The sequence below is a fragment of the Novipirellula rosea genome (assembly GCF_039541335.1).
GTDB classification, from domain to species: Bacteria; Planctomycetota; Planctomycetia; order Pirellulales; family Pirellulaceae; genus Novipirellula; species Novipirellula rosea.
Genome location: NZ_BAABGA010000006.1, coordinates 173,015 through 403,700, shown reverse-complemented (window position 1 = coordinate 403,700; position 230,686 = coordinate 173,015). Strand labels below are relative to the sequence as shown.

141 protein-coding genes and 2 pseudogenes (2 of these 143 cut by a window edge) are annotated in these 230,686 nt (G+C 54.2%); 45 read left to right on the top strand and 98 right to left on the bottom strand.

Translation table 11 applies throughout. The features are described 5' to 3' along the window. Nucleotides 1–840, bottom strand: partial view of a glycoside hydrolase family 97 protein gene (locus ABD971_RS02100; protein ID WP_345318925.1) — the beginning only. The gene continues 1,131 nt to the left of window position 1, outside the view; the window shows 840 of its 1,971 coding nt (coding positions 1–840); its start codon is at nucleotides 838–840; its stop codon lies beyond the left edge, outside the window. A gap of 155 nt (nucleotides 841–995) precedes the next feature. After that, on the bottom strand, nucleotides 996–2,537 hold the full coding sequence (locus tag ABD971_RS02095) for an arylsulfatase (protein ID WP_345318923.1): 1,542 nt from the start codon (nucleotides 2,535–2,537) through the stop codon (nucleotides 996–998). A 177-nt stretch (nucleotides 2,538–2,714) separates the two neighbouring features. On the opposite strand from ABD971_RS02095, the gene corA reads away from it, so the two are divergent. Beyond that, nucleotides 2,715–3,734, top strand: a complete 1,020-nt coding sequence (corA, locus tag ABD971_RS02090; protein ID WP_339942356.1) for a magnesium/cobalt transporter CorA — start codon at nucleotides 2,715–2,717, stop codon at nucleotides 3,732–3,734. Nucleotides 3,735–3,759: 25 nt separating this feature from the next. Here the strand turns inward: corA and ABD971_RS02085 are convergent, their stop codons facing one another. From ABD971_RS02085 to ABD971_RS02075, 3 genes are all read right to left on the bottom strand, one after another. Further along, nucleotides 3,760–4,890, bottom strand: a complete 1,131-nt coding sequence (locus tag ABD971_RS02085; protein WP_345318921.1) for a DnaA/Hda family protein — start codon at nucleotides 4,888–4,890, stop codon at nucleotides 3,760–3,762. Nucleotides 4,891–5,036: 146 nt separating this feature from the next. Beyond that, nucleotides 5,037–6,224 (bottom strand): cysteine desulfurase family protein, encoded by a 1,188-nt coding sequence (locus tag ABD971_RS02080; RefSeq protein WP_345318919.1) that lies wholly within the window; start codon nucleotides 6,222–6,224, stop codon nucleotides 5,037–5,039. After that, a complete protein-coding gene (locus ABD971_RS02075) occupies nucleotides 6,221–6,922 on the bottom strand; it encodes a hypothetical protein (RefSeq protein WP_345318917.1) in 702 nt (233 codons plus the stop codon). Before ABD971_RS02075 ends, ABD971_RS02080 begins: the two co-directional genes overlap by 4 nt. 252 nt (nucleotides 6,923–7,174) lie before the next feature. Between ABD971_RS02075 and scpB the strand changes: the two genes are divergently transcribed. Next, the gene (gene scpB, locus ABD971_RS02070) at nucleotides 7,175–8,401 is read left to right on the top strand and encodes an SMC-Scp complex subunit ScpB (protein ID WP_345318915.1); all 1,227 of its coding nucleotides are present in this window, start codon (nucleotides 7,175–7,177) and stop codon (nucleotides 8,399–8,401) included. 83 nt (nucleotides 8,402–8,484) lie between these two features. Here the strand turns inward: scpB and hemA are convergent, their stop codons facing one another. Both hemA and ccsA read right to left on the bottom strand, forming a co-directional pair. Further along, entirely contained in the window at nucleotides 8,485–9,768 is a 1,284-nt protein-coding gene (gene hemA, locus ABD971_RS02065; RefSeq protein WP_345318913.1) for a glutamyl-tRNA reductase, read from the bottom strand. Continuing rightward, nucleotides 9,765–10,718 (bottom strand): cytochrome c biogenesis protein CcsA, encoded by a 954-nt coding sequence (gene ccsA, locus ABD971_RS02060; protein ID WP_345318911.1) that lies wholly within the window; start codon nucleotides 10,716–10,718, stop codon nucleotides 9,765–9,767. The genes hemA and ccsA overlap by 4 nt, the downstream gene beginning before the upstream one ends. Nucleotides 10,719–10,910: 192 nt before the next feature. On the opposite strand from ccsA, the gene ABD971_RS02055 reads away from it, so the two are divergent. Beyond that, nucleotides 10,911–11,969, top strand: coding sequence for a ThiF family adenylyltransferase (locus ABD971_RS02055; protein ID WP_345318910.1), 1,059 nt, complete (start codon nucleotides 10,911–10,913; stop codon nucleotides 11,967–11,969). Nucleotides 11,970–12,166: 197 nt separating this feature from the next. Here the strand turns inward: ABD971_RS02055 and ABD971_RS02050 are convergent, their stop codons facing one another. From ABD971_RS02050 to ABD971_RS02040, 3 genes are all read right to left on the bottom strand, one after another. Continuing rightward, the gene (locus ABD971_RS02050) at nucleotides 12,167–14,746 is read right to left on the bottom strand and encodes an ATP-dependent Clp protease ATP-binding subunit (protein WP_339942348.1); all 2,580 of its coding nucleotides are present in this window, start codon (nucleotides 14,744–14,746) and stop codon (nucleotides 12,167–12,169) included. Nucleotides 14,747–15,079: 333 nt separating this feature from the next. Beyond that, nucleotides 15,080–15,721 carry a tetratricopeptide repeat protein gene (locus tag ABD971_RS02045; RefSeq protein WP_339942347.1) on the bottom strand — a complete coding sequence of 214 codons (642 nt, stop codon included), beginning with the start codon at nucleotides 15,719–15,721 and terminating at the stop codon, nucleotides 15,080–15,082. Nucleotides 15,722–15,986: 265 nt separating this feature from the next. Continuing rightward, nucleotides 15,987–17,972: an AAA domain-containing protein gene (locus tag ABD971_RS02040; protein WP_345318907.1), complete on the bottom strand. Its 1,986-nt coding sequence runs from the start codon at nucleotides 17,970–17,972 to the stop codon at nucleotides 15,987–15,989. 44 nt (nucleotides 17,973–18,016) lie between these two features. Here ABD971_RS02040 and ABD971_RS02035 point away from each other — a divergent pair, with 44 nt between their 5' ends. Together ABD971_RS02035 and ABD971_RS02030 are read left to right on the top strand one after the other, a co-directional pair. Then, on the top strand, nucleotides 18,017–18,292 hold the full coding sequence (locus tag ABD971_RS02035; RefSeq protein ID WP_339942345.1) for a DUF1294 domain-containing protein: 276 nt from the start codon (nucleotides 18,017–18,019) through the stop codon (nucleotides 18,290–18,292). 157 nt (nucleotides 18,293–18,449) lie between these two features. Continuing rightward, a complete protein-coding gene (locus ABD971_RS02030; protein ID WP_345318904.1) occupies nucleotides 18,450–18,917 on the top strand; it encodes a GNAT family N-acetyltransferase in 468 nt (155 codons plus the stop codon). Here the strand turns inward: ABD971_RS02030 and ABD971_RS02025 are convergent. Further along, nucleotides 18,907–19,722: a hypothetical protein gene (locus ABD971_RS02025; RefSeq protein ID WP_345318902.1), complete on the bottom strand. Its 816-nt coding sequence runs from the start codon at nucleotides 19,720–19,722 to the stop codon at nucleotides 18,907–18,909. The two genes, ABD971_RS02030 and ABD971_RS02025, sit on opposite strands and share 11 nt — an antisense overlap. Nucleotides 19,723–19,949: 227 nt before the next feature. Here ABD971_RS02025 and ABD971_RS02020 point away from each other — a divergent pair, with 227 nt between their 5' ends. Both ABD971_RS02020 and ABD971_RS02015 read left to right on the top strand, forming a co-directional pair. Continuing rightward, nucleotides 19,950–23,684 carry a PVC-type heme-binding CxxCH protein gene (locus ABD971_RS02020; protein WP_345318900.1) on the top strand — a complete coding sequence of 1,245 codons (3,735 nt, stop codon included), beginning with the start codon at nucleotides 19,950–19,952 and terminating at the stop codon, nucleotides 23,682–23,684. A gap of 111 nt (nucleotides 23,685–23,795) precedes the next feature. Continuing rightward, the gene (locus tag ABD971_RS02015) at nucleotides 23,796–24,950 is read left to right on the top strand and encodes a TIGR03032 family protein (RefSeq protein ID WP_345318898.1); all 1,155 of its coding nucleotides are present in this window, start codon (nucleotides 23,796–23,798) and stop codon (nucleotides 24,948–24,950) included. Nucleotides 24,951–25,444: 494 nt separating this feature from the next. On the opposite strand, the gene ABD971_RS02010 is transcribed toward ABD971_RS02015, so the two are convergent. Together ABD971_RS02010 and ABD971_RS02005 are read right to left on the bottom strand one after the other, a co-directional pair. Further along, nucleotides 25,445–27,379, bottom strand: coding sequence for a hypothetical protein (locus ABD971_RS02010; RefSeq protein ID WP_345318896.1), 1,935 nt, complete (start codon nucleotides 27,377–27,379; stop codon nucleotides 25,445–25,447). Between the two features lie 33 nt (nucleotides 27,380–27,412). Then, nucleotides 27,413–28,216 (bottom strand): hypothetical protein, encoded by an 804-nt coding sequence (locus tag ABD971_RS02005; RefSeq protein ID WP_345318894.1) that lies wholly within the window; start codon nucleotides 28,214–28,216, stop codon nucleotides 27,413–27,415. 305 nt (nucleotides 28,217–28,521) lie between these two features. Here ABD971_RS02005 and ABD971_RS02000 point away from each other — a divergent pair, with 305 nt between their 5' ends. Further along, complete coding sequence (locus ABD971_RS02000; RefSeq protein ID WP_339942338.1) at nucleotides 28,522–29,304, top strand: hypothetical protein; 783 nt, start codon at nucleotides 28,522–28,524, stop codon at nucleotides 29,302–29,304. Between the two features lie 562 nt (nucleotides 29,305–29,866). Continuing rightward, a complete protein-coding gene (locus tag ABD971_RS01995) occupies nucleotides 29,867–31,921 on the top strand; it encodes a DUF5722 domain-containing protein (RefSeq protein ID WP_345318892.1) in 2,055 nt (684 codons plus the stop codon). Nucleotides 31,922–32,262: 341 nt separating this feature from the next. Here the strand turns inward: ABD971_RS01995 and ABD971_RS01990 are convergent, their stop codons facing one another. From ABD971_RS01990 to ABD971_RS01980, 3 genes are all read right to left on the bottom strand, one after another. Next, a complete protein-coding gene (locus tag ABD971_RS01990) occupies nucleotides 32,263–33,315 on the bottom strand; it encodes an arginine N-succinyltransferase (RefSeq protein ID WP_345318890.1) in 1,053 nt (350 codons plus the stop codon). Nucleotides 33,316–33,371: 56 nt separating this feature from the next. Beyond that, nucleotides 33,372–34,796, bottom strand: coding sequence for an aminotransferase class III-fold pyridoxal phosphate-dependent enzyme (locus ABD971_RS01985; protein WP_345318888.1), 1,425 nt, complete (start codon nucleotides 34,794–34,796; stop codon nucleotides 33,372–33,374). A gap of 118 nt (nucleotides 34,797–34,914) precedes the next feature. Then, nucleotides 34,915–36,120: a hydrolase gene (locus ABD971_RS01980; protein WP_339942334.1), complete on the bottom strand. Its 1,206-nt coding sequence runs from the start codon at nucleotides 36,118–36,120 to the stop codon at nucleotides 34,915–34,917. A gap of 23 nt (nucleotides 36,121–36,143) precedes the next feature. Here ABD971_RS01980 and ABD971_RS01975 point away from each other — a divergent pair, with 23 nt between their 5' ends. From ABD971_RS01975 to ABD971_RS01965, 3 genes are all read left to right on the top strand, one after another. After that, on the top strand, nucleotides 36,144–37,070 hold the full coding sequence (locus ABD971_RS01975) for an EamA family transporter (RefSeq protein WP_339942333.1): 927 nt from the start codon (nucleotides 36,144–36,146) through the stop codon (nucleotides 37,068–37,070). A 150-nt stretch (nucleotides 37,071–37,220) separates the two neighbouring features. Further along, complete coding sequence (locus ABD971_RS01970) at nucleotides 37,221–38,954, top strand: hypothetical protein (protein WP_345318885.1); 1,734 nt, start codon at nucleotides 37,221–37,223, stop codon at nucleotides 38,952–38,954. An 11-nt stretch (nucleotides 38,955–38,965) separates the two neighbouring features. Further along, nucleotides 38,966–40,972: a MutS family DNA mismatch repair protein gene (locus ABD971_RS01965; protein WP_345318883.1), complete on the top strand. Its 2,007-nt coding sequence runs from the start codon at nucleotides 38,966–38,968 to the stop codon at nucleotides 40,970–40,972. 247 nt (nucleotides 40,973–41,219) lie between these two features. On the opposite strand, the gene ABD971_RS01960 is transcribed toward ABD971_RS01965, so the two are convergent. The 3 genes from ABD971_RS01960 to ABD971_RS01950 form a co-directional block, all read right to left on the bottom strand. Further along, on the bottom strand, nucleotides 41,220–42,266 hold the full coding sequence (locus tag ABD971_RS01960; protein ID WP_345318881.1) for an LOG family protein: 1,047 nt from the start codon (nucleotides 42,264–42,266) through the stop codon (nucleotides 41,220–41,222). Between the two features lie 169 nt (nucleotides 42,267–42,435). Beyond that, nucleotides 42,436–43,701, bottom strand: coding sequence for a Na+/H+ antiporter NhaA (locus tag ABD971_RS01955; RefSeq protein WP_339942329.1), 1,266 nt, complete (start codon nucleotides 43,699–43,701; stop codon nucleotides 42,436–42,438). Nucleotides 43,702–43,978: 277 nt separating this feature from the next. After that, nucleotides 43,979–47,488 (bottom strand): sulfatase-like hydrolase/transferase, encoded by a 3,510-nt coding sequence (locus tag ABD971_RS01950; RefSeq protein WP_345318878.1) that lies wholly within the window; start codon nucleotides 47,486–47,488, stop codon nucleotides 43,979–43,981. Between the two features lie 188 nt (nucleotides 47,489–47,676). Here ABD971_RS01950 and ABD971_RS01945 point away from each other — a divergent pair, with 188 nt between their 5' ends. From ABD971_RS01945 to ABD971_RS01935, 3 genes are all read left to right on the top strand, one after another. Beyond that, nucleotides 47,677–48,303: a sigma-70 family RNA polymerase sigma factor gene (locus ABD971_RS01945; protein WP_345318876.1), complete on the top strand. Its 627-nt coding sequence runs from the start codon at nucleotides 47,677–47,679 to the stop codon at nucleotides 48,301–48,303. 26 nt (nucleotides 48,304–48,329) lie between these two features. Beyond that, nucleotides 48,330–49,778, top strand: a complete 1,449-nt coding sequence (locus ABD971_RS01940; RefSeq protein WP_345318874.1) for a DNRLRE domain-containing protein — start codon at nucleotides 48,330–48,332, stop codon at nucleotides 49,776–49,778. A gap of 266 nt (nucleotides 49,779–50,044) precedes the next feature. Next, nucleotides 50,045–50,755: a GDSL-type esterase/lipase family protein gene (locus tag ABD971_RS01935; RefSeq protein ID WP_345318872.1), complete on the top strand. Its 711-nt coding sequence runs from the start codon at nucleotides 50,045–50,047 to the stop codon at nucleotides 50,753–50,755. 47 nt (nucleotides 50,756–50,802) lie between these two features. Here ABD971_RS01935 and ABD971_RS01930 read toward each other — a convergent pair whose 3' ends face one another. Then, on the bottom strand, nucleotides 50,803–52,242 hold the full coding sequence (locus ABD971_RS01930; RefSeq protein WP_345318871.1) for an FAD/NAD(P)-binding protein: 1,440 nt from the start codon (nucleotides 52,240–52,242) through the stop codon (nucleotides 50,803–50,805). Between the two features lie 228 nt (nucleotides 52,243–52,470). Between ABD971_RS01930 and ABD971_RS01925 the strand changes: the two genes are divergently transcribed. The 5 genes from ABD971_RS01925 (at nucleotide 52,471) to ABD971_RS01905 (ending at nucleotide 56,666) form a co-directional block, all read left to right on the top strand. Next, on the top strand, nucleotides 52,471–52,983 hold the full coding sequence (locus ABD971_RS01925) for a MarR family winged helix-turn-helix transcriptional regulator (protein ID WP_345318869.1): 513 nt from the start codon (nucleotides 52,471–52,473) through the stop codon (nucleotides 52,981–52,983). Nucleotides 52,984–53,085: 102 nt separating this feature from the next. Then, complete coding sequence (locus ABD971_RS01920) at nucleotides 53,086–54,537, top strand: YeiH family protein (protein WP_345318867.1); 1,452 nt, start codon at nucleotides 53,086–53,088, stop codon at nucleotides 54,535–54,537. Further along, nucleotides 54,534–54,773 (top strand): hypothetical protein, encoded by a 240-nt coding sequence (locus ABD971_RS01915; protein ID WP_339942321.1) that lies wholly within the window; start codon nucleotides 54,534–54,536, stop codon nucleotides 54,771–54,773. The genes ABD971_RS01920 and ABD971_RS01915 overlap by 4 nt, the downstream gene beginning before the upstream one ends. Before the next feature lie 40 nt (nucleotides 54,774–54,813). Then, nucleotides 54,814–55,785 carry an NAD(P)/FAD-dependent oxidoreductase gene (locus ABD971_RS01910; RefSeq protein WP_345318865.1) on the top strand — a complete coding sequence of 324 codons (972 nt, stop codon included), beginning with the start codon at nucleotides 54,814–54,816 and terminating at the stop codon, nucleotides 55,783–55,785. A 131-nt stretch (nucleotides 55,786–55,916) separates the two neighbouring features. After that, on the top strand, nucleotides 55,917–56,666 hold the full coding sequence (locus tag ABD971_RS01905) for a hypothetical protein (RefSeq protein WP_345318863.1): 750 nt from the start codon (nucleotides 55,917–55,919) through the stop codon (nucleotides 56,664–56,666). A 131-nt stretch (nucleotides 56,667–56,797) separates the two neighbouring features. Here the strand turns inward: ABD971_RS01905 and ABD971_RS01900 are convergent, their stop codons facing one another. Further along, nucleotides 56,798–56,971 carry a hypothetical protein gene (locus ABD971_RS01900; protein ID WP_345318861.1) on the bottom strand — a complete coding sequence of 58 codons (174 nt, stop codon included), beginning with the start codon at nucleotides 56,969–56,971 and terminating at the stop codon, nucleotides 56,798–56,800. A 265-nt stretch (nucleotides 56,972–57,236) separates the two neighbouring features. Between ABD971_RS01900 and dnaN the strand changes: the two genes are divergently transcribed. After that, nucleotides 57,237–58,355: a DNA polymerase III subunit beta gene (dnaN, locus tag ABD971_RS01895; protein ID WP_339942317.1), complete on the top strand. Its 1,119-nt coding sequence runs from the start codon at nucleotides 57,237–57,239 to the stop codon at nucleotides 58,353–58,355. Nucleotides 58,356–58,358: 3 nt separating this feature from the next. On the opposite strand, the gene ABD971_RS01890 is transcribed toward dnaN, so the two are convergent. The 4 genes from ABD971_RS01890 to ABD971_RS01875 all read right to left on the bottom strand — a co-directional run bounded on the left by ABD971_RS01890 (nucleotide 58,359) and on the right by ABD971_RS01875 (nucleotide 71,217). Then, the gene (locus tag ABD971_RS01890) at nucleotides 58,359–64,640 is read right to left on the bottom strand and encodes a carboxypeptidase-like regulatory domain-containing protein (protein WP_345318858.1); all 6,282 of its coding nucleotides are present in this window, start codon (nucleotides 64,638–64,640) and stop codon (nucleotides 58,359–58,361) included. A 456-nt stretch (nucleotides 64,641–65,096) separates the two neighbouring features. After that, nucleotides 65,097–68,768 (bottom strand): AAA domain-containing protein, encoded by a 3,672-nt coding sequence (locus ABD971_RS01885; RefSeq protein ID WP_345318856.1) that lies wholly within the window; start codon nucleotides 68,766–68,768, stop codon nucleotides 65,097–65,099. A 189-nt stretch (nucleotides 68,769–68,957) separates the two neighbouring features. Beyond that, the gene (locus tag ABD971_RS01880) at nucleotides 68,958–70,226 is read right to left on the bottom strand and encodes an MFS transporter (RefSeq protein ID WP_345318854.1); all 1,269 of its coding nucleotides are present in this window, start codon (nucleotides 70,224–70,226) and stop codon (nucleotides 68,958–68,960) included. 88 nt (nucleotides 70,227–70,314) lie between these two features. After that, nucleotides 70,315–71,217 (bottom strand): haloacid dehalogenase-like hydrolase, encoded by a 903-nt coding sequence (locus tag ABD971_RS01875; RefSeq protein ID WP_345318852.1) that lies wholly within the window; start codon nucleotides 71,215–71,217, stop codon nucleotides 70,315–70,317. A 279-nt stretch (nucleotides 71,218–71,496) separates the two neighbouring features. Between ABD971_RS01875 and ABD971_RS01870 the strand changes: the two genes are divergently transcribed. From ABD971_RS01870 to ABD971_RS01855, 4 genes are all read left to right on the top strand, one after another. After that, entirely contained in the window at nucleotides 71,497–72,588 is a 1,092-nt protein-coding gene (locus tag ABD971_RS01870; protein WP_345318850.1) for a GntR family transcriptional regulator, read from the top strand. Between the two features lie 93 nt (nucleotides 72,589–72,681). Beyond that, complete coding sequence (locus tag ABD971_RS01865; RefSeq protein ID WP_345318848.1) at nucleotides 72,682–73,641, top strand: HAD-IIB family hydrolase; 960 nt, start codon at nucleotides 72,682–72,684, stop codon at nucleotides 73,639–73,641. A 14-nt stretch (nucleotides 73,642–73,655) separates the two neighbouring features. Continuing rightward, complete coding sequence (locus tag ABD971_RS01860) at nucleotides 73,656–74,867, top strand: glycosyltransferase family protein (protein ID WP_345318846.1); 1,212 nt, start codon at nucleotides 73,656–73,658, stop codon at nucleotides 74,865–74,867. Nucleotides 74,868–75,141: 274 nt separating this feature from the next. Beyond that, nucleotides 75,142–76,881, top strand: a complete 1,740-nt coding sequence (locus ABD971_RS01855) for a sugar phosphorylase (RefSeq protein ID WP_345318844.1) — start codon at nucleotides 75,142–75,144, stop codon at nucleotides 76,879–76,881. Nucleotides 76,882–77,232: 351 nt separating this feature from the next. Here the strand turns inward: ABD971_RS01855 and ABD971_RS01850 are convergent, their stop codons facing one another. Together ABD971_RS01850 and ABD971_RS01845 are read right to left on the bottom strand one after the other, a co-directional pair. Then, nucleotides 77,233–78,414: a phosphorylase family protein gene (locus tag ABD971_RS01850; RefSeq protein ID WP_345318842.1), complete on the bottom strand. Its 1,182-nt coding sequence runs from the start codon at nucleotides 78,412–78,414 to the stop codon at nucleotides 77,233–77,235. Between the two features lie 362 nt (nucleotides 78,415–78,776). After that, entirely contained in the window at nucleotides 78,777–79,511 is a 735-nt protein-coding gene (locus ABD971_RS01845; RefSeq protein ID WP_345318840.1) for an NYN domain-containing protein, read from the bottom strand. Nucleotides 79,512–80,338: 827 nt separating this feature from the next. On the opposite strand from ABD971_RS01845, the gene ABD971_RS01840 reads away from it, so the two are divergent. From ABD971_RS01840 to ABD971_RS01830, 3 genes are all read left to right on the top strand, one after another. Further along, nucleotides 80,339–80,524: a hypothetical protein gene (locus tag ABD971_RS01840; protein ID WP_345318838.1), complete on the top strand. Its 186-nt coding sequence runs from the start codon at nucleotides 80,339–80,341 to the stop codon at nucleotides 80,522–80,524. Between the two features lie 153 nt (nucleotides 80,525–80,677). Then, on the top strand, nucleotides 80,678–81,892 hold the full coding sequence (locus tag ABD971_RS01835; RefSeq protein ID WP_339942301.1) for a DUF1559 family PulG-like putative transporter: 1,215 nt from the start codon (nucleotides 80,678–80,680) through the stop codon (nucleotides 81,890–81,892). Nucleotides 81,893–82,318: 426 nt separating this feature from the next. Continuing rightward, nucleotides 82,319–84,499 carry a S9 family peptidase gene (locus ABD971_RS01830; RefSeq protein WP_345318836.1) on the top strand — a complete coding sequence of 727 codons (2,181 nt, stop codon included), beginning with the start codon at nucleotides 82,319–82,321 and terminating at the stop codon, nucleotides 84,497–84,499. 246 nt (nucleotides 84,500–84,745) lie between these two features. Here the strand turns inward: ABD971_RS01830 and ABD971_RS01825 are convergent, their stop codons facing one another. After that, nucleotides 84,746–85,984: an SHD1 domain-containing protein gene (locus tag ABD971_RS01825; protein ID WP_345318834.1), complete on the bottom strand. Its 1,239-nt coding sequence runs from the start codon at nucleotides 85,982–85,984 to the stop codon at nucleotides 84,746–84,748. Next, nucleotides 85,981–87,999, bottom strand: coding sequence for a S1C family serine protease (locus tag ABD971_RS01820; protein ID WP_345318832.1), 2,019 nt, complete (start codon nucleotides 87,997–87,999; stop codon nucleotides 85,981–85,983). The genes ABD971_RS01825 and ABD971_RS01820 overlap by 4 nt, the downstream gene beginning before the upstream one ends. Before the next feature lie 291 nt (nucleotides 88,000–88,290). On the opposite strand from ABD971_RS01820, the gene ABD971_RS01815 reads away from it, so the two are divergent. From ABD971_RS01815 to ABD971_RS01780, 8 genes are all read left to right on the top strand, one after another. Further along, entirely contained in the window at nucleotides 88,291–90,021 is a 1,731-nt protein-coding gene (locus tag ABD971_RS01815; protein WP_345318830.1) for a serine hydrolase, read from the top strand. 91 nt (nucleotides 90,022–90,112) lie between these two features. Next, nucleotides 90,113–91,153: a hypothetical protein gene (locus ABD971_RS01810; RefSeq protein ID WP_345318828.1), complete on the top strand. Its 1,041-nt coding sequence runs from the start codon at nucleotides 90,113–90,115 to the stop codon at nucleotides 91,151–91,153. Between the two features lie 203 nt (nucleotides 91,154–91,356). Further along, nucleotides 91,357–93,666, top strand: coding sequence for a hypothetical protein (locus ABD971_RS01805; RefSeq protein ID WP_345318826.1), 2,310 nt, complete (start codon nucleotides 91,357–91,359; stop codon nucleotides 93,664–93,666). 9 nt (nucleotides 93,667–93,675) lie between these two features. After that, the gene (locus ABD971_RS01800; protein ID WP_345318824.1) at nucleotides 93,676–94,878 is read left to right on the top strand and encodes a hypothetical protein; all 1,203 of its coding nucleotides are present in this window, start codon (nucleotides 93,676–93,678) and stop codon (nucleotides 94,876–94,878) included. A gap of 382 nt (nucleotides 94,879–95,260) precedes the next feature. Further along, nucleotides 95,261–96,355, top strand: coding sequence for a DUF1559 family PulG-like putative transporter (locus ABD971_RS01795; RefSeq protein WP_345318822.1), 1,095 nt, complete (start codon nucleotides 95,261–95,263; stop codon nucleotides 96,353–96,355). 146 nt (nucleotides 96,356–96,501) lie between these two features. Beyond that, a complete protein-coding gene (locus ABD971_RS01790) occupies nucleotides 96,502–96,681 on the top strand; it encodes a hypothetical protein (protein ID WP_345318821.1) in 180 nt (59 codons plus the stop codon). A gap of 198 nt (nucleotides 96,682–96,879) precedes the next feature. Beyond that, nucleotides 96,880–98,286 (top strand): arylsulfatase, encoded by a 1,407-nt coding sequence (locus ABD971_RS01785; protein WP_345318820.1) that lies wholly within the window; start codon nucleotides 96,880–96,882, stop codon nucleotides 98,284–98,286. Between the two features lie 593 nt (nucleotides 98,287–98,879). After that, nucleotides 98,880–99,149, top strand: coding sequence for a hypothetical protein (locus tag ABD971_RS01780; protein ID WP_339942290.1), 270 nt, complete (start codon nucleotides 98,880–98,882; stop codon nucleotides 99,147–99,149). Nucleotides 99,150–99,270: 121 nt separating this feature from the next. On the opposite strand, the gene ABD971_RS01775 is transcribed toward ABD971_RS01780, so the two are convergent. The 41 genes and pseudogenes from ABD971_RS01775 to ABD971_RS01580 all read right to left on the bottom strand — a co-directional run bounded on the left by ABD971_RS01775 (nucleotide 99,271) and on the right by ABD971_RS01580 (nucleotide 168,957). Beyond that, entirely contained in the window at nucleotides 99,271–99,447 is a 177-nt protein-coding gene (locus ABD971_RS01775; RefSeq protein WP_339942289.1) for a hypothetical protein, read from the bottom strand. A gap of 268 nt (nucleotides 99,448–99,715) precedes the next feature. After that, complete coding sequence (locus ABD971_RS01770) at nucleotides 99,716–100,939, bottom strand: DUF1559 domain-containing protein (RefSeq protein WP_339942288.1); 1,224 nt, start codon at nucleotides 100,937–100,939, stop codon at nucleotides 99,716–99,718. 167 nt (nucleotides 100,940–101,106) lie between these two features. Beyond that, nucleotides 101,107–103,263: a protein kinase domain-containing protein gene (locus tag ABD971_RS01765; protein ID WP_345318819.1), complete on the bottom strand. Its 2,157-nt coding sequence runs from the start codon at nucleotides 103,261–103,263 to the stop codon at nucleotides 101,107–101,109. A gap of 61 nt (nucleotides 103,264–103,324) precedes the next feature. Continuing rightward, nucleotides 103,325–103,951 carry an RNA polymerase sigma factor gene (locus ABD971_RS01760; RefSeq protein ID WP_339942286.1) on the bottom strand — a complete coding sequence of 209 codons (627 nt, stop codon included), beginning with the start codon at nucleotides 103,949–103,951 and terminating at the stop codon, nucleotides 103,325–103,327. 473 nt (nucleotides 103,952–104,424) lie between these two features. Beyond that, the gene (locus ABD971_RS01755) at nucleotides 104,425–105,303 is read right to left on the bottom strand and encodes an alpha/beta hydrolase (RefSeq protein ID WP_345318818.1); all 879 of its coding nucleotides are present in this window, start codon (nucleotides 105,301–105,303) and stop codon (nucleotides 104,425–104,427) included. Nucleotides 105,304–105,387: 84 nt separating this feature from the next. Then, the gene (locus tag ABD971_RS35975) at nucleotides 105,388–105,648 is read right to left on the bottom strand and encodes a sulfatase-like hydrolase/transferase (RefSeq protein WP_425571230.1); all 261 of its coding nucleotides are present in this window, start codon (nucleotides 105,646–105,648) and stop codon (nucleotides 105,388–105,390) included. Between the two features lie 12 nt (nucleotides 105,649–105,660). After that, nucleotides 105,661–106,842, bottom strand: coding sequence for an SHD1 domain-containing protein (locus ABD971_RS01750; RefSeq protein ID WP_345318817.1), 1,182 nt, complete (start codon nucleotides 106,840–106,842; stop codon nucleotides 105,661–105,663). 168 nt (nucleotides 106,843–107,010) lie between these two features. Further along, nucleotides 107,011–108,867, bottom strand: a complete 1,857-nt coding sequence (locus ABD971_RS01745; RefSeq protein ID WP_345318816.1) for a sulfatase — start codon at nucleotides 108,865–108,867, stop codon at nucleotides 107,011–107,013. 101 nt (nucleotides 108,868–108,968) lie between these two features. After that, entirely contained in the window at nucleotides 108,969–110,855 is a 1,887-nt protein-coding gene (locus ABD971_RS01740; RefSeq protein ID WP_345318815.1) for a sulfatase, read from the bottom strand. A gap of 34 nt (nucleotides 110,856–110,889) precedes the next feature. After that, nucleotides 110,890–111,079: pseudogene (locus tag ABD971_RS01735) on the bottom strand (type II secretion system protein); the annotation flags it as partial. A gap of 336 nt (nucleotides 111,080–111,415) precedes the next feature. Further along, nucleotides 111,416–116,365 (bottom strand): DUF1583 domain-containing protein, encoded by a 4,950-nt coding sequence (locus ABD971_RS01730; protein ID WP_345318814.1) that lies wholly within the window; start codon nucleotides 116,363–116,365, stop codon nucleotides 111,416–111,418. A gap of 382 nt (nucleotides 116,366–116,747) precedes the next feature. After that, nucleotides 116,748–120,479: an alpha-L-fucosidase gene (locus tag ABD971_RS01725; protein ID WP_345318812.1), complete on the bottom strand. Its 3,732-nt coding sequence runs from the start codon at nucleotides 120,477–120,479 to the stop codon at nucleotides 116,748–116,750. A 36-nt stretch (nucleotides 120,480–120,515) separates the two neighbouring features. Then, a complete protein-coding gene (locus ABD971_RS01720) occupies nucleotides 120,516–121,985 on the bottom strand; it encodes a sulfatase family protein (RefSeq protein WP_345318810.1) in 1,470 nt (489 codons plus the stop codon). A 112-nt stretch (nucleotides 121,986–122,097) separates the two neighbouring features. Next, on the bottom strand, nucleotides 122,098–123,951 hold the full coding sequence (locus ABD971_RS01715) for an alpha-L-fucosidase (RefSeq protein ID WP_345318808.1): 1,854 nt from the start codon (nucleotides 123,949–123,951) through the stop codon (nucleotides 122,098–122,100). A 266-nt stretch (nucleotides 123,952–124,217) separates the two neighbouring features. Further along, on the bottom strand, nucleotides 124,218–124,352 hold the full coding sequence (locus tag ABD971_RS01710; RefSeq protein WP_339942276.1) for a hypothetical protein: 135 nt from the start codon (nucleotides 124,350–124,352) through the stop codon (nucleotides 124,218–124,220). Between the two features lie 27 nt (nucleotides 124,353–124,379). Next, nucleotides 124,380–125,789: a sulfatase family protein gene (locus ABD971_RS01705; RefSeq protein ID WP_345318806.1), complete on the bottom strand. Its 1,410-nt coding sequence runs from the start codon at nucleotides 125,787–125,789 to the stop codon at nucleotides 124,380–124,382. A gap of 74 nt (nucleotides 125,790–125,863) precedes the next feature. Beyond that, nucleotides 125,864–127,681, bottom strand: a complete 1,818-nt coding sequence (locus ABD971_RS01700; RefSeq protein WP_345318804.1) for an arylsulfatase — start codon at nucleotides 127,679–127,681, stop codon at nucleotides 125,864–125,866. Nucleotides 127,682–127,687: 6 nt separating this feature from the next. Then, nucleotides 127,688–129,190, bottom strand: a complete 1,503-nt coding sequence (locus ABD971_RS01695) for a sulfatase family protein (protein ID WP_345318802.1) — start codon at nucleotides 129,188–129,190, stop codon at nucleotides 127,688–127,690. A 208-nt stretch (nucleotides 129,191–129,398) separates the two neighbouring features. Continuing rightward, complete coding sequence (locus ABD971_RS01690; protein ID WP_345318800.1) at nucleotides 129,399–130,589, bottom strand: putative glycoside hydrolase; 1,191 nt, start codon at nucleotides 130,587–130,589, stop codon at nucleotides 129,399–129,401. A 222-nt stretch (nucleotides 130,590–130,811) separates the two neighbouring features. Beyond that, entirely contained in the window at nucleotides 130,812–131,942 is a 1,131-nt protein-coding gene (locus ABD971_RS01685; RefSeq protein WP_339942271.1) for an alginate lyase family protein, read from the bottom strand. Between the two features lie 22 nt (nucleotides 131,943–131,964). Further along, nucleotides 131,965–132,132, bottom strand: coding sequence for a hypothetical protein (locus ABD971_RS01680; protein ID WP_345318797.1), 168 nt, complete (start codon nucleotides 132,130–132,132; stop codon nucleotides 131,965–131,967). Nucleotides 132,133–132,173: 41 nt separating this feature from the next. Further along, nucleotides 132,174–134,375, bottom strand: coding sequence for a right-handed parallel beta-helix repeat-containing protein (locus tag ABD971_RS01675; RefSeq protein ID WP_345318795.1), 2,202 nt, complete (start codon nucleotides 134,373–134,375; stop codon nucleotides 132,174–132,176). Nucleotides 134,376–134,864: 489 nt separating this feature from the next. After that, entirely contained in the window at nucleotides 134,865–136,337 is a 1,473-nt protein-coding gene (locus tag ABD971_RS01670; RefSeq protein ID WP_345318793.1) for an arylsulfatase, read from the bottom strand. 106 nt (nucleotides 136,338–136,443) lie between these two features. Beyond that, the gene (locus ABD971_RS01665; protein WP_345318791.1) at nucleotides 136,444–137,502 is read right to left on the bottom strand and encodes a glycoside hydrolase family protein; all 1,059 of its coding nucleotides are present in this window, start codon (nucleotides 137,500–137,502) and stop codon (nucleotides 136,444–136,446) included. A 1-nt stretch (nucleotide 137,503) separates the two neighbouring features. Continuing rightward, complete coding sequence (locus tag ABD971_RS01660; protein WP_345319050.1) at nucleotides 137,504–138,238, bottom strand: SGNH/GDSL hydrolase family protein; 735 nt, start codon at nucleotides 138,236–138,238, stop codon at nucleotides 137,504–137,506. A 234-nt stretch (nucleotides 138,239–138,472) separates the two neighbouring features. After that, on the bottom strand, nucleotides 138,473–141,520 hold the full coding sequence (locus tag ABD971_RS01655) for a glycoside hydrolase family 2 TIM barrel-domain containing protein (protein ID WP_345318789.1): 3,048 nt from the start codon (nucleotides 141,518–141,520) through the stop codon (nucleotides 138,473–138,475). A 31-nt stretch (nucleotides 141,521–141,551) separates the two neighbouring features. Beyond that, the gene (locus ABD971_RS01650; protein ID WP_345318787.1) at nucleotides 141,552–142,613 is read right to left on the bottom strand and encodes a glycoside hydrolase family protein; all 1,062 of its coding nucleotides are present in this window, start codon (nucleotides 142,611–142,613) and stop codon (nucleotides 141,552–141,554) included. 82 nt (nucleotides 142,614–142,695) lie between these two features. Then, nucleotides 142,696–145,116 (bottom strand): glycoside hydrolase family 95 protein, encoded by a 2,421-nt coding sequence (locus ABD971_RS01645; RefSeq protein ID WP_345318786.1) that lies wholly within the window; start codon nucleotides 145,114–145,116, stop codon nucleotides 142,696–142,698. A 72-nt stretch (nucleotides 145,117–145,188) separates the two neighbouring features. Continuing rightward, the gene (locus tag ABD971_RS01640) at nucleotides 145,189–146,715 is read right to left on the bottom strand and encodes a sialate O-acetylesterase (RefSeq protein ID WP_345318784.1); all 1,527 of its coding nucleotides are present in this window, start codon (nucleotides 146,713–146,715) and stop codon (nucleotides 145,189–145,191) included. Between the two features lie 42 nt (nucleotides 146,716–146,757). Further along, on the bottom strand, nucleotides 146,758–148,245 hold the full coding sequence (locus ABD971_RS01635; protein WP_345318782.1) for a sulfatase family protein: 1,488 nt from the start codon (nucleotides 148,243–148,245) through the stop codon (nucleotides 146,758–146,760). A 120-nt stretch (nucleotides 148,246–148,365) separates the two neighbouring features. Further along, a complete protein-coding gene (locus ABD971_RS01630) occupies nucleotides 148,366–149,931 on the bottom strand; it encodes a sulfatase-like hydrolase/transferase (RefSeq protein ID WP_345318780.1) in 1,566 nt (521 codons plus the stop codon). A gap of 91 nt (nucleotides 149,932–150,022) precedes the next feature. After that, nucleotides 150,023–152,401: a glycosyl hydrolase family 95 catalytic domain-containing protein gene (locus tag ABD971_RS01625; protein WP_345318778.1), complete on the bottom strand. Its 2,379-nt coding sequence runs from the start codon at nucleotides 152,399–152,401 to the stop codon at nucleotides 150,023–150,025. Nucleotides 152,402–152,637: 236 nt separating this feature from the next. Continuing rightward, on the bottom strand, nucleotides 152,638–153,018 hold the full coding sequence (locus ABD971_RS01620) for a histidine phosphatase family protein (protein WP_345318776.1): 381 nt from the start codon (nucleotides 153,016–153,018) through the stop codon (nucleotides 152,638–152,640). A gap of 322 nt (nucleotides 153,019–153,340) precedes the next feature. Next, nucleotides 153,341–154,441, bottom strand: coding sequence for an alpha/beta hydrolase fold domain-containing protein (locus ABD971_RS01615; protein WP_345318774.1), 1,101 nt, complete (start codon nucleotides 154,439–154,441; stop codon nucleotides 153,341–153,343). Between the two features lie 75 nt (nucleotides 154,442–154,516). Continuing rightward, nucleotides 154,517–156,835 carry a DUF1592 domain-containing protein gene (locus tag ABD971_RS01610; protein ID WP_345318772.1) on the bottom strand — a complete coding sequence of 773 codons (2,319 nt, stop codon included), beginning with the start codon at nucleotides 156,833–156,835 and terminating at the stop codon, nucleotides 154,517–154,519. A 98-nt stretch (nucleotides 156,836–156,933) separates the two neighbouring features. After that, a complete protein-coding gene (locus ABD971_RS01605) occupies nucleotides 156,934–158,190 on the bottom strand; it encodes a DUF1552 domain-containing protein (RefSeq protein ID WP_345318770.1) in 1,257 nt (418 codons plus the stop codon). Between the two features lie 372 nt (nucleotides 158,191–158,562). After that, a complete protein-coding gene (locus ABD971_RS01600; RefSeq protein ID WP_345318768.1) occupies nucleotides 158,563–162,009 on the bottom strand; it encodes a PVC-type heme-binding CxxCH protein in 3,447 nt (1,148 codons plus the stop codon). Nucleotides 162,010–162,069: 60 nt separating this feature from the next. After that, complete coding sequence (locus ABD971_RS01595; RefSeq protein WP_345318766.1) at nucleotides 162,070–163,350, bottom strand: SGNH/GDSL hydrolase family protein; 1,281 nt, start codon at nucleotides 163,348–163,350, stop codon at nucleotides 162,070–162,072. Between the two features lie 29 nt (nucleotides 163,351–163,379). After that, nucleotides 163,380–164,324, bottom strand: a complete 945-nt coding sequence (locus tag ABD971_RS01590; RefSeq protein ID WP_345318764.1) for a ThuA domain-containing protein — start codon at nucleotides 164,322–164,324, stop codon at nucleotides 163,380–163,382. 67 nt (nucleotides 164,325–164,391) lie between these two features. After that, nucleotides 164,392–165,561, bottom strand: a complete 1,170-nt coding sequence (locus ABD971_RS01585; RefSeq protein ID WP_345318762.1) for a DUF6786 family protein — start codon at nucleotides 165,559–165,561, stop codon at nucleotides 164,392–164,394. A 558-nt stretch (nucleotides 165,562–166,119) separates the two neighbouring features. Beyond that, nucleotides 166,120–168,957, bottom strand: coding sequence for a sulfatase-like hydrolase/transferase (locus tag ABD971_RS01580; RefSeq protein WP_345318761.1), 2,838 nt, complete (start codon nucleotides 168,955–168,957; stop codon nucleotides 166,120–166,122). 133 nt (nucleotides 168,958–169,090) lie between these two features. On the opposite strand from ABD971_RS01580, the gene ABD971_RS01575 reads away from it, so the two are divergent. The 3 genes from ABD971_RS01575 to ABD971_RS01565 all read left to right on the top strand — a co-directional run bounded on the left by ABD971_RS01575 (nucleotide 169,091) and on the right by ABD971_RS01565 (nucleotide 173,187). Beyond that, nucleotides 169,091–169,651: a sigma-70 family RNA polymerase sigma factor gene (locus tag ABD971_RS01575; protein ID WP_345318759.1), complete on the top strand. Its 561-nt coding sequence runs from the start codon at nucleotides 169,091–169,093 to the stop codon at nucleotides 169,649–169,651. Between the two features lie 283 nt (nucleotides 169,652–169,934). Beyond that, nucleotides 169,935–170,651, top strand: coding sequence for an EF-hand domain-containing protein (locus tag ABD971_RS01570; RefSeq protein ID WP_345318757.1), 717 nt, complete (start codon nucleotides 169,935–169,937; stop codon nucleotides 170,649–170,651). Nucleotides 170,652–170,658: 7 nt separating this feature from the next. After that, nucleotides 170,659–173,187 carry a protein kinase domain-containing protein gene (locus ABD971_RS01565; protein ID WP_345318755.1) on the top strand — a complete coding sequence of 843 codons (2,529 nt, stop codon included), beginning with the start codon at nucleotides 170,659–170,661 and terminating at the stop codon, nucleotides 173,185–173,187. Between the two features lie 1,495 nt (nucleotides 173,188–174,682). On the opposite strand, the gene ABD971_RS01560 is transcribed toward ABD971_RS01565, so the two are convergent. Both ABD971_RS01560 and ABD971_RS01555 read right to left on the bottom strand, forming a co-directional pair. Next, nucleotides 174,683–175,111 carry a hypothetical protein gene (locus ABD971_RS01560; RefSeq protein ID WP_345318753.1) on the bottom strand — a complete coding sequence of 143 codons (429 nt, stop codon included), beginning with the start codon at nucleotides 175,109–175,111 and terminating at the stop codon, nucleotides 174,683–174,685. Between the two features lie 381 nt (nucleotides 175,112–175,492). Next, nucleotides 175,493–176,671 (bottom strand): DUF3500 domain-containing protein, encoded by a 1,179-nt coding sequence (locus ABD971_RS01555; protein WP_345318751.1) that lies wholly within the window; start codon nucleotides 176,669–176,671, stop codon nucleotides 175,493–175,495. Between the two features lie 235 nt (nucleotides 176,672–176,906). Here ABD971_RS01555 and ABD971_RS01550 point away from each other — a divergent pair, with 235 nt between their 5' ends. Next, complete coding sequence (locus tag ABD971_RS01550) at nucleotides 176,907–178,160, top strand: outer membrane protein assembly factor BamB family protein (protein WP_345318749.1); 1,254 nt, start codon at nucleotides 176,907–176,909, stop codon at nucleotides 178,158–178,160. Between the two features lie 320 nt (nucleotides 178,161–178,480). Here the strand turns inward: ABD971_RS01550 and ABD971_RS01545 are convergent, their stop codons facing one another. The 21 genes from ABD971_RS01545 to ABD971_RS01450 all read right to left on the bottom strand — a co-directional run bounded on the left by ABD971_RS01545 (nucleotide 178,481) and on the right by ABD971_RS01450 (nucleotide 212,093). Continuing rightward, complete coding sequence (locus ABD971_RS01545) at nucleotides 178,481–181,528, bottom strand: sulfatase-like hydrolase/transferase (protein WP_345318748.1); 3,048 nt, start codon at nucleotides 181,526–181,528, stop codon at nucleotides 178,481–178,483. Further along, nucleotides 181,525–182,652 carry an FG-GAP repeat domain-containing protein gene (locus ABD971_RS01540; protein ID WP_345318746.1) on the bottom strand — a complete coding sequence of 376 codons (1,128 nt, stop codon included), beginning with the start codon at nucleotides 182,650–182,652 and terminating at the stop codon, nucleotides 181,525–181,527. Before ABD971_RS01540 ends, ABD971_RS01545 begins: the two co-directional genes overlap by 4 nt. Before the next feature lie 53 nt (nucleotides 182,653–182,705). Beyond that, the gene (locus tag ABD971_RS01535) at nucleotides 182,706–184,013 is read right to left on the bottom strand and encodes a peroxiredoxin family protein (protein ID WP_345318744.1); all 1,308 of its coding nucleotides are present in this window, start codon (nucleotides 184,011–184,013) and stop codon (nucleotides 182,706–182,708) included. Between the two features lie 261 nt (nucleotides 184,014–184,274). Further along, nucleotides 184,275–185,009 carry an SDR family NAD(P)-dependent oxidoreductase gene (locus ABD971_RS01530; RefSeq protein ID WP_345318742.1) on the bottom strand — a complete coding sequence of 245 codons (735 nt, stop codon included), beginning with the start codon at nucleotides 185,007–185,009 and terminating at the stop codon, nucleotides 184,275–184,277. A 213-nt stretch (nucleotides 185,010–185,222) separates the two neighbouring features. Continuing rightward, the gene (locus ABD971_RS01525; RefSeq protein ID WP_345318740.1) at nucleotides 185,223–187,745 is read right to left on the bottom strand and encodes a beta-propeller fold lactonase family protein; all 2,523 of its coding nucleotides are present in this window, start codon (nucleotides 187,743–187,745) and stop codon (nucleotides 185,223–185,225) included. 58 nt (nucleotides 187,746–187,803) lie between these two features. After that, on the bottom strand, nucleotides 187,804–188,130 hold the full coding sequence (locus tag ABD971_RS01520; RefSeq protein WP_345318738.1) for a VF530 family protein: 327 nt from the start codon (nucleotides 188,128–188,130) through the stop codon (nucleotides 187,804–187,806). A gap of 967 nt (nucleotides 188,131–189,097) precedes the next feature. Beyond that, nucleotides 189,098–189,304 carry a hypothetical protein gene (locus ABD971_RS01515; protein WP_345318736.1) on the bottom strand — a complete coding sequence of 69 codons (207 nt, stop codon included), beginning with the start codon at nucleotides 189,302–189,304 and terminating at the stop codon, nucleotides 189,098–189,100. A gap of 574 nt (nucleotides 189,305–189,878) precedes the next feature. Further along, complete coding sequence (locus ABD971_RS35970) at nucleotides 189,879–190,319, bottom strand: Mov34/MPN/PAD-1 family protein (RefSeq protein ID WP_425571235.1); 441 nt, start codon at nucleotides 190,317–190,319, stop codon at nucleotides 189,879–189,881. A gap of 44 nt (nucleotides 190,320–190,363) precedes the next feature. Continuing rightward, nucleotides 190,364–192,178 (bottom strand): ThiF family adenylyltransferase, encoded by a 1,815-nt coding sequence (locus ABD971_RS01510; protein ID WP_345318734.1) that lies wholly within the window; start codon nucleotides 192,176–192,178, stop codon nucleotides 190,364–190,366. Beyond that, the gene (locus ABD971_RS01505) at nucleotides 192,175–193,314 is read right to left on the bottom strand and encodes an SMODS domain-containing nucleotidyltransferase (protein ID WP_345318732.1); all 1,140 of its coding nucleotides are present in this window, start codon (nucleotides 193,312–193,314) and stop codon (nucleotides 192,175–192,177) included. Before ABD971_RS01505 ends, ABD971_RS01510 begins: the two co-directional genes overlap by 4 nt. Before the next feature lie 17 nt (nucleotides 193,315–193,331). Beyond that, nucleotides 193,332–194,864: an SAVED domain-containing protein gene (locus tag ABD971_RS01500; RefSeq protein WP_345318730.1), complete on the bottom strand. Its 1,533-nt coding sequence runs from the start codon at nucleotides 194,862–194,864 to the stop codon at nucleotides 193,332–193,334. A 440-nt stretch (nucleotides 194,865–195,304) separates the two neighbouring features. Continuing rightward, nucleotides 195,305–196,303 carry a helix-turn-helix transcriptional regulator gene (locus ABD971_RS01495; RefSeq protein ID WP_345318728.1) on the bottom strand — a complete coding sequence of 333 codons (999 nt, stop codon included), beginning with the start codon at nucleotides 196,301–196,303 and terminating at the stop codon, nucleotides 195,305–195,307. A 960-nt stretch (nucleotides 196,304–197,263) separates the two neighbouring features. Further along, nucleotides 197,264–198,757, bottom strand: coding sequence for a mannitol dehydrogenase family protein (locus ABD971_RS01490; protein WP_345318726.1), 1,494 nt, complete (start codon nucleotides 198,755–198,757; stop codon nucleotides 197,264–197,266). 232 nt (nucleotides 198,758–198,989) lie between these two features. Further along, entirely contained in the window at nucleotides 198,990–200,717 is a 1,728-nt protein-coding gene (locus ABD971_RS01485; protein WP_339945868.1) for a purine-cytosine permease family protein, read from the bottom strand. A 583-nt stretch (nucleotides 200,718–201,300) separates the two neighbouring features. After that, nucleotides 201,301–202,716: a DUF1501 domain-containing protein gene (locus tag ABD971_RS01480; RefSeq protein ID WP_345319048.1), complete on the bottom strand. Its 1,416-nt coding sequence runs from the start codon at nucleotides 202,714–202,716 to the stop codon at nucleotides 201,301–201,303. Between the two features lie 49 nt (nucleotides 202,717–202,765). Further along, nucleotides 202,766–205,939: a DUF1553 domain-containing protein gene (locus ABD971_RS01475; protein WP_345318724.1), complete on the bottom strand. Its 3,174-nt coding sequence runs from the start codon at nucleotides 205,937–205,939 to the stop codon at nucleotides 202,766–202,768. Nucleotides 205,940–206,690: 751 nt separating this feature from the next. Beyond that, nucleotides 206,691–207,398, bottom strand: coding sequence for a hypothetical protein (locus ABD971_RS01470; protein ID WP_345318722.1), 708 nt, complete (start codon nucleotides 207,396–207,398; stop codon nucleotides 206,691–206,693). Between the two features lie 813 nt (nucleotides 207,399–208,211). After that, complete coding sequence (gene hflC / locus ABD971_RS01465; RefSeq protein WP_339945874.1) at nucleotides 208,212–209,177, bottom strand: protease modulator HflC; 966 nt, start codon at nucleotides 209,175–209,177, stop codon at nucleotides 208,212–208,214. Nucleotides 209,178–209,179: 2 nt separating this feature from the next. After that, entirely contained in the window at nucleotides 209,180–210,163 is a 984-nt protein-coding gene (gene hflK / locus ABD971_RS01460) for an FtsH protease activity modulator HflK (protein WP_339945876.1), read from the bottom strand. 224 nt (nucleotides 210,164–210,387) lie between these two features. Beyond that, the gene (gene ybiA / locus ABD971_RS01455; RefSeq protein ID WP_345318719.1) at nucleotides 210,388–210,846 is read right to left on the bottom strand and encodes a riboflavin biosynthesis intermediates N-glycosidase; all 459 of its coding nucleotides are present in this window, start codon (nucleotides 210,844–210,846) and stop codon (nucleotides 210,388–210,390) included. A gap of 125 nt (nucleotides 210,847–210,971) precedes the next feature. Beyond that, nucleotides 210,972–212,093 carry an alpha/beta hydrolase fold domain-containing protein gene (locus ABD971_RS01450; protein WP_345318717.1) on the bottom strand — a complete coding sequence of 374 codons (1,122 nt, stop codon included), beginning with the start codon at nucleotides 212,091–212,093 and terminating at the stop codon, nucleotides 210,972–210,974. 161 nt (nucleotides 212,094–212,254) lie between these two features. Between ABD971_RS01450 and ABD971_RS01445 the strand changes: the two genes are divergently transcribed. Next, the gene (locus tag ABD971_RS01445) at nucleotides 212,255–212,719 is read left to right on the top strand and encodes a TIGR03067 domain-containing protein (RefSeq protein ID WP_345318715.1); all 465 of its coding nucleotides are present in this window, start codon (nucleotides 212,255–212,257) and stop codon (nucleotides 212,717–212,719) included. 638 nt (nucleotides 212,720–213,357) lie between these two features. Here ABD971_RS01445 and ABD971_RS01440 read toward each other — a convergent pair. Then, nucleotides 213,358–215,262 carry a YncE family protein gene (locus ABD971_RS01440; RefSeq protein ID WP_345318713.1) on the bottom strand — a complete coding sequence of 635 codons (1,905 nt, stop codon included), beginning with the start codon at nucleotides 215,260–215,262 and terminating at the stop codon, nucleotides 213,358–213,360. 225 nt (nucleotides 215,263–215,487) lie between these two features. Here ABD971_RS01440 and ABD971_RS01435 point away from each other — a divergent pair, with 225 nt between their 5' ends. Further along, entirely contained in the window at nucleotides 215,488–216,273 is a 786-nt protein-coding gene (locus tag ABD971_RS01435; RefSeq protein WP_345318711.1) for a class I SAM-dependent methyltransferase, read from the top strand. 192 nt (nucleotides 216,274–216,465) lie between these two features. Here ABD971_RS01435 and ABD971_RS01430 read toward each other — a convergent pair whose 3' ends face one another. The 3 genes from ABD971_RS01430 to ABD971_RS01420 form a co-directional block, all read right to left on the bottom strand. After that, complete coding sequence (locus tag ABD971_RS01430) at nucleotides 216,466–220,470, bottom strand: carboxypeptidase regulatory-like domain-containing protein (RefSeq protein ID WP_345318709.1); 4,005 nt, start codon at nucleotides 220,468–220,470, stop codon at nucleotides 216,466–216,468. Further along, nucleotides 220,467–220,859 carry a BlaI/MecI/CopY family transcriptional regulator gene (locus tag ABD971_RS01425; protein ID WP_339945892.1) on the bottom strand — a complete coding sequence of 131 codons (393 nt, stop codon included), beginning with the start codon at nucleotides 220,857–220,859 and terminating at the stop codon, nucleotides 220,467–220,469. The genes ABD971_RS01430 and ABD971_RS01425 overlap by 4 nt, the downstream gene beginning before the upstream one ends. Nucleotides 220,860–221,179: 320 nt before the next feature. Next, a complete protein-coding gene (locus ABD971_RS01420; RefSeq protein ID WP_345318707.1) occupies nucleotides 221,180–223,858 on the bottom strand; it encodes a S1C family serine protease in 2,679 nt (892 codons plus the stop codon). Between the two features lie 314 nt (nucleotides 223,859–224,172). Between ABD971_RS01420 and ABD971_RS01415 the strand changes: the two genes are divergently transcribed. Beyond that, nucleotides 224,173–226,086, top strand: coding sequence for an alkaline phosphatase D family protein (locus ABD971_RS01415; RefSeq protein ID WP_345318705.1), 1,914 nt, complete (start codon nucleotides 224,173–224,175; stop codon nucleotides 226,084–226,086). 153 nt (nucleotides 226,087–226,239) lie between these two features. On the opposite strand, the pseudogene ABD971_RS01410 reads toward ABD971_RS01415, so the two are convergent. Then, nucleotides 226,240–226,947, bottom strand: a pseudogene (locus ABD971_RS01410) (copper homeostasis protein CutC). A 1,144-nt stretch (nucleotides 226,948–228,091) separates the two neighbouring features. On the opposite strand from ABD971_RS01410, the gene ABD971_RS01405 reads away from it, so the two are divergent. Together ABD971_RS01405 and ABD971_RS01400 are read left to right on the top strand one after the other, a co-directional pair. Further along, nucleotides 228,092–228,892 (top strand): GxxExxY protein, encoded by an 801-nt coding sequence (locus tag ABD971_RS01405; protein ID WP_345318703.1) that lies wholly within the window; start codon nucleotides 228,092–228,094, stop codon nucleotides 228,890–228,892. A 424-nt stretch (nucleotides 228,893–229,316) separates the two neighbouring features. Then, nucleotides 229,317–230,686, top strand: the 5' portion of a protein-coding gene (locus ABD971_RS01400; protein ID WP_345318701.1) for a hypothetical protein. It continues 238 nt past the right edge of the window; only the first 1,370 of its 1,608 coding nucleotides appear in the window; the start codon lies at nucleotides 229,317–229,319; the stop codon falls past the right edge of the window.

Genomic DNA, 230,686 nt, shown 5'->3' with positions numbered 1-230,686 from the left:
CAAATTTGTGATCAAGTCGCTGTTCACCAACTCGTTCAAATCATCAGCCAGCATGGTGACACGCCAGGGAGAAACAATCGTGCCGTGGACATCAAAGCCCGCATCGCCTTCGGTAAAGTTCGCCACCACAGTGCGATTGCCGACCGCTTTTAAACGCATGCCACTATAGTTGTAGAGCGCCGCCTTGGTGACGGCGGCATACCCGAGATCGCCCGGTAACTGAAACACCAACGGCGTGCCTTGGATCGGGCCGACGTTTGCCGGCGTTGCGGTTTCAAGATGGTTGATGTCAGTAGACATCCATTCGCCGGCGTACGATTTCAGTTTCCACCCCTTTGCCAGACGCTCGAAGTACCAGACCTTGGCCCCGTCCATCATCTTCCAGCTGGAAGTTTCCCCATCGACATGCTGAGCCGTTTTGCTGGGCCGCGTTTCCGCTGGCACGACATAGCGGTAGGCGACACCGTCATCGTAAACCCGGAACTCGAGCGAGTATTTGCGACCACTCGCATTGTGGTGTACCGGGAATTTGGAAACCGTGTAATGGTTCCGTGCCTGCGTGTGATTGCCGCGAGTCACGTACGTCTCGTCGACCACGCTCGTGTCGGGATCACCAAGCATCACTCCGTTTCCGAGATCCACTCCGTCCACCGTGATGCCCAGCACCGACGGCTCGACGACCTGTTGGTTTTTGAATTGCACGCGATATCGCAGGTCACCGCTTTGAGTCACGAAAACAGAAGCCGCAACCTTCCCATCGGGGCTGGTCATGTTCTCGTCGGCATGACAATCAACCAGAGCAAAACAAGCCACGATCAGAGGAAGGGCGAATCGTTTCATATCAAGCAGGATCTAGCGTGAGTGATCGATCGTGTGAGCCGTGGGACGCCGGATAGCGTGCAGCAACGGACGAAAGTCATTACGACTTCCGCTACGAAGGGACGTGGACGGACGAAAGTCTTGACGACTTCCGCTACGGGGAGATGCCAGTTTCGTTAGCGGGCGAGGTCGGGGCGTTGTGAGTTAATTTGTTGTTTCAGGATCGCTTTTAACTGCTCAACCTTTTCTGGATATTGGGCGGCAAGATCATTGCGTTCTTCGTTGTCCTGCAGAATGTTGTAAAGCTGAAACAGCCCCTTCTTCCTGTCAGCTTCCACCAATTTCATGCCGTCGCCGGCGATCAGGGCACTACTGCCCATTTGGGTAAAGTTGTTGTTGACGATGACATAATCATGCGTCTGATCCTGTGGCTGACCTAACAGTGTCGGCAGGTAGGAAATGCCGTCTTTCCCGGCCGGTTTCTCAACGGCCACCAGATCGGCCAAAGTCGCCAGGAAGTCGTAGTGCGCGGTGAGCAGATCGGTCTCGCTTCCCGCTGCGATCTTTTCCGGCCAACGCACAATCATCGGGCACTGCATGCCGCCTTGGTATCCGCTGCGTTTCAGTCCGGCGCGTCCCCCGGCACCATCAAAAATGTCGCCATGTTCGGACGTTCGCCATTTTTTGTCGGTCAAATTGGCTGGCTCCCCGTTAGGCAACTGTTGTTTTTTGTAGGCAGGCTTGGGACCGTAATAAAGTTCGTGGCCGTTGTCCGAGGTAAATACGACGACGGTGTTTTCATCGAGCCCCAAACGTTTCAGTTCGGTCATGATCAACCCGACATGATCGTCGAGCATCTTGACCATCGATGCGTACTTCTTTTCCGCAAGCGACATCGTCGGATGATCGGCAAAGTCGGGATGCAATTCGGGGATCGCGACCGGGCCGTGCGGAAGTTGGGTGGGATGATACAAGAAGAAACGTTCCTCTTGATGGTCTCGCAGATACTTCAAGATGCCTTTGATGAATACATTTTGCGAATAGGTTTCTCCGCCATAACCGACCGGCTCATCCCCCTGTTCACTTGTTTTGCCACAATCGGCTAGCGTGTTTCCAGGCAATTCAAATCGTTCGCCATTTCGCCACAGATACGGCGGATAAAAACCATGGCATCGCTGGTGGTCATAGTAGCCTTCGTAGAAATCCCAGCCAAAGCGTTTCACCTGTTCGTGCCAAGTCAGAAAACCACGGTCGAGTTTACCGAACTGGGCAGTTTTGTAGCCGGCCTGCTGGGCGATTTGTGCCAGGAAGACCTCGTCCTCTGCGATCGGATGTGCATTGGATTTCAGTGCTGCCAATCGCTTCTGATATTCTTCTTCGGTGATTTTCCCAGCGTCTCGTAGGATCGGAAGCCCCGGGCGAGTTTGTGCCCAACCGCCGATGCGACCGTCGTGCATCCCCGATAGCAGCGTCCAACGCGCGGGGGCGCAATAGACACCGCCGTAATAGTTGTTGAACTTCATTCCTTCGGCCGCCAATCGATCGATGTTCGGCGTTTTAACAACCTGCTGGCCATAGCAGCCGAGCATGCCGGGTCCAAGATCATCGGCAAAAATCAGGATCACGTTCGGTGAATCGGTCGACGCCGCTGGCGAGTCACTCGAAAGGATCAGCACAGAAAGCAGGACGGTCGCGACGAGGCAGATTAGTCGGTTCATCAGATCAGCGGGGTTGGTAGAGAAAAGGGCCCCAAACGATTTGCAAGGATCGATTGGGAACTATATTGCAGAAAACAAAGTGTAATCATGCGATGACCTTGGTTTTCGCAGGATTTCATTGTCATCATGGTAGTTGATTAGACTCCCATTGTAAGCGGATCGCACAGGAACGTCGTTTTGAGCCCCGAGAGCACTCGCCCCGAATCATCCCCACCGCAGCGGTGCGTGATCAACTCGGCTGCCTATCACAATGGGGTGCGAGTGGCCGACGTGCCGATCCCCGACCTGGGCGATGCCTGGACCCATTCGAACCGCTTCATCTGGGTCGGACTGTACGAGCCGAACGAACAGGTGTTGTCGCATATCCAAAAGGCATTTGGACTGCACGACCTCGCGATCGAAGATGCCCATGCTGCCCATCAACGTCCAAAGCTCGAAGTCTATGACGATTCAATGTTTGTGGTCATGCGAACGGCACGCTTATGTGAACGGGGCGACCACCGGATCGAATTTGGTGAAACGCATGTGTTTCTCGGCCCACGTTACATCATCACCGTGCGACATGGTTCGTTGACATCCCACGTGGGGTTACGAGCTCGCTGCGAATCGACGCCGAATTTATTGGCCAAGGGCGAAGGTTTTGTGTTGCACGCGTTGATGGACTTTATTGTCGACCAATATTTCCCCGTCGTCGATGCACTCGAAGCCGAGCTCGAAGAACTTGAAGACCATATTTTCAGCGGACAATTTGTCCGCAGTGTGACATCTCGGATCTACCATCTCCGGCGCGATCTGCTGGCGCTAAAACAAGCGGTCACTCCGCTCAGTGATGTGTCGGCGCACTTAACACGGATGGAATCCGATCTGATCCCTGCAGACACGCGGCCCTACTTTCAAGATGTTCACGACCACGTCAGCCGCATTGCCGAGTTGATTGATAATCTGCAACAACTTTCGCACACCGCGCTGGAAAGCAACCTCGCGTTGATCTCCGTCGCTCAGAACGATGACATGAAACGGTTGGCGGGTTGGGCAGCGATCCTTGCGGTTCCCACCATGATCGCAGGATTGTATGGGATGAATTTTAAACACATGCCTGAAACCGAATGGACATGGGGTTATCCGTTCATCTTGTCTCTGATGATCTTGTCCTGCGTTTTGTTGTATCGATGGTTCCGCCGGCTCGGTTGGTTCTAAACCTCGAACCGCATTCAATCTTGAATTAGCAGCCGAGTTTGTCGGCAAGCTCTTCGGAAGCCAGTCGTAATTCCGCGTCGTCGTGCAGAAGCGATTCAGTTTTGCGGATCGCGTGCAAGACGGTCGAATGGTCACGACCGCCAAAGTGTTCGCCGATGTGAGTCACACTTTTAGAAGTCACCCGGCGTGCCAGCAACATCGCCAGCGATCGCGCACGAACGATGTGTTGTTTGCGCGAACTGCTACGCAAATCTTTCGCCTTCAAACGAAAGTAGCGTGCAACGGTGTTGGTGATTTTGTTGAGCGGGATTTCCTCGTCGGGTGCCGCAGACTGGATTGCCGACGCAATCGCTTCGCAACACGGCGGCGATTGGTTCATCCGGCACCACAGATCAACTTGGCGAATCGCGGCGGACAGCGCACGCACGGGCAGCGATTGCTCGAGCCCGTCGTCCAACATTTGAATCAGCGGAGCGTCAAGTTCGAGTCCCAACTGCAGTGCCAACTCGGTCAACAACATCGTTCGCGTCCGACCCACCGGACAACTGACCGCGATCGTCAAACCGGGCAACGATCGACTGACGAGTGCCGGTCGCAATCCACGCACCTCAGTGGGCAGCCGACGACACGTTAACACCGTGGGTTGTTGCAATTCACTACGTGCTTCGATCCGCTGTGCCAATTCTTCCTGAGCGGCTGGCTTGCTGGTGATCAAATGCAGGTCATCGATGATCAAAACCGGAACGTCATCGATTTCTTGTCGCAAATGTTGCAAGTCATCCGCAGCGACCGCTTCGGCAAACCGTCGTGCAAATTCGATCGCCGGCATGTGCTGCACACCGCTGGCGTCGATGTACCCCAGTTTGTTTGCGTGACGCACCGACATATGAAGCGCCAGCGAGGTTTTGCCTGACCCGCTTGGACCGACCAGCAAGACCGGGTTGCCCAGCTCGAACACCGATGTTTCTTGCCGAGCGACAAAGGCGGCTAAACGATTCTCGGGGCCCGCAATGAAATAGGGCAGCAGGATCGGGCTGACGGTGGACTCACGACGACGTACCTTTAGCGGCGGACGTTCCAGCGGAAATGCGAATACTTCGCTCTCCACCGGAGGACGCTTGAGGTTAGGCTCGGCTGTCAGCGTTACAGATGACAAAACAGCAATGTCGTGATCCCACGTCGCCGCATCGTAGGAAGGTTCATAAACGGGACACCTACAAGTTCTGCGTGCGGCGACGCAGAACATCCTTCAAACCAGCGGGATTATACCGAATCAAAGCGGGATAACGAGGGGGAAAATACTTAGTTTTCCACAGCCCGTTTTTGCGTTAAACGCTTGTAGCAATTAGAGATACGTTCGATTGCCGAATCGATTTTTTTCTCCGTGGAAAACTTTGACACCCCAAACCGCAGTGCCGATTGCACCTGTTCTGCGGGTAATCCCATCGCTAACAACACGTGGCTGGGGGGGCTGCTGCCGCTGCTGCACGCCGATCCGCTGCTGCAAGCGACGCCGGCAAAGTCCAATGCCATCAACATCGATTGCCGATCCGCTCCTAAAAACGACAGACAAGTCGTGTTGGGAAGCCGCGGAGCCCGAGCAGCTTCGTCTTCCTCCGACCAACCCCCATGCACGACCAAATGGGGATGAGCCGATCGCAACCCCTGTTCCAGGCGATCTCGCAGCGAACCGAGTAGAGGCTGTATTTCCGGCAATTCGCTCGTCGCCAATTGCAGTGCGGTTGCCATCCCACAAATCAGCGGCACCGGCTCGGTCCCCGGACGGCTTTCGAGTTGTTGTTCACCGCCGTGCAGCAGCGGTCGCAGCTTGACGCCACCGTCGAGCCACAGACCGCCGATCCCAGTGGGACCATGAAATTTGTGAGCCGACATGGTGACCGCCGACGCACCGAGTGTGCGAAACGAGATCGGCAGCTTTCCGATCGACTGGGTCGCATCGACATGGAATGTCACACCAAGATCGCGGCATATCTGGGCCGCTTGCTCGATCGGCTGGATCACCCCGGTTTCATTGTTGGCGGACATCAACGACACCAACCCGGCGGGTCGATCGCCGGTTTGAATCAAATCGGCGAGCGAGTCGATTTCGGCAACCCCGGTACTATCGACATCCAACCAGCGGATTTCGCGTCCCTGGGCGGCCAAATGTTCGGCGACCGCAATCACGCTGGGGTGCTCGATCCGGCTCAGTACGATGGGGGCGTCGGGTTCGGCAAGTCCGGTGAGGGCGAGATTGTTCGATTCGGTGCCACCGCTGGTAAAAATCAGCCTGGGGCCGCCAGGTTGATCCAAGGGCGAATCGATCGCGGAACCGATCACATCAATCGCCTCGTCGATCCGCAGCCTCGCCGCACGACCGACCGCATGTTGGCTCGATGCGTTGCAGGGGCCGCTACGGAGTACGTCCAACATCACGTCGACGACGCGAGGATCAATCTCGGTGGTGGCATTGTTATCGAGATAGATCACTTGGCACCTAATTCGCTAGGGCTTGGTTTAGCTGGCTGGCTGGCTTCGGGCGCACCCGCGGCGTTGGGCCGCGACAATACCTTCAATTCCTCTGCGTCAGGAAAATCCTTCAATGCCTCCTCCAGTAATCCGGTCGCCAATTCGTCGCGTTTGGCCGATCGCATGTCGAGGATCAAGTCTCGGTAATGAGTCACAAGCATTTGATCGATTTTCGCGCCCAGCTCGGCCGCGGTTTGCTGTCGCTGGGCCAATTCAAACAAGGGGGGCATCAGTAAATAGAGTTCACGATTGGCGAGCCGCTGGATCACTGGCCAAAATACTTTGGCGTGGCCGGGGTGATCGATGCTCCATTGCCGCCAATATTCGTTACCTTGGTGCTCGAGCGACAGCTGATCGACCAAAAGTTGACCATCCATGGGGGTGGCCCCGGTAAAGCCACGTGCGATGCGGACGAGGTCCCAACGGCCAGTAGGGGTCGACGGATCGACGACCAGTTTTTTCTGACGCAGGTAGATTGCGGTTTTGGGTGTCGAGGCAGTGCGGCGGATCGGCGTGATCTGCAGATGAACGAGCGGGATTTCATAGAACTGAAAGTCTCGCATGACAAAGGTGTCTGGCGAAATTTCGCGGCCGCTGACAAATCCCTGAGTCCGAACGAATAGCAAGACGAACAAGGATACGAAAATCGTCCCGATCACGATGACCCATCGCTTCAGAGAACCCCGCTGTTTTCGGAGCGTTCGCGGTTCGGAGCCGCGAGCGGAACCGGACGATGATGTTAATACCGTGGTAGACAAGGGAGCCTGGATGAAAGATGTTGCGGAAAAAGTGAAGAATCGAAAGGATACGAACGATTGTCAAACAGTATATGCGTTTCGTAGCGAGCGGATTTCGTCGCAATTCTTCGCAAATCGTGATTGATATCTTAAGCCATCCTGACGCGTAGAGTGATGAAACGTAACCCATCCATCTTAACCCTGCGAAGTTCGCGTGATCGAGGTCACTTGGCGCTGATGCCGGTGACCAATACTCGGTTATCGCGACCCTACAGCGTGTTCGGGGGGCGGGATTCCGATCTGGCTCTTCAGGACGAATCGGTCGCCGACGACGTGCCGCTGAGTCCCAGCCCGGTGGATGATAGTGTCGAGAAGAAACGAAAACGTGCCGAAGCGGTTCTGTTTCTCTCAAAAACCCCTGTAACGCTTCGAAAACTTGCTCAATTGGCTCACTTGGCGGATGCAACCGAGGCCCGTACACTTGTCCGCGACCTCAATAGTACGTACGAAACCTATGGTCGAGCGTTTCGAGTGGAACTGATCGCGGGTGGTTATCGTCTGATGACCCGAGCGGCACTTTCCCCTTGGTTAGCTCGACTTGGACATTTACCTTTAGCCACGCGGTTGTCGACGCCGATGATGGAAACGCTTGCGGTAGTCGCCTACCGTCAACCCGTTTCCCGAGCGGACATCGAATCGATTCGCGGTGTGGCTTGCGGTGATTTGTTGCGACAGTTGATGGAAAAGGACTTAGTCCGCATAGCAGGCCGTAGCGAAGAATTAGGCCGACCGTATCTTTACGGAACCACCAAACGTTTCTTACAACTTTTCGGATTAGCAAACACCGACAGTCTGCCTCCGATCCAGTGGCAAATTCTACAAGAAGCCCAGCCCGATCCCGCTGCTGAAAACGAAGCTGAAGAAACCCCAGATTCAACATCTCTAGATCCGTCCCCTAACGATAATTTTTCATCCACGAAGGAGTCTGTCGTGAGCACCGCCGTAGCATCGGTTCTCTCCGAAGCCGATTCAGAAGTTCTGGTCGCCCTAGGTACCGCTGAAAATTCGTTTGACCCCAACACGGGTATCGTCGACGACGCGCAGTCCATCATCGAGGACGAAGAAGACGAGCTGTATGGCGACGACGATGACGAGGATGACGACGACGTCGACGACGATTGGGACGACGACGATGATGATCTCGACGACGATGACGACGACGACGACGAGGATCTTGACGAGGACGACCTCGATGAAGACGAAGATGACGACGAAGTCGAAGAAGAAAACGCCGACTGGGAAGAAGTCGACGACGACGATGAAGATGATGAGTGGGAAGACGACGACGACGACGACGACTGGGAAGACGATGATGAGGACGACGACGAAGATTGGACTTAGTCGTCGTTAATCCATCGTCCGCGTAATCCGACGCGTCGGGTTATGATTTTTTCGAAGCTGAACGCTCTCGTCGGCGGGCCGGTTTACTCGTCGCCCAGATTGAACAGGTGCCGCAGCGCTTCGAGCAACCCGCGTTGGTGCCCTTCGGCGGCATCATCGCGGACCGACGACAGCGGCGGATGGAGCAATTTGTTGGTCAAACGATCAAACGATTTGTCGATCTCCTGAATCACCGAGGCATCCACGTTTAATTGCTCGAGCTTGTTCTTCAGTCGCTTCAGCTCTTCCTCTTTGATCCCCGCCGCATTTTCGCGTAAACGGCGAATCACCGGACCGGTGGACCGGTGATTGACGGCCAGGATTAAACGCTCGGTTTCATCCGCGATGATTTGCTGAGCCTTGGGATATTCCTTCTCACGCTCACGCCGATTGCGTTCACAGGCCGCTTTCAGATCATCGATCTGGTACAGATAAACGTTGGGAAAATCACCCAACGCGGGATCAAAATCGCGAGGCACCGCGAGATCCAGGATCAACAACACGCGGCCTTGTCGCTTGCTGCGGATCGATTCGAACATCGCTCGGTTGACGATCGGATCGGGCGCACTGGTGGTCCCGATCAACAAGTCGGCTTCGATCAATTTGTCGGTCAATGATTCCCAGGGTGCCGTTTTCGCGTCGAAGCGTTTGGCCAATTCCTCCGCTCGCTGCGAGCTGCGATTGATAATCGTGATCTTGGTCGCACCGGCTTGGACGAGATAAGGCAGTGTTTCTTCGCCCATTTCGCCCGCTCCGCAAACCACAATCTGTTTGTCATGCAGCGAATCAAAGACCTCGGGGACCACTTCGCCGACCGCCACGCTCGGCACGCTGACGCGGCGACGATGAATCGACGTCTCTTGTTGAACCCGTTTGGCGGTACGGTTGGCCGCTTGAAAGACCGCATGCGTTAGCGGGCCCGCCGAACCGCTATTGCACGCCAAGTCGTAGGCCTGTTTGACTTGCGACAAGATCTGAGCTTCACCCAAAACCATGCTGTCCAGACTCGCGGCGACCGTAAACAGATGCTCGACTGCTTCGGGGCCCGTTCGATAGATCATATGATGGATGACTTCGTCGGCCGACATGTGATGTTGGCCCGCCAGAAAATCGGCAACGGCATCCCGATCCAAACCGAGCGAATCGTCATTGGTCGATGCGTACAACTCGACGCGGTTACAGGTGCTCAGCAACACGACTTCGGCAGCGGGAAAACGCTTGCGAAAATCGTTCAGTGCTGTTCCCACTTGGTCGGCGGTAAACGAAATGCGTTCTCGGAATTCGACCGCGGCATCATGATGGCTACAACCAATCATTTGCAATTTCATGATCGTTGCACCTCAGGGCACTCCGCGGGTGCGGTCATCACGATCGCCTCGATGTTCTTTGCCTCGGTTTTTTTTGCCTCGATGTTTTTTGCCTCGGTCTTTTTCACATCGGGAGTTTCGCCGCTACCGTGGGACGATGTCAGCACGCCAAAGAAGGCGAGCAGCAGAAAGCCCAGACTCGCCAACGTCAAATAGATCGCCTTGCGACCTTGGCTCGCCGGGGCATAGAAAAATTCAACACACGTTGCCACGATCAACCACACCAAAAGTAGAAAGCTGAGCAGGGTCCCTCCCTCGGTCCATCCGACATGTCCCCAACGATTCAAATTCATCACCACACCGGCGACCACACCGACCGCGACTGCCGTGGTGCTGACGATCAAACAGCGGCGGTTCAGCCGGGCGAGTGTTTCGAGCGTTGGCAATCGCAAGGTCGAACCGGCTCGTTTTCGTTTCAGTCGCGACGATTGAGCCAAGTACATCACGCCGGCCAAAAACCCGATCAACACGGCGCCGGCACCGGTGGCCATGCCAAATGCATGGATGCTCAACCAAACCTCCACCGCCTCGCTGCGTGAAAACGGAGCCATCGGTCGTACGGCAATCGACAATCCGATCAGACCGAGGATGACCGGCAAAAAGAAAAAACTGATGATCGTATCGGGTCGCCGCAGATAGAAAACGAGAAAGCAAATCGCCATCCCAAGCGCCAACAGCAGCGACCATTCCGACCAACTTGCCAGCAGGCCGCGGTCCCCCGCGCCACTGACATCCATCGTTCGCAGCACCAAGTAGCTCGTATGCGCGAACAGCCCCAACGACATCATCACGATGACGAGCAGGCCGCGGCCAGGTATCTTGCCTAGCAGGCGGAGTAGTTCTAAGACGAGCACAACGATGTAGCTCGCGAAGAAACAAGTCACGGTAATCTTGCTAAGAATAGCGAGCATCGTGGAGGTTTTGGGGCTTGGGGGACTGTGACGCTCTGGCGGGGGTGCCGTGGGGCAAGCCACAGCGAACGGGGACCCACGAAAGCGGGCTCAACCGCGGCACAGCGGAATTTACAACGCTTTTCCAGCAACCATCCTACACACTTGCCAAAATTTGTCAGCTTGGCATGTTCTCGAAGCCACGAAACCACCATGCCAGATTCCCATCACAATCGCTACGCTCGCCAAATCCAATATGCTCCGATCGGTATCGAGGGCCAATCGCGGATCGAGCAATCGGCTGTGACGATTTTGGGCTGTGGAGCACTGGGCAGTGTGGCCGCCGAGATCCTGGCCCGAGCCGGAGTGGGACGACTGCGGTTGATCGATCGGGATCTGGTCGAATGGACGAATCTGCAGCGACAGGCGCTGTTTGACGAGGACGACGCGGCAAAGGGCCGCGCCAAAGTACAAGCGGCGAGCGAGCGGATCGCTCAAATCAATCGTACGATCCAGGTCGAACCTCTCGTGATCGATGTCACCGCCAGCAATATCTGCGACGTGCTTGACGGGTCGGATTTGGTGATCGATGCCGCTGACAATTTTGCGATCCGTTTCCTGCTGAACGATTGGTCACTCAAACACAAAACCGCTTGGGTGCATGGCGGATGCATCGGGGCGAGTGGCCAAGTGCGTTTGTTTGACGGTTTGGGATCCCCCTGTTTCCGCTGTCTCGTTCCCGAGCCACCGCCGGCCGCATCGGTCCCCACCTGTGACACCGCCGGAGTGCTTGGTGCAGCCACCCACATGATCGCCAGCTTGCAGTGTCTCGAGGCAATCAAGTGGCTGTCCGGCAACCAGGATGCGGTTCACGATGAAGTCTGGTCGTTTGATCTTTGGCGGAACCGGTTCCGAGCGCTGCAACTCGATTCGGGTCTGTGTCAATCGTGCCGCGCCTGTGCCCAGCAGAAATACGATTTCCTAGACGCCGATCACGATCGATCGGGTGCGGCCATGGAAATCTGCGGTCGCGACGCGGTGCAAATCACGCCTGCAGCGACCACCACGATCGCACTAAAACAAATCGCCCAGCGATGGCAGGGGCAAGGCGAGGTGCAAGCCAATCCATTTTTTGTTCGCTTGACGATCCCAGCACAAGCGAATGAAGCAGAACTCAGGCTGACACTGTTTGCCGACGGCCGTGCTGTGGTCGACGGCACCGAAGACCCCAGCCGAGCACGAACGTTGTACGATCGCTTCGTAGGCGGTTAGTTTGCGTCGGACTCCCGTAGCGGAAGTCGTCAAGACTTTCGTGAATCGCCGCACAACTCAAAACTCTTGACGAGTTTCGCTACATTGAAGCCGGCCGAAACTCTTCGCGAGTTTCGCTACGAGCATGAGGCAACGAAAAAAGGGCAGACGCTTGCACGTCTGCCCTTCGATTTTGACTTGTCACGCGTTAGCAATGACTAAGAATCGTTGCCTTCGGATTTGTCCGAATCGCCCTTGTCTTCGCCGACGCCGGCACTGACAGTTTCACTCGGTTCGGCCAATCCTCGTTTCTCGCCTTTGAAATCAAGGCGAGTGATTTTGCCATCGCTATCCTTGAAGGCATCGATCACGATCGTGTCCTTGCCTTCGAAGGTGCCTTGCAGCAACTCTTCGCTGAGCGGATCTTCGATACGTTGCTCGATCGCTCGGCGAAGCGGACGTGCACCGTAATCGAGGTTGCTGCCCTTCTTGACCAAGAACTCTTTCGCTTCGTCGGTCAATTCGATTGCCAAACCGCGTTCCATCAAACGTTCGCGGACCTTCGACAATTCGTAATCGATAACCGATTTGAGGTCTTCCTTGGTCAAGTGGCGGAAGATGATCGTGTCGTCCAACCGGTTCAAAAACTCGGGTCGGAAAACGCGTTCGATCTGATCCATCACTCGGCTCTTCATCGAATCGTAACTGGCATCGCCATCCGGTTTTTGGAAACCGAACGATGATTCGTTCTTGATCGCTTCGGCACCCGCGTTGGTGGTCATGATCAGGATCGTGTTACGGAAGTCGATGTTACGACCGAACGAGTCGGTCAAACGGCCTTCTTCCATCACCTGCAGCATCATGTTGAACACATCGGGGTGAGCCTTTTCGATTTCGTCGAACAAGACCACCGCGTACGGACGACGACGAATCTTTTCGGTCAATTGACCGCCTTCTTCGTAGCCGACAAATCCCGGAGGGGCACCGATCAAACGGCTGACGTTGTGCTTTTCCATGTACTCGCTCATGTCGATATGAACGAGTGCATCGGCGTCGCCGAACATATATTCGGCCAATGCCTTGGCGAGCAACGTTTTACCAACCCCAGTCGGACCGGCGAAAATGAACGATCCGGTCGGACGTCGTGGATCCTTCAAACCGCTACGGCTACGTCGCACCGCCTTGGCTACCGCGGTAACGGCTTGCTCTTGGCTAACGACTCGCTTGTGCAGTTCTTCTTCCATCTTCATCAAACGCAGACTGTCTTCGGTCGACAGACGTGTCAACGGAATACCGGTCATCTTGCTGACCACTTCCGCGATCACCTCTTCGTCGACCACGCCGTCGGTCTGCTGACTCTTTTGACGCCACTCGGCGGTGATCTGGTCTTTCTTCTTGCGAAGTTTTTCGGCCTGATCACGCAGATTGGCGGCTTTTTCGAAGTCTTGGTTGGCGACCGCGTCCTCTTTTTCCTTGTTCAGCTTTTCGACTTCTTCGTCGATTTCCTTCAAATCTGGTGGACGGGTCATCGTGCGAAGTCGGACCCGAGCTCCCGCTTCATCGATCACGTCGATTGCCTTGTCGGGCAAGCAGCGTGCGGTGATGTAACGTTCGCTCATCTCGACAGCCGCAACGATCGCGTCGTCGGTGAATTGAACACGGTGATGTTCTTCGTAACGTTCGCGAAGTCCTTTTAGGATCGCGATCGTTTCGGTCTTGCCGGTCGGCTCGACAATGATCTCTTGGAAACGACGCGCCAGTGCGTTGTCCTTTTCGATGTACTTGCGGTACTCGTCCAAGGTCGTCGCACCGATACACTGGATCTCACCCCGAGCGAGTGCAGGCTTCAAGACGTTGGCGGCATCGATGGCACCTTCGGCACCCCCGGCACCAACAAGCGTGTGCAGCTCGTCGATGAACAGGATCGTGTTCTTGACGCGGCGAACCTCGGTCATGACCGCCTTGATTCGCTCTTCGAATTGACCGCGGTACTTGGTGCCCGCAACCATCATTGCCAAGTCCAAAACCACGATTCGCTTTTCAGCCAAAATCTCAGGCACTTCGCCTTCGATGACCTTTTGAGCAAAGCCTTCGATGATCGCGGTCTTACCAACACCCGCTTCACCCAACAGCACGGGGTTGTTCTTGGTACGGCGGCAAAGGATTTGAATCGCACGTTCGATTTCTCGTTCACGTCCGATCACAGGATCCAATTCACCCTTCTTGGCCAACTCGGTCAAATCGCGACCGAAGCTGTCCAGTGCCGGAGTCTTGCTCTTGCTGCTCTTGCCGGATGATCCGCCGCTGCTTTCGCCATCGCCGCTGCGACCACCACGTTCGCCGACCTCGGCGCCTTCGAGCCCGTGGCCCAAAAGATTCAAGACCTCTTCGCGAACGTCTTCGAGCTTCAGCCCCAGGTTCATCAGAACCTGAGCCGCAACACCCTCTTGCTCGCGGAGCAGTCCCAGCAGGATGTGCTCGGTCCCAACGTAGCTGTGATTCAAATTGCGTGCTTCTTCCATCGAATACTCGATGACTTTCTTGGCACGCGGCGTCTGTGGCAACTTGCCGACGGTGACCATTTCAGGACCGCTTTGGACAAGTTTTTCGACTTCGAGTCGGATTTTCCGCAAATCGACTTCGAGGTTCTTTAGCACATTGGCGGCAACACCACTGCCCTCTTTGACCAAGCCCAACAAAATGTGCTCGGTGCCGATGTATTCGTGGTTAAACCGCTGTGCTTCCTGATTAGCCAATTGCATGACTTTTCGGGCGCGGTCGGTAAAGCGTTCGTACATATCTATTATCTCGTTTACCCAGGCTGTCAAACTGGCGATACATTTCGCAATAAGTCAGATAAGCAAACCGTACGCCACTTTTACACTTGATGGCAATGGCGGTCTGATTCGTTACGACGATTACGGAATGATCCTCAGTCAAACGCAATGACTTTTGACTCTATGTCTGATTCTATCGGTTAGGTCAAAGGCCGGGGATAGGAGCTTGACGTAGGAAACCAGAAAAGACGGCGATCGGGAGCAAATTGTCTTAAAAAACACGCCGAAGTTTTCTTGCAGAACTTCACGGCGTCTCGATCTCGCTGCGGCCTCAGCGGAGCTAGAAAGCTAGCATTAAGCAGCAGCTGCGCGGTCTTCTGTCATATCGGCAGCGTTTTCGGAGGGGGAGGCTTCGCGATTGGTAGGGTTCTCTCGCGCGTCACTCTTCGCTTTGCCCTTGGATTCCTCTTCCGCCACCATCGCACGACGAATGCGTTTTCGCTCCGTTTCCACTTCGACCCACCACGGATCGGCCACCTCAAGTCGACTGATTTCGTTAATCAGAACGGTGGCGTGGTCCAATTGATCCAGATGTCGATAAACCGAGCACAACATCAATAATGCTGGGGGGTCGCGTGGCTCGATCGCCAGAACCGAAGTCAGCAGTTTCTCAGCCGCTTCCCAATCGCCCCGCAAATAGGCCGCATGCGCTTCGCGAAAACGATCGGGCTCTTCGCTGACTTTGCGTGGATGAATTAATTCCGGCAATTCCCGCAGGCCGCGGACCACATAGAAACCCCACACCGCGACGCCCAGCAACGTGGCCATCCAGAACAATCCGCCCGATAACCAGCCAGGGTAGATCCAACCGAACACGAAAAAACTATTCAGCGCTAGGCAAAATGCAATCGCCAGCGGTAACGAAGCCATCCGGCCACGCCACCACAGCTCTGGCAATCCTGGCCAAAGACACGATAAATAGTAACTCGCGCTCATAACCTCGCTTGTACTGTTTCCGAGGCAACCAAAGCAAGCACAATCGCCAAATTACCTAAGTTCACATTTGGTATCGGGGTAGTGGATCTTGCTAAAGATCCTTCCGTAACAAACGCTAGCTACCGTCGCCAAACGTTGGACAGTGCGTCGAAACACTCCAAGCTCTGGCGAGCGTCGCTACGCCTAAATCGACTTTTGTCCCAAAGCTTTCATCCCGCATCCGAAACTCTTGGCGAGTTTCGCTACGCCAAAACCGTTTCGCTAGTTAGACGTCGCCGTACTGCCAGACCGATTTGTAGGCGTCGGCGTCTTCGAAATACTTTAGCAGCGACGCGTAAAAATCGTGGCTGGCCAGTGTGGCGCTATCGCCCACCATGATCATTTTGCGACGCGCTCGGGTCAGCGCGACGTTGGTCCGCCGGGTGTCACTTAAAAAGCCGATTTCGGCTCGATCGTTGCTGCGGACCATCGTCAACAGCACCACTTCCTTCTCGCGGCCTTGAAAACCATCGACGGTATCGATTTCAAGTTCGGGCAACTCTAACCGCGAACGCAATAGTCGCACCTGAGCCGCGTAGGGAGCGATCACGGCGATCTGTTCCGGCTGGACTCCGGCGTCAAGAAACTCGTGAATCAAACGAATGATTAGATTTGCTTCTTTTGGATTCAGTTTGCTCTGACCATCTGGTTCCAAGGCTTCGTCAAACTCGGCACCGGCGGTGTCAATGAACTCGATCGGCTGGGTGGTCAATTCGCTTTCGATGACCTCAGGCAAATCGCTGAGCTGGTGCGAACGAACCGAAGCATCGGCGATCAACGTGCCATCATAAAATTCTTCGGACGAGAAGTTCATGATCGTTTCGTTCATCCGGTACTGGACCACCAAGCGGCGGAACACCGAGTCGCCTTCTCGCTCGACGAGCGACTGCATCAGCGATTCTTTCATGCCCGCTCGCGCGGCTTCATCGCTCAGCACCGTCGGCGGCAATTGGCAATGGTCACCTGCCAAGACCAATCGCTCGGCACGCAGAACGGCTTGCCACACGCTGGGTTGGGTGCACTGGCACGCTTCGTCGATCACGACCAAGTCAAAGTCTTGGTCGTACAATAATTCGTCGTCGATCGTGGTGGTCGTGCAAACGACGTCCGATGAATCGATCACGCTGCGGATGACGCTGCGTTCGAGTGATCGAATTTGGCCGCGAAGCTGTCCCGCTTCGGCATACAATTCGCCTTTGCGACGAAAACCCTCGCGGCCTCGAGGTTTCTTGGATGCCGCCCGCATCAAATGTTCTAATTCACGACGCATATCGCGAACGACCTCGGTCGACGGATCGGCATCGACGAGTTCGTCGAGCGTATGCCCTCGCAATGATTCAAACACTCTCGCTGGATGCCCGACTCGCAACACGTTGGGCATGATCGCGACCAAACGTTCGAGCAGATTGTCCACGGCAGTGTTACTCGGCGCACACGCCAACACTCGCTCGCCGCGAGCGACCGCTTGGTAAATGACCTCGGCAATCGTCGTTGTTTTTCCAGTTCCCGGAGGCCCATGCAAAATGGCGACATCTTGAGCCGACAGCGCGAAACGCACCGCGTCTTGTTGTGGTGGATTCAAATCGGTCAAAAAACGGACGTCGGGCAAATCGGTGAACCGAATCGGGCGGAATCCCAACAGCGCGTCACGCAGTCGGCCGGTGCGAGCGGTCGCGACTTGCGCCTTGGCCATTGCCGCCAATTGGCGTCGACGCGTCGTTTCATCGGGCGACAGATCGATGCGAAACGTCGACCCCGCCGGCCACTGCTCGGTCGCCACTTGGATCGTGTTATGTTTGCGGCGGCTGACGACTCCGGCGATGCCTTCGTCGGACGCATCGGACCAGTCCGAGATTACGACGGGAGAACCGACTTTTAAGCGGTTCATCGGCAACGGGTCGCCGTGGGGTTTGACAAAATCCAGTAGTAATCGGCCCGCCAGCCCCGTTTTATGGTCGGACATCTGTAGCGAAACGAGGGTTTCCCCGGTACTTTCCACGTCTCGTTGTGAACGCATTTGCCGTCGCAGCGCCATTCGGGCGCGTTCGGCCTCGCCTTCCAACGCGAGCCAATGCTCCAAAACGCCGAAATAATCTTCGGGGGTCATGCAATCCCTCACCCCTTTTAAGCCACCCCCAAACGTGCCGGACCCGGAAACAGCAGGACGTGAAGATCCGCGACGAGGACGAGATTGGCCAGAACGAGACGACATCAGGGAGAGCTCAAAATGAAAAAGGTCAGGGAAAGTATCCGCTCATGTTAATCGGTTTCGCAATTTGGACACTGGTAGCAAGTTTGATCACCGCGATCCTGTACGCCTGGGACAAACGTGCCGCGCAAACGGATCGGCGTCGAATTCCCGAACGAACGCTACTGGGGTGGTCGCTCGTCGGCGGATGGCCTGGGGGCTGGATCGCCGGCCGTTGGCTGCGTCACAAAACCTACAAACGATCTTATCGAATCCAATTCGCGTTGGCCGCCACCCTAAATCTGCTCGGAATCGCTGCGGTGGTTTATGCAAGCTTCAACTAAGGACCGTCGGAACCTTAAGGGACGGTCCTCACTGGTAGCGGAAGTCGTCAAGACTTTCGTGAATCCCGGCACCGGTCGAAACTCTTGACGAGTTCCGCTACGGCAGTAATCCGACGGAGCTAACTTCACAACTCAGACCCATTGTTGATTTGACGCCATGTCGAGCGAAAGTGACCGTCCCGTCTCAATCCAATTTGTTCCCATCGAATTTCAGTCCGATGTGTACCGTCAATCCATTGCTCTGCGTCACGCGGTGCTTCGTCAACCGCTGGGGTTAGCGTACAGCGAAAGCCAGCTCGCTGCGGAACATGACCAGCTTCATTTCGGCATGCTCAGCGGCAACCAATTGCTTGCATGCGTGTCAGTAATGCTCTTTTCACCGAGCGAGGCAAAAATTCGCCAAATGGCGGTGGATGCCGCACTGCAAGGTCGAGGAATCGGATCGGATTTGCTGGGCCGAGTCGAATTGGAATTAAAGTCTCGCGGGGTGCAATGCATTGAATTACATGCTCGCGAGGTTGCAGTGGGGTTCTACGAGCGACTTGGTTATATGGTCACGGGAGAACCATTTACCGAGGTCACGTTGCCTCACATCAAGATGACCAAAACGATGGTCACATGCTGAGCCAAAACCAGACGCCCATTGGAATACAGATCAAATTGACGACCCAGGCAAAGATCAACCCTCTTCGCGCCCTAGCGTCACGATAGGCAGTCGTTGGAATGGTGAGCGTGACGTACAGCGAATAAAAGTTCAGCAGCGGTGGGAAAATCAAGACGCCCACGATCGACGACAAGTACGCTCGCTTGACGGCGACATCGATCGGTTCATCGAGTACGGATTGCGAATCGCGACGATCGATTGGCAACGCGGGTGGCTGTTTCGGCAGATCCGAAATCGGGTTTGGTGGCTGATAGGGATTGGCTGAAACGGCGATCGGCTCCGTCGAAGTTTCGCTGGTAAAGTCAGCAGCACCCAATTCCGATGCGAAGTCATCTTCCTCGTTTGGATCGTGGCGTCCGGTGGCATCGTCCTCGCTACGTCGCTTGTTGCAACTCCAGCAGACTTCGAATGCGGGCTCGTTCTGTTCTTCACATCGCGAACAAATCCAGGGTCCCGCACTTTGGATCAACATCTCGTCGGCCGTCAGCAGATCGATGGCCCGTTGGTAGTCGGCCGGAGCAACTTCGATCCGCACCAAACGGTCTGTCCCCGCGCCACCCATGCTGAGAGCCACTGCGGCATCGGTGCCGGTCACGATCGAGCGAATGCCGGCGGCGGCCAGCCGAATTCGAATCGTTTCGGCCGAAAATGCATCGGCATACTCGCGGACGCTGACCATCGGGCCGCGATAATTCGAGACCGGTATCGCTGACGCCTCCATATCAGCGTCGGGTGAATCGGCTTCTTGAAATTCCGAACTCGGCAAAATGCTTGTCTCCGAACACGCATAATCGGAAATGGGACCGCTCTCTGCGACAGAATAACCGGTCCTGGAGTGATGCCAGGGGCAAAATCATTGACTAATATAGTCGCTGGGGTGATCTCCGATCCTGCCTGACCACCCCCACATTCGTCGGTTCCTGATCACGGCGAATCCTGCCCCCTTCACTATAACCAGATCCTGTTTTCCTCCTATCCGTTAGGTGAACTTCCATGCCGATCCGTCATCGGTTACCCCAAATCCTCGCTTTTTCCGCGTGTTTTCTCTCGTTCGCGGTGCTGGGTCATGCCTGTTTTGCGGAGTCGATTCAACTTCGCGACGGACAACGCGTTGCCTTGGTTGGCAACAGCACTGCGGAGCGAATGAACTTGTTCGGCAATTTGGAGACGCTTTTCCAATTGCGAACTCACGATCAACGGATCCAGTTCCGCAACTTTGGTTGGCCCGCCGATGAAGTTGCCAACCAGCAGCGTCCCGGCAACTACACGCTGATTGACGATCCGTTCAAGGTCTATGGCGGCGACTTCTTTCTCTGCTTCTTTGGCTTTAACGAATCCTTTGCGGGTGATTCTCCCGAAGCGATCGAAACGTTTGTCTCGGACTATCGCAAATACCTCAGCAAACTCGCGGCCGATTTCACGGTTGATGGTCGCAAGCCTTCGTTTGTGTTAGTCACGCCCATCGCATTCGAATCGACAGGTGAACGTTTGCACGCGGATGCAGATCTGCGCAACGCGATTCTTCGCAAATACGCCGCGGCCATTGTTGAGCTCGGAAAATCGGACGGTTACCGCGTGGTCGATGTTTTCGAAGCAACCGAAAAATTGTTCTCCGCCGAACCCGGAGCCCAGTACACAATCAACGGGATTCATCTGAACGAACAAGGTGATGAGGAACTTGCTCGTTTAATCGACGCCCAATTATTTGACGAACCGCTGCCAAGCATCGATTCTGCGCAAAAGGAAAAACTTCGTACCGCGATCAATGATAAATCATGGCTGCATTCTCAAGACTATCGCATGCTGAACGGTTGGTATGTCTACGGAGGCCGTCGGACTTGGGATACCGAGACCTTCCCAACGGAGTTCCGCAAAATTCGTCAGATGGTCGACGTTCGCGATAAATACGTTTGGGACATCGCCGCAGGCCGACCGGTTGCTGATAACCCCGATGATTCGGGTACCGGCGAAGTGTTTACTCCGGAAACGATGTTCGGTTCGCGTGACGAGAATTTCCGCAAAATGCGCGAGCCAAAGACGCTCGAGTATCCCACGCCCGAAGAATCGATTTCTCAGATGAACGTGCCTGAGGATTTCCGCATCGAATTGTTTGCTTCGGAACGCGAATTTCCTGAATTGGCAAACCCCACCCAAATTGCCTTTGATGAGAAAGGCCGATTGTGGGTTTCGTGCATGGTCAACTATCCGCAGTGGTTGCCCGGTTCTTCACGTCCGAGCGACCGCTTGCTGATTTTAGAAGACACCGACGGCGACGGCAAAGCGGACAAATGTACAACGTTTTATGACAAGCTGATTTGCCCGACCGGATTCGAGTTCTATGACGGCGGCGTGCTGGTCGTGGATGAGCCACGGATCATTCATTTGAAGGACACCGATGGCGATGACAAGGCGGACGAAGTCGTTCATGTGCTCGATGGACTGGCGACCGATGACACTCACCATACAATGGGCGCTTGGGAATTTTCGCATGGCGGATTGCTGTACATGCAAGAAGGCGTTTCGATGTCGACGACTTTGGAAACGCCGTGGGGCCCTTTCCGCAATCATGGTCCCTCGGGTTCGTACGTATGGGATCTCGAATCGCTGAAAATCCGACATTTCCGTACCCCTGCGTATGGAAACCCATGGTGCCTGGTGTTCGATAAATGGGGCATGGGGGTCATCGGTGACGGTACCGGCGCTCAACAGCACTGGGCAAGTCTGCTATCGGGTGCAGCGGTTCGTTCGCGAAGCAGCGTGCAACCGATTTTTAATAACGAAGGAATGCGACCGGCGGTCGGCAGCGAGTTTCTGACGTCGCGTCATTTTCCGGAGTCCTATCACGATCACTTTATCTATGCCTGTGTGATCAACATGCACGGGATGCCCAAATTCACGATCGAAGACGAACCGGGAACCGCAGGTTTGACTGGAAAGCGGATCGAAGATTTGCTCTCGTCGACCGACATGTTCTTTCGCCCCGTCGATCCCAAAGTGGGCCCAGACGGTGCGGTTTGGTTCGGCGATTGGTGCAACGCGTTGATCGGACACATGCAATATTCGCAGCGTGACCCGAACCGCGATCACGAGCACGGCCGCATCTACCGGATGGTTTACAACAAGAAACCTTTGATTGAACCTGTGCTACAAGCAGACAAAAGCGTCGAGGAACTGCTTGATCAATTGACTACCTATGAACTGCGCACCCGTTATCGCGTCCGTCGTGCGCTGCACGACCGCGACGAAAACGAAGTATTGACCAAGGCCGCTGCTTGGCTCGGCGATTCAACCGATCCCATGAAAATGTGCGAAGTGCTGTGGTTGCAAGAGTTCTTTCATAGGGTCGACCCGAAATTGGTCAACCGAATTATGGACAGCGATGATTTCCATGCTCGCAGCGCCGCCATTCACGTGGTCGGCAACCAATGGGAATGGATGGACAATCCGAATGAAATTTTGCGTCGATCGATCGTCGACGAGCATCCTCGTGTGCGTCTGGAAACGCTGCGGGCGATCAGTTTCCAAGAAACGATCGAAGCTGTGGAAATCGCCTTGCGGATTTATGAGAACCCACGCGACCAGTGGATCGACTATGTGTTCGAGCATACGCTTCAAGCTTTGCAACCGGTTTGGGAAAAGGCGACCAAGGATCCCGAGTACTTGGCAAGTTTGTCACCGGAGTCACAAAAGGTGCTGCGGGATTACCAACACTCGACCGGTCCGGGACGCGACATCTACGTACCACTGCGAACGTTGATGAATCCCGATAAGAAAGCAGAGCACAACAAGGCACTCGAGAAATTGGTTGCCGCCGGGGGTGGTAGTGTCGAAAACGGAGCGAAGGTGTTCGAGCGAACCTGTGCTGCGTGTCACTTGCATGGCGAACTTGGCAAAGAGTTTGGACCTAAGTTGACCGATGTCGGCAGCCGGATGTCACGTGAACAGATCATTCGATCGGTGATTTGGCCGAACGAAGAAATCTCGAAGGGCTTCGAGACTGTGCAAATTTTGACCTATGACGGACAACCGTTTGCCGGCTTCATTCTTGCCGAAGACGAGGAGACGCTGACGCTGGGGATTGCCAATGGCAAAGTCGAGAAGATCGACAAAGAAGAGATCGAAATTCGCAAGGAGATGAAGGCCAGTAGTATGCCCGAAGGATTGCTGGAAACGATTTCGCCAGGCGAGTTCTTGGATCTGATTGTTTTCTTAACCGACGGATGGATTTCCACTGATCCAAACAGCGAAATGAAGCTGAGAAAGTATGGCGAATTCGAAGAGATTTCTCGCGATGCTCAGCTCAAGCTTGGAGCGAACTTTCAAAGCCAGTACTCCGGCGGCGCATCGTCGTTCATGAGTGGCAAGTCGCCAACCAAGTTTGACTTTGCGTTTCACTCGCGTGAAGGTGCCAAACCCGAAGACACGATGATGGTCATTCGGCTGGCCTCGCCTTCGGAAGTGCGTCACGTGGAATTGACCAATCGCCGCAGTTCTCAATTCCACAGTCGTGCGAAAGGGCTTGCGATGTGGACCAGCAACGATGGACAAGCGTGGACCAAAGTTTGGACAAGCGAGCAACCGCAAGCGAAATATTCGTTTGATTTGCCTGCGGGAACCGAAGCTCAGTTCATCAAGTTGGGGCTCGAAAACGGTGGCACATTCCATCTGGATCAAGCCGTCTTTTACGGTCGACGGCTACCCGCGTCCGGCGCGGTTAGCCAGAAGTAACGTGCCGCGAGTTCTCGGCGTATGGAATTGAATTAGGTACGCCCAAAACAACGATTGGCGGCTTTTGCCGTAGTGGACGAGGCTACGAGTCTTTTGGATCGGATGAAGGCGATGGGACTCGTCGCCTCGTCCACTACATTCTCTCTTGGAACCATGGCTGCGGTGACCGAAAATCAATCCAACCGTGATGCGAATCACGACGCGGCTCTGCGTTCGGTTCATACCTCGAATTTCCCTGACTTGTTGGACCAGTTAGGCATCACGCTATTGGTCACCACTTACCAGGCCGGAAAGTTGGTGATGCTGCGTAGTGATCAGGGTGTACTGAATACTCACTTTCGGATGTTTGATAAGCCGATGGGGTTGGCGGCCGATGCCGATCGAATTGCGATCGGGACCGCGATGCAGGTTCACGAATTTCACAATATCCCTGCAGCGTGCAGCCGTTTGCAATCATCGCGTCTCCACGATGCCTGCTTCCTGCCCCGCGTGACACACCATACCGGTGACATCGATGTTCACGAGATGGCTTGGGTTCAGGACGATTTGGTCTTTGTGAACACGCGGTTTTCTTGTTTGGCGAAACGCAGTGGAACGTACAACTTTGTTCCCGTTTGGAGACCCTCGTTCATCAACCAAAATGTGCCCGACGATTGCTGTCACTTAAACGGCATGGCGGTGCGTGATGGCGATGTCCGCTACGTGACCGCACTGGGGGATTCGAACGAGGCGAGCGGTTGGCGCGCGAACAAGAAAGAAGGTGGCATATTAATCGATGTGCAATCCAACGAGATTGCCGCTCGCGGACTTTCGATGCCGCATTCACCGCGTTGGCATGACGGCAAGTTGTGGCTGTTGAATTCAGGCAGTGGATCGTTTGGCACGATCGATTTGGCGTTGGGTCGCTATGAACCGATGGTGACGCTGCCCGGTTTCACACGAGGTCTTTCGTTTTACGGACCGCTGGCCTTCATCGGGCTGTCCCAAGTTCGCGAGACCGCCGTGTTTACAGGAATCCCGATCGCTGATCTGCCGATGGAACAACGCTGCTGTGGCGTATGGGTCGTCAATCTGCAAACCGCGAATGTGATCGCGTTTGTGAAATTCGAAGACGCGGTACAAGAGATCTTTGCAGTCGAAGTCTTGCCCGGTTCGCGTTATCCGGAACTGGTCAACGAAGACCGCGAGTTGATGGGCAACACGTACGAATTACCCGATACGACGCTCGCTGACGATGCAGGGACTGGAGATTCCTCGCCCGGTTGATTCCAGTTCCATCTACTTTGGTAGCGGCACGGCGCAAGACGTCCGGTTGCGGCGAGTAAAACGTTCGATTTTGAGCGGGCGACTCGCGCCGCTCCGCTAAAACTTGGCTATTGACGTCGGACATTGAGAGTGAGTTTTTCTTCCAGCCAATACCGCTGTTACCTTTCCACCGACGAAGGTGACTGCTGAAGTAGTAGCAAACGGACAGGCCGGAGGCCGACAGATAGACTGCCGTTGGCGTGAGCCAACGGTTTAGGGGCGACTTGTCGTCGTAAGGCCGGAAGCCGACACACTGGCAGCAGATGTGTCGCCCTCCGGGCTATGGTTTTCCGCCTCTCCTGACCGGTAGCTTACGCTACCGGCAGAGGGTGTATCGGCCTCCGGCCTGCAATCAATGCTACTAAATCAGCAGTCACCGAAGCCGGGGGAGAGGTGGCAGAAAAATTGTGTAACCAAAATTCACGACAATACCAATGTTTTGGTAGTCCTTCGACCTAGAGAACCTTTTCTGGCTGGTAATCACGCAACATCGGTTCGAACGCTTTACATCCGACCGACCAGTGCTGGAACTGGAACTTCAAAGGCTGGTTTCCTCGCTTGTCTGCTAACACCGCAGCAATTTGCCCGTACGCGTCTGCCTCGGTGACATGCCACCGAGTTCGATCGCGGAGGATCGCGTCTAACAGCGTCTCTACCTCATCGAGTTTTTCATCTTCAAACAGCAGGTTTGCCCATTGGATTTTAGCAAAGAAATAGTCGGGATGATCATGATGCAAATCGAGGATCAGTTGCCTGGCCTCGTCGCGTCGACCTTGCCCTGCGATCATGCTGATCAAGTTATGGCGAATATCTCGGGCACCTTGGTCTTCGGAGATCGCTTTGCGGAATAGCTTTTCTGCCTTCGCAAAATGACCATTGCGACCGCACTCCATGGCTTCGACGAGCAGATCGTTTAGTTCTTTGCTTCGTCGCGGAGGCGGCTCGGAATCGACATGCAAATCGAGCTTCAACAGGTTCTCGGGCAGCCAGTCGCCGCCAACCCAAAGTCGTTCCACGTTGCGACCATGAATTTGACACAACTTTCGTGCCAACATTCGGTCCACGATTGTGCCCCAACGACCTGTTGCGAACGAGGCAATCGCATCGAGAATCGGGTCAGACAATGTTTTGCACTGGTAACAAAGCCTCAATATCAATTCTTTGCCAGACAACGGGCCTCGATCCAAGATTGCGCCCACAAGAGTGGGGTAGCGATCCAGTAATTGTTTTTTTAGCCGCTGGAGTGCATCTCGAGAATTCTGACTCGTCGATTCATGTAATAACCTAATCGTATGTTCGGCTAGCCAATATCCAAGCGGTAGAGGAGCTACCCCGATTTGGAGTTCGCTTCGTTGCTGCAGATCTTCACTCATTTCGTAAACTGTTTCGTCTCGAAATTTGCCTTCGCAGCGTTCCAAGACTGCCAAACCTTGGTCGCTCGCACCGACTCGTTGGTAGGCCCACGCCATCAACTTGGCATCACGAGCAAAGTAATGAGGTTCGACTTTGTCTTGAAGATCTTGATTTCGCTCCCAAAGATCGATCGCCAATTGAGGCTGATTGGCTTTGAAAGCCACTTCGATCAACGCGTTCAGCCCTTCACGTCGGTTTTCAGGAATGGTTGCTACCGATTGAAGTCGACGTTTGCACGATTCCAAATCTCCGTGCAACCACTCTAACATCGCGAGGTTTGCGATCGCGATCCCGTCGTCTGAATGGATTGCGATTGTCTCGCTCGCATGTCGCTTTGCTTTTTCGTAGTCGCCCAACGCAATGGCTGTCATGACGAGATTGTTTTGCAATGGCAAAAAGCTCGAGAATCGTCTCAAGGCAACTTCGGCGTGACGATGTGCGTGTTTCAGCTGGCCATAGTACATCAACTCTTGAACGCGATCGTTCTCATACGAGGCTTCGTAGAGCTCTTCAGCCGAGAAGAGTTCATGCAATAGCGCGGGGTACTGATGCTGACTCAGCACGCCCTCGATTTTTGGCAATGCGTCTTTGGCTTGCGCTACCATGTCACCGTCGGCACCCGACTGGACGGCACGTGTCAGATCTCGATGCGCGAGATGAGCGTGCGCACATTGTAATGCCGCCATTCCGCTGATTGCGTAGAGCTCAGGATCGGCGAGTTGCCGGTCCATCATACCTTGAGCTGCAAACCGTATGACCTGAGCGTCCTGGCGTTTGATGGCATCTTCAAGCAGCATTTCCATACGCCGCGGCGACAATTCACCTCGCAGCAACTTCATCACATCAAGTTGGTAGACATCCGTGTTACCGGACTCATGCGAGTCATCGATTCGCAACCCTGTTTCTTCTAGCTTGTTTTGTTTTTGGTTTAGCTTTTTTCGACGTTTGACGAGGTCGCTTTTCCGAGTCTTACTCATACAGTGATGCTTCTCGATGATCGATGGGAAGTTTTATCGTGGTTTAGGGTGGGTAATTTTGCGGATCGCGGTAATGGTTTCTTCGATCTGTTCGGATCGAACATCCGCGGCGACGTCGCTGTAATAATCCGTCCGGATACCCAGCGAATCTTTCATCGCGGTGGCCAGTGGCGGATCGAGATCCAGGAAATCGTCAGCCATCTCGAAATCGCGATCACTTAATATCTGATCCGCAAGGCTTTCGATCACGTCGTTCCACTGATCCATGTCCTGACTATAAGCGGTTAGTTTTTCGGAGCCTGCAAAACCCAAATCGACGTCGGCGAGGTCATCTTCGCCAAAACCATCCGCGTCATCGAAGCCGTCTTCGTCACAAAACCATTCGTCATCACCGAAGTCTTCGTCGCGGAAACATTCGTGGTAAGCCCTGAGGGTCAGCGTACGCAAATTCGGGGTGCGGTCATCGAACCAGTTGTCTTGATCCCAATCGTTCTCGTCCAAGCCAAGTCGCTGTTGATCAATCTCATCCTCGATAAACTGGCGGAGCGTTTGAAAGACCGCATACACTCCGGCTTCTATGACAGCCGACGGGGCAAGCGTTTCAGCCGTGGGCGTGAATAAGTGTTCGGTAATTTGACGCAGCACGGCGAGCTGCTCGCTGGTCGTTAATTGATCGAACAGCGGGACGTCAAAATTCCAGCGCCAATCGCCTTCCAAATTCTTAGGATCTGCGACTCGATCTTGCAGCCGATCGATCATGCAATCCAGCGATTCGCGAACGAGTTCGGCCTCGGCGCCGTCGAGAACCCGATCCCCTTCGGATGTTTGCCATGTCATCTCGATACTCCGTTATGTGTCATCCCGTTATCGTAGCGGAGAGAGCACGGATGCGGAAACCATGGATCTGGCGATTGGGGCTCGATCGTCGCAATCGGCTAAGGCTGCGGATGCGGTATTCCGAATCAGCGTGGGGGTCCAATTAGCGGGGGGTGGCAGTGGGACCATGCACGGCGGGCGGATGATGCTAAGATAGCCCGCATCAACAAAAACAGTGAACTTCCGCGCCCTGCGAGCCCCAATTTGGTGCCAATGGGGGCGAGAGTGATAATTCAACGTGATTACGCAAGCGTGGGAAAAGGATAATGGCAAACGACGCAATCAGCGGTGACGAAAAGCGAGACACATTGGCAGGCACAGGAGGATCGGTGTCCGATAACGTAAAGAAACACAGCAAGTCCAACTCGATTTTGTTGGTCCCTTATCCCAAATTCATCTTCATGTACCCCACGCTGATCGTGGCGACACTTGCTGCGATCGTGATGTATTTTGGGGGTTACCACACCGTGGACCCCGATACGCAGACGCTGCCAGTCGTGATGACCGGACTGTTTTTGGTCGTGATGATGGCAAATATGTTTGTGATCGTCTTCGATTTCCCGCGGGCCACCTCGCTGACGTTGGTTTTCGTCTTGGCCACAATCGCGATGGGCGTGTGGATGTTGACCTTGCTGAAACCTGATCTGTTGCCCGCGATCGGGCACTTGTTCTCGGGGCTGCGGCCGGCGGCCAATACGACCTTCTTCGTCTGCACGTCGCTCGCGATGATGTTAATGTACATCGCGGTCTTTGTCAGCGTGCGGTTTGATTACTGGGAACTTCGCAACAACGAACTGTTGCATCATCACGGTTTTCTGAGTGACTTGAAACGCTATCCTGCTCCGAATCTGCGAGTCGACAAAGAGATCAATGACGTGTTCGAATTCCTGTTGCTCGGTGCCGGCCGCTTGATCCTACACCCGACGACCGAGAAACGAGCGATCGTGTTAGACAACATTTTGTTCGTGGGAAAAAAAGAACGTGAATTGACTCGCGTGCTCGGTTCAATCAAAGTGCAAATCGGCAGCGACTCGTCCGGATCGAACTAGCAAACGCCTTCCCATCTACCTTTCGAAGCTGCGTCTTTCGAGTAGAGCGGGTCCCGCGCTGACGCTGTTTAGAGGTTGTGCCACGTTCGTTTTGCCGGCGAATTAAACCCGAAGTGTCAGCGACGGACCGAAACAAGGTCAAGATTCCCTCGCTCACGTTTTTGAAGTTGCACTATTGTCGTTTTTCCCGGAAAATCACAACCCGACGCGTCAGTTTTGAAGTTGCGCGGTTAGACGTTCTTCGGGCCAACGGCCCGGCCATTTGCCAGCCGCTCTATATATCTTCGAGTAAACGGCCGGACCGTTGGCCCTACAATTCATTGGTTTTCTTGGTCCCAGCCCGTTGGGCTGGGCTAGGTAAACGTCCGGGGCTTTGCCCCTAAATACAATAGCGCAACTCCAAAACGCGTCAGCGAGGGACCGAGTCAAGATAAAAATTCCCTCGCTTACGCTTCGGGTTATGGAAAAACAGCAACTTCCAAACTGACGCTTTGGGTTGTGAAAAACGTGCAACTTCGAGACTCCCGCCCCAACATTCCCACCGGTTCCCCAACCTTCCCCCATGTTTATCAAACGCTTTTGCGCTGGTTTTTTGGCGTCCTTGGTCATGCTGCCGGTTGCCTCGGCAGCCAACTGGACTCTCGTGCCAGAGCGTTGTAACGACGTCGATATCCAACAACGCGACCAAGTGATTGAGATCCAAACGACGGGAAGCGATCCGTTTATCGTCGGTCAATTGAACGACCTCGGTGCCGAAGACTCGGTGCTTCAGTTCGATTACTTCTGCGTCTCGGGCATTGAACAGGTCGAGCTGTTTTTAGGACGCCCCCGTTACGGCGACACCCCACTGAGTCTGCCCGCGATTCCCGTGGCGGAAACGTGGCAAACCTATAGTGCACCTGTGCAGTTTGATCCGCTGCGACAGGGTGATCCGGCAGATAAAATTTTGCGGATCGATCTGGGACGAAAACCGGGCGTTCGAATCCAACTTCGCAACGTCCACATCCGAGCAAAAACGCCACAAGAGAAACAGCGAGAGGCAAAACAGCAGCAATTACGGCAGCAAAAAATCGTCAAGGCCGAGCGGATTCAAAACTACCTTTCACAGTCGTTTCCCACTCGAATTGACTCCGTGGTCGTTGACCAAGACAACGTCACGATTTCATCGTCATCCTTGCCCGACACGCTCACGGCGTCGGAGTTGCGACTCATCGAGTGCCCGCCGTGGCAGTCGATCGGCCATTCCATCGATCCCACCCGAGTCGACGTGGCGATTCGTCTTCACGGCCGACATGTAACCGTGGTCATGCCGCGGTTTGACGGGCAACGAGATCGATTGCAAAGCGGTTGGCGGCTAGCCAGGTCGGTCTCGGGTTCATTGTCTTACCTGACCGCTCGGACGTTCGCCACCGAGATCGATGTAATCGGCGACAACCATTCGCCGCAGCGCCCGCTGCCTGCGAATCAGAAAGGATTGGGCGGCATTGATCTGCATGGGCCCATCGATGAGCTCCGAGAACTTGGGGTCACCGCGATCACCGTCAATATTGCGATCACAACGTTCGTAAAAGATTCACCTGGTCAAGGTCGAATCAAAATTCCAACCTCGGGTGAACCGGTTTATTTCGACACCCTGACGCTATCGCACTATGACCGTGTGATGAACTGGGCTCGGGAAAACAACGTGGTCGTTTCGGCCATCATCCTGATTCCGACACCGCGTGCTGGCGAAGACGCCTCACCGCTGGTCCATCCCGAACATGACGGCGGCATCTATACGATGCCCGATTTGACCACGCCTCGTGGAACCGATATCTACTCGTTTGTGATAAGCGAAATCGCACGGCGATACAGCAATACCGAAGCCGCTCCCGGTGGCATCACCAATTGGATCGCGCACAACGAAATCGACTTCCACACGGTGTGGACCAACATGGGGCTGCAACCTCGAGCGATCGTGACCGAGTCCTACTATCGGTCGATGCGGATCATTCACAACGCGGCTCGCCAACACAATCCACACGCGCGTGTGTTCGCGTCCCTGACGCATCATTTTAACGTCCCCGAGGATAACCAGTGGCGGCAACTGTCCGGTCGTGAAGTGATCGAGTCGCTGCAGCGTTATTCCACGATGGAAGGCGACTTTGCTTGGGGTGTGGCCTATCATCCCTATCCTCAAAATCTGTTCGCCTCGCTGCCATGGAACGATACTCGTATCAGCGACGACTTTGATACGCCGCTGATTACGATCCAGAATTTGCAGGTGTTTGGCCGTTTTATGCAGCAAGAATCGATGCGTGATTCCGCTGGCCGAATACGTCCGGTGCTGTTCAGCGAGCAAGGGTTTCATACCGATTCGTACGACGCCGATGCTCAGGACCGTCAAGCCGCGTCGCTGCTGTATGCGATGAAAAAGGTTCGTGCGATGCCGATGGTCGAGTCCTTTCATTACCACCGCTGGATCGATCATCCCCGCGAAGGCGGATTGATGTTGGGTTTGAGAACGTTGCCCAGCAAAGCGGAACCGCATGGCAAACGCAAACGCGCGTGGCACGTTTACCAGGCGATTGGCACCGAGCGAGAAGAGCAAGTCAGCAAAGGGCTACCGACGCCGTAACGGCTCGGCTTAGTTAGTCAGTGGAAAATAGTATCCCATCCGATGTGTCAGTTTTGAAGTTGCGATTGCTAGCCACGGATTGGCGGCAGCATGTAGCATTGGGCTGCTGATTCTTAGCGGTTGTCATCGGATATTGGGGGTGAGTTTTTCTTCCGGCCTATAGTGCAGTTACCTCTCCACCGACGAAGGAGACTGCTGAAATAAAATACGGCTTTGCGTAAGCATACTGTCACCTCTCCCAAACGCAGGTTTGGGAGAGGTGACAGGAAAATTTCGCAACCAAAAATTTCAACAAGCCCAAGGTTTTAGCAGTTCAGCGTAAGCCCCAGGAACTTTTGGCCTTACGATTTGCCCAACACATAACATGTCGACCCGATGCCGACCTGCAATGCCTCGGCACTTGCAGCGTCGATGGTCACGTCGCCAGTGGTGGGATCGATTGAAATCGTCGTATACACACTGGTAAAACCATGGTGCGTGCTACAGACAATGTGCTTTTCGGAACCGCCCGTTTCTGAGCTGCCCGTTTCTGAGCCGCTGGGTTGGTCAACGAGAATCGATTTCACGCTCAATTCCCGAGTGCGTTTGACCGCGTTGATTTGCTGCGTTTCACAGCTAATCATCGGCCCGCCGTCAAAGATGTCGACGAACGCGGTTTCACGAAAACCTTCCTTCTTTAGCATCGCCAGCGCGGGGACGGTTTCATCATGCACTTGCCCGATTCCGTCGCGTATCTTGCTGGGAAGCAGATCGAGGTAGATCGGCGAGTCGGGCATTAATTCTTCGATGAACTGTTTTGAAACCGTCGACAGTGCGTCGGCGATGGCAAATTCAATCGGGATGAACTTTCCTGCGATCGCTTCAAAGAAGGGGACCGTGCCGTCCTTGTCCGCTCGTCCTCGCATCTCGGCAATCACTCGATCGGCAAAGCGGTGAGGCCGCATCGCGATCAAGGCGAAACGTGCCATCGACAACCAACGACCAAAGCCATGGCCGCGGTACTTGCCACGCAGAAACAAACTGCCGATTTCAGTCGGACCATCATGGATCCGCGTTAGCAGCAGCGATTGACGTCGTTGGCGAACACCAAGCTGTTCGCTGATGTGTTCGGTTTCCACCAACTGATACGCATAAAACGGTTGATAGCCTCCCGTTTTTGCATAGACCGTCGACGTCCCCGCCAGTTCGCCGGTCTGCTGGTTCACCAAGACCAAAACATAGGGTTCACCGCGTGGTGACGGACCGCTTCGCGAAAAGGCGAACTCGGAATGTTCAATGCGATCAAGCAGTTGATCGCGTTTCAGTTGCAAACTGGTTAACCCGCGTGTCGCCGATTTGACTAGCTCATGAAGTGCATCAAGATCGTCGATGCGAACGGCGCGAAGAACCCACATCGTTTCCGACCTCTTGTGATGACTCGTGGCACATCCGCGTGCGTCGCGGTTCAGCTCTATTTTACTTGGTCTGGCTCGCGAAACAACGCTAACGATTTATCGAGCAGCGTGATCGCAGCGTCGATGTGCTCGGTCGTCGTGATTGCCGGCGCGGGCAAAAAGCGAATACGTGTCGGATCCGCTCCACAGACAAAACCAAGCAAACCAAGGTCGTACATGATTCCCATCAACCGTTTCGCTTGATCAAAGCTGCCATCACCCGGTGTGAAGGCGATCATCATCCCTTCGCCAAACGGCCCCGAGATCAATCCAGGATACTTTTTGACCAACGTGTTCAGGGCGTTTTCAAAGTATTCGTGTCGCTTGATGTTCTGGCCATCCGCTCCGAAACAATTGCTTGCTTCGAGTGCGTCCAGGGTGGCAAGTCCCGTCGCGATCGACGACGAAGCCCCGGTGAACGTTTGGCTCAGAATCGGACCGGTCGGTTTGAATGCTTCGCCATACAGTGTTGCACACACTTGCGTGATCTTGCCAATCGTGACGATGTCAGCGAATCGGTCGAGCCCGTAGTGCTGGAACGCAAACGGTTTGGACGTTCGCGAGAACGATTGGACTTCGTCAAAGATGATCGGAATGCCGGCTTCACGAATCGGAACGCACAAGGCTTCGAAGAAATCGTGGCTGCCCGGATAGTAGCCTCCTTCGCCGGCAATCGGTTCTGCCCAAAACGCAGCGTAACGACCGGGGTGTCGACTGAGCAAACGTTTCAGCTCCGCGACCGCTCGCTTGGTGCTGCCGTCGGGGTCGGCTTGGTCACGAAACGGCAGGTAATCCACTGGCAGTGCCAACGGCAAACCGGCTCGATAGTTAGGTCGATCGGTCAATGCGGCAAGTGCGATCGAGCGACCGGCAAACGCGTTTTCAAACGCAATGATTCGGTTCGCAGGTGCCTTGTGGTGCAGCGCAATCTTCAGTGCATTTTCGTTCGCCATCGCCCCGCTGGTCGACAACAAACAATGATCGAATTTCGCTCCTTCGGCAGTCGCCAATTTTAGCAACCGTTCGCACATTTTCAGGCTCGGTGGATGTTGCTGCAGATTGCCCTGCATCACCGTATCTTCGAGCGCGGCATCAATCGCCGCTTCGACCATTCGCGGGTCACTGTGTCCACAACCATGCACCCCGATGCCGCCGATGAAGTCGAGTTTGACACTGCCGTCAGCCAATTGGACATAGGGTCCGTTGCCTAAACCGGCCGACAGGTACGGCCAAATCGGAGCGCCGCCGCGCGCTTGACCCAATCGCTCGAGCATCGCTTGATAGCCGGGCACCAGCGACTCATCCGCACTGCGAACATTGTCGATCGATTTTGCATGTTCGGCGACCGCTTCGGCGATCAACCGTTTCGCCTCGGCAACGCGAGGATCCGATCGAAGGGCTTCCGCAGCAGTCGCGGACGATTTGGACGTTGGATCAACCACAGCCATTGGCTCCGTTAGGGTTGGATAGTAAGTCTTGGAAGTTAATTTGCCACAACGCTTGATGCGTCAGTTTTTTCGTTGTACCGGTTGCAAACGAGATTGATCCCGTACAGGACACTTACTTGGCGATGCTGTTCGCTAAAAATGTCAAAACGGTGGCTGCCGCGGGTACCAGCGTCGCGGGAACACAGTACTCTTCGCTGCTGTGTAGTTTATCGCCTGTAATCCCCATGGTGTCGATGTTGGGTAGATTCATCGCCGCCAGTTTGCATCCGTCACACGCGCCGCCGGTGTCTTGCCACTCGATCGAGCGACCGATGGCGTTTGCCGCCGTCGCCACTTTGGCCTGCATCGCCACCAACGCATCATTAGAGCATTTTGGGGGCGAATGCAGCATCCCGTTTAGCTCGACTTCGTAACCGTCGCCGCTGAATTGATCGCGAATCGTCTCGAGCATCGACTCGATCTTCTGCATCGCCTGGGTATCCGTGACACGCACATTCAAGTGGACCGAGGCATAATCCGGAACACGGTTCAGCGGTCCCCCGCCCGCGATCTTGCCGACATTCACCAGCACACCGCCGTCAGGATCATGAAGTTCGGCAAGCTTGACGACAATCCGCGACAGATGCACAATCGCATTGCGACCCTGTTCGGGGTTACGACCTGCATGAGCCGAGCGGCCGCGAACGACAAAGGCGAATCCGCCCGATCCTTTCCGAGCCGCGACGAGTTTTCCGTCCGGCAACGTCGGCTCAAAGACCAGTGCGGCATCAAATTCAGGTGCCAACGCTCGCATCAATGGTTCCGAAGCGGTCGAGCCGATCTCTTCATCGGGATTAAGCAGGATCGAAACCCCCAAATCGCCAAACAGCCCGAATCGCAATCCCGCTTCGACGGCCATCGCGATCACCGCGATCCCCCCTTTGGCATCGGCCGTCCCCGGCCCCAGCAAGCGATCGCCTTGACGAACGCAGCGATCGGCGGTGGTCGATCCGACCGCGGGGTAGACGGTGTCGTAGTGGATCATCAGCAAAACGCGTTGCTGAGCATCGGGTTGGTGGTGCCACAGCAGTGCCGGCCCCGTCGAAGGGGCGTACCACTGACCTGCGTCATCCAGTAGCCTCATCGGACCCAGCGGAACTTGGTCAAACGAAACGCCAAAGCTGCGAAAGTCTGCGCAGAGCGTATCGGCCATTTGTTGCAACTGGGGCACATCCATCGACCACGAGTTTTGGTTGCACCAACGCTCGAGCCGATCGACCGAAGCGGATTGTTGCGTGTGCATCCACTGGATTGCAGCTTGAATCGGTTCGGACATCATTTGAATGAGATTAATTTTTGGCCATGACATGGATTGGATTGTCGGCGATTTCAGCGGTCTTGCTGGGCTTCTATGACGTTACCAAAAAGATCGCGGTGCGAAAGAACGCCGTGCCGATCGTTTTGTTGATTAGCGTTTCGGTCGGTGCTGCGATTTGGATGCCGTTTATCTGCTGGTCCTCTTTTTCTCCGACCAGTGTGCCGCATCCGATTCTGAAAGTCGATTCGTTATCGTTTGCCGAGCACGGATTGCTATTAGCCAAGAGCATGTTGGTGGGGGCTTCGTGGACCTTTGCGTTTTTCGCTCTCAAACGGCTGCCGTTATCGATCGCGGCCCCGATTCGTTCGACCAGTCCGTTTTGGACGATCGCGATGGCGTCGCTGTTTCTGCAAGAACGGCCCAGTGGAGTGCAGTGGATCGGCATCATCATCGTGCTTTTGGCATTCTGGGCATTCTCGGCGGTTAGTCTTCGCGAAGGCGTTTCCTTCAAAAGTGATCGCGGCGTCGCGATGATGGTTGTGGCAACGATTCTGGGTGCGTTGAGCTCGATTTATGACAAGTATCTGTTGCAGACGGTTTTGATTGCTCCTTCGACCGTTCAGGCCTGGTTTTCGGTGTACTTAGTCCCCGTAATGGTCCCTATGGCGGTGATCTGGTGGCGAAGTGGGCGAAAAAACAGAGATCAAGAGCTGTCGGTTCACGCTTTATTCGAATGGCGATGGGCGATTCTGGGCATCAGCCCATTGCTGTTAGCCGCCGATATCGTCTACTTCACCGCCTTGGCTGATCCCGATGCGTTAGTTTCAGTGATCTCGGTCGTGCGGCGATGTAGCGTGGTGATTGCGTTTCTGTTCGGGATTCGAGCCCTCGGTGAGGCCAATTTCTGGCCCAAAGCGGCGTGCGTGGTGACCATCCTTTGCGGCGTCGCGCTGCTGGTGTTAGGGGGGTGAAGGCCGGTGTCGTGCTTTTCAGTCGAGCCGAATCCCCGTATCTTATACGGCACTGTATCTTTCTGGGGCTGTGACCGGCGTGATGGTGACAGCTTTGTTTCAAATCAAGTGACGTGAAAAGCGAGTGGCAACCAACGTTGCTTCATGTTGATGAGCGAGATCCTGCTCTATTACAAACGTCCTGACCCAACGACTTGGGTATACCTGTCGTCATTTTTGACGATCGGGTTGTTCTTCGTTTTTCACCGATTTTGGAGCATCCGTAACCTCGATATTTTCCTGCTCATTCTGCTGGCCCCAGGATTGTTGATGGTCCATGAGGGCCGCCGACGTCAATTGCAGGAAATCGAATCGGAAGTCATCACCCATCGCCAAAATGAAAAACCTCCGGCGTCGACGAATTCAGCCAGTGCCGACCCCGATCACGGCTCGGGGCTGAGGAAGACCGGGCTGAGAGAATTGGTGGGCGCCGGCACTCGGAACCCCACTCAACGAACTCGCGATGCGGCGGCGATCTCCAGCAAGCTCGGTTCGAGCGGCGGAGACGTCTTGGTGGCGCTGACACAAGCAGCGGCTGCCGATGATCCCGTTGCCGTGACAGCATCCGAAGAAGCGTCAGTGCGAGCGGAAGCGGCGATCTTGGCCCAGCCCACGGTGCCGCTTGCTGCCGAATCGCCCGAGGTGATATCGGGGGCCGACGGATCACTTGCGGCCGATTCTGACACCGATGCCAAGTCGGATTCCGATGCTGCGGCATCCTCGGAAATTGATCCCGAGGATATTCGCCGGTACGGGTTCATCAGCTTGTTTGTCGTTCAATTCATGCTGCTGATTCGCTTGCTGTTGGATCCCTTGATGGTGCGTCGTCCGCTGTTGGACCCGAACCTTTCGAGTGGCGGTCTGACCTTTATCGGCGTTTCGCTGTTCATCTTTATGATGGCAAACATCGTCGCCAGCACGCCGCGGATCCAAATTGAACAAGGCCCCAAACTAGGGCCAGGTTACGCTTTGATGAACATGTTACCGGCGATTCCAACTCGCCCGGTGACCGACGCCTTGGCCGGTTCTACGATGGGTGACGAGAACGAATTAGATGCGTCGCAAAGTCGGCTGGCCACGATTGCCAAAGTCCTGGCGATCCTCGCTCATGCGGCGATTGTTTCGGGGATCGTGCTGATCGGAAATTGGCATTTCGGTAATATGCGAGCCGGCGTGGGCTGCGCGACGCTGTATTTGTTAATGCCGTATACCGCACAAATGACCGGCCGGGTCGATCATGCGCTGCCGGCGGCCTTGTTGCTGTGGGCGGTTCTATTCTATCGCAAACCGCTCGTCGCAGGCATCTTTCTGGGGCTTGCCGCCGGGCTGGTGTACTACCCGTTTTTCTTGCTGCCGCTATGGATCAGTTTCTATTGGCGACGCGGCGTGTGGCGGTTCACGATCGGGGTCGCTGTGATGCTCGGTCTGCTGATGATGCTGCTGTCGCTTAGCGGAGTCGAATCGCTTGTCGATCATTTGCGGACAATGTTTGGTTTGTTCAAACCCGAAACAAAATCCAATATTTTGGGTGGCATTTGGGGATTGGGCTGGAATCCCATTTGGCGTTTGCCGGTGATCGTGGGATTTGTGATCCTCTGTTCGTTCTTCGCCGCTTGGCCGGCTCAAAAGAATCTTGGAACCCTGATTGGATGTTCGGCTGCCGTGATGGTGGGTGCCCAATTCTGGCACGGTTATGGCGGCGGACTTTACATCGCTTGGTTCCTGCCCCTGTTGTTATTAACCATTTTTCGCCCCAACTTGCAGGACCGTATTGCCTTAAAAGTAGTCTCGGATTCTTCGAGTAAAAAACGACGCCCGGTGGCGTTGGAGGTAGATGCGGCTTGACGGATCTGAACGTGAACTCTGGCCCGCATGCGAACACAGGCCCTAATTCAAATACGAGTCCCGATGCGAATACGAGTGCCCAGCCGAGTCATGCCGGCGAAGCCCTCCACCGCTATCGTGAACACTTAGCCGAAATTCAAAGCGAGCGTGATCACTTAAAAGTTCGCGATCGGACCTACGGCACCATTCGTGTCGTCTTGTTTCTGTTGGCGGTTCTGTTTTGGGTGGTCGGCTATTACGGCGACGTCACCATTGCACAACCGATTGGCTGGGCTGCGTTTATCGGCTTTATCGTTGCGGTGGTTTTGAACGAACCGGTTCGCGATCGAATCGATGCGCTGCGACGTGAACGCTCGGTGTTCCGCCGCTTGGTCGCACGGATCGAGCGTGATTGGGATCGCTTGGCCACCGCCAGCCTATCGCGACAACTTGGCGAAGTCACATTGCCGGCGGGCCAGCGGGATGCGGCGGCCGATTTGGATCTGTTGGGCCGAGCGTCGTTGTTCCATTTGGTTTCGATGACCGCGACCACTCCCGGTATTCGCACGCTTGCGTCATGGTTGACCGGACCGGCGATTTCCAGCGATGCGATCGAGCGAACCAAGGCGATCGAAACCCTGGCACCGCTGCGCGAAGAGCGACTGCGGTTCTACGTGACCGCACGCAAAGTCGCCGAAAGCAGTGGTGATCCCGACCGATTCACCACGTGGGCGACGGGGCCGCGTTGGTTGGAATCACGCAAATGGTTGTCCGGATGGGCCAATCTGTCGGCGATTGTGGCAATTGCGTTTGTGCTCGCGATGCTGCTCGGCTTCCTCGTGCTGGGCTCGGCGACGTGGTTCAAAATTGGACTGTTTGGGTTGCTAGGCGTTGGCATTATTAACGTCACCTTGACCGGCGTTGCACTCGGACCGGCTCATGCGATCTTTTCCATTGCGATGGCCAGCCGTGGTGCGGTGGACGATTATCGCGAGCTTTTTGCCGCCGCCGAGCGACTGCCCACCGACAACGACGCCAACAACACTGAACCGAGTAACACGGCTCACTTGCAAAATATCCGTGATACCTTGGTCGCGGGTCCACGCTCTGCCGCCGCCGGGATGTTGGCGCTACAAAAAGTGGCAGCCGCGGGGGCACTACGGCAATCGGCAGCGACGTTTTTGATTTACTTGCCGCTACAAGCGTTCGCTCTTTGGGATGTCCGAGTGCTGAAACGACTCGAACAGTGGCAACAGGACTACAGTGATGTGGTCGCGGGTTGGTTCGAGTCGCTTGGACAATTTGAATCGTTAATGTCGTTGGCCGCGCTTCGCGACGAGTATCCAAGTTGGACCACGCCCGAGTGGAAGAATGACTCGAGTGATCGCTCGGTTGAAGCGATCGGGATCGGCCATCCGCTGCTGACCGATGAGTCCCGCGTCCGCAATGACGTGACCGTAGGACCACCCGGAACGCTATTGCTGGTGACCGGCAGCAACATGTCGGGCAAAAGCACGATGCTGCGTAGCATCGGGCTAAACGTTGCCTTGGCTGGAACCGGAGCCCCGGTTTGTGCCACGCGGTTTGCATTGCCATCGATCGAATTGGCGACCAGTATTCGCGTTAGTGATAACCTCAGCGAAGGCGTGTCGTTCTACATGGCCGAGCTTCATCGCTTGAAACAGGTGGTCGATCACGCCCGCCGCTTGGCCGAAAAAGAAGACCGAGTGTTGTTGTTTTTGCTCGATGAAATCTTGCAAGGAACCAACAGCCGCGAACGGCAAATCGCAGTGGTTCAAGTATTGCGGCACCTGATTGGTTTCGAAGCGATCGGTGCGATCAGCACACACGACTTGGAACTGGCGGACGAACCCGAGCTCAATTCGATCGCGCACACCGTTCATTTTCGCGAAACCATTACCACCGATGACGATGGCAATGACACGATGACGTTCGATTATCAAATGCGGCAAGGCGTCTCACCCACGACCAACGCCCTGCGACTGTTAGAAATGGTAGGGCTAGGACCGAAAGCCTAATCGCATTGTCGCCCGGCTTTCCAAGCCGAAAGCGTAATCGCGATGTCAGCACTTAGCCATCGGCGTAAGCCTGGACCGCTAAAACTTTGGGCTTGTTGTGATTTTTAGTTGCGCTGATTTTCTGCCACCTCTCCACCAACTTCGTCGGTGGAGAGGTAACTGCAGTTATGTTTTTGCGGGCTTATGCCCGCAGCTAAGTGCTGGCACCGCTCCGCGGTTTAAGCCCGCGAGAGCCCTCGCTGCGTGCCTACACCGTTTCGGCTTCGTTGATCGTGTTGATCAACATTCGCAATCGGCCGAGTGCTCGGCGATTGAAATGGAATACCAATCGCGGCAAATGAGCGAGATCGGGTTCGCCAATCTCGTCCGGCAACGCTGCCGATTGCTCGAACGTGCCGTCGACAAGAATGTCGCTGAACTGCTTGCGGATCATTTGGAGTGACTCGGCGGTCAATTCCTTCTGCAAGCGAAAAACGAGTCGGTCGCGGACGTATCGCATGCTGTGATAGTTGCGATAAAACTGCAACATCTCGTGGATCGCTTCATCTACCGAATTGGTGATCTTGTAAAGATTCACGTCGTCGGGGCTGATCATGCCGTTGTCAAGCAATTGCTTCTCAATGAATACGCCCAAATCACGCCAATAGCTGCCTTCGGGCGAGTCTAACAAGACCAACGGGATCATCGTCTGTTTTCCGGTCTGCATCAACGTCAGCGTTTCAAGCGCTTCATCGAGCGTACCAAAGCCACCGGGACAACAGATCACTCCGCTGCACTCTTTGACAAACATCAACTTGCGAGTGAAGAAGTACTTCATCGTGACAAGTTTGGCGTCGCCTTGGATGTAAGGATTGGCACTTTGTTCGAAGGGCAACATGATGTTCAGCCCCATCGATGCTTCGCGGCCCGCGCCGCGGTGTCCCGCTTCCATGATGCCACCGCCGGCACCCGTGATCACCATCCATCCGTGTGATGCGATCCGGCGACCTAGTTCGACCGCGCTTTCGTATTCGGGATGCCCCGGCTGCGTACGAGCGGAACCAAAAATCGTGACTTTGCGGCGTTTGCGGAATGGACGGAACACCTTAAAGGCGTAGCGTAATTCACGAAGCGTTCGCGACAAGATCTTCAAGTCACCGCGAGCCGTATTGTCCTTCTCGAGCCGATCGATGGTATGACGCATGACTTGCAATATGTCTTGCGTTTCAATCGTCGATATCGGCTCGTCCGCCGGCTGCGGACGTTGCAGTTCATCTTCGCCAATGGCTTCGTCGGGCAGACGTTTATGGTCCATGGGTCCTTCAGTGCTTGTTCTAGGATGCAAATGCTCGAAAGGATGCAGAGTCAGTGCAACGTGTGTCTTTAGTAAATCAAGATTTCGGTATGCCAGTGTAACGTGCTCAGGTCCGCCGAGGGAAGCTCGTTGCTTGAGGCAACGAGCCCCCAGTTCTGCGGCAGGAGAATTAAGCTGCCTTAGCAAGTTTCTCTTCTTCGCTAGCAACTGACAACAACGGTCGAATGCCAAGTGATCTGCCGAGCACGATTGCCATCGGAGCCGCTGCGAAACTTAATAAAGCTCCCATTTTCACCGAATCTTGATCCAATCCTGGGACGGTGAATGCCGCGACGGAGACGAACAAGGCAACCGTGAAACCAATGCCAGCAACCATTCCCAGCGTTACCACGTGGCGATAATCCATCCCGGCTGGCTTTTCGAGTTTCAATCCTTTCTCTGCAAATAACGTCAACAAAGTGATGCCGACCGGTTTGCCCACTAGCAGTCCTGCCAGCACAACCCAGGTTCCCGTACCGAGACTGCTCATCACAACGCCTGCGTTGGCCAAACCGAACAATCCCAACCCAAATTCGACAGGCAATTTCCAGGCGTGTTCAAACTCATTGAGTGTGTCGTGCCGGTTCTGTTCCTCGCGAGCAAAAATGCCGAGGTCGGTGTGGGCATGAGGCAGCAAGGGAATGATCGGGACCAAACCCAAGGCCGGATGAATGTTGGCCTGATAAAAACTAAACCATGACACGATGCCTGGCCCCAGTAGATAGGCCCAGTGAGAATGAACCTTCGATCGTCGCAGTTGCATCGTGAATAACATCGCACCCACGGTCAGTAACAACCATTCAGGACGGATTTCGGCTTGTGGATAAAACACGGCCAGAATAATCAAGCCTGCGGCATCGTCCGCGATCGCCAGTAACAACAAAAACGCGATCGCTGGATGGCTGGCACCAAAGATGAATCGGGCAATCAAGTAGCTAAATGCAATATCGGTCGCACAAGGGATCGCCCAGCCTTTGCCTAGCGAATCATGCGTTCCGGTGAAATAAGTCCCGGCAATATAAACCAGTGCCGGGCCCATAATCCCACCGACAGTGGCAAGCAGCGGAGTCGCTGCCTTTTTGGGATCCGCTAACGATCCGCCGGGCAGCAACGATTCCCACACCTCCTTGGCCGCAATCGCAAAGAACAATGCCATCACGATGTCGTTGACAAAAAAGTGAAGCGTGAAACCATGCGAGTTCGCATGCTCGGCGGCATCATGACCACTGGTGTGAGTGGCGGTAAACAACGATGCCAAATCAAAGTTCACAAACGCTTGATAGCTGGGCGAATGAATGTTGGCCCATACCAGAGCCGACACCGCTCCCACGATCAGTAAAAAAGAATTATCGATCAGTTTGCGAACAAGTCCGCGCTTTTTTGGTTGCCCCGACATCAGAATCACGCTGCCCCAGCTTTGAGTTTGAATTTGGCAGCCGCGTAAAGGACGGGCTGCACGTCATCAAGGGTGGGTCACTCTGCGGAGCGCGACTTCAATTCGCTCAAAAGCTTTCGTGTCAAAAGCGTCTGGTCAGGCTGTCCGTAACGATTACGCGGGTCGAGAGAGTCAGAGTCTAAGAAAAAAGGCTCACAATGTGAGCCTTAACACGATTTGGTGGCACACGAGTTTCGTTTTGGTTTCGAATTTCTCGCCTGCTGAAATTCAGCAGCACTCACTCGTATTGCAATTGAGCGGTCGCCGTCGTGTCGCTCGCTGAAACCAAGCGTACCCAGGCCGCACTAAACGCATCGGGGAACGAATACACCAGCGTTTCACCAGCCGGCACATCAAACGACTTGTAGCGTCGCCAATGACCGTCCCCGGTGATGTCCACTTCGACATGCATCGTGACGGGTTTGTCCGACTGGTGCGTTAGCGACAACGACTTGCGATCGTATCCCTTCATGAGATACGGATCCGATGGCTGCCCGGCCTTGACCGTTGTGTTGAGCCATGGTCCGCCATGACCGACCGGTTTGCCGAACTTCCAAAGATCATCGATCCCGCCAAACCACAACGCCGCATCCTGCTTTTCGTCGGCGAAGACATGACCATCGTTTTCCGCATCCGCGCGGACGCCGGTCAACACGAGCAGTCCGTTCCAGGTACAGAAATCGGCGATCTGTTTTGAGTGGCTCGACACAGGACGCATCAAGTTGAACGCCGGCGGGGCTCCGTTGATCACCAATGGAACCTCATAGAACGTGCCATGGATATTCGCTAACACGCGCTCGGATTCGACTTCGCGGACATCTCGCGGCCATCCCGACGCAAACGGCTTGTCATAAGCCGCGTTTCCTTTGGGAATTCGCAGCCGTTTTCCGCCGTGCTTTAATACTACCGAAGCTTCGTCGACCGTGAATTGCGGTTCGACGTTCAACAAGTCCGCTAGTTTTGCATCGACTTCGTCAGCTTTGAATTCAAATCCAGTTTTGGTGAAATCAAAAAAGCGTTCCTCTGACGCAATCACACGTAGATTTCGATTTCGCTTGGCGGCGTAGACCAACGCACTGCGTGCTTGGTCGTCATCCACGTTGGCAAGTCCAGCAAACAACGCCTGATTTTCGGACTCGTTTCCATCGACAAACTCGGCAGAGGTTTGATGCAGATACGCGGTGGCAACGCAATCACGATTCGTTTTCAGCCGCAACCAAATCGCATCAAAATCCTCTGGCAATTCGTAGGCAACGTATCCCGCAGCAGGAACTTCGATCGATTCGTAATCGACCCAGGTGCCATCACCACGACGGTCCACTTGCAATGCAAAAACGACGGGAGTGGCATCATTGCTGGCGATTCGCTGCTTCACGGGTCGGGTGACGATCGAAGACCGATCGGTTTTGATATTCAGCTCACTCGGTTTGGCCCCAAGCACAAACGCGGTGTGAGGCATCCCAAACGATCCCGGTTGATGCTCGGTTGCATTTTCAGGAATCGTAATTGTGCCCGGTTCAAACGAACGAGCGTAAACAACGTCCTGTAGATTCTTGCCCCAAATGAGCGTCATGTCGGTCATTTTCCAAGCGGGGTCCAAGGTTGGATTACCACGTTGGTCCACAGCGAGAAAAACAGTGACCCTTTGGTCGACGTCAAAAGAATAACCTTTTGCCGCGCGGTGCCAATCGCCCCGGGGGACAGTGACTCGGGGTAGCGAGGCAAGCCGATCGGGCATCGAGCGAATCTCTTGTTGATCACTCGCTCGTAAGGCTTTTTTGCCTTCGATCGGCTTTGTGCGTCCGGTGGCAAGATGCAATACGCGGCGATCAAACCCCGATACCAAGAACGGATCCGACGGTGTGTTTGCCGTGACTTCGTCTTCGATCCAAGGACCGCCAAAACCGCTGGCGGGTCCCCATTCTTTCAGGTCATCGTAGTCGCCAAACCATAGATTCGTTTGTGGTTGTCCCGCTAAATGGTTGCCTTGGATACTGGTTTCATCGGACGCCAATACCAATTTATCGTTCCAAGCACAGAAGTCGGGGATGTACCGCAGATGGCTTCCGATCGGCTTGATGCCGGCTGAGTTTTGACTGGTAAACGTCTTAGGAAAGTCAAAGAACATGCCGTGCATATCCATCATCCAGCGACCGCCGGTGATCTCGCGAATCCGCGGCCACTCGGTGTACCAACCATGGCTGGCGTCGTTACAGAAGGCGGCTTTGGGCAGCAAGTAGGTGTGCCAAGTACCGTCATCGAGCACTTTCAGTCGCACGCTGCGGCGATCCCAGCCCATCGTCCAAATTGGGTCATTCCCGTCGCTTCCGCCGGTGATTCCATTGGGTCCGGTGACCTCGGTGTATTGACGACGCTCGATAATTTTCCAATTTTCGCCGTCATACTCGGCCAAAACCCCACGCTCTTCGCTGTTCTTCGCGGCACCACCAACGACGAGATCATCGTAGGTTCCCGCGTGAAGTTCGCCGTTATTGGAAACAACCAAACGTCCCTGAGAAACATAGGCTCCTTTGCCGTGCCAACCGGGGACTGGTTTTTTGAACAATCGCTTGACAGCCAACGTGTGCACATTGGCCTCCCAAATCGCACCTTCCATGTCGATGTAATAGACCATGTTCGCTGGATCGGTCAGATGCCGCGTGATCGCAGTCACTCGCATCGGCATGTCCGCCGGCGAGATGACGCGTACATTTCCCTCGGCGTCGATCAAGTAGTGAGCGATCAACAATTGATTTGATTCCGCATGGATCATCCGTCCCGCTGGCGTGCCCCCGACACTTTCCGGGTGAACGGTCAGCGATTGAAGATCTTCGCCGATTGAAAACAGCTTGTGTTCGCTGCCGCGAGGTTGATGCGGCGCGTAATTGACCATCCACAATCTGCCAGCCCAGGGGACGATCGCTCCGATCCCACACTCATCATGCCCTGATTTGTAATGGCCTCCGTTTTGGCTGTAGACGCCATACACCGTCAGATGCGGATAAACCCCGCTGATGTGAATGTCATTGCGAACCTTCTCGTCACTGTGGGATAGGCTTTTCGTCTGTCGTTCCGCGTCCTTCACACTCTCAGCTTGTTGGTCAACTTGAGTTTCCCTTTCTGTCTGATCCTCTGAAACCAAAGTCACCGCGTGTGAACCGATGTCACGTCGGTGCTCGCGAAGCTGGTTCGATAGATCTTCGACAACGTTTGCGTTGCTCGGATCGCTTGCCACATTCGTTCGTTCGATCCGATCCTGATCCAAGTCGTACAATTCCGAAAAACGCTCTCCTTCGATTTCTGTTTCGATGTACTTCCAACGTGCATTGCGATCCGCCCACAACGGTTGGCTGCCCCAATGCCATTTGCCAGTCACTCCGGTCTGATAGCCGATTTTTTGCAACGATTGAGCAAAGGTGACCTCCGAATCTTTGATTTGACTTTTCCCGATTTCCGTCACTCCATTGGCGCTTCCGTAGCGACCCGTCAGACACGCGGCACGACTGGGCGAGCAAATCGCCAACGTGACGAAGGCATTTTCCAAACGAGTTCCCGATGCAGTGATGCGGTCGAGATTCGGGGTACGTACTATTCCCGCATCCGATTCGCCCGTCGCATCCCAACGATGATCGTCCGTCAGAATGAAGACACTATTGGGTTTGGGTGTCTCGGCTCGGGCGATCATCGCAGTGAAGGCGAACAAAATGCTGGCGAGCACGACGAGGCGGGAGTGATTCAGACGTCTCATTAAAGAACCGTTTCGTTATCGAAATCGAGGTAGGTGTTTCAGGAAGGATCGCTACCACAACAGAGCGTTCAAGCGGGGAATAAGACATCGTAACTCAATAAAAACGAAAATTGTTAGAATGATGTCTCAATGAGCCGCATTCGGCTCTTTTTGGCTAGCAGCACTCTCGTAGGGTTGATGATCGACGGATGACGGACGATGACAAAGCGAATACTCGGCCCGAGATCGGAGAGCCTCTATCGGATCGGCTGGACACGATGGACGCCTCGAACAGTGCCGCTTTGCAACGAGGACAACTCGCTCGGCAGCGTGAATACACCCAACGTTTCGAGCAACACCGTCGTGTGATCCTGCTGTATCTACGAAGTTTGCTTCCCACACAAAATGACGTGGACGAAGTCTTCCAAGAAACCTGCCTAGTGACATGGCGGGAATTTGACCGCTTCCAGAGCGGAACCAATTTTGCCGCCTGGGCCTGTACGGTGGCATACAACCAAGTGCGTGCCTGGAGAAAACGACAAAGCCGGGAACGTCTCCGTTTCAGTGATGATTTAACGCAACTCGTCTCGGCTGAGTTGATCCAAAACCGCGAACACTATGATCATTACGTCAGTGCGTTGGACAAGTGTATTGAAATGCTGCCTGAGCATCACCGCGGTCTGATCGAAGATCGTTACCGCAACGAAATCCCCTTGGATGTGGTTGCCCAACAAGTAAACCGCTCAAACGCCACCGTTCGCCGCATGATCAACCGAGTCCGCGAAACATTGCGTGATTGTGTTTCGCAGCGAATGCATCGTGACAACGAACGATAAAACAATCGGAAAACCGAAAAAACAATATGACGACATCCGACGAATCCTCTCCGCAGCACTGGGATCGATACTGCGAATTGCGTGACTTAGTGCTCGACGATCTGGCCGAGCAAGCTCAACTTGCCGAGTTGGAAGAATGCCTCATCCGTGATCCGTCGCTAAAGCGTGACTTTGTGGAATCTTTGCAAACTCGATCTGCGATTGCGTATCCCCAAGACGAGTTGAGTGATTTATCGATGCCGTCGCGGACGGAATCCACGCTGCCGCAATGGCGGAGTGTGCCGAAATGGGCATACGTCGGACTCGCCGCCGGAATTCTGTTTTTCCTGACGACCGCATGGCTGTACCTCGATCGCGGTGGCGAAGAGGGTATTGGGATGATTGTGAAAACGGAAAATTGCCAATGGCAGGGATCCACAGTCCCCACCGTAGCAGGCGTTTCATTACATCCCGGGCGGTTGGTGTTGGATCGCGGGATCGCCGAACTGCGAATCGGTTTGGTCGATGTGACGATGGAAGGCCCCGCGGATTTGGAATTGATCAGCACCGATCGATGCTTTGTGCACTCTGGCCGTATCTTTGCCGAAGTCCATCCCGGCGGCGAAGGTTTCGAGGTGCAAACGCCGACTTCGCTATTGATCGATCGCGGCACGGTGTTTGGTGTGAACGTCACCGCCGATGGCAATTCCGATTTGACCGTGGTCAAAGGACGCGTTGACGCGAAACATCTCTCCTCGGGCACCACCGTATCGGTGACGACTCGTGATGCAAAACGATTCACCCGCGTCGGAATTGAAACATTTGCAAGCGAGATGGTGGATGATGGTGTGAATCTCCCGTCACTTGCCTCAGCCGCTGCCGAACAACAAACCGTGCAAATTTCTACCGCCATCGGAAAGGGTCGCGATGGCTATGTGATGGCAGGTGAACAATCCGACGACAAACTGTCTCGCACCGCGTTGCTGGTAAAGGAACCCCCTAATTTCTCGTGGGGCATTCCTTTCCGGCGACGCGGCTACATGCATTTCGACCTTTCGTTTGTTTCCGAGCAAACCGTCCACTCGGCCAAACTGCAGCTGCAAGGTGTTCCAACCGACATCGGTTTTCTGTCACTGATGCCCGATGCGACGTTTGCCGTTTATGGACTGACCGACGAGTCGCTCGAAGACTGGGACGAAACGACTTTGTCGTGGCAATCGTCGCCAGGTGTGCTTTCCGACGACGTGACACTCGACCCGACAAAAACAAAACTGCTGGGGAAATTTGTCGTGCCGCAGTCCGATCCCACGCGAATGTTCAGTATCGATACGTCCGAACTGGGCGAGTTTTTGAATCAGGATACCAACGGCGGTGCCACGCTGATCCTGGTCTCGGAAACCGCCGGAATCCGTGACTGTTACGTGCACGGATTCGCCAGCCGTCGACACCCCGACGCATCCCCGCCAACGCTGCGATTGACTCTAACGAGCCTTTAAAAAGGTGTCGGACACCTTTTTTCGCTCGTTGCCGGAGCTTGGTAAGTAAATGGAATAAGGGGACGTCCATTTGAAAATCAAAAAATGTGATGTCCTTTATTCGGCGGTCCATAGTGATAAGAGCGGCTCTCTGCCGATTGGGACACGCGAAATCGATTATTTCTATATTTTGCTGAACCACGACGACGTTTCTTTCTCGAACTAGCATTGAGCGATATTCGACAGATTCGAAAAAAACGTTTTCACGCCTCCCCTTGGTGTTTTCCATGCTATTCACTTGCGCACGAATCACCGGATTTTTGCTGTTGATCATTGCTTCGCTTCCTGCAGACGAACAACGTTTCGCAGACTCGGCGACGGAACAAACGATCACGCTCCTGCCACTGGGTGATTCAATCACCGAGGGAGGTGGAGGAGGGGGCGGCAATTATCGCCACGAATTGGATCGCTTACTGAAAGACGCGGGGCACTCGTTTGCCTTTGTTGGCCCTAAAACTGATGGCAAAGGACTTTCTCATGCTGGCTATTCTGGCTGGAACTCCAGCAAAATTCGTGATCAGATCGTTGGCGTCTACAAACAATATCCCGCCGACATTGTGTTGCTGCACATGGGGCATAACCACTTCAGCGAACATGATCCGGTACCGCTGATCATCTACAACACTAACGCGATCTTAGACACCATTTTTGGCATCAACCCAACCGCGACCATCTTAGTGGCCCGCGTCATTCCCGCGGGAAAATTGCCAAAATACAGCTACATCCCCAAGCTGAATCGACAACTCGCCCAGCTTTTTAAAGAGCGACAATCCAATCTCACTCATCGTGTATTTCTCGTCGATCAGGAAGCCGGTTTCGACTGGACCACTGACACGGTGGCGGACAAAGTGCATCCCAACGAAGCAGGAGCAATCAAAATGGCCGCCGTTTGGGCCGCCGCAATAAAAAAGGTGTCCGACACCTTAAAGTCAAGATAGGCAACATCAAATTGCCTAGGTCCCCAAAAAGGTGTCTGACACCTTTTTTAGATGCAGTACTCGATCGTGTCGGGGTTGGAAACGGCGACCGGTTCTTGATCCAGGATCGACTGCGCGACCAAGTAGGCTTGTTGACGCAGTTCGGGCACCGCAATGCTCTCCCACAATGTGCCCTTCAAAATTGGGCCGATCGCATGCAGGAACGGGACTGGAACATCATCGCTGTCCAGTACCGTGAAGTCATCGGTGACTGCGATTCCCATGTCCATGTCATCCGGTTTGGCTAAACCTCGATCAAACAGATTGCGATACAGCGGCAACGCGGAATCGGAAAATCGAGATTTGGGACCTGTGCAATTGATGACCAAGTCGCCTTCGATGCGTTTCGGCGATCCCTCGCGATCCACCATTTGAATCTCGATCCCATGTTCACCCGCCGCCAACGATTTAATTGTGGCCGCGGTGATGGTCAATTGACCACAATCAAGTGCATCGGTGATCGCGTCGTGGATCGGGCCGGCGATACGGTGGCGAATCACGTTCCAGTCCGCCGAGTACTTTTTCAAGAACAATGTCCGTTCATCGAGTGATAGGTCCTTCCATAACTGTTGCGTGCGACTTCGCAATTTGTCGACCGCGATCGCTGGGTTTTGGCTGGCGCCCCGCAGACGTTCACAATCCTGGCGAATCAATCGCACCAACTCTTTTAACGAACGTGTTTGCCCATCATCGGGGATCACTTGTGGCCACTCGATGCCACGGAAATGACGCTGCGGCAACATGCCATTTCGAGAGATCGCGGTCACCTTTCCGCACCACCCTTTGTTGCGAAGCGTGACGATCACATCGACCGCGGTCAGCCCGGTTCCCAGGATCACAATGTGCTTGTCGTCGCTGGGAAGATTCTCGTGCCAATCCTTCCAAGGGTTGCCGCAATAGCGTCGATCGTTGGCGAGCACGTTGGCTCCTGGCAAACCGGCCGGCGGTTGATTCCCCGTCGCCAACAAGATCGATTCGGCTTCGATCGGCTCACCGTTTTCCAACATCACCACGCCACCTTGGTTGCCGCCTGCCGCCAAACCACGCGGAACCACGTCCACAGCCGAATCCTCTACCACTTCGCACTGGACGCTGGATCGAGGATCCGCTGTACCCAGATAGTGAGCCGCTAAGCCACGAACATAGTCGCCAAAAATTCGCCGAGGTATGAACGTTTCGCGAAGGGTGTCGTCGTCGATCGCATCAAACTCGCTTCGTGAACGCAACCAGTCGAAAAAGTGCGATGGGTGATCTGGGAAAGCCGACATGTTTCTGGCTGCCACGTTCAGCAAATGCTCGCTGCGCGTCGTTCCGTATGCGGTCCCCCGGCCGAACGGACTTCCTGAGTTGATGATCACGACTCGCTGAGGTGTGCTGGCGAAGCGAGTAAGATTGACGGCGGCCAGCGTTCCGCTGAACCCGCCACCGATGATAGCCGTGGTTGGCATGGCGACAAACTTCTATGGAAAGGAGGGAAGGTGATACGTCCAAGGGGCACGCATCCCACTTACAGTTTTCAAAGAGGGGGGGACAGAAAACCAGTCTCTGTGGCAACGGGTTTAAACCACACACATCAGATCTTGATTCGCGAATATCTTATCGATAAAGTATTATTGCGTCAACTGATTTCGACCCTTCACCTTCCTTTACAAATCCCTCCCCTCAGGTTCCTTTTGATGAGCGACCTTTCCCGAGAACTCCACCGCTGTGAACCTTTCGCGAGCGTGGATCAAGAAGCCGTCGTGAGCTTGGTTCGCACGGGGGATCAACTCGACAATCACATGGCCCGATTCTTTCGCCAACACGACATGACGTTTTCGCAATACAATCTGCTTCGCATTTTGGATATGGAGGACCGTCCGTTGACGTGCAGCGAAATTGGCGAGCGTTTGGTCCAAGTCGTCCCGGCCGTCACTGCGCTGGTCGATCGTTTGCTAAAACGTGAACTCGTCACGCGAGAGCGAAGCGAAACCGATCGTCGGGCTGTTTATGTGACGATCACCAAGGAAGGCCGCAAGTTGGTCACACCGATCGTTGAACACCTACGCGAGCTCGAACGCGAAGTCATGAGCGATCTGAAACGCCGCGAACAAAAGGAATTGATTCGGTTGCTGCAGTTGGTCCGAACCAGCATGAACAAAGCGGTCGAACGTCGCGCCGTCGAATCGCTTTCTAGCTCCGCTCTGTAACTTCGTTTTTCTGTTCGTTCTTTCCCCCCTCCTCGTTTTCCCCGTCCTCGACTGTGTCTTGCATTCCGATTTTCCCACCCTCCTACCCCATGATTCCCACCGATGAACACTGAAGCATCCTCACCAAAATCCAGCGACAAGGAATCGATCGACGACGATTCCATCCTTGCCACGCCACCACCGCGACCGAGTCTGTGGAAGGACATGTCGACCAGCGAAGATTGGTGGGCGATTTGGTGTGCCGGTCTGTTGCTTCTTGTTGCCTTTGCCGCCGTTTGGTTCAGCCAAGGCGAGCACGCCAGCGAAAGTATCGTCGCCGGCGAATCGGTCAGTATCACCAGTCCGCTAAAACCCTACCTCGCGAAACCGGGCAAGTGGACCGACAACCCGATTGACGCCATCGCATCAAGTTGGCAAGGCATTCTCGGTGCCTTTGTGATCATCGGGGCGTTGTTTGCGGTTGCCAATCAGATGCGGGGTAAATCCGCGTCGGCTTTCTTGGCGGCTTTCCCGGTTGTGTTTTTGCTGGCGACGTTGGCGTATTGGATGTCGGGTCAAAGCGTCGTCAAAGCCTACAATCTCGAATATGCGTTGTGGGCTTTGTTAGTGGGACTGATCATCAGCAACACAGTCGGCACGCCGAAGTTTCTGCGTCCGGCGATCTCGACTGAGTTTTTCATTAAGACCGGCTTGGTACTGCTGGGGGCGGAAGTGCTGATGAGTCGCTTGTTGGCCTTGGGATTGCCCGGCGTGTTTGTCGCTTGGTTGGTCACGCCAGTCGTGTTGATCTCGACGTATGTGTTTGGCCAAAAGATTCTGAAGATCCAATCCAAATCGCTCAACATGGTGATCTCTGCGGACATGTCCGTCTGCGGTGTCTCGGCCGCGATCGCCACAGCGGCGGCATGCAAAGCCAAGAAAGAGGAATTGTCGCTGTCGATTGGTTTGTCATTGGGATTTACCGTCATCATGATGGCGGTGATGCCTGCGGTGATCACCGCCACCGGAATGGATCCCATCTTGGGAGGTGCGTGGCTGGGCGGAACGATTGATGCTACCGGGGCAGTGGCTGCCGCCGGTGCGGTGCTGGGCGACGAAGCACTCGAAGTCGCTGCGACGGTAAAGATGATCCAAAACATTCTGATCGGCGTGACCGCTTTCTGCGTGGCGATCTATTGGGTCACGTTTGTCGAACGAGATCCGACGGGTCCCAAGATCGGGCTCTCCGAAATCTGGTATCGTTTTCCCAAATTCGTGCTCGGCTTTGTCTCGATGTCGATCCTGTTTTCGGTGCTCTATTCCTCGTTGACGAATGGACCAGAACTGATCAACGCGATGATCGGCGGGTCGACCAAAACGCTTCGTGGTTGGCTCTTCTGTTTGGCGTTTGTCAGCATCGGATTGGAAACCAATTTCCGCCAACTGTTTCCACAACTCAAAGGCGGCAAACCTCTGGTTCTATATGTGTGCGGTCAATCGCTCAACTTGATTTTGACCTTGCTGATGGCTTGGTTGATGTTCAAGGTCATCTTTGCCGATGCGGTGACGCCATGACCCCACGTGGACGCGTTTACCGAGCGGCATCGCTGGCGGGATCGATCGCCGTGCTTTGGATCATTTGGTTGGTAATTTTGCCGGCGTATGCTCGCCAGCCAAAGATGCGTGACCATTTGCAGTGGCTGGACGATCAAGGTATCGACCCCAGCGCGATGTATTACACCGAGCTGGAGGTGATGGAGGATATTTTGGCGAAGCAGCGGCAAGCCGAGCTTCAGCACCACCCTCGGTAACCATTACTTTCAATCACCGTTTTAGGCTGAAAGAATCGTCATGAATAAATCAGTCCAAGGTAAAATCGCGATTGTCGGTCAAGGCTTGATGGGGCTGACATCCGCTCTGCGGCTATTGGAAGCTGGTTTTGCGGTGACGCTGTTTAGCAGGGAACCGTTTGAGCAAACCAATTCGATGTCGGCTGGCGCCTATTGGTGGCCGCACCGAACCTATCCCATGGACCGCGTCGCATCGTGGGCCAAAACCACGTACGACGAGTACGTCAAACAAAGCACCGATGCGGACTCGGGCGTCTTTTTCGAACAACACCTTCGTTTCTGTCTCGATCCCGACGACAGCGCGTACGTGCTCGACATCGTCGACCAATGGGAACGAGTCAACGGCGCCGATTATGGGGTGCCCTGTGCCGAAGCGTTCCGCGTCAGCGTGCCAGTGATCGATGTTCCCATCTTTATGACGCAATTGAAACAAGGTGTCGCCGCCGCCAACGCAGCGTTTATCACGCAAACGATTGAATCGCCCGATTCGTTGTTCCCCGAGTTTGATCTGGTCGTGAATTGTACGGGAGTCGGGGCTCGTGACTTTGCCCATGATAAAGATGTCTTTCCGATTCGTGGTCAAGTCGTCCGCGTTGCTCGTCCCGAGGGGCTTCGCCGATCCACGCGGATCTATCAAAAGGACGATCGATTCACACTGGTGCTGCCTCGCACCCACGACGTCATCCTCGGTGGGACGGCGCAAGAAGGGGATTGGGATCGCCACGAACGCACTACCGATACCGCGGCGATCCTTCGTCGCTGTGGTGAGCTTGTGCCGGAGATCAAGGACGCCAACGTGCTAGGAACCGCCGTCGGACTTCGTCCCGGTCGTCATGCCGTCCGGCTCGAGCTCGATACGACCACTTCGGGCCAACCCGTAGTGCATAACTATGGTCATGGTGGCGGCGGCTACACCGTCGCGTGGGGATGTGCCGCCGAAGTGGTGACGCTTGTGCGAAGCGTCTTGGCATAACCACGATCTTCGAGTCGAAAAGGTGTCCGACACATTTTTTTCCCGACACATTTTTTCGCGGGGGGAGGTCGTGTCGGCTATGATTCGGGTAGGGCTGATGAGCGAGTTGAATCTACCAACGAGGCCTTTCGATGGCGAAGATCAGCGATTTCGACGAATTGTTTTCGTTAATTGACGTCATCAAGGCGAAATCCGAAGGATGTGAAACGCTCGAGGCGGCAGGCTCGGCGGTCGTCGATGTCGTCTTTGGACAATTCCAGCAATCGCTCGTGTTGACCCGGATGTTTGCCACGCTGCCGTACGAGGCGTTGCCGGCGGATTATCAGCAATTCGTCGATAAGTTATCGAAGGATTCGGGGATCGCAGATCGGATCACCCCGCAAACTCCCATTTTGTCGCTGATCGCGTCCCGCGGAATTCAGCGTGCATGGAACGATCAGCGTCAATCCGAGGGACACCTTGGGATTCCCCTGGTTTCGGCCGATTTTGTCAGCCGGATCCCGATGATCGCCCGCTTATTGGCCGAGGTGGGACTCGAATTGGATTGGCTTCACGGTGATTCGTCCGCCCCAAATTCGTCAGGTCTAGAGATCAACACGCTCTCGAAGCTTTCTGGGGTGTTTTACGTCAGCGACGCGGCGACCGCGGTCGATCACGAGGGACGCAAAATCATCTCCGCTCAACCGTTCGTCCAGACCCACCAGGTAAAGTCCGTCTTTGGACTCGGAGGCGGATTTGCGATCAGCAAAACCTTTCTGACGCTGCTGTTCTTCTGCAACGAACGAGTCGACCGAGCAAAAGCGAGGCAATTTCTGCCGCTGATCAGCACCGTCAAAGCGGTCACGGCCAACGCGGTGGCCCACAAAAAGTTCTTTTCCTGAACTCGCCCTCCTCGTTCCACGTTGTCAACGCTTGTCGGGCAGGGCCCGCACCGCTACCTACTATTTTGGCCGTTTCCTCCGTGTCATCTTCCTCGAGCAACAACGATACAGGTGGCCTGGCGGTACGACTTTCAGAGCGTCTGAACCGCTGTTTCACCCCGCTTTTTGAAGCTTTCAAAACTATTTTTTTCGTGGATAATTTGTTCAATCCCGGATTGTCCTTTGTGCAGGCTTGTCATCTCGGTTTGTTTGTCCTTGCTTGGCTCTGTTTGCCTGTGTTGGTCTTTTACGCTGTTATCAACCATTTCCGCACGGTATTTTCACGCTTTTTCCACAGCCCTACCTAAAACGCAACCCTATTTGTATTAACAAGTTACGACTCTGTTTCCCTACTTACTAACACTTCCCAGGCTCGAATTAAGACTACGACGATTTATATATTCTTTAAACCTTTGAGAGGCACCCAGTGAATGTTCTGTTGTGGATTGGTTTCACCACTACACACATCCGCCCATGAACCGGTACAACATGGCTACGAAATCTTCTTTCTCTTTGTAAGTCCATGGTTCCATGAAGATCACTTGCCAACGCGAATCGCTCACCGCTGCTTTTGCTCTTGCCGCCAGCATTGCTCCGACCCGTTCGCCCAAAGAGATTCTTCAGAATGTGAAAGTGACCGCATCGGGTTCACGGATCACCTTGACCGCCACGGACTTGGACGTCGGGATTCGTTTGGATGTCGAAGAGGGGGTCGAAGTGGAGACCGAAGGCACCGCGTTATTGCCGGTCCAGCGGACAATGGCGATTCTGCGGGAAAGCAATGATGAAACGCTGACGATCGAAACCGACGAATCGGGTATTCGGATCACCGGCAGCCGCAGTAAATTCCGTCTTCCCGGCAGCAATCCTGACGAATTTCCCAGCGTCGCGGAGTTCAACGAAGATAAATACCACGTGCTACCCACCCGCTTGTTCCGTGAAATGGTTCGCCGAACGGTATTCGCCACGGACGCCGAAAGTAGCCGATACGCTCTCGGCGGGGTGCTGCTTGAAATGGAAGGCACCTCGGTGATCGCAGTCGGTACCGATGGTCGCCGCTTGGCCAAGATGGAAGGCACTGGTGAACCCCAGGGTGGCCACCAAACGACCGGAACCAGCACGATCGTTCCAACCCGAGCCATCCAGTTGATGGAACGTGCCGTCAGCGACAAAGACGATACCGTCGACGTCGCGGCCCGTTCAAACGATTTGTTGATTCGCACCCCACGAGCGGTCATCTATTCGCGACTGGTCGAAGGCCGTTACCCGAATTGGCGACAAGTGTTTCCAAAACGAGAATCAGCGGAACAGATCGACATGGCGGTCGGCCCTTTGTTCGCCGCCCTTCGCCAAGCAGCGATTGTGACCGATCACGAGAGCCGAGGGATCGATTTCACCTTTGGCGATGGCACGCTGAAACTCGAAGCCAGCACAGCCGACATCGGGGAATCCCAGATCGAATTGCCGATTCCTTATGATGCCGAAACGATCACGTTGACGATGGACCATCGTTACGTCGCCGACTTTTGCAAGGTGTTGGATAACGAAACGAATTTCGTGATGGAAATCGAGTCGTCATCCAAACCTGCACTGCTAACCACCGATGATGGTTTCAGTTATGTGATCATGCCAATGGCCCGCGACCGTTAACGATTATCGGGGCGGAGCGACGTCGTGCAACGATGCACCTTTCTCGGGACTGATCACCAGGATGGCAAATCGGGTCGCACCTTTGGCATCATCCGCACTGACGCTGGCGTAATCAAACCGGCCGCGTGAATCGGTGTAACCGTCCTTGTAAAAGCGGACGTCCCCATCAGGATACTTTGCGTAGACCTTCACATACGCAGTATCGATAGGATGATGAGATCTGGCATCACTGGCTTGCAGTTGGCCGTAGCTTTCGGACACATAGGTCGTCATCTCACCACCAAAGTAGAGAGCCGTATTTCGCGATGCTCCCGCGACCACCTCGACTAACAACGTTTGTCGACGGCGGTTTTCGTCCAGATCATAACGGGCCACTCCATTGGCTTGATCAAAATCGAGCGTCTCACTTCGCATCGGTTTGACCATCGCCATTCGCTGCAGGTCCTCGCGAACAAACGGAGCCTTGCTAAACAGCAACTCCAGATCGACACCGTACAGATTCAGCGTCGCGGATTTGGTTTGACGATGATCGATCCGCAACGAGTCGCCTTCGATCCGCACCATCACTTCGGGTTGCTGTTCCGCAGCGGATTCCTGTTGTCGCTCGCGATCCAGTACCGCTAGATCGCCGCTGCCCTGCTCAATCGCCTTAGGCTCACCGCTGGCGGGATCTTTCGATACCAGTTGCTCGCTGATCAGCAGATCACGACGCTGTCGCAGCTGGTCCGAAAGTTCGCTAAAGCGGGACTGCCAACGTGGTACCGATTCCTTGCTGCGGTTGCTGGCGATCTGTTCAGCCCGATCATATTGCCCCTGATGCATGGCTAAATAGGCGTCCATGTAATCATATTGCAACAGGGTCGCGATCGAATCGCGTTTGATTTTGGTAAACGTCTCGATCGCTTCTTCGATCCTGTTTTGGATCAACAGATAGTAGGTCAAGGCAAGCCGTTCGTTTTGCGGGATCTCGTTTTGGAAACCCAGCACGCGAACAAAGTCACGATATTGATCGAGGAACGTCGAGTTGAGAATCTCATTCTCTGCTCCCAGACGATGAATACGAGCCCGCACGAGCGGAGCGTACTCGAGCATTTCGAGGAACCGTCGCTCGATCGCATCGACGCGCAACAGTGGGCTGTCGAATTCGGGTCCAACGCGTTCAACCAAATCTTCTGAAAGTGACAAGTAGGTACGAATCGCGGGTTCGTCACGGTACTTTAACGAATAAGCCCAAAGTTCCGATTCGGGGATATTGGCACTACGTAGCACCTTGATGACTGCCTGATACACGTCTTGCTGCTGCATCCGATGAGCGACCAACATCCAGTCGATATTGCGAAGATTCGCAGTCGCCAAGAAATCACTGATCTCGGCCGCGGAACCACTGCGAGCGACTTTGTCCCATGTCACGGTGGTCAATTCCGTCGGCTGATCGACGACGTTGAACGAGCGAGTTCGTGCACGGGCCAGCAATTCACCGTCGCTTGCGACCGTCGCAGGATAGTGGGGGAAATCGCCAGCGGCAGGAAAGTAAAACTGGTACTCAATCGCTTGGACCGCAAACGGAGCGAGCGTGAGCGTCTTGCTGTCGGTCACTTGGCTACCGCTCAGCGGCAGACTGCCCTCGGGAATTTGCCAGAACACATCGACGATTTGTTGGTCGCCGGTGGGATTGGAAATCACGGTTTGGCCTTTGTAAGCCACGCCCGTTAAAAACTCTTTGGGTTCTTCGGATCGGCGATTCTGGGTCGGCGGCAGAGCGTTGGCCGCAGAGAACCGTTGTCCCACCAAAATGCTGCTGCTATTGTCGTCGTTAACCTTCAGCGTACGCAATCGCTTCATCACCACAGCAACCGGATGTTCCGGAGCATAAGGCTGGCCTTCTTCGCTGGGTAAACTGATATCGCCCGCCTTCAGCGGCAGCCCACACATCGCAAGTGCCACCAAAGCCGCGTGCCGGTTATTTACCGGATACAGCAAGTGCGAGGATACGGATGGATTGCTGCTGTCCGACAGAGCCAAGTCGGCCCAAAACGGATCGACGTCAATTAGACTATCAGGAAACGGTTCGTCGACGATGCGAACTTGATCCCACTGGCTCTCGGCCCACTGTTTTGTCGAGTCGAGGTCACGAAAGAAAGCGAATTCGGCGGCGCCCGAGCGACGCGAAAATCGATTCAAGGCACGACCAGCGTCTTTGCCCAGCTCGCTCTGTTTCTTAAGTGATTCAATCTCTTTGAGGTCCAACGATCGTTTCTTTCGAGCCGGGCGAGCCCCAGACTTGTCGCTGCGTGGCATGGCTCCGCCGCCAAACCCAAAGCCACCGCCTCCCATGCCACCGCCGCCCATTCCGCTCCCGCCAAATTCTTCGGACTCCGCGATGGCTCCAAACATCATGTCGCTGGCAACATCATCGAACATGACGTTGGCTTTTAGCGCACTCTCGATATTGATGCGAACCTGTTGATAATCGGTATCCTGCAGATCCACCCACTCTTTCAATTCACGTCGGACTTGTTCACGAACCTCCGGCACCCGAATCGCCAACAGTGCTCGCTCGGCGTAATTCAGCTGGTTGTACTTCCACAGATCGGTGTACGGTTTCAGATCATCCTCGAGTAGCCAGTGATCGACAAACTGTTTTTCTTTTTTGTTTTCGAGATAAGGCTTGATGATATCGGCAAAGAAGGCGGGATCATGGGCCCGCAAAAATAGATGCAGCTCGTGACTCGCCAGTCGCGAGTAGGCTTCCAGCTTTGCAGCTTTATCAAGCTGATCCCATGCCGCCAGCTCGTCGAACTCATCAAACCGAGGGTCATGAACCAAGGTCCGATACAGTTTCAACAACGCACCGACACTTCCATAGACTTGCAGTTGAGCCGAACCGAGCTGCTGAAAATCGAGCGGTTTCTCTTTGGAAACGATCGTCACGGCTCGCTCAAACGAGACCGCTTTCTCAGCCTCGATGGCCTTAGCAAGTCGCAAGTCGATCGTTTCGATATCGTCCAGCGGAGCGGTCACGGTTCGCTGGATCACCGTCGAAGGTTCGCTGATGACGATTTGCAATAGCGGCAGCCCGTCGATTACTTTGGCGGGCACCGTGACTAGCCCGTTAGCATCGGGCCGCAAATTGGTGATCGTGACGCCACAATCCGCCAAAAAGTCGTAGTCGGACGTGGGGGTCTCGGAGTCTTCAGCTAATCGATCCGCCTCGGCTTTCATCCGCGACAGATCATTTTGTGAGGCACTCGCCCTCGGTTCCTCGCCCTCGGTCGCCGTTTGGCTGGTGTTGCTCGTTTCTTCGGTCTCCCACGGATTTAGAATCACACTGGGCTGAGGCAACATCACACCAGGATACTTCGCGGCGTAACGCCGACGCAGCACGTATTGGTATTCATCGCCAAGTCGCAGATCGCTGATGTAACCACATTGGGGAAGCGAAACACTTCGTCCTCGCAGTGCGGGCGACGGCAAGTGCAGCGGATTCGCTGGACTTTCCACGTCAAAATAACGAGTCGCAATCACGTGCACGCGAGCCAAGTCGGTTTGTCCCGACAACTGGATTCGCAAGCCCTCGTCGTCACGCACAATCGACGCCACGCCGAGTGGGACGACAGGGGAGACTTCGCGATGACGAATCTTTCCAACAGCGACATCGTCGATCACAGGCCCATCAACGACCGCGATCGCGGTTTGTACCGCAGTATCACGGTCAATCAAACGATAATCGCCGGCATCCAACTTTTTGATGCGAAGCAATCCTTGGTCAATCACCAATTCGCTACTCAAATCGGTGTCGTTGGCACCCGCACGAAGTCGGATCAAGCGATAACGATCCGAGACGGGATCGGGACTAACAACCACAGGCAATTCGATGCCAATCTCGGTCGTGGTGTGAACGGTGTTGGGCCAAAAAACTTCGTCAAGCTTCAAGTCACGAGTATGACGAGGTCCCGATCCGGCAGCGAAACTAATTTGCTTGACGTAAGGCAGTGATGACAATCGCACCCGGCCATTATCATCGGTTTGTAACGTTTGATTGATCTGAGAACCTTTTACACGGGTCGACAGCGAGATCGAGACGGTCGCCCCCGCAATCGCTTCGCCAGATCGGCCGCGAACTTCGATCACATACTCGTCACCATCACGCGTCAGGAATGCATCGTGTGTCGAATTGGTTTTCCGAATCGTGGCGATTTGCCAGTGCTGAGTCGTGCGAAGCCGGCGCCACCGGTTCGTCGACAACGAGCGGATTTTGCCACTCAAGGACGCTTGAACCTGTAATAGTCGAGCGGGCACGCGAAACGGCACCACCAAATCGCCCTGCGAATTTAATTTGATGTCGTCGATCGTTTTGGTTGTCGTGATCCCATCCAGATCGATCGCCTCGATCTGGACACTGACATCGGTCAACACCGAAGGATCGAGTGGGGTGTCCCCCATCGCAATACGAGGACGAATCAACAGCGAGCTACTGTCACCTGATTGCACTTGAGAGCGATCGAGGTGCATCCCAGCGGTCAAAACGTAATCTTCGACAAAGTGTGAAAACTTGACTTTTTCGGCCAATTCACCATCGGTAACGATCGCATCGCGGTGAGTGACATCAGACACCGGTGGCAACGTAATCGAACCTGAATCGTCCGCCAAAAATTCGCGTCCTCCGACGATCATGCGGGCTTTGGCGATCGGTTTGCGATTTTCGTCAATAATGGTGAATTTCATTCCATCGGCGGTGATCGCGTCGACGTGGTGCAGTTCACCGCGGCGAATCATCGCCCGAGCACGGACTCCTTTGCCCACCAAATCCACCACCCAGACGCCTCGACCACGGATCTCGTCGAGTTCCAAAAATTCACGATGACGCTGCACCGCAGGTTGGGTGTATGTGAGTTTTCGCTCGTGCGTGGCGACCAAACCATCGAGATCAATGTCGGTATCAAGCCGCTCTTTGTGTGTTCGCAGGAAGGCGAGTGAGTTGATTTCATAGATACGAAGCACAAGCTCGTCGACGTTTTTGACGTCCACGATCAATTGCGCCGGATCATCACTCGCGAATCGCGGTTTGTTTTGCGGAGCGAGTCGCAGTTGGACCGAGTCGCGAATCGCTTGCCGCTCGGCAGGCGACAACAAACGATACCATTGTTCTTCGTCGCCAATACCGAACATCAATTTCGTTTCGGCAAACACGCGGCGAAGGTAATCAGGCTGGATCAGTTCCGCGAACGCATCGGAGTTGTCCGCGTCTTTTAAGAAATGTTCGAGGTAGACGCGGACCAGCGAAACTTCGTCACCAATCGGCGGCAACAGTGCCATCGGCATAAAGTTTTCACCCAAGTTTGCTTTCGTCGCAGGACGTTTTGCCCATTCCGGGTGCACGATCGGGCTTTGTCGCGGCAGTGCGAGGTAACGCAAAAAGAGGTCGCGATCATAAACGCCGGCTGCCAAGTTGGCCTCGAGCAAGCGAAACGTTGCCGACGCTTTTAACGAGTTGTAACTTGGCGGCAGCGAGCGAACATACGCTTCGACTCGTTTCAGATAGGCGAGTCGCTGGTCGGGTTGCTGCGACAAGTCGACGTCGTCGCTCGGACGCAGTCGCAACAGTTTCGCGGAAACAAACGAGTTATCGTCGGCGATTTCGGGGACAGCCGAGGCAACGCGATCGAGTTCGGCGAGGGTCAACACTTGATGAGCAGCCAAGTCGCCAAAGCGAACATCTTGTTTACGTCGCGATTGCAGTTCGCGGATCACCAGTTCGTCAAGGTTTTCGATCGTGGCATGATCGACTCGGGCGAGAAAGTCATGCAGATTCAACTTCAGACCGGCGGTTTCGCCAGCTCGATACATTTCCGCTAAACGTCGCATCCCGATCGGCTGCAACGTGTCATCCTGTTGCACAGCCTCTTTGACCAGACGATCGAGGTCCAACAGCGCGACATTGAATTGGCTCGGGTAGCGTCGCTCGCCTTTGACCGGCGGCGCAGGATGGTGCAATTGGACGCCAAGTCGTTTGACCAAATGATCAATCGTTCGCTCGGGCGTTTGCGAATAGGTCAGCAACCGTTGGCGGTCGATCATGCCGCGAATGACCGCCGTTTCTCGACCTTTGTTTTCTGCCAACCACTCGTTCAGAATCACCTCGGCGCGGTCCAATTGGCCCGACGTTTGGTAATGCAGACAGTGATAGAAGTAATAATCATCACTGCCCGGAATCAGCTCTTCGAGAAACGCCTCGCGATCGTCTGACAAAGCGTACCGTTCCATGATGCCGATGGGTTCAGCCATTACATTTCCTATGGCGAGTGAAAAGACGAGAACGAAGCCGAGTAGGGCTCGATGAGGCAAAATCGCAAGCATGAGACGAAAATCCAGATGCAGAGTAGATGGGCTAAGCCATTATAGATCGCCGAAACGGCATAGTTACAACGAATCATCGAGACGTTTTATTAGAGCGAAAACGCCGGATTTGAGATAAAACCCAGGAAAAACAGCGGCGGTGTGCCCTATGAAGCGGACGAGAGGCGAAGCCTGGGCGGCGGAATCGTTGGACTTTTCAGTGGGTTTGCGGCGACACCGCCTCCTCTGCCACCTCGGCACTGAGATCGAGAATGCTGAAAGAGGGAGCCGCTTTGGGCCAACGCGATGAAGCATTTCGTAGCGAAACTCGTCAAGAGTATCGATGGGCATACGTCAATCGAACGAAAGTCTTGACGACTTCCGCTACGCTCAATTAGCACAAGCCTAAACTAGGTTTGAACCGGGTTGTAACACGGTGATTTGCTTGGCTTGGGGCGTTTTAAGTTCCTGTTTACTCAAGCAATCTTCCGCAAAGCAGGCGAATTTGGCCTCTTCGTGTTCAAACCAGAACAAGGGTTCTGCCAACACCGTGCCTTCGTCGTCGGTGATCGGTTCCTGACGAATTTCAAAACGGGTCCACAGATCGGCCAGCCAATTGCGGTGTTCCATCCCGATGACTTCCAAAACGTCGTTTTGATCCTCTTCGTCGCTAGTCGATGACTCGACCTCGGGCGTTGTATTCATCGTTTTCACACAATGCGTGATCACGCGGCATAATCGTTGTGAAGCCGTCGAACCGGAGGTGGTGCAGTACAACGCCAATAACGATCGGGCTCGAGTCATCGCGACATAGAGATTGCGAGCGAGTATGTCACCGCTGCCGGTAACAAATTGGTCAACACAAGGAATCATCACCACCTCGGATTCGTACCCTTTGTAGGAGTGCGATGTCGTGACGATTAATGTGTTGGCATTCCGCTCAAAGGGCCGGTTGGTTTGGACAGATAACTCGACGTCGATTTTGGCCAACTTCGGAGCCAATTTTTCTTGCAGCAATGAAACGACGGACTTGCCGTTGTAGAGTAAACAAATGTCGCTAGGTGAAATTCCTTCCTGTTGGATCAAATACTTCAAATGGGTCGCGATCGCATCGATCTCGGCCGAGCGGTTATCAAAGGAATGTAAGATCGGCTTGGGGCCTTCGACCTGATTAAACCGCACCCGCAGCCACTCGTGCCCATTTCGCTCGCTTCGTTCCAATAACCCCATGCTCAATAATTCATTCTGGTCTTGGCGTTGATCCCGAGGTGTTAAGCGTTGTAACACGTTGACGGCAAGTTCGGCGATCGGGGCAGTGGAGCGAAAGCTTTCTCGCATGATCGTACTGCGACCACGCATATCGAGTCCGAAATCAGACCATTTGGGCGTTTTTCGGCCGTAAATATTCTGAGCGTTGTCGTAGAAGATATGAGCGGATCGGCTGTTGGTGTCCTCGACATCGGTTTGTTCGACGACGGACAACAGTAATTTCAATACCGATGGCCCCATGTCTTGAGCCTCATCGATAAACAGTGCAGAACAGCGCGGGAGCAGCTCTGACGCATCCTGACGACTTAGAAATTGTTCGGCCGCACGGTCGTAATCAAAATCAAAGCTATCCATCGACAACGCCACATTGGGCAGCATTCCCGACAACACGTCCTTGACATGCAATAGATGCACTTTGTCCCAAGGAAAGTCGGACTGCGGAAACAATTCTCCTGCCGAGAGGCTTTCCCATGCCGATTCGATCGATTCGCGAAGCAGTTTGTGCAGCGATCGATTGGCGTAAACCGCCCAGATGCGTAGGTCGCTGCTGCCTTCGAATCGCTTGACGGTCTTGGCAAGCCAGTTGCAAAGCACGATCGATTTGCCACTGCCAGCCACGCCGCGAACCAATCTCGGTTTACCATCGAGATTCAAATTCGTCAGCCGCTGCTGCTCTTCGGAAAGCACGGGCTTCATCCCTTTTCGATTAGCAACCTGGTGCCCCATACTGCGTTTGGCCCCCGGGGACGTCTCATAATTTGGATGGGCCTCGGCAACTTGAGTGGGCTTTGCCGCCGCATGAAAACTCAGGTTGGTTTGGCTGACCTCCTCCCAACGAAAAGAATCGTCATGCGGTTTCAGCACGCTCGGCGTCAGCCGCCGTTTCAACGGTTTCAGATACGGTTCATCCATTTCGCTGCGACTGGCCAACACGATGACCGCTTCGCGAGCCCGACTGAGTGCGACGTTGACCAACCGTTTCCATTCGTCGTAGGGCCAATTGTAGCTGCCGGCATTGACGGTATCGAAGATCACAATGTCCGCTTCAGAACCCTGCTGGCTATGAACCGTCGATGCCTCCCAACCCGCTAGCTCCCACGCAGCAAACAATTTGCCGACCACTTGAGCCTGGGCTTTGTAGGGCGAAATGAACAGACCGTTGGCGGTTCGCATTTCGGGGTCGAAAAACATTTTTTGCAACAGTCGCGGCGTGATCGAACGAATCCAACTCTTGTTGCCCGGCCCGCGCTGGGCACGGATCGCAGCAAGGTCGGCGGGTTCTTGATCGAGCACATACCAAATCGCTCGCGAATGATCGGCGAGACAAGACGGAATTTGCGAGGGACGATCTTTGGTTTCTTGAGCCGTGTTCAGGAATCCGCCGTACTGAAATTCCGAGACAACTTGGCATACATCGGGATGCATGCGTCGCTGCTCTGTTAGCACATGCACGGCGGTGGGAGTGGCACTAAACTGTTCGAGATGACTGAGCCCGCTGCTGGCCAACCACGTCTGTTGACGGGTGGGTAAGATTCGCGAGATACGGCTGATTGGCGCAAGTTGTTTCGAGTCGCCGACCAAGACAACGCGTCGCGAGGCCAGCAGCGATAAGGCCGCAATGGCGGTTCGCGACATCAGCCCCGCTTCGTCAATGAAAATGGTGGTAAACGGAGCCTCACCCGACTCCAGGATTTTGGTGACCGTGTCGTTCCGCAGAAAGCTGGTCGCTTTGAAGGCAGTCGCAACCACCACTTGGACCTCGGGATCGATAAAGATGCGTCGGCTCTGGTCGTTTCCCTTGGCCCGCAGTTCACCGATCTGTTTGCGAGTCAGTGCCTTGTCTTCCCAAGTGTCGAATTGCCGAAGTTGATCGGCGAGGTCATCAATCTTATGAAGCACTTCGGACTCGGTGCCTTGCAACATCGACTGAAGTTCCGCCGCAGCAAACGCTTTCAGCGAGGCTCCCTTTCCAATGCGTAGTAATCGCCCTTCTGCCAACGCCTCACTCGAACGACGGCGTGTCGCATTGCCAATCGATAACGCGACTGCGTCGGTGGCACGATTGGTCGTCGAAACGACAAGGATCCGCTCGCTGTCATCGTCCAACACCGCGGCAATTTGTTGTCCGGTCGTATAGGTTTTGCCGGTGCCCGGCGGTCCCCACAGAATCGACCAGGCATGTTGCCACCAAGCTTGCAGTTGCGTCAAACCGACGTGGGATCGTGTGGCGATCGCGGGATGGACATTGCCTTGTGCGGCATTCAAACGCCCAGGCAGCGAGCATCGAATTTCAGCGAATTCGGCCGCATTGTAGACGGCATCCAAGACCGATAGAAACTCGAAAGGACGGACGAAAAAGGACCCTGTCGTGGGGATCGCTTCGGGGTTGTCCAGACTGACGAACAGACAACCGTTGCGTTCATCGACCTCTAATATTTCGCCTGACCAATCGACGCCGTCATCCATATCGGCCTGTTCATACGCAAAATCCGAGGCGTCGTCATCAAACATTTTTGGACGAAACGCCTCGGCACCTTCCCAAGTCCAATCGAATTCGACCGAGCTGCCCAGATGGATCACGCACACCACGCCGCGATCGCGTTCGGCAAAGAGGCTGACACGGCGACATCGCAGTCGTTTCCATTTTGAACAGTCGCGGAATTCTTGGCGAATCGCGGTCGCCGCATCCTTCAGCAGCGGCTCGTTGGCGGACGGCAAGTCAAGCTCGGACACAAAGCGAGCGGGACGAAACAGGTCATCCTGTGCCGCGTTGTCGTCCGACTCGCATTCCGGAAACGCTTCTTCCATCCGATCTGTGTCCTGTAACCCTTCAAAACCTCGGCAGCCACCATACGATTGCTAGTATGACGTGCCGGACGGATCATGAGTACCATCACAGCGGCGGATTCCAAGGTGTGAGGGACTGGCGAACAAGAGGGGTGGAATAGTTGTTTATCGAACCGTTTTTTGTGAGCGGCCCGTTTTCGGTCTCCGATATTATTGCCCATGCGACCGCGTCGCGGACGCCAGTGCGATTGTGACCAGCATCGTGCCCGCCAAGCTGCTCAGCGCCACTCGCAGGCTGACCCATTCGGACAACAGGCCGATCAGAGGAGGTCCAAGCAGAAATCCGAAGTAGCCGATCGTGGAAACCGTCGCCAACGCGACTCCGGGGGAACGGCCCGGCAGTTTCCCACAAGCGCTGAAGACCGCGGGAACGATCGTGGCAAGGCCCGCTCCGATCAACGTGAATCCAATCAGCGCCACGATAACGTGATGGGATGTCACCACGATCAGAACGCCGATCATCGCAACCAGCGCACACACTCGCACCTGTTTGACCGGCCCCAACCACGCCGAAAACCGGTCTCCGGCAAATCGCCCCATCGCCATGGCGATCGCGAAGGTGGCGTACCCCATTGCAGCGACGCCTTCACCAATGCCAAGTGTTTGATGCAGCAGCACTGCACTCCAATCGGCCATCGCGCCTTCGCCCGCCATCACACAAAACGCAATCACGCCGAGCACGAGCGTTGCGTTTCGCGAGGCACGCCCCGGGTGCGGCAAACTCGTCATCGCCTCTGCCACGTTGCCATCTCGGTCGTCCGCCGTCTTCGGATTGGATCGGCGGAGAGGTTTGTCGTTCGCAGCGTGATCGGCTTCGACTCGGTCGTGTAGCAGACGAGAAATGATCGGCTGCGTGGCGGTCGCAAACGCAGCGGTGACCAAGATGAAATGCCACTGCACGTTCAAACCGCTGATGGCGATCAAGCTTCCCGCCAACGCACCTGCCAATCCTCCGATACTCCACAATGCATGGATCGACGAATTGATCTGCTGGTTCATGCGTCGCTCGACTTCGAGCGCTTGCACATTCATCGAAACATCCAACATGCCATGACCGACACCAAATACGAATAACGCAGCGATCAACGTGACCACACTGGGCATCAACGAGATCGTCGGCAGCCCGACCAGATAAACAGCGAGGCTGACCGCAGCAATCCGGCGACTGCCCACTCGCGAACAAAGCCAGCCCGCGCAAGGCATCGCGACCACGGCACCGGCCGCCACGACCATCAACGCAAGCCCCAGCGCTCCATTGGAAAGTTGAAACTGAGACTGAATAGCAGGAATTCGCGTCGCCCAGGTCGCGTACAGAAAACCGTTCAAACAGAACAGCGCACGCACCGCCCACAGCGACGCGTTTATTGGCATCGCCGCAGGCGTACGGATCAATTCGGCTGGATGGATGACATTCGCCATGATCAGATCGAGACTACTTCGTAAGAGTGATGACGGATCAACCGTCCGCTAAAAAAGGGGGACACGCCGCGTGTGTCGCAACGCATGCTTAGACGGCATGTAGCGGAACGCCCGCGGTTTCGTTTGCGGTGGCGACGATCGCCAACCGGTCGACTTGGGTCTTTTCCCAGCCCTGGACATCGAGTCCGTGTTGTTCAAACAGCTCGCGAGTCTGGGCTCGATCGGTCCATCCGATGACGTCTTCGAGGATCGGAATCAGCACACTAAACGCGTTATCGCTTAACACCGTGCGTCGAGCGATCGGCGCAAGGTGGGTGTTTTCCGATACCGCGATCGTGTACCCGTCACAGCGGTTCAGGTGCAGCATGACGTGAACATCCGAGCTGCCATCGCCGAGATAGACAATCCGGTCCCATGGAATACCAAGCTGTTCTTGCAACCTGTCCAACACGGTGACTTTGCCGTAGCCGGCGGTCAATTTTGACACCGACGTGATCTCGCCCGTTTCGGGATGGTAATTCAGCCGCGTTCCGAAAATGTGTTCTGGCGGGACGATGCCTTCGAGCGCCGAACAAACAACCTCTTCGGGCGATGCGGACACCACATAAAATGTGAAGCGATGTCCATCGATTCCTTGCTGTAGCAGCTCCATTAGCGGAGCCAGGTTCTTTTTCAATCGAATCCGCTTGCCTGCTTCCCATAAATGTTCGCGGCGGACTTGGCGATAGTCGGGATCGTGCAGCAACAGGTAAGTCAATTCGCCGCCCTGTTGGACGAGGTGCGAATTGGCCAAACCGTTCACCTTCGCTTCAAAGTCCGCTAGCCCCAACATCGCGCTGAGTTCGACTCCGGTGTCGTTGAAGCTAAGCGTCTGATCAAAGTCGCTGGCGATTAGATAGTGTTTCCTCCGCGAGGGCGATTTTGGTTCCACCAAATCGTCGAGGATTGAATGTGAGTTGACCGAACGTTCAACCGAGATGGTCTGGTGCATGTTCGTCTTCCTATTGCCCTATGAGTTTCATTTCAAATGGAATTCACGAGAACCCGGCGACCATGAAATGCCGATCGCCTTCGCCGTGCTCTTCGTCGTCAATCCTACGGAGATGCCAAGAAATGGTATAGACAAATAGACTCAGAAGACCAAAATACCTGTAAGGTTTTAATGTCAAGTTGTTAGTGACAATCCGCTGACAGCGATCTTGGGAAAAATGTTATCCATTAACCGATTTAATCTACTTGTTTCCTTCATATTTGAAAATGTTAATGGAAAATGGCTGATCCAAAATACAAGCAAATTGCCCAAGAATTAATGGCTGAAATCACAGCCGGTAAGTATCAACCAACGGGTCGATTGCCAAGCGAAGCTCAGCTTGTCAAGCGATTTGATGTGTCGCGGCCGACCGCGGCGCTCGCGCTGCGGCAGCTGCAAGATCAGGGGTTGGTGGTCCGCCGTGCTGGCTCGGGGACCTTTGTTCGGCACCACCCAGGTCGGGTCGAAGCGGGTCAGCAACAAATCGGGTTGCTCGTCCCGGAGATCAACGAGACCGAGATACTTGAGGTGATTTGTGGTGACTTAGCGAGACTGTCTCGATTGCATGACTTTAGTTTGTTGTGGTCCGCAGGCGTCGAAGAAGACTCGGACGACGTCGCGCGAACGTTGTGCAAACCGTTCCTCGATCAGAACGTCAGCGGTGTTTTTTTTGCCCCGTTCGAGCTTCACGAACAGAGTCTTGATTTGAATCTGCGAATCACCCGCCAATTACGGCAGGCAGGTGTTTCGGTGGTGCTGCTGGATCGTGACATTCACCCCTTCCCAACCCGCAGCGAATTCGACCTCGTTGGAATCGACAATTTCGCCAGCGGCTACCTTGCCGCGTCACACTTGCTGAAGCTAGGTTGCCGACGACTGTGCTTTCTCGGCCCGCCCTTGGCGGCACCGACTATCCTGCACCGAATCGCCGGAGCCCGAGAGGCTGCTTTGACCCACCAGGGACAAAACGTCCAGTTCAACGTCCAGCGTCTGCAGCCCGACGATGACACGACAGTCAAAGAGATTGCCGCGAAATCGGATGCAATCATCTGCTCCAACGACCGCTTGGCGGCAACGCTCATGCAAACGCTGGCGCGAGTGGGAATCGCGGTACCGTCGGACATCCGAATGGTCGGTTTTGATGACGTGAAATATGCACAACTTCTAACTGTTCCGTTGACCACCATTCACCAACCATGCCGTGACATCGCGATGGTTGCATTCCGCGCGATGTTGGACAGTATCGAAAAGGTCGTCGTTCCTCCCAGACATTGTCTGCTGCCCGGTCAATTGATCATCCGTGAATCCTGCGGCGCCTACCTGAACCACTGATTCGTGTTGGAATGACGCACGTGTTGGACATCCGTTGCGTCCACCAGCGGCGTTCAGATTAACGGTACCCAGATTAACGGTATTCAAGGGGGGATGCCGCATAAAACGCCGGCGGCATCGAGAAAGGCCCACAATGTCGCGGCTCGTCGACTGCACGCCGATGCTCTGTGGCGAATTACTTGGCGTTCGCCTAAACTTGACGGCATGCTACCAAACCCCACACGACTGATCCTGTTCACCGATCTCGATGGTTGCTTGCTGAATAAGCATGATTATGACTGGTCCCCCGCTGCAGCGACGCTGCAGATTCTAAGCACGCGTCAGATACCCGTGATCCTGAATTCCAGCAAAACGGTGGCGGAGATGACTCAGCTGGCCCGCGAATTGGGACTCGCGGGCAAGACCTTTATCTCCGAAAACGGCTCGGTCATTCGCTGGGGTGACGAGCAGGAGAAAGGCAAATCTGATTCTCCCACGGGCGAAATCGAAGTCATCGGTGCGTCACGCGACGATATTCTTGCGGTGCTGAAGCAGCTAAAGCCACAGTTTCGCTTTCGTTCGTTCGCCGATTTAGGCCTGGACGGCGTGATCCACGAGACTCAACTGTCGCACGAAAAAGCCGAGTTGGCGATGGCCCGCCAGGGGACCGAACCGTTGTTGTGGGACGACAGCGACGAACATCGATCCGAGTTCGAACAAGCCTTACATACGCACCAGCTAACATTGACCAAAGGCGGGCGTTTCTGGCACGTTGCCGGACAAACCAACAAGGGCGAAGCGATGCAGCGAGTTGCCGAGCGTTTGTCGCAACCCGATTCGACAACGCTGACGGCCGCGATCGGAGACAGTCCGATTGACCAAAGCATGTTGGACCGAGCCGATGTGCCGATTGGCATTCCGACACCGTCGGGGCTCGGGGTCAACATCGCGTCACGTGGCATCGTGGCAACACAACAAGGCGCAGCGGGTTGGGCCGAAGCCGTCACAAAGCTATTGTCGCGAATCGATGCTGCTGCGTCCGCGAAACAACATTCTCCTCCCCCTCTTGTCTGATCGAACGGAAATCCATGGCTGACTTCGCGCAAAACGGAATTATTGGAACGCTGCACAACTTGCGAAATCGTTCCACCGAAGAACTCGAGTCGGAGCTGGTCGAGTTTTCAGCAGAGACACCGATGTCGTTGCTGTTACCGTGCCTGTTTTCCGAGCTCGAAGGCCCCGCGATGGGCCCAATCGTCGAAGAGTTGGCGAAGATTCCTTACCTGAGCGAAATCATCATTGGGCTGGACCGAGCCAACGAAGAACAGTTCCACGCCGCCAGACGATTCTTTGACAAGCTGCCGCAGAACTATGTCGTGCTTTGGAACGACGGAACGCGACTGCGGCACGTCGACGCGGCACTCCAAGCCGAAGGGATCTCGCCGATTGAACCGGGCAAAGGACGTAACGTTTGGTACTGCTTGGGTTACTTTCTGGCCTCAGGAAAATCCAAAGCGGTCGCGCTGCACGACTGTGACATCCTGACCTACGATCGGTCCCTGCCCGCTCGGTTGTTGTATCCATTGGCTCATCCGTCGTTTAACTATCTGTTTTGCAAAGGCTATTACTATCGAGCCGCCAACGGACAACTCAATGGTCGTGTGTTTCGGTTGCTGGTGATTCCGTTGATCCGAGCACTCAAAACGGTGCTTGGTCGTGTGGAATACCTCGACTACATGGGCAGTTTTCGCTACGCCTTGTCGGGCGAATTTTCGATGCGGTCCGAAGTCGTCACCTCGCTGCGGATTCCCAGCGACTGGGGACTCGAAATTGGCACGCTCTCGGAAATGTATCGCAACTGTAGCTTGAATCGGATTTGCCAAGCGGACGTCGCGGACGCCTACGATCATAAACATCAAGTGGTTTCCGAAGACGATCGAAGCGGAGGATTGCACCGGATGGCGAATGACATCTGCAAAGCCTTTATTCGTAAGCTAGCCGTCGAGGGTATCGTGATCAGCAACAGCATGCTGCGAACTCTGAAAGCATGTTACTACCGTACCGCACTGGATGTGGTCGATCATTATCACAACGATGCCGTGATGAGTGGATTGAACATGGATCGTCATCGCGAGGAAGCCACGGTCGAACTGTTCAGCCGCGTGTTGGTCGCGGCGGGAGACGAATTCTTGAATCGTCCTGACGAAAGTCCTTTCATTCCCAATTGGTCACGCGTGACCAGTGCGCTGCCGGACATCTACGACATGCTGCTGGGGGCGGTAGAAGCCGACAACGCCTGATTTCGCGACCTTATTGCGATTTCGATGTCCGCCAACGCAGGTCTGTCCCCGCATAATCTAGGATAAACACGGGACGCGATCGGCTTGCCCGATGCTCGAAAGCGGCACCTGGGTTACATCGAACCCACGCAGGCACGGGCAATGAGCTCGCTCAGGCTCTGCCGATGAGAGCTCATGCAGGCTCTGGCGGATTAATCGGCCTGCAATGCGGATTCGCAATCCCAACACGAACATCAACACGACTTCGAACGTTTTGCATCCAACGATTGTTGCCATGGATCCTTCTGAAAACGACGACTCTGCCGTCCATTCTCAGCTTTGCCAACACCTGCGGTTTCTCTATCCCGATGCCGATACCGAGCGATTAGCGGATCAGGTGATTGCGATCTTTGACGATTTCAATTCCCAGACGCCGCTTCCGCTGCATCAATTGTGGTCGCAAGAAGACTGTTTGTTGATCACCTACGGGGATTCGATCATCGACAACGATGCGGCGCCACTTGAAACGCTGCAACAGTTTCTGACCGAGCATTTGAAGGATTCCGTATCCGCCGTTCACGTGCTGCCGTTTTGCCCCTTCAGCTCCGACGACGGCTTTGCTGTGATCGACTACAACGAGGTCAATCCCAAGCTAGGCGACTGGTCCCAGATCTCGCAAATCTCGCAGCGGTATCGATTGATGGCCGACATTGTCATCAACCACGTTTCTTCACAAAGTCAATGGTTCAAAAATTACTGCGCCGGCGTCGAGCCCGGGGCGAGCTATTTCATGGAAGCCAATGTCGGTGACGATTTGTCCGCCGTCGTGCGGCCGCGAGCTTCACCCCTGTTGCGGCCAACCGAAACGGCCAGCGGTCTAAAGCACGTTTGGTGCACCTTCAGCCACGATCAGATCGATCTCGATTTCCGTAATCCTCAAGTGTTGATGGAATTCTTGAAGATCATTCGGCTGTATCTGCAGCAAGGCGTCAGCATTTTTCGTTTGGATGCTGTGGGCTTTTTGTGGAAGGAGCCCGGCACGAATTGTATGCATCTGCCTCAGACCCACGAGGTCGTCAAACTGATCCGCACGGTGACCGATGCGTTTGCACCCGGTACGCTGTTGATTACCGAAACCAACGTGCCGAACCACGAGAATCTGACGTACTTTGGTAACCGCAACGAAGCTCATGTGATCTACAACTTCAGCCTCGCTCCGCTGCTAGTGCATGCGCTGTTGACCGGAAAAACTGAGTACTTGAAGCGGTGGATGATGAGTATGCCACCGGCTCCGGTCGGATGTACTTATCTGAATTTCACCGCGTCACACGATGGAATTGGCATGCGGCCGGCCGAGGGTTTGTTGTCGGACGAAGAGCAATTGCAGCTCGTTGAGACTGTCGGTCGTTTTGGTGGAAAAATTTCTACGCGTCGCACCGAGGACGGAGGCCAGCGTGTTTATGAACTAAACGTGGCGTTGTTTGATGCATTGAAGGGTACCGTCGAAGGTGAAGATCAATGGCAAGTCGAACGATTTCTCTGTTCACAAACCGTGATGATGGGACTCGAGGGCATTCCCGCCTTCTACATTCATAGTTTGTTAGCCACACCAAACGATCAAGCGGGTGTGGAGGCAACGCAGCACAACCGCAGCATCAATCGGCACAAATGGAATTGGCAGGAACTGCAGCAGCAACTCGGCGACGAAACGTCGGTTCACCGCCAAGTCTTTGAAGAACTGACCCGCCGCATGCAACTGCGTCGTCGGCACGCTCCGTTCCACCCCAACGCGACGCAGTTCACACTGCAGCTAAGCGATGCGTTTTTTGCGTTTTGGCGGCAAAGCACCGACCGCAGCCAGAGCATTTTCTGTGTGCACAACATGACCGACTCGACTCAGGAATTGCGGTTATCGGATCTGAATCTGATTTCCACGGATGCTTGGTATGATGCGATCTCAGGCCGCCGCTTCGACGAGCAAACCACGGTTTTGGAAGTGACCCCCTATCAATCGCTATGGATCACCAACCGATAATCGTACTGCAGCGGAAATTACAAGATCCACTTGCTTACCACTCACACAGCTTCTCGCGTTTTTCCAATAGTGGAATTCCTAGGATCGAGCATGGCTGGCATGAAGAAACGTAGATTGTTCGTCGCTTTTGTCATCGCGGAAATGTTAGAGAGACCCGATCGCGGCGTGAGCGAGTTTGCAGGGGGGTCAAAAGAACGTCACGGTCGAGCCCGGTAGCAATACCATCGATGTCAGCTTTCCTTGAGTCGAATGGGACTCGATCAGCAAGCCGCAAACCAGATTGCCGGCGACCGTAGGCAACCGTTTGCAATCGGCCACCCGCAAGCAAATAGGTTGCTGCCGAGGGGCGGTTCACTCGGTGCCGGGGCCGCCGAGCAGCGGTTCGCCCGGAGCTCGAATTTCGGTGTTGGGCAAACCCTCTGGATGCTCTTGTTTGATGATCCCGATGGCCTCCATCGCGACAGACAAATGGTGTTTCTTTGTCTCGTTGTAAAATGCCACCGCGTCACCCGGCAGTTTTGGTTTGCCGTGCAGCGGTTTGTCCGACACGCACAAAAGGGTTGCGTGGGGAATCCGATAACGAAATCCATTCGCGGCGACCGTTGCCGATTCCATGTCGACCGCGATACTGCGGCTGACCCGCAAATGTTCTTTGGTCCTTCGCAGCATCAATTCCCAGTTTCGGTCAGCAGTCGTATAGACCGCACCAATTCGATAACGCAATCCTCGTTGATCGAGTACCTGGGCGAGCGCGCGGTTCAACAGAAAACTGGGAATGATTGGCACCGATGGCGGCAACAATTCATCGAGCAGGTAATCCGCCCGCATGTAGCCTGTCGCCAACACAAAGTCACCGATATCTTGGTGGTTTCGCACGCCGGCGCAGTGCCCCACCATCAACATCGCGTCTGGTCGAAGCACCGCCAAGTGGTCGGTCAGGTTCTTGGCGTTCGATGGCCCGACGCCGATATTGACGATGCTGATGCCTTGATTGCCGACATCGCGATGATGCAACGCAGGCATCTGCACATTGGCTCGTGAGGATCCGACGCAATAGGGAAACTGCTCCACAAACGCGTCCATGTGCATCTGGTAGTTCGTCAACAATACGAAACGCTGAAAATCCTCTGCCCGCGTCCCCGTGTAGTGTTCCAGACGTTCGATCGATAATTCACAACGCTCGGGTCCAAACAGAAACACTTTTTTGGCGGTGAGATCAAACTCCGATTCGTCAATCATCTCCAACAACGTTGGTGAATTCAGATCGACGCGCGGCCGAGATTGGGTGATCGTGATTTCGGCTCCGAGCCGGGCTAATTTGAGCAGTTCTCGGCGGAGGTACCAACGCAGTGCACTGGGACGCGCGATCTTGCCCGACAACTCGGGATTGTGTTTAGACCAATGTCGGACCACATTGACTTTGGAATAAAACCCGTTGTCGTACGTCGCTTCCATCCGCTCGCACGCCAAATCGATTTGGCGATGCATGTCGTCAGCAGAAAGCGACGGATCAATTTTAAATGGTTCACTCATACAAACCAGTTTGATGGATCGCGGTCCAAAGCAAAAGCCCATCGCAATTCACCCAGCGCAATTCGACCATCGGGGCGAATGAAACCTCCTGGACGCCATGACTTTTTCAGTGACGATGGGCCGGTTCTGACCGGCCGGCTGCGGTTTGCTAACCGGCGGGAACCACGATTGAGCGTCCCGCGGCCGGTAGGAGATTGCCATCCAATTTGGCACAAAACGGCTGACTTTCGTAGCGGAGCGGCGCGAGCCGCCCGGTCAAAAACGAACGTTCTACCCGCTGCAGCCAGGCGGCTTGCGACGCACCGCTACCCAAAGTAGATGGCACTGGCCGGTGGGAAGACACTATTGGTACTCAAGCAAGCTCAGCTCTTCTTTTGCCGTATTTGCACCCGTGGACGGCCTGGTGGCTTGGGATTTTCGACCTCGAATCGATCGATCGCCTTGAACAGGTCAATGAGTTTTGCATAACCGTGATCGCGCTGATTGAACGTTCCTTGCTTGGAAAGATAAGAACCCACTTGTCCAAGTGACGCCCAACCGTCTTCTCCAGTATTCTGCTTGACCGCGGTTCGTAGCAGGTTCATCAGTTGGGTGTCCTGTTTCAGCACGGTGCCCAGAGTTCTCGTTGGCTGCGTTTGCTTCGGTTTGGCGGTGTCGTCTTTGTCCAAATAGACAAATTGAGTGCATGCATGAACAAACGGCTTGGGTGACTTCTGCAGACCAAAACCGATGACTTGTTTGCCCTCCTCACGCAGCCGCAGAGCCAGCGGGGTGAAGTCGCAATCGGATGTGACTAGACAAAACGTGTTGACCTGTTTGGTGTAGAGAATGTCCATCGCGTCGATCAATAGCGCCATGTCGGTCGCATTTTTTCCGCTCACCAAGTCGAAGTATTGCTTTGGCGCGATCGCATATTGATGCAGCACCTTGGCCCAACTCTTGAGCTCGTCCTTGGCCCAATTTCCATAGGCCTTGCGGATATTAACGACGCCGTGGGTGGCAAGGTTTGTGATGATGAATTTGATTTTTGCGGCAATGGCATTATCGGCATCGATTAACAACGCGATGTTGTTGCCAGACTTGGGTTGGTTAGGCATGAATGTCGATCGCTCAAGTGGACTTAACGCGGGAAAAATCGCCAGACCGGCTCCAGCGGTGAAATGAACCCGCTCCGGCAGTCAAAACAACAACGTGCTAATCTTCGAGGATTTGCTCCTCTGCGACGGTTCATTGCTGTGGATACACCTGTGACCCTCCGCTGCGGGATGCCCAACGCCGCATGAATGCCACTGTGTAAGTCTAGAACGGATATTGGGGCGAAGCGTCGCTATCCCCCTCAATAAATACACTATTCGGGGGCCAACACTAACATTGCTCCCGTCGTAACGTGGGCCCACTCACCCTCGGACTTAATCATTTGTTTCAGCGGAGAACGGCGGCAGCTAACGCGAGGGTAAACGCGGGCGCTGGCTGTCCCCGCAACGATCGCGTAATGGCGATTACACCGCCCACGGGTTCTCGACGCGACATGTGTTATGTGGCGTAACGATCGTTGTTTTCTAGTCGAAGATTGGGGCACGACGGTTACACCCGTTTACGATGAAATGAGTCCGTGTGCTTCAGTACTCGATAGTTACGTAGTGAATAATGATGCAAATGATTGAGTACGCGTCGAAAGTACATCTTGATTGACAATGTTTGCCAAACGATCGAACTGTGCGCACATTTTTCATGCGACAACGCGTTGAACCTATTTCGAATAGCGAATGGAACTAAAAATAATAAGTAAGCAAAGTTGGATGCCAGTTTGTTTTACGCGGATCAGGGTTAATGCATCACCCACTGCAGTAGGGCGCCGTAAACAGCTTCTGTTTCGCGATCGCTGGCACCAACACATTTCGATCCTTCAACCACTTGGATATTCATGTCAACCCATTTTCGGTCTCGACATTTGGCCATGTTGCTCACGTTACTCGCTTTTGCTACCGGTTGTTCTGACGGCACAGCAAAGCCAGTTGCGGACGTGAGTGAAATCGAATCCTACATCGATGACAATCCTGATGCAGCCAACCCGCCGCCCGTTGATTCGGGTCCGATGGAAGACGAATAGTTTTCCAGCGTTTTCGTAAACTCGACAATCTGTTTGCCGAACACGGAAACCATGTTTGATTAGAGGACAACTTTTTCACGGCGGAATGATCTCTCAATGGATCATTGTTAGTAATTGTGTTTGTGTCACCTAAGTACCTTCAAAGAGATTGCTATGCTCAAGAGTTTTGGATCGAAACGCGGATTTACCTTGGTAGAGTTGTTGGTGGTAATTGCCATCATCGGCGTATTGGTGGGTCTGCTACTACCCGCGGTGCAAGCGGCTCGCGAAGCCGCTCGCCGCATGAGTTGCGGCAACAACTTTAAGCAGATTGGGTTGGGTTTGCATAACTACCATGCGTCGTTCAATAAGTTACCGATGCAATCAGGCGGCACGACGAATGCGTCAGACCCCGATTCGCCGAGCCCCGAAACCGATGTGGCGGGTTCACACAATCGCATGCGGTTGAGTTGGTTGGTCGGTTTAATGCCGTTTATCGAACAGCAAGCGTTGTGGGATCAGATTTCGAATCCCTACGACCCGAACGGTGACGGAGTGGCTCCGTTTTATCAACCGATGGGGGCTTCTCCTGCCAGGACATTGGCTCAGCACACCGGCGGTCAAGAATATAAGCCTTGGCTGACGAATATTCCGACGCTCCGCTGTCCAAGCGATCCCGGTAACGGATTGCCATCGCAGGGGCGGACAAATTATGCCGCCAGTCTGGGAGATGCCGTTCACCTGTTGCCGCTCGGATCGATCCCCTTCGACAACGGCAAAGTTGGGTCGGGCAATTACACCCGTGACGCGAATGCGGCTTGTCGCGGTATGTTTCGTTCACGCCAAGCGATGGCTTTCCGCGATGTGCTCGATGGATTATCCAATACAATCGCTGCTGGCGAAATCGCGACCGACTTGGGTGATAATGATGCTCGCACACGACCTGTGGTGAAGGCGATCTCGGCCAATCTTTGGTTCGCTGGCAACTCCATCGCTTGTCGTGGTTTGTTGGATCCCAATCGTCCTCAGTTTTTCAACCAGCAGCTTGGCACGATCACAAGCGAGGAAGAACGACGTGGATTTCGATGGGCCTATGGTCGCCCGTTGTATACCGGAATCACGACCGTCAATCCGCCAAACTCAGAATTGTGTATGCGACTTAGTGCGGAGACCGATGGGATGCTATCGCCAAGTAGTCGTCACCAAGGCGGTTGCCATGTGCTGATGGGTGACGGTGCGGTCAAGTTCATCACCGACTCGATCGATTCAGGCAACCAGAACGCGGCTCAGGTCTACTGGGGTAACACTCCCGGTGGACAAAGCCCGTTTGGCCTATGGGGTGCGCTCGGCACGCGTGCTTCACGTGAATCACTGAGTGGCGATTTCTAATCATTGCTCTTCGCTCGTCGAAGTCCAATCAATCCAGTATCCTATGTCGTTCGGCGGCGGTTCACCCGCGGCCGAACGACGAAGCATGATGTTCTGGTGGATTGGACGTTTTAAACGGGCACGGATTCAACTAATAGCAACTTCGCCGTTCCCTATTCTAATGTTCAAAGAACGCAAATGATGCGAATGTGTTTTTCCCTTTCGATGTTCAATTTGAGTTGTCATCGGGGTGCTTGTCGGATGAATATGACGCTCTTGCCTGCGGCGAAGCCGTGTCTGTGTGTCGCGGGCCATATACTCGGAACACTCTTAGCCGTTAGCATGTTCCCGGCCAGCGGGCAACAGATTGCCCTTCAGCAGAGTGCCCGTTCACAATCGCTGGCCTCCTCAATACCCGATCAATCTACAAGCAAAGCAAACGTCGAGATGTCTACATTGTCATTGGATCGAATCTTTGGCTCGGATGAGCTCTCTGAGGACCACCTGCCCGATCTCGTTTGGAGCAAACGATCCGATACCTACTTTACGCTTGAGAAGTCAACGGAAGTCGAAGGGGGTGTCGATGTCGTCCGCGTCGACACGACTGATGGTACAAAGCAGACGCTGGTGCCCGCAAAGGCTTTGTTTCCTAGCGACAGCACGACGCCGCTTGCGATCGATGGCTTTCAGTTTTCCAGCGATGAATCAAAGCTTTTGATCTTCACCAACAGCAAGCGGGTGTGGCGACGCAATACGCGTGGTGACTATTGGGTGTTGGATGTCGCGACCCAAAAATTGAAACAACTCGGTGGTGACGCAGCGGCATCGACGTTGATGTTCGCCAAGTTCTCTCCTGACGATCGTCGCGTGGCGTATGTTTGCAACAACAACTTATTCGTCCAGGACATCGACAGTCTGCAAATCACGCAACTGACCGATGACGGATCTGCCGAGACGATCAATGGCACGTCAGATTGGGTTAACGAAGAAGAATTGGCGATCCGCGATGCCTACCGCTGGAGTCCTGATGGGAAAGCGATCGCGTTTTGGCAATTCGACACCACCGGCGTCGGGCGGTTTCATTTGATTGACAACACCCGCGGCATCTACCCAGAAATCACCTCATTCCCATACCCCAAAGTGGGCGAGAAAAACTCGGCCACGCGATTGGGAGTTGTTCGAATCGATAGCGGAAACGTCACTTGGCTGGACGTCCCCGGAGACGCTCGCGAACACTATCTGCCGCAAATGGAATGGACGCCCGCAGGCGACCAGATTTTGCTGCAGCAGATGAATCGCCTGCAAAACACCAATCGTGTGATGCTCGCCAATCCCGAAAACGGCAAGACGCAAACCGTCTTTACCGACACGGACGAAACCTGGTTAGAAAACGAAAACCCGGTACGGTGGATCGACGACGGCAACGCATTTGTTTGGCTCAGCGAACGTGATGGATGGCGACATGCTTATCGCGTCAGCCGCGATGGAACACAAGTAACCAAGATCACCGCCGGCGATTACGACGTGCTTGAAATCGAGGCGATCGATGCGAAAGCGGGTTGGCTTTACTTCGCGGCCTCGCCTGATAACCCGACCCAGCGTTATCTGTACCGAGTCAAGTTGGATGGTTCGGATCTGACACGATTATCACCAGAGGATCAACCAGGTTGGCACAGCTATGCGATCTCCGACGATGGTCAATGGGCTGTGCATACCTACTCGACATTCAACACGCCACCGGTGGTCAAGCTGATTCAGCTCGAAGACCACAGCGTGGTTCGCGTGTTGAGCGATAACGCCAAACTGCGAGAGCGACTCGCCGAACTGAACACCCCGACATCCGAGTTCTTTCGTGTCGATATCGGTGATGGGCTACAGCTGGATGCATGGTGTCTGAAGCCGGCTCAATTGGATGAAACCAAGAAGTACCCACTGTTGGTTCACGTCTACGGCGAACCGCACGGTCAAACCGTCAAAGATGTGTGGCAAGGGGCACGTGGTCTTTGGCACGCGATGCTGGCACAGCAAGGCTACGTCGTTGTCAGTGTGGACAATCGAGGAACCCGCTCGCCACGCGGTCGCGAATGGCGAAAATGCATCTATCGGAAAATCGGAGTGATTGCGCCAGAGGAACAGGCCGCCGCGGTACGAGCGTTGTTGGCCAAGTGGAGTTATCTGGATACCAAGCGAGTTGGTGTGTGGGGCTGGAGCGGCGGAGGCAGCATGAGTCTCAATGCGATCTTCCGTTACCCCGAGCTCTACAGCACTGCCATTGCGGTTGCTCCTAATGCAAATCAATTGCTTTACGATTCCATCTATCAAGAGCGATACATGGGATTGCCTGATGACAATGCAGAGAATTACCGGCTTGGGTCGCCGCTGACCTATGCAAGTCAGCTCGAAGGGAACTTGTTGATCGTGCATGGTACGGGGGACGACAACGGGCACTATCAAGGAACCGAATACTTGATCAACGAATTGATCGCGAAAAACAAGCAGTTTTCGGTGATGCCCTATCCGGCTCGCTCGCACGCGATTAACGAGGGAACGAATACGGTCCGGCATTTCTACTCGGTCCTGACCCACTACTTCAACGAACACCTCGCTGTCCCCGGTTCGGACGATTAGAGGTGAGTTGGTTGCTCGGTCGGCTCCCCTCACCCGACCGAAGGAGACTGCTGATCTTCTACGACATCACCGTTCTTATGTTAGCCGCGTGGGCCAACGCTTTCTGTAGCGGACCTCGTCAACGGTTTCGAGCGGCATACGTCATGGCACCAAAGTCTTGACGACTTCCGCTACGAGAAAAACTGACTCCCAAGTTCCAACGTGTTCCCGAAACTTTTAGCAGTCCAGGCTTATACTGCGGAGTCATCAACGAGGATGGGGCAGTCGGAAAACTTCGACGAGTTTTCCAAGCGGGGCGCCGATCGCTGCGAAGTGGATACCGTCGGGTGAGAACGCGACATATTTGACATAGCCGCTGTCGCCCATGGCAAACTCTTGCAGCAACGATCCTGTCTCGGCATCCCACAGTTTGACACTTTCCCTGCCACCGCTAATCAGACGATTCCCGGCGGGTGAAAAAGCAGCGGACCATAAGGTTTCGCTCCCTTTACTGCTGGCTGATTGCATTCCTGTCGCCGTCTGGAAGTAATGTATATCATAGGTTCGGCCTGCCGCGATCAAGTTTCCAGCGGGCGAGATCGCAGCGATTTGTCCACTGCCACGCGAAAGCGACATCCGCTGGATCATTTTGCGACTGGCAATGTCGATCACCACCGCGATTCGTCCATCGGTGGTCATGGCATGGCCGCCATAACGGCTGAAGCGGGCGTCGCCTCCTGAGCCAAACGAAAAATCCTTGTACCTCGCCAACACTTCGCCCGAATTCATGTCCCAAAGACAGGCGACCGCTGACGCATGGGTCGTGATGACATGTTGGTTGTCCGGCGACACGGTGATGGATTTGATTTCGCCTCGGTCGATAGAAAATTGTTTCTCCGGAGTCAATTTTCCCTTGCTGTCAAACTGCCACACCAACACATTGCCATCGGATGATCCGGCGAGCAACCGTTTTCCGTCTGGCGAAAACGCCAAGCTGGATCGGATACCGCTGTCGAGTTCGTATTCCGTTTTTGTCGACGCATTGATGTCCATCACGGTGACGTTGTTGCTGCCAAGTGTAAACAAGTACGCACCATCGTTTGAAAAGACCAGCCCTTTGTAGCCCCAGCGATCCGAACGAAATTGGCGAATCGATCCCGAGGCGGACGGTGTCTCGACATCAATCGTTGCCATTGTCGGCGTTAGCGATGCCGAGGGCGGCGACGTTTGGTCATCAGACAGGAATGGTTTGACCTGCGATTCATACTTTGGCATCGCGGCTAAATAGGCGAGGTCTTTGATGCTCAGACGCTGCAGCGGAACCGCACTCACGGTGCCGTCCGCTTTTTCCAAGTACGCCTTTCCACCGCGAACCGTCACCAGCTCGGCTTCGACATTCAGCTTTCCCGTGCGGTCGGTCCATGTCCGCCCGAGTGCAGTAGACACGAAGGTAAGAACGAGCATGGTGGCAAGTGAAACGACTCGGATCATTCGGTTGACAGTCATTTGTTTGGATCGAACTTATTCAAATTGGCGGACTCGGGCACGGCTTTGACACTATCAAACTGGATTTCTTTCTTGGTGGCCGAAGGGGTTTTCTGCGGCGAATGAAACCCCGAGTTTTCTAGTGTTCTGGTCTTTTCCAGCATTCGAGTTTGCTCGCGTTCGTGTCGTGCCTGGCGTTCTTTTTCTAACTCCGCTTCATCGACAAGCCGATAGTGTAGGGTGATGGGTATTTTTGCCGTGATATTGTCCTGATTCACCGTGATCGTCACCTTATAATTCATGTTCATCATTCGGCCTGCCTGCGGATCAAACTTTCCTTTCCCCAGCCCGGTGATGGTAAGGGGAGGTTGTTCCTTTGATTCCCCTTCCACCCTTAGTGAATAAGTTTTTTCCAGATAAATCCCATCGGCTGAAAGCTTTCCAAGGGTGACGGTTGTCGATTCGGTTCCGAGCAACAGATTGGACGTCTTAGGCGGTGAGGTTTGCTGCCGCATCCAAGGCGGACGACTTCGTGATGCAAAGCTGCCAAAACCATAAGGGTCTAGCGGGAGTCCGTGTTGACGTGTCTCCCGCGGAGGGATCATAACCCTGTGTCGGGAAACGGTGCGGCCGGGTGCCGAATCTGGCAACATTTCGATCCCGATTTGGCTAGCGCCGCCCAGCATCAAAGGCATCATTCCTTCCGTGTCATCGCTAAAGAGTTCACCGGATGCATCGACCTGGAATTTTCCGGAAAAATGTTCGTCTCGAGGCAACCCCGTTGGAAAGCTTCCCGCCGTTGGCACGTTAGATTCATACACATAACCCGAGTATTCTAAGTGGTGCGGTAATTCCATCCCGACACCACCCGGGCCAACCGTGACTTTCAAAAGCACAGTGGCGAGACTGACCCGGTCAATCACATCGGCTGCTGACATCGCAGTCGCCTGGCCATCAACCTCGACTTGAATGCCTAATTCTTGGGCGATCTGAATCACCTTGTTCGATGGGATCGCAAAGCCGACTTCGGAGATGCCTGCTCCGGCGAGCAGTGAGCTGGTGACGCCGACGAGCCGCCCCGCGTCATCGACCAGCGGTCCTCCGCTGTTTCCTGGGTTGACCGTTGCATCGATCTGAAATCCGTCGACTCCATCCGGTCTGCCGCGTCCCGAGACCTCTCCCTTGGTCACCTTGATCGACTCGCCCAAGACGTCGGACAGCGGATAGCCAATCGCGCGGACTTCCTGGCCTAAACGAACTTGATCCGAGTCGGCTAACTTCAAATAGGGGAGTCCGGTTTTCTCGAGACGAAGCACCGCCAAATCATTCTCGAAGTCGAGCTTGATCACCGTCGCACGGAACTCCGTTTCCCCTATCAAGGCCTGAATGCGAGTCGCACCTTTGACAACATGAGCACACGTCACCACGATCCCTTGAGGGTGAATCACAAATCCGCTGCCGGTCCCCTCATCCGTTTGATCGTCCGCCATGAAGTCGCTCGGACGCTTGCCCGTTCCCCGAATCGTATTGCGACCACGATACTTGACTTTCTGAGACCCCAATTCGGCGTCAATCTCGAACTCGTAAACCAACTGATTGACGGATTCCCAAGCATACTTGATCGGCGATTTAGTGGGTCCTAGTGTTTTGGGAACCTCAGGTCCCAACGATGGCAGTTCGGCAATCAAGCGGACGGGCGTTTCTTTCGGGGGCAAAGGGTCGTCGTCGCCGAGATTGGTTTCTTGATGGATCGGTACGGGCGGATTGGATTCATGCTTCGTAGCCTTGGGGATGATCGTTGCATTGGTCTCAGGCTCGACTTCGTGATCGGTCCCAGGCTCCGCGACGAGCCCTTGATCCGCCCGCGGGTGATCGTGTGATCGTGATTCAGTCTTGGTGACGACGAAAACACCGTGATAGAGTTTCCAAGCGGCAAACGAAACAACGCTCGCACTGAACAGCAACAACAGAAGAAAACCAGTAACAATTAGCAACAAGACACCCTTTCGTTCGTTGTTATTGGTGTCCCTCGTCATGCTTGGTGTCTCGGATTGAGTGTCTCGGATCTGCGATTCAATCTGGAAAGGCCAGACTCTAAGAATAGCATGTCTCGAAAGCTTCATCGCTTCTTTTGATGTGAAATGTTTGCCCACTCGTTGCCTTCTCCGCGATAGAATGGGCCTAGGACAAGAGAGGCAGACTGCGATTTGGCAGGGGTGTAAGATCCTTGCCGCATCAGCGATCGTTCAGCAAAACGCAACAGATTTCGTTCCTCCGGTCCCTAATCCTCTGGCACTCTAACACTCGTATTGAATCCTGGATCTCTGATGAACACCCTTTGCAAATTCTGCGCTGGCAGCACTCGATCGATCTTCTTGTGCCTGCTGTTGTTCGGCGGAATCACGGGATGGGTCGAGGCCCAAGACCCGGTTGCAACTGCCGCAGCGGATTCTGCCGCAGCGGTGGTATCGGACACCGAAACGCCGAAACAGAAGTTGGATCAGAAGCTTGACGGCGTCGATGCATCGAAGCTACCCGCGCTGGCGCTGCTTGTCGGTCGTGACGGCAAAGTGATTTATCGCCGCGTCATTGGGTTAGCCAATCTTGACGAACAGAGGGTTGCCACTGCGAACACCAAGTTTCGAATCGGCTCGATCACCAAGCAATTCACCGCCGCAGCGATCCTGCGTTTGGTCGCCGAGGAAGAACTGGCTCTCGACGATACACTTGATCAATTCTTGCCGACGTTTCCTCGCGGCGATGAAATCACGATTCATCACCTGTTAACTCACACCTCGGGAATCCCCAGCTTTACCGAAACGGGCGATTTTTGGCAGCGGGTCACCAAGCCGACCACCGAAGCGGACGTGATCGCTTCGTTTCAAGAGCTGTCGTTGTCTTTTGAGCCAGGCAAAAAGTTCCACTACAACAATTCAGGCTATTTCTTGCTGGGACACATCGTCGGCCAAGTTTCTGGAAAATCATTCGGTGACTACCTGCAGGAAACCTTCTTTGAGCCACTGGGGATGACCGACACTGGCATTCACTCGCCCGATCTAAATCTTGAAAACGAAGCCCATGGCTACTCGCTCGAAGACGATGCATTCACGCCGGCACTGAATTGGCACATGTCCCAGGTCGGTGGCGCGGGCGCGATGTACTCGACCGTTGACGATTTGATGTTATGGAACGAGGCGGTATTTGCAGGACAATTGCTCACGCCCGAGCTGCGAGAAAAGGCATTCACGCCCTATCAGAATGGTTACGGATACGGGTGGTTGATTGGCGAGCATCGCGGGCTGCGGACGATCGGTCATACCGGAGGACTGAATGGGTTTGTCAGCAGTTTGATTCGTTATCCCGATCAAAACGTGACGGTGATCGCACTGCACAACGCTTTTCCATCGATCGCCGAGATGGCACCGGTAACGGTCAGCAGCAAGATAGCGGAGCTGTTTTTGGATGCCGAAATGGAGCCGCCGGTGATCCATCAGGTCGACACCACCGTCACGCCCGAGATCCTTGCCCGCTATGTCGGCCGCTACGACTATGGCGCCGCCGTTTTGGTCGTCACGCTCGAAGACGGGCAGCTGTTCGCGCAATTGACCGGACAAGGCAAAGCGGAAATCTTCCCCAGCAGCGAAACCGAGTTCTTTTGGAAGATCGTCGACGCATCGGTGGCCTTTCAGATCAACGCCGAAGGGCTTTGTACCGGCGCCAAACACACACAAAACGGCCACACCATGGACGTCAAACGGTTGCCCGATCATGTCGTTGTCAAACTTCCCCCCGAGATACTTGATCGCTACGTCGGACGCTACGACTATGTGCAAGCGAAAATGACGATCCGCCGCGAGGGCGACCGCTTACTGGCGAAGCTCGGCGGCCAACCCGAATTCCCAATTCTGCCGGAAAATGAGACCACTTTCCACTGGCAAGTGGTCGAGGCTAGCATTCAGTTCACGGTGGACAACAATGGTGTGGTCAGCGGCGCAACCCATACGCAGGGCGGCCAACAATTTAAAGTGTTAAAAATCAAGCAAGAGGAACGGCAATAGCATCGGTCGGCTAAAATCATTGTGTCCAACGACTCGTGTTGAGCTATCTCGTCGGGTTTCATCTCAGACCACTTCAAAATTAATGCACATCATGAATTTGCGAAGCATTTTTCGAACTCGATCGTACTCTGCTGGTTCGCGATTTTGGCCTGGTTCGCGACCTCGGCCTCGGTCGCGATTTTGGTTCGCCTTGATCGCGACGTTTGTCATCGGGTTGCCATGCCAGAACAACGTCAGCCGCGGCGACGACTCGCTTTCGAACCGAATTTGGTTGGTCAGCACGCGTGGTGCCTCAAGTTGTTCTCCGTCACTAAACCAAACCACTCGAATCAAGTTCTGGTCGAGTGACACGGGTGTGCCTTGGCAGCAAACCAACGTCGATCACTTTTTTGACTGCGTCAATGGCGATCCCGTGCCACTGTGTATCTATGTGCACGAGAACCGGGTTAGTGCCGAGGAGGCGTGGGGAAGAGCCAAGACGATTTTCTGTCAGTTGCAGCAAGCCTCGCAACCGCAGAACGATCGTTTTCGTTTGGTGGTGGTATCGTGGCCAAGTGATCGAATCGGAGTACGCCCACGCCCCGATGCGCAGATCAAAGCCCAGCGAAGTGAAATGCACGGCTACTATCTTGCGTGGTTGTTGGATCAGATCGATCCGAGCGTCCCCGTCAGTTTATTTGGCACCAGTTATGGTCCCCGAATGATCACCGCCGCGCTTCATTTGCGAGCGGGCGGCACGATTGCGGGACATCAACTCGCATCGACCTCGTATTCGGCTCGGTCAGCGGTGCGAGTGGCCTTGTTTGCTTCGGCGCTCGATTGTGATTGGTTGTTGCCAAATCATCATCACGGTCGAGCAATGACACAGGTCGAGCGGATGTTGATCGCGTACAATCCATCGGATTCGGTGCTTCATTGGTATCCGCGGTTAAACGGTCGTGGAGGACCCGCGGCGCTCGGCTATGTCGGCGTGTCCCCATCCCGGTTGGGAGTGGATGGCTACAAAGTGCAGCTGATGAATGTCAGCCGCAGTGTCGGCAAAACTCATAGTTGGCAGGCCTACGAGGGCAACCCCGCCATGATGTCACGCGTAGCGCCCTACCTGCTTCGCCAAACCGACGACCTGCTGTAGAAATTCGATCCACGGGGGGCTGGCAGCGAAGGATCGGGCTAGCTAATTAAGTTCCGGCCAATAAAGTCTGGGCACAATAATCTGCTGCGACTGCAGAGAGCTCGGGCCAATTAGAAAAGACCCCAGTGCTTGCCGAAAACTTCTTGGCTGAAACGGCTTGTTTCTCTCAACATCGCCTTAGGATTCTTCTACAATCGGCAGCCATGCGTTCCAAAGTTGCCAAAGTCGAATCGAATTCCGTCGCTGATTCCGCTCGATTCAGTACGTCGCTCTCGGATAACAATGCAGCCCGTTATGAATCTGGGCTGCAGTGGTTGGCGATCGTCTGTGTGGCGGTTGTGATGGCGTTTCAACCTTACTCGGCCGATGATTTTTGGTGGCAACTCAGCCGAGGACGCGAGGTTGCCAGCGGGTCGATCACGCCAAGCCGATCGCTGCTGACCCTCGAAACCATGGCCGAGGCAGATTGGCTCGGCGGATTGCCGATATTTGCGATCGATCATTTTCTGGGCGGCCATGGGTTGATGCTGTGCCGGGTGCTTTTCGTTGCAGCAGGTTTGGCCTGGATGCTTGCCCCGCGAAAATCCAAAGGTTTTGTACGTCCGTCGGTATGGTTCGTGGTCACGTTGGCGATGATCGCCCTGGCGAGACGTTTCGAGTTCACGCCCGCCATGGTCGACTGCATCGCGATCATCGTGCTGGTTGGGCTGATGTACCGAAAATCCGACGAGACGGATTCGGCATCAAGCGATCGCCGTAAACCGACGGTAGCGATGCTGACCGCCGCAGGATTGTTTCTCGTTTGGAGCAACATGTCACCCGCGATTTTGGCTGGCTTGATCGGTTGGATCACGTTTTGTATCGCGGCCAGCTTGGTTGCCGATCCGGGACACCGCACGAACTGGATTTTGGCGATCCTGATGCTGGCGGGTGGCAGCATCAATCCTCGCGGCATTTTTGCTTGGACCGATTCACTCGCGAGCATCGTCCCGGTTTGGCGAAACCCTGCAGCGTTATTTTCCGGCACTCCGTGGCAGCCGCTACTCGAAGGGTTGACGGATCCGGCCGCGATTTTGTTCTTGTTGCTCACCGTGATTTGGGTCGTCACACAAACCGTCCGTCGACCACGAATGCCTCGAGGTCTGTTTTGTTTCGCATGGATACAGTGGTTGGCATGGTCTTCATCACATAACGTCTCGCTTGCAACGACATGGCTTGCCGCCGACATGCTGATGTCTTGGCACCGCCAGGGCCAGTACAGGATTTCCAACCTGGGACTGTCGCGATCGCACAGGATCGGCTTTCTGGCGACGGGGGTGGGGATCGCTGTGGTCCTGTCGCTCAGCGGGTTGGTTTCGACGATGGGATGGGGCATTGATGCGTCGCTTGACAATCGGATGTTGCGAATGACGCTACAACAAACTCGTCCCTACGGCACCGCATTTTCCGATGACACGCGGAGTGGTGGGATGTTGGCGTGGGAGATTCCGCAGTTGCGTGAGCTCTCCGACGCAAGCGACACTGCGGCGCTGCGACTTCAGGATGTCGCTCTGCGAGCGGTGATCGCAGGCCGCTTTGCCGAACACCGCCGCGTGATCGACGACCTGCGTCAGCAGCGGCTGATGAGCTATTGGCTCAGCGATGGTTCCCAAGGCGGATACTGGCTGCCGCTAGAGCGTCGTGAAACTACGTTGCTCGTCATTTCGAATCGGGACACCGAGCTGATTGGTGGGTTAGAGCCATCGATTTGGAAGCCGCTTTCGCTCGATTCGCCCGTTATCCCCTACGCGGCCGCTGGCGACGAGCACTACGCACGACAAATGGTCGAGACGCTGACCAACCGCGAGATCGTTGAGTTTCAAAACTGGCAATATTCCTTTCCAACCTCGACAGGCTCCCTTTTCGATCGCGATCGTTGGGGGTTCACGCCAGTCATCGTCGATGCCGAGCACGCGTACCGTCAAGCCGAAGTGTTCCGCGGGATGGGGCTGCGTTACGCGGCACTGCGGGTATTGTTTGTGGGACGCGATGCTTCTCCTGAGTCAGTGCCACTTGCCTGTGCGATGAAGCGTTGTCAAACGGAACTCGCTAACGCAGAAATCGTGGCTGCCGGTGCCCCCAGTTGGTTTCGCTACTTTGCCGCAACGGAGTTACTCGCAAGCGATGATTGCGCACTGGATGTGGCAGCGGAGAACCCCTCGGTGTCTCCGAGCTGGAGTTCGCCCGATGCAAACGGACTTGGTAGCGAACTTCGCACGCGGGTGGCCGCGTACTTGCAGCAGGGTCCAGAGGAACTAATGGTCGCGAATGACTTTCAATCCCACTCGGATATCGAACACGCCGAACTCATGTATGCTGGACTTTGTGGTGCGATCGAAGCGGGACAACACTCGGTGGCGGATCGCTACCTGCAGTGGTTCGATGCCAATCCAGCAACCGCTGCGGTCAAACGGTTGGTCGAAGTACGTGCTCGAGAGTTACATCCTTCGCAGACGTCTTCTAACGACTCTTGATGTTGAAACATGGGCAAAATCTTTCGCTTGAAATCATTTAATCTCACTGCTGCGATGGCGTGCGCCGGCGCATTTAGCTTTGTCATGATGTTAGTCGTGACAATACAAGGATCGTCCACGCGGCCCATCAGTCGTTTGGAAGCGGGGCTGCCTGATGTCGATACACAAACCTGCGCTGAATGCCACAGCGGGATTGTCGCCGATTTCGCCACCGCACCCCATTCCAATACGCTGCGGCGAGGAAACGATCCCGCCATGTTGTCCGTGTTTGCCGGTCAGTCGGTCGAGATCGATGGCCGCCAATTCTCATTTTCGGAGGCACAAGACGCGTTATGGTTTCACAGTGACGACCTGGATTACCAACGCCGGGTGGATTGGGTGTTCGGTTCGGGACGCCACGCATTGACGCCGGTTTCACTCGATTCCGAGGGGCTGACCCAGCTTTATGTTTCGTCATTCGCAGATGGTCGATTGCGCAGCACACCCGGTGTATCGGCTGTCAATTCGCGTCCGCTGCGGTTGGGAAACTATCAAGCGGCCGCCGACACGCGGCGTTGTTTCGGATGCCACGTCAGCCGGTTACCTCGTGAAGGAGTTCTTCACGGGCAGGACCTGCTGTGCGAGCGGATGGACACGGTCTCGCCGCCGATCGTGGCAGCGGGATCCGGTCACGACGACTTGCCGGATGCCGATTGTATGGTCGCCAATTTGGATTGCAGCCGCTGTCATTTCGGAACCGCCGAGCATGCGGAATCTGGCGGCAAGCTAGCGACGCTGCCGAGCTGGAGCGAGCTAACGCCACTGGAATCGATCAATCGCTGCGGCGAGTGTCACCGACGGGCGGATGAAATGAAATCGTATGAAATCTCGGTTGATCAAACCCATCTGATTCGATTCGCCCCGGTCGGGCTCTCGATGAGTCGTTGTTTCCAGGTTGCCAATGCGGCTGAAAACGCAGGGAATTATTCGCGGCTGGACTGTATCACCTGTCACGATCCTCATTTGCCCTCACGGACCGAGCCTCAATTTTTCGAAGCCATTTGCCGAGACTGCCACACTTCGCCAGAGCAAGACCTGAGCACGGAGTCCCATCTTATCACCGGCGTCGTCTCGTGTTCGCAGCAGCCGGCCGATTCCGCCTGTCTGTCCTGTCACATGCCCAAGACCGACTTCGCACCCGGACTACGCTTTACCGATCACTGGATCCGCTGACGCGGCGATTTGGCTTTCGTTTTACGGTGCCAACCGATCGTTTCGCTGTGTCGAGGATAGGTCGGTAAGCGAGCGTTTTTCACGGGAAATTACTAGAATTCGAAGCTATCGCCGGACTCGAAAGCACGACCCCGTTCGGCTAGCAATCTCTATAGATGCATTATGTACCTCTATAGAGTGGGTTAGTGTTCAGGGTTCCAAAAAGATCAGAAAACGAGATAAGCCCTCTCGAAATTTGTTGCATGGGGGTGGGGGATTGGGTACAACCGGACTACACAGAGTCGATTTAGGGGAAAAATCGTCACTCTTAATTTGTCGATTGCTCTTTTTCAGCTCTGTCAGCTTTTCACTTTTCGTTATCCATTTTTGAGAGGGCTTTGTTGTGAAGACTGAAAAAAGACAGGGTTTCACGCTTGTCGAATTGTTGGTCGTGATCGCGATCATCGGAGTTTTGGTGGGGCTATTATTGCCCGCGGTTCAATCGGCTCGCGAGGCAGCTCGGCGGATGCAGTGTTCGAACAATCTGAAACAGATTGGACTGGCACTTCATAATTACCACAGCACGTACAAGGCAGTGCCACCGCTACGCGATCGTCACGACAATATCAATCCAGGCGTTGTCAACAATTGGAATACTCAGAACTTCAGTTGGTCGTCTCGATTGCTGCCGTTCATCGAGCAGCCAGGGTTGTACGAGAACATCGACTATTCGCTGCACAATTGGTATCACGGCGATTGGCGTCCCAATGACACCTTTGACATCGTAGCCCCGACCGTCGTGGAAGCGTTTCGTTGCCCGACCGATCCAGGCACAGGTGCGAGTATTTGGTACGACTCGACCACGGCACGCCATTCCGGTTCGCCATCGCACCAAGCGTATGCGCCGACCAACTATTTCGCCTGCACCGGACCGGACAGCATCCTGCGTTGGAACAAAGAAGGACTCGGTTTCTTTGACGCGATCCGCTCGCACGCCACAAGTTCAACCGTCAAGGCTCGCTATCGTAAATTCCGCGACGTGCTCGATGGCTTATCTAACACCGTGGCGGTTTCCGAAGGCATCATTGGGCATCCTCGTATCAACATTAATTCAACGATGCGAACCACTCGTTCTTATGAAGCCCAGACGACGGGGGCTGTCGGTGATTTGATCGCAGCGGCTACGGACAATGGTTGCCCGATGACTGGCAGCCCGGACACCAATTCGGGACGTGCGCGTGGGATGACTTGGTTGCGAGGGTATTCGCCCAATGAAGTGTCGTTTAATACTTTGATGACACCGAATTCAAAATTGTGGGATTGCGGTGCCAACAGTGATCGCAATATGTACGCCACCCGGTCGCTGCATTCCGGTGGCGTCCAGTCGCTGATGGGTGACGGATCGGTTAGGTTCGTAACCGAGTCGGTTGACTTTCTGACTTGGCGTGCGGTGGGTGGGATCGGCGAAGGCGAAACCATCGACACCGAAGCGCTCTAGTCGTGCAGGTCACCCCGATTTAGTTCGTCTTGATGCATCACCCGCGTGCTAACTTTTTTGACCCTCCGCCGCTGCAGGGATTTGTTTGTAGCGGCGGATTTCACAACCTCAATTTCCTCCATTTTTTAACCCCTTTCGATAGACGAATGAATATTTCTGCTTTGCTTAAAACTTCGGCGTTTTTGTTATTTGCCGGATGTCTCTGCATGCCTTTGACCGGATGTGGTTCGACTGCCACCAATCCTGGTGTGGACGATAACGGACTCGAAGAGGATGCAGCGTTCAGAGAAACCGAAGAATACGTTCAGGGCGAAGAAGGCATCTGATCGACGTCAATCCGGTGGATAGCAGATTGAGGCCACTTCTCAATTTCCTAGCATTCGGAATCTCTTATCGAGAACCTTCCATTTGGCAGTTGGACCCGAGTCCGACTGCCATTTTTCTTTTCTATCCAAAGTGACCGACACGATGATGTCGGATGTCGTAAAGCTTCTCTTTCTTTCTCTCTCTTTCCCTCTCGCGCGATGCCAGTAAAAGTTGTGATGTCACCGGAATTCAGACGATTTGTATTGTTCACGTTTTTGCTGCTTCTTTGCACGGTGTCGGTGCATCCCGTGTCAGCGGCCGATCGTGAAGGAAACGGTTCGCCGGCAAGCAAGCCGAACGTGATTCTGATCCTTGCCGATGATATGGGGATAGGCGATCTTGCGAGTCGCAACGGGAATCGCAATCGCACGCCTCATCTCGATCGTCTGAAACAGGAAAGCGTATGGTTCGAGCACGCTTACTCGGCGGCTCCCGTGTGCGCGCCGGCTCGAGCCAGTTTGCTGACAGGACGGTATCCACATCGGACGGGCGTGGTGACGCTGAATCAACAGCGTTACCCGCAATTGACGCGGCTGCGTAAGGACGAAACCACGCTGGCGAACCTGTTCAAGGACCACGACTATGTGACTGGGCTAATTGGCAAATGGCATTGCGGTGACGGAGCCGAATACCAACCTTTGGCGAGAGGCTTTGACGAGTTCGAAGGCTTTGTTGACCACACCCATGTGCCGAGTTACTTCGATTACAAGCTGCTGGTCCAAGGACAACTCCACGCCGAGTCCAAGCAGTACTTGACGAATGATCTGTCCAGCCGCGCGGTGCAGTTTGTACGCCGTCATCAACAACATCCGTTCTTTCTTCATCTCGCCCACTACGCTCCTCACCGGCCGCTTGGTGCTCCGGAAGATCGCATTGGACCCTATTTGGAAAAGGGATTCGATCGCGATACGGCAACCGTTTATGCGATGATCGAAATCATGGACGAAGGCATCGGCAATCTGCTTCGCGAACTAGATCGGTTGAAGCTTCGAGAGAACACGATCGTGATCTTTGCAAGTGACAATGGTCCCGATCCGCTTGTGAGTTCACGATTCAATTCACAGCTACGCGGCACGAAGTACACCGTGTACGAAGGAGGCATCCACGTTCCGATGATGATTCGCTGGCCCGCGCAGTTGGATCCATGCGAACGAGACGAGGTGGTCCATTTCGCCGACGTGTTACCGACGCTGATGGAACTTTGTCAGTTAGAGATCCCAAATCACTTGAAGCTTGACGGCCGGAGTTTGGCTGGAATTTTGCGGCGACAGCCTGGGCACGAATTTCTGACGCAACCTCGTTTTTGGCAATGGAATCGCACGGTTCCTCTCTACTCGCATAACGCCGCGATGCGTGAAGGCGATTGGAAACTGGTCCGTCCCTATGTAACTCGAGGGGTTCCAAAAGGAGATTCAACACGCCCGCCCGCTCTGTATCAATTATCGTCGGATCCAACCGAATCGCATGATGTTTCGGCACAGTATCCCACTCGAACCGCGCGGATGAATGAGGCACTTCAAGCGTGGAGCCGCGAGGTCGAACGCGACCGCAACCGCTTACCGTAGTGTTTCAAATGTCTACCATGATGCCCGCACCACCGACGGTGACTGGGCAGCAGGAGCGAGTCACCTCTCCCGGCGAAGCTGGGAGAGGTCGAAGGCCGACAGCAAGTCACGTTCCGTCCTATTGGTTTGCACTTAATCAGCAGTCTCCTTCGTCGCTGGAGAGGCAACCGCAGTGTAGGCCGGAAACAAAAATCTTCCTCAACGTCCGACGACAACCCCAAGGTTTTCGCATTCCAGACAAACGCCCGCAGGTCGCAACGCGGTTGTACCGCGTCGGCACAGTCGTACGCAGCAACTGTGACAAATTGGCACGCGAAGATCATCCCATCTACTAATCGATACTCCGTTTCCCAGCACTTGTTGTGCATCGCAATTTGGTACATGAGTTGCAATTTATCACGATCACAACGATTGAAAGATTTGATCCGTAGAGGATCAAAAATGCCAATCACTTTGACAAACGTGATCTTGGCTGCAATCGATCAGCGGAACGGCATGGGTGATCGGGATCGCTTCGTGATTTGCATCTTGTTTTTCCAAGTCGCTTTTGGCGTTCCGCTTTTTAAACAACCAACTCGACCAGGACCTATGTCATGCCTGTTTCTGCTCGGCGTTTGATTCGCAATATGATCAATGACCTCAAAGAAGAACGTGACGAATTGGCGTTGCAAATTCATCTCGGCAAGCAGGAGGCGAAGAGTGAATGGCAGGCTTTGGGCAAAAAACTTGACGATCTGAACCGTCGTTATGAACCGCTCAAAGACGCCGTCGAAGAGACCGGTGAAGATGTATGGGATGCGATGAAATTGGTCGGCGGCGAGATCAAAGATGGCTTCAGCCGCATTCGTAAATCGATCTCGTAACGCGGATGGGCATCGCATCGGTCACGTCTATCACGCAAAAAACCTCGACCCATTTCTTGATCGAGGTTTAAGAAATTTTGCGAATCCAAATCGATGATTCGTTTCACCGAGGTGCGATCGACTATTTATCGGCCAAGGCGGGATCGACGTCCGTAGGCGGTGGGTTTTCTGCTGCATACCGAGCCAACTCGTCTTGATCCGAGACGACCGTAGGTTGACTGGACTCAGTGCAGCCGAGGGCAAACGAAAACATCAAGGCAAGAGCCAACAAACTGACGCGATGGAAAAGGTGAGTCATCACTGTATTTCTTGAAGGGGGAAGCGAAATCGTTGAAGAGGAGCAGCAAGTCGCTTGCGTTGTTGGCAAGCGACTTGGTCAACGGAATGAAATGTCACGGAAACAATGTCAGTGCTGGGGTGGCAGCCGAAATTTTTGGGTTAGCCGAACTCGCGAGAGAGTTTCGGGTGCGTTCGGCAGACTCGACGAAAGTCTTGACGACTTCCGCTACGGCTAAACCCTAATTTCAAGCTGCCACAGCACACTCGATTTGAATATTTAGCGAAGACTAAAACTCGGACGAGATAACTTCTTTTGATGCTCGTGTGCCCAACGATCCCCACAATCCATACGGAGATTGTGAGCCCGGTGGAAGTTGTCCCGCTTGATTGCCAACATGGGCACTTGCCTGATTGCCGGCTTCGATCGAATCGGTAATGAACTTCACGGCTCCGTCGCCCATCAAAACATGGCATCCGCCCTGATGACGACTGCTGGCGGGGTAGATTCCATCGCTGAACACGTTGGTGTTGACGCACACGTAACCGTTTGGTGGTTTGATCGTGTTCATGTTCCCCCAAATGCCGCGGCTCATCGCCCACTTATAGCCACGCTTGGCTTCGGCGGCCGTGTCGCCCCCTGCGGTTTCATAGTTCCCCGAGGCAATGGTACCCCAGAATTGCGGGCGAGCAGTGTCGACGTAGCTGTCGCAAGTTGTGTTTCCGTTTGCCACGGTCACATTGCCGGTTGTCGAAAGGTTTCCACGGGTGCGGATGTCATTGTCTCCGAGATCGGTCGCGATCTCGGCCGCACAAACCGTGTTGGACAATCCATCGAGAACGTCGCGAAAGCGGGATGTTTGACGATGAACAAAGAAACCGCGATTGGCAGCTCGACCTCGCTCGGCGTTGGCGGATGTAACATTGCCGTTATCGTCTGCCGCACCCGTGATTAGATCCGCCGAATCGCCAATACAGGCGACATAATTTGTACGGCCTTGTGCCGGTAATCCCGTGCCTGGGTCGCTCGGACATCGGAGCCCAGGAACCTCCGTCAAAAACGGCTCATACCGCGCAATGGTATGGCTGGAAATGCTCATCCGCGGACCAGGCCCCATAGGGGGAAAGTTTAGTCCCGTCACGGGATCTTTCAGTGGATTGGAAATTTGTTCCCACAGCGCTTGCTGCTCCATGAAGGGGGTCAAGCCAACAAGCCAGCTCCATTCCAACCCGTTTTGCGTCCTCGGAACATTGCCTGCGGTAGGTTTGCGAGTACCACCGGGAGTTCCCGTGCCATGCGTCGAAATTTGATTGTAGGCAGAGTGGTAATTGTGTACCGCCAACCCGATCTGCTTGAAGTTGTTGCTGCAGCTCATCCGGCGGGCCGCTTCGCGAGCCGCTTGGACTGCTGGCAGCAGCAAACCGACCAAAACGCCGATAATTGCGATGACAACGAGTAATTCAACGAGCGTGAACCCCCGTCGATTGTGAGAGACAGGACTCGGTGTAGACATATTCAGACCTTTAATAGCTTTAAAAAAATAGTTTTGCTTGAGGAAAAAATGCTCCCTCACAACCCTTAACCGAGACTGGTGTCAAAAATCTGAACACTGTTCCCAAGAAAAATCTATTTTTTTAATTTCCGCCGCGCAGAGCATGCGGCAGGCTGAATTTCGCCGCGTCACTCGGATTCTTCAATCACCTCGATCCACGCAGGCACGTTCGCTATTTGTGATTCCGACACCTGATCGGGATTGACAAGGACGCGTCGGAGGGTCCGATTCCCCTGCAATGGAGCGAGATCGGTCACCGGCGTCTGTCGAATATCAAGTTCGAGAAGCTGTAAGCCACGGAGTTCGGATAGTTCGTGTATCCCCGTCTCACGAAGATCCAATATTTGGGGTTTCAGGATGTGCAGCAGACTAAACCGATTTGGATGGCGGTCGGAAATAGCAAAGCTCCTCGTCAGATGCGTCAATCCCGTTCCACGCAAACGCACCGTTGCGGTCTCGGGTTCGTACGTCATCCCTTCACTATTCCAACGGGAATTGTTGAGGGAAATCCAAGCTCGCGCAATCGCAAGTTTCTCTTCGGGCGAGCGATCATGAATGACGTCGTAGATCATCATTTTTTCAGCCAGTGGTGCTCGCCAACGATCTGCGGCAATCAAATCATGCATGACCGAAATGAGATGAGTCGAGTCGAGGTAGCCATCTGCATTTAGATGTGGCAAATACTTTTCGGCAAGCTCCACAAGGTCGGGAGTAATCCGTTTGCCGTTTTCAACCAGATCAAGCGCCGCTTTGAAATCCTGAGTGAGAAACAGAATCCAAAACTTTTGGGTCCAGGCATGCGAAGCTGGCGGAGGATTAAAATCGAGAATCGAGTCCAAGTGGTCGAGCGTGAGTTTGATGGCAGGCCGCAACGTCTCCTCTCGCTGTAACGCCGAGTCAAGGACAAATTCCGAATGTCTCGAGGCAGCGACAATTTGGTAAGCGCGACGTCGATCGGATTCCTTTTTTTCTGCCAGGTACTTCGCCAAAGAGTTCTCAGCGTCTCGTTTTGCTCGTTCGGAGCTTTCCAGCGCCGCTAAGGTTTGCAGGTGTGCCTGTTCAGCAAATAATTGAGCCTCTTCGGCAAGTGATTGAGAATGTTCGGCTCTTTCGTAAGCCTCCTGCGACTTTGCACTCGCCTCGACCGCGACCGCTTTTGCCAGCAGCGCTTGTTCGCGACTGTTGCGAAGCTGCAGCACGAAATAGGTCACACTGATCGCCAAAATGGTCAGCAAGCCGAGTGCGATCGAGCAGGCATCGCGATGTCGTCGATAAAACAACCTTGCCTCACGCAGTAAACTAGTTCGCTCGACCGACGTGCTATATCCGAGCAGGAAACGTGAGATATCCTCTCGCAATGACTCGACATTTGGGTAACGATCGGCCGGCTCGGGCGCCATCGCTTGAGCAATCGTTGCCGCTAGCGCCGAATCGATCGTTGCATTCCTCGATCTCGAATGCGTGGGTGGTTTTAAGGTCAACATTTCCTGTAACAGACATCCCAGCGCGTAGATGTCCATTTGAGGTGTCTTTTGTTGCCGTTTGTCGGTTTGCTCGGGAGCCATGTAGATCGGCGTCCCACTGGCCGATTCGAGGAGCGAACCATAGAGATCGGGATCGAGCAGCACGGTTGACTCATTTTGTCCCGACTCGCTAGCCATCACGACACCCATCCCCCAATCGCAGACCTTCACTTCTCCATAATCGCCGACAAAGATATTTTCGGGTTTGATGTCCAGATGCAGCACGCGGCGTGAATGTGCGTAAGCAATCGCATCGCAAACTCGCACGAAGAGCTGCAGTCGTTTAGGGAGCGGAAATTCCTCTTTCGCATGTTCATCATTTTGCAGTGACCTGATGATCTCGCGCAGCGATTGGCCTTGCTTCAATTCCATCGTAAAGAAGGGACGGCCCTCAGGATCGACGTCCATGTCGAACAGGTTGATGATGTTGGGGTGATCCAAACGCGCTGTTAAATGAGCCTCGCGCAAGAAAGCGTCGTATTGGTCGTTCGAGAATTCCGGCAAAGGCTTTGCCATCGCGACGTGACGCACCGACCGCGCGTCGTACACACGATAGACCTCTTTCATTCCACCCCGACCAATCAGCTCGGGGGCCTGGTATCGCTGCTTGATTCGTAAAATCGAACAATATAGCGGACAAATATCGTCGTCCGATTCCAAGTACTCACCGTACGCCTGCGATGGATCGGCCTGATCGAATAACTCGTCTACAATCGGTTTGATCCGCTGAATCGCTTCACGACGGGGATGGCTGTTTGTCATCAAACGGTTCAACGACTTGGCTACAGGAGACTAGGAAACACTTCACTACACGCGAGCGACATCAAGATGATGACTTGCTATCGGGAAATTCTAATTCCCGTCGCAACTCATACGCTTCGCGGACAAGACGTTTTTTGACGCGATGTTTCAACACGTACACGCTCTCTTCGCTGATATTCAATTCTTGACTGATCTCGGCGGCGGATTCGCCCTCGACACTTCGCACAAAGACATCGACGGCGTTTCCCGAAAAAATGGTTCGCAGACGCTCGAGTGCCAGATCGACAATATGCTCTTTCCACTCCGCTTCAATCTGCATTTCTAATTCGGGTTGGTCGATCAGTAATTGATCAACTTCGATCGAACCGGTGTCCACGGTTTGTCGGTCACGTCGGCGTTTACGATGCCAGTCGACGAGAGTGCTGTGGATTAAATGCGACAACCAAGTGCGAAAACGAGCTCGTTGTGGTTCATGTTGATAATTGACCAAATCTTTCCACAGCCGCATCAACACCAATTGGCAGACGTCATCGACATCCGAACGAGCGACCCCCATGTGAGTCAAAATTCGGCCAATAAACGGCTCGTAGTAGCCCAGCAATTCCTCCCAGGCCGGATGATCTTTCCCGGACTGCGCAAGCTCCAGCAACGAAATTCGCGTCAGCAAGTTATGTGATTGAATATTCATTGAGAAAGGCAACTGGGTTACCGCAACGACGATAAGACAGTGAGTCGCTGCAAGTCCGCAAAGTAGGCACCCCTATCACGACCTTCTTATTGTAGAAACCGAAGAGGTGTTTCGTCGCTCTAAAAACGAGATCCATCTCAAGAAAAATACCCTCCGAGTGAGGTGGGAGGAGCGGCCAGGAGTGCTTGAGGGTTGCAAAATGCCAGCGGATGAGTGAGTTGTCGACGATTACAGCAAATTGCCACGTGTCATTTTTGTGCGATCCATTTGTAATGACGAACCATTTGTAATATCGAATTTGGGATACCGCGTGCCCAATTCAATCGTTCAGCATCCCACCATCGGCCGGCCTTGTTTTACTCGCCGTTGCCAGCTTAATCTCAGCCAGCATGACTGCAGGCATAATTGGCATCAGCAAGGTAGCCGTCGCCAACGCGCACAATTCGCGGTGTGGGTTTTGAGGATTTCTACTTCTATTTCGATTTTGAGGACGCCGAATCGTCCAGATAGCCCAGTGAAATCAGGAATGCACGGCTCTTTTGCATCACTTGCTTGTAAACGCGGATGTCCTTGGTTTTGGGGCGGAAGAAAGGTGAGTTGAAGAATCCATGGTTCTGGTCTTCAAAAGCCTCGAGCTGACATCGGTTACCGGCCGCTTCCATCAATCGCGCGAAGCGTTCCGCGTTCTCAAACGGTACCGTCGTATCCGCCGTGCCATGCAACAGCAGCGTTGGCACGATGCCAGGTTTCACATGATGACATGGCGAGATGTCGGTCTGGCGCGTTTCGCCCACTTTGGATAGCCCATAACCTTTGGCGGTGGTGTCCAAAACAGGATTAAACAGGATCATCGCGTTGGGACGCGAGCTGACCGTCAGATCTTCGCCCGCTTCCTCTTCGCCTTGAATCACTCCGGTGCATGCGGCGATGTGTCCGCCCGCCGAACCGCCCGATGCCACAATCTTCTCGGGATCGATTCCAAGTTCGGCCGCGTGCCCGCGAATCCAACGCACCGCCGACTTTGCGTCCTTAACCGATTCAAATGGTGTCGTTTTGTTGCGGCTCTTGACGCGATAATCGGCCGAGAAGGCGACCATACCGTCGTCGGCAAGGGTTCGCGCTTGCTGGAAAAACTGTTTGGGATCTCCGCCCGTCCAGCCACCCCCGAAGAAGAAAACAATGGCAGGAGCCTTGTCGCTCGTCTGATGTCCGTCGGGTTCGAAGACATGCAGTTTTAGCTCCACGTCGCCGATCGTCTTGTAAGTCACGACGCGATCCGGCGTGAAGTCATCCGCGACGAGACACTGATTGCAGAACAACACAAGTCCTACGAATACGATCATTGGCTTCATTTCGATACCTCGGTTTGGCGACAGCGTGCAGAGTCATTATTGTTTTGGGAAGATCGGATCGTGGTTGATCGCCGCTCCTAATTGTCAAGGATTGCGACCTGTAATGATGACCGATCGCGATGGGGAACATTTCGGGTTCGGCGTGTAGGCGGATGTGAAGTTGATCCCCTCCCTGGCAATTCGGTCAATGTTGGGAGTATTCACCCAAGTGCAACCATTTCCTCTGAAATGCTGAAACGAAGCATCATCCGCAATGCAGAACAAAATGTTCGGCCGCTGGACTGCCAAGCACTGGGGTGCGATTGCAATGAAAAAGAACAGCCATTGAATACAGTTTGACTTCATAGTGGTTGTGTCCTACTGTTTTCTACTATTCTTGACGGCCTTATTGATCGCTTTGAGCTGTTTAAATTGAACGGAGGCCAGTGGGGCCTGTTTTTCTTTGGCATCGGCCAGAGCGACAGCCCATGTGATGGCTCCCCCCGCTTGAACAATACGCATCGTCCAGTCAACAGCCTGCTTCGTCTGGAATGCTGGTTTTCCGGAGTTCCACGTTTCCTGCATGGGCGGAAAGAAATGTCCTAAAGAACCATTGATATAGTTGTTCTTCTCAATCAGTTTAATTGCGACCTCATTTCCTTCCCATGATGGACTGTGCCGTTTCATCGGTGTGGGATGGCCTGCCGTGAAGTCGGATTCTGGACAGGTCAACAGCTCGGGGGATCCCCCAACGTTGAACGTCAGCGCAGCCTCTGGATTTCCTGCAAGAGCCGCCTTCTCCAACGCCTTGATGTCTCCGTACGACGCGTGGTCAAACCACCAGCCTGATATTTTCGTGCCGTAACGCAACGAATATTCTTTAACAATGATTTCCGCGACAGCTTGCTCGGGTGTCATCTCGCGAGATTTTGCGTAGTTCTTCCAAGTTTCGATAACACCCGGCAGGGCCTTCTCGGGATGTTTGCCCATCGTCGGGCCTTCCGTCGCGAAATAGACCATTACCTTGAAGCCTTGCTCGATGAGTGCGTCGAGCATTTCTCCAAACAGGTCGCGCTGGGGGACAATGTCAGGCGATATATGCTTGGCTAATTCAGGATGCGGCGCCGTGTAAAACGAACCGTTCGCTCCTTGCGTAATATTGATTTGCACCCATGACGCAGTGTCCAGAACCTTGATCTGATCGATCATTTTCGGCACATCAAATTCAGCCAACGCTTCCGGCTGTTTCATGCCAGGCATATTGAAGCGGAATCCCCATTGCCCTTCCATCCATGCTGCTCGGCGGCCCGTAAGCTTGGCTGTTTCCTTACCTTGTTCTAATCGTTCCCGGATATATTCGCGGTCACTAACGCTTAGCATTTTAATGGGGACAGCGGCCGTTTTGTGATTATCCGTTCTGCGCAATCGGACGATGTTATTTTCGATGTCGACGAATTCTGCCTCGACAGAAAACTTCCCGTCAGCCGATTTCCAAATGCGAGGCTCTTCAGCGCAAGAACTTGCCGTCGCTACGCAGAAAATCGTCAACAGCGCTGGCATCAATATCGATCGTATTGTCTTCATTGAAAACAGAGTCGCTATTCGATCGGATGTCATAGTGTGCGCTGCCGTGTCGAATCGATGGTTGCGTACAATTCGTCGTGTGCGGTGCTTGGTTCTGGAGCATGCTTGTTGCTCCCAGAGACGGGCGCGAACGTCACCACACGACTACGGAACAAGCTGGATATCGCTGAACGTTTGGAAGTTGTTTTCGTCGATCAACAGAAAGCAATAAGCGTCGATTCCTTCCGGGATCGGGGCGGCGACCGAGTTGCCGGATGCGGCGATCGCGGCGGGCATCTTCATGCCGATGCGCACGTCGAATGATTCCTCACCACGCCTCGCTTTCTGCTTATCCACACCCGGCGGATCGCGGTAAATCACATACGCGGTTTTGATCGCGGGGCCAGAGCTCCTCAGCCTCACGCTTGCTCGACGGCTCTCTGCGATGAACGCCATCTTTTGAATCTCGGCGGACGGTTTCGTTTTGCCCTTGAAAGCCGGGTTTAGGTACGGGCCCTCCACCTGGTTTTCTGTGAGTTGGCGTTCCAGGTTTTCTGAAAGCCGCTTTAGGACCGGAGCGTACTCAGGGTCCGCCGCCAAATCCTTCATTTCCTCAAGGTCGTGGCGTTGCCCATCTTGATAAAGTCGATACAGACTGTAGTCGCGAGTTTCGTAATTTTTGTAGAGCTTGAAATCCCCTTCACGAATGGCGGCTTTCATTGCGCCGATGTTGTGCGGAAAGTGCCAGAACAGATTTTCTCGTTCCACGCCTTGCGCGTCGACAATCTGCTGGGCACCACCCAACAGGACCGGGGTGATGTCTAGTCCGCTCAACTCATTCTTTGCTTCCGGTGCAATTTGAGAGCGGGTCAGATTCAATATCGTGGGAAAGTAGTCGAGCTGGTTTACCAACCCGTCAAACTGCGTCCCCTTCGGAATCCCGGGCCCCACAACCACCATCGGGACACGAATCCCACCTTCTTCGTCATGAGCTTTTCCGTACTTCAGCGGGTAGTTGTCAGAGATGACCTCGTTTCCATGGTGCTCCGCCCCACCGTTGTCCGAGGTGAAAATCACGTAGGTCGTTTCGATCAGTTTCTTGCCGGGGCTACGCGGATCATCCGTCTTTTCGAGATAGTCAACGATTCGCCCGAGGCTCCAATCCACCGTGGTCACCATCGACGCGAAGTACGGATTCTGCTGGCCTTCCAGGGTTACATCACTTGGTTCGGGAGGGAACGGTTGCCCCAGTTTGTCGCAGTAGTATTCGAGTAACTCGCCGTTGCGGGTCATCACCGGCCAGTGCACCATCCAGTGAGCTAGGTACAGAAAGAAAGGCTTGTCATCGCTCTGCTGCATGAACCGGATCGCGGACTCGGTGACATCGTCGTAAGGATACGAAATCCCATCCGGCTTCTTGTCGCTGACAGGCGGGTATTTCTTCTGACTCAGCGGATACTTGGGATCATCGGCTGTCGCAAACCCCTTGGTTCGATCCGCCAACTTTCGATGCACGCCGCGTTCTTCATGGCTGAACTCGAAACCGAAAAGGGACGAACTCAAGCCAAGATGCCATTTGCCCACATGGCCGGTCGCATACCCATTGTCCTTGAGGGCCGTCGCCAGGGTGAGCGCATCCATCGGAAGATGGGCACCGAGATAGGGCTCAATGAATTCTTCCGTCGGCCTGCCTTTCGGGATGTTGTCAAACGTAACATGCGTGTACCTGAGCTTCCCCGGATGCTGGCCCGTGATGATACCGGCTCGCGAAGGCGCACAGGTCGGTGCGGGGGAATACGCTTGAGTGAAATTCATGCCCTGCTTCGCCAGCTCAGCAACGTTCGGCGTTTCATAAGGACACGGCGCGTCCAAGTCATTGAGCTGGACATCCTGCCATCCAAGATCATCGACATAGAAGATGAGGATGTTTGGCCGCTGGTCTGCCGCAGCCGACACCGAAGTCATTGCAGCTGCGGACGCGAAAATCAGCAGAGCAAGCGTTGTTGTTTTCAGTCGTTTCATTTTCATTTCACCATTGTTGTTATTCGATTTGACGTAGCCTAGGCTTCCAGCCTGGGTTTGCTGTGGTGCCCAGGCTGGAAGCCTAGGCTACGTTTAGGTGCTTAACGCAAAGCACTCAGCGCATCTGCTGAGTACTGGTTCTTCTTTATGTAGTGCAGTTGGCTCTTCACGGGCGGGTAGCTCACCAAGTAATTGTTTTCGTCGATGATGTTGAAAATGTAATGCGTGGTTCCCGCAGGAAGTGACGCAACAACCGTTCCGTCTTCAACCACAGCCGGAGCGGAAAACCATTCTTCATTCGGATCACCACCCAACGTCGTATACATCAATTGGGCACGAACGACTCGGGCTCCGTTCTCCTTGAACTTTGCCCGTGCCACGTTTCCGACTCGTTTCTCGGAAGTCACCGTGGGAACGTTTTGCTTGTGCGGTAAGTCACCGTTATAGGCCGGGTTGAAATAGGCGTAGCTGGCGTTCATTTCGGTCAGCAATTCGGTCAGTTGAGCGTTGAGCTGCTGAGCTTTTTCCGGCATGGACGACGCGAGGTTTTTGGATTCTTCAATATCCACGCGGCGTGACGCTCCGTCACGAGTTTCGTAAAGCTGGTACAGCTCCAACTCACTATCGATCTGCGGATTGTTGACGGTGTCATAATTTCGCACCAACTTGAAATCGCCGACCCGGAGTGTGCTATACATCGCGACGCCATGCGGGAAATGCCACATCATCGAATCGCGGACGCGACCATCCTGCTGCTTGACGAGCGCAGGATCTTGAGGAGACTGGGTGAGTAACGGAAACAAATCGCAGCCGTCGAAGTGTTGATTTTCCGGAGCGACCGTTCCGGTCATTGTTAAAATCGTCGGAAAGAAATCCAGGCCGTTGGCCATTACATCGGTTTGCGTGTGGGCAGGAATGTTCGGCCCGACAATGATCAGCGGCACCCGAGTTCCACCTTCTTCCAACCGGATCTTACCTCCATCGAGCGGATAATTATCCGTAATCACATCCCCTCTCAACTGCTCCATGCCACCATTGTCTGAGGTGAAAATGATGTACGTGTTCTCGCGAAGCTTGTGACCGGGCCAACGCGGGTCCTCTGTCGTATCGAGGTAGCTCAACAAGTCACCGACGTATTTGTCAAACTCCTCAACCATGGCACAGTAATAGGGGTTCTGTTGTCCAGGCAGGGCGATCGGTCCCGGCCCTTTTGGGAAAGGCACCCCAAGTTTCTTGCAGTATTTTTCCAACAAGGCCTTGCTGCGGGTTTGGATCGGGGCATGCACCAAACGCGCCGCACAAAAAAGAAAGAAGGGCTGGTCTCGATGTTCTTCCATGAAGTCCACCGCATCCTCAAAGATTTCGTTTTTGGGATACCCTTTTGCATCGAGTTGCCAGGGATCATCGGCTGCGTCGGACGAAAATCCTTTCACACGATTGGGAATCATGTCTCTTGCCACGCCCATACTTTCACGCGACCAATCGAACCCCACATCCTTGGGCAAAGGTTCGGACTTGGGCGTCATGTTCATATGCCACTTGCCGCTATGCCCGGTCGCATATCCATTTTCCTGCAGCACCTGAGCAATGGTTGGCTCGTCCATCGACAGACGAGCCGTCTGCCAGGGGTCCATGACACGCGAGGCCAACAGGTGACGAGGCGCAGGAGGCGTGCCACCACGAACATTGGTTTTCTGAGCGCGTGCTGGATGAATCCCACTCAAAATGGCGCAGCGTGCTGGGGCGCAAACCGGAGCCGGGGAATACCCCTGCCAGAACATCACACCTTCCTTCGCTAGGCCATCGATATTGGGTGTCTCGTACGGGGAAGGCTCGTCGATGTCGTAACACTTGACGTCTTGCCAGCCAAGATCATCAGCCAGCACAAGCAAAACATTCGGCTTTTCAGGACGGCCCTCGTCAGCGAAGGCAACACCCACAAATAGGGCTGCGACAATCAGCAGGCTGAAGTGCTTTTTTATATTCATTCTATCGTTCCAAAATTGACCTGTTCGTACAGGCGTGCACTGCCTGACCGAGCTGTTTCATGTTGTCCGTACACTGCATTCGTCGTGCAGCTTTACGGGCGGCTTGGACGGCGGGCAACAACAGTGCAATATGCACGCCTATGATTGCGATCAACGACGAACAGCTCGACTAACGCGACCTCATAGGTGGTTGATTGAGTGACTGTGTGTCTAATCTGGGGCATTTGGTTTCGGCGGTAAAGAATGAAATGCGACATCACATTGCTAAATTGCGACGCTCAAAATCGGGTTGCCATGACAACTGAGATCGCCGTAGCCTTGATCGTCAGTCAAAATCACGATGACATTCTGCTTCACATTCTCCGCAAGTGCCGACGATGCGATAGCAAGAAAGAAGCGACGTTAGTTGCGATTCGTTCCATAGTTCACTGATTGGTTTGCTGCGGATTTGGCGTGTACTGGGTTAACGCAATCTGCTTCGGATCGTGGTGCTGGGCCAACCGTTACGCAGCCAACATCAGGGTTGCGCTTCGTCACGCCTTAGCCATATGCAGCCTTTCTTACTCCGCTGCCACCCCCATAAACACAATCTGTGATCCGTCAGATGACCAAGCTGGCGGTTCCGCCCTGGCTACGCCAGTGGCTTCGAACAGTGGTTCGCAATAGTCTTGGTCACTCAATTTCAATAGGTAGGCGCCGCTTTGCTGATTCTTGGGACGCCGACCAATTAGGATTCTGTCCCCATCGGGATGCCACGATGTTCGGGGAAAGAAGTCGTCTGCGTCTTTCACTAAAACGCGAAACCCATGATCCGATCCCTTTGTGCTGACCACTGCGAACTCATGCTTCCCGGTCATTCGACTGGTCCCGTAAAATGAAATCCATTTGCCGTCGGGTGACCAAGCGAAATTCCAATACAGGTTGCCGTATCTTCTGGCTTCACCATTGAGCAGTTGTCGCTTCTGTTGAGTTTTCAGATCCATGACGGTGAGGTTCTGACTACCCGCCGCTCCAAAGTCCTTGAATAAGGCTTCCCTGCCGTCTGGAGAAACCTGTATCGCCCAGCCGTTCTGATAGATGACTTGCCGCTCGCTGCCATCTGGTTTCATCAATGCCAAATCCCATGAAGGTGAGCAAAATGCAATTTGCTTGCCATCTGGCATCCAAATTGGCAGGCCGCCAGGCCCCAGATCCTTGAGGCCGGTTCCGTCGGAATTGACCACGAACACTCTCGACAACGAAGGTCGCCCCGTCCCGGCGTGGAACACGATTTGCTTTCCATCAGGCGAGAAGTGGGGTGAACCGTTGATGCCCTGCGCTTTGGAACCTATTTCGATTTGCCGCAGGCCCGATCCATCAGCGTTGGCAACAAAAAGAACCTTCTGGATTGGTTTGTCACCTGTTGAGATGTCGTCTGCCCGTACATCGAGCCGTTTCCAGACGACGCCCGTCGCAGCCGCATTCGCCGCGACAGTCATCAAACGAATTTGGTTGCAGGGAGTCGTGGGGATCTGAAATGTGCGAAAAAGCCGAAAGCCAAGTGCATCGCCATCCTTGATCAGCAGAAACATCTTGTCGCCGCGACGTGCGATTCGGAACGTACTGGAACTGGACTCCCAATCAATCGTTTCAATGGTTCGCACATTCACTCCATCTTCGCGCCGAGTCACAAAACTTCCGCTTGCCTTTTGGCGTCCAGGGATTCCGTATCGCTGAATCGTGCCAAGGGGAATGTCTTCGCCGTCCAGTACAACGTCCAGTCGCACGGAGCATAGGCTGTTTGCGTTATTGCCCAAATCGGAGCGGAAGCTATCGAACTCCGCGCTAATGTCAAAGTCACCCGACAATCTAAATCGGCCCAGTATTCCAGACTGTCGCTGGCCCGCGGCACCTGGGACGGTCAACTCGAGTCCCTCAGGCCTCTTGGTATAGGTCCCTAATGCTCGACCTTGAATGTTGAATAACTTGTCTGGAATGCTCTCCTCTGCAAAGTCTCGAATCATACGGCCAGCCAACATGTCGAGTGATGCATTTAGTTGAACGAGCTGAGGGTCAGCGAGTTGTTGTTCGCTGGCAGTAGCTAATTTCGTCGGCCAAGATCCGTGAAGCACGACGTTGCGAACGTTGGCTGACGTCTGATCCGAAAAGTAGAAGAGTCCAAACAGTCGTTGGTTGACAGGGCTCAACTCGTGTTGATAGACGACCGTCCCATTCAACTGCATCTGCATCGAATTGTCGTGGAGAGAGATTCGTGCCTTGTTCCACTGGTTCTCGATTAGCAAAGCACTTGGACGCTCACGCTGTTCGGTCGGCTCAAATCGCATGTTGGTTTTGTCATGGAACGTTTTGTCATCTTGACCATCCGTTACGTAGTGCAACTGAATACCTTCTGGCGTGACCACAAACGCCATTCGATCAAGCGCGGGATGCACGATCGTTGATCCTGGTTTGTAGAAGAACTCGTACTCCACCGCATCACTCCCCTTGAGCGGTCGCTGATAATAGAGCATCCGCTCGCGCCCGGATCCTTTGGGGAAGTCCTCTTTAAGACCCACGATGCTCCCATCTTGATGGGTCCAAGCTCCGTTTGCATTCTTGATTCCGGGGCTGTAGTACGAGCGCCAGCCAGGTAGGCGAGGATGCACCAATTCCAAAGAGCTTGGAATAGCCGGGGCTCCCATGATTTCTATATTTCTCACTACTGCTGTACTTTCGTCGTCCGCGCAGAGTGCGAGCCAAGGGTAGCCTTCGAAAACATCTCGCTGATGAACCTTTCGGCCGTTTACGTGGACCGACAAAACGCCGTCGCGAACAACATATCGTTGGTGAATCCATGGGCGTTCGATTCCTAGTGGCGGTGCAATGAGCGTTTCGACTTTGGCAATCTCATCGCCCCCAGTAATGACCGTTTTCCCGTCTTCTACCTTCGTGCGGGCCCCGCCGGCTACAACCTGAATGTCGCCAAACTCTGCATTTTGCTGCTCGAATTGAAACTCGTAGTTTCCCAATAGCGGGCTTTCAAAGAAAAGTAGATCGTGCGAATGCGAAGGAATGTGACGAACACCGCCGGGAATTGACAGCCATTCACCTTGGGCATGCCCAAGACTTCTCCATTTTGTTTCGTACCGCGCCGTCGGTTGCCATTGCTTCAGTTGCATACCGTTTCGTTCAGTGAACTCCTCTAGGTCGTTGTGGCGATAGGAGTTCCACATGCGATTCAGCTCGAATTCAATCGGAAATTCCGGATCCAACCGAGGCAGTTGATGCAGTGCGAGTAAATCACGAACGATGCCGTGGAAATCTGGTTCGTTATTTAACATTCGAGAAACCAAATAACCGGACCAGAGATGACGTGGTGCGATCTCGTCGTCGGCCTGCTCAGTCAAACGAAAAAGAGTTTCGGCATGCTTCATTGTTTCGTCATGGCTTCCAAGCCGATGATGGATCAACGCGAGAAATGCACTGCGGTTTCGCTGTTGATGAATATCCTCAGGCGCGTACAACCTAGCTCTTTCTGCAATTTCATTCAGCCGCCCGAGTTGCTCGGCAACGTCGATCAATTCCAACGCAGGGGAAATCAGATTTCCTCCGGGATCGTTCACATCCTTGGTGGTCGGCTGTAGTGAGTGCATGGACGTGAAATCGCTGTTCAGACGAAGCGTCCGATGCCACTCACTCGGCAAGACCCACTTTGACAAATAGTCATACCGATCTTCAACCTTCAGTCTCGATGCTTCTTCGCTGACCTGCAAAACGCCAGCGCCGATATCGTGTTCTCGAAAAAGGACGCTTGCCAATGCAGACGGTGCCCCTGTACCGCGAGATTCGGCGATCGTATCGATGTCCAAACTCTTGGGCCACTCTCCACGCAGCGCTGCGTTGCGGACTCGGATCGATTTTTCACTTGGGTTGTGATACCAACCAAACCGAGTGTCATCGTCGGGTTGCAAACTACGTGAATAGACCAACGTATCGTTCAACCGGATCGTCAGCTGGTTGTCGTTGAGCGACAAGGAAACGTGGTTCCATTCACTCGAGCGAATGGGCAATTTTCTTGGGCCGCGTCGATTAAGCGGCTCGACCAGTTCATTGTCAACGCTTAGTCCAGACCAGTCATCGTCTAGCTTTGTTACCCAGTGCAGCTTCACACCATCGGGGTCAAGCAGAAACGCCAACGGCCCGATTGCGGGATGGGCTACGTGTTGCTCCGACGCAAAATATTCATACTCAAACGTTTCACCAGATTGAAGCGGACGATAATAGCGGACAATTCGCTGGTGTAATGATTGTGATTTGGCTGATTCGAGAACGCCATTTGAAGTCGACAGATCGTCCGAGTTGTCACTTGACGTCCAGCCAGAGGAAGATTCATTACCGATCAACTTGACTTCGCGTGGTATGGTCGGAGAACCAGTCAACTTCATGAAACGAAATCGCTCTGTCACGTTTCCATTTGGATCAAGAACGATCCAAGGGCTGGTTGAATCCATTGGAAAATCCCCCAACGGATAGCCATTCAAACAAGCCCGAAAACGGTCCCCCGATTTCTCAATCTCACGCAGATTCGCCCCTGGTCTAAAAAACGGATTCAGCCCAAAGGAGCGATTTGCATATTGAATTAGGCAGGCGTCTTCATTTTTCGGATCAACCTGTTGAACTTGAAAACGAAAGTCGCCTGCAAGTGGGTATCGGTAGACGTAGTAGGCATCACTGCCCGCCAAGTGAGTGATGTGATTGTCATGCGAGTAGAGGCTGGCTCGCTTTCCAACCGCGATCCAGTCTTTGTTCATGCGAAACGGACCTAGCAGCTCTTGTTCGCGTGCTGAGAACTGCGTTCGTGCCAAAAACGCTTTCGCAGTGGGGGAAACGGATTGACGATCTAAGACGGAACTCCTGATTTTTCCCAGGACATCGCTGCAGTTGTCCAGCTCACGACAAACGCAGGACAGCACCGCCGCATCGCGCACCCATTCGCTGGAGAATGTTTTCTCGTTGGCGAGTTGTTCAATGATCGAACGCACTTTCTCTTCGTTGCCCGACTGAGAAGCAAGCAGAATCGCTCGCAACACAATGGCACGAGATCCAGGCAGTGATTCCACTTCGTTCGTGAGCACTCGCAAGAGACCCAAGTCATCTGCAGTCTCTACTAACAGCCATGCTGTGCTAAACAAGCCGTCCACGTTTGCGACAGACGGGATTGCAAAAGTGTTTTCCGTCGGTCGCGCGCCGATCAGCCTCGCGAATTCTGTCGGCGGTGCGACGACATCACATATTGCCGAAACAGCTTGAATATCTTCCGACCCACCCGAGAAAGTAAATTCCTTCAAGATTCGGTACCGTTCATCGGCGGAGAGCTGAAACAGCCGTCGGTTGATCGCAGCGGCGCGATTGCAAAACGCTTCGGAGGCACGATCTCCCTCAGGAACTTGGCTCAATTGTTCCAGCTCTGCTTCAAGGTTTCCAACAGCAATCGGTTCAAGTGCCGAGCACTGTAGGAGTGTAGATCCCAAGCCGGAAGCAAGAATAAGAACGAGACATCGAAAATTCAGCATGATTCACTCTTATCAATCACGTGCGCAAATAGCCCGGCGATGCGCGCCCGGCGCGCAAACCTACACTTTTATAGTCGCTGCTGATGGTTCAATCACGCGTGGAAATTGGGGACAAACACACTTTGTTTTTGAAACGACGTGATTTTGGCTTCCTATGCCTGATATCGGCACACTACGTCGTTTGCCTCGTGGTTTGTCAAACGTAAAACTTAGGGTTGGCCGTAGTGGACGAGGTAACGAGTCCCAGCGATTAACCGCACTTCAACGACTCGTTGCCTCGTCCAGTACCCTAAAAGTTCAATGCAAATGGCATTGCCAGAAACTCGCGTCGTGCAAACACCTACTTGGCAGGCTGTTTACGTTTCTTCGCTGGGGTATTCTTGCTTGCTGGCGAATCGGAAACGTCTGTTGTATTCAACCCATCATCCGGCTGATCGGAGAAGCGATACGGATCTGAGTGATTCCGCATCTGGTCCAGCAGAATCTGCTTCATTTCCTTGAGTTTCTCGGCATAGGCCGGATCGCTGGCGAGATTGGTTTGCTGCGGATTCGGCGTGTACCCGGTTAACGCAATCAGCTTGGGATCGTGGTGCTGGGGCAACAGTTCATCGGGGTTCTCGGCCAAGTTGAAAAGCTGGGTTTCGCTCACGCCGTCTTCGACCGACTCATAGCGGATCAGTTTCCAATCGCCTTTCTTGACACAACGCATTCCGGGTTTTGCACCACCGCAATACGCGCCGTAGAGTACATCGCGAACCGTATCCTGCTTCCCTTCGAGAACCGGTTTAAAGCTAATGCCTTTGCTGGTTTTTGGCGTTTCAATCCCCGCGAGGTCGCACAGGGTTGCTAGCGCGTCGAGATGGTAGATATTACCCACAGCGCGAGATCCTGGTTTGATGCCGGGACCTTTGACGATGTAGGGGACACGGAAGGTGTGTTCGTAGAGGTTCTGTTTGCCCTGCAGTCCGTGACGGCCGATCGCCATTCCATGGTCGGACGTGTAGATGATATAGGTGTTTTCCAGTTCGCCCATCTGCTTGAGCTTTTCTAAAACGGCACCGATCTGGATGTCGATATTTTCGCTACAAGCAAACTCGCGGCCCAACTCGTTGCGAATAGTGCGTTCATCACGGTTGGTCCAGACCCCGCTGACGTTCACCTCGTCGCGTACCTTCATATCTGAATTGTTGAACGGGTGTTTCGGGAGATAGTTGATGGGAAGCTTCGGCTGCTTCGGGTTGGCTGGCGGAAGGCTGTTTTTGTCCCGATGATTCACCGCGCCATATTTGGCTAACAACTCAGGCTTTCCGTCCCGCGTATCGTGAGGATGCGAGAAACCGAAATAGATCAAAAACGGGTCTTGGTCGTTTGAGGCCTCGCGCCCGTCAAGATAGTTGAGCACTTGCTTCGCGTGCCACGCGCTGCCGGACTCATCCGTACCGCCTCGCTTGACAGCATCATGAACCACCGTAAATTTCGCATTCGCGGCTGCGTAACTATTCCCCTTCTTGCAGGTTCGCATCGTATCGTACCCTGCCGCGTTAAAAACCGCCGCCATGGTATGGTCCGCAAGATCCAGTGGCACATGACTTGGATCCGATTCCAGCGGATTCCGACCTTGTCCTGGTTTATCCGGAACATGCCAAAGTGTGCGGCCGGACATGGTCATATGACGTGACGGAGTGCACACGCCGCCACACCAGGCTCCCATTTGATGGGCTCCATCGATCACCAAACCCTCGGCGGCCAGACGGTCAATCACCGGCGTCTGTAGCGCCGAATCCGGATCGTAGATTTTAAGATCAAAGGGCGCTTGGTCATCGGCAACGATGAACAAGATATTGGGTTTTTCGGAGGCAGCAGAATCCGCTGATTCGAGAACGTCGACCGCAAGCTCTTGGAAAGCGGTGTTCTCGCCGCCATCGGTATCAGTCACCGGGGACACGGCCCAGACAATCCAGCGGAATTGACCGAGCGACTGTCCGGCCGATGCCCGCAACGATGCCGCTGTGAACTTCGCCTTCGCATCGCCGGTCGTATCAATCATGCCAAGTGGGGTAAAACGGGTCAGATCCCAACCCGGATCGGTCGCCGCGTCGCTGCCGTAAAGGACCATCTTTTGAGCACCGCGGATCCCTTTCCAGTTGTGAGACCAACTGGTGATCGCCGAAACGGATTGTGCCGAACCCAAATCCATTTTGTACGCTCCACCACGAATACCATTTCCGAACACCGGCCCGATTGCCGCGGCCAGTTTTCCGTCCGTCAGTGACTTCAGCGGATCGTTACGGGTTGCCGGATTTGCAGTAACCTGCCTGCCGGATGCCGCTGCCGGCGACAGCTTTTTAAAACCATCGGCACTCGATGCGGTTTCAATCACCACGGTTGATCCCGGCAGTACGAAAGGTTTCATCGCGGGATGAGCAGGTCCCACTGGAACCGCACGCTGCGAAGTATCATGTCCATCCAGGTCGACCTTTTGCGTGCCTTTCAAGGCCTCGGAGGCATCATGCTGAATCACATTGGGGACGTGCTGCTCGCGATCTGTAACGATTTCAAAAGCCCATGCATACTTGCTCTGGCCGAACTGTTTCGGTGGTGTGATTTGCAAGCCTTGCGGAGTCATTTCCCAAGTTGTCTTCGAGTCGGAACCGAGCAGCCGAACCGACGTGACCTGATTCGCGTTCCACCCCTTCGTGCCGGTGATCGTAAAAGGCTTTAATGGCTCGGTCATCTTGATCGCATACAGATTCTTGCCCTTGGTCGTAAAGGCAAGATGTTCATCCGTCTGGTCGCTCTGTTTCCAATAACGAGATCCATAAATCGCATCGCCGTTGATTCGCAGCCAATCGCCCATCGCATGTAATCGTTCCAACTGCTCGGGAACAATCGTGCCGTCTGCCCTGGGGCCAATGTTGATCAAGAAGTTCCCGTTGCGGCTGATGACTTCCACCATCTCGTGGATCACGCCTTCGATGGTCTTGTACTTGTCGCCTTCGAGATAGCCGAATGACGTTCCAAAGGTCGTGCAGCTCTGCCACTTCGGTCCGATGACCTTCAGTTTCAGATTGTCCTTTTCCAAACAGCCGACGCCATCAGGCCAATTGCGGTTCGCACCTTTGTTGTTGACGTAGACATCTTGCCCGCGCGCAGCACCATCGTTCATGAAGTCGGTGATCATGCCGCGAAGTGAATCGTCCAGATACTGGATCTCTGGCTGCATCTGTCCGGCGCGCACTTGATTGCCGTCGCGGGTGTAGATCGGAAAGTCGTCCATCCACAGAAAGTCGGGTTGGTACTTCGTTTGAATCTCTTTCCAACGGGCGACGTAGTCATCGACAAACGCTTTGTCGTAACTGAACGGTCCGTACAGCGAGGCCGCCTCAGGAACACGCCGGATCTCTTCAGCAATATCCGGTCGCGGCTCACTGTGAACCACGTATTTCTCTTTCGCAAAGAACCCTGTGTGGCGTTCACGGTGATACGACGGCGCGTACTTGAGTCCTTGCTTCCGCACGGCCTTGCCAAGGTCGCCGACTAAGTCTCGTTTTGGCCCCATGTCGACCGCGTTCCAAGGCGTCAGATCGGAATCCCAGTTGGCCCAGCCATCATGATGCTCGGCCGTCAGCACAACGTACTTCGCGCCGACGTCGGCAAACAATTTCGCCCACGTCTCAGGATCCCAGTTCTCGGCTTTGAATTCGGGGATGATGTCCTTGTAACCGAACTCGGGCGGATGCGCTCCCCATCGTTTGTCCATGTACGGATAGTAGTGCTGCGATTCCTCGTAGAGCAGCTTCGGCACATGTTCGGCATAGCCGCGACCGCCCTTCTTGTAACCGATTGCACTGTAAGGCCCCCAGTGAATGAAGATCCCAATCTTGCCATCGTCAAACCAGCTAGGCACCGGCATCTTTTGTAGCGATTCCCAACTGCCGTCGTACTGCGTCGACTGAGTTTCCTGGCACGATGCGATGCCTCCGGAAACAAGAACAAACAGAATGGCCATCAGCCCCTTTAGCCATTGAGTTGTCTTCATTGTGTACAGAATCGTTCCACGGGCGGATGTCATTATTTTGCTGTCCTTTAAAGATGGGTGTCTCGGTGTTTATTGCTTATTGCGTTTACGAGCGGCGGATTTGTTGATATCCGGCCGGCGAGGTTGCGGATCAAAAAATCGAGCGTTCTCGCCAATCCGATCATGGTCGCCGATGTCCGTGCGTGCTTGCTCGATCAACTTCATCAGCTCAGCGACGACTTCGGGGTGCTGATCAGCGACATCCTTGGTCTCGGCAATGTCCGCGTCGAGGTCAAACAACATCGGGCGAGTGATGTCAATCACGTCTTCCGCCTTGCTGTAATGAGACCACTGCCGATCGGCAGGCAGTGGACGATGTAGTTTCCATTTCCCCGATCGAACCGCCTCCAATCGCGTACGGCGGTAATAGAAAAACGCGTCGGTGGGACTTTTTGCGCCGGAAACTCCATGAATCAGATCGCGGATGTCATGCCCGTCGATCACCCGATCGGTCGGAGCCGTGGTTCCGGCCAGCCGGGCGAAGGTCGGTAACAGGTCCATCGTCGATGCAATTTCATCACACGTCGTACCTGCCGGGATCTTACCGGGTGCACGAAGGATACAGGGGACACGCAGTCCGCCTTCCCAGGTGGAGGTTTTCGCGCCGCGGAGCGGTGCGGCGGATCCACCGTGCGACGCCGCATCTTTGCCAATCCTATTCAAATGCCCTTTGCTACGACCAAGATACCAAGGCCCGTTGTCGCTGGTGAAAACGACGTAGGTGTTTTTGTCGAGTCCTTCGGTTTTGAGTGTTGCCAACAGACGTCCGACGTTGGCGTCAATCTCCTGGACGACGTCGCCATACAAACCGCCATCGGACTTTCCTTTGAAGGCGTCCGAAACCGCCAGCTTCACGTGTGGCATCGTGTGCGCCAGATAGACAAAGAACGGTTGATCCTTACTACGCCGGATAAAGTCGATTGCTTCGTCGGTGTAACGCTGGGTTAACAGCCGCATGTCGGTACGCTTTTCGATCACCTCGTCGCCGCGAAATAGGTCTACCTTGGAATCGTTGCTGGTCGACGTCCCAAAGAATTCATCAAAACCTTGATGCAGTGGCAGCAGCGAGCGAACGTACTTCTCGCCGTTGTGCCCCGCCAAATCCCATTTACCATAAGCGGCAGAGGTGTAGCCGACCGGCTTTAGCACTTCCGCGATCGTGATTTCATCGCTGTGCAGTTCCGGGTGAACCTCGACTTTGTTTTGATTGATTGCGACTCGTAGCGGATAACAACCCGTCATCAGCGCCGCTCGCGAAGGCCCACAAACGGTTTGAGCGTAAAATTGGGTCATCCGCATCCCTTCGGCCGCCATTCGGTCGAGGTTGGGCGTCTTGATCGTCGTCGATCCGAAACAGCCGAGGTCTCCATAGCCCAAGTCATCGGCGAAAATGATCACGAAGTTCGGCGGCTGATCCTCGGCGCCCGCACATGCCGATGGGCAAACAAGGGCAATTAATGTGAGAAACAGAATCCAGTTTTGGTTGACTCGATAATTCATGGTTGTTTCGTCTGGATGTTCCTAAGCGGATGAATCAGAGGCAACGCGGCTTCTAAAAATAGCGCACCGAGGCTGCGGTCATCCGGCGTTGTTCGTGTGGAAATCTTCGTGTTCACTTTGATTTCGCTAGAATGATTTCGCGTAACAACATCAACCCTTGGTCATACTGGATCGCCTTGGGATCGATTTCCAACGCCTTCACAGTTACCTGGTAGCGACCGGGTTGATCGAAATGCACTTGCCCCAGGGTGACGGTGTTAAACGCGGCGGCAAATGGAGATTGTCGCCCTCTCAGCTTACCGGTGGGTGTCACCACCTGCTCGAACGATTTGCCTGCAACTTCTACTACAAATTTCCCGCTATCCATCCAACTGGTGTAGTTCACTCGCAGCTCATATGTGCCCGGTTGATCAACGACAATCTCCCATTCGGCCCAATCCGCTGGATTCGTCCACCCTTTCAGATTCTCGCGCTGACCGCCAGCTCCAGCGCCAAGCGAAAAATGCAGATCATCACCGTGAATCTTGGCAAAGGCAGCCGAGAGGAAGTAGTCACCCACATTGACCTTCGCATTTCCTTGTTGTGGACGGAGAGGAACGGCGAGCGGGCGGAGCGAGTTATCAACGACCGGCAAACCATCGAGCTGGACCTTCAGCACACTCATCAATGGATCCACCGGAGCGTTCGGTACTCTCACCAAGACATCACTGCCTGACTGTTCGAAAGAAACCGATGTTGTCGACGACTCGCCCATCAACTCCATCTTCTTAATCCCCGCGTTCGGCTTGCCTTCGTTCAATCCCCGGATGACCAACATGCCGTCCTGTGGCCAATCAGCGATAAAGTAATACAGCGTATTGTCACGGCGGGTGCAGTTGCCCCAGTCCAGAAGATAATGCGGTCCTCGCTGGGTTCCATAAATGGCTTCGCCATACTTGCGCAGCCATGCACCGAGTGGTTTTAGTTTTGCAACACTTTTGGGCGGTAATAAACCTTCAGGGGTTGGTCCCATGTTTAAGAGCAGGTTCCCACCTCGCGCGGCCGTATCGACCAAATTGTGCAGAGCCCACTGCACCGACTGGGAATCATCCTTGCCTGTGAAGAACCAGCGACCGTCGAACCGCTGACAGCTTTCCCACAGCCGACCGTTGAGATTGTCTCCGATGTAAGGTGTGAAATTCTCTGAAGAGCCATAGTCACCATCACCCAGCCGACGCTGGCCGATTCGATCAACCAACAAAATATTAGGCTGCAGCTTGCGAACCACATCGCGGTACTGCGAGGCACGCTCGAACGTCCAGGTATTCACCCACTCGCCGTCCATCCACAAGGTCGCGATCGGACCATACTTTGTGAGCAGCTCGGTGGTCTGGTCGATCATATATTGCTGATACGTTGCGTAATCGGGGCTGCCGATGTCTTTGCTGTAGCCGGGATGTTTGATATCCCAAACCGAATAGTAAAACCCCAGCAACATGTCGTGTTTCGCACACGCATCCGCCAATTCCTTGATCGGGTCCCGACCAAACGGAGTCGCGTCGATGATGTCATGCTCGGTGTAATCAGAATCAAACATGCAGAACCCCGCATGATGCTTCGTCGTGATCACCATGTACTTGAAACCGAGGTCTTTAGCGGTCAGTACCCACTGTTCGGCGTCGAACTCGACCGGATTGAACTCGTTCAAAACAGACTGGCTGATGACGTATTCACCACCTGCCCGCTGAGGGCCCCAGTGCAGGAAGAGCCCGAACTTTGCATCCGCCCAAGGTTTCACTCGCTTAATGCGATCCGCTTCGGATTCTCCGGGGAAGCCCGCTACGACCGGTTCGCCAGCCATGAATTGGGCGAACCAGGGGCAATCAGCCTTGGCCCGTGCCGAGGCTTCCAGGGGATCAAGTTGTGCCCAGGCGATGGAGGGAACCCCGATGGCTGCAAATAGAAGGGCAATTAACAAGTTTTGCATGTGTTCTACTGTAATCAGTGCTGGACAAAGATGAATCGATCGAACCACTGCAGTATTGCATCGGAATGGTTCCGACGGGTGGGAGAGCGACTAGGCATCATGGCCCCATTTGCTGTCCGTTCAAGAAGGATCTGCGACATGATGATAGTGATCTGCGTCACTTACCAAGTAGATCCGTTGCGTTGACCTTCGTTGAACGAAAGCACTTGACTCGGCTCGCACGGGGCATAAACGCGGAAGGGCATGAACGCGGAAGGCGGCAGTTTTTATGGTCCGTTGACAGACTTTGCATCGGACAACTGCACACTGCCAGCGGCTGCCACGCGAATGTGTTGCGAAAAACGACTTTTGTCATTGGCGAGTTCGACTTTGCCGACCAATGTTGATTTCGAGATCGTCAAACTAAGTGTCTTTTCTTGTTCGATGATTTAACGAGCCGACAAGGCTTTTGGATTCTCGACAAAAGCCGCCGGCCGGCTGTTTTGAGAAAGTTCTTTTTCAAAAGCGACCATCTGCGCACGCAGCCGCGCGACGACTGTTGGATTTGCCTTTGATACATCCGTGGTTTCCCCGATGTCCTGCTGTAAATTGAAAAGCAGCGGCGACGCGGCACGCTTTCCCTTGCCTAATTGCAATTTCCATTGGCCGGACCGCACCGCAACAAGGGTGTCGCCCTGGTGATAAAAGAAGGCCTCGTGAGGAGATGATCCGCTGCCAGCCAGTACCGGCCAGATATCCTTGCCATCGATCACTCGATCACTTGGAACTTCAGCACCGGCCAATTTGGCGAAGGTCGGCAGTAGATCCATGGTGGTGATGAGTTCATGATTATCAACACCCGCCGGTATTTTTCCTGGCCATCGAATCACGGTTGGCTCACGCATACCGCCCTCGAACGTCGACCCTTTTTTGCCTCTCAGTGGGGTCGCCTTGCCGATTGACGGGCCATTGTCGGAGGTAAAGATCACTAGCGTGTTGTCGTCGACGCCGTTCTGTTCGAGGGCGTCAAGAATCTGTCCGACCGACCAATCGATTTCGCTGATCGCGGACGGATAAATCTGATCCCGCGTTTTATAGTCAATCGTCTTGTTCTGTTCTTCCCGAGCGAGTTTCGCTTTCAGCGGCTCAGGAACCGATTTCATAAAGGGAGGCGAAACGTGAATCGGCCGATGCGGGATGGGGTGTGGGATGTAAAGAAAGAACGGGCCGCCTTTGTTGGTTTCAATGAAGCTCACCGCCCGCTGCGTGATTCGCCGCGTCAGGTAGTCGGCGTCAGGGTCGGTCTCAATCACCGTCTCGCCATCGAGTAACGGCAGTGGCGGGAAATTGTACTTCTTCTGATTGGTATGGAACGGGTGGATGTCATGGCTGTAGGGAAGACCGAAGAACTCGTCAAAGCCCTGCCGGGTCGGGAGGAAGGCGGGCTGGTCGCCAAGGTGCCACTTGCCGAACATCCCCGTTTTGTATCCCGCCGTCTTGAGCACTTCGGCAATCGTTATCTCTTCAGGATTCAGTCCCTTGCGGTCCGCTGCAAGCAACACTCCAAAGTTAGAACCGGTGGCCATATCGATTCGTTTGGGATAGCAACCCGTCATCAAAGCAGCACGCGAGGGTGTACAGACAGGTGCAGCCACATAGAAGTTGGTCAGCCGTGCGCCCTCGGCCGCCATCTGGTCGATCCTCGGCGTGTCGACATGGTTCCCGCCAAAACAGCGGAGATCGCTGTAGCCCTGGTCGTCGGTAAAGATGACCACAAAGTTGGGTTTGCTTTCCGAGGCAAACACTGTACTAGCACCAGAGAACAGCAGACAGGCAATCACCGTTAAGAAGCGTTTCATTGATTTCATCGATATCTGCTTGCTCGTTACGCTGGCCAGAACGTGGATGGGTTCGTCTTGCGTCTTGAGTCCATTCAAATCGCTTCCACTTCGGTAAAGTAAGCTCCGCCCGCCCGTCCCTTCGTGTCATACAGATAGGTCACCAACTCGGTGGGGCCCGCTGGCAGTTCCAGCTCAAACACCACTCCCTTGCTCTGCGGGGCGACTGGCTGTTCATCGGTTTTGCCAGCGATCTCGATCTTCGCTCGCTCAGCAACCACGACTTTGTTGGCTTCTTTGGGATACTGTCTAAGCGTGATTCGGTAACGGCCAGCCTGCTTGACCTCGATCATCCAGGGTCCGGTGACTTTGGGGAGTTTTCGGATAGAAGTGAAGTTCCACGGTGGGTTTCCGGTGGGCATGTACCAATCCTGCGAGCAAAGTACGGTCGGGTTCTCAGCTGGATTGCCGACATCGATTCGAACCGGCGTCAGCCTTGGTGAAACCTTGTCCCAAAACGGTTGGTACAGTTCACGCAATTTCGACACCACTTCGGGATGATCCGCAGCGACGTTGCTTCTTTGCGTGGGATCGGCCTCGATGTCGTACAAGGCTTGCCCGTCGGAATTGACCAATCGCCATCGCTCGGTCATCACCACAGAATATTCAAACGGTTTGGAAGGCAGCGTGGTGGCTCCAGCCCCGCCGTGGAATTGCACGACATGATGATCTCGCGGCCACGCATGATCCGGTCCGTCTGGCTTCGAAGAGTTGCCTGGCTTCGAAGTGCTGTCTGGACCGGAGACACTGCCTGGGTCAGAGACACTGAGCAGCGGTTTCAGCGAGACTCCGTCGGGCCGGTATTCGTCGGACACGGGAATACCGCAAAGGTCTGCTAGCGTCGGCAACACATCAATATGGGCCGCGAGTGTCTCGATATTCTTGCCACCGCTCAGCCCGCCGGCTGGCCAGTAAATAAAGAACGGCACACGATGACCGCCGTCGTAAACCGATGACTTCTTGCCTCGCATCCCCGCGTTGTAACCTTCAATTGCCTCCGAGTCCAAACCTTTGAACTTCGCGCCGGCAGCAGTCCCATTGTCCGTCATGAAAATCAGGATTGTGTTCTCGCTTAGCCCCAGCTCACTGAGCCGCTGGCGTAAGATCCCCATGTTGTGATCGATATTGGCGATCATTCCGTAGAAGTTCGGGTTGGCCACCGCCTTGTTGCCCAAATAGGGCTTGGCCCACTCGGGCGGAACGCGATAGGGTCCGTGCGGCGCGTTGGGGGCGAGATACAGGAAGAACGGTTTGTCACTGTTCTCGTTCACAAAGCGAATGCCTTCTCGGAACCAAACGTCGGTGCAATAGCCTTCGAATGATTCGAACTTTCCGCTGCGTTCGTAGGTGTCGTCGAAGTAGTCGTTACCCCAGTGATCCGACGCCTGACCCACACCGCCACAACGATGCCAGACGACGTCCTGAAACCCGCGATCCTGTGGACGGTGCGGAGCGTTGTCACCGAGATGCCACTTCCCAACCATGCCGGTAGCGTAACCATTTTCGGCAAAGAGATTCGCCAGCGTTTTTTCGTCACGATGCAGCATCGTGCGTCCCGAGCTAGTGCGGTACGCTCCCGAGTAACCAGGATGGTTTCCCGTCATCAACGCAGCACGCGTCGGTGTGCAGAACGGGCTAACGTGGAAGTCGGTGAAACGAATTGATTCAGAATAGAGACGATCGATATTCGGCGTCTTCAAGATTGGATTGCCGTGGCAACCGAGGTCACCGTAGCCCTGATCGTCGGTCATGACGAGGATGACATTGGGCTTGGTTTGCTCGGCGGCCTGTAACGAAACAACGGAGCCAACCAAAAGCAGTGATGCGGTAACCAAACGCGTGATTTGAATCATAAGTATCTATTCTTTTTCGGAGCGCACTTTGGACGCGGGCTTCTTCTGACGTGTTTTTTTGATCGGACTTTGAAGTTTTCGAGGTCCCTTGTCAAAGAATCTGGCCTTGGTGCCGGTTTGATCGATGTCGCCTAGTTCCGTCCTTGCCCGAGTGATTCGTTTCATCAGCACAGCGACCACTTCAGGATGTTCCGCAGCCACGTTTGTGGTTTCACCGGGATCCGCCTCGAGGTCGAATAGGTGAATTTCATCGACCGCTTCGATCATGCGGGCCCACCAACCGAGACCTTGCGGTGCATTGACTCGCGGCAGAACGAGTTTCCATGAGCCCGACCGCACGCCAGTCAGCAGGCACCCCGAGTAGTAAAAGTATTCGTCGCGTGGACTGGTTTCGGACTTCCCGGTCAAAAACTCAGTCGCGTCTTTGCCGTCGAGTTCGACGTCGGGCAGCTTGCCCTTGGCGATCGAAGCAAACGTGGGCAGCAGATCCATCGTGCTGAGGATCTCGTCGGACGAAGAACCTGCAGGAATTCGCCCTGGCCAGCGGGCAATAAAGGGAACTTGCGATCCGCCATCCCAAGCACTCATCTTCCAGCCGCGAAGAGGATCGGCATTGCCGGAATGGTCCCTAGGGATCAACTTCGCCGCATTTGGTTTCATTCCGCGTGTGGTTTCGACCCATGGGCCGTTATCGGATGTAAACACGACCAAGGTATTGTCGTCGATATTTAACTCTTTTAGTGTCTTGAAGATTTCGCCACAGGACCAATCGATTTCTTCGATGGTGTCGCCGTAGAAACCGCCATCGGACTTGCCTTTAAAATTCTCCGATGCCCCCAGCGGAATGTGTGGCATGTTGTGTGCCAGATACAGGAAGAACGGTTTCTGGTGGTTCGAGGTGATCCAACGGATCGCTTCGCCCGTATAGTCGGCGGTGATGTTGTCCCAGCTCTCAACAGACTTCACCACAACTTGCTGATTACGCATGATCGAGCTGCGCATCTTTGCGTCGTCGACGTTCACCGTGTAACCGTTGAACTGAGGTGTGCCGTAAAAGTAATCGAAGCCTTGGGCATTCGGCATCGTCGTGTTTTCACGACCGAGTCCCAGATGCCATTTGCCGATCATGCCAGTCGCGTAGCCGGCCTGCTTCAGTACTTCAGCCATTGTGACTTCGTCTGGATGTAGAACCGTATGCAGTCGTTTGATATTTCCGGGTTCAGCAATTCGAATCGGATACGATCCGGTCATCAATGCCGCTCGCGAAACACCGCAAACGGGCTGAGCATAGAAGCTAGTCAGCTTGATGCCCTCGGCTGCCATCTGATCCAAATGCGGCGTCTTGATATTCGGCGAACCGAAGCAACCCAAGTCTTGGTACCCCTGATCGTCGGTCAGAATCAAGATGATGTTGGGCGTCGCAGCGGCATCAGCGCCGGTCCCAGTATTGGTCGCAAGCAGTTGAAGGCCCCCAAAACCAATAGCGAAAATCAGGTTCAGGAGTTTCATTTTTGCTTCTTTCGTCGAGGCTTCGTCGTTGCCGGAATCGATTGGCCGCGTTTTTGCATACCGCACGTGGATTGGTAACCTTTTATACAACGCGACAAACGTCCGAATAAAATCGAGGTCATTGTGTGTGATGCATTATCACTCAGCGGATCGCTTAATTCGAGGCTTAACTACGACGTGCAATTAATGATTTGCGTCATTTTGATCGTCATCGCCAAGTGATCTTGGCCTGTCGACTTTCGGTGTTCACCCAAACGCTGGCATGTTCAAATTCACGGGTGAATTCCCAGCTTTCTGGCGAGATTCGCTGGTAAGCCCCCGTCGGCGCACCGAGCGGCTTATGCAACTCGGGGTAATCCTGCAAGGAGCCCGACGACAGCGTCCAGCCCCATCCGTACTGGAAATAAGAATAGGGCTGGGCGCCGATTAGGTAGCAGGCGAGGTAGAATTCCAAACGCTCATTGGCCAGTTCCGCCATCCGATCGGCTCGCCCGCGTCTTGCCCTCGCGTTGTCTTGCTGCTGCTTCTCTTTTGGATCGGATTCGACACCGATCCGGAAGACCGACATTTTCCCGGCCTTGGCAAGACGCAGCATATCATCCCAGTCTTGCAGCAAACTCTCCTTGCTCAGGAGTTCTTCGTTGTAATGCTCGAACATGCTGGCATCAATCACCGGGAAAACGTGCTTGGCAATTGCTTGATGGGCATTGTTTCCAAGCAGGATCTTGTCTGGCCCCATCTTCCTTTTCAACGAGGCCATCATCTCTCCCATTGCCCTTTGCACTTCTTGACTCTTGTCTTCTCGCAGCCAGAAAAATCCATGCATTTGATCGATAAAGGCGCCGTCACATCCAGAGTCGGCCACTCCCTTGGCAACAGTATCAACCCACCATTCACGCAGCTGAGGATTGAGCACGTCAAAAAAGAAAACGTTGCGGCGATGAGCCAGCTTGCCCGTTTCAGAATCGATCAACAAAAACTTCTTCAGTTCAGGATGTTGATCGATTTTGTCCCGCGTAAACGCTTCGTTGTAAGAAGTAAATGGCCAAGCATACGCCGAATTAAAATAGAAGAGCACCTTAATACCAGGTTTGATCTTCCTAAATTCTGCAGCCTCGTGCTTAGCTCCCAACTCCGCGGCCCCGAGCATCTTCAGCCCGTGAGATTTTTCTATACAGAGAAAATCCGTTCGCGCGGCGATCCAGCGTACCTCTTCCGGCAGTAATACTCGCTCCATATCCCCAAACATAAAATACTGCGGCGTCACGTCCCAGCTGAACTTGGGATAGTAGTCCTTGGGCACAAAACGACTTCCATCACTGTTCAGTAACTCAGTCTTGTCTGGCGAATTTTGAGAATCCTCTGCCGTGACAAGCGATGCGGATGCAATCAACAGCAAGACGAATATTGGGAACGCAGGGGATGTTACTTGAATCTTCATGCTATTCTTCTCCAGTGTTTACTTTCATGCGACGCACGCACTCCTTGTGTCAACACTGACATATTCCCATTGAAATACAGCGAGGGGAGTAATCATATGGTTGTGGATATTGCCGTTGATGCCTTTCGATTCGACGGGCGTCCCCTGTTTAGACGCCGTTTGCAGAAAGACGTCGTGGGCTCATTCATGTGCGAACATCAAGGTATCCCATCGCAGCGAGCTGGAGCCCCCTTCGCGATTGTTGCGACGATTGCGGTTGCGGCGACCGCGTGAACGAGAGCCATCACGACCATGTTCGCCTTCGCGGATCTTTAGCATAGCTTGCTTTGTGAATTCGGCTGGCAAACCCTTGCGGTGATAGTAGTGGTTGTAGACTCGTTCATACATCGGACGCAGTCGTCCTCGATCTTCCGAGATTTGTTTGTAGTGATAGCGTCCCTCAACACTGCGAAACGGTTCATAGCGAACGTCGAAACCTAGATTGTACTTGGCGGTGTACTCGAACCCGAGTAACAAGCGATTGTCCTTTGCGGCGTACAAGTCGACGCCCTGATTCCAAGCCGTCTCGCAGGTGTTAGCCAAAAACTCTAGCCCCATTTGCGTGTGGGCTTGGTCGCGTCCCGATTCCTGGCACTCACCAAAGTCGTTGAAATAATTTCCAATGGCACCGTTGCCTTCGCCGTCAAGAAAATAGTTCACTGCCCGATCAAACATCTCGCGGTCGTCTAGAAAAACGCCCATTGCAATCATCGTTTGTAACATCGACGCATCCCAATTGCCGTTGGCGGTCGGATAGAAGTCTTTGATGATCGGGTACCATACATTGCGAGCCATCTTGCGAAATTGTTCTTGTTTCGCTTCGGGCCATCCATCCCAAGTGTGTCGCAACAACTCGGCGGCGTTACAGAACAAATGCCCTTCCATGCCGACGAGCAACCTGGCGTCGTGATTCGTGATCGTCTTGAGTGTTGCTGCCCAAGCATCAATGATTTCGGCTGCTTTGCGGGCATGCCGCGGGTCGCCGGACAACACCCAACGCAGCGACTGTGTATAGGCTGCCGCGGCATCATTTGAAAATTCCGACGAACCAATATTTGGGTTGTTGCTTGGACCTCGCTCGACATGGGCCCTTGGACTCGGCTGGTAATCCAGGCTACCGATGTGGGATTGCTGCAACTTCTGCCACTCACCAGACCAAGGCTGTTCGCCGGCCGCGATCTTGGCTTTGACAAACTCGATACTTGCGGCAGTGTGTGCGATGCCAGGATGCACGAAATCCTTGCCATCCGAGCGATTTGCGTCAGTTTGCAATGTTGCTTTCCGCTGGGGATTGTCAGCGCAGCAGCACGCGCCCCAGACGCAAACCAACAGAATCGCGGCGCCGCCGATACGAGGTTTTCTTGTTCGCAAGTTTGGCATCTTGATTTTCAAAGGTGTGGAAATTAGGTGTTTCGAAAATGACTTCGGTTTCGATCTTAATCGAAAATACCAACACTTTCACCTGTGTTAACCGATCGAACCGTGCTCTCAAGTTGATTAATCCTATGACGTCTCGGATCTTAGCCCCATTTCGGACACGTCGATTGGCTTGATGCCCATTTCCAGTGCGGGCGAATTCGGTTGAAAGCGGAAATCGCCATTTTCTGGATCCATGAACATCGGATCAACTGCTCGGCTATGAGCGTCCACACCATCGCTCCGCTGCTTCGCAAGCATCTCGTCGCCTAACGCCGGGTCGGTCCTGCAGTAATAGATGTTGTAGTCGGTGTCGGCATCCGCCGATCTCGCCAACGCGCGCCCTCGGCGATCCTCGCTTGATTTTCCTTTGCCTGGTCCGAGTTCGTTGATGAACTCGCACTCATCGTTAGACGAAAAGAAGACATTCCGTTTGATTGTGGCACCTGACAAAGGTCCTTCCCGAACCGACAAGTAGTAACCACGCGGCGGTGCGATCACATCCACCACCATGTTGTTTTCGACACGCGTATTGAGCTTCAGCATGATGCCTTGCGAAGTGCATTTGTAGATCACGTTTTCGGCGATCAGCGTATCCATTTGCCCACCGTCGGTTCGGATCGCACACTGCATGATCATGGGCGCGACAAGGTGATGCACGTAATTGCGTCGGATCACGTTCCCCGCACCCGCACCCCGGATGTAGATCGCGTTGCCGTCGCCCAATTCTTCCATGGCATGATGGATCTCGTTGTACTCGATCAGATTGTCATGTGTGTGCAGAAAAGGACGCACCTCGCCGAGTGTCATCTGCGACTTTTTGGCGGGCTGGCCACCGATTTCATGCCAGCGGATAGTGCGAGTCAATTCGCGTCCCGATTTCGAGAAGAAGTCGGTCATGCATCCCGACAGGATTAGCCCCGTATAGGGCGTATGATGAATCAAGTTGTTTGCGACGCGGTTTTCTCCGCTCTGCCAGAGCATGATTCCGGGCGAGTGAGAATAGATTCTGCCGGTATGATGGATGTGGTTGTTGTAGACGAGATTGTTCCGGTTCACGTCTTTCGTCCCAGGACCGTAGCCACACAACAGAATCCCGGAACCTCCCATCTGCTGGATGTGGTTGTTTGATAGGGTGTTGTTGATGCCGTGCAGATCCACTCGGATTGCCCCACCGCCACTGTGAGCGAAATGGCAGTCCTCGATGACACAGTTTTCAGCTCCACGCAGACGCAGCAAAGCGGTCGCCTTGTCATGCATCTCCCAATCATGCTGCAGTCCAGCGTCATCATTGGCAACGGTGTAGCGGTCGCCATGCTGAAATGTCAGTCCACGAAACTTCAGATTGCGAACCGGCAAATCCTTGGGGCCAGCTTTATCCACGGTCCCTTCGATGCGAATCAATTCCTGTAATTGAGGTGCAACCACACCCCCGTCATTCCGCGGCCATAAATAGAGCTTGCCCTGCTTCGTGTCGAGCACCCACTCGCCTGGTTCATCGAGTGCTTCCAAAACGTTTTCCACCCAACAGGATGCTGTTCCCTTCAAGAAATGCAACTCGTTCATCGCATAGGTCGCGTCAACGGAGGTGTAGGCGATCTGCTTTTCTTCGTCGACTGACTGTAAGGGCAGAACGTTCACGATCCAGGCGTGATGCGGGCGAACGACGATCTCCACATCGCTCACATTCGGCCAGTTTTTCAGCTTCCCTGCTGGAAAGTGCAGCTTATCTCGGCCGCTGCCCTGCAGCGGAACGAAACCCGCTGACCGCGCCCGCGGCAAAAGGCCCTGCTGATCAAAAAGGCATTTGAAACTTCCGGTCACGTCCGCGACGATGACCTTGCCCTGTGCCTGCTGCGGCAGCCCGGAGAGATTCTCGCTGACTTGCTTCCAACCCGAGATCAGTCTCGCTGAACTCAATACAGGCGTCTCACCAGGATAGGCCGCATAAGTGATCGTCGCCTCGTCGTCGCCCGAGTCCTGTAATCCAAAAACAACGGTTTCGCTTAGCGTGTATGTCCCCTCGCGAACAAGCACAAGGATGTCGGTTGATTTGTTTTCCTTCAATTTCCGAACCGCATCGCGAGCACGTGTTAGCGTGGCAAACGGGCCATCGCTTGCTTGCGGATTAGGTTCGGCCAAGGTCCCCGACCAAGTATCGGAGCCATCAGGTGACACATAGAAATCGGGTGGCACAGGGAAATCAGCCGCGTGATCGATAGGCTTCGCTATCACGCTGCCTAGGGTGCCGATGATCAAGGCCAACATGATTATAGAAATACGTTGCATATCATTCACTATTTCAAGGTTGCCAAATGTTTGCTTCGGTGGAACAGTAAGCCGACGGCGCTTACCGTCTACTTGATTTGACGCTTCATGGCTCAAGGTTAGTTCTGGACCGCTAAAACTTTGGATAATGAGGTGAGTTTTGGTCATGCAATTTTTCTGTCACCTCTCCACCAACTTCGTTGGGGGAGAGGTCGAACGGAGCCTTCAGCGACGTTCGGGTGAGGGGGCTGACCGAGCACGCCACTCGCCGAAGTTGACGCCGTTTGCACCGGAATTGCTCGGCCGATAGCGCGGTCGCCCCCTCACCCGAGCAACGCCTAAAGGGCGTGCTCGACCTCTCCCCCGACTTCGTCGGTGGAGAGGTAACTGCACTACAGGTTGGAAGAAAAACTCACCCCCAATATCGTACGTCAACACCAAAGTTTTAGCGGTCCGGGCTAACGCCTACCGCTTACGTTTTCAAAAAGGTCCTCAGCAAATTCCACGACACTAAAACTCGGCGGGATCCCACTCCGGAATGCCCTTTTCCTGCAACTGCTTTTCATAACGGACGTGCAAAGGTTGTTCTTTCAATTTTGGCAAACCTTCATTGACCATCAGCGGAAGAACCGATTGCCACCAACTGTCATAGGATTTTCGCAACTGATCAATCACCTCGGGGTGCGACGATGCGACATCAGTCGTCTCCCCTGGATCAGCCGAAATGTCGTAGAGTTCTTTGTTGTTCACAAACCGCCATTGCTCCGTACGAACGGCACACTTCTCGAACTTCGCCGATTCGGGATCTCCGTTCCAGCGGCCACAATGCACAAACAGTTTGCGATCGGGCCACTCGGCCTTTGGATTCTCGAGCAACGGGACAAGCGAACGTCCATCAAGCTCCTGCATTTTTCTGGGTAGTTCCACACCGGCTAAATCGCAAAACGTTCTGTACAGATCGACATGAGCCGTCAGCGCGTCGACATCCACTCCACCGCTCAAAACATCTCTCCAATACCAGAAAGCCGGCACATGCGTCCCGCCTTCGTTGGGCGAGTTCTTGCCACCTCGCATGTTGAAATTGAAATGTTTCACTCTGTTGCCGTTGAGTGTGCCGCTCAAGTGAGTCGCACCGTTGTCGGTCATGAAGATCACGAGCGTATTGTCGAGCGCATTCCACTGGTCAAGCGTTCGCATCAACATGCCGAAATTGTCATCGATATTCTCAATCATTCCGTAGCGTCCGGCCGTTCCCTTGTCGTAGCCCAAATCAAGAAAACGCTTTTTATACTTCTGTGGCGCAATGGTCGGAGCATGCGGCGCATTTAAAGAGATGTAAACAAAATAGGGTTCCTTGGCCTCGTGCTGTTGTTTGATCCAGCTTAGCGCCGATGCAAAAAACAGATCGGTGCAAAAGCCCTGGGTCTGCACGATGGTATCGTTGTGCAACAACACATTGTCGAAATAGGTGTTTTGGCCGTTGGGTGGAAAATCGCCAAGTGACACCTGACCAATTCCACCGGCACCGTGCATCAGCACCTCATCAAACCCGCGGTTTTGCGGGAGGTAGGCTTCTTCATCGCCGAGGTGCCACTTCCCGAACAGCCCCGTTTGATAACCGGCATTCTGCAGTGCCTGCGGCATCGTAAAGGAGTCCAACGCCATCCGTTCTCGCTGACGAATCGTATGCGTCACACCGTTTTTGAACGGCACCCGCCCGCTCATGATCGCAGAGCGAGTCGGGGCACAGGTCGGGCTGACCTGAAAATCGGTAAAGCGGAGCGACTGCTCGTAAAACCGATCGAGCTCTGGCGTCTTCACCACCTTGTTTCCCATACAGGAGAGGTCACCGATGCCTTGATCGTCCGTCATCACCAGCACGATGTTGGGGCGACTACCTGCCAGCGGTGCGGCATTGGCGATGTCCGCACAAGCCAGTATCGCCAGTAACACCGCGGTCATCGTGGTCCAATTATTGTTCATGCGACTTGCTTGGTTTTAGGTTTCATTTCGTCGTTGGCCAGAGACGCTGGCGAGGAGGCAACCGCGGGCAGATCGTACAAGTACGTTCGATTCGATCGAGTGCGAATTATTTCTGCCGTTTCTTAATCCGAAATACATGCGAGCAACTTCCGTGTCCGGGTGTCGTATTGATTCCGGTTGCTAAATACAGATACGCGGGTTGGCCATCGATCGCCAATACCTGCGCGCGTTCTAGATGGCCATCTCGCTTTCCTCGAAACACGTTGACCTGACTCAATGATTCCTTCCCGACATAGTGCTCTAAATCCTCATAAGCACGCGTGGTATCCTTTTCGTCAAAATAGAACCCGTCTTTCGATTTCCAGAGCAGTCCACCACCACTGGAACCTTTCGAGCCGACGAAGTCACGACTGAGCAGATAGACCGAATCATCCATGCTAAACGCATAGGCATCTTCGAGCTGCATGGAGTCCGGGGTGACACGTTCTGGGTGATGCTTGTAAGGGCCTTCGAGTTTGTCCGATACCGCAACGCCATAGATGTATTTGCCTCGTTTGGCATCCGGCGTGGGCTTGACCACGGACTTGTCGTACAGCAGATATTTCCCTTGATGCTTCACCAATGACGGATTGGAAACACCCAATTGGGCTGCGTAATTCCAATCGGTAGTTTCGGAGGATTTTCGCAGGATTGTTCCGTCGGGCTCGGCTCCGGCGGCCGGTTTCCAGTCGTCGCTCAAATCGTCGGCGACATACATGATGATGCGCTGCGTTTTCAGCAAATTGTTTTCATTGACAATGAAACAGAGCACATATTTTCCGTCGATCTGTTTGATCGTGGGATTATGGGGCGAGTTGAAGGTGCCGTCCTGATCAGCCACCGCTACACGGACAAATTCAAAAGGCCCTTCTGGTTTGTCGCCTACATAATGCGCAATCTCACAGTCTTTGAACCAGCCGTTGAAATTCTTCTGTGTCGCCATCGGCCAGCGAGCGACATAGAGATGCACTTTCCCGTCAGGCCCGATCACTGGCGAGGAACCCCAAACATGCATGCCCTCGGTTTGTACGGCACGTCCGACATATTCAAATTCCAACTCACAGGGCTGTGCCATGCAGATCGTCGAGACAACACACCCTAACCACGCCATGTACTTGATAAACATTTTATTCCCTCTCGCTACTTTCCGCTGATAGTGCCGAAGCGATCTCAAGAGCAACTCTCGCTGCCAAGTACGCATACCCCTGGCTTGTAAAATGAACATCCCCTTTTTGTTTTTGGATTTCAGGTAATCCTTGCAATGCATGAGCATGCAGATCATTGATCCGAATCCCATTCTTTTTCATGATCGATTCAGCGATCAAATTATATTTGATCTCATCGCCCACCTTTCGTCCGGCCTCAAATTCCGGGACCGGCGTGGTTGCACACCAGATCAACGTCGCATCGGTTTGTTTCAAGCGAGCCACGATCTGCTGCAGACTCTCCCGATACTGATCCGGGCTTGCAGTTAATGTTCCATCGACCTTGTCGCGATGCCCTTGTGTTTTTGACTTTGGATTTCGGTAGCAAATATCCCACAACCCCCAATTGAAATGGATCACATCCCATTTGCGTTTACCGAGCCACTTATCCAGGTTTTCGCTTCCAAACGCTGCGTATTTTCCATTGCTGGGAATTCGAAACACATCCGCCTTTCCTGACAGTCGTTTGCGAACGTCGACGGTATAGCCAATCGATATCGAGTCGCCGATCAGCAGGACGTTGGGCAGATCCGGATCATCCTGCGGATTGGCAAATGCATTAGAGAATTCCTTGCCGGTATACAGCTCATCCTTACTTGCTAATTCCTGTGCCGATGCACCGATCGTTGTTCCCAATAAAAACACTGCACATAGCATTGGAGCCAAGGCTTTCGCTGCAGTTGCACCCTGGAAAAATTGCTTCAAGGGGAGAGTCCGACTTTTCCCGTCGGCGACATCGGTAAGGTGCGTGTCTTTTATCAACTCATTTCCTTTTCAAATGGGTTAAGTGATTGGCGTCTCAGTTGTTGCTTACCGTAGCGAAACTCTTGGCGAGTTTCGCTACAAAGAGATTCCTGCAGTCCAATCCATCGCGTCGAACGTCTCGAAAATCTACCGGACTGAAATTTCATCGACATACATTCCGCCGTTTTCGATGGTCGTTAAACGAACGGTGTTGGCTCCACGCTGGATTGGGATATTGACGGTCACCGTTTTCCAATCGGATCCCCAGTTCTTCGTATTCGGAAGCATCAGTGTTTCCTTAACGACTCGGCCATTCACGGTTAGTTTGAATGTACGACCCGAGCGGCCCTGGCGTATTCCGCTGTAGCGAATCGTAAGATCCGCCTCTCCCGCGTCGCCATCGTTTTCCAGATACCACTGTACATAGGCACCTTTGTTCTGGCCAAAACCAATGAACCCCTTGCCATTGAAGTTCTTTCCGTTGGAAAGAACCTTTGCCCCGCTCAACATTGCGTCTTCGGCCTGGTCGCCTCCGAGATTCGATTGGGTTTGGCCTCCATCCCATACAAACCCTTCGTCTGCGGCGAATCGCTCTTGAAGTGTCTGGACAGGCTTGCCATCCAACGCAACCATCGCTTTGACGGTGGTGCCCAGCGACACCTCGAAGGGTTCCGAGTACCGAACCGACTGCGAGGTCGGCGCGGAGCCATCGAGTGTATAGAAAATTTCGATTCCAACCGTTGGGGGCGTTCCTCGCAGCGACAGCAGTTGCACATCGATGCTCACCCTCTTGGATGTTACCTGCTTCTTTTCGCCAAGAATGCAACTGGCCATCAAGGTGATGTCCCCGGGCTCACCGGTCGATTCCACATAGCCGCGGGTCAAGCCGTAGAAGGCGATTCGGTTGTTGACCCCAAAATGCTTTTCGACATCGACGGGGCTCCCGTTGTCCAAGGCACGAATCACACCAGGGCCGATCACATGGAAATGGGTTCGGTTTTCTCCGTAAGGATAGAACTCGCCCTTCTCGTCCAGCGTCGTCACACGCACTTGAACGAGATCCTTGCCTTCGCTGGCCAGCGGTTCGCCATCGATCGATAATGCAATTCGCGAGGGGGCATCGGCAGTGCGGATCACCTTTTCCGCGACGGGCTGCCCGCCATTGTAACCGACAGCTTTCAATTCGCCCGGCTGCCAGCCCACCATCCACTGGCACTGCATTTCATCGGACTTGGTTCCGGGCTTCTTTTTACCCAGCGATTGACCGCTCAAAAACAATTCAACGAAATCGCAGTTGGAATAGACCCAAACTGGTAGTTGCGTGCCCGGCTTTAGCGTCGGGTGCGTCCAGTGCGGCAGGATGTGAACCATCGGTTCATCCGTCCACTGGCTTTGATAGAGGTAGTACAAATCCTTTTCAAAGTTAGCCATGTCGATGGCCCCGCCCATAAACGATTTGAACGGCCAGCCGCCATGCACATAGCCCGCTTCGCCGATGTAATCGTGCCCCGTCCATCGGAAAGAGCCGGCATAATTCGGGATGTCGCGCAGCTGCTGGATATTCTGGCGTGCATTTAAGCGAACGGTTGCGTTGTCGTAGCTGGAGTTGAAGATCTGTTTACGGTTCGCTCGTCCAGCCTCATCCGTCCAATCATTGAAAAATACTTCCTTCTCGGTTAAGTCGGGAATCCAATGCGGCTTCTGCCCTTTGTGGGGATAGCCATCGCGATACCACGTCTTGGTGCGATAGAAGCCACGCACCTGCCAGGTGTGCGTGTTTTCGGTTCCGATAAACACGCGATCCTTCTTCAGTTGATCGAACCAGCCCATTTTTTCGCTGCCGCCGTTCACGCCGAAGACATCCATGTATTCCGATCCCGAGTGACCGGAGGTGACTGGACGTGTGGGATCGAGTGCATGACAACGTTCCACCAAATCCTTTCCGATCGCTCCATGAGTTTCGTTACCGACACTGTAGATGACGATCGAAGGATGGTTGCGATCTCGCCGAACCCAATCGGTCAGATCCCGCTGCCACCAATCGTTAAAGTAATACCGTCCATAGTCATGCGCTGCTTTCTTCTTCCAGCCATCGAAAATTTCATCCATCACCAACATGCCGACTTCGTCACAGATGTCGTAAAAAATAGGCGTTTGTGGATTGTGTGCTGTGCGGATAGCGTTGCAGCCCATTTTCTTGAGCTGTTCGATACGGAATCGCAGCACCTTGTCGGGCACCGCCGCACCGAGCGCACCGGCATCTTGGTGGTTGCAAACGCCTTGCAACTTGACGTTTTTACCGTTCAGCCACATACCGGTTTCCGGTTTCCACTGGACATCGCGAATTCCGAAGCGGGTGGTCGCAGTATCAACGGTTTGCCCGTTGGAAATCACTTTGGTGATGACTTGGTAGAGATTCGGTGATTCGAGATCCCAGCGACGTGGCGAGTCAATTTGGAGCTTGAAACTTTGGGTTTGAAGCTCGGACGAATCAATGTTTACCGGCTTTTGTTGTCTAGTGACCTGATTACCGTCGGGATCCAAGATCGCGATTTCGACTTCAATCGATTCCGTTTTGCCAGTGGTATTTTTGATCTCGGCATCCACTTCAACGGATTCGCCTGTTGTGCGAACAAAGACTCCATCCGCCGGAACATGAATCTTATGTCTCACATCAATCCAGGTGTGGGCATAGATACCGCTACCTGTGTACCAGCGTGCGGAAGGTTGTTTGCTATTGTCCACCCGCACAGCAAAGGTGATCGAGTCAGAGGATTCAGCGATGTCGCTGATGTCGTACGAAAACGAACTCCATCCATACGGCCGTATCCCGAGCTTCTGGCCGTTCGCCCAGACGGTGCTGTTCATGAAGACGCCATCAAACGCGATCTCAACATGTTTGCCTTTCCACTCACCAGGGACTGGAATGGTCTTGCGATACCAACCAATGCCTGCGGGTAGATAGCCGCATTGATCCCCCATCGGATGATCCTTGCGATATTCGCCCTCGATGCTCCAGTCGTGCGGCACATCCAACCCACGCCAACCGGCATCATCAAACTTCTGTGCCTCTGCGCCCGCGTGATCGCCCAGAGCGAATTTCCACTCTGTATCAAAACTCGTTCGCTGCTCCGCTTGGACGGACATACTGAAGCTCATCAGCAACAATATGATGCACTGTCGTGCTAATTTCATTTTTTTGATTCCATTGTAAAACCTTCCATTCTTACTCCGGGCCGGAGCCTGGGAAGTTCTGGCTTTTGATTCGAAAAACACAGGAGTGGCTTCCCTTTCCTCCGTTTACATTCGCACCGGCGGCGACGTAGAGGTGAGTGGGATGCCCATCCTGCATCAGCAACTGAGGACGCTCGAACTTCTTGCCACGCATCACCGCGGCGCCGTCAAGTCGTTGCTTACCTAAATACCGCTCCATTTTGTCGTAACCTAAAATGGGCTCCGAAAAATGAATGCCATCGTCCGATGCCCACAAGTAGCCAGTTCCCTCGTTGTTATGTGTCGTTAACAGATACACCTTTTCGTTTTCAACAAAGGCATAACCGTCTTCGATGGTTGTCTTGTTGCTAGTGAGCGGTTCCGGGACGAAGGCGTACGGTCCTTCGACCTGATCCGCAATTGCAACGCCCATGCGACGAATGTCGCCTTGCTTCATGGCTTTGTAATAAAGAAAAAAGCGACCGTCGGGATGTTCTAACAGAGCGGGGTTATTGACTCCGACCGACGACTGGAAACTCCACACGGCTGGGTCGGTTGGCGGAGCAAGGATGGGCTCATCTTTTACGACCTTCTTCCATGGGCCCTCGGGGCTGTCGGCAATCACCATTCCGATTCGCTGCGAAGCGACGCACTCCGCTTTGGTTCCACCCGCATTGGCGATGTAGGTCAGCACATATCGATTGCCCACTTTTTGTATGCTGGGGTTGTGCGGCGATTGGTAATCCCAGTCGCCCTTGTTCCCGCTGCCCGTCAGCACGACTTCTTGAAACACAAAGGGTCCCTCGGGTTGATCGCTCACGTAGCGGGCGATTTCGCAGTGGGTTAACCAAGCTTTGAATTCCTCTTCGATCGGCCAGCGAGCGACAAAGAGATGCGTCTTTCCATTTGGGCCAATCACTGGACTCGAACCCCAGACATGGTAGTCCGGTTCCTCTACTGCAACCCCTACATACTCCAGACGGTCAGCCCAGGAACGATCCGAATTTTCCTTTCCAACGGCCGTCGTTGTGACTGCAAGGCACAGCCCTGCGAATATCAATAGAACTCTTTTCATTTTTTTTTCTTTTCTTAAGACATACGAACGAAGAACAAACCAACAGGTTTCGCGAACTAAGATCAGAGCGAGCTGATTCGTTTTAATGTACTTTTTCCAAAGCAGGTTCCAAAACCGATTTCAGATCATAGGTACCGTTCTTCTCGGTGTTCAGCGTCTTCGTTTTATCGCCATAGCGAACGGTACAGGGATTACCGAGTTTCGATCGCAGCGTTGCTGACGTCAAAACACCGCGGTTCCACTGCATGTCGATCTCAAATCCGCCGCGTGCACAAAGCCCCTTTACCGATCCATCGGCCCATGCGTCGGGCAACGCGGGAAGCAGATCGATGTGGCCAGCATGGGATTGCAGTAGCATCTCCGCTACGCCGGCGGCCCCACCAAAGTTGCCATCGATTTGGAAAGGCGGGTGTTTATCAAAGAGGTTGTGGTGAGTCGATTTTTCGATCAACTGTGCGAGGTTTTCGTGTGCTTTTTCGGCGTCCAAAAATCGTGCCCAGAAATTGATGATCCATGCTCGGCTCCAACCGGTGTGACCGCCTCCATTGGCGAGCCGGTGATCAATCGTTTTCCGGGCCGCGGCCACCATTTCGGGGTTGTCGTCAATGTTGTATTGGCGTCCAGGATACAGACCAAACAAATGCGATATGTGGCGATGACCAGGATCATGCTCTTGGAATTCCTCGGTCCATTCCATCAATCGTCCGTCGGATCCGATTTGCGGAAGGGCAAGCTGATCGAGTGCGGTTTGAACGTCGCGAGTGAATTCATCCTCCACGCCCAGGATTTGCGCTGACTCGAGCGTGTTGGTGAACACGTCCCAAATGATCTGCTGATCCATCGCCGGACCCATCGTCAAGTTACATCGAGCGTTGGTTTCTGGGGCGATGAATTTGTTCTCAGGTGATGTGCTTGGCCCGGATACCAATTTCCCTGTCTTCGGGTCCTCGACCAACCAATCCAGAAAAAACAGCGATGCTTGTTTCAATACCGGATAGGCTCGATTTTTTAGGAATTCTCGCTCCCCGGTAAACCGGTAATGTTCCATGAAGTGCTGGGTCGTCCAAGCACCGCCAACCACCCATTGTCCATACTGGACATTTCCAAAGGGGACGGTGCCATGCCAAACATCCGATCCGTGCCCGGCTAAAAATCCACGGCAACTATACAGATCTTTGGCGGTCTTCTGACCCGAGGGGACCAGACGTTCAATGTAGGCCATAAAGGGCAGATGGCATTCCGAAAGATTCGTCGTTTCGGCGAGCCAGTAGTTCATCTGGAAATTGATGTTGATGTGATAATCACTGTTCCAGGGCGCGGCCATATCTTTGCACCAGAGTCCCTGCAGATTGGCGGGCAAGCAACCAGGCCGCGAGGATGAGATCAGCAGGTATCTGCCGTATTGAAAGTAAAGTGCTTCTAAGTCGGGATCGATCGTTCCGTTTTGATACCCCTGCAATCGGGCAATGGTCGGTTTGGTCGATGGAGTTCCAAGCTTCAGTTCAACCCTGCGGAAAAGCGTTTGGTGCGCAGCGGAGGTGTCCGCCTTGATTTGCTCGTATCCTTTTTGCTTCGCCGCAGTGACGGTGCGGTCGCAAATTTCCACTAAATTATGAGTGAATGGATGGTCTGTATCCTCGCGGTTGTAATCCGTTGCCGCAGCGATATAGATCACCGCCGAGTCCGCATTTTTAATGGTCAAGCGATTGCCGTCCGCTTGGGTGGATCCGTTTTGTGCGATGACCTTGTAGACCGTGGCAAACTTGACACCCAAGTGTTTGTCGCCGTGCGCGGCTTGGCCGGTGGCAACCACCGTGTCGTTTCCGTTTGCTTTGGTCGCAAAGATTCCTTGCCGTTCGATGCGTGCATCAAACGAAACAGAGCCAGGTTTGTCTGCTGTGATCTTGATGGCGATGACATCGTCCACCGAACTTGAATAGACTTCGCGGGTATAGTTGACGCCGCCCGAGGTGTAATGGGTTGTCGCAATCGCGGTGTCCAGATCCAGCGATCTGCGATACGCGGTCGCTTTTGCGACAGGACCGAAATCGAAACGCAGTTCTCCCATCGTCTGGTAGCTTCTCGGAGAGATGCGGCCAGCAAGAATCGCCTGCTGTTTTTTCTGAGCCTCGGCGTATTTTCCTGCAAACAACAGTTGTCGGACCTCATCGATCGTACTGCTGACGTTTTCTTTCACCACGGGGATCGGCGGGCCCGCCCAGATGGAATCTTCGTTCAGCTGAATGATCTCTTTCGAAACGCCCCCATAAACCATCGCTCCGAGCCGGCCGTTGCCCACAGGCAAGGCTTCTTCCCAATAAGTGGCCGGCCGGTTGTACCATAACGACAAAGGCTGCTCCGGAGCCTGATTCAGAGATTGTACCTGTGCTGATTCGGTGTAGCTGAACTTGCTTGGTTTGCCTTTGCTAGGTGCATCTGCACCCATCACGGGACAGGCCGCGATGCTGATCACGAGGCATAGGTAGATAGAGATCTTGTTCATTTATCAGTTCGTAGTTGTATTCCGGGGAGTGTTTGGTTTGAATCAAATGGATGAATTTGCGGACATCGTCATTTAGGGCTCAAACCGGTCGGTGCGAAACGGAAAGGCCGGTAGATCGGCGTCATTGACGAGGTTCACGTCCGGTTTTCCGACAAAGGCGTAGCGAACATACAACGGCTTTGCCAATTCAGCGGACTGTAAAACCACGCTCTGTCCTTGGATCGTCGCATCGGCTCGGACCCATTTCTGATCATCATCGGCCAACCAAAACGCCTTGGGCGGGGAACCATCGGTTGTTTTTAGACCCTCGGCATGTTCAAAATGAACGACCAGCGTGTTGTTTTTGGCCTCGACTTTTTGAAAAACGGGGCCTTCGGCTTCGACCTTCTGCCCGAGCGTGTCACGTGCTGCGAGCAGGGCTAATCGACGCCCAATCGGCAGCTTGTCTTTCGGATGCACGTTCTTGATGTCGCCCAAATCGATGGTGTTTGCAACCGCGGTATGCGGTAGTTCGAGAGCTTTGAGCTGCGATTCCCGCATCCAGGCCCACGAGTGCGCGGCCGGATTATCACGAGGTACTTTGGGTGACGTTTTCAGTACGTTTCCGTATCCTGGCAACATCACGATCAAGAAGTGCAAATCATCCTGGTTCCATTGCTGACGATAACGCCGCATCCATTGCTGCAGCACATCGCCATAGATCCGCATGCCCGAGTTCCGTGAAAACCAAGGCTCTTTGACCATCCCGTGCATGGACTGCGTGTTGCGTTCGCCTTGGTACCACACCAATCCACGACAAGCGTAGGGTGCAAGCGGATGCATCATCGCGTTGTAGATGATGTTGGATTGTCGACGCAAAAAGATGTCCTCCTTGCCGCTCCAAGGTTGAGGGCCATTGAGGGTGGCGTTGATCTCAGCCTGCGTTTCGGTATTGGCGTCAAACTCTTCCATCATGACTTTGAAATGGGGCACGGTTTCGGTCATGTCGCGGGGCATCCAGGCTTCGATCGACGTGCTGCCCCAGCATGACAGAATGATGCCGACCGGAGTATCCGCGGATGCTTGCAGAAAATGAGCAAAGCCAAACGCGACCGCACTATCAGGATAACGATCCACCCATTGGCCCTCGCAACGTTCTTGCTCAGTAAACGCCACGCTGCGTTTGACTGTAAAGTTGCGAATGTTGTTTGTCTGCGGAATCAACGCCTTGACTTCGGGTACCGCATCGACACCGAGCTGCATGTTGGATTGTCCCGAACAAATCCAAACTTCGCCGACTAGGACGTCACTGCATTGCTGGTTTTCGATCGCCGAATTCAAACTCGACGAGACCGTCATCGTTTGCGGTTCGAACGAAGCGGAAAGCGGATCAAGTTTGATCATCCACTTGCCATCGGTTTTGACGTTAACTTTTTTTTCCTGTCCCGCAAATTTCACGGTGACGGTGGCCCCAGGGTCTGCGGTTCCCCAGACGGGAACAGGTGCGTCGCGTTGCAGCACCATGTGGTCGGTGAACAGCGAACCTAATTGGAGCTCGGCAAACGCGGTGCTGGGCACCAAGACGGCCATCAGCAAACCGCATGCGAGAGAAGTTTTCATCATTTTACCTTGGTTTTGGATCTCATTTCGGTGCATGTCGCGTTATTTCCCGCTCTTCCAAAGTTTGATCGTATCGATATCGTTTTTTGATTCGTCGCCTGCGGTGCTGCGTCCCCGCGTGACATCCGCTTCGAGTTGGGCGAGCAAACGTTCCGCCACTTCGGGATGGGTTTCGTACAAGTTCGTTTCTTCGGCGGGATCGTTTTGCATGTCATACAGCTGAGCGATCGGGCTACCTTTGGCGGCTTGTTTTTCAGTCGGAGAGCTCCAGCCCCCCGACGCCTTTGCCAATAGCAGCTTCCATTTCCCCTGTCGATAACCGAAGTGCCCGCTGATCGAGTGGTGAATCACACCCGCACGCGTCGAATCAATCGGTTCGCCGCTCAGGGCTGGCAGAAAGCTAACGCTGTCCTCGGCGCTGCCCTCGGGTAGCGATTGCCCCGTCAAATCGGAAAGCGTGGCAAACAAATCGGTCAGACAGATCGTTTGATCGCAGCTCGAGCCTGCGGCCACCTTGCCTGGCCAACGGACGATAAACGGAACTCGATGCCCGCCATCCCATAAATCAGCTTTCGAACCTCGATACCCGGCACTGACGCGGTGTCCCTGTTTGGCGAGCTGAGGAATGCCGGCCGCTTTAGAGCATCCGTTGTCACTGCTGAAAATGACGAGCGTATTGTCGCTAAGACCGTTCTCTTTCAGTGCAGTGGTGATTTGTCCCACACCGTCATCGGTCTGCATCACGAAGTCCGCATACGCACCGAGTCCGCTTCGACCTTGCCACTCTTTTGTGGGAACAATCGGAGTATGCGGAGAACCGAACGGCACATACAGAAAGAACGGTGATTCGTTTGCGTCGTTGCCGCGGGCGTTGATATACTCGACCGCTTCACGGGTCAGCCGCGGCAGCATGTTGATCTCTTCGTCGTGCTCGATGACTGTGTCATTCTCGATCACGCCTTTCATATCCCGAGCGTGATGGAATCCATGAAAGTAGTCAAAGCCCCGATGGATCGGACCGTCTGGAATCTTGCTGCCGACCGGTGCCAGCCCCCTCTTTGCTGTTTTCTTACTTAGTTCGTTACCGGTATCGGGATCGACATATTGAAAGTTCAAATGCCACTTGCCGATGATGCCGGTATGGTACCCCTGTGACTTCAGAAAGCTGGCTACGGTCGGTCGGTCTTCGGCGATCAGATTGGGCGAGAATCCTTGAACCACGCCGCTTTGCAGTTGCGTCCGCCAACTGTAACGCCCCGTCATCAACCCGTAACGTGTCGGCGTGCAGACCGATGATCCGGAATGGGCATCGGTGAAAATCATTCCTTCGGCAGCCAGCTTGTCGACCGACGGCGTCGCAATCTTTCCATGCTCTGGATTCAAACATTGCACATCGCCATAACCAAGGTCATCGCAAAGGATGAACACGATGTTCGGTTTGGCAGGCAGATTCGGTTTCGCTGCCGACGCATCCGTACCGTTCCAAGCCACCATCAGGCAGAGGACCATGGTCGTAATTGTTTTATTCAAAGTTCTATCCTTGTAAGAGCCCCGCGGTCTGCTGGGCTGGACTATGTGAATCACTGGGCCTTGGCCGCGATACAACGGCATTCGATTGGTGCGGTATGAGATGACAGAAAAACAGGTTCCTTATTTTGCTAACTCGGTGACAAGTTCCTGACATCGATAGCGATACCTTGCAAGCACTTCATCGTACTCGGGATTGGAGGCGAGGTTGATTTGTTCCTGCGGATCGTTGGCGATATTAAACAGCTCTTCAAACACTGGCTGCTCTCCTTGGATCGACGCGTCGGGCAGATACTTCATCCGATCATTCTCTTTAGAGAAGTAACGAATGTACTTCCACTCGTTGCTGCGTACGGCTTCCATTCGTGGATAGCCTTGGTCGGTAAACAGATTTTCACAGAAGACTTCTTGGCGCCATTGGACCGGCTTGCCTTCGATCAGCGGCATCATGCTCTGTCCTTGATAAGTATCTGGCACGGGCACGCCGCAAAGTTCCAATATCGTCGCCGGCAAATCCTGACCCGCTACCAACTCATCCACCGTCATACCCCGTTGTTGCCCGGAGAAGTAGGGTGAATAAATAATCATTGGGATGCGAACGCACTCGTCATAGAGAAACGTCTTGCCACCAAGGCCATGCTCACCGAGCAATAATCCGTGGTCGGAAGCGAATACAATAATGGTGTTGTCAGCGATTCCCATTTTGTCCAATTGCATTCGTAACTTACCGAGCATCATGTCGATTGCCGTGACAGCGCGGGCCATCTTGGTCTTCTTATTCAACAGCGCTGCGGGATTGGTCGTGCGGTAATAGCCCATCAATTCATCCTGGCGAAAAACCTGTTCGGGCAACGGGACTTTGATGTTGGGATAGCCATCAGGGAACACGAAATCGTCCTGCACATTGTTGTACAGAGTGCGGTACATTTCCGGGTCCGTATCTTTCGCTCCCATGCCACCGATGCTGGACGCATGCGGCAGATTGAGATTCAGCGAAAGTGCAAACGGCTTGCTCTGATCTCGCTTGTGCAGAAAATCTGAGACGGACTGGTGAGCATTGTTAAAGAAGTAGTCCGTATCTTTTCCAGGTCGCATGAAAGCCTCGGTCGCCTCGTAGAGTCCTTCGATCTGGGAGCTGTGCCGAAGATTCTTGAACTCGTTCCACTTCAGCAAATCAAAACCGAGGTGCCCGCCCTTCATGTAGCAAAAATCAATGTTCTCCTTCATGTAGGCATTGCGTTCCTTTGCCGGTCCAATGGTGGCGTGATGCTTGCCGATGTAGCCAGTGAAATACCCCGCAGCCTTCAATTGCATAATCCAGCTATTGTCAAACAGCTCGTGTGAGATATGGTTCTTGGAAACGTGGTAAAAACCTTGTCGGTTCTTGCGTTCCCATTGGCCAGTGAAGAAGTTGGCACGGCTGGGGCCACAGATCGGGCTGGTGATGAAGGCGTGACTGAAGAAAACTCCGTCCGCTGCCAATTGGTCAATATTCGGTGTCTGGGTTACCGGATGCCCCGTCATGCTGAGCGAATCCAATCGCTGGTCATCCGTCTTGATGAAGATGACATTGGGCCTGGTTGACGCAACCGGTGCCAAGGCTTGTTCCACCGCGTGCAGCGAACCCGTCAATAGCGCGAAGCTAATTACGGCGAAACTGACGATGATTGGAAGTAATTGTTTGTGCATCGCTTGACGTCGGTTCGTGTGGCTGATCAGTGGATTGGCTTAGGGATGATGGTTAACAGTCCGAACGCAAAGTGAAGCAGATACTTGTTGATCATTTTGCCGTGGTCTTTTCGGGGTAGTAAAACTTGTGTCCGGGTAGACGAACTGTCTTGTCGCTGAGTCCAAACAGATTGCGATTTGCATCGCTGACAGGGATCGGTTCGATTTGGAAATCAACCTGTTCCAACGCGACCGGTGACAACGTGGCGGATTCCCCTTTCTGAAGTGCGATTTGATAGAAGCCATCGTCGGACTTCGAAACGGTCTGTTCTTTGCCGTTGATATAGATTTTCGGGTTGGGGATGTCGGTTTGGACGAAGCATGCCGATCCTGCCAGACTTTCCACCGTCACAAACTGGGTCACCCCGTCTTTCTTTTTAGCGGTAACCAGGAAGGCTCCCTGCGTTCGCAAATTCTTGAAGGCAACATCGCCCCAGATTTCGGGTGTCCCGCGGAACACGCGAATCTTGCCACCCCAACTCTGTAGCAACATGTCGTGGATACAGGTGGCGAACGAAAGCGGGCTTTCGATCACCGGGTTTCCTTCGGCGTACATAGTCGTCGGCGAAACATTCTTGTGTTGGATCAAGAAATCGAGATAGTGATATGCCTTCGCTTTGTCGCCCAGCCAAGCGTACATTGATGCGGCCCCCGTCGCGGTATACCCGGTGACCGGCATCGCCCCGACTTTGATGCCGCTGTTGATCGAAACATCGAGCCAATGATCGAGCGAGGTACGGAGCATCTTTGCGTCCGCTTCCTTCTCTGGCGTGATGACGGCCAGCGGGTAGAAACCAAGTAGGTGCGAGTAGTGGCGGTGCGGTTTATCAAACGGAATATCCTTGCCAATTCGCAGGCCGTTCTCGTCGATCTGAAATTCAACGAGGTTGTCGACAACGTTCTGCCACTGGGATGCCAGCGGATCGTTCAGCTGGTGCTCTTCGTTGATGTCGAGAAGCGTTTGACAGGCCCAGCGGAGCAGAGCAATCGAGAAGTTGATGTCTTGACCATGTCCACCGGGATACTCGGGTGACCAACTCTGGCTGATGTGAATTTTGCCGTCATCGGATTTCACCGGACGTTCACGAAGAAAGTTCAAGTAACCGTTGACGTTTTTTCGCAGTAGCGGGAACAGCCCCTCTCGCATCCGCGTCCGATCGCCCGCGAATTCGCAGTGCAGCCAGTAATTGTTCAGGATCCAGGCCAGCATGTCCGGCACTTTGCCGTGATCGTAAGCTTCACAATCCTGTGGGAAGCAGGCGGCAATCGCTGCGCTATCCTTCCATCGCTCGGGAACATTCTTGGCAAGATTGTCAGCATACTTATCCAAGTTATTCGGAAGCGATTCGCCAAGCGACATCCGATTGGCCGTCAAGTGCGTCCAGTATTGCAATTCAACATTCAGATCACCCCATACCATCGGCCAGAACGTGCGGTGATACCACGGCCCCATCAAGTCGAGGATGGGCCCGTTCTCTCGCATCGCCGAACCCAACTTGTACATCTGGATCCAATAGAACGCTTCTTTCTCGGGATCGTTGATCGTCAAAAAGCTAAGCGGATAGTATTTGTGCCACCACTCGCGGTGAGAGGAAACGAAAGTCTCGGCCTTCAGTTGTTGCCGCGCGTCGAGCAAATTCTTCTTCGCCGTTGCCAAGCTATCGTGCTCAGGAAAGCTGTGATGGATGCTTGCGGTCAGCAACTGTTTGCTCGACGGATCGCCTGTGATCTGCCAGCCGGTGGTGGTTTCGCCCCGTCCGTCGTGCAGCGGCTGAAAACAAAACTGCATGCCGTCTTCTTCGCTTAACGTCGGTTCTGGAGGCAGCGGATAGGGGGCAGTTCGCATCTTGTCCCAGCTGCGGCCCTTGGGCCCACCGCCCGCATCGAGCGTCTCTTTTACCGGCGCGATCGGCGTTTCCGGATGCCAAGTGATTTGGATCGACTCACCGCCTTCGGCCTGCGTTTCAAATGAAATCACATCGGTTTGGCTGTGCGAAAACGCATGAACCCGGTAGGAACCGTCCGTTGTGTTGATCGTCCCGGTCAGTTCGGCGTTCCATAATCCAAGCCGTAGATCGACCCCTGTGATCTCACCATTGGATTCCACATTGAAGTGTCCCAATGGCAGGCGGCTTCGATAGATCCACAAATTTGCGTCCTCTCCATTGGGCAGCCGATGGTCGTAGTAGTCATGACGCCCGGCGTGGATCGAGATCACATTCTTCGCTTCGCCCACCGCTTGATAGAACAGGAATCCAACGTTGCCATTGCCGGTATACGGAGCGACCTCCCAGCGGTTTGGAATGCGATCCCAGACCATGTCGTGCTGCGAAAGAAACGCTTGCCAGTCAATCGGATTGAAATGTTGGCCGTTGTTTTCAAGCGACTGCGCGGATGTCCATGCCATCTGCGAGCAAACAAACGAAAACACGAAAAGGCATCGTAGGACGGGTTTCATTGGGCGGGACATCATTAGATGACGGTGAGGGCGTGAGGATCTTTTAAGCGGTTGCGATGGCGATATGTTGTGCGAGCAATCACGACGCGGTTTCAGGTTGTAACTTGTCCAGATTTGTCGTCTCGTCTGGGTCGGCTTCCATGTCGTAGACTACCGGCCCAGGACGGGGACTCTCTTTTCGCTTTCGACCGGGGCGTCGTTAAACATCATTAACTTGAACTCGCCGTCTCGGCCTTGCTTTCGGTCTCTTTCAGATACGGCAAGATGGTATTCCTGCAACGCCACATCGGACTTGTGGCGATAAAGTCAAAGTCATATTTCGTCAGCTTGCCAGCCACGGCGGCCTGTTGTGCTTTTCCCTCCCGAGTAAACACATCGGGATCCCCGACATAGGCAGGCCATGTATCCTTGGGGACATCGGCCCAGTCTGCTGCAACGTTGTGTCCGCCTTCTGCATGGCGGATATAGAAAATCTTTAGCCCTGACTCGCCCGTTCTGGCGGCCGGGTTAGTTTCGGCAAAGGAAATCATGGGAGCCAGCGACACCCAGAAACCTGCGGCTAAAAACAAACAGATTCTTTTGGTCCACATCACGTCGTTTCTCAGTCGTTTTGAAATCTCTTCTCGATCAATATCCCAGAGGGACATCCGCTTTTTGCCAGTGGTAAACTAGGCCCCATCACCGGTTTCGATCGCGTCGCAACATGACCCCACGTCACTCTGGTAAAGGAGGGGGCACTGGGCAATGGTGTTTTGCGACAGCCGGATGTGAATTTGCGACATCGCTCCAGCAGCACTGGCGTGGGAAAGCATTGCAATTGCGGGGCGACTGATGGGGCCAATCGGTCAAACAGTCTGCGAATGCGTCAATTCTAGGTGACTCAATCGCGTACTCGCCATTCGATTTTCGTCTTTACTTATGGTCAATGAAAAACTTCACGGTCCGCTCCTCGATTGCTTTGCGTGATGGGGCGATCTCCTCGCCAACGCGTCGCCAATTGTGTCCCGCATTGTGAACGATCAGTATCTCGACCGGAGCTTTCAATTGCTCCGCCTGTTGTTGCATGCGGTAAGCATGTTTGACGGGGATGGTCGTGTCCTTGTCTCCTTGAATCATTAGCAGCGGAGGGCTGTCTTGACGCAGGTAGTTCACCGGACTCATTTCGCGATAGAGCTTCGTTTTTTGATCAGGCGTTGATCCAGCAGGCAAGATCCGCGGCCCGAAGCGGTCGCGAAAGCCCTCGCGATCATCGTGATTAAAAAGATCGGTGTTTTCAAAGTCACAAGGTCCGTACCACGAAACACCTGCGACCATCTTGTAGTTGTATTCAGAAAGCGACGCATCACCGGGCAACGCGTCCGGGGCGGTTAGCAGAAGCATTTGGGCGATCTGGCCACCAGCCGAATCACCAAATGAAAACACGCGTTGAGGATCAATTCCGAGCGATTTGCTGTTCTTCGAGAGGTACCGAATTGCATCTTTGCAATCGATCACACAGTCTCGCATCGCGACCTTACCGTCGGGTCGCCAAAGTCGATAGTTCACCGTGGCCACACAGAAACCATGTTCGAGCAATTCAGTGGCAACACTCGCAAACGAACCGCGGACGATTCCGTCTTTGCTGCCCGCCGCCCAACCACCGCCATGCGTGTACACAACCAGTGGGCATTTTTGCTGCGGCTTGGCAGTTGGATAATAGAGGTCTAAATAGAGATCTTCCTCCGGCGTCTGCTTGTAGAGCACGTTTAGCTTCTTATCGCCCTGGGTCGCCAACGACGGGATTTTTACTGCTTTCAATTCTTTGAGTGTCAAAACCTCATCGCCGTTTGCATCCAATGCCTTCAGGCTGGCCCATTGTTGCCCAGCCTCTTGCTTGTCGATCTGGCCATTTCCATCGCTATCGGTACGGGCCATTTTCCGTGCGGCAAAGGCACCGGCATAGTCCGCTTGTGCGAGCGTCGACATCGTAAGCAGAACGAGACAAGCGATGATCGTGATAGGATGTCGATTCATAACATTCTCAGTGAAGCAAAATATGGGGTGTTGTTTTGTGATTCGCTCGCATTTGCCAGTACAACGCTGGGCTCGTCAGCGGTTGGTCATCAATTCGCTGGTTGCGATCCGGTAAACAATTTCTTTCAGTTGAAAATTGTTTCTCTGCGTCTGCCGGACAATCGTTTCAACGATGGGGTAGTCGGCGGCAACCAGTTCGCGGCCCTTGGCATACTCGGCGATACGGATGATCAAATTGCGGGCGAAGGGTCGCAAATCAGCAGCCAGAATTTTCTTCAAGCCATGGATGTCACGGAACTCATTGCCGGCGAAAATACCGTCGGTGCTGACCTTTTGCCGTTTGCTGTAGTTGGTGCGATAGCGTCCGATGGGGTCATACGCTTCTAACGCGAAACCGAGTGGATCGATTCGCTTGTGGCACTGCATACAGGCTTTATCGTTGCGATGTCTTTCTAACATCTGACGGACCGTCGTAGCGCCGGTGAGATCGGGCACGATTGCGGGAACTTCCTCAGGCGGTGGTGGCGGAGGCGTGCCCAAGAAGTGATCGAGCACCCAAACACCGCGAACCACGGGCGACGTTTCGACCCCGTTGGATGTCAACGTCAACACGCTGCCCTGAGTCAAAAGCCCGCCACGTTTTGAAGACGCGGGAAGTTGGGTCAACTTAAACTTGCCATCACCTTGTTTGGGAAGTCCATACAGCTCGGCAAGCTTATTGTTGATGAAGGAATAATCCGAATCGATAAAGTCGGCGACGCTCCGATTCTGTTCATAGACATAGCGAAAGAACAGTCGCGTTTCCTCACGCATCGCCTGCTCCATGCTCTCGCTGTAGATCCGAAACTCCCTTGTTTTGTTATCAGGCGGCATCGTTCCAAGTTCATCCAATGCCAACCATTGATCGGCAAAACTCTCACAGAATCGATCGGCGCGAGGATCTTGCATCATCCGCAACACCTGAGCCCTGAGGGTTGTTGGTTCGGTCAGCTTGCCCGAATTAGCGGCACTAAACAATTCCTGGTCCGGCATCGTGCTCCAGAAGAAATACGAGAGCCGACTTGCCAGCGGAAAATCGCTTAGTTCGCCTTGTTCTTCGAACAGGTACAGAAAATCGGTCGATGCCATCATCGCGGTCATCGTCTTGACGACCGCATCGTTCCAATCGCGAGACTGTTTGTATTGCTTGTTCAAGTAATCGAACCAGAGCCCAATCTCTTCTCGAGTGACGCGTCGCCGGAAGGCTCGGATGGCGAACCGCCCCAGCAAATATTCGCGTGCCGTGGCGCTGGTCAGATCGGGCATCTTGTCCGACAACAACGTCGTCTTCATCGACTCGGTCGGCCATTGTTCATAGAACGGGCCTTCGATCTTGTACTGGGTGACCCGAATACCGGGACCGCGAAAAGGACCGGCAAAGTCCGAATTTTTGAACTTGGTTCTTCGCAGCGCGGCCCGAATCTGCACGATGGGTTTCGAGGTTCCGTTCGCCATACGAAGGTAGGGGTAAAAATCTCGGTCAATCCAAGTTTCGACCGTAAATGTCTGCTCTTTGTCGTAGATCAGCGGAAATGTCTCGATCGTCTTACCAAGCGAATTGACCCCGGTTCGCCGTGCAGAGACGACCCCAATCGCCAACTTGGGCGGCTCATTCTTGGGAACAAACTTGACGGGGTACTGATCCTCGTCAACGGCCGATGCGGTGACGGTGATCCGGTACCGACCCGGGATCTGGCAGTTTCGCGTTGCCTTGCCGTCGACGATTTTGGAGTTACCTCCGATTCGAAACGTATAAAAATCTTTGCCATGGTTTTCATACCTTCGCGACGCTCCGGTGAGCTGCCGCATCGGAACCTCGAACACCTTCGGCTCAGGTTGTTTGGCATCCATGGTGAACAAAGCTTGCCACAGCGCCGCCTGGGCGGCTTCCATGTATTCAAACAGTGATTCGTCGGACATCACCAACGACGACGCGTTCGTGTCGAAGCCTTCGTTCACGTTGTCATCGTAGATATAGGAACTGGGGTCAAAGTTGCCATCATTCAGCCCCAATAAATCGCGAACCGTATTTTGATACTCGCGTTTGTTAAGCCGCCGCAGGCCACCCACGTTTTCGCTAGACGATTGCTCGGCGAGTTCGAGCACTTGTTTCGCGAGCGTGCTGCGCTGTGCGGCCGATGGTTGAGGTTCATCCTCGGGCGGCATCAACCCGCTGGCAATTTGTTCATAGACCCTCGTCAACAACTCGGCATCGGCGCTGGACAATGGATCCAACCGTACGTCGCCCTCTTGCTCGTCCGCATTGTGACATCGAACACAATGCTGGCGGATCATCGGCTCGATGGTCGAGAAGTCATCTGCATCGATCCGTATCGCTGGGAACAGAAGAAACACCGACGTCAACCACAAGATCGAAGTGTGCAACTTCGGTTTTGTGACGTGGGGTGCAAGGGAGCGCAATTGAATGGGAATTAGTTTTCTGCACATCATTTTTAGGAGAGGCTAAACGTTCCGGTCGCACCATTGAAGCTTTCAATCTCGACACCAAATTTCTGTAGCATCGTGGTGTAAAGATTATTTAATGGCGTCGCATCACCACCGGATGTCTTGCAGTCGACATGGCCTTGATGCCGGAAACCACCGCCAGCCAAGACGACTGGCAGATCTCGATTGCTATGTCGAGCCGCGTCCCCCATGCCGCTGCCAAAGTACACCATCGTTTTGTCCAGTAACGTGCCATCGCCGCGGTTGCCCAACGGGGAATCTTTCAACTTCTGGACAAACCGAGCCATTTGTTGAATGTAAAAATTGTCGATGATGCCCAATTGTCGAAGGATGTCAGGACGATTGCCATGATGGCTCAGCGAGTGATAGCCGGTGGAAACGCCATCAAGTTCGATCATCCGATTGTGCATGCCAAATCCAGCGGTGAACACGCGGCTCGAGTCCGATTGAATGGCCAACAGGATCAGGTCGAACATCATCGGTGCGAGGAACTCGTAATCTTGGCCCGAGTGCGGATGTCCCTCGGGTTGGTAGTTCACCTTTGGCTTGGGAACGTTTGCCCAACGTTGCATGCCTTGCAGTTTTGTTTCGGCATCACGAATCGCCGTCAGGTACTCTTCCAAGTTTTGCCGATCGGCCGGATTGGTTCGTCGCGCGAATCGTTTGGCTTGTTCGCGAACCAGATCCAAGATGCTGCCCTGTTCCTGAATCCGTAGCTCACGTTCCTTGATCGCGGCAGCCGAATCGGGGACAAACAATTGGTCGAACATGTCACGAGGATCCCCTAGTTCGCGAACCCGGATGCCCGAGGATGTCCACGAGGCATTCATTCCGCCACCGACAGCAACGTGCATTGACGGAAACCGCGTCTGGTAGCCTGCGTATTCGGCCGCAAGCTGGTCCATTGAAACGACGTTCCCGCCGCGAATTCCGGTCAGAAACGTCGAGATGCCACCATGGCCGGAAAAGATCGCCGGATGATCCATGTTGGAACAAACGGTGAAATCGCCCCGTAAATTCTCCAGCGGTTTGAGCGTCGGGGTCAGTTCGAAATTCGCCCCTGTCGATTTTGGAAAGAACGCTTTGGGATAGACGCCTAACGTCGGACTGATGCAAACCATTCGCATCGCATCGCCGCCGTCGTTCTTGCCAGCCGGGGTGGCAACCGATTCCATCATCGGCAGCGCGATCGTGATTCCCGCGGCCTTCAAGAAGGATCGGCGGGCTGGTGGCGAACTTGACAAGGCTTTTATGGTTTCGTCCTTCCGTAGCGACGAAGTCGCCATCGAATTAGCAGCAATACAAACTCATCCTATCTACCTTTAGATGAGAAAAAAACAATTTTTGCGACATAAGACTAACGAATTGCGTCCTCGAATCTCGTGCGAACTCGTTAAGCATCGTCGCAGTCATTACTGGCGTAGCGGAACTCGTCAAGAGTTTCGACCAGCCTGGAAAACGAAAGTCTTGACGACTTCCGCTACAGGAAAACCCGTCACTTATTGTTCCGACAATGCGAAAAGGTTGACCTCAGGCCGTTGACCATGTGAACCGACGCAATGCTAGCGACAAGAATGCCTGTCCCTGCAAAAACTGTCCCCTCAATATCCGTCCCCTTAAAATCCGCCTTCGATTTGGAATTTCGCCGGCGACTGGGGCGCCGCAATCGGTTCGACCTTTAAACCCACATCGCCGCGTTGACTTCGGTCGATCCCAATCGTTACCGCTCGCCGTCCCTTGGCCAGTGTGAGGGTCTTGGTTGGATCGTGGATTTCATTTCCGTCGACCCAAAATCTGAGTCCCAGCGAATCGTTGATTTTAAATTGGACCCCACCAGGGACCAGCACATTCAAATAACCTCGAGCGAGCACATGATCTCCACTTGGCAAATCGTTGGCCGGCAATTCACCGCGGACTTTGCTGTACGCGGTGACCCACGAGGTGTCTTCGGTCGGAAGTTCGTCAAAGTTGGAAGTGGCGGTTAGATGCCACTTTCGAATCACGGGACTTTCATCATTGGCGAAGGGGCCTGGTCGACCCAGCGCTGCGACAAACTTCGCGAGATCAAGAAACTCTTGACGACTGCCGAGTTGATCGACAAGTCCCGCGGGCATGGCCGAATTCATCGCCTTCTCGGCAATGATTTCATCCGCAGCAAGACGGATTTCTTTTCCACCTTGTGCCGCGTCTCGCACGACGACTTCGTCATCACTCTGGAATGTCACGATACCGGTCTGAGTGGTTCCATCGTCCAACACGAACATGCGGTTTTCGTAGTGTTCGGCAATCGCTTTGTTGGGTCGCAAAATCGATTCGACGATGTAGTCGGTTTTTGCCGCCGCACCCACCGCTACCAAATTTGGGCCAATGACGGGGCCGACGGGACCAATGCCGTGACAACTCGTGCACGACAGCGACTTGCGTCGATAGATGTCTTCACCACGATCCGCATCACCATCCGTTTCAACATCGTGGGTCAGTTGCGCTAGGTCTTCGGCCAACAATTGCAAGTTGAGCGACTCGGAATCCTGCGAGGGGCGAAACTGTTTTGCCAAGTTCTCAGGAAGCGACCCCGTCGACCGATGAAACTGATCAATACGAGCGGCCACTGCCGGGTGAACCTCGACACCTTTCATCGCATCAGAGAGAACGCTGGCTCCGTTTCGATTCTTCAGGATAGCCTGAACCAGCGGAACAGGATCCGCTTCGCCTGGGGCTTGGCTGAATAACGCCGCAGCCCACTTCGTTCCCTGCTGAATGTCGGTGGCGACGATGCCAACCAGTGCACAGTAGCGAGTCTCTGGATCACGATGTGCTGCGAGGTTCGTAAGTGTTTGCAGTTCTTTGCCACCACCAAGCTGGGCCGAAGCGACCGCGGCAGACCGACGTACGGCAGCGGGACGACCTTCGTCTTGGACAACATCCAAAAGTGGTTCTGTGACCTTGATCGCTTTCCAAGCCGCAAGATTCTCTGCGGCAAGCGAGGCAACGGTCGCGTTGTCGTCGTTGAGTAATCGCGTTAACGAACGCACACGCCGACGAAGCACACCCGAGGGACGCGAATTTGCCATCGACTGGAGTGATTCAAGCAGCGCGATTTGTGCATCATCCGATCGTGGATCCTTTCCGCTGGTCAACGAGGCGACGATTCGCAAAATATCATCGGGGGTACCCATCACAATAAACTGTTCGCGAAATTCGCTGATCTCTTTCTCACTGGGGTCTTGCTGCTTAAGAAAGTGATCAATCCGTTCAGCAAAACCAATTCCCGCAGCTCGTTCCGCAGCCGCCTCGTGGGATGCTTTGGCGAAACGAAGCGTTCCTGCCTCCATCGCCGGACGCCAATACGGCTCGAGTGCCTTCGTCGTTTGAGGCAATGCCAAGTCGAGGAAAGGGTCGCCGGGATGGTCGACCACATTCAGCGCCGCTGCAAAGGCCTCGGCTTGAGGAATGAATCCCGCCGACAGAACCGCTTCCATTCGTGTTCGCGGGAATGGATCCGCAGCTGCCTTGGCAATCATCGCAATCGGATCCGACAGCGCATCGTGCCAGTAGCGAATCACCCGCGCCCCCGCGGAACGCGCGTGACCGTCTGACGAAGCGAGTACCTTGGTTAGAATCTTCTCGCTCGGTCGTTCGACATTTTGACACGCCCACATCGCTTCCACGAGATGAAGTTCATAGTCGGGTGACTCGGTGTCGAGTTGGTCCACCCACGTTTGCAGTACCGCGAGCACTTCGTCGGGATCCCGTTCGCTGAGCTCTTTTTTCGCTTGATGGCGTACCCATGTTTCGGGACTCTTCAAATGATCGACGAGTTGCTTAGTGGTGGTTCCATCGAACTTGGGTTTCTTGACGAGCGGTCGATCCTTGTGCGTGATTCGCCAGATGCGACCGTGCTCATGATCGCGACGCGGATCGCGAAAATCATGGCTGGCATGATTAATGATCGAGTTGTACCAATCGGCGACATAGACCGCTCCGTCGGGGCCGATCTTGACGTCGACGGGTCGGAAATTTGGGTGCTTGCAGGTCATCAGTGGCGGCAGAACATTGGCGCTGAATCCAGCACCGTCCTCCGAGAATTCGTAGCGAATAATGGTTCGACTTTTAAAGCGGCCACTAAGCAGATTGCCACGGATGTCGTCGCCCACGTGCGACCCCGTCGCGAGATCGCCGCCACATTGCTTTTCAGTGCTGATTAGCGTCGGAACGCGAATGCTCTGCGCACCCTTTCCGGTCACCGGAGACAGGTACATGATCCGCGGATTATTGACCATGAACGATTGTCCCCATTGGTCAAACACGTGGCCCCAAGGGTTACCACCGGTACCGGTGCAGAACATTCTCAACTCTTGCGTCCGAGGGTTGTACTGATAGACGCCCCCGTTGAAATTCCGCACAACGCCGTGCTGCGTTTCCACTTGCGAATGCAAAAAGATGCCTTCTTGGAAATAGATCCATCCGCCGGGACCGCGTCGCCACGCACTGACCGAGTGGTGACTGTCTTCGATCCCAAACCCGGTCAGCGCCAATTCCTTGACATCGGCCACGTCATCCCCATCGGTGTCTTTGAGAAAGTACACATCGGGTGATTGCGCCACATAACACCCGCCATTGGCAAGTTCCAAGCCCGTGGGGATGTACAGTCCATCGGCAAACACGGTTGACTTGTCCGCGACGCCATCGTCATCGGTGTCCTCGAGGATGATGATTTTGTCGTTTGCGACTTCGCCCGGTTTCAATTGCGGGTACGCCCACGAACACGCCACCCACAACCGGCCTCGCGAATCCCAGTGCATGTGAGTGGGATTGGCGAGCATCGGATCGGATGCGAAAAGGTTGACCTGGTAACCGTCGAGCAGTTCAAAGTTTTCTTGCTCGGACGCTGGATCATGATTGTTCATCAAGTCCAAATTGGCGTCCTTGATGTTCTTGATACCCGATGCATCCTGCGCCGACGCGATGGTCGTCAACACGATGGTCATCAGGGCCGCCGTCACCAACGGGCGGACCGCTCGCCAAAAACACTCGTTCGCTTGTTTGAAAGTGGGGATATTCATAAGGTTCTTGAAAAATGTCATTAGGGTTCACGTTCTGGCGAACGCCGTTACCGTCGATTTCTAGTGAATCCGAGTCACACGCCAATTCCGCGTTTGACGTTCGATCCCATCTCGCAATTTTGCATCGCGTTTTTGTGCGAGTTGATTGAATTCGATCACTTCCGCTGGCAATGCCCTACCACTGGGCGATTTTTTTCTCTCACCGACAATGTGGACTTGGTTAAGTGCTTTCCAGCTGTACGTGAACTGTAGGTTCTTGTCGTTGACAGCGCGGCGAAACGCTTCCGCCTCTTGATGAGCTGGCGAAGCGTCAATCGTGACGCCGCGAGCCCAATCGTCATGGCTCGCGGTCGCGACGGAGACATCATCGACGGTCAGCTCGTAGATGCCCGGTGGAAGATTGGTGATCGTCATCGAATCACGTAAATGATGCAGCTGCGGCGGCAGGTCGTCGCTGGTGGGTGGAGGTAGCGTTGGAGCAATCAACTCCGTTGCACGAAACTTGATCCCTGCTTCAGTCCGAGCCGCGTCTGAAATATCGACTCCACGAGCTTGCGTTGTCAAATCAGCCGCGTCAATCAAGATTTGCCATGGTGGCTGGACCGCAGCAGGGTCGTCTCGAACAAGGTCACGGAACAGATAATGACTCATTGCCCAGTACCCATACGAATTTAAATGGATGCCGTTGGTCGTAAAATTGGGACCGATTGGCTCGTCCATCAGATAACGCGACGTTTGATAGAGATCAACAAAGGGAACCTGAGCTGCGATGGCCACTTCGCTCATCGCTTGGCTGTATGCCGATATCTCTCGGTCGCGTTGCTCATGCCGAGGTGTCAATTTTCCAAGCGGTTCGTTGGCAATCGGCGACACCAGGACCAAACGCACTTGAGATTTACCGTTGTACGTTTTGCCCTCGAGTGATTTGATCCATGCATCGACGGCGGCTTGAAACGATTGCACCCCCTCTTCGCCTGCAAAGGATTCTCCCATCCCAAAACAGGCGATGATCACATCGGTACGATGTGCCGACAATGTTTCTTCTTCAGCGGGAAAATTGGTCGGTCGATCACGCGCGTTCAGCATGTCGCCACCCCAACCCAGGTTGCGAATCGAGACTGGATTGTCCGGCCAACGCTGCAGCAACATCGTTTCAAGATAGCCGTGGATTCGCAATTGATCCGCAAACGTATTGCCAACAATCGCAATACGATCCCCAGGCCGAATGGGCGAGTCGGGCCGAATGGGCGACTCGGGCTGAAGCGGCGACTGCGCCGAAGCCGTCGAGACGGCCACGGCCCAAAACAAAAGCACGATGAGGGAATGGATTTTTCTAATCATGGTTAAGAGCGCTTTCAGAGCGAGATGCATTACTTCTTCGGCTTTTTATCTTGTCGCTGGATTTCCCAAGTCGTGATCGTTTCGTCGGCTCCCGGAAGCGGTCGATCCACGGCCCAACAAGCCGCATTGATGACCATGCGGACGAACGATTCTTCGGCAAAGTCACCGGGATGACCGAACGAGGTTCCAAATACCTTGCCGCCCCATTCGTTCTGCCACGCCCAGGCGACGGTATCGGTTTCATCCTCTTGAACCTGGACGACACCAAACGATTTCTTGATCTCGCGACGCCGACCTTTTCCGCTGCCATTGACCAACGGAACGACACCTTTTTCGAAACGCGTCAGATAGAGCGTCCCCGGCGATGTCCAATTCGACTTCGATATATTGGTCATGATCGGGTGCTGTCGTGATTCTTCGATCACACTGATTTCGGTCGCACTGGATTGATGCACGATGTAAGGCGTGCCAAGCACGCGGCGGCCAAAGTCGTCGTTCCAATTGGACCGCGGATGGGCCGCAGGATATTTGAAAGAATGATTGGCGGTCCGCAGCCCGATAATGGGCTTGCCCGATTTCACGTAGTCTTCGATCGGCTGCCACTCGTCATCAGGCAACTGCAGAAATCGCATAAAGAAGATTGCCAAATCGGCATCGGCCAACACTTCGATACCCGGCAGAACATTGTCGCGTTTCTTTTCTGGATCGCCTTTGCCCATTACCACTGTCGTGCGGAATCCGAATCGCTCCAACTCTTCAGCAAGCAGCGGCATGCTGAGTTCCGGCGAATAGTGCAGCGTCCCGACGACGATAACGGCATGCGGTTTCTCAGCGATGGCCGGAGCCGCGGTGAGTCCATGAAATGCGACAATGAGCATCGCAATGGTCCAAACCCATGAGGTTCGCCACCGCAATGCATTCGCCTTGACCACAGATGCACTCGAGAAATAAGGCAGAAATCGTTGGTTTTTCATGACTTGCGAGCTCCAGGTCGTGGCGGATGCGAAATGCAGTGAGCGTCTCTTTCCAGCGAATGGCTAACTACTGGGTCACTCGGATTTCATCCAAATGAACGCCAAGCAGTCGTTGGGCAATCGGGTCCAACGCGTCTTCGCTGCCTTGCAGATGCAACGTTTGTTGCACATGGGTCATCGTTTCGCCTGGCTTCAACGCGGCCGCCGGGGACGAGGTTTCCAATTCGTAGAACGGCCCAAGCGGTGGTTCGCCGGGAGCGGGCGATCCATCGTTGTAGGCATTGATGACGTCACCCATGAACGGTTCCTTCTGCATTTCCCACATCGAATTGACGAAACCGTTGGGTGCGTCTTGGACGTTGTAGGTGACGATCGTCAGAACGTGTCCTTCGGCATCGTAGCTGCCTGCGATTCCCAGTGATCGCTCCGGTGTGATGCCGATCTTGCCGCGACGCGTGCCATCCCCCTTGAAGAACAAAACGTCTTCTTCGACTTGCAGGTATTCTGGCGGCACTTTGCCAAAGTAGGTGTCATTGACTTTGGGGCCAAGTTCGGCGGCATCACCGGGTTTAAAAGGGATCACGATCGTTGTTTTCGGCGAGGGATTGTACATCCCCAAGATCCAAATCGACGGCATGCCGGTCTGCTTCGTCCACGCGTTTTCGCCTCGATTGGTCAGCCGATTGTCGGTCTCGTAGCCAACATACTTGATCGATTCGTCGATCGAATCTGCTTCTAAAACCTGGGCAATGGCGGCTTGATCGAGCAGACGTACCGATCGTTCGATCCCCATCACGAATTGCGTTCCGCTGAAGTTGGTCAGTTTGCAATTTCGTTTGAATTTGGCCGTCGTGCTCGATTGTTGGACGAGTTCAAACGGTTCGGTGTCGATCGCTGCGGGAGTCCTCCAATCCGAAAATTCGAACTTGCTGCCCGGTTTGAAGAACAATGCAAATTGGCCTCCTTCGGGACCGAGCCAAAATCGTTCTTCGCCACCGAAGATGTAGATGTGTTCCTCGAGTTTGCCTTTGCGTTCCTTCTCCGAAAGCAATCCTTTCTCGATCACCTTGCGGTTGATCCAACCAAAGCTGACTCCATTTTCACGATCGACCGTGCTGGTCATCACGCGTCCCTGATACGCCGGAGCCACGGCGACTGCGGCCTCGCCGTTGGTCAACGTGATGATGTCGGTGTGCTGCTTCAGAAACGAGAGGTCTTCGCGAAATCCGTTGGTCACTTGATTTGATTCTTGTGCTAACACAGTACAGCTCAGATTGAAAAGAGTGACGGAACAAAACACACCCAACAACAAAGGGCTCAAACGTCTCATATTGGGGCTCATTTTCGTACGGAGGGATTTACAGGAGGGATATTCGCGTTTCGGTTGCCGGATCGGCTCTTTGGGTCCTGTGGCGAGACGACACGGCCGAGACGAAGCGAGGATCGCAAAGACCGGGCGCCAAGAGGGCATTATGATCCATTATGTCGCTGATAGGATCATGATTTGCGACCTTAGGTTAATGTTTTGCGACATTAACCAAGCCAATTCGGCTCGCCAGCTAGCAAAATCGATGTGATTTCGAACCCGCAAGGTTCGAAGTTGGTCGTCCTCGAGGTCGCTTCCAAAAAGAGAATCGCCGAGCCCGCGGCGAAAGCTCGATGCCGTCTACTTTGGCACGAGACAGGGGCCTTCTATAGCGGAGCGGCGCGAGCCGCCCGGTTGCGGTGAGTTAAACGTTCGATATTGACCGGGCGGCTCGCGCTGCACCGCTATTAAAGTAGATGGCATTGGCCGCTAGCCGCGGGTAGCGTTTCGTCGACGTCCGTTCATCGGGTCGAGCTCGCCCCAATAGCCGCCGATGATGTGCGGATAACGTCCGGGAGTGACATGGTAGTGAGGTCCGCGGTCGGCATCTTCGTGAAGGTTGAAATCGTTGAGCGGATTCGCTCGTTCGTCTTTGGCCAACACGCCTGCCGCTTCGTAAGGTCCGTAGACGGGGAAACCGTCGAACGCAAAACCGATGACGGTCGAGTGTCCGTGCCCCTCATCGCTCCATGGCGTTTTCACGCAAACCGGATACTTGTGATAGTGATATTGCTGCTGCGGGCTGGGGTGACCACAGCAACGGTCCAATCGCCAAACCGCATCGGTTTCAAAGATATGGTCGAACGGATTGAAGAAGATCACCCCATTGGTCGCCACCCCGATTGGTCCCATCGGCAGTGCTTGGTTTGAATTTTTTTCGTCCATCGCAAATGCGTTGGGATCGACTTTGGGCTGAAGTGGCAAGTAGTGCGTGTTGGCTTGTTCTTTGATGTACGACGGGTTGCCGTCGAGCATCCGCCAACGATCAGGAAACGTCGCGGTGGGGTGATTGGGCAAGTTGCGGCTGCGGATCACGATGTGAGTGTCCGTGACATTGATGATGACCGCGTACGGTTTGAACACGTCCTTGGTGACTTCATTACCATCGAAATCCAAGTAGCCCGCTCGCAACCATGAACTCATGTTGCCGGCAAAGGGGGCTACGAACTGATCCGTTTTATAGAGCAGTTGATCGTCGTTGGTGTAATCGAATTGCTTTGGCACGGTGCGATCGCCTCCTTTGGGATCGAAGTACCATCGTCCACCAAGTGACACCAGTGATTTTGGATCTGGTTGTGGAAATTCGTCGGCCGTCGCTTTGGCCGGTCGGTAGCTCGCCGGCGCGTCAATCGGCTCGAGATTCATTGAATTGATCCAGAACTCGGTGCGTTTGCCTTCGCCTTTGCCGGATGCAAAACCAACGCTGAGCTTGAGCGAATCGATTTCGGCGAACGGAGTGCGGAAATCCATCGCGTAGGTTCGCCACGTCGCGTGACCGAGACTCTCGTTGGTAGCTTCGTCTCGAAAATCTTTTCGTTCACGCAATACTTGCGGGTAAATGCGTTCCTTGATCAAGTCCAGCGAGTCGCCGTTTTTTTGCAGGAATTCGACCTTCAAATACAAGTCGTCTTGGTCGACTTGGAAATCATCTTGTGCGAGTCCCGAGATATAGAAACGGTACCAACGTTGGTCGGCTGTGACTTGCGAGGATTCCAGCGTGGCTTCACCCGCGATCATTCCATCGCCATTTCGGTCTTCAGCGGAAAACAGCCGCACGCCCGATCCATTGGATTCGACGTGGCGATTGCCAAGCACGCCATAGGCCGCATCACCACGCAGTTCTGCACGAGCGAGCAATTCACCTTCTTGCGGCAGCGTGATGGCGGCATTGGTTTCCGTGTTGTTATTCTCGGCGACAAGCAACTCGCCATTGAACGTCGCCGATTCATCGTTGCGAACATGCTGTTGAAACAGTGTCAATTGGTCCAGCAAATCTGCGGCAATCTTCCCTTGACGACTGGCCAGATTCGTGGATTCCGCGGTATCGGAACGAAGGTTGTACAGTTCAATCGCACCGCTGGCGGGCTTGATGAGTTTCCAATCGCCGCGAATGATCGCGTGGTCGTTTTCAGCGACGACAACGGTGCGATCGACTTGCGTTCCGTTTTTGAGGTTCGCCCACAGATTCACTCCGTCCAGCGGCTTTTGGCTTTGCAGATTCACTCCGGTTGCCGCAGCCAGCGTCGGCAGCAGGTCGTGGATCGCAAAGGGTTGCTTGCTTTGGCTTCCCGGCTTCAACACGCCGGGCAAGCGAATGATGCACGGCACATGGATGCCTCCTTCGAGGACCTCTCGTTTCTGCCCGCGAAACGGCGCGTTGGTGCCGACTCGAACCGCTCCGTTATCAGACGCGAAAACAACAATCGTTTCGTCGCGAATCTTTTGGTCGTCGATCGATTTCAGAATGCGACCGACGCCTTGATCCAACGAGTCGATCATGGCTGCGTAGGTGGCGTCACGCTGATTCAAGCGTCCTTGGTATTTCGCGATCAGATGCTCAGGTGCTTGGAATGGATTGTGCGGGGCGCTGAACGAGACGACCATGCAAAACGGTTTGCGTTTATCGCGTGATCGGATCTGCTGGGCAGCTTCTTCCGAAAGCAGATCGGTGGCGTAGCCTTGCTCGTTGACCGTTTTCCCGTTGCGTTGCCAATCGAGTATCCCTCGACCCGTGGTGTGCTGGAAATAGTCGACCGAGGCATCCATGAATCCGTAGAAATGATCAAACCCACGCTGGTTCGGATGAGCACCGGGTTGGTTGGAACCACCTAAATGCCATTTGCCAATCAAGCTGGTTTGGTAGCCGGCGGCTTTGAAATCCGCAGTGATGAGTCGTTCGTCGACGGGCAGACCCGCGTCGCGATCACGGACCGGCCCCCTGATTCCGTAGCGGTGCGGGAAACGGCCGGTCAGCATCGCGGCCCGCGCGGGGCTGCATGCTGGATAGGCGTAAAAGCGATCCAACTGAACGCCTTCGGCCGCCAATTGGTCGATGTTCGGGGTCTCGGCCGTGCCCCCATGAAAGCCCACATCACCCCAACCCAGATCATCCGCCAACAGGACGATGACATTGTGCTGAGCCATTACGGCGGACGACTGGCAAGCGATCACGAAGCCAACGAACGCAACGAGTAGGTAATGACCAAGGCCGAGCCGTTTTCCAACGGTCGCTTTTCGTCGGGGCGGGGTTAGAATTGGAAGTGCCATTGGTTTTTCGCTGTTGAGAGATGTAGGAGTTTTCCTGCCGCGATCATCTAATACCCGTTTATCCCGGCCAATCTACTAGCTTTGTTGAGATTTTGTGATTGAAGATTTAGAGCAGTCGTTGCGACGTGGAGAAGTGACGCAATTTTCCGATGCGTTTGCGCTCCATCGCGAGCGTCTGTGGCAAATCATTCACTTTCGCTTGAACGACCAGGTTCGTGCTCGCGTCGACGCCGACGACGTGGTTCAAGAAGTTTACTTGGATGCGGAAAAGAGGCTTTCGCATTTCCTCAGCGGTGATTTTCCGTCGTTTTTCTTGTGGCTACGGCTCGTCGCTCAGCAGACACTCAGCCGCGTCCATCGTCGTCATCTCGCCACCGAATCCAGATCGACATTGCGAGAGTCGGAGGCGAGTTTCGGGAGCGACTGGGGGAAAACATCCGCGTGCCTTTCGCAGCGATTCGTCGCCCATTTGACCTCGCCCAGTCAAGCGGCGGTGAAAAAGGAATTGATTGCGGAAGTGAGAAATTCGCTCGAGACGATGAACGAGATCGACCGCGAAGTGGTCGCGCTCCGCCACTTCGAAGAACTGACTAATCAAGAGGTCGCAATCGAGCTGGGAATTTCCCCCAAGGCAGCCAGCATCCGCTACGTCCGAGCGCTGGAACGTCTCAGAAACGTGCTGGAACGGATGTGATGGCTGCTCGGTTTTCCGTCACAACTTTCGGTAGCGAAACTCGCCAACGGGTTGTTGATTTAGTGAGCCGCGACGCGTCAGCGGCCGGGTCCCACACGCCACCCGGTGCCTTACGGCCCACGGCTCACCGTTGCGATTTGCATTTGGATTAAATCAACAAACCCGCCAAGAGTTTCGGCCCCGCAAAATGAAGAAAGCAGTGCAGATTACCTGTAGAAATTCCGGCATCGTGGGGTTCTTTGTATTATCCCGCTCGCAATACTCCACTTCCCCGGACCCAATGATGAAACGATTTGCACTGCTTTCCGTCTCCTGCGCGATGGTTTTGTTCCTCGGTAATTCGCTTGTGCATGCTCAACCGCCCGGCGGACGACAAGGTGGCGGCGGTCGTGGGGGACAATCGGGCGGAGGCATGCGAGGACCACAAGGCGGGGCTCAGCAGACGCCGCCACTGTTGCGGATTTTCGATACTGATAACGACGGCGAATTGTCGGCTGCCGAAATTGATGCCGCCGCAGTCGCATTGCGTAAGCTAGACCAAAATCGGGATGGACGTTTGACCGCCGAAGAATTGCGGCCAAGCGGTCCTGGTGGCCCAGGCGGTCCCGCTGGCCAGCGTGGTGGCGAGAGAGGTGGCGCGGGCGGACCTGGTGGACGCCAAGGTGGTCCCGGACAACAAGGTCCTGGTGGTCGTGGGCAGGGAGAACCAGAGGGTGGCGGCGGCGGACGCGGCGGTGATCCCGCTCAAAGTGACACCGCATTTGCAAACCAAGTCCTGGCGTTCGATGTCAACTCCGACGGATTGCTCAGCCTATCGGAACTGCCCGAGCACATGCACGACGCATTTGCGATCGCCGATGCAGACAAAAATGGTACGCTGGACCACAGTGAACGTTTGGTGCTTGCGTCGCAGTTTCGCCGCAACAAACTTCAACCCGGATCCGAAAACCTCGAAATGAAAAACCGTCCCACGCAAGGTCGCCGCGGCGGCGGAAACTGATGCTCGTATGATCCATTCCGAAATCGCCGATCCTGATGACTGCGACGACAACACCGACATCTATGCCATCGTCGATGTGCTGGCCAGCGATTTTATTGCCCGATATCGCAGCGGTGATCGCCCCACGATCGAAGAGTACGCGATTCGCCATCCGGAATTGAGCGATCCGATTCGCCGCGTCTTTCCGCTCGCGTTGTCGGTCGAAAAGGTCAAAGTGGACGAGCAAGCCGAGCAAGACGGTAGCGCAACGCTGGCGGGCCGATTGATCGAGCAGCTCGGTGACTTCCGGCTCGTTCGCGAGATCGGTCGCGGTGGTATGGGGATCGTATACGAGGCGATGCAAGAGTCGCTGACGCGGATGGTTGCCATCAAGGTGTTGCCCAAGCAAAGCTTGCTCGATGACGAGGCACTGGCGCGGTTTCAGCACGAGGCCAAGACTGCGGCCGCCATGCATCACTCCAACATCGTGCCCATCTTTGGAACCGGGGAAAACGATGGCACGCATTACTTGGTGATGCAATTGGTTCGAGGCGAATCAATCGACAAACGGATCACCGCGAGTGGAACCAAGACGTTCGGCTTTCGAGAGACCGCGCAAGTCGGTCGGCAGATCGCGGACGCATTGGCCTATTCCCACGCAAACGGAGTCTTGCATCGGGACATCAAACCTGCCAACGTCTTGATCGACGAAAACGGTGCCGCACAAGTCACCGATTTCGGACTCGCTCGAAACACACGCGATGATCCCACTATGACTCGCGCGCTCAGTGGCAGTCCGCGATACATGGCACCGGAACGATTCCGCAGCCAATCCGACGCGCGTTGTGATATCTATGCACTCGGTTTGACGCTTTATGAAATGGTCGCCGGCGTTCCCGCCTTCACTGAATCCGACCCGCACCCGTTGATGGAATCGGTTCTCCAGCATCGCATCAAGCCTCTCAGCAGCTTGCGCAGCGACATTCCGCTTGACCTGAAAACCATCATCAGCAAAGCGATCAGTCTCGAGCCGGCGCATCGTTATCAAACGGCGGCGGAGCTGCGAGATGATTTAGATCGCTATCTGGCCGACGAACCAATTCAAGCACGTCGCACTTCCGCTGCCGCACGATTGTTTCGCTGGTGTCGGCGAAACCCGAAGATGGCGACAGCTACGACGATCGCCGCCGCTTCACTCGTACTCGCGACGCTGGCGTCGACCGGCGGTTGGTGGATGACGTCCGAGGCGAACCAGCGGACCAGCGCCGCACTACGACAATCCGAGCAAACGGTTGACCTCGCACTTCAATCGCTTGACGGGGTTGTCGACATGGTTTCGGTGCCGGCGTCTAGCATTAGCGATGTCGGTCTCGACGAAACCGCCGCGACCACGTACTCGCTAAATCCATCGCCGCATACGGCAGAGGTTCTGCAAAGCATCCAGCCGCTCTACGAACGACTCTCCCAGCAATCGCCAACCCGGCCTGACATCGTCGAGCAAATGATCCGCGCCACGATCCGGCTCGCTTTGATCCAGCGGCAACTCGGTCAAACGTCCGACGCGATCGAGTCGCTTCAGCATGGCATCGATGTGCTCCGGACCCGCGGCGCGACCGCAGGTTTATCGAATGAGCAGAGCCGATCCTTAATGGCTCGATTGCAGAATGAACTTGGTGATGTTTTTGCGGTGGAGCTCCGGTTCGATGAGTCCGAACAAGCCTACCAATCAGCCTTGTCCGCAGCGGGTGATCTTGCCAAGAGCAACACCGAAGCGATGCTGCAACTCGCGCGTGCTCACGTGAGTCTCGGCGATCCACCACCGCAGCGAAGACGAATTGAGTCCCAGGCCAACAAACTGCCGCACCAGCGAAGGCTGCACTTGCGGTCGGCGGACGAACTATTGGAAACACTCCACCAATCCAACACCAATGCAAGTCAGGTCGTAACGCTGCGTGCCCGAGTTCGGCTGGCGCAGTCTCGTATCGAAAAACGACCCGCTGCAAAACGTGCGAGATTTGAGAGTGCCATTGAAATTCTGCGGCAACAACTGGATGTTTCGCCCAGCGATACCACGGTGCGATACACGTTGGTCGAAGCCTTGGCAGCGGTGAACTTGCGACGCGACGTCCAAACAAGGCTGCAGCGATCCGAAGCAGCAACGCGGCTCGGTGAAGCTCTTGCCGAGCTACAAACCTTGCAACAACAGTTTCCCAACACACCGATCTTTGTGGTTTCGGAAGTCCACATTCGCCACAAACTGTCCAACATTTCGCGAACCGAGAAAGACTTCGACGAAGCAAATCATCAGCTGCAGAAGGCGTTGACGATGCAGTCGACATTGGTCAACGCGGCAGCCGAGAACTTTTCCCATCGGTGCTGGCGAGCATTATTGTATCGGTCGCTTGCCGAAGTTCACAATTTGCAAGGCAACCAGGACGCGGCTGGCGAAGCGATCGCAAACGCCGCCGCAGACATCGACGCGATCGCCCCCGCCGACCGCGATCATCCGTTCGTCGTCCAGACGCAGCAGATCATCGAAGCCCTATCGAGTCCATGATGCGGCCGTCCATAGCAACGGATCATCCGCAAAGACGCGTGCCATCCACTGGACTTGATGGCGAAAGCAGGTAGGCAGAGATCATTGGTGTTTCAAATGTAGTGGAGCTTGCTAAAGCTCCTCGTTTCACGAGTCGGGAAGAATCTGCAGCAAGATCCATTACCTCAAAATCTAAGCCTGACAAATTCCTGTTACCGGTTGAACGCTCCGGTCACGAATACCCATCCGCGTCTTATCTTCCTGTCCCACATTTTCCTGTAAACCCGTCAGCATGCCAACGACCGACCGGCATTCGTGGGAGACGCTACACGCGACGCATACCGTTAACTGTCAAGTTTCCATTTCCCTGCACCGGATGTGACGACAGAAAGATGGGTGCGACAGAAAGATTAAAAGCAAGTGAACTGAACGGTCGATCTTACGGTGATCCGAGCTCACCGTTTCAGCTTGTCCCGCAGTCGCTGCAACGTTGCAAATCGATTGCAGACGTCACTCCATGCAACCCAAGGTTGGGCAGGAAGATGGAGGGGGGCAGGAAAATGTTTGAGCCCAAGTGCAATGCCGCTTCACTCAACACCAATGGCTCGCATGTGGTAGGTGAAGAAAGGTTAAAAGATGGAAGGTTAAAAAATGGGGAAGTGACGAACGCTGGAGCTCCGGTCACGGATTGCCACCACCGTGTTATCTTTCTGTCCCACATTTTCCTGTAAACCCGTCAGCATGCCAACAACCGACCGGCATTCGTGGGAGACGCTACACGCGACGCATACCGTTAACTGTCAAGTTTCCATTTTTCTACACCGAATGTGACGACAGAAAGATGGGTGCGACAGAAAGATTAAAAGCAGGGAAACTGAACGGTCGATCTTACGGTGATCCGAGCTCACCGTTTCAACTTGTCCCGCAGTCGCTGCAACGCTGCAAAGCGATGACACACGTCACTCCATGCAACCCAAGGTTGGGCAGGAAGATGGAGGGGGCAGGAAAATGTTTGAGCCCAAGTGCAATGCCGCTTCACTCAACACCAATTTCTCGCACTTGGCAGGCGAAGAAAGGTTAAAAAATGGGAGCGACGAACGCGGGTGCTTGGGTCACGGATATCCACCATCGTCTTATCTTTCTGTCCCACATTTTTTTGCCTACCGTTCAGCAGAGTCCTCTCCCCTTGAGACTCGCTAAGATCGCGTCACAGATCGCACACCCGCTATCCGCAATTGTGGCCTTCGCTTACTGACTTCGTTCGCGCCGCAAGTGAGGACAGAAAGATGGGGGCGACAGAAAAATTAAACAAAGACAATCGGGAATGTTTGACTCTCAGTTATCCGCGGTCTGGTGCACGTGATTCCATCAGTTCGTCCGCAACTGCTCGAATTTTTGCGGCGTCCCGTCCCGTCTGATCGTTGTTGAGCGGACCCGGATGCGTTTGTTGTGTGGCATGAGCGCCGGAGCAATCCGGTCCCTCTATCTCGATATCTAGGTTCGACTGCTTCTCGCATTAGAGGTCGTCTAAGTCAAAACCTTCTGCACCGAGTTCATCAGCAAGGTCGGTTAATGCGTCGCACTGTGTCGTGACGTCGTCGTCGCAAACGCCATTGCGAATGTATCCCAGCGGTCCGGCGGAATGATCGTGTGATATCTCCCAGTCAACATCAAAACGTCGCGATAGTTCGCACAATATTTCAAGTGTGTCGCTTAGCGTTCCGTCGGGAAGACCCTCCGATTTGGCGGAAGCAACGTCGTCGGGATGAGGAGAGAAGTTAGGCTTACTGGCACCGACAAGCGTTCCATTCTCGTTCATCAAGTAGGGAGGTTCGCAGCTGAGCCAAGTGCGGCCACTGGACAAGTCTTTCGCCGCGTGGATCATCTCTCGTTGTAACGCAGGCGAGATTTGTTCTGTTGTTTGGTATGCGACGGCAAATCCCATATTTCTGACCTGACGAACAATTCTCTTTACCACCGCTCAGTCGGGTGGTGTAGTGAAATTTGACTTGATGTCATCGGGTGAGTCAAGCTGTTTGCCTTGGATGACTCAAATCGTGTTGCGGCGCCTTCATGTTCGTGGGTGCGGAGCCTTCCATGGTGTCCATCCACCTTCGCGTTACCACATTCGGCTGAACACACGCGGTGAAACAGGCAGGTGCACCTGAAATTTGAAGCCGAGTTTTTGGTTGCTGTTTCCCTGTATCGGCCGTTGGCCTTTACCGCTCAATTCATTACGTGCCGTGGCCTTATGGCCACGGCAGCGGGTGTATCGGCCTCTGGCCTGAGCCGGACGCACTCGTATAGCTTCGGGTGCCGTCATCCATCAATGAGAGTGTGGGTGCGAGTGGTCGTGGTCGTGGTAGTGTTGACGTAGCAGGTCTTTGCCATAGTCGTTTCCGTTGGGCGTGCGGATCACCGTGTGAATGTGGTCGCGTGTCGGCTCGGCGGTACGAAACGGGGCGACCCGGCGCTGATGGTCGAATTCGATCAAGATCACCGGGCTATGGACTCGATAGTAATAAACGCTCTGGTCGGTCGTTCCGCCAATCCAGGCAAAGTAGGTTTCGTCGAGGTGCTCTTGGACCTCCGACATACGAACCTTTGCGTGATCTGGACGCATGTTGCCGACATATTCTTCGATCAAGTTAAGTAGACCCTTCTTCTGCTCGTCGCTGAGTTCCGATCCAGCGATGCCGGCGTAATCAAGGACGACGTTGTCCTTGTACGCTTCGGTTAGATTATTGTTGCCATCCTTGTTCTGCATCACGATCGCCTTGGACCGCTGCTCGTCCGTCAAGCTTTGCATCAGCGCAAGTCCCTTGTTCTGTTCGTCTTGCATGACGATCGTGCCTTTGAACTTTCCGCCCTTGGCTTCGATCGGTTCCGAGCCCATGAAGACGGGGCTCATCACGACTTGGTCGCCCAACACAAAGTAGTTGATGACGAGGTGATGTCCATCGAGTTGCCAACCCCACGGTTCGGTCTTGGAAGGTTCGCCCATGATCGTGACCCAGTACAGCCACTCGCCATATTCGTCAAAGTTGTTGGCAAGTTCAGCGAGCGTGCCGTTGAGTTTCATGATGTCTTTGGTTTTCTTGAGCCCCTTGGCACTCAGACTTTGGCCGATCATTTCAAAAGCCAGCTTTCGCTGCGCTTCGGACATTTCATCAAAGCCAACACCCTGGCGTGGCGACCGGTGCCGGTTGTCCCACTGACGCCACTCGGTATCGTCCACGGGAAAGACTGTCCGTTTGCGTTGATCGTCATTCAATCCGGCCAAGAATGCGTCGGCCGCCTCGCGAACCGGCGCGGTGGACACGCCAGTGGACTTGATCGAAAACAGGTCGCGTTGGATGCCTTCGGACGTGACGATACCGACGAACGGCTCGTCGACCACGGGGGCGCGACCAGGCCGACCGCCCGGACGCTGTGAATAAACGACGACACAGATGCCCATCAGCAAGACCGCGGAAGCGGCAATCCATCGGTGATGTCTTATCATTGGTTTCTCAGTGGTTGGTGGAAGCTTTCTCGAAAAATTTTCCGGTATCAGGGGGCGCTACTGACAGATCTTACGCATATTAACGTAGTCGAACCAGCGAGTTGTCCCCGGATCGTGAAAATCACGGTCACCCTGTTTGCTGGGTCCCTCTTGATTCTCATCCATTTAATTGAACTCGATCCGCCTCCATTTTCGATCTCTTCGCGTCAAAAGACCACTAGCCCAGGCTGTTGCCATGCAAATCTGCTTTCTTCTTACCGTCGTTACATGGGTCCTGACCGCGAGCGTTGGCAATGCGGCTTGGCCCGAGTTCCTGGGGCCTGGCGGACAAGCCCGCTCGGCCGATACGGTGCCAACGACCTGGAGCGAAACAGAGAACCTGCTTTGGAAAGTCGATCTTCCCGGATCCGGGTCATCGAGTCCGATCATCGTTGACGACCAAGTGATTATAACGTGTTACGTCAGCGGGGCGGAAGCGAAACGTCAAGTCATCAGTTTCGACAAAACAAATGGCCAGCAGAAATGGGCAGTCGACTTTCCGATCGATTACCGCGAAGACCGATACCAGGGCTACATCACCGAACATGGGTACGCCAGTAACACCCCGGTCACCGACGGCGAAAACGTTTACGTTTTCCTCGGCAAAGGAGGCGTTCATTCGATTAGTCTGGATGGCAAAAAGAACTGGAGCTTCGATGTTGGCAAGGGATCGAGCAACCGCCAATGGGGATCCGCCGCGAGTCTTGTGCTGTTTGAAAATAGCGTCATTGTGAACGCTGCCGAAGAGTCGCGAGCGATCATCGCGTTAGACAAAGCGACCGGCAAAGAGATCTGGCGACAAGATGCCGACATGTTGGAACTGACGTACGGCACTCCGCGTATCATCACGCAGCCCGACAGTGAACCGGAGTTGGTGATCAGTGTTCCGGGCGAGATTTGGTCGATGAATCCTCGGACGGGAAAGCTGCGGTGGTGTTGTGAGTCGCCGATGACTGGCAACGTCACGCCATCGGTGATTGTCGATGGTGACACGGTCTACAGTTTTGGCGGCTATCGAGCTTCGGGCAGCATCGCTGTTAAACTTGGTGGCAAGGACGACGTCACCGACTCGCATGTTCAATGGACGAATCGCTCCAGTTCCTATGTTGCCACACCGCTACTGCAGGACGGACGTTTCTACTGGATCGATGATCGAGGGATCGCCTACTGCACGTCGGCCAAAGACGGGGAAGTTATCTACAAATCACGAGTCGACGATCTAGAAAGTGGTCGACCTGTTTACGCGTCGCCGGTGTTGATTGGCAAGAACATTTACGTGGTGACTCGCCGCAGCGGCACGATTGTTTACGCACCGAACGACGATTTCAAACCGATCTCGCTAAACAAGTTTGCTGGCGATGAAACCGACTTCAACGCTTCGCCCGCCGTAAGCGATGGCAAGCTGTATCTCCGCAGCAACCAGTCGCTGTACTGTGTTGGAACCCCGTAGGAGCAACGCGTTGACTGTCACCTCTCCCAAACTGCGTTTGGGAGAGGTCGAGCAGAGCCTTCAGCGAATGCTCGGGTGAGGGCCGTCCGAGCAATCTCAATCGAACCATGCTTCAAGGTTGCGCGGTCGGCCCTCACCCGGACGAGGCCTTGAGGGCCCGTCCGACCTCTCCCGTGCTTCGCTCGGGAGAGGTGACTTGTGAGTGTCGCCTCGCCGAAACGCAGTTTGGGTGTAATGCGTGGGACCCGGCCGCTCACGCGTCACGGCTCACAAAATCAACAAGCTGTTGACGAATTCCGCTACGACAGGAAGCGATTTCCTTACTCGATCACAATCGGTCGTGGTGGGAACGACGGTGAGTGGATTTCGTAAACGTGACCGTCCTCGCTCTCGACAACGAAGACGCCACCCAGGCGAGCATTGAAGCGTGCGTCTTGGGATGGCTTGATTCGCGTCGCTCGGCCTCGTCGCCCCGACGATGTGATGGGGTAGACCATCAATTCCGTTTCGGTCTTGTTGGTGAAACTCAATTCCGCACTCCAGCGTCCTGGATTCGGATTCGAATGAACCGCGGGTGTCATTCGCAATGGCTTTCTTGGATGCGACTGGACCAATTGCTTGGTTAATTGGTTGACTAGATCAGCGGATGCCGACGCAACGATGTTTTCACTTTCGATGTCGCTGGTTCGATGATCGTAGAGTTCGCGATCCGTCACCTCGCCCGTCTCGAAGTCTCGCCATTCGATAAAGCGATAATCGTTGGTTCGCATCGAATAGCCCATGTACTGATGCCCTTCGAAATTTCGGTAGTACTGGCTCATCGCCGTGTCGTGCACCTTGGTTTGAGGGTCTTTCAAAATGGGGACTAGACTGCGTCCATCGACAAAGTCGGGAGTGTCGATTCCTGCGAGTTCGCAGAGTGTTGGAAACAGGTCCAGTAACTCAGCCAATTGATCAGTCTTTTGACCCGCAGTCTTCATCCCTGGTGCAGCGATCAGCAGCGGGACGCGTGCATCGATTTCGTAATTGGTCATCTTTCCCCAGCCACGGTTCTCGCCGAACTTCCACCCATGGTCGCTCCACAAGACCACGATCGTGTTCTCAGCGAGGCTTTCCTCCTCGAGTGTATCGAGCAGCCGACCGATTTGTGCATCCACGTAACTGACGCAGGCGTAGTAGGCATGAACCAGATGACGTCGCTTTTCAAGCGGCAATTCTCGGTCGTCCCACGGTCTGGGCATGTCGATTAGATCAACATAGTGCGACAATTCGCTGTTGTTGCTTGGCGCGTAGCCCGGCGTGTTCGGGATCACCTGTTGATCCTCCAGCACTGGCAATTTGGCTGGATCGTGCATGTCCCAATACTTTTTCGGCGCGACCCAGGCCAAGTGGGGCCGGATGTATCCCATCGCCAGGAAGAACGGTTCGGATTGCTGGCCCAGTCGACGCAAGTCTTCGATCGCCATCTCGGTTCTCGCACCGTCCAGGACTTCGGTGTCATCCAAATCGGGTGCCGCCGTGCTTGGGTTTCGCAGGTTGTTCTTTCGCCAATCCCTCGCAGGCAATTCCTTCATCGCCGCTTGCACTTGCTCGCGAGTGCCGTCGGGATACGGATTCGGGAGCGATCGCAACTTGCGAATGGGCTCGCTCCAAGACTGTGGATCGGGAGTGGGATTGTGATAGATCTTTCCATGGCTGACGGCGGTGTAACCGAACTTGCGAAACCACTGAGGCATCGTGACCGCGTCGGGCTTGGCTTCGCGAAAGTGAATCGGCAACGTCCACACGCCCAAGTTGTCGGGACGCAGGCCAGTCATCAAACTGGCTCGCGACGGATTGCACACCGCAACTTGGCAGTAAGCACGATCGAACTGTACCCCTCGAGCCGCCAAGCGATCCATGTTCGGCGTGATCGCGACGGGGTCACCGTAACATCCCATCGACGGACGCAAGTCATCGACCGCGATGAACAAGATGTTCGGTCGCGTTTGCGATACCGTCTCGGTGGATGATTCCGGTACCGGTTGGATCGCGATGAGCGTCTTGGTCGTGCGAATGTAGAGAATTCCTTCGGAGATCGCAGGCGTAGCGAAACAAGGGTGCTCCATTTCATTTTCGGCCAGAATTTTGAACTCGGGACCTGCCTGGACCACATACATCTTGCCATTTTCGGAAGGACAGTAGATTTTGTCGTCGGCGGCGACCAGCGACGCCGTGATCGAAGCACCGCTGCCAAGCCGTTCCTCGTAGATCTTTTCGCCGGTCTCGGCGTGAAAACAGCGAAGGACGCCATTGGTATTTCCCAGATACAGATAGTCGCCCCACACCACCGGCGTCGACATATAGCAGCCGCCCCGATCGACTTGCCAAACCACGCTTTGCTCAGCAGCCGATTCGGATTCTGTCAAATTTCCTTTGGCGTCCGTTGCAATCGCATAGATCGGTGACGGACCCCCATGAGCATTGGTAATATAAATGCGATCGTCGTGAACAAACGGAGTCGGAATCGGATTGTCACCGCCTCCTTCGATCCGCCACACCTCGTCGCCGGTTTCCAGGTCATAGGAAACAATCCAAGGCCAACCATTGACTACGACTTGCGTGACGTCATCGTCGGTGTGAATCAGCGCCGTTCCCCAGCTTCGCTCGCAATCATCCAGACGCGACTTTCGCCAAATCTCTTCACCGTCCGATAGACGCAGCGTCACCACGTAAGGATCTGTGGGGTCATCGCAGACCAGGACGATGCGGTCGCCGTGAATCGCCGGCGAGCTGGCGTAGCCCCAACCAATTCCGTACTTGCTGACGTTGATGACTCCCAAGTCACGTTGCCACAGCAGGTTGCCGTCGTGGTCGTAACAATACAGACCTTCGGAACCAAAGAAGGCGACAACATGGTCGGCATCCGCAGCGATCGTCGTGTTGGCATGAGTCGCCTTGGCATGGCGAGTCGCCTTGGGTTCCCCTTTGCGGGCAGTCTTACGCCAAAGTTCCTTGCCTGTTGCTTTGTCGTAACACAGCACCCACCACGTTTGCTCGCCGTTGTCGTCGGCTGCGTCGGTATTGCCATTGCGACCGACGTTCAGCGGTGCATCGCCACTAGCTGGAACCGCAGTGGCAAGAAATATCTTGTCGCCGATGATCGTGGGGCTGGCGTGACCGAGTCCAGGGACGTCGGTTTTCCAGAGGATCGCTGTGTCGTTTTCGTTCGTCGCATCCCACGATTTCGCGGTCACTTGATCGGTGGCGATACCTCGCCCGCCCGGACCCCGGAAGCCTGGCCAATCGCTAGTGACTTCGGCCGAGGCGGATGTGAACAAGCATGCAGCCAACAGAACCGCTGCCACGGGAGTGATCATTTTGCTCATTGATTCTTTTTTATTCGATTGAGGAACACTCGATTCAAACCATCGGAGTTGGCGACCGCAACATCGGCGAACCCGTCTCCGTCGAAGTCGCCGGTACACAGTCCGTACGTTGCCGTGTCGGCAGTTCCGAACCGTGTTTCAGCGAACGTCGTCCCTGAGTTTGCATTGAAATAAACCGCATGGGGTTGTCCGACGTTACCGACGACAATATCCGGCAGACTATCGTTATTGAAATCAGCCACCGCGACGCAGTACGTTTTTCCGTCATCTCGGCCGATGGAGGTTTGGGTTAGCACGCCGCCGTTGCCGTCACCGAAGAAGACCGTATTCGCTGCGTCCACGTTGCCGACGACCCAGTCGATGTGACCATCGGCGTTGAAGTCGGCCGTCGCGATGGCTCGGCTAGAAAGATTCTTTGGACCGAAGACCTGAGGTTTGCGAAAGCCACGCGAGCCTTCAGAGATCAAGATTGTGTTGGGTTGCCCATCGCGGTTGGCGAGCAACAAGTCGAGACGACCATCCTCGTTGACGTCCGCGACCGCGACATCGATTGTTGAATCATCCGAGCTGCCAAATTCGAAAGAGACAGGAAAGTTCGCGGAACCATCGTTCAGATGGATACGGTTTGGTCGGCCGCGACACGTGACAAGAATGTCGATGTCGCCATCGCCATCGATGTCGGCGACCGCAAGACTACGGACGCTCGAGGGGCTACCGAATTCAGATCCCGCCGTGAACACTCTGTTGCCATCATTCAGCATGATCATGCACGGTGCGTTATCGTTGCCGACGGCGATATCGATATCACCGTCTCCGTCAAAGTCGGCTGGCTCGCAAGCGTAACTGGTTGATCGATCGTCCCCCAAAGGCCGCATGACATTGAATCGACTGCGGCCTTGATTGACGAACACAAAATTTTGCTGAGGCCAATGACGCCCATTGGCGACGATCAAGTCAACGTCGCCATCGCCGTCGACGTCCGCGTTTCGCACCGAGGCGGAACGGTTCGTCTCGGTCCCCAGAATCAGCCGATCGCTTGAGACGAAGATTCTTTCTTGTCCGCTGCAGAAACCATCAGACATCGCCGTGATCAGCAACAGGACGGCGAGGATGGGCTGCTTCATCTCGGTTCAATAGTTGGGTGGTGATCGTCGCTGATCGCTCCGCGATCAAAGCGTCATTCGTTGCTTGTGGGTTGCGGACGATTGCGGCCTTGTTGACCACGCGGTCCTGCGGATCCACCGGCACCTAGTCGTCCACTGCCAGCCCGTCCACTCATGCCCGGTCGTCCACTGCCTGGCCGTCCGCCTGCCCCGCCTGGTCGCATTCCGCCCCCCGCTGCTCCTTGGCCTCGATTGAAACTGAACGTGCGAGAGTTTTTGTCTTCGGCCGTGAAGGCAATCGTGTATTCGTGAGTCATGGCTTCACACATGCCCGGCGAGCACGCGTAGTAGTGCAAGGACAGCTTAATGTCATCAAGCGTTTTGTCACCCTCAATATTAACCCAAAACTGTCGCGGTTGCGTGTCGCTGTCGCCCGGCCCCTTATTCGCCACCGCGGTCGCCGGATCGGCCTTAACCCCGTCAGGCAATTCGAGCACGTACTTCATTCCTGGCGTCAAGTTGTTCCAATGAGCATCATGGATCGGGTCGGGATAAAAACCAAGGAACAATCGACCTTTGCCCGTTTCCAACAGTTGCGGCTCGGCTTCGGCACGAAGTTTAACGAAATACGTCTCTTCCGGTTTGGTCGGCGTGATCACCAGGATCACCAAACCGTCGGGCCGTTGGACCCGAATATCGCTGTCAATGTTGGTGGGTTGAAAGCGAGCCAATTGCGGCAGGTTCAGATCACGAACCGAGGTGGGGTTTTCGACTGGTCCCACCAGTTTTGTTAGCGCTTGTCGCAGACCATCTCCGTTCATCCGGTCGGCCGCGTAGACGATTTCCGAATCGGGCGAGATGACGAACACGGAGTTGGAATTCGTCTTCATCGCAACACGAAATGAATCATCGATCGTGTCGGCGATCCAAGGAACCTGTGTACCGAGTTTCTTCTTGGCTTCGGCGAGTTGCAGGAAACGCTCGCTCATATTTTGGGCCTGGACGTAGCCTTCACGCTCGGGGTGGCGAAGGCTTTGGAAGACGTAATAGAACTGAACGTCTTTGTCCGCGTAGTCCTTCGCGGTGGCTTCGAGTTCGGCATACGCCCGCAAGAATTCAGGACATGTCAAACATCCCGTCTTCAGCACCGTGTACTTACCCTTGACCAGATCGCGGACTTTGATCGGTTTGCCGTCGGCGGTGAAGGCATCGGTATCTGGCAGTTGACCTTCGCTGAGCACGATCGGTTGCCGCGACCGCCCCTGACCAGCATTTCCCTGGCCGCCAGCCCCTTGGTTTCTGGGCTGTTGAGCGAGCGTCAATGCACCACCACAGTGGCAAATCATTAAAAACGTAGCTGCGAATAGCAAAAAACGATTCATCATCGGATCCAGAAAGACGGCGAGAACGGGTAAGTGTGATCTAAAACCCGGCAAACCCGCATCCTCTACCGACAAAATGAAAAATTAGCAATGTTTGTGCCCGCCGTGTCAGTTTTGAACTTAACGTAGCCTAGGCTTCCAGCCTGGGTTTGCTGTGATTCCCAGGCTGGAAGCCTAGGCTACGTTACTTCGCAACCATCAAGGATGGTTCCAAGACCGGGCGTCAAATCGTGCCGCAGCGTCGCGATTGACACGTCGCAATCAGTTGGACGCGCCGCCATCGACCCGCAGGTGTTGACCGGTTATCCATCTCGCATCGTCACTGAGTAAGAATCCAACGACACCCGCGATGTCGTCGGGATGGCCAAGTCGTTTGAACGGAGACAGATTGCGAAAATACTCTTTACGCTCTTGGTTGCTGTCGGCAAACATTCCTGGCTCGGTCGCACCGGGGCGAACGCTATTGATCGTGATGTTTCGCGCACCTAATTCTCGCGACATTGAAACAACCATGGCGTCGATGGCCGCTTTGGTTGCCGAGTACAGTCCGGTCCCTTCACGTGGTCGTTCAGCGAGTTGTGAGGAAACGAATACAATTCGACCTCCATCCTCGATCCGACGTGCAGCTTCACGAATGGTCAGGTAGGCTCCTACCACGTTGACGCCGAGCAGTTTTTGGAAGTCGTCGAGGGTCGATTCCACAACCGGTCCGCTGCCGCCGATCCCCGCACAAGCAACGATGCCGTCGATTTCACCAAACTCGGCAATCGCGGTATCAAATAGTCCCGCGACTTCGTTCTCATCACTGAGGTTGCATTTCGCGGTGATCGCACGGCCTCCGGCGGCGTTGATCTCATCGACGATTTTTACTGCGGCATCGTGGTCGCTGTGGTAGTGCACCACGGTATTCCAGCCCGCGTTAGCAAGGTTGCAGCAAATGGCGGATCCAATTCCTCCGGATCCGCCGGTCACGATTACAGATTTGCTATTTGCCACGGTTGTCGCCATGTCTGAAGAAAAGGGATGTCTGAAGAAAAGGAAGCCATCGTTGGCCCGAGAAACATTATCATCACAGCAATGAACGACGAGGATGCAGATCCGCCACCGCGTCAGAGAACCAGCAGTCAATGATTAACCGCGGTCCTAAAAAAATTCACGTTTCAAGACGGTCTCTCATTTCGGTTTCACCGAGCTCTCGTCATTGACCCTTCAGCGCCCGACGGCTGCGGGAAAGCGGGCGTGGTACAGCTGGCGGGCTTGGTCGTCAAAGAAGCGGACCTCCAGCGTCTCACCGACTTCCACTTGCAGAAAACCGCCACTCGGCTCCGGTGAAGTGTAGGGCTGATCGATCACACCTTTGGGATCGGTGCCATAGTCGGCACCGGGTGAGACGCCCATTCGAGCGTTCTCGTCATTCAGAGCACCGCAAGCAAATTCGTTGACCCCCGACGGATGAATGCTGTGGTATTGCCAATGACGATCACCACAGATCAAAAACAATTGTGCGATCTGATTCTGTTTGACCCAGTCAAAGAAGGCGTCCGCTTCGTGGCGAAAACCACTTAACGACGCGTGGTTGTCTTTTTTGTAGGCGTCGTCGGGACCGACCATCGGCGTGGGGCTGATGATCAATTTCCACTTGGCGTCGCTCGCTTGCAATGTCGACTTCAGCCACGCACGCTGCTCGTCACCCCACATCGTTTTGTTCGGCCCATCTTCGGCATCATTGGGTGAACGGAAATCGCGGCCTTCGGTCAACCAAATCTGAACATCACGATTGACCCGTAGCGTGCGATAGGTTCGCGGCTGATCAGCATCGACCGGGGCGATAGGAAGCTGCTCGTGAAACAGATTGATGCCGGTCTGGGGCAGTGGCAATTTTGCCGATTCGTTATCCGAATCGTTGTAACGAAAGTCGTGATCGTCCTTGGACCAATACGCCGGTACGTTCTGGAAAAAGTCGATCATCCGTGGAAAGCGAAATTGCTCGTGCCAACAACGTCGCAATTCTTCGACCGTCTTGGCGACCCGAAACGGATTGTCGTAATAAACGATATCACCCGTGCCAACAAAAAACTCAGGCTGCAATGACTGCATCGATGCGAAGGCGGGAAAGCCCAGTCGTTTGTCTTCGGCGGTTGCGGTCAGTGGACCGCCTGCGTTACCGGCGCGCCCATGCATGAATTTGATGTAGTTCATGCAACTGCCGACAATGAATTTCACCGGACGCGAACCCGCCGCTCCTTGCAGCGTGCGGAACGAGCAGGTCGGTCCCATGCTTGTCTCGGATTCCGTTGCTCCGTATACGGCCCGGTAATAGTACCGTGTGCCGGGCCGCAGTCCGTCTAATTCTGCTCGCACGATGAAATCACGCTCCGGTGTTGCGGTTTGAAACCGAGTCCGCTTTGCATCGTCAAAACCTTGGTGCTCGGACCACTGAAAGCAGACCACGCCCGCTGCTCCCGGCAGGTCCCCTGTTTCATCAAGTTCCGTTCCCTGGGTGAGCCGTGTCTGCAATAACGCCGACACATCGCTGACTTCACCCGCTATCGTGCCTTGGCCCAGCGATAGCCTGCGGTTGCGAACGACCGGATCGACGGTCGCGGTTTCGACGACGGGATCCGCGGCGGTCGATTGAGGGGCGAACGTGACCCACCAAGGCAATGCACCGGCCGCCACGGTCGCCGCCTTCGTCAATTGGCCGTCATCGGCAATTTTGTAGCTGACCAAATTCCCCGATCGCTGGCCGGCCGCGACCAGAGTACGCCCATCGGGCGAGACCGCAAACGATCGCGGCATCGACTCGGTGTCGATGTGTTGTCGTAATGTTAGCAATCCCGTGGCCTGGTCGATGTCAAACACCGCCACGCTGTTGTGTACGCGATTGGCGATGTAGGCAAACTTTCCCGAGGGATGCACTTCGACGTGCGATGTCGTCGCTTTGCCCTTATATCCCTCCGGTAAACTGGACACCGATTGCTGATGCGAGAGCGTCCCGGTTTCCGTGTCCATGACGTACATCGAAATCCGGGACGCTTGTTCGTCGCTGCCGTAAACGAAGCGAGCGTGGGGATGAAACCACAGGTGTCGCGGGCCGGTGTTTTCAGCACGCCGCAGCTTCGCCGGCGTATTGGGCGACAACCTGCCGCTGTGTGAGTCGAGTCGAAATTGGCTAATCACGTTTGGCCGTGTGTGGGGCACAAACACAAACTTGCCACTGGGCTCCACCGCGACTCCGTGAGCCCGCTCGTCCACCGACAACAACTGAACCGGTTCGTTTGACAACCGTCCCTCCCCCACAATCCGGTGCACCGATACTTGGCCGGTCGTGAAGTAAGACGCCAATAAAAATCGACCTGAGGGATCGATCGTTAAATAGGAGGGCTTGGCAGGAACCGAGACACTTTGCAGCGGCTGCAGCATTTCGTTTTGCACGCGGAACACAGTGACGGCGTTCGGGTTCGCCGAACTGACGTAAAGGTTGCGAGCGGTTGAATCGAAACAGGATGAGCCTGGTTTCCCTTGAATCTTTGTCCGTGACACCACCTCGAGCTGCCCGTCGTCATCGACGTTCACGACACCCAGTTGATGCAAGTCCGAAATCGATACCACCAGTCGCTGGTCCGCAGCGCAGATCGCCGTGACCGACGACGCGAACAGGATGACTGCGATCCCACAGCGGATCGCAAAACGAAACAGGCCGCGTTGTTTCAGACACAGGGTAGAGGTCATGCGGTCGTCTCTATCGAGATTGTTTTGCGTGATCGGATTTGAAGATCGCTTGATCAATCTATTTTCGGCGTGCTTGATCCCAGACGCTGGGGGTGACACGTGGACTTTCGTCCTGGTCGGAACGTTGGTTGTGATGTCGATCATCGTAACGGATCGAGTGCAAGTAGAGTCCTTCCACTTTGGTTCGGGCCCAATCGGTCTTTCGCAGGAATTTCAAACTACTCTTGATGCTTGGATTGTCGGAGAAGCAGCGAATCCTGATTCGCTGTCCGAGTTCCTCCCAGCCATACTCCGAAACCAGATAGTTCAGCATCGACTCGAGCGTGACCCCGTGAAGGGGATTGTTGGGTTGCGGGAGCGGACGATTGGGTTCTGTCGGATTCATGGCACCAGTTTAGCGTGAAAGGCAAATCGGTGCGATGCATTCCAAATCCCAGAGCCGAATGGAAGCGTCCCGACAGGGACGACAGCGAACTTTTGTCTTCTTTCATTTTCTAACCCTCCATTTTTTAACCTCTTCTCCATCCTGGTTAGCCGGTGTTGAAAGACGCATGATCTACACCAGACTGACGGTGTCGGTGGTAGAGATCTGGGGCATCGGACGAGAAGGTTAGAAAATAAAATGGGTTAAAAAATGGGAGGTGAAAAATATCGGAAATGGGGGCTCCTCAGGAACGACAGCAATCCCGTCAAAATAGGAGACCGCAGATTGACGCAATGGCAGGCACGTTCAAATGACCCCGCTTCCCCTTTATTCGCGGGCAATCATTCCCGGCCCATCACCCAAAGCAAATCATTCGCTCCCGATCCATTCCCGCAACATCGTCGAGCGTCTGTTCGGCAACGATTCGTTCGCAGACAACAATGAAACACAGGAACGCATTCCACGCGACTGTCGCGGAGCGACTATTTCCGATAGCCTCGGGCTTTCAGTCCGAGGATTGTTCATCCACATCAACCGCGTCCCAGCGGGACGATTTGTGTTTCGATTGTTCGTGACAAAACGTCACTCCGCGACTTGATGCGTACTGAGGCGCCGATACCTTGGACTGAAGTCCAAGGCTATCCCAGAAGGTGCCTCTGGCACCAAAACCGCAACGTCCCACCGCGTCAGCATGGAAAGCCGAGATCGCTCAGTCCCGGTAGGGACGACAGCATGAAGCCCATGGCGTAAGCCGTGGGAACGCATTCCACCGAAGAAGCCATTAGCCCCGGTAGGGGCGACAGCGAACTTTTGCAATTGTTCAACAGATGCCACGATGGGCTACCGCCAACGCTGCGACAACCTCGCTTCCTCACCACACCCTGTGAAGAGAGCGGACAGGAAGATAAAGACAAGAAGATGGTGAAAATCAACGATCATCGCCAATCGCATCGAAAAACAACCGCTCCAAACGCGAGTCCAGGGCGAAGCCCAATTTGAAGAGTCCCGGCAGGGACGGCAGCACATAGACCACGACGTGAGCCGTGGGAACGGAATCCACCAAGCAACCGTTAGCCCCCGGTAGGGGCGGCAGCAAAGTGTGTGAGTAAGGCTTCGCCTGTGTGAGGAATTGCATTTTGTGTTTGGCCAGAGATGTATGACGTGGCGCCCGTCTGGAATGGTTTTTCGTGTCCAGATCACCTCGGGATTTCGTTCTCCCGTGCCGACCACTAAATCGTTGTCAGTGGCGATAACGCGGTGTACGGCAAGTTGTACCGCAACTTCGCCTGAGCACCACACACAACGCCTGATTCCGAAAAAGTTCCGCGGGGCTATGTTCCGGGATCTTGTCGCGGGGGCTTCTATGGCAGTTGTACCAACGTCCCCGTATCTCGTCCGAAACTCAACCCCCCCCTAACTTGGTCAACCCCCACGCCACTTTTCTTAGTTGGAGGTTGGCAAGCGCCGTGGTAGCCAAGAAAAAAATGAATTCAAGCGAGGACAGAAGAACTACAAACTGATGTCTTGCCACGGCAATCCGAACCGAAACCGTTTCGTCGCAGCAGCTTAGGTTTACGCCCATGCCATTCTCAGTGCTGACACCTTTTCTTGGCCTGACCCGACCTATTCTTGTTGGGGCAGTGCGGCGTTAAGCAAATTCAGGCCATGCTAGTCCAAATTGAATTCTCTTACCTTGCCGATTCGACGTCTCACGAAAGTGTGATCGGCTGCAGTTTTGACCTGTGGACGGAAGCAGTCAAACGAAATTCGGTCGTGTTATCTAAAAGTGAAACAATAACTAGCAGGGGTTCCGGGCAGCCGTAGTCTTGACTAGCGGCAATACGCTGCATTTGCCGATAATCTTGCGGGCTTCCGTTTGGCACTGGTGCCGGATGGAAATGCCACTCACCAAGGTAGTATGCCTCGTTCTTGTTCCACAATCGATCCAGCAATCGCTGCAGGCCTTTCACGCCACGTTGAAACGTGAATTTGGTTCGTCTCGAATCCGGTGGAGGCCCTGTAACGCTTGTGACTAACGCACACGAATCTGCTTCGATGTATTTACCCAACAGAATACCGCCTGTCTCGACGTGTCCTGCTTTGCGACAAAACGAAACAAGTTCAACCTGCTGAATCTCAGGAATCCGCACGCCGAACCGTCTGCAGTCGGACCAATGCTCATACGGGAATAGCACTAAGCAGCTCCACGACGGATGATACCAGAGAACCCACTCTCATCAATGACTTGCTCCAGCACAGCGAAACTGCTGTCGGACACACCACTGAACCATGATTCCAACAACTTAATCGCGGCTGATGTTAACGTCCAAACATCATCGATTCGCGCTGGAAAAGCCGCATGCCAGCACCCGATACCCTGATGTATCAATTGGCCGTCGTGCTCACTTGCATCCTGCTCAAGAAACGGAGTTACCTTTATGCAAAATTCGTTTGGATCAAATTTACTAGATGGGTTTGCGTAGAAATATAACCTTTTGGCGGCATAGCCAAGGGAAAGTGACACGATCTGCTTTTCATCTATCCAGGCAAATGAGGCCAGATCACGAGTTACCTGATCGTCTCCTGTGCAATCGATGATTAGACTAGCCTCTTGGAGTTTGAATTTCTGGTGCTCAGAATGCTTTGGAAATCTCGCGTCAATCCCGATGCATTCGGAATGTGGGTGCCCATTGTTCAGTCGAGTAGCCATCGCAACTGCCTTGTTCTTTCCGAGGTCGCGCATATCCAGCAGGTGGCGGCAAAGATTACCCTGCTCCAGGTCGTCATAGTCCATGATTGTAAGTTTACAAGCTCCCGAACGGCACAGTAGCTCAGACAGTACAGACCCCACGGCGCCAGCTCCGATGACCGCGATTCGTTTATCACTCAACTTGTTATCGAGTTGTCCCCTGATGGTCGATTCCTTCTTATTCCAGTTTTCGCCTGTTTGCCAATTAATCGTTGCTTGGTCTCCAACCACGTCGCGTTTATCGCGGCGCCAGTACCCTTCATCATTAGGCCGGAATCCTTGGGCATACTTTGTTCCGAACGAAACTGCAGGCAGGATCAACGGTTGCCAGTGAATTTGGGAAGAGGCTTCTCCGATTCGTTCACTGACCGGAATTCCAACAAGCATAAATCGTTGGTATCCATCGCGCACTATGCGAAAGCAATCACGCAGTCTTGCGTCAATGTTGTCACCATGGGCTAGGAACGCCCGCCTCATATCGCTCCACGTCGTGGGAACTTGATATGGCTCTATTACTGGCAGGAAATCCGCCAGCGTCCAAATTGCTGGATGGATGGTTCGCCCGGAATGGGAAATATCGACTCCCCATTCGCAATCCAAAATAACGTTTGACTTGGCATCAAAGAATCGCCGTACTGCGAACGTCGACGCGGCATTCGGGCCAACCGCCACCAACTCCGCAACTCCGTGCTTTTGCGTTGCGGACTGCCAGGATTTGAAGGAGTCAGCGTTTTCATTGGTTACTATAGTGTGGTTTGTCATCTGAGGAGAATAAAAAACAGGCAGCTCGAAGTAGTCACCCGCATCCAGGAGCTTTCCTTGGCTTGCCGCGTTCAGCCATACGATTGCCTGATCGATGTACCATGCCAAGCGATTTTTGTGTCCGATGGGATCAGCATCAAAAGCGTCGCGATTGAACACGAACTGCGGCGCCTTGATGCAAATGTCACCGCTACGTCTGTCTCCAATGACCAAGCCATTGTAGTTCTGGTGAGCAAAAGTTCCTGTCAGTCCACCATCAACCGCAGGGTAGAACGCTATCGTGCCATAGGGATACGTTTGATCTAGATAGATAAACCAATTGGTTTTGTTTGGCACCAAGTCCGCGTTACTGGAATCAATAGTTAACGCTACGCCGATCCGCCAGCCCAGTCGCTCATCCCATTCCAGGTCCTGTTTAAACTCAGCATGATCGAGCGATTCTACGAGCCGCCGACCATACCGAAGTCCTTCCGTTAAAACTGGGCGAGCGTTATTCACGCGAAACGTCCTTCGTTAATCGTCGTGTTTTTGACGCGAGGCGTGTAGCCCCCACCGTCTCCCTTCGACGATCCACCGCCATTGTCCGGAGGTTTAGGGAATTCATCACCGAACAAGTCCCGCCAGAGATTTGCGCTTTCATTGACCGTGTCAGCATCAAGCGATTTTCGCGAGAGATCGGCGGCGTCCTTCACAAGGTTTAGAAAGGCCGAAAAGTCTTCAAAAGAAATGCGTTCAAGCACATCGTGCCCTACCACTCCTCGATCCCAGATTTGCGGTTTGTTCCCCGCCGTGACATAGGGACGATACCGTCGCTCCATTTCTTCAAACGCTTCTGTTACGCCGACAGCAACGTAATGAATTCCGTTGGGGCAGCAATCACCAATCATATGCTCAAGTGGATAGCTCCTCGGATACTTCGGCGTTGGTTGCATTATCTGCCGCCAACGCTTGATGGCCTTCGCAACATTAACGAAGTGTCCGTTAGTCAACTTGCTCTTCTCCCAGGTCCAGCGAATCTGCTCCAATGGATGCGTGTCATCCCAAGAATTGGCGTCACGATCAGGAATACGCAACGGCTGCTCCTTCCATTCCGGAACACTCGCGGCTTTGGTGAAAAGATCAAACTGGTAGCCAGTTCCTTCAAGAATAAGACTGTTGTAAGTCAGTGCGTTACCAAGGTCAGGAATATCGGGAAAGTCCCATTCAAAGATTTTCGCGTTCTCCATCGCCTGCTTCTCTGCTTCGGATGGGGCGGAGGTGGGAACGAGGTCCAGCGAAATGTCGTCATCGACATTGATTCCCCATGATCGCCCCTGTCGTTGATACTTCCCCTTGTAGTGCTTAACCAAGAAGGGCCGGAATGTTTCGAGCGCCCGCTCAGGGGTATAATCGTCTTCGTGCATCTTGGTCACCGCTATAACATCCACATCGCAGCGGCTGCCATTGGGCGGTCGGTTTGCGGTGAATCGACGATAGCTGCCTTGAATAAAGGTCGACACGATTAACGGCCCGAGTTTTTCATCCGAAAGCAGACGATCACGCAACTCTTTGTGCCGCTCTTGCATCTTCTTCCGCTGCGTGTTGGTTGGGCGAATGGCGGAAAGAAAGTCTGTGAAATAGGAAGGCAGTTCCATGGTCAAAACTCCTGTGTTTAGTTCAAACGAAAGTTAGAGGTCAATGTAAAACAGGGCGTGTACCCCCCGGTGCCGCAAAAATCGAACTCGTAAAGAGAAACAGGCCCTAGCGTCCGAGATGCCTGACCAAGTAAGAACGCAAATGAATTTGGTGCGGCCCAAAACAAGTGGGCTCGTACACAACCAAGTTGAGCCTGTTTTGCTTTAATTAGAGTGGACAGTTGGTTCGCTGCATCAAACGCGTGTTGTCCATTGCGAATCGCAGTCTGCCCAACTTGATCTAGTCGAACGTCGAGTATGGTGCGGGCGTCACTGATTCTTTCGTTTGCGAACTTAGACACATCCCGTTGCACATCGTGCGAGATGCTGATTGCAACCACAATTGCGTCGGCTGACATGTTCAAGTCTTGCTCGTCTACCAGCCATTCAACCGAAGCTGATTCATCGCTTGAAGCTGACCAAGTCACTTCGCCGAGGGACCCCGGTTGGACGATCTCGATCTTTGCACCAAGTTTCGGTTCGGCGAGATAGCCTGCCGTGAACGCGACGGAGCCGACGACTGGGAGATGCAACCGTGACAATTGACCAGGGTTCAAATGCGTCGATAAGAATTCCTGCAGTCGCGGTAAAACATCAGCATGCCAGTAACTAACGTCAGTGATGTGTCGGTCATCAAAGAACTCCTGAAGACAGAGTAGCTCATCGACTCTGTCTTCCAGCGATTCTGCGAATCTTGAGAAGCTGCGAATTCCCAGCTGTGTTGCTTGGGTTTGTAAGTCCGGTTTCCCAATCCACAGGCCCTCGGCTTTGCATCTCGATTCGATGTCGTTTGGGCTGAACCATTGCAACCCATCACGGCTAAGCCGTTGGATCAAGGTGCAGTACACGTCGGAAACGCACGTCAACTCGACCGGTTTTAAACCAGCAAGCGGCATAATGGATGACAGCTCCTCTCTAATATTGGCAAACGACCGCATATCTTGAGTGAGCCGAAGACTACCAAAGATACGATCGAATTCTGCTCGATCATCCATGTCGATGCCCAGGTGTTCAGCCCAAATCTTCCGCAGCTTTCCCGATTCACTTCCGGCCGTCTTACCTGCAAAAAGTTTGTCCATGTCTAGCGTGCCATGATCGCGTCGGTGCATTTTGGCTAGCACGTCACCGGGATCGATTTGCCATGGAGCCCACAGTTCAAAAAGGCAACGCCGTCCAGCTTGGCGGGTTGAGTCAACCGCATCGCGAAGTCGATTGATTAATGAAATCTTGCTCGCATTGATTAGGCGAGGGTCTGTTAGTGCCGCGCCACTTATCTGTTTTTCACTGCCCACTGAGAACTTAGCCTGGACGTGCAGTTCGTCATAGACGCCGCCACGTCCATCCGGGTGGGGTTCCGTGTATTTGATGCCGACATCGTCGAAAGCCTTGAATTCATCTGTTTCGTAACCAACAGACGCAATTTTTCCGTTGGCAAGCATTCGACAAACCTTGTTCCAAAACAGATATTGGTGGGCTTCGTCCCCTAGTTGGCGTGCTGAACTTGCACTCACTGTTTTGCTCTCTTGCGGTTTGGGTAATGCGGTAACAGTACGCTGCTTTTAACAGGCCAAAAAACGGACCAGAAACCAAGTTTGGTCCTCTACGACTTGAATTTTGACAATGACTGCGGAGTGTCGGGTGGGATTCGAGTTGGTACGGAAGGAATAGCTTGCACGAAACGCGAAAACATGGCTGCAGGTTCTGGCGTGACGCAGTGGCTGCGGGCGGAGGATTTGCTTGCCGTTGACTAATGACCACGCTGAAGCTGGCTCGCGAGCTTCAAATGAGCTGGAAAAATGGACTAACAATCAAAAATCGGCTCTCCCACGGTTGGAAAACGACGTCGCGCCGAATCCGACTCTGGTGACATTGCAGCGTTGTGCCTAGGCAATCTGTAAGCGATTGACGATCGACCTGGAAGATGTTCGTTAAATGCGATTCCGAGCATCGTTCATTCTCTCTTACTAACAGTGTTGTCGAGCGGGGATAGTGATTCTCTGGTGTAATTGGCGATCGCTTGTTGAAACTCCTCGGCGACTTCTGTTCGCAGTGACTCAGGTTCAATGACTTCCGCGCTGCTGCCGAAACTGAGGATGTAGCTCTTGATCTCGATCGTGCTGGTCAGCGTGACAGTGATGTCGACGCTGCCGCCGGGGCCTGGCGTCGCCGTTTGGCTGGTGTTGATCTTGCGTTCGACCGCATAACGTGCTGCACTGCCGCGAAATCGGATTCGGACCGTCACCGGTTCGCTGCCTACGATGACTGCAAAAGCGCCTTTAAAGTGTTCGGAAAGATTAAAGTTAGCGGGACGGATGAAGGGGAACTCGGTGACCTCGGCGGTCTCCATGCGGTCGATCTTCCATGTCCGGATCTCGTCGTGATGGCAGGAATGACCGACGACGTACAAGGCGCCATTGTGCTCGGCCAAGCCGTAGGGGTGAATGTCGTACGTGACCGGCTCGGTCGAGCGGGCCGAACGGTAGGCGATGAACGTCGCTTTACAGTCCTCTACCCCCAACGTGATTGCGTCGATCACGTCACGCTGCTCGGCGTAATCGCCGTACCCTGGTGATCGATGCAGCCACGGCGAGATCCGCTGGAAATAGTCGTCTTGGTTGGCTCCAAGTGCCAAGCGAATCTTTTCAAACGCCGACTTCGAGGCGTCGCCGATCAGGGTGCCATCGAATTCGCCCGTGCCTGGCCGGCATAACATCAACGAAAATGCTTCGTCGTACGTGAACCGCACCTGCTCGATCGAATCACGCGACAGGCTGTAGGTTTTGCGGCCGTTATGACCGAGGTGCTCCTCAATCGTGATCCCGAGCTGGCGAAGACCGGCAAGGTCGCGGCGGATCGTCTTCTCACTGACGCCAAGCGTTTCCGCCAACGTTTCGATGGTCTCGTTTCCTCGCCCGAGCGTGATCAAACGCAGTAATCGAGGATGACGCATCCGCTGCGTTCCCGTGCTTTCCACAAAATTCTCGCTTTCCCGCCCCCGTGACTCACCGATTCGCCTGATAAAACGCGATGCGATTCAAGATTCGCATGTGCCGGAGTATAGCTGCTCAATTGCTAGCGGGGGAGCGGCTTGGACACTATCTGTCCAAGCCGTCACATTTTGCCAGAAAAGCATTGCTCAGCTTGGGTTGCCAGTGGTTGAGTCTGGGTTTTACGCGGTTGCAGCGGGGAATGATCGTTCGAAGAGCGGGCAGCTTGGAGGCTGTCGATGCCATTTGCCTATTCGAGCGTCTATGGACTTGCGATTTGTTGCGAATGGATTTGAGCGTGACGGTTCAGCCCCAAAGGGGCGGTCCTATGTCAGCCCAGGGCAGAACGCAGCGCCGCCCTGGGGCAACGGAACCGTTTGCAAACACAAAGCCCCAATGGGAAACGTTGTGAAGCATTTCTGAGTCGTGTTTTGCCAGGTCATCACAACCCGAATGCGTAAGCAAGGGACCGGCGCTGGTTCAAGAGTCCCTCGCTTACGCATTCGGGTTATGAAAAATGCTTCACAGCGTTGCCCAACGGGGCGGCCCTCGTCAACCACGGGTTTAGGGCCGCCCCGTTGGGGCTACCGGCCCCATTTCGGAAACAAATACCCAGGGCTTCACCCTGGGCTGACCTAGGACCGCCCCGTTGGGGCTGCGTTAAAGCGTCACGTAGACGCTTCCGCGGGCGGACGCCCGCAGCTAGGTGCTGTCGTCGCTATCGCGACTGGAAGCGTGGGTAAAGACAAGGCCGGGAACGGGCCCAGATCGTCTTGGACCACGTCGATGCTCGTCGAAAGTCTTGACGACTTCCGCTACGGTTTCGGATCGATTATTAATCGTCATTTTCCCCGGTTTTTTCTTCTTTAACGAGGCTGTTGGCGACGGGATTAAGTTTAAGACTTGGGTGAGCGATGGACTTGCTAGTGGCTCTTTACAATCTTTCGCATCTGGAGCGAGACGTCGGGGTTTTCGTAGATCTTGTTGATCATCTCGGTGTAGACCTTCGCGAACCGCTCGTTCTTTGCCAGGTCACCGAACACCGACGTCAGCCGCAAAAACGACAATGGGTCGTCGCGTGTGGCGGCGGCCGCTTGATGTAGTTCCGCTCGCTTGCCGTCGATGATCTCGAGTTCCTTGTTGTATTGATTCACCTCTTGGTCGCTGTACCAACACCACGTCGCAATCACCAGTGCTGCATACTGGATGCTGCCGCCTCGCTCGAGGTTCTCGCTGATCGTGGGGATCAGAAAGACGGGCAGTTTGCTGGAGCTTTCTAAACAGATTCGCGACAGTTTGTCTTTGATATTGGGGTTTCCAAATCGCTCGATCAGCGTGTCTTTATAGGCGTCCAAGTCGATGCCTTCGACGGCATCCAGTACCGGTGTAGCCTCGATGTCCATGAATTGACGCAGGTACGTCGCAAACAGTTCGTCCGAGACACATTCATCAATCGTTTGATGACCATAGATTGACCCCAGGATCCCCAACACCGAGTGTCCGGCGTTGAGCAGCCTGATCTTCATCTTTTCGTAGGGCGTGACATCGGGAACGAACTGGGCTCCGACGTTTTCCCAGGCGGGACGGCCATCGCAGAAATCGTCTTCGATCACCCATTGGCAAAACGGTTCGCAGGTCACCGGCCATTGGTCCTGTAGCCCCATTTCCTGTTCGAGATAACTCATATCCGCCGCCGTCGTGACCGGCGTGATGCGGTCGACCATCGCGTTGGGGAAACAAACCTCACGCTCGATCCACTGTGCCAGCTCTGGGTCCTGTTGACGAGCAAATCCCAACACCATTTTGCGAGTCAGGTTGCCGTTGTGCTGGATGTTGTCACACGACTGGACGGTGAAGGCGGGAATGCCATTGTCGCGTCGCTGTCGTAGCGCCGCCGTCAAATAGCCAAACGCCAGTTTGGGCTGTTGTGGATTTTGCAAGTCGTGCTGCGCTTCGGGGTTAGACATGTCAAATTCACCACTATCGGGGTCGACGTTATAGCCTCCTTCGGTGATCGTCAGCGAGACGATCTTGGTGTCGGGGTTGGCCATCCGGTCGATCACGGCTTGCGGATCGTCGATTCCCATCATGAAATCAACGAGCGAACCGATTACCCGGTTTTCGATCTTGCCGCCAGGATGCCGGACGATCAACGTGTACAGATAGTCTTGCTGTTCTAATATGGTCGCGATCTTGCGATCGGGCTCACGCAGTCCGACACCACAGATTCCCCACTGCGAAAAATCGCCCGAGTTCATCAAGGCATCGGTGTAGTAGGCCTCGTGTGATCGATGAAACCCGCCGACGCCGATATGCACAATGCCGGTCTTGATTTGGCTGCGGTCATACTCGGGGCGTGCGATCGCGTCGGAGATCTGCGGCAGGTTTTCCTGGCTTAGCGGAATCGGGGTGTTCATGGGATTGTTTCGCTCGTTTTCAGTGGGTTGTCTTCAGTGGTTTGTTGGTTAGCGACGTTTGGATCAATCGATGCGTCGTGGAATTCGTCGGCGTTGCTGCGTTGATTTGTGAGCCGCGACGCGTGAGCGGCCGGGTCTGGCGCGATACCCGGTGACTTACGGCCCGCGGCTCAGTCAGCAACGAAAGTCTTGACGACTTCCGCTACGAGTCCTCTTTAGCCCTTCGTTTTCCTCAATCATCGTGTTGCGGATTCAGTGCTTTTCGCCGATGCAGTACCCAATAGGCAAAGACAAAGTAGGTGATCGTGAACACAAACGCCCAGGTGTAAAAGATGTCGCGGTTCTGCTCGTAAGTCTCCAGATCGGGACTCCAGAACATCACCATCAGTGCCAGCACGACGGTCAATCCCAGGCTGCTTCGCGAGAAGACGTGCAGCACCTTGGAGAACGTCGAATGGTCCTTCACCGGCTCGCCTTCCTCGATCGCCTGCTGGATTTGAAACTCTTTGATCGCTTCATTCATCTTCCGATCAGCCTCTTGTTCGGCCGGATACTTTTCGGCGGCGCCATACAGTTTGGCCAGAAACGTGTAGAGGATGATGGTGAATAGCCAAGTGGGCAGGAACAGATAATAGAACGACATCACTTGCATCGCATTCAGTCCGAATCCAAACACCAACCCGGCTGCCCATGATGCGACCGCCGGCGTGCTGTGATTCAGTTTGCGGTAGGTGACCCAGTAGCGGGTGAAACCGATCCGAGGAAAAACGACATGTTCGGCAAACACGATTCCGCCCACCGGAACGACCAGTAGCCCGGCGTAGGTCAGCAGCGGAAGCATTTGACCGAACACGAACGGGAAACATGCAACCACGACGGTTACACAGCCGACCGTAAACGTGACCCCTCTGCGAGAATGGTTGTAAAAGATGGCCTGGGCCGCCAACCCGGCTCGGTACAGATTCGCGTTCGCGGTAGTCCAGCCCGCAATGATCACAATCACGTAACCGGAAAGTCCCAACGCGCGATAGGCGACATCGCCGGGGTCAAGTTCGATGATCGTCGATTTGAGTAGTACCGCGGTTCCGGCTCCCATGATGCCCGCGCAAATCCAGGCGACATAGTGCCCGAATAACATCCCCGCACTGGTACACAGCCCGTAGATCGATCGCTTGGCGTATCGCAGCAGCGCCATGTCGATCAAACCAAAGTGCGTGATCGTGTTGGCTGCCCAGGCGAAACCGATCACCTCTAATAGCCCGATGCCTGGTTCTCCGGCGCTGTTCTTTCCGGTCCAGATCGAATGGTCGCCGATTGTGATGAAATCTCCGAACCCATTTAGCGTCGTGCGGCCAAGCACCGATTCCGCCAGTGCGGGGAACAAGACCAGAGCGCCACTGACGAACATCACAACCAACCAGGGTCCACACAGCCCCGAGAATTCGGCCACGGCGCTAAATCCATACATCGCGACGAACACGACGATCATGCCGACCGAAAGCACCACCATCACGAATAATGCACTGGTGGGATACCATTGCAGCTGAGCCGGGATGTTAAATAGCAGCCGCACGGCGGTACACGAAACCGTGATCATCGCCGCCGAGATGACCGTAAAGATCAGGACGTTGGCCCAGTTGTAGAGGTCGGTCATCGAGTCGCCAGCGATCTTGTGCAGATACGTGTACAGACTGAGCCGAGTTTGGACCGCGATCGGCGCCGTGATCAGCGTCCAACTGAGGATCGCCAAGATATTGCCGACCAGCAGCCCAACTAGGATGTCCATCGTCGTCGCACCCAGGGCAACAAACGTCGCCCCGATCACAAACTCGGTCGCCGCCACATGCTCGCCCGCATACAAACCGACGAAGTGCGTCCAGCCATGAAGCTTGTGCTGCGGAACCGGCAGCTGCTCTTGCTTCATGTCCGCAATCGCTTGCGGGGTGGTGTCGGCACTCATGGTGACTTCTCGTGTTTCGTTTGGGAGGATTAGATTTCAGCAGCAGGCGAAATTCAATGTGACAAGAAGTTTGATTATAAACCGATGTGCAGTCACGTTGGGCGGCCAGAAGCAATGATTTGTTGCATCTTGTATGATTAAAGTTCGAAAGAGAAAGGTAACCGTTCACGGTGAAGGGTTGGGTTTAATTGCGACGAATTAGGTCGTCACCTCGCCCCAGACGACGTCGGGGGAGAGGTCGAGCACGCCCTCAAGGCATTGCTCGGGTGAGGGGGGACCGCGCAACCGGCGAGCAATTCAGGTGGACGCGCCAATATCGTTGGCAACGACTTGCTCGGTCGCCCCCTCACCCGAACGTCGCTGAAGGCTCCGTTCGACCTCTCCCCCAACGAAGTTGGTGGAGAGGTGGCGGAACCCTGGTCGAACTCGGGAACCGTGACTAACGCCAAAACGCAACGCGATGAAGAGTTTTTACTCTAGGGTTTGTCTATTTTTTTGCGTAGCGGATGTCGTCTAGACTTTCGATCCACGGAGAGGGGAGCCAGGAACGTGTGCGAATGACGTTCGGCAACGAAATGCCCGGCTAACGAAGCAGCGACTGGACGACATTGCCATGCACGTCGGTCAATCGGTAGTGCCGGCCTTGGAATTTGAACGTCAACTTTTCGTGATCGACGCCTAATTGATGCAAAATCGTGGCGTGCAAATCGTGAACGCTGAGCGGGTTTTCGACGATGTTGTATCCGTACTCATCTGTCGCTCCATACGTGATGCCGGGCTTGATCCCGCCGCCGGCCATCCACATCGTGAAGCAGCGGGGATGATGATCGCGGCCGTAGTTGGCAGGTTGCAAATTGCCTTGGCAATAGACCGTCCGGCCAAATTCGCCGCCCCACACCACCAAGGTCTCGTCCAGCATCCCGCGATTCTTCAGATCGGTGATCAAGGCGGCCGTCGCTTGGTCGGTTTCTTTACAGCGGGCCTTCAACTGTTTCGGCAATCCGCCGTGGGTGTCCCAGCCGCGATGGAACAGCTGCACAAATCGCACTCCACGCTCGCTAAGCCTTCGTGCGATCAACGCGTTGTGCGCATAGGTGCCCGGTTTGCGTGCGTCTTCGCCGTACAGTTCAAAGGTGCTGTTGGGTTCATCCGAGACGTCGGTCAATTCCGGCACCGAGGTTTGCATGCGATACGCCATCTCGTATTGTGCAATCCGCGAGACGATCTCGGGGTCGCCCACCTCGTCGGCACGAAATTGGTTCAGCTGGGACAGTCGATCCAAGGTGTCCCGTCGCAGCTTTGGACTGAATCCAGGCGGGTTGTTCAAATACAACACGGGCGACTTGCCGCTGCGGAATCGCACGCCTTGGTGCACCGACGGCAGAAAGCCGCTGCCCCACAAACGATCGTACAGCGGTTGCCCACCGCTGCCGGAAAGCATTGCGACGAAGGCGGGCAAGTTCTCGTTTTCGTTGCCCAGACCGTAGCTCATCCACGACCCAATACTGGGGCGTCCAGCGATTTGAAAACCGGTTTGCAGGAACGTGATCGCGGGGTCATGGTTGATCGCTTCGGTATGCATCGATTTGATGATGCACAGATCGTCGACAATCTTTGCGGTGTGCGGTAATACGTCGCTGACCCAGGCACCGCTGTCGCCATGCTGTTTAAAATCAAAAGTGGATCGGGCCACCGGAAACGAGGATTGACCTGCGGTCATGCCGGTCAACCGTTGCCCACCGAACACCGACGCAGGCGTTTCTTCGCCATGTACCTTGTTCAAATACGGCTTGTAATCCAGCATGTCGTGCTGCGGCGGCCCACCGGATTGAAACAAATAGATGACGCGTTTGGCGCGGGGCGTGAAATGCAGCCCTCGCTGGCCCACCGCGGCGGCAAACGTCGAGTTCGGGTCCAATAGCGACGCGGCGGCCGCACCGCCGAGGGTTGCCGAAGCGGACGCCAACAAGTCGCGGCGGTTGAGGACCTTCGGCACCATTTCTGGCGTAGCGGAACTCGTCAAGAGTTTCGAATGGTTCGTCGATTTTTCAGTCACGAGTTGTCGCCTCTTCCAAGTTCAGTAGTACGTTGGCCAGCACCGTCATCGCCGCCCGATCCACAGCCGAATATTTTTCCAGCGATTCGGACTGTCCGATCGACAAAACCGCCTTGGTTTGTTCGGCCGACCGCGAAAATTCGTCACGATAAGTGTCCAGCGCATCCTTTAGCAAACTCGTCTCGGCCGCCGACGGGTCGCGGCATAACAAACGCTGAAATGCGTACGTGATCCGCTCGTCATCGTTGCTTCCGTTTTGCAGCATCAACTCACCAAATTTTCGTGCCGCTTCGGCAAAGGTCACGTCATTCAGCAGGGTCAACGATTGCAGCGGCGTGTTTGTCTGACGCGGTTTGACCGAACACCACTCGCGATCCGCGGTGTCCAACAGCGCCATCGTGGGCGGCGAGAGCGTCCGCTTCCAATACGTGTACAGACTGCGGCGATAAAGGTCGTCGCCTTTACCAACTTTGTACGTAAAGTTGCTCGCCTCTTTCCACAGCCCAGCGGGCTGGTAGGGGTACACACTCGGGCCGCCGATCGTTTCTACCAACAATCCAGAGACTTGTAACGCCTGGTCGCGCAGCACGTTGCCGGGCAATCGATTTCGCGGGGCTCGCGCGTATAGACGGTTGTCGGGATCCTGGCTTCGATGCACTTGGGTGACCTGGGAACTGCGACGGTAGGTGTCACTGGTGACCATCGTTTTCAAGATGGCTTTGATGTCCCAGCCGCCATCCATGAATTCCCACGCTAACCAATCCAGCAGTTCAGGGTGCGTCGGCAAATCTCCCTGTGACCCAAAGTCCTCGGGTGTGTTGACCAGACCACGGCCAAACAGCAGTTGCCAATAACGATTCACGGTCACCCGTGCCGTGAGCGGATGTTTTCCATCGACCAACCATCGAGCAAAGGCGAGCCGATCAGCGGGCTGGTTCGCGGACGTCAAAACGGCGGGCACGCCCGCGGTAACCGCTTCGCCCAATTGGTCGTACACCCCGCGTGATCGCAGAAACGAGGGACGGCCGTTGGGTAAATCTTCCATGATCATCGTCGTGGGCACGGAGTCAAAGTACTTGGTTTCCGCCGCGATGGCAGTTGTTAGTTCGGAAAACAATTGCCGGTGTGCGGTGTTCTGAGTGTTCTCGAGATAAGCGGTGCGGAGGACACGCGATTGAAGCTCGGTCCGTTGATTCTCGGGAATCGCGGCGATCGTTTTTGGCGAATCCGCAACCGCCAGCAGTTCGGCTTCGTCGGCCGACAGCGTGCGAGTCGTATAGAAACGAAGCTGATCCACTTGGCCTTTCCAGCGACCGACATGCGGGCTGTAGCCGATCCTCATCGTACCGCCGTGGTTGCGATTGGCCGTGTTGCTGTTGGTGTTTCGAATGACCTCGACCGGCTGCAGTTCGCCGTCGACATAAATCTTCATGCCTTGGGCGCGCTGTGTTCCATCGTTGGTCAAGACGATGTGCTTCCATTGCCCCTTTGCGAAGGTTTGTTGCGTTTGGATCGTTGACACCCCCGAGATCCAGCGGCTGTTGATGTTCCACCGCAAATGTCCGTTGACGAACTCGACGAAAATGCCTTCGCGTTTCGTGCTGGCTTGTTCGTTCGACAACACGACCCCCGCATCGGTTTGGCTAGGTGCCATCCAGAACGCGATCGAAAACCGTCCGTTGCCGATCAGTCCCGGGATCTTTCCGAGTTCATAATGATCGCGGCCCGAGACCGTGGCGGTGTTGCCAAAGCGACCGGTTGGGGAACTGGATTGTTCCCGCGACGCCAGCGTGTCGCCTTTAAAAACGACACGTTTATTAGAGGCGTCAAAGTCAAAGAAATGATCCAGCCCGTGATGGACGACGGGCGACAGCGAGTCAAAGTTGGCCGTCGATTCCCATGCTCGCTGGGCCTCGCTCAGTTCGTCGTTGGCTGCATCAAGTCTCGCTCGACACGTTGCGACGCGTTGCCGGTGTTTTTCGAGCTGCGATCGTTGGGCGTCATTCGGTGTTTTGATCCAGGGTTCTGAATTGCCGAACTTGATCGCACGTCCGCTTTCGGCGACGTCGTTGAAATAGTCGATCAATTGGTAGTACTCGCGTTGGCTGAACGGATCGTACTTGTGATCGTGACATCGAGCGCAAGCCACGGTGATGCCCATCCAAACGGTTGCTGTGGTATCGACACGATCGACGGCGTTTTCGAGTAGAAATTCGTCGATCGGAATACCTTCCTCCGAGTTGTAGCGGTGGTTGCGATTAAACGCGGTCGCAATCAAATCGGATTCACTTGGATTGGGCAGCAGGTCACCTGCGAGCTGGACAATCGTGAATTGATCAAACGGCAGATTTTGGTTGTAGGCATCGATCACCCAGTCTCGCCATCGTGACATCTCGCGAGGCCCATCGTTTTGGTAGCCGTCGGTGTCGGCGTAGCGAGCCGCTTCTAGCCATTGCCATGCCATTCGTTCGCCGAAGCGTGGTGATTGCAACAAGCGGTCGACTGCGTCTTCGTAAGCCATGTCAATTCCGCTGGCCTGAACCTCCGCAAGGAACCGCTGCGATTGCTCGATCGATGGTGGCAGCCCGGTCAAATCGAGCGACACACGTCGAAGCTGTGTCGCCGGTGACGCAGGGCCGAGCGGTTCCAGGTTGGCTTGTTTCAAACGTTTCAAAACGAAGGCATCGATGGCCCCGTGCGAAGCAAATTCGGCTGGCACCGTAGGCCGGGTGATCGGTTCGAATGCCCAGTGCCGCTGATACTTTGCACCTTGGTCAATCCATTGTCGCACACGCAACCGTTGATCCGCGGTCAGTACCAATCCCGAATCCGGGGGCGGCATCCGCAGTTCGGGATCGTCGCTTTCGATGCGTGCGACCGCATCGCTTTCGTCCGCGTTTCCAGGCACAATCGCTGCGTACCCGCCCAAGTCTTCGACCGCCGCCTCACGCTGGTCCAATCGCAAGCCAGCCTCGCGAGTGTTTGCATCGGGCCCATGGCATTTGAAACATGTGTCCGAAAAGATCGGTCGAATATCGCGATTGAATTCCACCTCGTCGGCCTTCGCCGGAAAGGCGAATCCAGCGATGGCAAAACTAAAAGCGGTCGCAAGGCGAACGAGACGCCGGTGAGCGGAGCGGGTGGCGGATTTTGTGGTAGGTAGCATTGGGAGGCGTTGTGATCGATGTTGGGGATATCGAATACAGCCATCTTATCCTAAATGGATGCCCGAGATCACGAATCAACCTGTGCGGTGGGGTCATGACCGTAGTGGATCTTGCTAAAGATCCCCAAGCCGCTGGATCCATCCCAGAATTAAGCTGGATCCGACCAGGATCGGTTTCGCGAGTCGAAGCAGGTAGGCAGGAATCACTGCGTGAAATCTCGTTAGCCGTTTGGACGCTCGCGTGGTCCGCTAAAACGATGGGCTTATTGTGATTTTTGGTTGCGCTGGCTTTCTGCCACCTCTCCACCAACTTCGTTGACTGCTGATTTAGTAGCATTGATTGCAGGCCGGAGGCCGATACACCCTCTGCCGGTAGCGTAAGCTACCGGTCAGGAGAGGCGGAAAAACATAGCTCGGAGGGCGACACATCTGCTGCCAGTGTGTCGGCCTCCGGCCTTACGACGACAAGTCGCCCCTAAACCGTTGGCTCACGCCAACGGCAGTCTATCTGTCGGCCTCCGGCCTGTCCGTTTGCTACTACTTCAGCAGTCACCTTCGTCGGTGGAGAGGTAACTGCATTATCGGCCGGAAGAAAAAATCACCTCCAATATCCGACGTCAATACCAAAGTTTTAGCGGTCCAGCACTAGCCTCGGTTCAGCGTCGGAACCGTGGCTAGCGCCAAAACTGCCAACATACTGAAAGTCTCCTACCTAACTGCTTGCCGCGAAGTTAGTCCGCGGATGATCGGGTCATGCGTGATCGGTGGTCGATGACGCATCATCCTCGTCCGCTTGGCTGGCAGCGTAGCGATGATCGGTTTGCCCGAGTGCCACGATCTGGACGACGTCTTTCACCGCCAGGTACAGCAGGCTTACGATTGCGACCGAACCGCCAGCGAGCAACGAGGATGCAATCAGCACGCCGTAGTAAATCGTCGGATACCACCATCCCGGCAATGAATCGGATTCATAAACGGGGACACAATGCAGGACGAACATGATCGCAGCAGAACTGAACAAGATTGCATCATACAGAGCGATCTTGATGATCCGGTGGTAATGAGCATCGGCAAGGTTGCGGTCGGCGTTATTGCCCAGTCCGATCATCGTCAGCATCAACGCCAAAATGGTCGCCGATACAGTCAGGATGGACGAGCAGAACAATCGACTCGTCGGGATGATCGCCTCAAGTAGTCGCCGCGCCTCGGTGTCCCCGACATGTCCCAGCACGATCGCTGCACTGGCGATCGACACGGCGATCACAGTTCCAATCACGCAGGCCGTAATCAGGTCATGTTTCAACCGCTTCAGCATTCCTGGATCATTCGTCATTTGTTTTCTTTGCACTCGAAGTCCAACATCGACAGCGGCATTTCCACCGATCACCAAGGCATCGTGTGCATTCCCCGTTCCATTGACGCCCAAAACGGTGCCACCCACCAAAAAGGTTGCCCGCATGCGGTTAGCCGTATGGACCAACGCTGTGAGGGATTTTTCCTTATAGGGATTGTGCTAATTTAGCGTAGCGGAAGTCGTCAAGACTTTCGTTCCATGGTGTATGCCCCCCCGAAACTCTTGACGAGTTCCGCTACGAAATGTTTCACAGCGCTGCGTATGAACGCTAGTCGTTGGAGCCAACCAGACCAAAAGAACGGAGCCGACGCGCAAGGCTGGATAGTTAAAACTTTGCTAGTGTCGTGATTTTTGGTTGCGCTGGCTTTCTGCCACCTCTCCACCAATTTCGAAGACTGCTGATTTAGTGGGATTGATTACAGGCCGGAGGCCGACACATCCTCTGCCGGTGGCGTGAGCCACCGGCTGGCGGAGGCGGGAAAACATAGCCCAGCGGGCGACACACTCTGCCGTCAGTGTGTCGGCCTCCGGCCTTACGGCGACAGGTCGCTCAAAAGCCGTTGACTCACGCCAGCGGCAAGTCATGTTTCGGCCTCCGGCCTATGTGATTGCTCTAAAGCAGCAGTCTCCTTCGTCGGTGCAGAGGTAACAGCAGTATCGGCCGGAAGAAAAACTGACCCCCACTATCCGACGTCAATACCAAAGTATTAGCGGCCCATCGCAAGGCCAAATACAATCCACTTTGGGTAGCGCTCGCGGCGTGGGGCCCGCCCGATTGCGGCGAATAAAACGTTCGAAATTTACCGGGCGGCTCGCGCCACACCGCTACAAAAACCACCTGCTTTTGTAGCAAAGTAGATTGGCTCGGTGGACATAGCGTTGCGCAGATTCATGCTTGGAGAACCGTACGAGTCCACCTTAGTTGCTGTCGGGATCGACGTGCTTGAGGAATTTGAAGATGTCGCTGCCGGTCGTCATGATCAACGTGCTGTCGCCGCCGAGCATCTCTTGGTATGTCTCCATCGTTTTGATGAATTCATAGAACGACACTGAATCTTCGCTTTGGTTGTAGGCGCTGGCATAGATCTCGGATGCCTTGGCGTCTGCCTCACCCTGGATTTCCTGGACGCGTTTGTACGCTTCGGATTCAATCTTCAGCAAGTCGCGTTCTTTCTTTCCGATAATCTTCGCCGCTTCACCTTCACCCTCGCTGCGGAATCGCTCGGCGATCTGTTGACGTTCGCTGATCATACGGTCATAGATTCGCTGCTGGACGCTTTCGTTGTAATTGATCCGCTTGAATTGAACGTCGAGCAGCTCAATGCCAAAATCGACAAGCTTTTCAGACGCCTCATTAAAAATCTCGTCTTCGATCTTCTCGCGTCCTTTTGTAATCGGATACAGCACGCCAACGTTCCCCGGTGCATCGACGAGTACAGCGTCACGATCCGGCTGTCGGTCCTTGGTCGTCCGGATCACTTCGATCAATTCATGTTTGGCGATCGCGTTACGCGTTTCGCTGCCTAAGATATCGTCCAGACGTGATAGAGCGCTTCGCTCGTCTCGAAGTCGCAAAAAGAACTGCTTTGCGTCATTGATCCGCCAACGTCCGAACGTGTCCACAACGATGTAGGTCTTGTCTTTGGTTGGCATCTCATTTGGACGACCGTCCCATGCGAGAATTCGTTCCTCGATTCGGGTGACTTCTTGAATGAAGGGGATCTTCAAGTGCAGCCCCGCGTCGCTGATCGGATCGCCCACCGGTTTTCCGAACTGGGTGATGATCACCTGCTCGGTTTCATCGACCGTGTACGATGCGTTGTACAACAGAAAGGCAAACAGCAGCCCGAATATGATCAGTGCGGGAAGAGGTACATTTTTCATGATTAGTTCTTTGTCGATTCGGTGGACAATTGCAGCAACGGCAAGATCTGGCTGGCCTTCTCGTCAATGATGATCTTTTTGCCAAGATTGGGAACGATCTGACGCATGGTTTCGATATAGATTCGTTGTTTGGTGACTTCGGGGGCCTTCAAATACTCTGCCATCACCGCGTTGAATCGAGCAACATCGCCTTCTGCCTCGTTGACGCGTTTCAGAGCGTAGCCCTCGGCGGCCTGGATCTTTTGTTCGGCTTCGCCGCTGGCGCGGGGGACAACTTTGTTGTATTCGCCGTTGGCCACATTGATTAACTGCTCGCGTTCTTGCTGAGCCTGGTTGACCTCGTTGAACGAACGCTGGACGGGCAACGGCGGATTGACGTTTTTCAGTTGAACCTGGTCGATGCTCAGTCCAAGCTCGAACTTGTTCACCATTTCTTGAAGCTGTGTCAGCGCGTCGGCTTCGATTTCTTGACGTCCCACGGTGATCACTTCATCAACGGTGCGGTCGCCCACGACGGTACGCATGACCGATTCCGACAGGTCACGCAGCGTGCTGTCGGGGTCGCGGACTTTGAACAAATAGAGCTCGGGTTCGCGAATACGGTATTGCACGATCCACTCGACCGTCGCCGCGTTCAAATCACCCGTCACCATGCCCCGCTCAAGGGTCTGTTCCGATGAAAATTGGTTCGGATTCGAACCACCCGATGTCCCGAAACCGAATTCTTGTTTCAGTTGGCGTTTGACCGGCACCATGACCACGCGTTCGATATTAAACGGCAACTTGAATCGCAATCCAGGTTCGGCATTGCGGACATATTTGCCAAACCGTAATACCACGCCTTCGGATTCCGCTTGCACGGTGTAAACGCTCGAGAAGACAGCCAGGGCCAGCAAGACCGCAGGGATCACCCACAGCAGACGCAATTGTCGGAAGTCGATGTCACGCCAGTCGAAGTCTCGCCAGTCGTCGGGATCAAATTTCATGGGACCGTTAATTTGTTGCGGTTGGGGGGATTCGGAGGATTGTGCACGCAAAGTTGGTGACACCGATCTCCCAGTTCCCGCAAGTATAGCTTGCTGAGAGCGGAACACGTCGCGATTTGGAAAACCGATCCTCGATACCAAGAAGACATCCGGCCGCAAATTCGCACCGCGACGAAATGTCGTCCCTTGGGACTTGCAGTCACCCTACAGCAACTTTTGTCTTCTCACGCGGGTTCCACGACGCGCAATTTGTCTCGCACTTCCATCAGGATTCGGCCGAGCATGTTCTTGCCGCTGCCATCACCCCCATCGCCCCAATAAGCATCGTTGGCTGTGTTTTCGACCAATTTGGCTTCGCCGGTGGCCAGCAGGATCGTCTTCAATTCATCATGCTGAGTGAACTTCGCCAACACCGCTTCTCGCATCACGTTGTCGCGGATGGAGTCCCAGTCGCGACGCAGTTTCTTTTTGCGATCACGTCCGAGTCGGGCGGCGATCATCGGCGTCTTGGCTTTGCGGATCTCTTCCTGATGGCCAACGTCTTTAAACTTTTGAGCCTGAAAATAATGCTCCGATGTCGGCCATCGTTTGCCCTTCAACTTGATCGAGAACGCGGCAAAGTTCGAGAACTCACCATATTCGTCGCTGACGCTGTAGAAATGGATGACGCTTTGATCCGACATGTCGATAATCCTGGCTTTTGATCAGCTCGCTGCTTCGTTCAGCAATAGGTGCATTTTGCTCAAAGACACGTTTGCAGCGGGAAGGTTCAGCCATGTTTATAGATCAATATCGTTCTGGACGTTGCTTACTTTGAATTGTTGCTTCGCTGCGGAATCGGATCGCTCGAAATCGTCACCTCTTTGCTGAGTAGGTGCTTGTCGAAAAACTGTTGCATTCGCTTGGCGACTTCCGGCGACGAGAATCGGCCGTGGCCGCCTCCTTGCACCGGAACCAGCATCGACTCGACTCCGGCTTTGCTGAACGCTTCGTGCAGCTGCTCGGATTGATCGAAGGGCACAACCGGATCCGCAGTTCCATGGATGATCAGAAAGGGTGGATCGTTCTTGGAAACATAACTGATCGGTGAAGCGTTGCGAGCTGCCTTTTTGTTCTCTTGCAGCGTTCCGCCCACGAGTTTGGACTCGGGTGAATTCGCATCGTCGTGCCAGCCACCCATCGACAGCAGATCCGTGGGGCCGTACTGATCGACAACGCAGCTAACGCTACTGCTGTGGCTTAGATGGTTGCCAAGTGTGCCTTCCAATTCCGATACATCGCCCGCGGTTCCTAGCATCGCGACCAGATGTCCGCCCGCGGAAGTACCGGTTACGCCGATCTTGTCGGGGTCCAGGTTGTAGCGTTTTGCATTGCCTCGCAGCCAACGAATCGCGGCTTTGCAGTCATGGATTTGCGCGGGCCAGATCGCTTCGCCACTGAGACGGTAACCGACCGAGACTCCGATGTATTGGCCGCTTTCGACTAAGGGGGATATCGTCCGATAGCCGCCTCGTTTATCCCCGTTTTGCCAACCGCCGCCGTGGATGAAAACAACGACCGGCAACGGCTTGTCGTCCTGGCGTGTCTTGGGCAGATACAGGTCAAGCGTTTGCCGCGGATTGTCCGTACCGGCATAGGGGAGATCGAGTTCGGCCTGGACGGATGTTGTGACTGCCGCAGCTGGCCCACGACCGGCGCGACGAGTAAATGCTTGGTCTTCTTCGGCGCTGACGACGCCATCCTTATTCGTGTCGATGCGGCGGAACAGTGGTCCCGAGAACTCGTCGTCGGTCAGCTTGCCATCTCGGTTGCGGTCGAGCCGCTTGAATTGGGGGCTGGTTTCTTGGGCCACGCTCTGAGTCTGGGCCATCCCCATTCCCGCCAACACAAAACACAGGATTGCAGAGAAATGTCGTCGATGTTTCATCATGGATCGTTTCGTTGGGTTCAAGTCAGTAAATTCGGGTTCCTCGGATTGAACCCACAATGAGGCGATTGGTTTCGCAGGTTGATGAAGCAGTTGTCACCGCTGGTGCATTATAATTGCAGAGGGTTCTCGGTTTCTTTCGAACGCTGGTGGAGGCGATAACGATGCGATACTTGCTTTTCAGTCTGTTGCTTGTTGGATTCTTGCTCACGTCCGTAGCATCAGCTGACGATGCGACAGACGAAGCGATCAAAAAAGAGCGTAAGAAGATCGAAGGGAAATGGCAAATCGTTGGACTTGTCATCAACGGGAACAAGTCGAAGGACGAAGACGCCGCAAAACTTACCGTGGTCAACGACGCTAAGGGGACATGGAGCCTCTGGTCTGGCGACAGCAAAATCACGATGGGGACCAGCACTTTCGATCCGACAACGAAGCCAAAGACGATTGACTTCACGCCGAGCGAAGGGGACGCAAAAGGCAATCGGTTTCTCGGGATTTATCAACTCGGAAAGAACGCTCGGAAACTGTGCTTTGCACCCTCGGGAAAGGATCGGCCCACAGAGTTTTCTTCCACGGCTGAGAACCAACACATTCTCGTGACGTTTAAACGGGTACAGCCTGAGTAGTGAAGTCTCGAAGTTACGTCTTAATAAGGCGGTTGCAAGAGGTCGCGCCTGATGGTTTTGTGACTTGGGGGGGGCGAGGCCCGATTCGAGTTTTGCAGCCATGTAACGTTTCTACGAAACGCCACTGGCACGGGGACGCTTTATCCTACTATCTCTTTTGAGCCAATCCCGATAGGGATTTTAGCAATTAACCGGTGGTTTGAGCGTAGCGAACACCACCGGAAAACTTTAGCCAATATTGAAATTGACCCTGACAGGGGCACCGACAACCGGGCTGCGACCCCTCCAGGGTCGAAAGCGTTTTCGTTTTCTCGATTCCGCAAGTGGCGCTTCGCTTACCTACGGCTAATGTCTTTGATCCCTATCGGGATAGAATCGACAACCATTCGTCACGAGATGTAGAGGATAAAGAGAGCAAATTGCCGAGGCAATCTTCGCTGCCGCCGCAGAGTTTGGCCAAGCTTGACGGCGACTTTCTGCTGCTAATCGTTGATTCACAGACGTCGGTGAGTCATTTGGCTCGAGACCAATGCGAGCACACCTCGCCGCCAAGTACTGTTGGTGACGGTCTGCTTCGGGGCGATTGCAACGGCCCGCTCGCGTCGGCGACGGACTGAATGCTCGATCGGTACTGAGGGTTACGCGAGCAGCCGTAGCTGGTAGCCATGCATCTGAAACAGCATCAGCGATAGGATCAGGAACGCAGCTAGGACGACGGTAAAAAGCAGGGAAAGATACAGTGCAGGAATCACGCTCAGCACAGCCAAACAGTATTTTACCCAATGGGTCCGTGAACCGAATACCAACCAAGTCACAGCTCCCGCGACTACGGTGTAGCATGTGCCGGGAATCAAGATAACCAAAATGTCTTTGGTGACTGGGTCGTAGTAACTTTCTCCTGTCCAAACGGCGAATAAGCTGGCAATTCCGCCCGTCAACAACAAGCAATCGCTCAGTGTAAAACGGCTGATCCGCTCAGGCTCCTCTTGTGTGGTTGTTATGCCGGCAAAGACGAGCCGCCATCCTCGTATCCTCGGGATCAAGAACCAAGCCGCCAGCAGTGTCAATAGAGCCGCCGCGGCAATTGAGCTGCTGACTGTATCATACAAAAGATAAATCCCCAGTCTCTCTCGCAGTGTTTTCCATCCGAAAGATAGCGCAGCGACGACAAATAGGCACCACGGAATTTTGGATGCCCAGCGACCTGGTGTGAGAGTCAAGAAGAATATAAACAGGCTCATCAAGCCAAGAAGAATTGCCGCTGCAACGGTGGTGTTGACGCCCAGGGCGTCGGCACCGAACCAGACACGTCGGACGGTCACCGTGATCATATATAGGCTCGCTAGAATGACGACCAGCCACGGACGCCATCGAGAATGAGTTGAAGTGATTGGAATTCGAGTGGCGAGTCCGGAAAAGATGAATGTTAGCAACCATAAAACGAACGCTGCCCAAACCAAACGCAGCCAGAACGTTGTTTCGGCCGCATCTAAGAATCCGGCACTCAATGTCTGGATTTCGCCCGTTCTCCAGTTCCACCGCTTTAGATGGCCATTGACCGTTCTATCGTACTTACGGTCGGCATCGATCTGATCGATCAGCAAAATGACGTGATCGTCATCCTGAAATTGGATTTCTTGAAGCGATTCGTCCGCTCGCAATGGGATCCTGGCGACGACGCCTTGCGAAGCCAAGTCAAAGATCGAAGCGTGTCGGTGTTTCCGACTGGAGAAAAGAAGTCGTTGTCCGTCGGGACTGTACGACGAGACTCCGCCGATGTCGCTCGGAATGTGGATCTGACGCGAGGCTCCGTCCAAGCTACTTAGGCTTAGCCCTTCTTCCGTTTGGACCGCGAGTGTCCCGTTCGTATCGACCGCCGCGAGGAAGTACCAGTCGTCGGTGACAGGAATATTACGAATCAGACTGGCCGTGCCATTTTCTTGAAACTCGAACAGCTTCTGAATTCTCTTTTCAGTGTTGAGGTCCACCCACCCGAGTAACCCGTAGCGACGATTCCAATCGAGGTGAACGTGCGGTTCGTAGAAATCGAGGACCTCGGTGTAGGTTTGCTGTGAAGGACGCCAGACGCCTCCGCCGCGATAGGTAGGAAACGCGAGTAAATCAGAATTCCAAAGAATGGAAAGGTGTCTGAATAATGGGCGGTGCGCCCACGGATGGTGATCGTGATTCAAAAGCTCTGGCCACCTCGACCGCCGTATCACTTTGTCCGATTTGACATCGTAATAGACCAAATGATCATCCGCCGGGATGATCACCGATGTACCGTCAACGGAGATCGAAACCGCTACAAAGTTTGGTTGGCAAGGAATCCGTTGGCACGACTGGAGGTCCGATGCCCACACTGTGACGTTCGTGTCGTGGGGTGCCGATTTGGACCAAGATGTCGTTGCCAACGTGCCGTTATGACTGATCGAAAGACGCTGGAACTCCCATGGTGTGTTGCCCGCGAGCCACAAGGCGATCAACCCAATCGCCAGATAGGTGATGCCAAACAAGAGAATTGACTTGGATCCAGCTCGCATGTTCTCCTTTCTTGTTTGGGCGTAAGTGAAATAAATCGAGTCGCGGTACAATTCATTTAATTCTTACCAAACGATCATCATACACGTCCGTCGACCGCCGAATCGATGCTCAGTGTCACCGATGCTTATCGATCTTGTAATACGGCATTCATGATGACTAAAGGTCGACCTGTGATAATTTGAGATGATTTAAGAAGATCGGAACAACACCCCAAGGGATCATGCATGAACGAAGATGACGTTCGCGAGCACAATCGTCGGTCGTGGGACCGGCAGGTCTGCGAGGGCAACCGCTGGACCAAACCAGTGGATCAAGAGACGATTCGGAAGGCCAAAAATGGTGAGTTCGAAATCGTCTTGACGCCTACGACTCCGGTGCCTGCCGATTGGTTTCCGCCACTTAAAGGAGCAAAGACCCTCTGCCTCGCTTCGGCGGGCGGTCAACAGGCTCCGGTGCTTGCTGCCGCCGGCGCGGAAGTGACGGTCTTTGACAACTCGCCACGGCAATTGGACCAAGATCGTTATGTCGCCGAGCGTGACGGACTTGCGATGAGTTTTGTCGAAGGCGACATGGCCGATCTGTCCAGATGGAATTCGGAATCGTTCGATTTGATCTTTCACCCTTGCTCAAACACGTTCGTTCCAAACGTGTTGCCCGTTTGGCAAGAATGCTTTCGGGTGCTACGAAGCGGTGGCATTTTGATGGCGGGGTTCACCAATCCGGTTCGGTACATCTTCGACGATGAACGAAAGGAAAACGGGAATCTGGAGGTTCGATATCCGCTTCCCTACTCGGATCTGGACTACCTCGATCAACAACACATCAAACAGGCGGTGGAATCAGGGTTTGCGTTAGAGTTCGGCCATACGCTCGATGATCAAATCGGCGGGCAATTGGCTGTCGGTTTCCTCCTGGCGGGCTTCTACGAGGACCGCTACGGCGAATCGGATGCGGATCCGCTCTCAAAATTCCTGGACACTTTCATCGCGACGCGTGCGATTAAGCCATGACGGAACCATTTCCACACCTCGTGTGATCGACGCACGCATGCTGGTAAGCCTAAAAGTGGTTCACCAGTCTTGCAGTGATCACGCCCATACCCCGAGTCGGGGTACGGGGGCGATGCCATTAAGACGCTCTGCCATTGAGACGCTCTGTCCCCCAGCTGAACAGTCCGAGCGACTCGGGGCGCACGGATGCAGCTACTTGAGCAATTCAGCGATCTTCTCTGCGAGGTCTTCGCCGCGAATATCTTTGGCGATGATTTTGCCTTGCGTGTCGATGACAAAGGTGGCGGGAATGGACTGGAAGTCGAAGTCAGTCATCACAGTCGGCTGATTCTCTTCGTCGACGTGACCTTGCGGCCAAGGCAATGGGTTTTCGTCGATGTAATTGACAGCATCCTTTGATTTGGCATCGATACTGACACTTAGAATGACAAGTTTATCGTCGTCAAAGTTTTCGTGAACTTTCTTTAAGTTGGGGATTTCGGCTAAGCAGGGGCCGCACCATGTTGCCCAGAAATCCAACAACACATACTTGCCCCGATAGTCGGCAAGTGACAGCGGGCGACCGTCGAGAGTCTTGATCTTCAGTTCCGGCGCCATATCGCCAACGCGTAAGAAGACGCGTGGTTTTAATTTGATCGAGCCCAAGTCCAACGGTTCGTCGCTGCGGCCGCCCGACATCTCGGGAACAACCACTTCGGTTCGCGCAAAACCCAGTTGTTCCCCTTGGCTTAGCGTATCGGTCGCCTTGGCCGCGATTGCCGTGAGACTCAGGGTGTAAGTGCCCGCCGGCACGTCTTCGATACGAAATGATCGGTCGTCCGCCATGACAAAGGCGATGTTTTGTGTCGCCTTAGCCATGTACCGAATTCCCGCTTCGGTCGTGGACCACTCGGTGAGCCACTGCTGCCGCTGCTCAAGCGTTCCGTTTGCGATTTCGTCGGGCACTGGAGGCTCGGGCAATTTGGGCGACAGCGTCCCGTGGTCGATGCGAAATTCGGTGATGTCGTCGGGCACGTCCACACGACCGGTGATTGGTCGTCCGGTGCCGCCAAAATCAACCACGTGCTCCGTGGCCGGTTGTGTGGCGATGCGAACCGACCGGGTAAACAATTGTCGGCCTGTTGCATCGACGGCGGTCGCTCGAGACAGCTGAACGTTTTCACCAGGCGGAACGCGAAGCAGTTCATACCGGCCGTTCTCATCCGTGATCGTTTGACCGCTGAAACTAAATTTCGGTTGCTGGTAAGGAATCTGACTGAGGTGATGTAACCGAACCGAAACTTGGCTCGCGGCGGTTGAACCGGTTTTGACTTCGCCGCGAATGCTGGCCCAGGGTTTCAGTACTAGTTTCTCATTGCCATCGAAATCTTTGCCAGTCATTTCGATCATCCCGGCATCGTGAATCGCGAGCAGCCGAAACTCTTGTTCGGGGGTCGGTAACTCGAACTTGCCCGCTGCGTCGGTTGTTGCAAAAACTGCATCGCGGGCGTCACTGAATCGTCCGTTTTGGATCGCAACATACTGGCCGGCGACGTTCAGGATCACCTGGGCACCCACGGCGGGATCACCCGATGGCAGGCTGACTTGGCCAGAGATCGCAGCGGCGGGTTGCATCGCAACGTTATGCAAAACATCTCCTTGATCCGACTTGAATACGGGCGAGATCACGGATTTGTATCCCACCGCGTCGAACCGAAAGAGGTGCCCTGGACGAGGATACGTTGTCTTGATTTCGTACTGACCGTTTTGCCCCTTCACCGCGTCTTGAAGCTGCCAAGTAACATTGTCTCCTTCGTTCCACTTTATCCCTTGAACCACTTTGAATTGATTGATCGGGTTGCCGGTGACCGCGTCGGTGACGGTGCCATGAACACGAAGCGGCGGCACCATCTTGATCACGTACTCGTCTGCTCTTGCAGTTAATTTTTCGCGTCGATGATCCATGTATCCTCGAGCGAGAATGTCAAACTCGATGACGTCTGCGGGAGCGTCATTCCAAACATAGATACCGTTCTTGTTCGATTTTCTTGGGATCTGAGCGTCAGCCAGCGAGCGGAAGCCTCGCCACGTATCCGGAACAACCATGACGTCGGCCAGCGGTTGACCGTCGGCGTCGACAGTACGAACTCTCAGACGGTTCCCGGGTTTTAGTGCAATCTCGACGGGCTCCATTGCGGCAGTCACGTTAACGGTTTGCGTTTCGGGCGCGTAACCTTTGGCGACAATGGTCAGCACCATCTCGTCAAGTCGGCTATTGGGAAACGTGAAGATGCCGTTTTCGTCGGTTGTCGTTTCAGGGTAGCTCGAGCCGAATCGATCTTTGCCTTGATAGACGACCGCACCGGAGATCGGTTGGCCGTCGGAATCGACAACTTTTCCCTCAACGGTTGTCCCCTTTTTGAGCACGGAAATGAGCGAACCGGCACGAAGCTGATCAATCGAAATGTTGTTGGCCGTTTGCCCAAACATATCATCGCTGATGTAATCGGGATGGACGAAACGCAGCCATACATCATTGAGTTGTGCGGGCACCACTTTGCAAATCCATCGTCCGTCTTTGTCCGTCTTGACAGGATAGCGATATACATCGGTTCGCGGCCTCGCGTGTCTCAGCTCGGAGGTACTGGCCAGGATTTGAACTTCCGCGTTTTCAATTCCTCGTCCTTGTTCGTCTTGCACCCGTCCGCTGATAGTGGTTCCTAATTGCATCGGAAAGGTGAATTCCTTGGGCAAGGTGTCCCATTCGTCGACCTGCCAAATCGCCTTCATCGGTACGTGACCGACCGCTTTTGCTTCGACGAGCAGGTAGCCAGGTTCCGCCGGCAGATCGAAGCGTACACTACCGTCTTCCAGCGGAATTGGATCAAGGGTCGTCCGCTTGTTCAATGAATTTGCTATTTTCGCAACGACTTTTCCGTCTTCCAGTGGCTGGCCCGCCGGGTCCGTCAAACGAATGACAATCGACTTGGCTGCCGCCGTGTCTGTCGTCGCGGTTTGATCATTCGAGCTAGACGTTTTTGGTGTCGGCGGGGGATCCGCGTTGACGAATTTAAGTGATCCGATGCTGAGCGTTAGCAGCATCGCGGAGAAACCGAATGTAGTGATCTGATGGCGTGTCAAAGGAACCGAAAAAATGGTTTTGGCGACAAATTCAAGTCGACGCCGAACATCGGCAACACGCGCCATCGCCAATCCCGGTACTCGGTGGCTGGACGTGGCCAATGCGACTTTGGCAAGCGTTCGGCGGTACAGATCGGCGTCACCCAAACGCCTCGCCGAATCGGCGTCAGCGGAATATTCACAGGCCGTTGTGTGTGCGCTCGCGAGTTTCCAAACCAACGGATGTGGCCAGAGGACCGCAGTCACGCAGCGAATCACAGCATTCCAGCGCAGGTCATTCGATCGCAAGTGAGATAACTCGTGCGTCAGAATCGCCGTCACCTCGTCACGATCCGCTGTCGCCAAGATGGGAATAGGCAGTAGTAGTACAGGCCCTGTTTTGGACATGCAAAGCAACGGCGAAACGTCTGCATCGATCGTTCGTAGCGAACAGTTTGCTACGTTCATCGATCTTGCGATCCTGTTTGCTTCATCCACGATCCAGCTCTCGGCTGCCGTGGAGGTTGTGATCCAGTCGTTCAATCGACGTCGTCCTGCAACGCTGCGGATGGCGAGAACCAGCAAGCCAGCACACCAGATGATCGCAGCCGCCCAACGCAGCAGGGCGGGGGTGACGAAGCGAGCTGTTTCCGTGTCGTCGATATCCACTTCCGACGGCGCAGCAGTCACCCTCGAAGTGGTATCGTTAATCGGTGCGGGTGAAAACGCGATTCCTTCAGGGTTGGCGACCAGTGAACGGTGGCCACGATTGGGCTGATCGTTTGAAATCATGTCCTGCACGACCAAAGCACGTGTCGTCTCGTTGAAGTCGCTTGCTGGCGAGACCGGACGCTGAGGGGCTTGTATCGATATGGTAAGCGAATTCCATGGCAGAATCGCAAGCAAGGCGACCGTGACCATCGCTACGGTGGTGGTTCGCCACAGCACAACTCGCCATCGTGGGTTCGATCGGAACAATGCGAAATGGATCAACCACGCGAAAGCGAGCAGGCACGTCAATTTGATTAACAACAATGACCACCAGGGGCCATCGACGAACAGAGAATGCGTCGACGCGGATTCAAGAAAGAAACTCATGATCGATTTCCCTTGCGTGATTTGGTGTCGCCACTCGCACCGGCCTTTGCGATGCGTTTGAGTTCTGCGATGTCGTCATCAGAAAGCTTTTCTGATTTGACTAAATTGAACAGCAACGCCCGGGTCGATCCCTCGCAGAATTGATCTGCCAAGTGCCCGAGCATCGATCGGAAGGCGGATTCACGTTTCGTTTTGGCTTTGTAAAGGAACGCCTTGCCGACTTGCCGACGCGATACGTGCCCCTTGTCATGCAAGATTCCTAAGACACTTCGCAGTGCTGGGTTCTTGATCTCGCGTGGAAAGTAGCCTTGAATTTCAGCTGGCTTCAATTCCCCATGATCCCAAAGGATCTGCATCACCTCCAATTCGCCCTGCGTTAGCTGCGACATCCTAAAAACCTCCGCGAATCAAGTCGTTGCGTTAACTATGTGTAGATAATACTGCACATCAGGGGGGGTGATCAAGAGGTAAATGTAGATTAATCTGCACATTCGCTTCGCTGGAGTAAGCCCGTGTAAGCCCGTGCAATCCCGGGGCAATCCCGGGGCAGCTGCGGAAAAGGTTCCTGTTGCCCGGGCGTGTCTGAATGCCCGTTGGAAATTAAGTCTGCGTACCTTGTTTCCCTTCGTGTCGGCCATTACTGCAGTTACTTCTCCACCGAACGCCGTCGGTTCACATGAAAACAGTTAGGTAACTGCTCTATATGACACTAGCGCCGACCCTCTCTTTGCACGGTCAATTTTGAAATCACTGCAATGTCAAAAGAGTGAAATACCTCATTGAAATTGTCTCCTTTGATTCCAATCACAACCGGTTCGAAGCCTTCAACAGCACCTCGTTGAGGTGACCAGGTCATCAAACCGGTATCACTTACTTTCATTCCGGCGGGTCCTTCGACCAAGTGGAAGGCAAGTGATTTGCTGTTCGTTTTGCATTCGACTTGGTAACTCAGTTTCTTTCCTTTGTAGGCCATGATCGGAGGCAGAGACTCGACAAAGAGATAGTCTTCGCCGGTTGCTTTGAGCTCGGCTTCAAAATCGTACTTGCGAACGTAAATCCGCTTTTTGTCATAGTCGGTATTGGCCAGCAGTTTTGCCCAGGGAACGAAATGAATTCGGGTTTCTCCGTAACTCAGAGCGTCAAGTGATCTGTTGGTTGAGTTGGTATTGCCGTGTGGCGCCAACTCGCTGAGTTGGAGGTTGCTATGAATAATTCTCAGGTCCGAAGCGGTGCAAACGTCCACACTGGTGAACCAACTACCTCGAGATTTCTCCTTAAACCGCACCGCGATAAAATAGCGTGGATCGACCGTGGGAAAGGTGCGTGCACCTTCCAACCAATCCGGCGAAATGTCTCTCGCAAACAGGTTGTAGATTTGCCCACGCGGTAAATGGAACATTCGCCCCAGCGGTGACGGCGCGGCCCAGCGAATCCTGTTGGACGTTGAGCCAAATTCGCCTACGGAAATCCGTCCGTCATCGATCATAACCCAGTTATAAGAAACGGGGCCGAGCCCGGTCATGATGGTTCCAAAGACATTTCCATTGGCCGCAGCATCGACTTGACGTCCGAAGCTGTTGGTCCGTTGGTAGAACAGTTTTTCACCACCGGTGGATATCGGCTTGAGCCGCTGGGAATCAACGATGTAGGCTTCATTGCCATCGAACAGGAAAAGATAGTCATCCGCGTTGACGCCAATTTGAATCAGTTTAGGCGCGTTTTTGGTTGGCAGCCGCGTTGTCTTTTCCAGTTTGAAAGTCTCGAGACTCCAACGCTGCATCAACATCTGACTTGGTAGCACGACGTACAGATTTTTCGATCCGGCGGTCAACAGGGCATCGGAATCAACATTCTTGATCTCGTGAGCGAGGTTAGCGTATAGCAAGTCAAAAATCACAATGCGTTTTGATTTTCCAAACTTGAATATCATGTAACGATCGGCGCCGCCCATGACATAATCATCAAACGGTTCATCCAATTCGTAAACGATTTCGTCGTCTTCAAACTTTGCGATTGCATTTGGCAAGACATAATCAGATGCCTCGGAGTGTCCCGCCGTAGGAGTCTCTTCTTCTTTCTTGACGGTCTTCAGCTCGATACCGCCGGGGGCCCCGACAAAGGGAATGACTCCTTTCAGACGAGAAACGACTTTTGTCCCATCAAGAAGCGTGGCGTCGTAGTGAAGTTCACTTGTCATGCCACTTGGTTCACCAACGTCAATCCGGGTAACCGATGCAAGGTCGAGCTTCATTTCGGAGCCGCCAAAATAGATCGTTGGCTCGGCGAACATCAGTCCCTCTAACTCCACCTTTCGCCCGTCATAACGTGTCAATCGCCAGCGGTTTCCATCGAGTCTTTCGAACGACTTCATTTCCGCAAGGTATTGCGTCGAGTTGCCAAACCGAATGGCTTGTTCGTCGAGTTCGCCATTGATTTTTCCAGCTGCAAATTCAATCTCCACCGGAATCCGCAGGCGATCCTTGGTTTGTTTTACCGGAATCACCTTGACCGAGAATTGATCATCGCGGCTTCGCTCCTGAATTTCAAACTCCGGAGTTTCTCCTTGGTTGTCTCGGAGCTTCAGATCGAATTGATATTTCTCTGCGGGAGTGCCGAAGGAAACGACATTAAATTTGAGCTCAACGGGCTGATGCCGTTTGACAAATCGAATGTTGACTTTTTCAAGTGCCAACTCGGGGCTTTCCAGAAACGGTTTAACCTTCGAAACGGGAATCGCAAAATTGACGTCGGTGCCCATCACCTTTTCCACGACGACGCCTACGACCGTGTTGTTATTGTCCAGGATGGGGCCGCCGGAGTTACCAGGATTGACGACCGCATCAATCTGGATCGACTCGAGCGAATCCGCTCGTTTGCGAAGCGACACGACGCGTCCAACATTGACGCTGATTCGTGGGTAGGTTTCGTCTTTCAGGGCTAACGCGGTACCGAACGGAAAACCAAACGCGGTGATTTGCTGCGTTTCGAACAGAGTGGAGTCATCTCCGAACTCCAACACAACCAGCCCGGCTGGCGGCTTAATGGCCCGCAAGAGTGCGAGGTCATGTTCGGCACTCGTCCTGACGATTTCCGAAAGAAACTTGATTTCCTTGTCCGTCCCGGAGTTCATGATCAAGGGGATTTGCTCGGATTCTCCCTGAACCACGTGTTCATTCGTGATGAAAAAGCCTCTGGCGTCAATGCAGAATGCAGTTCCAAATCCATCCCCCGAAGGTCGCTCAACCAATACGGTCGCGGCCTTCGCGTTTGCAACATTGTCGCGGTCGAGTTGTGCGAATCCTCGTTCGGAAAATCCGAAGAAAACTCCGATGACGGCGATTAGAAAAAATGGAAAGGGGCAAATCGGTCGTCTTGGTAGCTCTAACATTCCATTCCAAAGTCTTAGCGAACAGCGAGTAAACGAACATCGCGTATTCATCCATTTCTGCACAACGTGACGGTTATGAATACGAGGCAATGATGTATACGAGCAAGATAATTGTTCTTGCCAAGATATGCACGTCTCTGGTGGACTTTATTTGTCGCGAATCGATTTTCGATGAGGTGGACGCGGGAAAAAACGGGACGCGGATGGATATCCGGCGAGGTCTTACAAAATGCCTTCGCGTGACGGGGCGATTCGGTGCGTGGTAGACTCTCGCTTCTCACACGAAAAATCAACGAAGTTTTGAAACCACTGCAATGACGAAACAGCTTATCGGTCTATCGATCGTCTTCCTGCTTCTATTGGGACGAGGACTGCACGCAGACGATTCGGTCGGCCCCTATATCGGTACCCTGACGACCACGGAAGCCTACCTGCTTTACCGGCCTGGGAATGAGGCGGCCACGCTGCGTTTGAGCGTACACGATGAACATGGCACGAAAGTCACCTCCGTTGACAGTCGCAGTGAATCCGAGCATGACTTTGTCGCCAAATTCCACGTCGTGGAACTCGATCCCGGTACCACCTACCGATACCAAATCGAGAAGATCGAAGCGGGCAGTGCCACTCTCGTTGCCGGTGCAGATGGCGATTTTCATTTCACGACCGTACCAGCAGATCGCAGTGGTCAAGTGCTGAACGTCGCCTTCATTTCTTGTGTCAATGACAGCACCGACCCGGTTTGGCAGCAGATGGCCAATCACAACCTCGATCTGTTGTGTCTGGGCGGCGACACCCCCTACGCCGACACCGGCAATCTCGCGGATCTGCGAAACAAGCATCGCCATCTGCTGCAGCGTCCCCGGCTCGCAGCGCTGGGCAAGAGCGTACCGCTTGTCGGAACCTGGGACGATCATGACTTCGGCTTGAACAACGGCAACGGAAAAAGTGCTGCTGCGTTGAAGGAAAACACTCGCCGCGCGTTCGTCGAATACCGCGTCCAGGATCAATATGGCAGCGGAGAGGAAGGCATTTATCAGAAGACGGATCGAGGAGCGATGGAAGTGTTCTTGCTCGACGCACGATGGTACTCCCAAACCGGTCCCTCACCTGTCAGCCCCAACCAATCAACTTGTTACGGCAAGGAGCAATGGCAATGGTTGCTCGAAGGCCTCCGCAGTTCGGAGGCACCTTTTAAAGTTCTGTTGCACGGGCAAATTTGGCAGGACAAAAAGAATCGCGAAACCGATGACATGCACACCTACTACGCAGAACGCGACGCGTTGTTGGATTTCATCAAAAAAGAAGACATCCCTGGTGTCGTGCTGGTCGGGGGTGACATCCATGTTTCGCGGTATTTGGTGCATCCTCAGCGTGTTGGATACAACCTGCACGATTTCATTATCTCGCCGGGCCATACCAGCGTCATTCCCTCGCTGAATGTCTATCACCAAGACCTTGAGTGGTCACGAGTCGAACCTAATCAGTTTCTGGTGATGACCGCCGATACCACCAAAGCCGTCCCCGTACTGACTGTCAAATTTCTCGACAAAGACGGCCAGGAAAATCTCGTCAAGACCATCACGTACGGCCAGCTCACGCCTGAACCTGAAACGGGTATTGCCAAGGATTTGCGAGGCTATTGGAGCTTTGATGGCGATACTAAAAATCGCTCCAAGTTAGGCAGTCGGCTGGACGGGCAACTCAGGGGCGGTGCCACCGTGAGCAACGAGCACGGGGCTCGCGGTGGTGCGCTGCAGCTAAGCCGCTCGGGCAGCCAATACATCACGGTGCCACGTTCGATGTTGGATGATAACGCCAGCGTCTATACGGCGTCGAGTTGGATCAAACCAGCGTTGCTACCGGATCATGGCAGCGCCGATCGCTCCTTCATCATGGAATCAAATGTCACGAATCACTGCGAGTTGCCGGGCGCTTCTGGCAGCGGCTATGCGATCTCTGTCGGATTCAGGGCGTGCGGAGATGCCGAGAAGATTAATCTGCAGCTGTTCACCGAGACGCTCGTTCCTCAGCCCGTCGGCTCGGAGCGTTCTCCCAGCAGCAAACCGCAAGGCGGCTTTGACTGCTTGCTTGACCGGTCGCTATTTTCGAAGTGGACTCACGTCGCGGTCACGTTCGATTCCGAGCGGCTGCAGTTGTTTGTCAACGGCAAGCTGGCCAAGTCGCATCCGCTGCCGATCCGCGGACCGATTGCGGAAACAGGGGCCTAGTGATCGGTGGCCACCGCACAGGGGATGGCCGAAACTTTGACGGTATGATCGATGAGGTCGCGATCTGGAACCGCGTTCTCTCCGCATCCGAGATTGACGCGATCTACAACAACGGCACCGCGGCGGCGTGCCTCACCGAGTTGTAACCGCCGCCTACGACATCGCCGCGATCAATTCGCGAACTCGCTGCACGGACGTCACTCGACTGCGGTCTCCAAACCGTACTTCGCCAGTCGCAAGCGCGGGATTTCGTGGCACGCTGCCGCTGGCATGGACTTCGCGAACTTGCGTTGCTTCCAAAATTTGGCGTACGTTCGAGCCGTTGATTCCCGCTCCGGCCATCACCGTCAACCGATTATCGGTGCGGTCAACAAGTTGTTTAGTCAGCTGCATGCCTTCTTCTGCGGTCGTTCTTTGCCCCGACGTTAGCAACCGATCGGCACCTAGTCCGATGATCGCGTCGAGTGCTTGCAGCGGATCGCGAGTCATGTCAAAGGCACGATGGAAGGTGATTTGAAGAGGACGAGATGCCTGGATCAATCGCTTCATCGCCCGCACATCGACGTCTCCGTCGTGCGTCAGTGCGCCCAACACAACTCCCTACACGCCCAATTCTTTGACCACGTCGATGTCATGCAGCATGCTGCGGATATCATCATCGCTGTAGACGAAGCCGCCATCGTGCGGACGAATCATCACCATGCAGGGGATCTGACAACGCTGGACGCACTGGCGAACGAGACCCAAACTCGGTGTGGTCCCACCGGAGGAGAGACTGCTGCAGATTTCGATTCGATGTGCACCACCTTGCTCGGCCACCAACGCCGATTCGATACAGTCGATGCAAATTTCCAATAGCATAAAATTCTCGGAGTGTGCGGAAAATGCGCAGCCAAGTAGAGCCGTCTTTCCGATGTGCTCGAAGCTTCAGTGAAGTCCAGAGAGTAAGATGACTGCCGTTGGCTTGGGAGTCGCCTTAGCTCTGGCGTTAAAGGTTTTTCTCGTACTTTCCAACGGATTCTTATTAACGAATCGCTGTGGCGTACGGCAAGGACACTCGCGCAGGTAAGTTTAAAGAGAACGAGTTTTTCAAAAACCTCAAGTTCCGCACCGTCAATGTCTCAGAGGTTGGGGGAGTAACAAGGTCACAGAACGGATCACTTTTAACAGCCGGATGTGGGGACAGACGAATAGGTTGACTGAATTTATTCGGCTGTCCCCCATTCGCCTGTCAGGATATACGACAATAGAACATGCCTATCATTCCACAGTAGCACCCGTGAGACCTGAGCAGATCAGATATGGGATCGCTTTTGAGAGCCGAATGTGAGGACAGGCGAATAGGCTGACTGAATTTATTCGGCTGTCCTCACATTCGCCTGTCAGAAAATGCGACCATAGAAGATGCCCGTCATTCCACTGTACCAACCGCGAGATCTGAACAGATCAGATAAGGGATCGCTTTTGACAGCCGAATGTGGGGACAGACGAATAGGTTGACTGAATTTTTTCGTCCGTCCCCCATTCGCCTGTCAGGATATACGACAATAGAGCATGCCTATCATTCCACAGTGGCACCCGTGAGACCTGAACAGATCAGATAAGGGATCGCTTTTGACAGCCAGATGTGAGGACAGACGAATAGGTTGACTGAATTCATTCGTCTGTCCTCACAGTCGCCTGTCAGAAAATGCGACATTAGAAGATGCCCGTCATTCCACTGTACCAAACGCGAGATCTGAACAGATCAGATAAGGGATCGCTTTTGACAGCCGAATGTGGGGACAGACGAATAGGCTGACTGAATTCATTTGTCTGTCCCCCATTCGCCTGTCAGAAAATGCGACATTAGAAGATGCCCGTCGTTCCACTGTACCAACCGCGAGATCTCAACAGATCAGATAAGGGATCGCTTTTGACAGCCGAATGTGAGGACAGACGAATAGGTTGACTGAATTCATTTGTCTGTCCCTCATTCGCCTGTCAGGATATACGACATTAAATCATGCCTATCATTCCCCAGTACCGACCGCAGAACCTGAGCAAATCAGAGTTTGATGAGCGTGATCGGATCGTGATGGGGTGTGCTTTTGCTTCACAGAATGAACTCGGAAGACTCTGTGACGAGCAGAACTATGAAAAGGACGTTGCGGCACGGATCCGTGCATCCGGTTTCAGCGATGTTCGTACGCAGGTCCCTATCGAGGTATCACATGGGCCGTTCAGAAAGGAATACCGTGTCGACCTCATCGCTGATGACGCGCTGTACGAGTTGAAGACGGTTGCTGCGCTGCTTTGCGAACATGACGTTCAGGTACTCAATTATGCAATGATGCTCAATGTGAACCACGGCAAACTAATCAACTTCCGGCCGGAACGAGTCAAGGGTCGATTGCGTTTTAACGCCGTACCCACACAGGACCGTTACCGGTTTCTAATCGACGACGCTGCATGGCAGCCTCAAGCACCCGAGTGTGAAGAGATCGTTCATTTAACCAAAAGCTTTCTTGCTGATTGGGGTGCCTATCTGGATTTTCGGCTCTACGAACAAGCCATTATCTTCCATTTTGGAGGAGAAGCCGAAGTCGTCCATCAGGCACCGATGAGCCGAGGTGGTGTCGACATAGGCTCAACCCGATTCACTCGTCACACAACCAATATCTGTTTCACAGTTTCGGGGTATTCCGTTCGTCAACGGCAGCGGCCTCACCTCATACGACAAATATTGCACTCGCCGTTTCGGGCAATGCAGTGGATCAATTTTCATCAACGCAACATTACCTTCGAAACACTCATGAAGAATTGACAGACGAATGGAAGGACAGACGAATCCCATGATGAGTGTTACATGACAAATTCGGCTGTCCTCACATTCGTCTGTCAAAAAGAGCAGATGCAAGACGAGAATTTGCCAATCATTTACTTGGTCATGTAGCTGTGTGTTGCACCGGTCTGTGTTGCAGACGCTGCCGAGGGACGCCGTAAACTCGCGTCGTAAATTGACAGCCGAATGTGGGGGCAGGCGAATAGGCTGACTGAAATTATTTGCTCGTGCGAAAGAGAAAACGTGAGACGAAAATGACGGACGATCGTCACACCGGATGGCAGGCCGTTTATCCATGACCATTCTTTAATTACCATGACGACCGTGATCATGCCGCCGCCCTGTACACTTTGTGATTAGCATCGCAGCGATACACCCGTTAACCGTAGAAGATGAGAAACACCCAATGAAATATCACCGATTCTGCCCTCGACGTCGAACTCTTGTGGTGCTGATCACGGCGGTCTTGCAGTGCGTCCTCAGCATCGACGGATTGGCTCAGTCGCCTGAGGTCACCCCTCAGTCACTGGTGTTTCGCCGTCAGGCAACGAGGAGAATGATCTTTGATCGGTCACAGCAGATTCCACTGTCATCGCTACAGCCCGATAAAATTGTTGGACTGGACTTGATGCATCCGGTGGTGGGAGATACGACAGGCGAGACCTGGGCCGCGATCGAAGCAGGGCGACTGAAAATCTCGACTGACGAACACAACGCATCGTCCCAGCGGTGGGTCGGCGGATTTAATCCCTTTGCAACTTACGAACTTGGCCTGCACCAATTCGATGGGAGCGGGCGGATTGGAGTAAGCTTTCACGACACCGAGCAAAATGACTTCCTTTCCGCGTGCATTGTTGCCAAGGATGGTAGGTATCAGGCGATCGAATGGGTTGTGGTCAAGGACGGACAGGAAGTCAGCCGTCAAGAATATGCATGGCCTGACGACGTCAGAACAACGGGGCCGATCCGTCTACGTGTCCAGATGTTGGCCGTCGGAGTGAACCTGTACCTCGATTCCGACGGAAAGTCGCAACTGGTCGGGTATCCCGATTTCAATGAACATCTCGAACTTCGTCACAAAGACTTGATCTCGCGTTACGAGTTTCGCTTGTCGAGTGATCTCGAAGCAAACTCATCCGCTGAAATTGACGAAGTCCTGTCGGCATTGACGCCCGGTTGTGGCCAGGCCGACATTCGTGCGATCACCAACCAGAACGGTGAGCCGCTGTTAGATCAAGGCCGCGTGTGGTTAACGATGACGGTTCGCGGACGTGCCTTGCCACATCCGATGCAAGGGGTGTTTTCGATGGACCCCTCGGTTTTCGACATTCGCTTCGAGGGCATCATCGTCTTTGATATGGGGGACGGACTTTGGCGTAACGAACTCGCCTCACACCTGTTCTACGACGAGTCATCGAAACAGTGGCGAGGCTGGACGACCGGTTTCAGCGCCCTGGGGACGAAATCAAGTCAGGAAGAAAAGGCGATCCTTGCGGTCTGGAGTGATCGCGATCCGCGGCGTGGTTTTTCGATCATGCACGCCAAGCCGGTCGGTGTGACCGGGCAGCACGAAGACCCGCACGGTGTCTACGATTCGGAGGCAGGGAAATGGCGTTTGTTGCTGTCCGAGAAAGCGGGCAAGTATCGAGCGGGAATGTGGGAATCCGATCATTGGGATCGTGGATATCAGCGTCTAGCCGGTCCCGTGGAAATGGACAGCACAGGGACTTTGATCCAAAAGGTCGGCGACTCACGCTATGTCTTTTTCGGCAGTGC

Coding starts and splice junctions, on each gene's coding strand:
- ABD971_RS02095 (WP_345318923.1), bottom strand. CDS start 2,537: ATGAACCGACTAATCTGCCTCGTCGCGACCGTCCTGCTTTCTGTGCTG.
- scpB (WP_345318915.1), top strand. CDS start 7,175: ATGAAACGTAACCCATCCATCTTAACCCTGCGAAGTTCGCGTGATCGA.
- hemA (WP_345318913.1), bottom strand. CDS start 9,768: ATGAAATTGCAAATGATTGGTTGTAGCCATCATGATGCCGCGGTCGAA.
- ccsA (WP_345318911.1), bottom strand. CDS start 10,718: ATGCTCGCTATTCTTAGCAAGATTACCGTGACTTGTTTCTTCGCGAGC.
- ABD971_RS02055 (WP_345318910.1), top strand. CDS start 10,911: ATGCCAGATTCCCATCACAATCGCTACGCTCGCCAAATCCAATATGCT.
- ABD971_RS02050 (WP_339942348.1), bottom strand. CDS start 14,746: ATGTACGAACGCTTTACCGACCGCGCCCGAAAAGTCATGCAATTGGCT.
- ABD971_RS02045 (WP_339942347.1), bottom strand. CDS start 15,721: ATGAGCGCGAGTTACTATTTATCGTGTCTTTGGCCAGGATTGCCAGAG.
- ABD971_RS02040 (WP_345318907.1), bottom strand. CDS start 17,972: ATGTCGTCTCGTTCTGGCCAATCTCGTCCTCGTCGCGGATCTTCACGT.
- ABD971_RS02035 (WP_339942345.1), top strand. CDS start 18,017: ATGTTAATCGGTTTCGCAATTTGGACACTGGTAGCAAGTTTGATCACC.
- ABD971_RS02030 (WP_345318904.1), top strand. CDS start 18,450: ATGTCGAGCGAAAGTGACCGTCCCGTCTCAATCCAATTTGTTCCCATC.
- ABD971_RS02020 (WP_345318900.1), top strand. CDS start 19,950: ATGCCGATCCGTCATCGGTTACCCCAAATCCTCGCTTTTTCCGCGTGT.
- ABD971_RS02015 (WP_345318898.1), top strand. CDS start 23,796: ATGGGACTCGTCGCCTCGTCCACTACATTCTCTCTTGGAACCATGGCT.
- ABD971_RS02010 (WP_345318896.1), bottom strand. CDS start 27,379: ATGAGTAAGACTCGGAAAAGCGACCTCGTCAAACGTCGAAAAAAGCTA.
- ABD971_RS02005 (WP_345318894.1), bottom strand. CDS start 28,216: ATGACATGGCAAACATCCGAAGGGGATCGGGTTCTCGACGGCGCCGAG.
- ABD971_RS02000 (WP_339942338.1), top strand. CDS start 28,522: ATGGCAAACGACGCAATCAGCGGTGACGAAAAGCGAGACACATTGGCA.
- ABD971_RS01995 (WP_345318892.1), top strand. CDS start 29,867: ATGTTTATCAAACGCTTTTGCGCTGGTTTTTTGGCGTCCTTGGTCATG.
- ABD971_RS01990 (WP_345318890.1), bottom strand. CDS start 33,315: ATGTGGGTTCTTCGCGCCGTTCGCATCGACGATCTTGATGCACTTCAT.
- ABD971_RS01980 (WP_339942334.1), bottom strand. CDS start 36,120: ATGATGTCCGAACCGATTCAAGCTGCAATCCAGTGGATGCACACGCAA.
- ABD971_RS01975 (WP_339942333.1), top strand. CDS start 36,144: ATGACATGGATTGGATTGTCGGCGATTTCAGCGGTCTTGCTGGGCTTC.
- ABD971_RS01970 (WP_345318885.1), top strand. CDS start 37,221: ATGAGCGAGATCCTGCTCTATTACAAACGTCCTGACCCAACGACTTGG.
- ABD971_RS01960 (WP_345318881.1), bottom strand. CDS start 42,266: ATGGACCATAAACGTCTGCCCGACGAAGCCATTGGCGAAGATGAACTG.
- ABD971_RS01955 (WP_339942329.1), bottom strand. CDS start 43,701: ATGTCGGGGCAACCAAAAAAGCGCGGACTTGTTCGCAAACTGATCGAT.
- ABD971_RS01950 (WP_345318878.1), bottom strand. CDS start 47,488: ATGAGACGTCTGAATCACTCCCGCCTCGTCGTGCTCGCCAGCATTTTG.
- ABD971_RS01945 (WP_345318876.1), top strand. CDS start 47,677: ATGACGGACGATGACAAAGCGAATACTCGGCCCGAGATCGGAGAGCCT.
- ABD971_RS01940 (WP_345318874.1), top strand. CDS start 48,330: ATGACGACATCCGACGAATCCTCTCCGCAGCACTGGGATCGATACTGC.
- ABD971_RS01935 (WP_345318872.1), top strand. CDS start 50,045: ATGCTATTCACTTGCGCACGAATCACCGGATTTTTGCTGTTGATCATT.
- ABD971_RS01930 (WP_345318871.1), bottom strand. CDS start 52,242: ATGCCAACCACGGCTATCATCGGTGGCGGGTTCAGCGGAACGCTGGCC.
- ABD971_RS01925 (WP_345318869.1), top strand. CDS start 52,471: ATGAGCGACCTTTCCCGAGAACTCCACCGCTGTGAACCTTTCGCGAGC.
- ABD971_RS01920 (WP_345318867.1), top strand. CDS start 53,086: ATGAACACTGAAGCATCCTCACCAAAATCCAGCGACAAGGAATCGATC.
- ABD971_RS01915 (WP_339942321.1), top strand. CDS start 54,534: ATGACCCCACGTGGACGCGTTTACCGAGCGGCATCGCTGGCGGGATCG.
- ABD971_RS01910 (WP_345318865.1), top strand. CDS start 54,814: ATGAATAAATCAGTCCAAGGTAAAATCGCGATTGTCGGTCAAGGCTTG.
- ABD971_RS01905 (WP_345318863.1), top strand. CDS start 55,917: ATGGCGAAGATCAGCGATTTCGACGAATTGTTTTCGTTAATTGACGTC.
- ABD971_RS01900 (WP_345318861.1), bottom strand. CDS start 56,971: ATGGTTGATAACAGCGTAAAAGACCAACACAGGCAAACAGAGCCAAGC.
- dnaN (WP_339942317.1), top strand. CDS start 57,237: ATGAAGATCACTTGCCAACGCGAATCGCTCACCGCTGCTTTTGCTCTT.
- ABD971_RS01890 (WP_345318858.1), bottom strand. CDS start 64,640: ATGGCTGAACCCATCGGCATCATGGAACGGTACGCTTTGTCAGACGAT.
- ABD971_RS01885 (WP_345318856.1), bottom strand. CDS start 68,768: ATGGAAGAAGCGTTTCCGGAATGCGAGTCGGACGACAACGCGGCACAG.
- ABD971_RS01880 (WP_345318854.1), bottom strand. CDS start 70,226: ATGGCGAATGTCATCCATCCAGCCGAATTGATCCGTACGCCTGCGGCG.
- ABD971_RS01875 (WP_345318852.1), bottom strand. CDS start 71,217: ATGCACCAGACCATCTCGGTTGAACGTTCGGTCAACTCACATTCAATC.
- ABD971_RS01870 (WP_345318850.1), top strand. CDS start 71,497: ATGGCTGATCCAAAATACAAGCAAATTGCCCAAGAATTAATGGCTGAA.
- ABD971_RS01865 (WP_345318848.1), top strand. CDS start 72,682: ATGCCGCATAAAACGCCGGCGGCATCGAGAAAGGCCCACAATGTCGCG.
- ABD971_RS01860 (WP_345318846.1), top strand. CDS start 73,656: ATGGCTGACTTCGCGCAAAACGGAATTATTGGAACGCTGCACAACTTG.
- ABD971_RS01855 (WP_345318844.1), top strand. CDS start 75,142: ATGGATCCTTCTGAAAACGACGACTCTGCCGTCCATTCTCAGCTTTGC.
- ABD971_RS01850 (WP_345318842.1), bottom strand. CDS start 78,414: ATGAGTGAACCATTTAAAATTGATCCGTCGCTTTCTGCTGACGACATG.
- ABD971_RS01845 (WP_345318840.1), bottom strand. CDS start 79,511: ATGCCTAACCAACCCAAGTCTGGCAACAACATCGCGTTGTTAATCGAT.
- ABD971_RS01840 (WP_345318838.1), top strand. CDS start 80,339: ATGTCAACCCATTTTCGGTCTCGACATTTGGCCATGTTGCTCACGTTA.
- ABD971_RS01835 (WP_339942301.1), top strand. CDS start 80,678: ATGCTCAAGAGTTTTGGATCGAAACGCGGATTTACCTTGGTAGAGTTG.
- ABD971_RS01830 (WP_345318836.1), top strand. CDS start 82,319: ATGTCTACATTGTCATTGGATCGAATCTTTGGCTCGGATGAGCTCTCT.
- ABD971_RS01825 (WP_345318834.1), bottom strand. CDS start 85,984: ATGACTGTCAACCGAATGATCCGAGTCGTTTCACTTGCCACCATGCTC.
- ABD971_RS01820 (WP_345318832.1), bottom strand. CDS start 87,999: ATGACGAGGGACACCAATAACAACGAACGAAAGGGTGTCTTGTTGCTA.
- ABD971_RS01815 (WP_345318830.1), top strand. CDS start 88,291: ATGAACACCCTTTGCAAATTCTGCGCTGGCAGCACTCGATCGATCTTC.
- ABD971_RS01810 (WP_345318828.1), top strand. CDS start 90,113: ATGAATTTGCGAAGCATTTTTCGAACTCGATCGTACTCTGCTGGTTCG.
- ABD971_RS01805 (WP_345318826.1), top strand. CDS start 91,357: ATGCGTTCCAAAGTTGCCAAAGTCGAATCGAATTCCGTCGCTGATTCC.
- ABD971_RS01800 (WP_345318824.1), top strand. CDS start 93,676: ATGGGCAAAATCTTTCGCTTGAAATCATTTAATCTCACTGCTGCGATG.
- ABD971_RS01790 (WP_345318821.1), top strand. CDS start 96,502: ATGAATATTTCTGCTTTGCTTAAAACTTCGGCGTTTTTGTTATTTGCC.
- ABD971_RS01785 (WP_345318820.1), top strand. CDS start 96,880: ATGCCAGTAAAAGTTGTGATGTCACCGGAATTCAGACGATTTGTATTG.
- ABD971_RS01780 (WP_339942290.1), top strand. CDS start 98,880: ATGCCTGTTTCTGCTCGGCGTTTGATTCGCAATATGATCAATGACCTC.
- ABD971_RS01775 (WP_339942289.1), bottom strand. CDS start 99,447: ATGACTCACCTTTTCCATCGCGTCAGTTTGTTGGCTCTTGCCTTGATG.
- ABD971_RS01770 (WP_339942288.1), bottom strand. CDS start 100,939: ATGTCTACACCGAGTCCTGTCTCTCACAATCGACGGGGGTTCACGCTC.
- ABD971_RS01765 (WP_345318819.1), bottom strand. CDS start 103,263: ATGACAAACAGCCATCCCCGTCGTGAAGCGATTCAGCGGATCAAACCG.
- ABD971_RS01760 (WP_339942286.1), bottom strand. CDS start 103,951: ATGAATATTCAATCACATAACTTGCTGACGCGAATTTCGTTGCTGGAG.
- ABD971_RS01755 (WP_345318818.1), bottom strand. CDS start 105,303: ATGAAGCCAATGATCGTATTCGTAGGACTTGTGTTGTTCTGCAATCAG.
- ABD971_RS35975 (WP_425571230.1), bottom strand. CDS start 105,648: ATGAAGTCAAACTGTATTCAATGGCTGTTCTTTTTCATTGCAATCGCA.
- ABD971_RS01750 (WP_345318817.1), bottom strand. CDS start 106,842: ATGCCAGCGCTGTTGACGATTTTCTGCGTAGCGACGGCAAGTTCTTGC.
- ABD971_RS01745 (WP_345318816.1), bottom strand. CDS start 108,867: ATGAAACGACTGAAAACAACAACGCTTGCTCTGCTGATTTTCGCGTCC.
- ABD971_RS01740 (WP_345318815.1), bottom strand. CDS start 110,855: ATGAATATAAAAAAGCACTTCAGCCTGCTGATTGTCGCAGCCCTATTT.
- ABD971_RS01725 (WP_345318812.1), bottom strand. CDS start 120,479: ATGACATCCGCCCGTGGAACGATTCTGTACACAATGAAGACAACTCAA.
- ABD971_RS01720 (WP_345318810.1), bottom strand. CDS start 121,985: ATGAATTATCGAGTCAACCAAAACTGGATTCTGTTTCTCACATTAATT.
- ABD971_RS01715 (WP_345318808.1), bottom strand. CDS start 123,951: ATGCAAAACTTGTTAATTGCCCTTCTATTTGCAGCCATCGGGGTTCCC.
- ABD971_RS01705 (WP_345318806.1), bottom strand. CDS start 125,789: ATGAAACGCTTCTTAACGGTGATTGCCTGTCTGCTGTTCTCTGGTGCT.
- ABD971_RS01700 (WP_345318804.1), bottom strand. CDS start 127,681: ATGATTCAAATCACGCGTTTGGTTACCGCATCACTGCTTTTGGTTGGC.
- ABD971_RS01695 (WP_345318802.1), bottom strand. CDS start 129,190: ATGAAACTCCTGAACCTGATTTTCGCTATTGGTTTTGGGGGCCTTCAA.
- ABD971_RS01675 (WP_345318795.1), bottom strand. CDS start 134,375: ATGCAACGTATTTCTATAATCATGTTGGCCTTGATCATCGGCACCCTA.
- ABD971_RS01670 (WP_345318793.1), bottom strand. CDS start 136,337: ATGAACAATAATTGGACCACGATGACCGCGGTGTTACTGGCGATACTG.
- ABD971_RS01665 (WP_345318791.1), bottom strand. CDS start 137,502: ATGTTTATCAAGTACATGGCGTGGTTAGGGTGTGTTGTCTCGACGATC.
- ABD971_RS01660 (WP_345319050.1), bottom strand. CDS start 138,238: ATGCTATGTGCAGTGTTTTTATTGGGAACAACGATCGGTGCATCGGCA.
- ABD971_RS01655 (WP_345318789.1), bottom strand. CDS start 141,520: ATGAAATTAGCACGACAGTGCATCATATTGTTGCTGATGAGCTTCAGT.
- ABD971_RS01650 (WP_345318787.1), bottom strand. CDS start 142,613: ATGAAAAGAGTTCTATTGATATTCGCAGGGCTGTGCCTTGCAGTCACA.
- ABD971_RS01645 (WP_345318786.1), bottom strand. CDS start 145,116: ATGAACAAGATCTCTATCTACCTATGCCTCGTGATCAGCATCGCGGCC.
- ABD971_RS01640 (WP_345318784.1), bottom strand. CDS start 146,715: ATGAAAACTTCTCTCGCATGCGGTTTGCTGATGGCCGTCTTGGTGCCC.
- ABD971_RS01630 (WP_345318780.1), bottom strand. CDS start 149,931: ATGCACAAACAATTACTTCCAATCATCGTCAGTTTCGCCGTAATTAGC.
- ABD971_RS01620 (WP_345318776.1), bottom strand. CDS start 153,018: ATGTGGACCAAAAGAATCTGTTTGTTTTTAGCCGCAGGTTTCTGGGTG.
- ABD971_RS01615 (WP_345318774.1), bottom strand. CDS start 154,441: ATGAATCGACATCCTATCACGATCATCGCTTGTCTCGTTCTGCTTACG.
- ABD971_RS01600 (WP_345318768.1), bottom strand. CDS start 162,009: ATGAATATCCCCACTTTCAAACAAGCGAACGAGTGTTTTTGGCGAGCG.
- ABD971_RS01595 (WP_345318766.1), bottom strand. CDS start 163,350: ATGATTAGAAAAATCCATTCCCTCATCGTGCTTTTGTTTTGGGCCGTG.
- ABD971_RS01590 (WP_345318764.1), bottom strand. CDS start 164,324: ATGAAAAACCAACGATTTCTGCCTTATTTCTCGAGTGCATCTGTGGTC.
- ABD971_RS01580 (WP_345318761.1), bottom strand. CDS start 168,957: ATGGCACTTCCAATTCTAACCCCGCCCCGACGAAAAGCGACCGTTGGA.
- ABD971_RS01570 (WP_345318757.1), top strand. CDS start 169,935: ATGAAACGATTTGCACTGCTTTCCGTCTCCTGCGCGATGGTTTTGTTC.
- ABD971_RS01565 (WP_345318755.1), top strand. CDS start 170,659: ATGATCCATTCCGAAATCGCCGATCCTGATGACTGCGACGACAACACC.
- ABD971_RS01560 (WP_345318753.1), bottom strand. CDS start 175,111: ATGGGATTTGCCGTCGCATACCAAACAACAGAACAAATCTCGCCTGCG.
- ABD971_RS01555 (WP_345318751.1), bottom strand. CDS start 176,671: ATGATAAGACATCACCGATGGATTGCCGCTTCCGCGGTCTTGCTGATG.
- ABD971_RS01550 (WP_345318749.1), top strand. CDS start 176,907: ATGCAAATCTGCTTTCTTCTTACCGTCGTTACATGGGTCCTGACCGCG.
- ABD971_RS01545 (WP_345318748.1), bottom strand. CDS start 181,528: ATGAGCAAAATGATCACTCCCGTGGCAGCGGTTCTGTTGGCTGCATGC.
- ABD971_RS01540 (WP_345318746.1), bottom strand. CDS start 182,652: ATGAAGCAGCCCATCCTCGCCGTCCTGTTGCTGATCACGGCGATGTCT.
- ABD971_RS01535 (WP_345318744.1), bottom strand. CDS start 184,013: ATGAATCGTTTTTTGCTATTCGCAGCTACGTTTTTAATGATTTGCCAC.
- ABD971_RS01525 (WP_345318740.1), bottom strand. CDS start 187,745: ATGACCTCTACCCTGTGTCTGAAACAACGCGGCCTGTTTCGTTTTGCG.
- ABD971_RS01520 (WP_345318738.1), bottom strand. CDS start 188,130: ATGAATCCGACAGAACCCAATCGTCCGCTCCCGCAACCCAACAATCCC.
- ABD971_RS01515 (WP_345318736.1), bottom strand. CDS start 189,304: ATGCAATTCCTCACACAGGCGAAGCCTTACTCACACACTTTGCTGCCG.
- ABD971_RS01505 (WP_345318732.1), bottom strand. CDS start 193,314: ATGGAACTGCCTTCCTATTTCACAGACTTTCTTTCCGCCATTCGCCCA.
- ABD971_RS01495 (WP_345318728.1), bottom strand. CDS start 196,303: ATGCGTCATCCTCGATTACTGCGTTTGATCACGCTCGGGCGAGGAAAC.
- ABD971_RS01490 (WP_345318726.1), bottom strand. CDS start 198,757: ATGAACACCCCGATTCCGCTAAGCCAGGAAAACCTGCCGCAGATCTCC.
- ABD971_RS01485 (WP_339945868.1), bottom strand. CDS start 200,717: ATGAGTGCCGACACCACCCCGCAAGCGATTGCGGACATGAAGCAAGAG.
- ABD971_RS01480 (WP_345319048.1), bottom strand. CDS start 202,716: ATGGTGCCGAAGGTCCTCAACCGCCGCGACTTGTTGGCGTCCGCTTCG.
- ABD971_RS01475 (WP_345318724.1), bottom strand. CDS start 205,939: ATGCTACCTACCACAAAATCCGCCACCCGCTCCGCTCACCGGCGTCTC.
- ABD971_RS01470 (WP_345318722.1), bottom strand. CDS start 207,398: ATGCGGGCAACCTTTTTGGTGGGTGGCACCGTTTTGGGCGTCAATGGA.
- hflC (WP_339945874.1), bottom strand. CDS start 209,177: ATGAAAAATGTACCTCTTCCCGCACTGATCATATTCGGGCTGCTGTTT.
- hflK (WP_339945876.1), bottom strand. CDS start 210,163: ATGAAATTTGATCCCGACGACTGGCGAGACTTCGACTGGCGTGACATC.
- ybiA (WP_345318719.1), bottom strand. CDS start 210,846: ATGTCGGATCAAAGCGTCATCCATTTCTACAGCGTCAGCGACGAATAT.
- ABD971_RS01450 (WP_345318717.1), bottom strand. CDS start 212,093: ATGATGAAACATCGACGACATTTCTCTGCAATCCTGTGTTTTGTGTTG.
- ABD971_RS01445 (WP_345318715.1), top strand. CDS start 212,255: ATGCGATACTTGCTTTTCAGTCTGTTGCTTGTTGGATTCTTGCTCACG.
- ABD971_RS01440 (WP_345318713.1), bottom strand. CDS start 215,262: ATGCGAGCTGGATCCAAGTCAATTCTCTTGTTTGGCATCACCTATCTG.
- ABD971_RS01435 (WP_345318711.1), top strand. CDS start 215,488: ATGAACGAAGATGACGTTCGCGAGCACAATCGTCGGTCGTGGGACCGG.
- ABD971_RS01430 (WP_345318709.1), bottom strand. CDS start 220,470: ATGAGTTTCTTTCTTGAATCCGCGTCGACGCATTCTCTGTTCGTCGAT.
- ABD971_RS01425 (WP_339945892.1), bottom strand. CDS start 220,859: ATGTCGCAGCTAACGCAGGGCGAATTGGAGGTGATGCAGATCCTTTGG.
- ABD971_RS01420 (WP_345318707.1), bottom strand. CDS start 223,858: ATGTTAGAGCTACCAAGACGACCGATTTGCCCCTTTCCATTTTTTCTA.
- ABD971_RS01415 (WP_345318705.1), top strand. CDS start 224,173: ATGACGAAACAGCTTATCGGTCTATCGATCGTCTTCCTGCTTCTATTG.
- ABD971_RS01405 (WP_345318703.1), top strand. CDS start 228,092: ATGCCTATCATTCCCCAGTACCGACCGCAGAACCTGAGCAAATCAGAG.